At 43.3% G+C, this 230,686-nt stretch carries 163 protein-coding genes, 1 tRNA gene and 1 other RNA gene (1 of these 165 cut by a window edge); 94 read left to right on the top strand and 71 right to left on the bottom strand.

Annotated features, from left to right (window positions below; translation table 11 throughout):
- From AC1DUD_RS07960 to AC1DUD_RS07920, 9 genes are all read left to right on the top strand, one after another.
- Window positions 1-2,571: the 3' portion of an efflux RND transporter permease subunit gene (locus AC1DUD_RS07960; RefSeq protein WP_477373353.1), read on the top strand. Its footprint begins 606 nt before the window's first position; 2,571 of the gene's 3,177 nt are visible here — the last part of the coding sequence; its start codon lies off the left edge, out of view; its stop codon occupies window positions 2,569-2,571.
- A gap of 7 nt (window positions 2,572-2,578) precedes the next feature.
- Entirely contained in the window at window positions 2,579-3,664 is a 1,086-nt protein-coding gene (locus AC1DUD_RS07955) for an efflux RND transporter periplasmic adaptor subunit (RefSeq protein ID WP_477373351.1), read from the top strand.
- A gap of 181 nt (window positions 3,665-3,845) precedes the next feature.
- A complete protein-coding gene (locus AC1DUD_RS07950) occupies window positions 3,846-6,407 on the top strand; it encodes a M1 family aminopeptidase (protein WP_477373349.1) in 2,562 nt (853 codons plus the stop codon).
- 26 nt (window positions 6,408-6,433) lie between these two features.
- A complete protein-coding gene (locus AC1DUD_RS07945; RefSeq protein WP_477373347.1) occupies window positions 6,434-6,784 on the top strand; it encodes a hypothetical protein in 351 nt (116 codons plus the stop codon).
- 105 nt (window positions 6,785-6,889) lie between these two features.
- Window positions 6,890-7,165, top strand: a complete 276-nt coding sequence (locus AC1DUD_RS07940) for a hypothetical protein (protein ID WP_477373345.1) — start codon at window positions 6,890-6,892, stop codon at window positions 7,163-7,165.
- A gap of 41 nt (window positions 7,166-7,206) precedes the next feature.
- A complete protein-coding gene (locus tag AC1DUD_RS07935; protein WP_477373343.1) occupies window positions 7,207-7,404 on the top strand; it encodes a hypothetical protein in 198 nt (65 codons plus the stop codon).
- 4 nt (window positions 7,405-7,408) lie between these two features.
- A complete protein-coding gene (locus tag AC1DUD_RS07930; RefSeq protein WP_477373341.1) occupies window positions 7,409-8,995 on the top strand; it encodes a Na+/H+ antiporter in 1,587 nt (528 codons plus the stop codon).
- Window positions 8,996-9,003: 8 nt separating this feature from the next.
- Window positions 9,004-9,345, top strand: coding sequence for a hypothetical protein (locus AC1DUD_RS07925; protein WP_477373340.1), 342 nt, complete (start codon window positions 9,004-9,006; stop codon window positions 9,343-9,345).
- Window positions 9,346-9,415: 70 nt separating this feature from the next.
- On the top strand, window positions 9,416-9,883 hold the full coding sequence (locus tag AC1DUD_RS07920) for a hypothetical protein (protein ID WP_477373338.1): 468 nt from the start codon (window positions 9,416-9,418) through the stop codon (window positions 9,881-9,883).
- Between the two features lie 237 nt (window positions 9,884-10,120).
- On the opposite strand, the gene AC1DUD_RS07915 is transcribed toward AC1DUD_RS07920, so the two are convergent.
- From AC1DUD_RS07915 to AC1DUD_RS07905, 3 genes are read right to left on the bottom strand one after another with little or no spacing between them, the layout of a single operon-like run.
- Window positions 10,121-10,525 carry a DUF1634 domain-containing protein gene (locus tag AC1DUD_RS07915; protein WP_477373336.1) on the bottom strand — a complete coding sequence of 135 codons (405 nt, stop codon included), beginning with the start codon at window positions 10,523-10,525 and terminating at the stop codon, window positions 10,121-10,123.
- A gap of 5 nt (window positions 10,526-10,530) precedes the next feature.
- Window positions 10,531-11,364, bottom strand: coding sequence for a sulfite exporter TauE/SafE family protein (locus AC1DUD_RS07910; RefSeq protein WP_477373334.1), 834 nt, complete (start codon window positions 11,362-11,364; stop codon window positions 10,531-10,533).
- Between the two features lie 3 nt (window positions 11,365-11,367).
- A complete protein-coding gene (locus tag AC1DUD_RS07905) occupies window positions 11,368-12,015 on the bottom strand; it encodes a FadR/GntR family transcriptional regulator (RefSeq protein ID WP_477373332.1) in 648 nt (215 codons plus the stop codon).
- 274 nt (window positions 12,016-12,289) lie between these two features.
- On the opposite strand from AC1DUD_RS07905, the gene AC1DUD_RS07900 reads away from it, so the two are divergent.
- The 4 genes from AC1DUD_RS07900 to AC1DUD_RS07885 all read left to right on the top strand — a co-directional run bounded on the left by AC1DUD_RS07900 (window position 12,290) and on the right by AC1DUD_RS07885 (window position 17,727).
- Window positions 12,290-13,102: a helix-turn-helix transcriptional regulator gene (locus AC1DUD_RS07900; RefSeq protein ID WP_477373330.1), complete on the top strand. Its 813-nt coding sequence runs from the start codon at window positions 12,290-12,292 to the stop codon at window positions 13,100-13,102.
- Window positions 13,103-13,164: 62 nt separating this feature from the next.
- A complete protein-coding gene (locus tag AC1DUD_RS07895) occupies window positions 13,165-13,755 on the top strand; it encodes a cysteine hydrolase family protein (protein WP_477373327.1) in 591 nt (196 codons plus the stop codon).
- Window positions 13,756-13,980: 225 nt separating this feature from the next.
- Window positions 13,981-15,414: a DUF3863 domain-containing protein gene (locus tag AC1DUD_RS07890; protein WP_477373325.1), complete on the top strand. Its 1,434-nt coding sequence runs from the start codon at window positions 13,981-13,983 to the stop codon at window positions 15,412-15,414.
- A 327-nt stretch (window positions 15,415-15,741) separates the two neighbouring features.
- Window positions 15,742-17,727 carry an FUSC family protein gene (locus AC1DUD_RS07885; RefSeq protein WP_477373323.1) on the top strand — a complete coding sequence of 662 codons (1,986 nt, stop codon included), beginning with the start codon at window positions 15,742-15,744 and terminating at the stop codon, window positions 17,725-17,727.
- A gap of 19 nt (window positions 17,728-17,746) precedes the next feature.
- Here the strand turns inward: AC1DUD_RS07885 and AC1DUD_RS07880 are convergent, their stop codons facing one another.
- The 3 genes from AC1DUD_RS07880 to AC1DUD_RS07870 all read right to left on the bottom strand — a co-directional run bounded on the left by AC1DUD_RS07880 (window position 17,747) and on the right by AC1DUD_RS07870 (window position 23,407).
- Entirely contained in the window at window positions 17,747-20,104 is a 2,358-nt protein-coding gene (locus AC1DUD_RS07880; protein WP_477373321.1) for an alpha-L-rhamnosidase-related protein, read from the bottom strand.
- 298 nt (window positions 20,105-20,402) lie between these two features.
- Window positions 20,403-22,730, bottom strand: a complete 2,328-nt coding sequence (locus AC1DUD_RS07875) for an alpha-L-rhamnosidase (RefSeq protein WP_477373319.1) — start codon at window positions 22,728-22,730, stop codon at window positions 20,403-20,405.
- 527 nt (window positions 22,731-23,257) lie between these two features.
- Window positions 23,258-23,407 carry a hypothetical protein gene (locus AC1DUD_RS07870; protein ID WP_477373317.1) on the bottom strand — a complete coding sequence of 50 codons (150 nt, stop codon included), beginning with the start codon at window positions 23,405-23,407 and terminating at the stop codon, window positions 23,258-23,260.
- A 250-nt stretch (window positions 23,408-23,657) separates the two neighbouring features.
- Between AC1DUD_RS07870 and AC1DUD_RS07865 the strand changes: the two genes are divergently transcribed.
- Window positions 23,658-25,373 carry an IlvD/Edd family dehydratase gene (locus AC1DUD_RS07865; protein WP_477373315.1) on the top strand — a complete coding sequence of 572 codons (1,716 nt, stop codon included), beginning with the start codon at window positions 23,658-23,660 and terminating at the stop codon, window positions 25,371-25,373.
- 49 nt (window positions 25,374-25,422) lie between these two features.
- Entirely contained in the window at window positions 25,423-26,184 is a 762-nt protein-coding gene (locus AC1DUD_RS07860; protein WP_477373313.1) for an SDR family NAD(P)-dependent oxidoreductase, read from the top strand.
- A 147-nt stretch (window positions 26,185-26,331) separates the two neighbouring features.
- Here AC1DUD_RS07860 and AC1DUD_RS07855 read toward each other — a convergent pair whose 3' ends face one another.
- On the bottom strand, window positions 26,332-27,846 hold the full coding sequence (locus AC1DUD_RS07855; protein ID WP_477373311.1) for a DUF6377 domain-containing protein: 1,515 nt from the start codon (window positions 27,844-27,846) through the stop codon (window positions 26,332-26,334).
- A 528-nt stretch (window positions 27,847-28,374) separates the two neighbouring features.
- On the opposite strand from AC1DUD_RS07855, the gene AC1DUD_RS07850 reads away from it, so the two are divergent.
- Complete coding sequence (locus AC1DUD_RS07850; protein ID WP_477373308.1) at window positions 28,375-30,540, top strand: TIM-barrel domain-containing protein; 2,166 nt, start codon at window positions 28,375-28,377, stop codon at window positions 30,538-30,540.
- Window positions 30,541-30,624: 84 nt separating this feature from the next.
- Here AC1DUD_RS07850 and AC1DUD_RS07845 read toward each other — a convergent pair whose 3' ends face one another.
- Window positions 30,625-31,233 carry a sigma-70 family RNA polymerase sigma factor gene (locus AC1DUD_RS07845; RefSeq protein ID WP_477373306.1) on the bottom strand — a complete coding sequence of 203 codons (609 nt, stop codon included), beginning with the start codon at window positions 31,231-31,233 and terminating at the stop codon, window positions 30,625-30,627.
- Window positions 31,234-31,403: 170 nt separating this feature from the next.
- Here AC1DUD_RS07845 and AC1DUD_RS07840 point away from each other — a divergent pair, with 170 nt between their 5' ends.
- The 4 genes from AC1DUD_RS07840 to AC1DUD_RS07825 all read left to right on the top strand — a co-directional run bounded on the left by AC1DUD_RS07840 (window position 31,404) and on the right by AC1DUD_RS07825 (window position 40,993).
- Window positions 31,404-32,558: a FecR family protein gene (locus AC1DUD_RS07840; protein ID WP_477373304.1), complete on the top strand. Its 1,155-nt coding sequence runs from the start codon at window positions 31,404-31,406 to the stop codon at window positions 32,556-32,558.
- Window positions 32,559-32,864: 306 nt separating this feature from the next.
- Window positions 32,865-36,236 (top strand): TonB-dependent receptor, encoded by a 3,372-nt coding sequence (locus AC1DUD_RS07835; protein ID WP_477373302.1) that lies wholly within the window; start codon window positions 32,865-32,867, stop codon window positions 36,234-36,236.
- Between the two features lie 10 nt (window positions 36,237-36,246).
- Window positions 36,247-38,115 (top strand): RagB/SusD family nutrient uptake outer membrane protein, encoded by a 1,869-nt coding sequence (locus tag AC1DUD_RS07830; RefSeq protein ID WP_477373300.1) that lies wholly within the window; start codon window positions 36,247-36,249, stop codon window positions 38,113-38,115.
- A 295-nt stretch (window positions 38,116-38,410) separates the two neighbouring features.
- Window positions 38,411-40,993 carry a glycoside hydrolase family 31 protein gene (locus AC1DUD_RS07825; protein WP_477373298.1) on the top strand — a complete coding sequence of 861 codons (2,583 nt, stop codon included), beginning with the start codon at window positions 38,411-38,413 and terminating at the stop codon, window positions 40,991-40,993.
- Window positions 40,994-41,212: 219 nt separating this feature from the next.
- Here the strand turns inward: AC1DUD_RS07825 and AC1DUD_RS07820 are convergent, their stop codons facing one another.
- From AC1DUD_RS07820 to AC1DUD_RS07780, 9 genes are all read right to left on the bottom strand, one after another.
- Entirely contained in the window at window positions 41,213-42,619 is a 1,407-nt protein-coding gene (locus AC1DUD_RS07820) for an efflux transporter outer membrane subunit (protein WP_477373296.1), read from the bottom strand.
- Between the two features lie 14 nt (window positions 42,620-42,633).
- On the bottom strand, window positions 42,634-45,795 hold the full coding sequence (locus tag AC1DUD_RS07815; RefSeq protein ID WP_477373294.1) for an efflux RND transporter permease subunit: 3,162 nt from the start codon (window positions 45,793-45,795) through the stop codon (window positions 42,634-42,636).
- A gap of 38 nt (window positions 45,796-45,833) precedes the next feature.
- Complete coding sequence (locus AC1DUD_RS07810) at window positions 45,834-47,033, bottom strand: efflux RND transporter periplasmic adaptor subunit (RefSeq protein WP_477373292.1); 1,200 nt, start codon at window positions 47,031-47,033, stop codon at window positions 45,834-45,836.
- A 914-nt stretch (window positions 47,034-47,947) separates the two neighbouring features.
- On the bottom strand, window positions 47,948-48,283 hold the full coding sequence (locus tag AC1DUD_RS07805) for an L-rhamnose mutarotase (protein ID WP_477373290.1): 336 nt from the start codon (window positions 48,281-48,283) through the stop codon (window positions 47,948-47,950).
- A gap of 14 nt (window positions 48,284-48,297) precedes the next feature.
- Window positions 48,298-49,314 (bottom strand): aldo/keto reductase, encoded by a 1,017-nt coding sequence (locus AC1DUD_RS07800; RefSeq protein WP_477373288.1) that lies wholly within the window; start codon window positions 49,312-49,314, stop codon window positions 48,298-48,300.
- Window positions 49,315-49,331: 17 nt separating this feature from the next.
- Entirely contained in the window at window positions 49,332-50,600 is a 1,269-nt protein-coding gene (gene fucP, locus AC1DUD_RS07795) for an L-fucose:H+ symporter permease (protein ID WP_477373286.1), read from the bottom strand.
- A gap of 50 nt (window positions 50,601-50,650) precedes the next feature.
- Window positions 50,651-52,603 (bottom strand): glycoside hydrolase family 97 protein, encoded by a 1,953-nt coding sequence (locus tag AC1DUD_RS07790; RefSeq protein WP_477373284.1) that lies wholly within the window; start codon window positions 52,601-52,603, stop codon window positions 50,651-50,653.
- Window positions 52,604-52,611: 8 nt separating this feature from the next.
- A complete protein-coding gene (locus AC1DUD_RS07785; protein WP_477373282.1) occupies window positions 52,612-54,258 on the bottom strand; it encodes an alpha-L-fucosidase in 1,647 nt (548 codons plus the stop codon).
- Window positions 54,259-54,724: 466 nt separating this feature from the next.
- The gene (locus AC1DUD_RS07780) at window positions 54,725-55,615 is read right to left on the bottom strand and encodes a helix-turn-helix domain-containing protein (protein ID WP_477373280.1); all 891 of its coding nucleotides are present in this window, start codon (window positions 55,613-55,615) and stop codon (window positions 54,725-54,727) included.
- Window positions 55,616-55,803: 188 nt separating this feature from the next.
- On the opposite strand from AC1DUD_RS07780, the gene AC1DUD_RS07775 reads away from it, so the two are divergent.
- The 3 genes from AC1DUD_RS07775 (at window position 55,804) to AC1DUD_RS07765 (ending at window position 63,596) form a co-directional block, all read left to right on the top strand.
- A complete protein-coding gene (locus AC1DUD_RS07775; protein WP_477373278.1) occupies window positions 55,804-58,149 on the top strand; it encodes a beta-L-arabinofuranosidase domain-containing protein in 2,346 nt (781 codons plus the stop codon).
- Between the two features lie 651 nt (window positions 58,150-58,800).
- Window positions 58,801-61,974 carry a SusC/RagA family TonB-linked outer membrane protein gene (locus tag AC1DUD_RS07770; RefSeq protein WP_477373276.1) on the top strand — a complete coding sequence of 1,058 codons (3,174 nt, stop codon included), beginning with the start codon at window positions 58,801-58,803 and terminating at the stop codon, window positions 61,972-61,974.
- 26 nt (window positions 61,975-62,000) lie between these two features.
- Window positions 62,001-63,596 (top strand): RagB/SusD family nutrient uptake outer membrane protein, encoded by a 1,596-nt coding sequence (locus AC1DUD_RS07765; RefSeq protein WP_477373274.1) that lies wholly within the window; start codon window positions 62,001-62,003, stop codon window positions 63,594-63,596.
- Window positions 63,597-63,767: 171 nt separating this feature from the next.
- Here the strand turns inward: AC1DUD_RS07765 and AC1DUD_RS07760 are convergent, their stop codons facing one another.
- From AC1DUD_RS07760 to AC1DUD_RS07730, 7 genes are all read right to left on the bottom strand, one after another.
- Window positions 63,768-65,216, bottom strand: a complete 1,449-nt coding sequence (locus AC1DUD_RS07760; RefSeq protein WP_477373272.1) for a family 43 glycosylhydrolase — start codon at window positions 65,214-65,216, stop codon at window positions 63,768-63,770.
- Between the two features lie 20 nt (window positions 65,217-65,236).
- On the bottom strand, window positions 65,237-65,971 hold the full coding sequence (locus AC1DUD_RS07755; protein WP_477373270.1) for a hypothetical protein: 735 nt from the start codon (window positions 65,969-65,971) through the stop codon (window positions 65,237-65,239).
- 169 nt (window positions 65,972-66,140) lie between these two features.
- Window positions 66,141-68,240 (bottom strand): alpha-L-arabinofuranosidase C-terminal domain-containing protein, encoded by a 2,100-nt coding sequence (locus AC1DUD_RS07750; protein ID WP_477373268.1) that lies wholly within the window; start codon window positions 68,238-68,240, stop codon window positions 66,141-66,143.
- Window positions 68,241-68,294: 54 nt separating this feature from the next.
- Window positions 68,295-69,878: a glycoside hydrolase family 43 protein gene (locus tag AC1DUD_RS07745; RefSeq protein ID WP_477373266.1), complete on the bottom strand. Its 1,584-nt coding sequence runs from the start codon at window positions 69,876-69,878 to the stop codon at window positions 68,295-68,297.
- Window positions 69,879-69,889: 11 nt separating this feature from the next.
- Complete coding sequence (locus tag AC1DUD_RS07740) at window positions 69,890-71,053, bottom strand: endo-1,4-beta-xylanase (protein WP_477373264.1); 1,164 nt, start codon at window positions 71,051-71,053, stop codon at window positions 69,890-69,892.
- Between the two features lie 36 nt (window positions 71,054-71,089).
- Window positions 71,090-72,433 (bottom strand): family 43 glycosylhydrolase, encoded by a 1,344-nt coding sequence (locus AC1DUD_RS07735; RefSeq protein WP_477373262.1) that lies wholly within the window; start codon window positions 72,431-72,433, stop codon window positions 71,090-71,092.
- A 37-nt stretch (window positions 72,434-72,470) separates the two neighbouring features.
- Entirely contained in the window at window positions 72,471-74,387 is a 1,917-nt protein-coding gene (locus tag AC1DUD_RS07730) for an alpha/beta hydrolase-fold protein (protein WP_477373260.1), read from the bottom strand.
- A 488-nt stretch (window positions 74,388-74,875) separates the two neighbouring features.
- Here AC1DUD_RS07730 and AC1DUD_RS07725 point away from each other — a divergent pair, with 488 nt between their 5' ends.
- Window positions 74,876-77,428: a glycoside hydrolase family 9 protein gene (locus AC1DUD_RS07725; RefSeq protein WP_477373258.1), complete on the top strand. Its 2,553-nt coding sequence runs from the start codon at window positions 74,876-74,878 to the stop codon at window positions 77,426-77,428.
- Between the two features lie 323 nt (window positions 77,429-77,751).
- Here the strand turns inward: AC1DUD_RS07725 and AC1DUD_RS07720 are convergent, their stop codons facing one another.
- A complete protein-coding gene (locus AC1DUD_RS07720; protein WP_477373256.1) occupies window positions 77,752-78,879 on the bottom strand; it encodes an alpha/beta hydrolase-fold protein in 1,128 nt (375 codons plus the stop codon).
- 562 nt (window positions 78,880-79,441) lie between these two features.
- Here AC1DUD_RS07720 and AC1DUD_RS07715 point away from each other — a divergent pair.
- A complete protein-coding gene (locus AC1DUD_RS07715; protein ID WP_477373254.1) occupies window positions 79,442-83,626 on the top strand; it encodes a hybrid sensor histidine kinase/response regulator transcription factor in 4,185 nt (1,394 codons plus the stop codon).
- Between the two features lie 41 nt (window positions 83,627-83,667).
- Here the strand turns inward: AC1DUD_RS07715 and AC1DUD_RS07710 are convergent, their stop codons facing one another.
- Window positions 83,668-84,561: a sialate O-acetylesterase gene (locus AC1DUD_RS07710; RefSeq protein WP_477373252.1), complete on the bottom strand. Its 894-nt coding sequence runs from the start codon at window positions 84,559-84,561 to the stop codon at window positions 83,668-83,670.
- A gap of 318 nt (window positions 84,562-84,879) precedes the next feature.
- Between AC1DUD_RS07710 and xyl3A the strand changes: the two genes are divergently transcribed.
- The 5 genes from xyl3A to AC1DUD_RS07685 all read left to right on the top strand — a co-directional run bounded on the left by xyl3A (window position 84,880) and on the right by AC1DUD_RS07685 (window position 99,496).
- Window positions 84,880-87,474: a xylan 1,4-beta-xylosidase gene (gene xyl3A, locus AC1DUD_RS07705; RefSeq protein ID WP_477373250.1), complete on the top strand. Its 2,595-nt coding sequence runs from the start codon at window positions 84,880-84,882 to the stop codon at window positions 87,472-87,474.
- A gap of 1,202 nt (window positions 87,475-88,676) precedes the next feature.
- Window positions 88,677-91,868 carry a SusC/RagA family TonB-linked outer membrane protein gene (locus AC1DUD_RS07700; protein ID WP_477373248.1) on the top strand — a complete coding sequence of 1,064 codons (3,192 nt, stop codon included), beginning with the start codon at window positions 88,677-88,679 and terminating at the stop codon, window positions 91,866-91,868.
- A 24-nt stretch (window positions 91,869-91,892) separates the two neighbouring features.
- Entirely contained in the window at window positions 91,893-93,452 is a 1,560-nt protein-coding gene (locus AC1DUD_RS07695; RefSeq protein WP_477373246.1) for a RagB/SusD family nutrient uptake outer membrane protein, read from the top strand.
- A 107-nt stretch (window positions 93,453-93,559) separates the two neighbouring features.
- Window positions 93,560-97,132, top strand: coding sequence for a VCBS repeat-containing protein (locus AC1DUD_RS07690; RefSeq protein WP_477373244.1), 3,573 nt, complete (start codon window positions 93,560-93,562; stop codon window positions 97,130-97,132).
- Window positions 97,133-97,225: 93 nt separating this feature from the next.
- Window positions 97,226-99,496 (top strand): FG-GAP-like repeat-containing protein, encoded by a 2,271-nt coding sequence (locus tag AC1DUD_RS07685; protein ID WP_477373242.1) that lies wholly within the window; start codon window positions 97,226-97,228, stop codon window positions 99,494-99,496.
- A gap of 99 nt (window positions 99,497-99,595) precedes the next feature.
- Here AC1DUD_RS07685 and AC1DUD_RS07680 read toward each other — a convergent pair whose 3' ends face one another.
- Both AC1DUD_RS07680 and AC1DUD_RS07675 read right to left on the bottom strand, forming a co-directional pair.
- Window positions 99,596-101,521 carry a glycoside hydrolase family 97 protein gene (locus tag AC1DUD_RS07680; protein ID WP_477373240.1) on the bottom strand — a complete coding sequence of 642 codons (1,926 nt, stop codon included), beginning with the start codon at window positions 101,519-101,521 and terminating at the stop codon, window positions 99,596-99,598.
- Window positions 101,522-101,573: 52 nt separating this feature from the next.
- Window positions 101,574-104,024, bottom strand: a complete 2,451-nt coding sequence (locus AC1DUD_RS07675; protein ID WP_477373238.1) for a glycoside hydrolase family 95 protein — start codon at window positions 104,022-104,024, stop codon at window positions 101,574-101,576.
- A gap of 1,266 nt (window positions 104,025-105,290) precedes the next feature.
- Between AC1DUD_RS07675 and AC1DUD_RS07670 the strand changes: the two genes are divergently transcribed.
- The 8 genes from AC1DUD_RS07670 to AC1DUD_RS07635 all read left to right on the top strand — a co-directional run bounded on the left by AC1DUD_RS07670 (window position 105,291) and on the right by AC1DUD_RS07635 (window position 124,175).
- Window positions 105,291-108,395 (top strand): SusC/RagA family TonB-linked outer membrane protein, encoded by a 3,105-nt coding sequence (locus AC1DUD_RS07670; protein ID WP_477373236.1) that lies wholly within the window; start codon window positions 105,291-105,293, stop codon window positions 108,393-108,395.
- Window positions 108,396-108,415: 20 nt separating this feature from the next.
- Window positions 108,416-109,978: a RagB/SusD family nutrient uptake outer membrane protein gene (locus AC1DUD_RS07665; RefSeq protein ID WP_477373233.1), complete on the top strand. Its 1,563-nt coding sequence runs from the start codon at window positions 108,416-108,418 to the stop codon at window positions 109,976-109,978.
- A gap of 210 nt (window positions 109,979-110,188) precedes the next feature.
- Window positions 110,189-114,340, top strand: a complete 4,152-nt coding sequence (locus tag AC1DUD_RS07660; RefSeq protein WP_477373231.1) for a hybrid sensor histidine kinase/response regulator transcription factor — start codon at window positions 110,189-110,191, stop codon at window positions 114,338-114,340.
- Between the two features lie 306 nt (window positions 114,341-114,646).
- A complete protein-coding gene (locus AC1DUD_RS07655; protein ID WP_477373229.1) occupies window positions 114,647-115,849 on the top strand; it encodes a glycoside hydrolase family 5 protein in 1,203 nt (400 codons plus the stop codon).
- Window positions 115,850-115,906: 57 nt separating this feature from the next.
- Window positions 115,907-118,063 carry a glycoside hydrolase family 3 C-terminal domain-containing protein gene (locus tag AC1DUD_RS07650; RefSeq protein ID WP_477373227.1) on the top strand — a complete coding sequence of 719 codons (2,157 nt, stop codon included), beginning with the start codon at window positions 115,907-115,909 and terminating at the stop codon, window positions 118,061-118,063.
- 13 nt (window positions 118,064-118,076) lie between these two features.
- Entirely contained in the window at window positions 118,077-120,485 is a 2,409-nt protein-coding gene (locus AC1DUD_RS07645; protein WP_477373225.1) for a glycoside hydrolase family 2 TIM barrel-domain containing protein, read from the top strand.
- A 105-nt stretch (window positions 120,486-120,590) separates the two neighbouring features.
- A complete protein-coding gene (locus AC1DUD_RS07640; protein ID WP_477373223.1) occupies window positions 120,591-122,630 on the top strand; it encodes a beta-galactosidase in 2,040 nt (679 codons plus the stop codon).
- Between the two features lie 33 nt (window positions 122,631-122,663).
- Entirely contained in the window at window positions 122,664-124,175 is a 1,512-nt protein-coding gene (locus AC1DUD_RS07635; RefSeq protein ID WP_477373221.1) for an alpha-L-fucosidase, read from the top strand.
- A 401-nt stretch (window positions 124,176-124,576) separates the two neighbouring features.
- Here AC1DUD_RS07635 and AC1DUD_RS07630 read toward each other — a convergent pair whose 3' ends face one another.
- The 4 genes from AC1DUD_RS07630 to AC1DUD_RS07615 all read right to left on the bottom strand — a co-directional run bounded on the left by AC1DUD_RS07630 (window position 124,577) and on the right by AC1DUD_RS07615 (window position 132,501).
- Complete coding sequence (locus tag AC1DUD_RS07630; RefSeq protein WP_477373219.1) at window positions 124,577-125,944, bottom strand: cellulase family glycosylhydrolase; 1,368 nt, start codon at window positions 125,942-125,944, stop codon at window positions 124,577-124,579.
- 498 nt (window positions 125,945-126,442) lie between these two features.
- Window positions 126,443-127,681: a glycan-binding surface protein gene (locus AC1DUD_RS07625; protein WP_477373217.1), complete on the bottom strand. Its 1,239-nt coding sequence runs from the start codon at window positions 127,679-127,681 to the stop codon at window positions 126,443-126,445.
- A gap of 34 nt (window positions 127,682-127,715) precedes the next feature.
- Window positions 127,716-129,323, bottom strand: a complete 1,608-nt coding sequence (locus tag AC1DUD_RS07620) for a RagB/SusD family nutrient uptake outer membrane protein (protein ID WP_477373215.1) — start codon at window positions 129,321-129,323, stop codon at window positions 127,716-127,718.
- Between the two features lie 10 nt (window positions 129,324-129,333).
- Complete coding sequence (locus tag AC1DUD_RS07615) at window positions 129,334-132,501, bottom strand: SusC/RagA family TonB-linked outer membrane protein (RefSeq protein ID WP_477373213.1); 3,168 nt, start codon at window positions 132,499-132,501, stop codon at window positions 129,334-129,336.
- 1,014 nt (window positions 132,502-133,515) lie between these two features.
- Between AC1DUD_RS07615 and AC1DUD_RS07610 the strand changes: the two genes are divergently transcribed.
- The 5 genes from AC1DUD_RS07610 (at window position 133,516) to AC1DUD_RS07590 (ending at window position 142,397) form a co-directional block, all read left to right on the top strand.
- Window positions 133,516-136,362, top strand: a complete 2,847-nt coding sequence (locus AC1DUD_RS07610; RefSeq protein WP_477373210.1) for a TIM-barrel domain-containing protein — start codon at window positions 133,516-133,518, stop codon at window positions 136,360-136,362.
- Between the two features lie 90 nt (window positions 136,363-136,452).
- Complete coding sequence (locus tag AC1DUD_RS07605) at window positions 136,453-138,042, top strand: GH39 family glycosyl hydrolase (protein WP_477373208.1); 1,590 nt, start codon at window positions 136,453-136,455, stop codon at window positions 138,040-138,042.
- A gap of 159 nt (window positions 138,043-138,201) precedes the next feature.
- Window positions 138,202-139,749 (top strand): carboxylesterase/lipase family protein, encoded by a 1,548-nt coding sequence (locus tag AC1DUD_RS07600; protein WP_477373206.1) that lies wholly within the window; start codon window positions 138,202-138,204, stop codon window positions 139,747-139,749.
- A gap of 729 nt (window positions 139,750-140,478) precedes the next feature.
- Window positions 140,479-140,700: a hypothetical protein gene (locus AC1DUD_RS07595; RefSeq protein WP_477373204.1), complete on the top strand. Its 222-nt coding sequence runs from the start codon at window positions 140,479-140,481 to the stop codon at window positions 140,698-140,700.
- Window positions 140,697-142,397 carry a cellulase family glycosylhydrolase gene (locus AC1DUD_RS07590; protein WP_477373202.1) on the top strand — a complete coding sequence of 567 codons (1,701 nt, stop codon included), beginning with the start codon at window positions 140,697-140,699 and terminating at the stop codon, window positions 142,395-142,397. The genes AC1DUD_RS07595 and AC1DUD_RS07590 overlap by 4 nt, the downstream gene beginning before the upstream one ends.
- Before the next feature lie 5 nt (window positions 142,398-142,402).
- Here AC1DUD_RS07590 and AC1DUD_RS07585 read toward each other — a convergent pair whose 3' ends face one another.
- Entirely contained in the window at window positions 142,403-142,726 is a 324-nt protein-coding gene (locus tag AC1DUD_RS07585) for a hypothetical protein (RefSeq protein ID WP_477373200.1), read from the bottom strand.
- A 57-nt stretch (window positions 142,727-142,783) separates the two neighbouring features.
- Here AC1DUD_RS07585 and AC1DUD_RS07580 point away from each other — a divergent pair, with 57 nt between their 5' ends.
- Complete coding sequence (locus tag AC1DUD_RS07580; RefSeq protein ID WP_477373198.1) at window positions 142,784-144,385, top strand: glycoside hydrolase family 43 protein; 1,602 nt, start codon at window positions 142,784-142,786, stop codon at window positions 144,383-144,385.
- Window positions 144,386-144,481: 96 nt separating this feature from the next.
- Here AC1DUD_RS07580 and AC1DUD_RS07575 read toward each other — a convergent pair whose 3' ends face one another.
- Complete coding sequence (locus AC1DUD_RS07575) at window positions 144,482-145,333, bottom strand: hypothetical protein (protein ID WP_477373196.1); 852 nt, start codon at window positions 145,331-145,333, stop codon at window positions 144,482-144,484.
- 283 nt (window positions 145,334-145,616) lie between these two features.
- Between AC1DUD_RS07575 and AC1DUD_RS07570 the strand changes: the two genes are divergently transcribed.
- The 5 genes from AC1DUD_RS07570 to AC1DUD_RS07550 all read left to right on the top strand — a co-directional run bounded on the left by AC1DUD_RS07570 (window position 145,617) and on the right by AC1DUD_RS07550 (window position 150,033).
- Complete coding sequence (locus tag AC1DUD_RS07570) at window positions 145,617-146,543, top strand: hypothetical protein (RefSeq protein WP_477373194.1); 927 nt, start codon at window positions 145,617-145,619, stop codon at window positions 146,541-146,543.
- Window positions 146,544-146,553: 10 nt separating this feature from the next.
- Complete coding sequence (locus AC1DUD_RS07565) at window positions 146,554-147,207, top strand: hypothetical protein (protein WP_477373192.1); 654 nt, start codon at window positions 146,554-146,556, stop codon at window positions 147,205-147,207.
- Window positions 147,189-147,968, top strand: coding sequence for a sensor histidine kinase (locus tag AC1DUD_RS07560; RefSeq protein WP_477373190.1), 780 nt, complete (start codon window positions 147,189-147,191; stop codon window positions 147,966-147,968). Before AC1DUD_RS07565 ends, AC1DUD_RS07560 begins: the two co-directional genes overlap by 19 nt.
- Window position 147,969: 1 nt before the next feature.
- The gene (locus AC1DUD_RS07555; protein ID WP_477373188.1) at window positions 147,970-148,608 is read left to right on the top strand and encodes a response regulator transcription factor; all 639 of its coding nucleotides are present in this window, start codon (window positions 147,970-147,972) and stop codon (window positions 148,606-148,608) included.
- A 132-nt stretch (window positions 148,609-148,740) separates the two neighbouring features.
- Window positions 148,741-150,033: a carboxypeptidase-like regulatory domain-containing protein gene (locus AC1DUD_RS07550; protein WP_477373186.1), complete on the top strand. Its 1,293-nt coding sequence runs from the start codon at window positions 148,741-148,743 to the stop codon at window positions 150,031-150,033.
- A gap of 375 nt (window positions 150,034-150,408) precedes the next feature.
- Here AC1DUD_RS07550 and AC1DUD_RS07545 read toward each other — a convergent pair whose 3' ends face one another.
- Together AC1DUD_RS07545 and AC1DUD_RS07540 are read right to left on the bottom strand one after the other, a co-directional pair.
- Window positions 150,409-152,814, bottom strand: a complete 2,406-nt coding sequence (locus tag AC1DUD_RS07545) for an outer membrane beta-barrel protein (protein ID WP_477373184.1) — start codon at window positions 152,812-152,814, stop codon at window positions 150,409-150,411.
- 178 nt (window positions 152,815-152,992) lie between these two features.
- Entirely contained in the window at window positions 152,993-153,868 is an 876-nt protein-coding gene (locus AC1DUD_RS07540; RefSeq protein WP_477373182.1) for a hypothetical protein, read from the bottom strand.
- A gap of 174 nt (window positions 153,869-154,042) precedes the next feature.
- Here AC1DUD_RS07540 and AC1DUD_RS07535 point away from each other — a divergent pair, with 174 nt between their 5' ends.
- From AC1DUD_RS07535 to AC1DUD_RS07500, 8 genes are all read left to right on the top strand, one after another.
- Complete coding sequence (locus AC1DUD_RS07535) at window positions 154,043-156,442, top strand: sensor histidine kinase (protein ID WP_477373180.1); 2,400 nt, start codon at window positions 154,043-154,045, stop codon at window positions 156,440-156,442.
- A gap of 2 nt (window positions 156,443-156,444) precedes the next feature.
- Complete coding sequence (locus AC1DUD_RS07530) at window positions 156,445-157,095, top strand: response regulator (RefSeq protein ID WP_477373178.1); 651 nt, start codon at window positions 156,445-156,447, stop codon at window positions 157,093-157,095.
- The gene (locus AC1DUD_RS07525) at window positions 157,088-157,702 is read left to right on the top strand and encodes an HNH endonuclease (protein ID WP_477373176.1); all 615 of its coding nucleotides are present in this window, start codon (window positions 157,088-157,090) and stop codon (window positions 157,700-157,702) included. The genes AC1DUD_RS07530 and AC1DUD_RS07525 overlap by 8 nt, the downstream gene beginning before the upstream one ends.
- 3 nt (window positions 157,703-157,705) lie before the next feature.
- Window positions 157,706-159,553, top strand: coding sequence for an HsdM family class I SAM-dependent methyltransferase (locus AC1DUD_RS07520; protein WP_477373174.1), 1,848 nt, complete (start codon window positions 157,706-157,708; stop codon window positions 159,551-159,553).
- 365 nt (window positions 159,554-159,918) lie between these two features.
- Window positions 159,919-160,419, top strand: coding sequence for a hypothetical protein (locus tag AC1DUD_RS07515; protein ID WP_477373172.1), 501 nt, complete (start codon window positions 159,919-159,921; stop codon window positions 160,417-160,419).
- An 82-nt stretch (window positions 160,420-160,501) separates the two neighbouring features.
- A complete protein-coding gene (locus AC1DUD_RS07510) occupies window positions 160,502-160,681 on the top strand; it encodes a hypothetical protein (protein WP_477373170.1) in 180 nt (59 codons plus the stop codon).
- Window positions 160,682-160,896: 215 nt separating this feature from the next.
- Entirely contained in the window at window positions 160,897-161,091 is a 195-nt protein-coding gene (locus tag AC1DUD_RS07505; protein WP_477373168.1) for a cold-shock protein, read from the top strand.
- Window positions 161,092-161,229: 138 nt separating this feature from the next.
- Window positions 161,230-161,541: a hypothetical protein gene (locus AC1DUD_RS07500; protein ID WP_477373166.1), complete on the top strand. Its 312-nt coding sequence runs from the start codon at window positions 161,230-161,232 to the stop codon at window positions 161,539-161,541.
- A 34-nt stretch (window positions 161,542-161,575) separates the two neighbouring features.
- Here the strand turns inward: AC1DUD_RS07500 and AC1DUD_RS07495 are convergent, their stop codons facing one another.
- The 3 genes from AC1DUD_RS07495 to AC1DUD_RS07485 form a co-directional block, all read right to left on the bottom strand.
- A complete protein-coding gene (locus AC1DUD_RS07495; RefSeq protein ID WP_477373164.1) occupies window positions 161,576-162,028 on the bottom strand; it encodes a cold-shock protein in 453 nt (150 codons plus the stop codon).
- 181 nt (window positions 162,029-162,209) lie between these two features.
- A complete protein-coding gene (locus tag AC1DUD_RS07490; RefSeq protein ID WP_477373162.1) occupies window positions 162,210-162,797 on the bottom strand; it encodes a hypothetical protein in 588 nt (195 codons plus the stop codon).
- 382 nt (window positions 162,798-163,179) lie between these two features.
- Window positions 163,180-164,085: an AraC family transcriptional regulator gene (locus AC1DUD_RS07485; RefSeq protein WP_477373160.1), complete on the bottom strand. Its 906-nt coding sequence runs from the start codon at window positions 164,083-164,085 to the stop codon at window positions 163,180-163,182.
- 622 nt (window positions 164,086-164,707) lie between these two features.
- Between AC1DUD_RS07485 and AC1DUD_RS07480 the strand changes: the two genes are divergently transcribed.
- The 6 genes from AC1DUD_RS07480 to AC1DUD_RS07455 all read left to right on the top strand — a co-directional run bounded on the left by AC1DUD_RS07480 (window position 164,708) and on the right by AC1DUD_RS07455 (window position 178,781).
- A complete protein-coding gene (locus tag AC1DUD_RS07480) occupies window positions 164,708-167,824 on the top strand; it encodes a SusC/RagA family TonB-linked outer membrane protein (RefSeq protein ID WP_477373158.1) in 3,117 nt (1,038 codons plus the stop codon).
- A 20-nt stretch (window positions 167,825-167,844) separates the two neighbouring features.
- A complete protein-coding gene (locus tag AC1DUD_RS07475) occupies window positions 167,845-169,410 on the top strand; it encodes a RagB/SusD family nutrient uptake outer membrane protein (RefSeq protein ID WP_477373156.1) in 1,566 nt (521 codons plus the stop codon).
- A 40-nt stretch (window positions 169,411-169,450) separates the two neighbouring features.
- Entirely contained in the window at window positions 169,451-171,097 is a 1,647-nt protein-coding gene (locus AC1DUD_RS07470; RefSeq protein WP_477373154.1) for a glycoside hydrolase, read from the top strand.
- A 14-nt stretch (window positions 171,098-171,111) separates the two neighbouring features.
- Window positions 171,112-173,850, top strand: a complete 2,739-nt coding sequence (locus AC1DUD_RS07465; RefSeq protein ID WP_477373152.1) for a sugar-binding domain-containing protein — start codon at window positions 171,112-171,114, stop codon at window positions 173,848-173,850.
- Between the two features lie 211 nt (window positions 173,851-174,061).
- Window positions 174,062-175,420: a sugar porter family MFS transporter gene (locus tag AC1DUD_RS07460; RefSeq protein ID WP_477373150.1), complete on the top strand. Its 1,359-nt coding sequence runs from the start codon at window positions 174,062-174,064 to the stop codon at window positions 175,418-175,420.
- A 13-nt stretch (window positions 175,421-175,433) separates the two neighbouring features.
- Window positions 175,434-178,781: a tetratricopeptide repeat protein gene (locus AC1DUD_RS07455; protein ID WP_477373148.1), complete on the top strand. Its 3,348-nt coding sequence runs from the start codon at window positions 175,434-175,436 to the stop codon at window positions 178,779-178,781.
- A 534-nt stretch (window positions 178,782-179,315) separates the two neighbouring features.
- On the opposite strand, the gene AC1DUD_RS07450 is transcribed toward AC1DUD_RS07455, so the two are convergent.
- Together AC1DUD_RS07450 and AC1DUD_RS07445 are read right to left on the bottom strand one after the other, a co-directional pair.
- Window positions 179,316-179,930: a Crp/Fnr family transcriptional regulator gene (locus AC1DUD_RS07450; protein ID WP_477373146.1), complete on the bottom strand. Its 615-nt coding sequence runs from the start codon at window positions 179,928-179,930 to the stop codon at window positions 179,316-179,318.
- 278 nt (window positions 179,931-180,208) lie between these two features.
- Window positions 180,209-180,976, bottom strand: a complete 768-nt coding sequence (locus AC1DUD_RS07445; protein WP_477373144.1) for an SDR family oxidoreductase — start codon at window positions 180,974-180,976, stop codon at window positions 180,209-180,211.
- A gap of 271 nt (window positions 180,977-181,247) precedes the next feature.
- Between AC1DUD_RS07445 and AC1DUD_RS07440 the strand changes: the two genes are divergently transcribed.
- The 4 genes from AC1DUD_RS07440 (at window position 181,248) to AC1DUD_RS07425 (ending at window position 185,556) form a co-directional block, all read left to right on the top strand.
- A complete protein-coding gene (locus tag AC1DUD_RS07440) occupies window positions 181,248-181,520 on the top strand; it encodes an exo-rhamnogalacturonan lyase family protein (RefSeq protein WP_477373866.1) in 273 nt (90 codons plus the stop codon).
- Window positions 181,521-181,988: 468 nt separating this feature from the next.
- Window positions 181,989-182,783: a phytanoyl-CoA dioxygenase family protein gene (locus AC1DUD_RS07435; protein ID WP_477373142.1), complete on the top strand. Its 795-nt coding sequence runs from the start codon at window positions 181,989-181,991 to the stop codon at window positions 182,781-182,783.
- A 26-nt stretch (window positions 182,784-182,809) separates the two neighbouring features.
- Window positions 182,810-185,305 (top strand): alpha-L-rhamnosidase-related protein, encoded by a 2,496-nt coding sequence (locus tag AC1DUD_RS07430; RefSeq protein ID WP_477373140.1) that lies wholly within the window; start codon window positions 182,810-182,812, stop codon window positions 185,303-185,305.
- Between the two features lie 8 nt (window positions 185,306-185,313).
- Window positions 185,314-185,556 carry a hypothetical protein gene (locus AC1DUD_RS07425; RefSeq protein ID WP_477373138.1) on the top strand — a complete coding sequence of 81 codons (243 nt, stop codon included), beginning with the start codon at window positions 185,314-185,316 and terminating at the stop codon, window positions 185,554-185,556.
- 215 nt (window positions 185,557-185,771) lie between these two features.
- On the opposite strand, the gene AC1DUD_RS07420 is transcribed toward AC1DUD_RS07425, so the two are convergent.
- From AC1DUD_RS07420 to AC1DUD_RS07405, 4 genes are all read right to left on the bottom strand, one after another.
- A complete protein-coding gene (locus tag AC1DUD_RS07420) occupies window positions 185,772-186,707 on the bottom strand; it encodes a hypothetical protein (protein ID WP_477373136.1) in 936 nt (311 codons plus the stop codon).
- 554 nt (window positions 186,708-187,261) lie between these two features.
- Window positions 187,262-187,630: a transfer-messenger RNA gene (gene ssrA / locus AC1DUD_RS07415) on the bottom strand.
- A 128-nt stretch (window positions 187,631-187,758) separates the two neighbouring features.
- Window positions 187,759-188,988, bottom strand: a complete 1,230-nt coding sequence (locus AC1DUD_RS07410) for a pyridoxal phosphate-dependent aminotransferase (protein WP_477373134.1) — start codon at window positions 188,986-188,988, stop codon at window positions 187,759-187,761.
- A 132-nt stretch (window positions 188,989-189,120) separates the two neighbouring features.
- Window positions 189,121-189,519: a DUF1573 domain-containing protein gene (locus tag AC1DUD_RS07405; protein ID WP_477373132.1), complete on the bottom strand. Its 399-nt coding sequence runs from the start codon at window positions 189,517-189,519 to the stop codon at window positions 189,121-189,123.
- Between the two features lie 136 nt (window positions 189,520-189,655).
- Here AC1DUD_RS07405 and AC1DUD_RS07400 point away from each other — a divergent pair, with 136 nt between their 5' ends.
- The 3 genes from AC1DUD_RS07400 to AC1DUD_RS07390 all read left to right on the top strand — a co-directional run bounded on the left by AC1DUD_RS07400 (window position 189,656) and on the right by AC1DUD_RS07390 (window position 193,753).
- Complete coding sequence (locus AC1DUD_RS07400) at window positions 189,656-192,091, top strand: alpha-ketoacid dehydrogenase subunit alpha/beta (protein ID WP_477373130.1); 2,436 nt, start codon at window positions 189,656-189,658, stop codon at window positions 192,089-192,091.
- Between the two features lie 74 nt (window positions 192,092-192,165).
- Window positions 192,166-192,744: a nitroreductase family protein gene (locus AC1DUD_RS07395; protein WP_477373128.1), complete on the top strand. Its 579-nt coding sequence runs from the start codon at window positions 192,166-192,168 to the stop codon at window positions 192,742-192,744.
- A 217-nt stretch (window positions 192,745-192,961) separates the two neighbouring features.
- Window positions 192,962-193,753, top strand: a complete 792-nt coding sequence (locus tag AC1DUD_RS07390) for a murein L,D-transpeptidase catalytic domain family protein (protein ID WP_477373126.1) — start codon at window positions 192,962-192,964, stop codon at window positions 193,751-193,753.
- A gap of 70 nt (window positions 193,754-193,823) precedes the next feature.
- Here AC1DUD_RS07390 and AC1DUD_RS07385 read toward each other — a convergent pair whose 3' ends face one another.
- Window positions 193,824-195,266, bottom strand: a complete 1,443-nt coding sequence (locus tag AC1DUD_RS07385) for a L,D-transpeptidase scaffold domain-containing protein (protein WP_477373124.1) — start codon at window positions 195,264-195,266, stop codon at window positions 193,824-193,826.
- 271 nt (window positions 195,267-195,537) lie between these two features.
- Here AC1DUD_RS07385 and AC1DUD_RS07380 point away from each other — a divergent pair, with 271 nt between their 5' ends.
- Both AC1DUD_RS07380 and AC1DUD_RS07375 read left to right on the top strand, forming a co-directional pair.
- Window positions 195,538-196,503, top strand: a complete 966-nt coding sequence (locus AC1DUD_RS07380) for a glycosyl hydrolase (RefSeq protein WP_477373122.1) — start codon at window positions 195,538-195,540, stop codon at window positions 196,501-196,503.
- Window positions 196,503-197,015 carry a DinB family protein gene (locus AC1DUD_RS07375; protein ID WP_477373120.1) on the top strand — a complete coding sequence of 171 codons (513 nt, stop codon included), beginning with the start codon at window positions 196,503-196,505 and terminating at the stop codon, window positions 197,013-197,015. The genes AC1DUD_RS07380 and AC1DUD_RS07375 overlap by 1 nt, the downstream gene beginning before the upstream one ends.
- On the opposite strand, the gene AC1DUD_RS07370 is transcribed toward AC1DUD_RS07375, so the two are convergent.
- From AC1DUD_RS07370 to AC1DUD_RS07325, 10 genes are all read right to left on the bottom strand, one after another.
- The gene (locus AC1DUD_RS07370; protein ID WP_477373118.1) at window positions 197,005-197,631 is read right to left on the bottom strand and encodes an HAD family hydrolase; all 627 of its coding nucleotides are present in this window, start codon (window positions 197,629-197,631) and stop codon (window positions 197,005-197,007) included. The two genes, AC1DUD_RS07375 and AC1DUD_RS07370, sit on opposite strands and share 11 nt — an antisense overlap.
- Before the next feature lie 9 nt (window positions 197,632-197,640).
- Window positions 197,641-198,873: an MFS transporter gene (locus tag AC1DUD_RS07365; RefSeq protein WP_477373116.1), complete on the bottom strand. Its 1,233-nt coding sequence runs from the start codon at window positions 198,871-198,873 to the stop codon at window positions 197,641-197,643.
- Between the two features lie 128 nt (window positions 198,874-199,001).
- Window positions 199,002-200,096 (bottom strand): chorismate synthase, encoded by a 1,095-nt coding sequence (aroC, locus tag AC1DUD_RS07360; RefSeq protein WP_477373114.1) that lies wholly within the window; start codon window positions 200,094-200,096, stop codon window positions 199,002-199,004.
- A gap of 131 nt (window positions 200,097-200,227) precedes the next feature.
- A complete protein-coding gene (gene aroA, locus AC1DUD_RS07355) occupies window positions 200,228-201,547 on the bottom strand; it encodes a 3-phosphoshikimate 1-carboxyvinyltransferase (protein WP_477373112.1) in 1,320 nt (439 codons plus the stop codon).
- 7 nt (window positions 201,548-201,554) lie between these two features.
- Window positions 201,555-202,685, bottom strand: a complete 1,131-nt coding sequence (locus tag AC1DUD_RS07350; protein ID WP_477373110.1) for a chorismate mutase — start codon at window positions 202,683-202,685, stop codon at window positions 201,555-201,557.
- Window positions 202,686-202,780: 95 nt separating this feature from the next.
- On the bottom strand, window positions 202,781-203,689 hold the full coding sequence (locus tag AC1DUD_RS07345; protein ID WP_477373108.1) for a prephenate dehydratase: 909 nt from the start codon (window positions 203,687-203,689) through the stop codon (window positions 202,781-202,783).
- A gap of 260 nt (window positions 203,690-203,949) precedes the next feature.
- Window positions 203,950-204,807, bottom strand: coding sequence for a PH domain-containing protein (locus tag AC1DUD_RS07340; protein ID WP_477373106.1), 858 nt, complete (start codon window positions 204,805-204,807; stop codon window positions 203,950-203,952).
- A 38-nt stretch (window positions 204,808-204,845) separates the two neighbouring features.
- On the bottom strand, window positions 204,846-205,772 hold the full coding sequence (locus tag AC1DUD_RS07335; protein ID WP_477373104.1) for a sterol desaturase family protein: 927 nt from the start codon (window positions 205,770-205,772) through the stop codon (window positions 204,846-204,848).
- 1 nt (window position 205,773) lies between these two features.
- Window positions 205,774-206,832 carry a 3-dehydroquinate synthase gene (gene aroB / locus AC1DUD_RS07330; protein ID WP_477373102.1) on the bottom strand — a complete coding sequence of 353 codons (1,059 nt, stop codon included), beginning with the start codon at window positions 206,830-206,832 and terminating at the stop codon, window positions 205,774-205,776.
- 2 nt (window positions 206,833-206,834) lie between these two features.
- Entirely contained in the window at window positions 206,835-207,041 is a 207-nt protein-coding gene (locus AC1DUD_RS07325) for an RNA-binding S4 domain-containing protein (protein ID WP_477373099.1), read from the bottom strand.
- 58 nt (window positions 207,042-207,099) lie between these two features.
- Between AC1DUD_RS07325 and AC1DUD_RS07320 the strand changes: the two genes are divergently transcribed.
- Entirely contained in the window at window positions 207,100-208,302 is a 1,203-nt protein-coding gene (locus AC1DUD_RS07320) for a proline dehydrogenase family protein (RefSeq protein ID WP_477373097.1), read from the top strand.
- A 30-nt stretch (window positions 208,303-208,332) separates the two neighbouring features.
- Here AC1DUD_RS07320 and AC1DUD_RS07315 read toward each other — a convergent pair whose 3' ends face one another.
- The gene (locus tag AC1DUD_RS07315; RefSeq protein ID WP_477373095.1) at window positions 208,333-208,965 is read right to left on the bottom strand and encodes an HAD family hydrolase; all 633 of its coding nucleotides are present in this window, start codon (window positions 208,963-208,965) and stop codon (window positions 208,333-208,335) included.
- Window positions 208,966-209,030: 65 nt separating this feature from the next.
- On the opposite strand from AC1DUD_RS07315, the gene AC1DUD_RS07310 reads away from it, so the two are divergent.
- The 6 genes from AC1DUD_RS07310 (at window position 209,031) to AC1DUD_RS07285 (ending at window position 212,260) form a co-directional block, all read left to right on the top strand.
- Window positions 209,031-209,104: transfer RNA gene (locus AC1DUD_RS07310), tRNA-Ile, on the top strand.
- A 314-nt stretch (window positions 209,105-209,418) separates the two neighbouring features.
- Complete coding sequence (locus AC1DUD_RS07305; RefSeq protein WP_477373093.1) at window positions 209,419-210,669, top strand: site-specific integrase; 1,251 nt, start codon at window positions 209,419-209,421, stop codon at window positions 210,667-210,669.
- 15 nt (window positions 210,670-210,684) lie between these two features.
- Window positions 210,685-211,050 carry an ORF6N domain-containing protein gene (locus AC1DUD_RS07300; RefSeq protein WP_477373091.1) on the top strand — a complete coding sequence of 122 codons (366 nt, stop codon included), beginning with the start codon at window positions 210,685-210,687 and terminating at the stop codon, window positions 211,048-211,050.
- Window positions 211,051-211,151: 101 nt separating this feature from the next.
- The gene (locus tag AC1DUD_RS07295) at window positions 211,152-211,484 is read left to right on the top strand and encodes a type II toxin-antitoxin system HigB family toxin (RefSeq protein WP_477373089.1); all 333 of its coding nucleotides are present in this window, start codon (window positions 211,152-211,154) and stop codon (window positions 211,482-211,484) included.
- Window positions 211,485-211,486: 2 nt separating this feature from the next.
- Entirely contained in the window at window positions 211,487-211,942 is a 456-nt protein-coding gene (locus AC1DUD_RS07290; protein WP_477373087.1) for a helix-turn-helix domain-containing protein, read from the top strand.
- Window positions 211,943-211,954: 12 nt separating this feature from the next.
- Window positions 211,955-212,260, top strand: a complete 306-nt coding sequence (locus AC1DUD_RS07285) for a helix-turn-helix domain-containing protein (RefSeq protein WP_477373085.1) — start codon at window positions 211,955-211,957, stop codon at window positions 212,258-212,260.
- Between the two features lie 240 nt (window positions 212,261-212,500).
- On the opposite strand, the gene AC1DUD_RS07280 is transcribed toward AC1DUD_RS07285, so the two are convergent.
- The 5 genes from AC1DUD_RS07280 to AC1DUD_RS07260 all read right to left on the bottom strand — a co-directional run bounded on the left by AC1DUD_RS07280 (window position 212,501) and on the right by AC1DUD_RS07260 (window position 214,771).
- Window positions 212,501-213,019: a DinB family protein gene (locus AC1DUD_RS07280; RefSeq protein WP_477373083.1), complete on the bottom strand. Its 519-nt coding sequence runs from the start codon at window positions 213,017-213,019 to the stop codon at window positions 212,501-212,503.
- A 10-nt stretch (window positions 213,020-213,029) separates the two neighbouring features.
- Complete coding sequence (locus AC1DUD_RS07275; RefSeq protein WP_477373081.1) at window positions 213,030-213,449, bottom strand: ester cyclase; 420 nt, start codon at window positions 213,447-213,449, stop codon at window positions 213,030-213,032.
- 70 nt (window positions 213,450-213,519) lie between these two features.
- Window positions 213,520-213,819, bottom strand: a complete 300-nt coding sequence (locus AC1DUD_RS07270) for a helix-turn-helix transcriptional regulator (protein ID WP_477373079.1) — start codon at window positions 213,817-213,819, stop codon at window positions 213,520-213,522.
- A complete protein-coding gene (locus tag AC1DUD_RS07265) occupies window positions 213,795-214,391 on the bottom strand; it encodes a hypothetical protein (RefSeq protein WP_477373077.1) in 597 nt (198 codons plus the stop codon). Before AC1DUD_RS07265 ends, AC1DUD_RS07270 begins: the two co-directional genes overlap by 25 nt.
- Window positions 214,388-214,771: a winged helix-turn-helix transcriptional regulator gene (locus AC1DUD_RS07260; protein WP_477373075.1), complete on the bottom strand. Its 384-nt coding sequence runs from the start codon at window positions 214,769-214,771 to the stop codon at window positions 214,388-214,390. Before AC1DUD_RS07260 ends, AC1DUD_RS07265 begins: the two co-directional genes overlap by 4 nt.
- Before the next feature lie 136 nt (window positions 214,772-214,907).
- Here AC1DUD_RS07260 and AC1DUD_RS07255 point away from each other — a divergent pair, with 136 nt between their 5' ends.
- Genes AC1DUD_RS07255 through AC1DUD_RS07235 form a run of 5 tightly spaced genes read left to right on the top strand, consistent with a single transcriptional unit; the run spans window position 214,908 to window position 217,523 of the window.
- Window positions 214,908-215,705, top strand: a complete 798-nt coding sequence (locus AC1DUD_RS07255) for an SDR family NAD(P)-dependent oxidoreductase (RefSeq protein WP_477373073.1) — start codon at window positions 214,908-214,910, stop codon at window positions 215,703-215,705.
- Between the two features lie 17 nt (window positions 215,706-215,722).
- Window positions 215,723-216,082, top strand: a complete 360-nt coding sequence (locus tag AC1DUD_RS07250) for a DoxX family protein (protein ID WP_477373071.1) — start codon at window positions 215,723-215,725, stop codon at window positions 216,080-216,082.
- A gap of 40 nt (window positions 216,083-216,122) precedes the next feature.
- On the top strand, window positions 216,123-216,566 hold the full coding sequence (locus tag AC1DUD_RS07245; protein ID WP_477373069.1) for an isomerase: 444 nt from the start codon (window positions 216,123-216,125) through the stop codon (window positions 216,564-216,566).
- Between the two features lie 10 nt (window positions 216,567-216,576).
- Entirely contained in the window at window positions 216,577-216,930 is a 354-nt protein-coding gene (locus AC1DUD_RS07240) for a DUF1330 domain-containing protein (RefSeq protein WP_477373067.1), read from the top strand.
- A 17-nt stretch (window positions 216,931-216,947) separates the two neighbouring features.
- Complete coding sequence (locus AC1DUD_RS07235; protein WP_477373065.1) at window positions 216,948-217,523, top strand: Crp/Fnr family transcriptional regulator; 576 nt, start codon at window positions 216,948-216,950, stop codon at window positions 217,521-217,523.
- Between the two features lie 37 nt (window positions 217,524-217,560).
- Here the strand turns inward: AC1DUD_RS07235 and AC1DUD_RS07230 are convergent, their stop codons facing one another.
- The 5 genes from AC1DUD_RS07230 to AC1DUD_RS07210 form a co-directional block, all read right to left on the bottom strand.
- Window positions 217,561-217,695, bottom strand: coding sequence for a hypothetical protein (locus tag AC1DUD_RS07230; RefSeq protein ID WP_477373864.1), 135 nt, complete (start codon window positions 217,693-217,695; stop codon window positions 217,561-217,563).
- Window positions 217,643-217,897 carry a hypothetical protein gene (locus AC1DUD_RS07225; RefSeq protein WP_477373870.1) on the bottom strand — a complete coding sequence of 85 codons (255 nt, stop codon included), beginning with the start codon at window positions 217,895-217,897 and terminating at the stop codon, window positions 217,643-217,645. Before AC1DUD_RS07225 ends, AC1DUD_RS07230 begins: the two co-directional genes overlap by 53 nt.
- Before the next feature lie 115 nt (window positions 217,898-218,012).
- Window positions 218,013-218,468 (bottom strand): GNAT family N-acetyltransferase, encoded by a 456-nt coding sequence (locus AC1DUD_RS07220; RefSeq protein ID WP_477373063.1) that lies wholly within the window; start codon window positions 218,466-218,468, stop codon window positions 218,013-218,015.
- A 264-nt stretch (window positions 218,469-218,732) separates the two neighbouring features.
- Window positions 218,733-219,641, bottom strand: a complete 909-nt coding sequence (locus AC1DUD_RS07215) for a helix-turn-helix domain-containing protein (protein ID WP_477373061.1) — start codon at window positions 219,639-219,641, stop codon at window positions 218,733-218,735.
- Window positions 219,642-219,652: 11 nt separating this feature from the next.
- Window positions 219,653-220,612: an NADP-dependent oxidoreductase gene (locus AC1DUD_RS07210; RefSeq protein ID WP_477373059.1), complete on the bottom strand. Its 960-nt coding sequence runs from the start codon at window positions 220,610-220,612 to the stop codon at window positions 219,653-219,655.
- 185 nt (window positions 220,613-220,797) lie between these two features.
- On the opposite strand from AC1DUD_RS07210, the gene AC1DUD_RS07205 reads away from it, so the two are divergent.
- Together AC1DUD_RS07205 and AC1DUD_RS07200 are read left to right on the top strand one after the other, a co-directional pair.
- On the top strand, window positions 220,798-221,367 hold the full coding sequence (locus AC1DUD_RS07205) for a Crp/Fnr family transcriptional regulator (RefSeq protein ID WP_477373057.1): 570 nt from the start codon (window positions 220,798-220,800) through the stop codon (window positions 221,365-221,367).
- Between the two features lie 60 nt (window positions 221,368-221,427).
- The gene (locus AC1DUD_RS07200) at window positions 221,428-221,823 is read left to right on the top strand and encodes a DUF4260 domain-containing protein (protein WP_477373055.1); all 396 of its coding nucleotides are present in this window, start codon (window positions 221,428-221,430) and stop codon (window positions 221,821-221,823) included.
- A gap of 100 nt (window positions 221,824-221,923) precedes the next feature.
- Here AC1DUD_RS07200 and AC1DUD_RS07195 read toward each other — a convergent pair whose 3' ends face one another.
- Entirely contained in the window at window positions 221,924-222,346 is a 423-nt protein-coding gene (locus AC1DUD_RS07195; RefSeq protein ID WP_477373053.1) for a winged helix-turn-helix transcriptional regulator, read from the bottom strand.
- Between the two features lie 133 nt (window positions 222,347-222,479).
- Between AC1DUD_RS07195 and AC1DUD_RS07190 the strand changes: the two genes are divergently transcribed.
- On the top strand, window positions 222,480-223,625 hold the full coding sequence (locus tag AC1DUD_RS07190; protein ID WP_477373051.1) for an alkene reductase: 1,146 nt from the start codon (window positions 222,480-222,482) through the stop codon (window positions 223,623-223,625).
- Window positions 223,626-223,779: 154 nt separating this feature from the next.
- On the opposite strand, the gene AC1DUD_RS07185 is transcribed toward AC1DUD_RS07190, so the two are convergent.
- Window positions 223,780-224,214, bottom strand: a complete 435-nt coding sequence (locus tag AC1DUD_RS07185) for a winged helix-turn-helix transcriptional regulator (RefSeq protein ID WP_477373049.1) — start codon at window positions 224,212-224,214, stop codon at window positions 223,780-223,782.
- 17 nt (window positions 224,215-224,231) lie between these two features.
- Here AC1DUD_RS07185 and AC1DUD_RS07180 point away from each other — a divergent pair, with 17 nt between their 5' ends.
- Entirely contained in the window at window positions 224,232-225,200 is a 969-nt protein-coding gene (locus AC1DUD_RS07180) for an aldo/keto reductase (protein ID WP_477373047.1), read from the top strand.
- Window positions 225,201-225,270: 70 nt separating this feature from the next.
- Here the strand turns inward: AC1DUD_RS07180 and AC1DUD_RS07175 are convergent, their stop codons facing one another.
- Both AC1DUD_RS07175 and AC1DUD_RS07170 read right to left on the bottom strand, forming a co-directional pair.
- The gene (locus tag AC1DUD_RS07175) at window positions 225,271-226,098 is read right to left on the bottom strand and encodes an SDR family oxidoreductase (protein WP_477373045.1); all 828 of its coding nucleotides are present in this window, start codon (window positions 226,096-226,098) and stop codon (window positions 225,271-225,273) included.
- A 94-nt stretch (window positions 226,099-226,192) separates the two neighbouring features.
- Window positions 226,193-227,083, bottom strand: a complete 891-nt coding sequence (locus AC1DUD_RS07170; RefSeq protein WP_477373043.1) for a helix-turn-helix domain-containing protein — start codon at window positions 227,081-227,083, stop codon at window positions 226,193-226,195.
- Between the two features lie 233 nt (window positions 227,084-227,316).
- On the opposite strand from AC1DUD_RS07170, the gene AC1DUD_RS07165 reads away from it, so the two are divergent.
- From AC1DUD_RS07165 to AC1DUD_RS07140, 6 genes are all read left to right on the top strand, one after another.
- Window positions 227,317-227,634, top strand: coding sequence for a helix-turn-helix domain-containing protein (locus AC1DUD_RS07165; protein WP_477373041.1), 318 nt, complete (start codon window positions 227,317-227,319; stop codon window positions 227,632-227,634).
- 49 nt (window positions 227,635-227,683) lie between these two features.
- Complete coding sequence (locus tag AC1DUD_RS07160; RefSeq protein ID WP_477373039.1) at window positions 227,684-228,001, top strand: hypothetical protein; 318 nt, start codon at window positions 227,684-227,686, stop codon at window positions 227,999-228,001.
- Between the two features lie 48 nt (window positions 228,002-228,049).
- On the top strand, window positions 228,050-228,658 hold the full coding sequence (locus tag AC1DUD_RS07155) for an AAA family ATPase (RefSeq protein ID WP_477373037.1): 609 nt from the start codon (window positions 228,050-228,052) through the stop codon (window positions 228,656-228,658).
- 149 nt (window positions 228,659-228,807) lie between these two features.
- Complete coding sequence (locus AC1DUD_RS07150) at window positions 228,808-229,086, top strand: hypothetical protein (protein WP_477373035.1); 279 nt, start codon at window positions 228,808-228,810, stop codon at window positions 229,084-229,086.
- Window positions 229,087-229,227: 141 nt separating this feature from the next.
- Window positions 229,228-229,638, top strand: coding sequence for a plasmid mobilization protein (locus AC1DUD_RS07145; RefSeq protein ID WP_477373033.1), 411 nt, complete (start codon window positions 229,228-229,230; stop codon window positions 229,636-229,638).
- Complete coding sequence (locus AC1DUD_RS07140; protein WP_477373031.1) at window positions 229,605-230,444, top strand: relaxase/mobilization nuclease domain-containing protein; 840 nt, start codon at window positions 229,605-229,607, stop codon at window positions 230,442-230,444. Before AC1DUD_RS07145 ends, AC1DUD_RS07140 begins: the two co-directional genes overlap by 34 nt.
- The last annotated feature ends 242 nt before the right edge of the window (window positions 230,445-230,686 follow it).

Raw genomic sequence — 230,686 nt, 5'->3', positions numbered from 1 at the left:
ATCACGGCAGCAGTAAAGGACAATAACCATATTTCGCCGGCGGGTACAATTAACATAGCTAACACATCATATTTAACGCCCTCAAATTCGGTGCTGCAGCATGTAAAAGACTTTGAGAATATTCCCCTTCAGTATCAAAACGGCGCAACATTATATTTAAAAGATGTAGCTACCGTTTTGGACGGTGCTGATATTACCAGTGGGTTCGCATATATCAACGGAAAACGATCTATTTATATCCCGGTAATTAAAAGTTCCAGTGCATCAACGTGGTCTGTGGTGCAGGATTTGAAGAAAGCGATACCAGCAATGCAAAGCCTGTTGCCGCCGGATGTAACCCTGAAGTTTGAGTTCGATGAATCCGTTTATGTAATTAACGCTGTGAAGAGCCTGATTAGCGAAGGCGTTACCGGCGCTATCTTGGCCGGATTAATGGTCCTGATTTTTTTGGGCGATAAGAGAAGTGCTTTTATAGTTGTTGTTAATATTCCGCTGTCGGTTATTATCGGCACGCTGGCCCTTAAACTTTTCGGACAAACACTAAATATTATGACCCTTAGCGGGTTGGCCCTTGCCATTGGTATTTTGGTTGATGAATCTACAGTTACCATTGAAAATATTCACAGGCATATGGAAATGGGTAAAGCCAAGGCCCGTGCTATTGCTGATGCCTGCGAGGAAATTGCTTTACCAAAACTATTGATCGTATTGTGTATCCTGGCTGTGTTTGTGCCTGCGTTTTTTATGACGGGCGTTCCGCAAGGCATGTTCTTGCCCTTATCAATGGCTGTTGGTTTCTCCATGATCGCTGCATTTTTATTGTCGCAAACCCTGGTACCGGTATTATCTAACTGGATTTTAAAAGTACCTGAACCAAAAACAGCCGCTGATTTAGAGAAAGAAAAAAATGGCCGGTTTGAGCATTTCAAATCAGGCTGTTTGAAAATCACTAACTGGATGATGAACCGCAGCAAAGTAAGTGTCATACTCTACGTTATTATATCGTTCGTTATAATCGGTTTTAGTGCAACCTGGATAGGCAAGGATATTTTGCCAAAGGTAAGCAGCGGCCAGTTCCAGCTTCGACTCCGTGCGCCTGAAGGAACCAGGCTCGAAGCCACCGAAAATTTAATGCTCAAAACACAGCAGGTATTATATAATACCGTTGGCAAAAACAATGTGGAGATCATATCGGCATTTGCCGGGCAGCATCCTTCATCTTTTCCAACATTGCCCATTATCTTGTTTATGAGCGCATCCAACGAAATTGTAATGCAGGTAAATCTTAGTCCCGATTACAAGGTAGATATTGAGGAAGTGAAGGAAAATCTTCGGAATGCGCTTCACCATGAAATGCCCGATGTTAAATTGTCTTTTGAGCCCATCGATCTGACCGATAAAATAATGAGCCAGGGCTCGTCAACCCCAATTGAGATAGCTGTAATGGGGAAAGACCTTACGGAGAGCGATCAGTATGCTGTTAAGTTGCAAGATCTGCTTAAACAGGTTCCGTTTTTAAGGGATGTTCAAATAAAAGAACAGCTGAAGAACCCCGCTATTCATATTAATATTGACCGGGACAAGGTAAAACAAATGGGCTTAACGATGACAGAAGTAACCAATAGTATTACTGAAGCTACATCCTCCAGTCGGTTTACCGAAAAAATGTTATGGCTGGATGAAAAAAGCGCCAACTCTTATGAGGTGCAGGTAGAAATCCCACAAACAGATATGGGCAGCCTTGATGATCTGGCGGGTGTGCCAATTTTTAAAGACAGGCCGAGGCCCGTATTGGGCGATGTGTGTACGTTTACCAACCAATCTATTGTAGGTGAATATGATCGTAAAGGGGCAACCAGGTTCCTTTCGGTTATTGCCAACGTTTATAAAAAGGACCTGGGTTCTGCCTCATCAGCGGTGAGCGCGGTATTAAAGCAGGCAGGCGCGCCACCCCGCGGCATAACCGTAGAAACACGGGGCCTTGCCAACTTACTGGATGAAACGCTGAGCAGCTTACAGTCGGGCCTGTTAATAACCATGGTTATCCTGGTGCTGATACTGGCAGCCAACTATCAGTCGTTCGGCCTTGGATTTACGGTTGTTACCACCATACCCACGGTTTTAGTTGGTTCACTGCTGATTTTGCTGGCAACAGGTTCAACACTTAACCTGCAATCATACATGGGTATCATCATGTCTGTAGGGGTATCGGTTTCTAACGGTATTTTGCTCGTAACCAATGCCGAGCAGATCAGGCTAACCGGTAAATCCGCCATGGAGTCGGCCCTTGAAGCCACGGAGCTTCGGTTAAGGCCTATTATGATGACTACCATTGCCATGATAGCCGGTATGATCCCTATGGCATCAGGCCTGGGAGAGGCCGGCGGACAAACAGCGCCGCTGGGCCGGGCTGTTATCGGCGGACTCATCGCCTCAACTTTTGTATCGCTGTTTATACTGCCGGTTATCTTTTATATGATCAGGCGGAAAGCAAGCACCAACGCGGTGTCTTTAGATCCCGACGATGTACACAGTGTTTTTTACGATAAACAATCACCAATAACTCAATAAAACAATCATGAAAACAAAATATGCATTTTTAGCTCTGTTAGCAGGCGGTTTACTGGCATCCTGCCAGAGCAAACAGGCACAAACTGTTACGCAGCCCGCACCTGCATTACAGGTGTTCGCTTTAACTCCGGGCACACTGAATACAACCATGAGCATTCCGGGCGAGTTACGTCCTTACCAAACTGTTGATATGTATGCCAAGGTTAACGGCTTTATAAAAACAATGACGGTTGATATAGGCAGTGAAGTTCACCGCGGTCAATTATTGATGACCCTTGAAGCGCCGGAAATGACGGCTGCTTTGAAACAGGCACAAGAAGACCTGCATACAAAAGAGGCCATTTACAGGGGCAGTAAGGCCAACTACGACAGGTTGTTAAAAACAAGCAAGATGCCGGGCACCATTTCGCCCAACGACCTGGATATGGCACACGCCAAGATGAGCTCTGATAGTTCTGCTTTGCTTGCCGCCAGATCAGCCTATCAGTTGTCAGCCGACCTAAGAAACTACCTCGAGGTTAGGGCTCCTTTTGATGGCGTTATCAGCTCGCGCAATGTTTACACCGGCGCCTATGTTGCCCCAACCGATAAAAATTCGGACAAGCCGATGCTGACACTTCAGGAACAAAAGAAACTACGATTAGTAGTAGCTGTGCCCGAGGCTGCCACCAGCTACTTTAAAGATAAAGACACCGTTCATTTTACAGTAAAAACTTTGCCGGGTAAACAGTTTGTAGCAGTAGTGAACCGCATGGCGGGCAGTATGAATGACGAACTCAGGTCGGAGCAAATGGAAATGGATATCCCTAACAATGACAAGATCTTATTACCCGGAATGTTTGCACAGGTAACCTTACAGCTAACAAACGATCAGAAAAATTTCATTGTACCACAAAGTGCTATCGCACAAAACTCGCAGCGTGTTTTCGTTATTCGGGTAGTTAATGGTAAAGCCCAGTGGGTGGATGTAAAAAGGGGCAGGGCAAATGCTGATAGCGTGGAAGTTTATGGAAACTTAACCATCGGCAATGAACTGCTCAGAAATGCAACGGATGAAATAAAAGAGGGGGTTCCGCTTAGGGTTTCACAATAGTTAGCCGCAAGGCTTGAGCCTTCATTGTTCACCGACAGGTCAAAGCATCGTTCAAGTGAAAACTGAACGGTGCTTTTACTATTCATCTCATCGAAAACGTAACAACATCTGACTAATGAACAAAAAATTATAGGCAAAGGATCGCAGCATTACCGGAATGGCTATATTAGTCCTGTCTGATATGAAAATCACTTTTGCCGCTATTTTACTCCTTGCACTGGAGTCATCATTTGCTTTTGCCCAACAGAAAAATATACCTGTCGAACCTGGCGTATCGCTGCAACTGGCAGAACACCGTAAATCAGTTATCAGTAACATTCAATATAGCCTGGACTTTCAGATCCCTGATCGCAAAAATGCCCCCATTAATGCTGCGGAGGTGATCAACTTCACGTTAAGGAAAGATGCGCAACCTTTGCAGATTGATTTTAAGCAGCAAGCTGATCATATAAAAAACATTGAAGTAAATGGCAATCCTGTATCCATCAACCTGCGACAGGAGCACTTACTTATTGCTGCCGAAACCCTTAAACAAGGTGCCAATCGCGTAGTTATAAATTTTATCCCAGGTGATGCCTCACTTAACCGCAACGATGAATTTTTATATACACTGTTTGTGCCAGATCATGCCCGCAAGGTATTTCCCTGTTTTGATCAACCCGATCTGAAAGCCAATTTTACGCTGGCGCTCACTGTCCCGGCAGGATGGAAGGTGCTGGGTAACGGCTCGAAAAAGGATTCGTTAGTAAGTGGACAGTATATCAAATACCACTTTACAGCCAGTGATAAATTGCCCACTTATCTGTTTTCATTCACTGCTGGCAAATACATTGCTGTAAGGGAAACTATTGGCGGTCGTAATGCTGAATTTCTTTATCGCGAGACAGATGAGAAAAAGATCAGATCAAGCGTTGATTCTGTATTTGAGGCGCACAAAAATGCTATCGCTTTTTTGGAGGACTGGACGCAGATCAAATACCCTTTTCAAAAGGTGGGTTTTGTGGCCATTCCGGATTTTCAGTTCGGCGGTATGGAGCATCCCGGCGAAGTGCAGTACGAGGCATCGGCCCTTTTCCTGGACGATGCTGCTACCAAAGATCAATATATCGCACGTATCAATCTTATCTCGCATGAAACCGCGCACATGTGGTTTGGCGATTTGGTGACCATGCGCTGGTTTAACGATGTATGGATGAAGGAAGTGTTTGCCAATTTTATGGCCGACAAGGTGACGGAAAAATTGATGGGCAAAGAAACCTTTAACCTCAAGTTTCTACGGGATCATTACCCTGCTGCCTATGGTATTGACCGTACAGCCGGTGCCAATTCAATCCGTCAGCAACTGGATAACCTGCAGGATGCCGGGTCGATGTATGGGAATATCATCTACCACAAGGCACCTATTATGATGCGTCAGCTCGAAACTCTGATAGGGCCTGCAAACTTCCAGGCCGGTGTGCACGAATACCTAAAGAAATATGCCTATCAGAATGCCACCTGGCCCGATCTGATAACCTGCTTGGGCCACCACACCCAGGCCAATCTAAACGCCTGGAACAATGTTTGGGTAAATGAAACAGGTCGCCCGGTAATTGTTGCGGATGTGCAGTATACAAATGGAAAGATCAGCAGTTTTACGTTGGCCCAACGCCCCGAAACCGGCGCTGCACGGATCTGGCCGCAGGCTTTTGAAGTGACACTGGTTTATGCAGATCATCAGGAAAGCATCCCGGTTAACCTGAATGAACAGACTGTGCAGCTTAGTACTGCTGTAGGTATGGCGAGGCCGCTTTACATTGTTTATAATTCTAACGGTTTGGGATACGGGCTATTTCCGCTTGATCATGATCTTTTGGCCGATCAGCTTTTTGCATTAAAAAGCCCGATACAACGAGCTTCTGTTTACATCAACGCCTATGAAAATATGCTGAATGGTCAGGGCTACGCTCCAGCTGAACTGATGAAATTGTTCGAAAAAGGCCTGGACCTGGAGAAAGAGGAAACCAACATACGAGTCCTTACAGGCTATATCAGCAGTATTTATTGGGAGTTTATTAGCCCGGCCGTACGTAATGCTAACACCGAAGTACTGGAGCAAACCCTTTGGAACGCCATGGAACAGCAATCGGCCCCAAACATTAAGAAAATTCTTTTCAGTACCTATCAAGGTATTTACCAGAGCAAGGCAGCTGCCCAACGCATCTACGACATTTGGAAAAGGCAAACCCCTCCCGAAGGTGTGAAACTAAACGAAGATGATTACACAGGCATGGCCTTTCAGATAGCCCTGAAAAGTGACACTGTAACGCAGGTGCTGAAGCAACAGGAAGAGCGGGTGAAAGATCCCAACCGTAAAAAGCGTATCGAGTTCCTGATGCCGGCACTATCAACAGATGTAAAAGAGCGCGCTGCTTTTTTCAATAGTTTGAAGGAACGCAAAAACCGGGAGAAGGAAGCCTGGGTGCTATCCGCGTTAAGTTATCTGCATCATCCGTTAAGGCAAAGCACTTCGGTAAAATATGTACCTGAAAGCCTGAACCTGCTGGAGGAGATCCGGGCTACGGGCGATATCTTTTTCCCGCAGTCGTTCATCAATGCCACGCTGGGCAATTATCAAACCAGTGAAGTTGCTGATATGGTAAGCGCATACATAAAGGGGCATCCTAACCTTAACCCTAAACTGAAAGGCAAGCTGCTGCAAGGTGCCGATAACCTAATGCGGGCGCAGAAGTTGGTGAAATGATCAGATATTCTGTTATATTTGTATATATGTCAAAGGGCTTGAAGCTATTTCTCGGAATATTAACTGTGTTTATCCTTTCAGGATCAACAGTTAGTTCTTATGCTGCCCCGGCCTCAACCACCCACTCATTTACCCTGAAAGCAGCGGCCTTAAAGGATGCAAGGCAATTAGCTGCAGAGCTTTCAGGTGAGGTATTACATACAGGGTTTAATTTTCAGCAACAACTGAATTATTCGCCGGATTTATATGTGGAGACTGTGACAATTCAACAGCCCGACCTCCAATATCCGGTACTTGCCAACACGCCCCAAATTTCATCTGTTTATAAGATTCTGTATCACAGGTTTCTCCTGTATCCTTTTCATGCCTTCTGGTAGTCGCCGAATATTTCCTGTTTATTAACGGTTATATTTCTGTAATAGACGATAATGTTGTTCAATCTTAATTTATTGACCAATTTATTATCGCATTAAACTGGCGTTATGAAAAGAAATTTGAAGAAAAAATTTCATGCACAAGTAGCGGTCATGCTGGAAAGAGAACTTCGGGAGGAAGCTGAGGTTTATTTCCAGGATATGATCATTAAAGTCAAGATGCCGTTAGCTGCAATCGAGTCCAGGCTGGGCGCGATCCTGCTGCGGATCCAGCGACTGGTAGAAAAATATTTTCCCGAAAGACAGGAGGATATTGCTTTGCTGATCAGGGATGGCGGCAGCCGCTACGAAAATGTTTTCAAGATCTGGAAGCCGGCGGCCTAGGGTCCTGAAAAACCGTATTTTATTACCTTAAAAAAACATCGATGAATAAACAACATTTAACGGCAGGAACGCTGCTGAATTATACCGGAAAACCGTTTGAAGGACTTGACCCGCAATCGCCCCAGGCCGAGTTTCTTGGCTATGACAGCAACGGCTGGACCGGGATCTGGATTAACTATAAAGGGGAGATCCGCTTCGTCTCTTTATCAGATGTTGAAATTGATCACACAATAATTTAATCCAATGATACAAGACCATTTGCTTGTTGTATTGGCATTGCTGTTCACAACATCTATGCTGGCCTTGCTCAGTAACAAACTAAACGTGTCATACCCGATACTGTTAGTTTTGGCTGGATTGGTGATCAGCTTTATACCCGGCGTTCCCGTTGTGAAGATGGATCCCAATATCATTTTTGCGGTGTTCCTGCCGCCGTTGTTGTATTCGGCGGCATGGAACACTTCCTGGGCCGAGTTCTGGCGGCTGCGCCGCCCGATAAGTCTACTGGCTTTCGGACTGGTTATCTTTACGGCTACGGCTATTGCGTTTTTTGCGCACTGGCTTATTCCGGATTGTTCATTGGCGCTCGGTTTTTTGCTGGGTGGTGTCATTTCACCTCCTGATGCTGTAGCGGCGGCGTCCGTATTTAAGGACCTGAAGGTGCCCAGCCGGATCGTTGCCATACTGGAAGGGGAGAGCCTGGTTAATGATGCATCGAGTCTTATCGTTTTTCGCTTTGCGCTTGTAGCTATCTTTACCGGGCAATTTACTTTTTGGCAAGCAACAGGCAGCTTCTTTTCTGTGGTTGTTATGGGTGTATTGATTGGCCTGGCTATAGCGCAAGTGGTTTATGCTATTCACCGGTTTTTGCCAACCACACCGAGTATTGATACCGCGCTAACGCTCATTGCTCCCTACCTGATGTACCTTTTAGCAGAGCATTTTCATTTTTCGGGCGTGCTGGCGGTTGTTAGTGGGGGACTATTCCTGTCCTTTCGTTCATCAGAAATTTTTTCTTATGACTCCCGCCTGCAAATACTTACGGTATGGAATGTGGCCATCTTTTTACTGAACGGAGTTGTATTTATCATGATAGGTCTGCAATTACCGGACATTATTCATGGCATTGAACATTACTCCCTGTCCGACTGTATTGTTTTCGCGGTCGCGATTAGTGTGCTGTCGATAATTGTCAGGCTGATCTGGGTTTTTCCATCAGCCTATTTGCCGCGTTTGTTTAGCCGCCGGATCGTAGAAAAAGAAGGCCCGCTTAGCTGGAAACCGGTGTTCGTAATAGGCTGGAGCGGTATGCGGGGCGTAGTTTCGCTCGCATCGGCGCTTGCCATTCCGCTGACGCTTGCAGATGGAACTGCTTTTCCGCACCGCAACCTGATCTTGTTTATCACTTTCGCGGTTATACTTTTTACGCTCGTACTTCAGGGCTTAAGTCTGCCGCTACTCTTGCGCGTGCTTAAACTGGAAGTTGTAGAAAATGATATCATCCAGGAACAACAGATCAGGCACCGCTTAGCCACGGCAGTCATCGCTTACCTTGATGATAATTGCAGCCGAGAGATTGAAGCCAAGCCGCTGTTTCGCCGGGTAAAAGAAAAATATGAACGCATGGCCGAGATAGCCGAAAAGCAATTGAACGGTGAAGATCAAATACCGGCTTTTATTCAAGATTACCGGCAGATGTTACTGGAGATCATTGAGATTAGGCGCGGTGAACTGAAAAAGATGCACCGGAATAAGGAGTTTGCTGATCACCTGATCCGCGCCAGGGAACGCGAACTTGATCTTGAAGAAGCGAGGACCCGGAAAAATTAATGTTTGAGATGTTTTACAGATTATTTAAACTGCTTACGGTAGCCAGCCTGTTGTTCTTTGCTTTTACTGCAAAGGCAGGCGGCCGTGCGGAAAAAACGCGCGTACCCGGGCAGACGGTAAGACAATACCTCCATGTTGAAATTGTTGCAGAGGAAACCTCCCTGGCTTCTGTTTTAATTAGCGAGGTACCGCTAACGCATTTTATAACACATCCGGCGTGTGTTGTAGACCAACCGGCGAATCTGTTCAACACTCCTGATGGTGCACTTATTCGTAGCATAGCCTTGCGCAATAGCCAAATGCCCCGCAAGATTCTGCTGATGCTATTTCCCTTCCATGGTTTTTGGTAATGTTACTAAGTTTTCTGCCCGAATTAACGAAGCATCCGGCTTCTTTTAAACTTATTTAGAAAATTTTAGTATGACTCATATTTTAGAAAACTCCCTGATAGCAGGAGGGTTGGTCGCGCTTTTTAGCGTGCCATTTTATATTATTACCAAACGCGCAAAACAGAAACAACTCACGTTGTTAAAAGATAGGTTATTGCACAAGGCAGCTGACCTTAGCCTTGATCTTACCAGGTATGAACCGGTTAGCAATAAGATCATTGGCTGGGCCAGGCCAAGTAAAATATTGCTGCTTGCCGATCTTGCACAATCTGAAGTGGCGGTATATAACCTGACGAAAGCTGTGAGAACTTACGTGTTGAAGACCATGAACGGCACTTCGGTACGTTCAATTTCCTTGCAGATAGCCGACGCACAAAACAGGGTGCTCGATAGTCTTCCCTTTTATCAGCAGTTTCAGGATAATGAAATGAAGCTGAAACAATTTGAAAAACAGGCGAAGGATTGGGAAACACTGCTCAATGCTTATTTAAGCAGGTAAAAAAAGTGGCTGATCAATCATGATCAGCCACTTTTTTTTTGACTTATTCAGATACTTAAGCGGTATATGGTTTTGCGCGACTCTACTAACAAAAGGGGGGGACAGGGTTAACATAATTCAGGGTTAACATTTGCATATATAATTAATAATCATATAGTTGAGTGTTTTTTATACGAAAAATGTGTTAACCCCCTTTTTATGATACAGCCTCATTTTTTTTACAAGTATAAGCCTGGTTTATACTTTCAGGCCACCGATGGTACTAAACAGCATCACACACAATACTATGGTGGTAATAACCACATAAAGGAGGTCTTTCTCCAAAACAAAGCCGATTAATGATAACGCGATCCGCAATACAGGTGTTGCAATCAGTACCATTACACCAAATTGTATAATTCCTTTGGCATTGAGCTGCATTACACCTGACAGAATACCGTCGAGGGTGGTGTAATTAGCGCTCTCACCTGCAAAATGATGATAAGATGGCATTGGAGAGGCGCCGTGCTGGAAAAGGAACAGTATGCCGCCAAGCAGCACAATACAACTGGCGGTTACCACGCCGGTCCGCAACAGGCGGCCAACTAACAGTTCAATATCTCGGTCGCCCAGGTTTTTGGTTTTATTATTTGTGTTCATCATTTTAATTAAAATTTGTGTTGAAACCCATTATACATCATTTCGACGGCGACAAAAACAATGGCTGTACAGAAAATATAGCGTAACACTTTTGGGTCGAGCCGTTTAAGTAATTTTGCACCGGTAAAGGCACCGCCTAATACACCCAGTACCACCGGGAAAGCTATGGCTGGGTCCATATAACCACGTTGCAGGTAAACCACCGCGCTTGCCGCAGCCGTAACACCGATCATAAAATTGCTGGTGGTTGTACTTACCTTAAAAGGGATATGCATGGTAGAGTCCATAGCAAGTACTTTAAGTGCGCCTGAACCGATACCTAAAAGGCCCGAAAGTACCCCGGCTACTGTCATAATTGAAAAACCTGCGCCTACATTTTTAAGCTTGTACTCAACGGGCCCCTCGGCTGTTGGATAACTGCCATTAAGCTTTAAAAATGCCGAAGTACGGCTTCCCTCGGCTAATGCTGCCTGGTTCTTCTTCCTGAGTGTCATGGCGGCCGAAAACAGCAGGATGCAGCCAAATAACACCGCGATGGTATTAGTAGGAGTATACACTGCCAGCAATGCGCCGATGACGGCCCCAACAGTAGTGGCAATTTCCAGAAACATCCCCAAACGGATATTGGTAATGCCTTCCTTTACATAGGCGCTGGCCGCTCCCGACGAATTGGCAATGGACGCAAGCAGGGCAGCACCGATAGCATAGCGGATATCTACATGGAAAACCAGTGTCAATAAAGGTATTACCACTACGCCGCCTCCAAGGCCGGTTAGCGAACCTACCAGGCCGGCCAGATAGGCGCCTGCCAGTAATATTAAAGTGAAAGTTAAGATGGTCATTGTTTAATAATTATTTTTTAAAATTTCTGTGGTGATCTGACGGGCGGTTTCTGCGTCGCCTTTTGCAATGGCGTTATAAAGTGCCTCATGTAGGTGGTGGCTCATTGCAAAATGGCTTATGCCTTGTTTTTCGCGTTTTTCAAAAAAATTACGAATGATTATACTGAAGCTGTGATACAGATCGGCTAAAACACTGTTTGAGGATGCTTTCGCGACGGCTGTATGAAAAGCTATATCGGCATCAATACAAACCAGACGCTCCTCTGCCATTATCGCGTCTTTACGTTGCTGCAGCCGCATTTCAATTTCCTGGAGGTTATCTTCCGACCGGTGCGTTGAAGCGAGGGTGACAATTTCCAGTTCCAGCATCCGGCGTACAGCATTGATCTCATCGAAAGCAGCGCGTTTCAATCGCTGATCAATTGTGTCCGAATCAGTAACGGCATTTACAAATGTCCCCGACCCTTGCTGTACCCGCAGGACGCCTGCATCTGCTAAGGATTTGATGGCTTCGCGTATGGTTGAACGGCCAACATCATATAATTCCATCAATTCAAATTCGGAAGGTATCTTATCGCCCTCTTTCCATTTACCGGCAAGGATATCGTTTTTGATAAGCCTGATAATTTTGTTGCTAAGTTTCTCTGCCATGATTGTGAATTAAAAACAATGCAAATATATGATGTTTATTTAAACATCTGATGTTTAAAAGAATTTCTTTGTAATTCTTATGTAATTAGATGCAACCCGGCTTCCATACACGCAAGGCTTTCAGCGAGCTTCAGTGTTTAAAGCTGCTTTTATCATCGATTTGTTACAATTGATCAAAAAGTTAAAAAGATACATTTCAACATGTAGCTTAGTGGAAATTTAATGGTTCAAGATGATACAAATTCCTAAAGACTTGCTTGATCATCACGCACATATGAGATTGCGGTTGTCTGATATGTACGGGATTATCATTGACAAGATACACCCTTTCAGGTGCGATGATACCCTGCAAACGGCACATTGCCTGGAAGTGATCTTAACGGGCAGCATTGATGTTAGGGCAGGAAGTTGCACCCAGCATTTAACGGGTGGGGATATTCAGTTCAGAAGGCGGGGTAATTACCAGTTGTTTCCTTCTGATGATTATACCAGTCTGCTTATTTTTATGGAAAACGAATTTGTGGAATACTTTCTGGAAAGCCATGTTCCGGAGTTCAGGCACGAGAGGCTTGGTGCAGACCTTCCGCCTTTTACCTTTAAAGTAACCGATTTTATAAAAGCGAATGTAGCTCAGATCATGCAACATATTTTGCATCCCCAGGATTATTCACGGTGCATTGTAAAGTTCGCAGCCCACCAAATGTTGTTACAGGTATTATCAAACGATAAATCAAAAACTTTCGTGTCGTTTCTGAAAGACCTGGTTAGCCAGAAAAGGGTTGACCTCGCTTACTTTATGGAGACTAACTTCAACCGCCAGCTTTCCATTTCTGATATGGCTAAGCTAACGGGCCGAAGCGTGAGTGCTTTTAAAAAGGAGTTCACAGATCGTTTTGATACTACTCCTGTAAAATGGCAAATGAACCGCAGGTTGGAGTATGCGGAATATCAATTGAAGCATTCTAATGACCCGGTATCACAGGTAGCCTACAGTAGCGGTTTTGAAAATATTTCGCATTTTTCCAAGGTTTACAAGCTAAAGTTTGGTGCCTCGCCCAAAAGTGCGCGTAATGAACCAGTATTATAAAAAACAAACAAATAAAGCTTCACAACAAAATTTCGGTATTTTCAAAGCTGCAATTTTGAGGTATGAAAACACTCCAAAATACCAACCCTGCATTATTATTGATAGATATACAACAGGGTTTTGATGATCTTTCTTATTGGGGCGGCGAACGCAATAATCCGGCCGCCGAAATAAATGCCCGTAAATTACTTGATCACTGGCGCTCAAACAATCTTCCGATATTCCACATTCAGCATTGTTCGGTTAACCCCAATTCGCTGCTTGCTGAAGGTAATCCGGGCAATGAACACAAAGAGATCGTAAAGCCCTTACCCGGCGAGCCGGTGATCAAAAAATCAGTAAACAGCTCCTTTATCGGTACCGATCTACAACAGCGACTGGATACTGCCGGTGTAGACACGGTGGTTATCGTGGGCCTTACCACCGAACATTGTGTATCTACCACAGCCCGGATGGCCGGTAATTTCGGATATAATACTTTTGTTGTTGCCGATGCCACTGCCGCCTTTAACAAAAAGGGGATCAATGGGGAGCAATACAGCGCAGAAACCATCCATTTAACCTCTCTCGCACAGCTGAACGAAGAGTTCGCTACCGTTTTAAATACCGAAGAGGTGCTGAATGCTTTAAAAAAAAGCGATAATTTTCTTTAGCCCGCTGATCAGGAAACTATCGGCAGCCTATTCACCGGTTTCGGAAGTGCTTGTTGTGATGAAGTGAGGAAAGGGCTGGTTCATAATCCAATACTTCTTTCCGCCTAATATAGCGCCGGACTGTAGCTGCGTTAGCCGTCACGATGAGGATTGTTTCTGCTTTTCGACCATGTCGCAGTTGTCGTTCCAAATAATCGTTAATTTAGAACCGACAATTTCTACCGAATGGAAAGAAGAACTTTTTTTAAGAACTCATTATTGGGTGGTGCTGCGGTATTGGCTAACCCTTTGATCGGAAAAGGTGATCCACTGGAATTCCTGGCCGGCAACAAATCTACAACCTTGATGGGCAATCGTTTTGTGACTTTTTGCATTATGATCCGTACTTCGCCCTGGGAAGTATCAAGGGATGTGAAACTGATTAACCGGGATGAAGGCTTTGCGCATACCCTTGAAGTAGTTCAGCGTTTAAGGGAAACCTTTGCAAAAAATGTGCCCGGAGGCCGTTTAACCTGGGGATTCACTTTAAATGCGCTTGAAGATAAACGGCAAAACTATGTCGACATCCGTAACTATGCAGCCGAATGTCAGCTCAGGTATGGTGATGAGGTTTCTTACTTTCCGGGGTATTTCCCGGCCATGTACCTGCCGAGGCAACGGGTAAACCAGGAGATGACCGAAGCGTTGCAGCGTATTACAGCAATGGTTGGCAAAGGCTACCGTCCTAAAAGCGTAATGGGAGGCTTTTTATCTGCCGATAACCTTGCCTATTTGGCCGAAAAGGAAGATATTCATGTGGCGCACGCCGTAATCTGGAGCCAGCATGAAACCGATGGCGGTGGTGCGGATGGCTCACCTTCTTACCCGTTTTATCCTTCGAAAGAACACTTTTGCAAGCCGGCTCAGGGCAAAGACTTTATAGATTGTGTGAACCTGGATGGCTGGAGCGTTGATTTTCTGTGTGCGCTTCAAAGCGGCAATGTGTGGGGTACTACGCCTTTTAACGGTGCGGCAAGCCGTCGAGGTGTTGGTCCGATAGAGAGCTATGGGGATTGGGGCCTGGATATAGGCCACTATTCTGTTATGCATACCCAGGCTATTCATTTTGACCGTGGTTTTGAACTAAACGGTTTCGGCTGGATCCCCAATATATGGGAAGCCGCATTGGTGAAAATAGCGGAACGTAAGAATTGGGACGATACCCTGGCATACCGGGCATTGGATAAATGGACAGGTGCCACCGTACAACGTTGGCCCGATGTTAAGTTCATTACTTTCGGCGAATATGGTGAGATCTGGCGCAGCCATTACCGGGACAACAGTCGATGGAATTACCGCTTTGAAGAAAAGGGGCTTGGTATCGGTAATTCCTGGGGTAATGAGGAGATCAAATGGTATATGAATAAAGAATTCAGACTGGCAACACTGCGTAACTGGCATAAAAATACACCCGAAATGGTGGTTGATTTTACGCGGTATGACCTGACGGCGAAGGAACCGGCCGATCCATCACCGGAGAAACCGGTAAAGGATTGGAGTTTAATGAATCGCATTAACCAGAAGGGGGTGAGGCCCCAGGATACCCCGGTTTTGTTGAGTGAACTGAAGAATGATGAGAAGGATATGATTTCAAGGTATTATCCGGAACTTTTTAAATAAAAAATAAGATGTGGGTTCAAATACTGTGTGTACACATCTTTTAACTAAAAGAAAATGTCATTTCGATAGAGCAGGGGCGGACTGAGGCGGCGGAGCGAAAGAGAAATCCTATACACCTTGTAGAGCCGTATGAACGGCTTAGAGCATGACGCATAAGATTTCTCCTTACCCCCAACCGCACAACCTCCGCAGGTTCGGTCGAAATGACAATCGATTTTATAGATTAATATTCATTGACAAGATGTGTACATGCAGTAAGCTGGCTAAGCGGAGGTTTAAAATTTAACCTACTTGCTTTTCGGCCTTGGTATTCTTTAAGTTTGCAGCGTGTTCAAGATTAAAGCCCCTCTGTTTCATTTCCGTTTAAACGAAAGCGTTGCCGATGCGTTGCGCAATACAGTGATCGTGCTGTTGCCGGTAGTGCTGCTTTATCAGCACTACCGGCAGGCGGGCATCGGTATAGGGGTAGGCGCGTTACTGATCAGCCTGACTGATCTGCCTGGAAACCGCCGCAACAAGGCAGTGACGGCATTACAAAGCTTCGCAATTTTTTTCCTGGTGTCGATGATCTTTTCTGCCAGTCTATCAGCACCTACAGCTGCCGGATTGGTATTGCTTATATTCACGTTTCTGCTTTCTATGACGGCAGCTTTAGGAGGCAGGTCCGCCACTGCAGGTACGATGGGGATCGTGCTGATGGTTTTTACCTTAGGTCTTCGGCCAAAAGATCCGTTGTTGTTCAGCGCTTTTATCGTTGCGGGTGGGGCCTGGTTTCATGCTGTAAGCCTGGTGCAGGTATTGATACTGCCATTCCGTTCGTTGTACCAGGCACTACGTGAGGCTTTATTTGCAACGGCCGATTTTCTGGATGCTAAGGCCGCCTGTTATGACCCGGCTGTATCACTGGAAGAGGCCTATCGGAAGACTATCGCCCTGCACCTGCGCGTTTCTGAAAAACAGGAACTGGTCAGACAATTATTACTCAGCGACCGCCCCAATGCACGGCATCAGCTCAATACGGCGATCAGGGTGATCGGTTTATACGAACAGGTGACTGCCATGCATTATGATTACGCAATTGTACGTGAACGGCTGGCAGAAACGGGTGTGTTACCGCTGACGGCTGAATTGATTATCTTGCTATCCGAAGAAACAAGACAGTTAAGCCGTATTGTGCCGGTGTCCAGACCACCGAAAATAGCGCTAAACGATGCCCGGTACAACCGGCTGACTGGTGAAATATCTGTAGTGGCAGGAAGGTTGGAGAAAGAAGATGCCGCTGTTATTAATGGCATCCTTGTCAATACGGCTGCAATTCGCAATTTGCTGGCCGAAATAGCCGCAGATGAACAGGCCGCAATAGAAGATCTATCTGAACCGGGCGCGTTTTTGCCAAATGATATAGGGTTCCCTTCAAAACTACGGGCTCATTTCAATCTCCGCTCGCCTGTGCTGCGTTTTTCGCTCCGGCTTACTTTATTATTTGCGGCAGGGTATCTTGCCACCTTGTTCTTTGCCCCGGATCAGTATGGTTACTGGCTGCTACTAACGATTGTGATTGTGGCGAGGCCCAAGCTGGCGCTGACCTGGCAGCGGAACCTGGAGCGCTTATCGGGCACTGCCGCAGGGGTATTGCTGGCCAGTCTGCTGCTTTTCCTGGTCAAGCCCGCTGCAGTTCTGCTGGTTATCGCAGCGGTAGGTTTGTTGTGTTTTTTCGCCTGGAACCGGTCGGCCTATGCCCGGAGTGTTACAGGGATCACGGTTTGCGTGGTCATTTGCCTGAGCCTTTACCATGGTCAGCCGGCTGCGATAATATCTGCGCGGCTTTGGTATTCGCTGGCAGGCTGCGTACTGGCTTTCGCAGGCATCTTTGTTTTTCCAGTCTGGATCAATACAGAGCTGGATGAGCTGGCGCACGCTGCGTTAGAAGGTAACCTGTTGTTCCTGGAAGCAGTAGCCGGAGAAGCGGCGCTGCAGGAAGTGCGCCTGGCCCGGAAGGAAGCGCACCTCCGTTTAGCGCGGTTATCAGAAGGTCTGAGGCATGCCCGGGTGGAGCCCGGAAAGGTCGATTTGCCAAGGCTTGAGCAGATCCAGGTATTAAATTATCGCATTAATGCAGTGATCATTTCATTGTTTTTAGCGGGTCGTAAGCCGGAACAGCAACAACTGGAGCGTACAGTAGGGTACATGCGCAATTTTATCAGGGGCGGGAAGCAGGTGCAGGATTTACCGAAGGCTTTGCATGAGCAGCAATTGCTGAAAGGTACGGCTTTGCTGGAAGCTTTATCACTCGAGTTGATAAAGTATGCCTGAGTAAACCCCTGCTGAAATTTTAAATCATAAATGAATTGCGGCCTCCTTTCAGCTTGTAGGTTTTAGTTTTCCAAACTAATATTCCTCTTGTTTTTTGCGGTAGGCTGATAGTTATTTTCCATTTGCTGTTTTCTAAAGTATAGGCTACCGAAACGTTCCCATCCGGGTGGGGAATTGTCCCGCCTATTTTGGATAGGTTTCCTAAATGCGGTTCAATCTTTATTTTAGTGAATCCTGGCGCATAACTATCTATCCCTAAAATAGTTCTGAAGAATTCTATGTTAGGACTGGCACCCCATGCATGACAGTCGGAGCGGGACGTGTTAACGTCCGAATATTCTGCCCATGTGGTAAGTCCCATGGCCATATTTTCCCGGTAGATCCCCAGCCAGTTCATATAGTCATTACCTAAACCAGCTTTTACCAGGGCCTGGTGTAAATAATATTTAAAATAAACGGAGCATTGGGTTAAGCTTTTATCGTTAAGTAGTTTTTTAGCCAGGGCAGGCATATTAGCACTGCTTACCATGCACGTAAGTATGGCCAGCGAATTTACATGCTGCGAATAACCGTTCCTTTCTTTTGTATCGGCATAAAGTTTTTTGGCGGGATCCCAGTACTTGCGCTGTATAGTAGACTTTAGCTGCGCAGCTTTTGCATTATAGATCTGCGTGTAATCCTTTAAGCCAATTTTGGATTCCATTTCCGCGGCCCACTGGTATGCCCAAAGCAGCTGCAGGTCATAAATGGCAGCGCTGCCATCCTTACCCTTAACTTCGCCCCACATATTACCTGCCCAGTCAACAAATGCCCAATAGGGGGTATCCTTTATTGAACCATCGGTCTGCTGATACTTGCTGAAAAAATCCAATACCCCGCGCACTCCGGGTAGCTTATTGCTGATAAAATCGTTGTCGCCCCGGTACATCCAGTAATCATGCAGCATGCCGATATACCATAACGAAAAAGGAGAGATGACCTGTGTGCCGTTTGATGGATAGCAACTGGCGGTTATGCCCTCGGGTAAGCGCGAATGATCCATTTGGTTGAGTGCATTACGCGCCAGCCGGTCATCGCTGGCGTTATAATAGCTTATTACAGCCTGGATCCTGGTATCGCCAATGTATTGAAGCTGTTCATAATATGGGCAATCCGTATAGGTTTCCCAGGCATTGAGCCTTGCGGTACGCCAACCGATATCCAGCATTTGCGTCATCTCGGCATTGTTTGTATTTATCACCGAGCTGCGTTTAAAAGGATAGGCGGTGAAAGTGCCGTACAGGTCATCTATTACCAACGGTTCATCTTTTGTTTTTACCAGGAGTTTGATATAGCGGTAAGTACGAAAGTTGAGTGTTGTGAAGGATTGACCTTTACTGCCATCGGCCATCAGGCTGTCAATCCGGCCTACAAACTCTTTCCCATCTACATCATCGCGGTTTCCTTTGTTAACGCCTTTAGTACCCTTTTCATACAATGACTCCGCATAGCCGAGGGAGATCCCTGCATCTTTGCCGCCACTGAAATTTAACGTGACAAAAGCATTTGTTTCAAAAGTTTGATCGAGCAGCAAAGATGCTGTCGTGTTTGCAGGGATGGTGAAAGAAGTTTTTGCCTCCGGGAAGCCTGCCGGTACATTTATGCCGGCTGCGCCACGTAACTTAAACAGGCGTTGGTACGTCATTTCTCTCGGAGGCAGTGTGGATGGCACCAATGCCCAGTTGATACCCCATGCCATTCCTTTGAGTTTTCCATCAGCTAATTTACTGGCTGATGGCCAGGCGCTGTCATCAAAGCCGGCAGTTGTCCAGTCGGCCTTAACAGCTTTGTTCATATCTACCAGTTCACCTTTGCTGGCGGCAAAAAAATAACCGGGAATTGGCTGATGCCCTGTGTCCTGGATCCCTTTCCAGCTGTCATTGGTGTTTAATATATCTTCGGTGGGAGAGCTGCCCTGTAAGATGAAGCCTGTGCGAACACTGATCTGCGCAGCCGGACTGTATTGTGCTTCATTCCATACCAACGCTGCCACCGTATTTTTTCCTGCAGAAAGGTAAGGGGCAAGGTCGACGGTTTCATAGTTCCAGTAATAGGTATCGCCGCGGGCAGGGCCTAATGATACCAGTGTGCCGTTAATATAAAGTTTGTACCTGTTATCGGCCGATATATGTACGACAAAAGCTTTAGGCCTGGCAGCTAAATTGATATTTTTTCGGAAGTAAAAAACACCATACGTTTTCCCGTTATCACCCTGCGCCGCTATCCATTGCGCATTCCATGGTCGTTGTGCTGTTGGTAAATCGGCAGTCTGTGCAGCGGCGGGTTTGGTGCAGGCTAATGCAGAAATGATCAGTAAGAGTATAAAATAAAATCGCATCGGTTTTTAATTGGTTAAGCAATATAAAAATAATATTCTATAAATCGATTTAGCAATTGCATGAAATCTTAGAAACTGTTTCTAAATGTTTCGAGGGTAATCTATTAATAACGTCATTGCTTCGTACCTCGCAATTACGTTTGTTATCTACTTTTAAACAGGCTCTTAGTTCTTTTTTTGTTTTCTAATTTGTTCTCCGGCAGTTGGTATTTAGAAGCGGGCACCTTATCAAGGTACTTGAGAATGTGCCCGCTTTTTACGTTCTGATGTAAGCCAGCTTAATTAATTAGCCGTCGAATTAATTTTCAAAATGGTAAACGCCCGAACTAACGTTTTGTACTTTATAATTAGCCCCGTTGATATCGGGGGTATTTATCTGCGCGGTAGTGCCCTTCGGTATCACCACATCCATTAAAAATTTGTTATTTGCAATTTTCCAATGTACGCTGATCTTACCCTGGCGGCTCTCGTAATCAAGGTTTACCCAGGTTAATTTACCACCAGGATGCGGTTTGATCACGATTTTCTTATAACCTACTCCATCCGGCGATTCTTCGGTATCCAGGCCCGCAATAACGCGGTACATCCAATCGCCAATGGCGCCATAAGCATAGTGGTTAAAGCTGTTCATCGTTACCGTTTGAAAGCTGCCATCGCGTTTGATGCCGTCCCAACGCTCCCAGATGGTTGTGGCGCCTCTTTTTACCGGGTATAACCAGCTTGGGTAAGTGTCCTGCAATAACAAGGAATAAGCTACGTCGGTATAACCGAAGCGGCTCAATACATGGCATAAATACGGAGTACCTAAAAAGCCTGTGGTAAGGTGGTTGCCATAGCTTTTGATGTTATTCACCAGGAACTTAGCCGCTGTAGCACGGTTAGCTTCAGGCAGCATATCGAAATTAAGTGCCAGCACGTAGGCAGTTTGCGTATTACTCATCACACGGCCGTTTGCAGTAACATATTCTTTAAAGTAGGCATCCTTGATGTTTTTTAATAATGCCTCGTAACGTGTTACGTCATCTGCTTTGCCCAATGCTTTTGCTGCTTTGATCAGCAGTTCGGTACTGTAAGCATAAAAGCATTGTGCAATTTCGTACTTATCGGTTATGGCATCGCTACCGTCGTCATCCGGCGAGCGGTAACTTAACCAGTCGCCAAAGTGGAAGCCTTTGTTCCACAAATTATTGGTGCTATTTTTTTCCATAAAGCCCACCCATGCCTGCATGCTTGGGTATTGGCGTTCCAGCATGGCCTTGTCGCCATAAGCCACATACATATTCCATGGCACAACGGTAGCTACATCACTCCATCCGGCCGATCCGCCAAAGCCGCCTAAGATATCCGGCACGACGTGCGTAACGGCACCATCCGGCTGCTGATCTGCCGCTACGTCCTTCATCCATTTGCTGAAAAAGCTGTTGACATCGAAATTGAACGATGCCGTACGACTAAAAACCTGTGCATCGCCAACCCAGCCTAAACGCTCATCACGTTGGGGGCAATCAGTAGGGATGTCAAGAAAGTTGCCCTTTTGTCCCCATACAATGTTATGCTGCAGCTGATTGATATCGGGGTTTGAACAAGTAAAAGTGCCTGTAGGTTTCATGTTGGAATACAAAGCAATAGCTGTTGCATCGTAACTATCAGTAGCAGGTATAATTGCTTTTTTACCTCTTATCCATTCGATACTTGCATAGCGAAATCCATAATAAGTGAAATGGGGCTCAAAAATCATTTCTTCGTTACTTGTCAGTATATAGGTAGCCATAGCCTGAGCGTTCCGCAAATTAGCTGTGTAAAAATTGCCAATTTTATCCAGCACCTCGGCATGACGGATCCTGATCGTATCACCAGCCTGTCCTTTAAGCTTAATAGAGATCCAGCCTACCAGGTTCTGGCCAAAGTCCATTACGGTTTCTTTCAACGGGGTAGTAATAATCTTGATAGGTTTAAAGGTTTCATGTTTGGTGATTGCATTGCTCTCGGTTGGGATTAACGTATTATAACCGATATCGGCTATTTTTACAGGTTGATCACAGTTAACCGTTTTTGTAGCATCAATTATTTCGCCATTGTTGATAGATGAAGAGCGGATCGGACCTTCGCCGCTTTTCCAGCTTTCGTCGGAGATTATAGTTGACCTTGAACCATCGGTAAATGTTAATTCAAGCTGGCATAATAAAGCCGATTGTTTGCCGTAACGGTTACGTATGTTATCGAAACCTACATAACCGCGAAACCAGCCATCTCCCACAGCTACAGTCAGGTTATTATCGCCTTTTTGCAGCAGTTCAGTTACGTTGTACTCCTGGTATTGCAGGCGTTTATTATAATCAGTCCAACCGGGGGTAAGGTAGGAGGCACTTGCACGTTTGCCGTTGATGTTTGCTTCATATAAACCCTGAGCAGTAATGTACAATGTAGCTGTCTTGATCTTTTTATCGGCTGCAAAGCGTTTCTGAAAATATTGGGCGGGGCGCGCTATACTGTCTTCACGATAGCCAATGCGCAGCCATTTGGCCTGCCATTGTATTTTGCCCGTTTGTGCCTGAGCAGGTTGAATGCCAATAAGCGCCATGAACATCAGCGCCGGCATTATTAATTTTGTACATTTTTTGATCATTTTATTATTTGGTGTGATTGGTTCTGTTTTGTTTATTACCCGGATGAATGGGATATACATTTCAGTCATTACAAACTGAATGCAGCTCCTTTCAATTTTCTTTCTTTAATCAGCGATGCAGCGAACCCGGTAAATATGTTTGTGCGAGGGGCTAACACACACATTCATTTAATTTACTTGTTTGGCAAAAGAGGTGGATGCCACTTAAACTGTAACCGTCTACGTTTAAAGAACGGGAAATAAAAGTGCACCTTAACTTTAGGATGTCAACGCTAAATAAAATATAGAAATCGATAAATAATTGACTACTAAAATAAGATCAGGAAGCCAATCGACTATCCTCATCTGTCCGGGTAGCGGAAAGTTGTTAAGGTTGGCGTGTTCCGGCCGGTTTTTAAAATTCAAGGTGAGGCAAAAGCTTTTCTCAGTTTCTCAGCGCGCCTGAACGAAAGGTTAATTTAAAGGGATAAGTTGGTAAAATAAAAATTGATCTTATGAATCATTTCAGGAAAATTCTTTCCGATAGGCTACGGGGTTTTGCCATGCCCCTTAACTATGCGGTTAAATTCATAATCCCGGTGAAAATAAAATATCGCTGCAAATTGTGTCACAACTCCTACTTTGACTGCATAGCTTGAATTTTCCGGCTTATTAAATTCACGTAAGATCTTTTTCATTTACTTTTACAACAGCTTGAATGCAGTATTGTATTAGAAACAGCAAATCTTATGTTTTTTTGCTTACCTGCTTGTTGCTAATTTTAAAAGCCAGTTATTAATGAATGAAGTTCAGAGGAGAACATATTAGTAAAGTATCTTTCGATTACTAATGTTGTTATCCCTGCATATTTTCAAGACTATATTTATCTCAAAGTAACCTGGAAAGCGTTATTGGACTTATCGATAATCAGCATTCCGATTTTAAATTATGGAAAATAAGAAATTAAGAAGCAGCGACTGGTTCGGACGCCAGGGAAAGGATGGTTTTATATACCGGGCATGGATGAAAAATCAGGGTATCCCCGAATATGAATTTAACAATAAACCCATCATCGGAATTTGCAATACCTGGAGCGAGTTGACCCCATGTAACGCGCATTTCCGGGACCTAGCCGAATCTGTTAAAAGAGGTGTTTTGGAGGCCGGGGGATTTCCGGTTGAATTTCCGGTAATGTCATTAGGCGAAACGTTGATGAAACCTACGGCTATGCTTTACCGTAACCTTGCCAGCATGGATGTTGAGGAAAGTATCAGGGCCAATCCTTTAGATGGTGTTGTGTTATTGTGCGGCTGTGATAAAACTACCCCTTCATTGGTAATGGGGGCCTGCAGTGTGGATATACCTACCATTGTGGTATCTGGAGGGCCGATGTTAACCGGTCGGCACAAAGGTGTTAGTATTGGTACAAGTGATATTTGGCGTTATTTTTCAGATCTGCGGGGCGATATTATTCAGGAAGATGAACTTTTAAGCATTGAAGCATCTATGTGCAGAAGCCCGGGACATTGCGCGGTAATGGGTACGGCATCATCTATGGCGTGCATGGTTGAATCTCTCGGTCTTTCACTGCCTAATAATGCTGCGATCCCTGCCGCCGATTCGAGACGAAAGGTACTTGCCCAGCTTTCTGGCCTCAGGATAGTGGATATGGTAAGAGAGGACCTTAAGCCATCTGACATACTTACCCGGCAGGCAGTTGAAAACGCTATTAAAGTGAATGCTGCTATCGGTGGCTCCACCAATTTTGTCATTCACCTGTTGGCTATTGCCGGGCGCGTGGGCGTACCTTTAAATTTAAGTGATTTTGACAGTTTGTCGTCAGAGATTCCGCTTATCGCTAATTTACAGCCATCGGGGAAATATTTTATGGAGGACCTTTATTATGCCGGTGGATTGCAGGTTGTGATAAAGCATCTTGATCACTTATTGCATAGAGAATGTATTACGGTTAACGGGAAGACTATTGAGAAAAATTACTCAAATGCAACCTGCTATAATTCAGACGTTATTACTACAACACAGAGTCCATTTAATAATTTAACCGGCCTGGCTATTCTTTCAGGAAACTTATGCGAAAATGGTGCAGTGATCAAGCCTTCTGCAGCGAGTGCTCATTTGATGCAGCATACAGGTAAGGCTGTTGTATTTGATAGTATTGAAGATTATTATGCGCGGATCGACAGTGATGATCTGGAAGTAGACGAATCGTCAATCCTGGTTTTGAAAAATGTTGGCCCGAAAGGATATCCGGGAATGCCCGAAGTAGGCAATATGAGCCTGCCGAAAAAACTAATTCAAAAAGGAGTTAAAGATATGGTGCGCATATCTGACGGCCGGATGAGTGGTACAGGGTTTGGCACGGTAGTTCTGCATGTGTCGCCCGAAGCTGCAACTGGTAATAATTTTGCAGTGATCAGGACCGGAGATCTGATAACACTTGATGTTCCAGGCAGGTCTGTTAATGTAGCCCTTTCGGATGATGAATTTGCAACGAGGAAATCTCAGTTTACCCCACCCCAAGCCTCCGTTAGCAGGGGGTACGTAAGTCTTTATATAGACCATGTTCAGCAGGCTCATTTAGGGGCAGATATGGACTTTTTGAGGGGGAAATCAGGGAGTAAAGTAACGCGTGACTCCCATTAAACATTGGCCGGATTTTAAAAACTTGCTAAGCAAGAAAAATATATAGAATATGTCGTTTAAAAATAAAGTTGCAATAGTAACCGGGGCAGGCCAGGGAATTGGTTTTGAAATATGCAAGGAACTCGCCATAGCAGGCGCCAGGGTAATTTTAAATGACCTTAGCCATGAGCTAACAGGTTCAGCTGCTGCTGAAATCAACGCGTTGAGTAATGAAAGCTGCACAGGGCTGGCAGGTGATTCAGGTGATATAATTTTTATAAGGGAGATGGTAGCTTTCGCGGTAGAAAAATTTGGTAGTGTCGACATCGTTATCGCTAACGCGGGGATTACCCTGTTTGGAGATTTTTTCACTTACCTGCCGGAGTCGTTTTTTAAAATTATGCAGGTAAACCTCGCCGGGTCGTTTTTTCTGGCACAGGCAGCTGCCTCTCAGATGAAGCTTCAGCAATCAGGCGGATCCATACTGTTTACATCCTCGGTAACAGGCCACCAGGCACATAAAAATCTCGCGGCTTACGGAATGAGCAAGGCTGCTTTAGAAATGCTGGCGAAAAATCTTGTGATTGAACTTTCTCAGTACAAGATAAATGTAAACACTATTGCCCCGGGCGCTACTTTGACAGAACGGACATTGGAGGACCCTGAATACCGCGAGACCTGGTCGCGGATTACGCCGATGGGGAGGCCCGCTTATGTGGCAGATATAGCTGCCGCCGCGTTATTCCTAATTTCTGATAAAGCGAAGCATATTACAGGGCAAAACCTGATCATTGACGGTGGATGGACTTCCGTAAGTGTTTCGCCTGAATAGCTGATAAATAGGTAATTATGAAAATAGAAGTTGCTCCGGCCTTTCCAAAGGTATGGCTTGCCCCCTGATCGTTGATCAAGCAAATGCACGGGGTAAAAGCGGGATACAGCTAAAAATACAACAAGTCGCTTCCGCTTGCTTCAATCTTTACAATTCGTCCATGAATTTAATTTCCATTATTTTTCGTTCAAAATCTTCTGCAGCCACCAGGGCCTTAACTTTTACACGGTTTTTATAGGTATACACTGTGCTTACACTGTAATCAAGGATTTTAGCTATGGTTTCCAACTCGCTTACCCCGAGTCGTATCAATGCAAAAATCCGAAGCGTTGCGGTTAACATCTCCCCGGGCTTAGGCCAAATTTGATCTTCCTGTTTTAACAGCGCATTGAACGAATTTATGAAATTGGGAAAAAGGGTTAAAAATACTGTGTCTAATGTATCATATAGCTGGTCTTTTTCTTTTTCAACTTTAATGTTTTCCAAAACGGAGTTTGCATCGTTGTATTTGCCCAGTTTAATATTGTGTTGTGCCCTGCGTTTTACTTTATCCAATGTTTCGATATACGATGAACACGTGTTAAAAAACAACCCGATAAACTCCTCCTTTATTCTCGACGACTCCCAAAGTTTGCTGTTGATGTTCTTTAACTCGCTGTTTTTTTTCTTGATAGTAAGCTCATCGGCTTTAATGCGTCGTATTTGCTTTCTGTAAATTACCAACAAAAAGAAAAGGACTACAGCAACGATCAAAAATATCAGGAAACCTATCAGCAGCTTGTCTTTTTCATGTTGTTTCTCGTCGATGAACTTGCCCGCAATAAGCGGCAAGATGGATTCTATTTGTACTTCACGGCTCCTTGCTCCGTAAAATCTGGCATTTTTTACCGCATGCTGCATCATAATGTACGCATCATCGGTTCTGTTTAGCTTAAACAACTCCTGTCCCAGCAGGAATATGGCGAGGGTTTCTTTTGTAGATGATCGGATATCATTTATCGCCGCAAGCGCCAGAAAGATAATGCGGTTTTCGCCAGTGTAGGCATAACTAATTCTGGTGGCTACCATAGCGATCTTGTGTTCAGGAAGATGGCTGCTGGTGATGAAGTTATAGAAATACTCAGGTGTCAGTTTTTTACTTTTCACAGAGTTGGGCTGGAAGGCTAAATTGATCGTTTTTTCAAAATCATTTGAGGGCGCTGCTATTTCTGCCTTTTTAAAATCTTCTTCAGATTGCCGGCGGTAGATCTTCGAAAAATAGGCATCATTGTCATAGTCGCCAATACCGGCATTTAGTCTTGCACGCAGGTTTAGGAAATCAGCTTTCAGCGAATCTGATAAGTTTGCTATATTGATTGTCGCAGTGATGTCAAAGGCCTCCTTATAAAATCCCGAATTGAGTAGGGTGCTGCCAAGCAGTATTTTGCTGTCGGTCAGGTTATCAAGTTGATTGAATTTTTGAGAAAGGGCTATCATTTTTCTGACATACATAAACGCGGAATCAAACTTGAAAGAACGATATTCATCAAAGATTCGGAAATGAAGGTTGTACTGGGAATTGAAATCTTTACTGTCCGTAAGCAGCAGCTTCTGTTGTAACTGTTTTATTCGTTTTTCTTTATTAAAGTCGTAGCGGTCTTCCTTTTCGAGCTCAGTTTTCAAAACTTTTAAAATTTTGTCAGAACTGAAGTTTTGGGAATAACAATAAATGGAGGTCAATAAAAAAGCAAAAACAAGTAGTAATTTTTTTTTCATCTATAAGCACTTCTAAGTTCAAAAAGCAATACTGTAAATTAAAAATCAGGTTCGTGTAATCAAAACGGTTATAAAATTACATCTAAAATATCCAACCACAACCCAGATGCTTACCCTATCGTTCTGCAATGGCGTTTTTATCAATTAAAGAATTATTAATCTACTGTGTTTTGTTAGATTTTCTTTGTTTTTTTGTTTTATAAATACTTGATATGTAATATTTTATTTGTTTTTGGCTTGAGATTTTTATAGCAGGATGTTTGACGTAATGGCTAACTGCCCGAAATCATCTTTTACTTTGACCCAAAATGAAAGCTGCCTATAAACAAGACAGGCAAGTGGAATTTTTGAATTGTTTTAACAGGGCACACGTTGCTACGGTTCGCTTTGCTATGAAACATGACCTCTTCAAAAAAGCTATCAATTATAAACTATATGACAACATTGTTTAAATATTACCAGTTTGTTCTGTTTTTACTTTTTTTTTCGGCTGCTAAAGCCAATACTGTGCCTATTGGCCAGTCGGGCATGGTGGGTAACTCTATAGCGGAATTTATTCCAGCCGGTTTTAATGCTTCGCTGGTGCCATCCCTTATGCTTTCAAAGGAACCGGTTATCAAAAAAGCTGTTCCGGCTGGTTGGCGTATTTTTCCCGACTTTACTTTGAATGAGGGCAAGGCCGGCGCAGTTGTTCGGTTGCAAGGCGAGGTTAGTCTGTATGGTGGAGGCGAAGTTACAGGCCCTTTATTAAGAAATGGTCAAACCATAAAACTTTGGAATACTGATAACGGAGCGTATGGCACTGATGGCGGGAAGCGACTTTATCAGACTCATCCATGGGTAATGGGTGTAAGGAAAGACGGTACCGCCTTTGGGATACTTTTTGATAGCTATTGGAAGGCCGAATTGAAGACTGATTCAAAAGAAATTGTCTTCAATACAGAAGGTGCGCTATTTCGTGTTTTTGTGATCGACCGTAAATCGCCGCAGGAAGTAATTAAAGGCTTGGCTGAACTGACAGGTACTATTGAAATGCCCCCAAGATGGGCTTTGGGTTATCAGCAGTGCCGCTTTTCTTATGCTTCGGAGCAGCGTGTAAGGGAAATTGCCAGTACTTTCAGAGAAAAGCAGATACCATGTGACGCTATTTGGATGGATATCGACTACATGGAAGGTTTTCGCGTTTTTACATTTAATAAAACCAATTTCCCCAATCCCAAACAATTGAACAACGATCTTCACGCTAAAGGCTTTCATTCTGTTTTTATGATCGATCCCGGAGTTAAGGCCGATAGTACTTACGCTGTTTACAAGTCCGGTTCAACGAAAAATATTTGGGTTAAAGACATTGGCGGGCAGGAATACCACGGAAAAGTTTGGCCGGGAGACTGCGCTTTTCCTGATTTTACAATGCCTGCCGCCCGCGACTGGTGGGCCGGTTTATATCAGCAATTTATGGCTACCGGTGTTGACGGTGTTTGGAATGATATGAATGAGCCTGCGGTGAATGATGAGGCTTTGCCAAAAGACCAGAGGTTAGGAACGATGCCGTATAACAACCGCCATCGCGGTGGAGGACTGTTGCCCGCCGGCCCGCATCTGTTGTATCATAACGCTTATGGCCGGTTGATGGTACAGGCCACCCGCCAGGGGGTATTGGCCGCAAATCCCGATAAGCGACCATTTATTTTAACGAGGGCTAATTTATTAGGCGGACAACGTTTCGCTGCAACCTGGACGGGAGATAACCTGGCCGATGAACGGTTTATGAAGGTTTCTGTACCGATGTCTATTACTCTTGGGTTATCCGGTCAGCCTTTTAGCGGGCCCGACATTGGCGGTTTTTTGGGCAATACCAGTCCTGATCTGTGGGCTAAATGGCTTGGCTTCGGCGTGTTTTTACCTTTTGCCCGCGGGCATGCCTGTGCCGGCACAAATAATAAGGAACCATGGGCATTTGGTGATGCAGTTGAAAAAACATCTAAAATAGCCATCGGCCGTCGTTACCGTTTGTTGCCATTGCTATATACGTTATTTTACAATGCCCACAAAACAGGGTTGCCTGTAATGCAGCCTTCGTTTTTTGCCGATCCAAAGGACCTGAACTTACGAAGCGAGGAACAGACATTTTTATTGGGCAGCAACTTATTGGTAGTCCCTTCTTTTGCTAAAGATCCGAAACTGCCTGCCGGGAAATGGGAACAGGTATCGCTTGTTGATGGTGAGCGGTCGGACCCTTATCAGGCTAAATTATTACTGAAAGCAGGCGGTATCATCCCTGCCGGGCAGGTTATTCAGAATACCGGAGAAAAATCGCTGGATACTTTGACGCTATTTGTTAATCCCGACAGTCAGGGTAAAGCGAGCGGCGAACTTTACTGGGATAGGGGTGAAGGCTGGGAATTTAATAAGGGCAGTTATAGCAGGCTGAAATTCCAGGTTACAAAAGCCGGCAATAAAATTATGCTTCGTGTGGTTGCCCGTGAAGGTAGTTACCCGATTAATGAAGAGGTTGGGCATTTGAACGTCGTTGTTCTGAAAGATGGCAAGGAATATAGCGGAACGGGGAACTTAAAACAAGGCGTTTCGGTGCAGATGTGATTAAAGGATAGCATATTTCCTTAAAGGGGCGGTGAGTTTTAGATACCGGCCCTTTAAGCTTGAATAGGACACTACGAATGTAGTTTACAGTCGGAGTTTGGCATGTACAAGGATCAATTTTGCAACAATTAATACTGTTGGGTAATGCTTGAAATGCGGTTTAAGGTATTTGACGGCGAGGGAAATTTGATTTTCAACTGCCCTTTTTGAAATGGACAGCCGCTCGGCGATCTCGGCATTGGTCAGTTGGCTAACCCTGCTCAAAAGGAAGATCTCTTTACACCTTGCCGGCAGTTTGTCCAGCAGTTTGTCCAGATCAGTGCTTAATTCATCAACCTGAAAATTGCTTTCGGCATTATTATATACAACACTTAAATCATCCAAATTTTCATAGTCTTCAACATATTTCAAAGGCGATGAACTGTTTGCTTTGATGGAATTGTATACGCGGTATCGGGCGGCAGATGTCAGGTAATTTTTGAATGTGATAATATTTAGCATCTCCCTCTTTTCCCATATGTTAACAAATATGTCGTTCACAATACCCATGCAAACCCCGGTATCATGTAAATATGAAAAGGCTTTTTTATAAACCACCTCCCAATAGCGATCATAAAGCTGGTTAAACGCTTTTTTATCATGGCGTTTAACTGCTGCAAATAAATCTTCATCTGTTTGTTGGGGATGGTTCATTTAAAAGGATCTCAATCTAAGCTTTAACCGTGCAATTTAATAACAAACTTTTATTGTTGAGGGATTGCCGGCGGTTCGTTATCGATTGCTTAAAAAAAATCTAAAAAAAAAATAAAAAAGTGTGTGAGTTATACCATGGAGAGTTGTCTATAAGAATAACCATTATAGCCATGTCATACAAAGAATTTATTAAATTATATGAGCGCTGCGCTTCGGGCAACTGCACGCCGGAAGAGCAAAAAATATTTGAAGAATATCGTGACAGTTTCGATTTGTCGGATCTGCCCTGGATCTCTGATTTCGGCGATAAACAGGAAATCGAGAAACGTCTGAAAATAGATTTGCATAACAGACTTTATAAAAACCAGGTAAGAAGGTTGATGCCGGCATACTGGTGGGCCGCAGCCGCAATTATAATATTCGCCCTTGGTGGATTACTTTTTGCCAATAAATATTTCAACGGAAGTACCAAACCCAATGAACTGGCATCCGACAAAAATATCATTCACCCGGGCAGTAATAAGGCTGTGCTTACACTTGACGACGGAAAGGAAATTATTCTTGACGGTTCACGAAAAGGACATCTGTTTACACTTAACAATGTTTCTGCCCATAACGATGTAGATAGCAGTGTGGTATATAAGAAAAACACGTCCGAAAGCACCAACACTTCACTGCCTTATAATACGTTGTCAACACCTCGTGGCGGAAAGTATCAGCTGACCCTGGCCGATGGTACTAAAGTTTGGCTAAATGCAGGCAGTACCATTAAATTCCCGGTTGATTTTACAAATAGCGAAAGAGTGGTAGAGTTGTCGGGCGAAGCATACTTTGAAGTTGCTCACGATTCACTCAGGCCATTTAAAGTAGCAGGTGCGGGGCAGGTGGTACAGGTACTGGGCACGCATTTTAATATCAATGCCTATCCTGATGAAGGTGTGGTGAAAACAACCCTGCTTGAAGGTAGCGTGAAAGTTTATGGAAAGCCACTGACTTCAACTTCTGTGGTTTCGGAAATCATTATAAAACCCAATGAGCAGGCAGTTTTTAAGAATGATCAACTATCCAAACAAACTGTTGATGCTGATGAGTTTGTGGCATGGAAAAACGGCGTGATCTTATTTAGGAATGCTGATATCCATGATGTAATGCGTAAAATTTCCAGGTGGTACAATGTTGAGGTAGAATATCAGGGCCAGGTAGGCAACGATACCTACAGCGGCGAAATTCCCAGGAATGCGGCTTTTTCGGAAGTACTCAAAATCCTGAAACTGGACGATATCAACGTAAAAATGAACGGGCGAAAACTTATTGTTTCCCAGTAATAGCTTATAATCCCCAAAATACATTATAAAACTAATAACCAATTATTAACCTCAAAACCCAATTACGATGAAGAAAAAAGATACTTAAAAAGCTCCCGTCAAAATCTCATTCAAAAAAATGCCGGCAGTGCTTCCAACACAACCGGCTGAGTCCGCTTGCGCGGTAGTTTCTGGATCAGAGATTAATAGAAAACCTACACAGTTCAATTTTAATCAAACCAAAAACCTAACGAAACTATGAAAATTAATCAACGTAGTTCAAAAAACTGCGAATTTCTGTTTTTATGTCGAAGAATATTTTTAGTGATGAAGCTAATTATTTTGTTAACGATTGCTTTTTCTTTTCAAGTTAAAGCAGATGTATTTGCCCAAAAGATCACCTTGTCAGAACACGGGGTATCGCTCGAAAAGATATTAAAGGATATCAATAAGCAAAGCGGCTATACCTTCTTTTATAAGAACAAGTTGTTGCAAAATATTCCTCCTGTATCTATCAATGTTAAAGATGCTGATATCAGGAATGTACTTGACATCTTATTAAAAGGACAGGCACTATCGTATAGCTTTGCCGAAAAAACCATTGTAATTAAAAGCAACGGTGAAACAAAGGGGGTGGAGGCTAATGAAAGCGGAGCGACCATAGCAAACATCGATATTAAAGGAACCGTGGTGGATGAGGCTGGCAGGCCTTTGCCCGGCGCTTCGGTAAAAATTAAGGGAACAGAGCAGGGGATGACTACCAATGAAAAAGGTGAATTTGCCTTTAAAAACATTCCTGAAAGCAGCACGCTTGTTATTTCCTTTATAGGCTACACAACTAAAGAAGTTCAGGCAGCGAAAGATCTCGGTATTATCGCACTTGTTCCCGGCAACGGCTTGCAGGAAATTGTTGTAGTAGGCTACGGAACCCAGCGCAAAGAACGGGTTACCGGATCTATTGTGTCCGTTGGCACCAAAGAGTTGCAGCAGAGCCCGGTTGCTAATTTAAGTAACGCGCTGGCCGGCCGCTTACCCGGTTTATTAACCATTCAAAATAGCGGTGAGCCGGGAGCGGATGGTTCTTATTTAAATATCAGGGGCTTCGGTACCACTAACAATTCGGCCCCATTGATCCTGGTTGATGGGATTCAAAGGGATTTTAGCGGGCTGGATGCCAACGAGGTAGAAAGTGTAAGTATCCTGAAAGACGCGGCCTCTACCGCTATATACGGTATTCAAGGTGCTAACGGCGTTGTATTGGTAACCACCAAACGCGGAAAAATTGGTACATCACGTATCTCCGCAACGGCGCAAAATGGCTGGCAATCTCCAACCGCTTTACCGCATTATGTCGATTCATATACCGGGCGGAAGCTTTATAAAGAAGGTTTGGTGAACGATGGCCTTTTTGCGGATACCAGTGCTTATACCGATGTTTTATTAAATAAATACCGCGACAGATCATCTCCCGCGTATCAGTATCTATATCCAAACGTTGATTGGACAAAAACAATGCTGAAGCCGTTTTCATACCTGTCGCAGGGTAATTTGAACGTGACCGGCGGTACCGAAAAAACAAGGTATTTTATCTCGTTATCCTATCTACAGCAAAACGGCTTATATAATTATGAAGACGCAGTAAGCCAGTATGATATCCAGGCCATAACCCATAAATACAACTTTCGTTCAAATATCGACCTAAACCTTACCAAAAACCTGTCGATGGAACTGAATCTGGGGGCCATTGTTTACGACAGGAATTACCCGGGTGCAAATGCCTCGCAGATATTTAATGATATTAAACAAACGCCTTCATGGTATTACCCGATAACCAACCCCGATGGTTCGCCTGGTGCCGCGCCTAATACCAATCAATCACCTTATGTCGATCTCACACAATCGGGTTATCAACGAAACTTTGAAACCTCGCTGCAATCTACCGCAGGCTTTAAGTGGGACCTGGGTTGGTTAACCAAGGGCCTGAGTACACGTGTGCGGTTATCTTTCGATAATGATAACTTCCGGAATGTAAATAGACCATTGTCTAATATCACCTATCAATATCTGTTAAACCAGGGAGTTCCTGACACCGAGACTGATCTGGCAGCCAACGGACATTACGTAATTGTAAACAATGGCACCGGTACGCTTGATTACCAGGTAAATGCCAACGGATCGCGCCGTACTGTATTGGAAGCCTATATTAACTACGACCGCGATTTTGGCAAACACTCTGTAAAAGCTATGGCCATTTATAACCAGTCGAGCTTTTTTGATGCCGTAGGTGGCGGTGTTGGAAATGCAAGCGCTGGTTTGCCTTACAAATATCAGGGTGTGCTGGGCCGTGCCGCTTATGCTTATGATGATCGTTACCTTGCCGAGTTTAACTTCGGTTATAATGGGTCTGAAAACTTTGCGCCGGGGCACCGGTTTGGATTTTTCCCCGCGGTTTCAGCAGGCTGGATAGCATCAAATGAACATTTTATTAAAGATAACTCATCGCTTAGTTTTATTGATCAACTTAAATTAAGGGGATCGTATGGTATTGTTGGTAACGATAAAATTGGCTCAAGCAGGTTTCTTTATTTAAGTACCTGGGTAAAAGAAACTAATGCCTATAAGTTTGGTTTTAACAGCGATGGTAATGGCTATGACGGCTACCTGGAAGGCCAGGCAGGCAATACTTTACTAACGTGGGAGCGGTCAAAAAAATTAAACCTGGGCCTCGATCTTAGTTTATGGAAAGGGATGTTCTCCCTTTCGGCCGATGTGTTTAAAGAACGCCGCAACAATATATTGGCTACCTCGCAACTGATACCGGCATTTATCGGTTTACCTCAAATTCCGGCGGTTAACGCGGGCATAACTGATAACAGGGGGTACGAGATCTCGCTTACCCACAGGCATGATTTTAGTAAAAAACAGGGATATAACATCACCATTAATTATGCATATGCAACTAACAAGATCCTGTTTTATGCCCAACCCGATTATCCCGGTCGCGAATGGCAGGCTTTAAAAGGTACAAGTATTAATGAGATATATGGTTATACCTCCCTTGGGTTATTTAAAAACCAGCAGGACATTGATAACAGCCCATCGCAATCAAGCCTGGGAGTGACTAAGCCCGGGGATATTAAATACAAAGACCTTAACGGCGACGGCGTTATTAACAGCCTTGATGCCGGTTATCTTCCTGGCAAAGTGGCTAATCCAAAATCGCAGTTTGGTGTAGCATTGGGCTACCATTATGCAAATTTTGACCTGAGTTTGCTGTTCCAGGGTGGTTTGGGTGGTTCTACTTTACTGTCTGGATCCGGGGTATATACGTTTTCGAGATTTGCCAGCGCATTAACGCAGGTTGTTAATAACCATTGGGTACCTTCAAACCCGGATGCTAATTATATGTTCCCGCGTATTTCATCTGCTGATAACGTAAACAATCAGCAGGCTTCCACTTTCTGGATCTATTCTTCAAATTATATCCGTTTAAAAACCGTTGAATTGGGTTATACCTTGCCAACAACGTGGATGAAAAAGATAGGGATAGAGAACGCGCGCGTTTTTGTTAACGGCATCAACCTCTTAACCTGGAGCAAGCTTAAAGATTTCAACTTCGACCCCGAAATTGGCAACAACGGTACAGGAACTTATCCGCAGCAAAAGGTGATCAACGCCGGTTTAAGATTTACATTTTAAAATATTCAACATGAAAAGCAATAAACTTATATATCTGTTTTTAATCATCTGTATTTCTGTTGTTTCCTGTAAGAAATATCTGAACGTAGTGCCTACAGAGCTGGTTACGCAGGATGCTGTTTTTAGCAATGTCCAAAATGCAGAAGATGCCTGGGCTCACTTATATAAATCATTAAATAATAACGATGTGCAGTTCATCCACGGCGGAGGAACCGTTTTAGGGGCCTGTACAGATGAGTGCAAGAATCATTGGGAAAATGTACCTGAACTGGCTTTTAATTCGGGTGCGTGGAACGCTACGAATAACTCGCTTGATATTTGGGGCAGCGCTTACCAATATATCCGTTCGGCCAATATTTTCCTGGCAAGTATTGATAAAACGCCTATCCCCGCCTCACGGAGTGATTATTACTCGCCCCGCATCCCGCTTTACAAAGCGGAAGCAAGGTTTCTGCGTGCCAATCAGTATTTCGAATTATTCAGGAGGTATGGTGCTGTACCTTTGGTAAACACGGTTTTAGCCACTACCGACCCCGCCGCTACAACAACATCAAGAAACACCGTTGATGATGTGGTGAAATTTATCAGTTCGGAATGCGATGCTATTGCCGAAATTCTACCGGTAAATTATGCCAGCGGTTCAGCCGATTACGGGCGCATTACCAAGGGCGCGGCCCTGGCTTTAAAAGCACGTACATTATTGTATGCAGCAAGTCCATTGTTTAACGGCAATGCCATGTATGCAGGCGTTAAAAATGCTGATGGTACACAGCTGTTTCCACAGGCATATGATAACAATAAGTGGTTACTGGCAGCTAATGCAGCTAAGGCGGTACTTGATCTCAACGCTTACACACTATCAAATCCAAACCCATCAAACCCGGTTGATAACTACGCACAGTTATTTTTTACCCGGAATTATAATGAGATCATACTACCGCTGATTATGAGTAATAACCGGGATTTTGAAGGTAATTACCTGCCAAACGGACGGGACGCCAACGCTGTTAACGGCAACGGGAAAATGAGTGTTTTCCAGGAGCTGGTTGACTCGTACGAAATGAATAATGGACGACCAATAACCGATGCCCAATCCGGCTATCAAACTACCGGCTTTTGGAGTGGGCAGATGTGGGACGGTGTGAGAAACACCGCTGTCTCCAATATTTCGAACATGTATAAAAACAGGGATCCCCGCTTTTATGCCACCATATTTTTCCAGTATGATGTATGGAACTATACCAACAATGCCAGACCGCTTAAATTTGCCTGGTTTGGCAATAATGGCGGTGGCTGCGATGGATGGCCAAAACCCGGTACCAACTGTGAAACAGGTTACAATTGGCGCAAATGGGCCGATCCTGCTGTTAATTTAAAAGGTGGGGGCAACGCTAATCGTAACTTCCCGCTGATACGCCTTGCCGAGATCTACCTGATTTACGCAGAGGCGATGAATGAGTATTTAGGAGCTCCCAACAGTGACGTATACAATGCGGTAAACGCTGTAAGGAGCCGGGTATCTATGCCTGGCCTGCCAATTATAGCATCTGATAATACCAAAGAGGGGATGCGTAAAAGGATCCAAAACGAAAGGCGCGTTGAATTTGCCTTTGAAAATCAGCGTTTTTGGGATGTACGCCGTTGGCTGATAGCCAAAACCACTGATAATGGGAATATGCACGGAATGAACGCAAGGCCAACTCCTGAAGAACTGAATTCAACCGGGTTTGATCCTAACAGCGAGGCAGCGGGCGTAGCGGTATTTTACAAAACCGTAGTGGATCAGGGGCGCGTTTTTGCCGACAGGCATTACCTGATGCCTATTCCGCAAACAGAGATCAATATCGATCCGGCATTGATACAAAACTATGGATGGTAACCTAAACCCCAATAACGGTGCTTTCGTATTTTATCCATAGTGATACGATGTTACTACTGGTAAGTGCTTGAGCCGGCCAATTGATAAGGCGGTTGTTCTGAATAAGACAACCGCTTTAAATGGGCTGTTAAAAACCGTGAAACAGATGATAAGCATAGAGTTTTTGGCTTACGGTTTAATTTTATAGAAACCCTTATTTTTTCTTTTTATATCAGATACAACTGGATTTTTTAACCCGGCAGGATATACTATGCCCTTAGGGTCATTCCAGATCACAATTTAAATATTCATTTACATGATCATTACCTACAAACAAAAACTAATCATAATTTTTAGAACAGTGGTTTGGGCGCTCGTTCTGCTCAGCACCAAAACATACGGCCAAAATGGCTATCAATTAAGCCCAGACCCTAAGGCCGTAGTACAACTGGGAAACGCCCGTTTCACCGTACTTACCGATCAACTGGTGAGATTACAATGGGGGCAGCTCGCAAGTTATGATAACAGGGCCTCACTTGTTGTGGTTAATCGTAAGTTGCCCGTTCCTGCGTTCACCACCCGTACAGCCGATAATTGGTTTCACCTGAAAACAAACAAGATCGAACTTGCTTATAAGATCAATTCCGGCGTATTCGACAGCACCAATCTGAAAATTCGCTTTTTGAATGCCGATACGGTTTCCTGGAAACCGGGCCAGAAGCAGAAATTCAATTTAAAAGGAACCTCCCGCACACTGGATGGGCAGGATGGCGAAATGAACTTGTACAGCAAGCAAAAATTGCAACTGGAAGATGGGATACTTGCCAGGGATGGCTGGTTTTTCCTGGACGATTCCCGATCGCTTAGATTAGATAATTCCGATTGGCCCTGGGTAACCGCTCCTGGTGCTCCGAAACTGGATTGGTATTTTCTTGGTTACGGCGACGATTATAAATCCGCACTGTTGGATTTTAGCAAAATCGCCGGTCATGTGCCCATGCTGCCCCGATATGTATTTGGCTACTGGTGGTCGCGGTACTGGAGTTATTCGGATAATGAACTTCGGGAACTGGTTCAGAACCTTAAGCGGTTTGATGTGCCAACCGATGTTTTGGTAATTGATATGGACTGGCACACCAAAGGGTGGACAGGTTACACCTGGAACAAAAACCTTTTCCCTGATCCTGCCGGGTTTCTGAAATGGACAAAGGAAAATCATTTGAAAACTACTTTGAATCTGCATCCGGCAGATGGGATTCAATCAACAGAAGATGAGTATCGGAATTTTGCAACATACATGAAAGCCGATACCTCAAAAAGGCAAGCAATCCCGTTCGAGGCATCTAACAAGGCTTTCATGCGTGGCTTATTTGATATCGTGTTAAGGCCGATTGAAAAGGCCGGCGTTGATTTCTGGTGGCTGGATTGGCAGCAATGGCCAAATGACAACAATATCCCGGCGCTAAGTAACACATGGTGGCTTAACTACACCTTTTTTACCGATAAGGCCATGCATGGTCAAACCCGGCCCTTGCTGTATCACCGTTGGGGAGGTCTGGGCAACCACCGTTACCAGATCGGTTTTTCGGGAGATACTTTCATGTCGTGGGAATCCTTAGCTTATGAACCTTATTTTACAAGCACAGCCTCCAATGTTTTGTATAGCTACTGGAGCCATGATATTGGCGGGCACATCCTTAAAGGGAATGAAAAAGGGGTAGAGCCGGAGCTTTATACCCGTTGGCTGCAATATGGAGGTTTCAGCCCTATCATGCGGACGCACTCTACCAAAAACGCGGCGATCAAAAAAGAGATCTGGAACTTCGGGCCTGAATATGCTAAAGCTCAGCATGATGCCATCAGGCTGCGGTATGAGCTTGTTCCCTACATTTACACCATGTCCAGAAAAACCTTTGAAACAGGGATTGGACTTTGCCGCCCAATGTATTACGATTACGCGAAACAGCCGGAAGCTTATACATACAATGAAGAATACATGTTTGGCGATAATATGCTGATCAGGCCGGTAACAACACCGTCTAAAGATGGGTTCGCTACCGTTAAAGTTTGGCTGCCGGCAGGAAACGACTGGTACGAATGGCACACCGGAACTTTGCTAAAGGGAGGGCAGGTTGTTGAACGCTCATTTTCCATCGATGAATATCCTATATATGTGAAAGCTGGTTCAGTAATACCGATGTATAACGACCAGATACAAAACCTCGACAAAAATCCTAATAATGTAACAATAGGAGTTTTCCCAGGCAGCAATGGTAAATTCCAGCTTTATGAGGATAACGGAAACGACAAAAATTATGGTAGCGAATTTGCCACAACAAGTATATCAATGCAGCGGACAGGCGTTGAACAGGTTGTAAATATAAATCCCACAGTTGGTAAATATTACGACATACTTTCGCGCAGAAAATTTACAGTCAAATTGTTCGGCACTCAGCCTCCCTCAAAAATATTATTGAATGGCAAACCGCTGCAATTTAACCCGGAAAATCGTGACGGTAGCTGGAATTATGATGGCTCCAATTTATGTTTAAATATCCTGCTTCCGGATCAGGATTGTAGGATTGGCCAGCAAATACGTATAAGCTATGATGCTGCACAAGCGCCTGTGTTAACTGCCGGACTTGTTGAGAAATTTAAGCGCTTGTTTATGATAACTGCCGCACTAAAAAGTGGAGATAATGGTAATGAAGGTATGTATATCCCCAAAAACCTTGGTGTTGCAGAGGAAACCAATCGTTTACTAAGCTATCATCCGGATAATTTTCAAGATTATTTAAAGCAGTTTGAACATGCTTATAAGCTTATACCCGATGAAATAAAATTGATTAGGCAGTTGGATGAGCAGAAAAAGACTAAGTTAATAGGTTTTCTTCAATAACAGGAGGATAATCAATTTGTATACCCTGAAAATAAAAAGCCTTCAAATGATATCATTTGAAGGCTTTTTGCTGCTTTAAATATTGAATTTGCTGAATAAAAGAGAATCTGCCATTTAAACAGCTATTCAGCCTTCCACCAGGCGTTACTGACAAACTCTTCTTTCGTTCGCTGATCCGGTGTTGTTTCGCTTACATCTATTCAAAGACCAAAAAACACCCTATCTCCAGCCCCCACCCAAAGCCCGGTAAAGGTTTACTACCGCCTGCAATTCCTGCAACTTATCATTTACCCCGCTTAATTGGGCTGATAAAAGATTTTGTTCCGAAGTAAGCACGTCGGTATAATTTGTAGCCGAACTAAAACGCAACAACTGCTGCGTATAGGTAACTGATTTTTGCAGGGCAGCAATTTGTTTAGCCCTCGCATCCTGTTTTTCAACCGCGGTTTGGTGGGCATAAAGCGCATCGGATACTTCCTGACCGGCTACCAGCAATGTTTTTTGGAAACTATTTAGCGCTTCCAGTTGCTGGGCCTGTGCAGTGCGCAGGCGAGCCTTGTTAACGCCCTGGTTAAATATGGGCTGGGTTAAGCCGCCAACAATATTATAAAACACCGAATGATCGAAAAAATCCTTCAGCTGCAGGCTTGAAAATCCACCCGAAGCAGTAATAGTGAACTGGGGGTAAAAATAACCCCGCGCCACATTGGTGTTTTCAAAAGCCACCCTAAAAGCATATTCGCCTTGTTGCACATCCGGGCGGTTTGCAAGCAGTTGTGAAGGTACACCGGTTTGTAAAGGCGCTACGATATTTTGGCCTGAAAGATTGGTACGGTTTACAGGCCCTGGCGCACGGGCAAGCAAAATATCCAGGGCGTTCTCTGTTTCGCGGATGCTGCGTTTCAAATCAGGAATGGATACCTCGGCTGCGTACCTGTTGGCTTCGCTTTGAACCACGGCGGCACCGGTAACTACCGCGCCTTCTTTTAGCTTTTTCATAGCCTCCACATCTTTTATGCGGTTTGCTAACGTTTCCCTGGTTATTGCCAGTTGCTGATCAAGCGACAGCAGTAAGAAGTAATTATTAGCAATATCGGCTATCAGCTGGGTTTGTACCGCACGTTTTGCAGCATCGGTTTGCAGGTAGCCTGCAAGTGCAGCCCGTTTTGCGCTGGTCAGTTTCCCCCAGATGTCTGCCTCCCATGAAGTGGTTAAGCCTGCCTGATAAGTTGTAGTTAGTGTATTAAACCCAATGCCTGAAGGGAAGTTAAGCCCCGCGGTTGATTGCTTTGAACGGGTTACGGAGGCATTCGCGCTTACGTTGGGCAACAAAGCGCCTTTGCTTTGCAATAGGGTGGCTTGTGCTTCAGCTATACGTTGAATGGCGTTTTTCAGGTCGAGGTTATTATTTAAGCCTTCCTGTATCAGCGCCTTTAAAGTGGTATCGGTAAAAAGTGTTTGCCAGGGCATAGTCGCCATCGTGGCGCTGTCGGAAGTGGTAACGTCGCGGTATAGATTGTTGGTTTTTACACCGGGTTGCTGGTACTTTTTATTAACCAGGCAGGATGATAGTGCAAACAGCAATATCGCGGGTAAAAAGGTGTATTTTATAACTTTTTTATGCATTACAAAAAGTAAAATTAATGTGAAGGAGTTGTTTCAGGTGTGTCGTCATCTTCGTCGCGATGCTTATTAAGCGGGCTGACACGTTCCTGCAATAGCTGAAATATAATGAACAACACAGGTATCACAAACACGCCGAACACCGTACCTACAAACATGCCTCCTACAGCACCCGCGCCGATGGAGCGATTGCCGTTAGCACCTGCCCCGGTAGAGAACATTAAAGGCATGATACCAAAAATGAAGGCGAAGGAAGTCATGAGGATAGGACGTAAACGCGCCTCGGCACCGGCGATTGCCGCAGGAATAATTTCCATTCCGGCCCTTCGCCTGTCGAGCGCAAACTCTACAATCAGGATGGCATTTTTGGCCAATAAACCAATAAGCATGATAAGCGAGATCTGTAAATAGATATTGCTGCCAATGTCAAAGATCCTTGCAAATATATAAGTGCCTGCCAAACCAACCGGCAGCGATAATAATACCGCGAAGGGAAGGATATAGCTTTCGTACTGGGCACTCAATAAAAAGTAAACGAACACAAGGCAAAGGACGAAGATGTATGCCGACTGTGTGCCTGTGCTTAATTCTTCGCGGGTAAGGCCCGAAAACTCATAGTCGTAACCGGCGGGCAGATTTTGCACTGCCGTTTCCTGGATGGCTTTAATGGCGTCGCCGGTACTGTAGCCCGGGTTAGGGGACCCTGATACCGATATGGCGGTAAACAGGTTAAAGCGCGAAATGGACTCCGGCCCAAATACCCTGCGTAAAGTAACAAAAGAGGTAATAGGCGCCATTACCCCGGCATTGTTGCGTACAAATATTTTGCTGAGCCCCGTTTGGTTGGTGCGGTAATCATAATCGGCCTGAACCATAACACGGTATTGCTTACCAAACTGGTTAAAGTTTGATGCATACAAGCCACCGTAATATCCCTGCAGGGTACCCAGTACGGAGTTCACGCTAACACCGGCTTCTTTACATTTGGCTACGTTTACATCAACCTGGAATTGCGGAAAGTTAGGGTTAAACGATGAATTTAGGTTCTGGATCTCTTTACGTTTGCGCAACGCAGCTTGAAAATCGTTACTTACTTTAAAAATTTCGTTAATGGTATGGCCGCCTTTATCCTGTAACTGAAACTCAAAGCCATCGCTGTTACCAAAACCCTGTAGGGTAGGGGGCGAAAAATAAAATACGCTCGCCTCACGCAGTCCGCTGGTTTTGGCGAAGAGTTGACTGATGATACTTTCAAGGCTTTGGTTTTTTTGCTTGCGGTGGTCCCAATCTTTTAGTTTGAGGATCACCATAGCATAGGCACTGCCCGACCCGGCCAAAAAGTTAAACCCCACCAATTTAAGCGAGTTTTCTACTTCAGGGAAGGTACGGCCAATGCTATCTATTTTAGTCGCGACGGCTTCGGTACGCTCCATTGATGATGCCGGCGGCAGGCTAATGGCGGCAAATATAGTCCCCTGGTCTTCATTAGGCACAAAGCTGGAAGGGGTGGTTTTTACCAAAAACGCGAATACCGCAGCAAACACCACGACGGTGGCGATAACGATCCATTTGCTGCGGGCTAAAAAGCTTACAGATTTTTGGTACTTGCCACTTACCACATCGAACGAGGTGTTGAACGCAACGTAAAACCTATTTATAAAACCGTGTTTGGGCTGACCTTTTTCGTGCGGTTTCAGAAATAGCGCGCACAGGGCCGGGCTTAAGGTCAAAGCGTTTACTGCAGATAAGATAATGGCAACGGCAAGCGTTATACCAAATTGCTTATAAAATACCCCGGTAGAGCCCGATATGAATGTAACCGGCAAAAACACCGCTGACATTACAAGGGTGATGGAAATGATTGCTCCGGAGATCTCATTCATCGCATCAACTGAAGCTTTTCGGGCCGATTTATAGCCTTGATCAAGTTTGGCGTGCACGGCTTCAACAACCACAATGGCATCATCCACTACTATACCGATAGCCAGTACCAATGCAAATAACGTAAGCAGGTTGATGGTAAACCCAAACAAGTTAAGAAAAAAGAATGTACCTATAATTGCTACCGGTACGGCAATAGCCGGGATCAATGTCGACCTGAAATCCTGTAGGAAAACAAACACTACAATAAATACCAATATAAAAGCCTCAATGAGGGTGCTGATAACTTTTTCTACCGATGCGTTCAAAAACTCGTTGGCATCGACAAGGTAGGCTATTTTGATCCCGGCCGGGAACTTTTGCGATGCCTGATCAATTATTTTCTTGGTCTCGTTGATTACATCATGAGCGTTTGATCCGGCAGTTTGACTAATAGCTACACCTACTGACGGCAAGCCGTTGGTTTGCTCAACAAACGAATAATCAAGTGCGCCAAGTTCAACACGGGCAACATCGCTCAGGCGTAACAGCTCGCCATTCCCTACCGATTTGATGATCATATCACCAAACTCTTTGGGCGTTTGCAGACGGCCTTTATAGCGTAAAACGTATTGAAATGGTTCGTGGCTGTTTTCACCAAATTTACCGGGGGCGGCTTCAATGTTCTGCTCGTTTAGCGCGTCCGTAATATCATCTGGTACCAAACTATACCGCGACATCACATCCGGTTTCAGCCAGATCCGCATTGAATAATCTTTTGAGCCGAATACCTGTGCCTGGCCTACACCGGTTACACGTTGAATTTGCGGTACCAGGTTGATCTTGGTATAGTTCTGCAAAAAAGTTTCATCATAGGTTTTGTTTTCGCTGTATAACGAAAATATGATAAGCTCGCTGCTCTGGCTTTTTGATACCGATACGCCCGATTGCGTAACAACAAGGGGCAACAGACTGGTAGCCCGCGATACACGGTTTTGAACGTTTACCGCCGCCAGGTCGGGATTGGTACCTACTTTAAAAAATACAGTGATAGATGCCGAACCATCATTACTGGCCGATGAGGTCATGTAGGTCATGTTCTCTACACCGTTAATCTGCTCTTCCAGCGGAATGATCACACTTTTAAGTACCACGTCGGCATTGGCGCCGCTGTAAAAAGCCTGCACCTGTACTGTAGGTGGCGCAATATCCGGGTACTGTGATACGGGTAATGTTGCAAGCCCGAGTACGCCGAGTATAACCAGGATCACTGATATTACGGTTGAAAGTACAGGACGCTCAATAAATTTTTTAAGCATGGTATTGCTTTATGTTTTTTGGATAAGATGTTTTGGGTTTATTTAGTATCGCCATAAACGCTTTGTGCGCTAACGGGAGCCGGTTTTATTACAGTGCCATCTTTTAAATTGCCGCTGCTTTCCAATATGATCATATCGCCTGCTTTTATACCATCAGTTGCTACATAAAACTGCCCCTCTGTATTGTTCATAACCTCTATCGCGGTGTTTTTAACCTTTTTTTGAGCGTCAACCACATATACAAAACGTTTGTTCTGTAATTCGTACGTGGCTGATTGTGGCACCAGAATAGCATTTTTAATCACATTGGGGATCCGCACAGTAGCGCTGCTTCCGCTCCTGATCACGCCTCGGGGGTTAATAAAATCGGCACGCATGTTGGCGGCACCAGTAGCTGTATTGATCAAGCCGTTAATGGTTTCAACGCGGCCGGTATGCTCGTAAATACTACTGTCGGGTAATATGAGCGATACATTTGGCAACTTTGCAATTTTGGCGCTCAGCGATGTTTTACCAGAGCTATCGCGGGTAAAGGCTAATAGCGCTTTTTCATTCAAGGCGAAATAGGCATATACATTCGCTGTATTGTAAACTGTAGTTAAAGGCTCGGTATTACCTGCACTTACAAGGCTTCCCAATTTATGTGGTAAAGAGCCTATTACACCATTAACAGGGCTTGTAATGGTTGTATAGCCCAAATTAACCTGAGCATTAACAAGTGCAGCTTTTGCCTGGGCCAATGCTGCGGCTTTTGATTGTTCATTGTACTCGGCCGTTTCCAGCTCGTATTTGCTGATGATATCCTGCTGTACCAAAGGTTTTACCTTATTAACCTGCATCCTGGCAAGGGCCAGGTCGGCCTCTGCGGTTTTAATCCCTGCCAGGGCGGTGCGCACCTCCTGCTCATATTGCGGCGCACTTATTTTAAAAAGCAACTGACCTTTGGTAACCGACGCACCTTCATCTACATAAATCTTTTCAACATAGCCATCAACTTTTGGGCGGATCTCAATGTTTTGCTGCCCCTGCAAGCTGGCGGGGTAGTCAACATTTAACGTGGCCTGCCTTGGCTGAAGTTCAAGTACCTTATAGTCAAGCACCTGTTCGGCTTGCCCGCCGTTGTTTTTGTCTTTGCCGTTGCCGCATGATGAAAGTGCCGCAATCACCAAAAATGATAGGATAGGAAATGCTTTTGGTAATGATTTTTTGTTGGTTAACCATTCGGTTTTTAAATTCATCAAACTGTGTTGGGTAAACATTTTGGATATAGTGTTTCTTGTGTTTAAATTCATTTACGGATTGAATCCTGTTTTTCGCGATGATTTTCGCTCAGAAGCTGTTTAAAAAGACGTATCATCATGATGGACCTATCAATTCCTGGTAACATAGGGATTGCTACTGAAACAGATCCGGACAGGTTGCACCAATAATTTTATCAAACAGTTTTTAACAGGCTTCTGCGTTTGATTGAAAATATCTAACCCTCAAAACTGCTCATTTTAAAGTGGATTGCCAAAATAATTGAACAATAGGTGACATCCCCTCATTTTATGAACCTGGCTAAGGCATGATTTTAAAAAAAATAGGAATAAGCTCGTTTAGAAGTCAACTATCTTAAACGAAAAGATTAGACAAGCAACCGACGGAGTCAACTTTACTATTTAAGCTAACCGTCAAAACTGAATTTTTCCTTGAAAATTGGCTTACAGGCAGTAATCTGTTAATAGGGCCGTTGGGCTGCGGTAGTTTCGGAAAATCCTTAAATACAAAGTTCCAGAAAATGGGCTCGAGCTAAATTAGTTCATAAAGATGTAAAAGCCGTCAATCGCCCTAAATCATCCATAAAATAATTCGAGAAATACCCGGATGGGCACACTGAAACTGTAAAAACCACAATTCTGAACTGGAATTGCGGTTTTTTACTTTGCCATCTTTTTTAAAGTGCGTTTAAAGTAAATATGTGCACTTTTGGTTAGGGCATCAACATGTACGCCACAAACATTGATTTTTGCTCAACAATTGGGTTTGCCAAACCTGCAAGTGCAGATCTGTTCCGCAAATACCAATTCCTTCTTTAATTTCCGGCTTTTGCTGTTCTTTGAAAGCCAGCCGCCCTGGTTCCTCGCAAACTATTACCTGCATTCGATCTGTTTTAAAGCTTAAAAATCTGTTTCATGAGCACCCATTTTTCCCCGTCTTTTGCCCAAGGGAGCGGCTGCTGAAATAGCCACATGAGTTGCTCCCATTCCTGTACTTTGGGGTTGAGTGCATCCATCGCTTCTTTTCTTTTTGACTCATATTGATCGCTTGTTTCCATGATCATAAACAACCGGTTCCCGGTACGATAGATCTGCATATCGAGGATGTCTGCATCCAGTATGCTTTTGCGTATTTCCGGCCAACTATTTTCAGCCTTATGCCAATGCTCGTATTCTGCTATTAATTGCGGATCATCCTTTAAATCAAGGGCCAAACAGTATCTTTTCATAGTGATATTTATTTTTATAGGTAGATAGAAGCGTACGATTCATCAACTAAACCGTATTGTTTCATTTCTTTCCAAAACTGTGCTGGGACCTTTAAAGTGGCCAACGCGACATTTTGGGCAACCCTATCGGGATTGGTAGTATTCAAGGCAATACTTTTAACGCCTGGTCCATTTAATCCAAAAGCCACACAGGCACCTGCCGGTTTTATTTTATGGTCTGCACATAAGCCATAAAATAATTCGCGCCAATTATACAAATGCTTGTCTTTAACCGGATCAGTCAACCGGTAATTATAGTAAGCCGACCCGGTTAAAAATCCACCGTTAAAAACGGCTGAATTAATGATCAAAGTCCCTTGATTTTCAAGTTCCTGCATAAATTCTATTAATTCAGGGGGGTGGCTGTGGACAGTCATACTATTGGCAATCATTACCCAATCCAACTTTACATCATGAGCTATCTTTTTAATAATCCGCCAGTCCTTTGAACCTACGCCGATGCCTTTCACTTTACCATCCCGTTTCAACTCATTCAACGCGCGGTAAGCTTCTAATATATCCCGGTAGCGTTGTGCTTGTTCCTGCTCGTCTTTTGCTGCGTTAAGATATTCATCCGGGTCATGTACCGACACCAGTTCTGCATGGTAATTGCCCAGCAGGTCATTTCCTTGTTCATAGCATTCCAGGATGCCTTCATAGCTTATTCGTTGAACGGCGTCATATTTCAGGTCACGCCAAACGCCTGGTTCAAAAGTAGGTTCGGGAGTTTTTAAATCGGTACGCAGCCAGCCTAATTTATTGCTGATAAGCACATCTGAAGGGTTTATCTTCAATTGTTCTAAAGCGCTCCCCAGCGATTCGAGCGCCAGCCCTGCGCCGTATTTGCCGGCAGAGTCAAATACAGCCGGCTCAGGGGAGTGCCTGATGCTTTCGGCAACTATAGCACATTTAATTTCATCAGAAAGCGCTACATATAAATTTCCTAACCCGCTGGTTCCAAAAATTATTTTAGGCAGATTGATTTCTTGCATGTTAAAATGGGTTGTGGTTAAAGGATAGCTGAAACCGGTACACTTTCAGGTTCCACTTTTACACGATGGCCTTTTAATCCAAAAAAGGCTACTACAGCAAAGCATACTAATGGTACCACATATCCGTATTGAATATTACCCGTTACATCGCTGATATAACCAAACACTCTTGGCAATATTGCACCGCCGACAATGGACATAATGATCAGGCTGCTGCCAAATTCGGTATCACCTTTTAAATTATTTATGCCCAGCGCAAAAATGGTTGGAAACATGATCGACATAAAGAAACATATAGCCATAACCGTATAAACGGTGATCATACCATGACTTAAAATGGCAATCGCGCAAAGTAAGATATTAATGCCTCCATAGGCGGCAAGTAAACTTGCAGAACTATAATACCGCATTAAGAAAGTACCGATAAACCTGCCGATCAGGAATGCAAAACCGCATAGTCCCAAATTGTCTGCCGCTTTTACTTCTGAGATGCCGGCAGATTTTGTTGCATAGAGGATAAATAAGCTAAATACACAAACTTGCGCACCCACATAAAAAAACTGCGCTGCAACACCCCATGCTAAATGACGGTGCTTTAGAGCGTGAAAAATGTTTTTACTGGCGGTATGCCCTTCATGTTGCTGGATCCGGGGCAGATGTGTAAATGCAAAAATTATGGCGATAAGTACCAGTACACTGCCTAAAATAAAATAAGGCATTTTCACGGAAGAAGCCTCGGCGGCAAGCGCCAGTTTTCTGCCTGCCTCAGTCATTACACTCAATTGTGCCGCGGTGTACCCTTTAGTGAGGATAATACGTGCACCAATAATCGGAGCCAGAGTGGCTGCAAGCCCGTTAAATGATTGGGCAAAGTTAAGCCTTTGTATAGAGGTTGCCGGATGTCCTAATGAAGAAGCATACGGATTGGCGGCGGTTTCTAAAATGGTTAACCCGCAGGCAATGATAAATAAGGCCACCAGGAAAAATGTGTACTGTTGAGTATTGGCTGCTGGTATAAATAAATAAGAGCCAAATGCAAAAACAAGCAGGCCGGTTATAATACCTGTTTTATAACCATATTTTTTCATGATGAAGCCCGCCGGCAAAGCCATCAAAAAGTAGGCAATAAATACAGCTGAATCCACCAGTGTAGCCTGAACTGTTGTGAGCGTGAACGACTTTTTTAAGTGAGGTATCAATATTGGGTCGAGATTATGGGCGAAACCCCATAAAAAGAATAAACTGGTTATTAGTATAAATGGAAAAAGAGTTTTATTCTTTGTCATGATCGGATAATTGTGTTTTACGTTTCTGTTGCCGGGTGAAAGGGCCATGCTTATTTATTGGCTGTAATTTTGGCTACCCATCCGCCCGAGGTATCCAAATGGATATCGATAATTGAACTTGCCGACACCTTTTTTTCAGACCGGGTTAAACTTTGAGGTGAGGACAACACATCCGCCCATGACGACAACGTATATTTACCCGCCGGTAAAAAATCCATTTTCAATTGAATTGTCCTTTCTGAGTCGTTGGTCATTGCACCGACGTACCAGTCTTTACCGCTTCTTTTGGCAACGATGATATATTCGCCCGGATAACCTCCCAGTACTCTGGTATCGTCCCAAACGGTAGGTATATTGTTCAAGAAATCGGCTCCTGATTTACCCAGAATATGCTCTGGCGCATCGCTGTAAACTGTAAACGGGCTTTCGTAAATCACAAATTTAGCCAGTTCGGCACAGCGGCTATTCATTACCTGGGTAGGGCTGCCTTTTCTGAACTCACTCTTCTTTACATTCAAGAACCCGCCGGGAGTATAGTCCATTGGTCCTGCCAACATACGGGTGAACGGTAATGTGGTATTGTGCCCTGCTGTTATCCTGGTCGAAAATTTGGAATATTCCTCACCTAAAACCCCTTCCCGGGTAATCATGTTAGGATAAGTACGCATGATGCCGTCGGGTTTAAATGCACCGTGAAAATCAACCATCAAGTGATACTGTGCAGCTGTTTTAATGATCCTACGGTACCAGTTTACCATTTGCTGATCGTCCCGGTCCATAAAATCAATTTTAACCCCGGCAATGCCCCATTGCTCATAAACTGGAAAAGCTTTTTCAAAATTATCATTCCGGTTAACATCAGAGCTGTATAGCCAAAGCCAGCATTTAACCTTTTTGGCTTTGGCGTACGCCAAAATTTCAGGCATGTTCAATTGCGGCGCAGGTTTGGTAATATCCGCTTCCGGCTTGTTAAACGCACCATACCATTGCCAATCAATAAGCATGTAAGGCCAGTGTTGTGCCGATGCGAGGTCTATGTACTTTTTAATTGTAGACATATCCATCTTTACATCACCGCTCCACCAGTTATCCCAGGCGCTCATGCCAGGCTTGATCCAGCTTGCATCTTTTAGTGCGCAGGCGGGGTTCAGGTTCTGGATCAGTTCCGATTCAATTAATTTACCCGGCGAACTTGCCAGCATTACTACACGCCAGGGTGTGAGCAGATTATTAGCGAAACGCGCCTTAACCCCGTTCTCACTTTCGCCGGGCAGGGGTGATAGCTTGGTGATCAGGTCAATTTTACCAGTTGCTGTGGTGTCTGTTTTTAAGGATCCTATGTAAAATCCAGGATAATTGTCAATGTTAGCCTCTGTAATTGCCGTATAATGGCTCTGATCTAACTCGACCAGCAGGGGTAAACCGGCAATTGTTTTTTCTGTGATATGGTTTAGGTATTTGGGTTGAAATTCAGTCTCCTGAGAAGAGGTATAACTACCATAGTCTGCCACCCAAGTCTTTGCTTTTGCAGGTAAGTTGAAGCTGGTAAGCTCTCTTACTATCTGCCGGTCGCCGATTTTATCGGCCCCTAATAACTGGTAGCGAAAGGCAATCCCATCATCATAAGCCCTGAACCAGATTTTCATCCGGCGCATGGGGCCTGATTTTTCTACCAGCGACAGCTCCAGTTCATTGTAACGGTCGGCTACGGTTCCGTGCTTTGTTTTTACTATAGGTACCCAGGTTTGGTTAACGGAATGCTCAACATGGCCGGTTATGGCCATATTTGCGCCGATAGCCGGTTCATCTTTAAACTCGAAACCCAGTGAAGAGGGATTGATAATTGTTAAGCCATTGCTTGAAACTGTATATTGCAGGCTGTTGGTATTATTTATCTCCACCACATTTTTTTTATCCGGCGATACCAACTTAAAAGTTTGGGCTAAAGAAGGAGCTGCCATTGAAACGGCAGTAATCAGTATGTAAAAAGTTTTCTTATTCATGATATTGATTAGATAGCTCCTTCTATTTTTAAAACGAATGCGTCTTTACACGGAGCGTTTTCAGGCAGTTTTACTTTAAGGCCCGCTTCGGTCTGCTCAAAGCTCAGTTTGTCGTTTCCAAGCAGGCTTACGCTGCTGATGTTGCCTGTTTCATTGCCTTTTGCTAACTTTTTAACAAGTGCTTCGTTCCCGGCAGGCCAACCCAGCATAGTGGCGTAAAGAGTTTTACCTTTTGTGGTAAACCGGATATCTTCGGCCCCGAATGGCTTGCCTTTACCTTCATTAAAGCCCTGTGCGTTGATAGGCGCCGCCGAATCTGTTGCCGGGCCTTCCCCAAATACATTCCATGGCCGGGTGCCATAAATTGCTTCGCTGTTAACCTGCATCCAGGCACCTATACCTTCTACTACTGCACGTTCTTCGCTATCAAGGGTACCGTCACCACGTAATGGTATGTTTAAGAGCAGGTTGCCATTTTTACTTACAATATCAACCAGGGTATGAACCACGGTTTTGGCACTTTTATAATGTTTATTATCAAATATGCGGCGATCATAATGCCATGAGCCAATACAGGTATCTGTTTGCCACGGTAGGGGCTCTATCTGGTTGCTCTGTCCGCGTTCTATATCCCATATCATGCATTTACGCTGTTGTTCATTCAATACTTTACCGAATAGTGCTGCTTGTAGTTTGCCGTGTTTTTTAATACTGGTATTGTACATATGCGCTGCTATTTTTAAGCCGGCATCGCTTACCGGCCAAAGCGGTAATGCTGTATCATCAAAATAGATCAGTTCGGGCCCATACTTATCTATCAGCTCTATAGTGCGCTTCAAAAACTTGTCACAGTAAGCTTTATCAGGCACACTTGCGCCATTACCCCAGTCCCAGTGAGCGCCCATGCTGTCATCATTAAGACTATCCTTGCTTAGGGCATGATTTTGTGCATATAGTTCCTGAGGGTCATAGCCGCTCCACCATTTACCTGCGCCATCTGCTTTGGTAAGCTTTCCATCGTAAGGGATGCCAGCATAAGGCCCGGTTTTATCTGCGCGCTGTGCAACCTCGTACCAGGTCCAGGGATGGGAGGCGTGTACCGTTACACCGAAAGGCAGGCCATGTTCTTTAGCAGCTTTGGCCCAGCCGCCAACCAGGTCTTTTTTTGGCCCCAGTTTGGTAGAGTTCCAGCTTTGGTATTTGCTATCGTAAAGGTCAAAATTATCATGGTGATTGGCCAGTGCCATAAAATATTTGGCCCCCGCCTGTTTGTACAAGCCTACCAATTCATCGGGGTTCCAGTTCTCGGCCTTCCATTCATTAATAACATCTTTAAAACCAAATTTTGAAGGGTGGCCATATTTCTGAACGTGGTATTTGTATTGGTCGCTGCCTTCCTGATACATGCCGCGCGCATACCAGTCGCCGCGTTCGGGCTGACATTGCGGGCCCCAATGTGCCCATATACCAAACTTGGCATCACGAAACCAATCAGGTACCTGATATTGGGCCAAGGAATCCCAAGCGGGCTTAAACGGACCGGAGGCAATGTCAGCATTTAAATTTGGTTGCAGCAAACTACTGCCGAAGGCCCTTGACAAATACAAGGAAGAGAATCCTGTAGCTATGCCTTTTATTAATGTTCTTCTTTTCATAATTAAGTTTGGCGTAAAAAAACAGCTATCCTGATCAGCCCATATAGATAAATAGCCGGAGCTTTAATAAACCTCAATAAGTGGCTATCTATAATTGGTTAACCAGTAATTCGCGTTATTCGATCAATAATTGATAATCATCCAAATTTCTTTGAAATAATAATTAAATAATTGGCCTAATGGGACTTTTTTTTGTATAAAACCGACTTTTTGAGCGATGGGAAATGCGAATTATTGAAAAGAATAGTGCTTGCTAAATCGAAAGTTATATTTTATTTTATGTTGTAACTTGTTTATTTATTGGTTGTTAATGTTTAAGCGAAACTAATAATTTGAACAGTCTATTACATGTTGATCGTTTATGGCTTTCTACTTATAGAAACCTCAGCAATGGCTATTTCAGACTCCGCCGGCCTTTAATTTTTTAATACCAGTTTATATTTTGTCTATTATTATGATACCTCATTTAATAATGATTAAAACCAACCTGGTACATCTGTTTTTTATATTCACTGGGCGACATGCCAGTCAGTTTTTTGAAGGTTTTGGAGAAATAGGAAAGGTTATCAAATCCGGTTTGAGTACAAATTTCCGAATATGACATCCGGCTTGTCGCCATCAGGTACTGCGCACGCTCAACGCGCTTTTCATTGATATAATTTAAAGGCCTGGTCCCGGTATACTGCTTAAACTGCCTTGAGAAGTAATCGACATTTTGATTTGCCCGGGAAGCGAGCAAATGTACAGAAAGGTCCAGGTGTAAATTAACGAGGATATAATTTAAGGTCTCTGCAATTTTTACCGGGATAAGTTTGTGTTCCGGGCTTTTGAACAATTGTGGGTTCAGGAATTTGGCAGTTAACATCATCAGGATACCCTGGGTTTCAAGGTAAGTTGAAGTGTTTTGCTGGTTATTGAGCTCCTGATATTCTTTATAATAAATATCTTTTTCATATACCTTTGGATTGTCCGACCGGTTAATTCCCCTTCCCGGGTTGATTTGAAGCAATCGGTTAAAAAGGTTAATATCCATTTCCGTAGCTTTTGTTTTCAATACAGCCCTGTTATTGGAAAAAAGGGAGGTCCCATCTATTGAATCTTCAAAAAACTGAACAAAAAACTGACCGAGATAATCACTGCACCCTAAATTGCACAGGGTGAAACTCGGAATGATGTATAAATAGCCAGGTTCAAGCTTTAATGAGCTGGCCGCATCTGATATTTCACCTTCCCCATCATCTATATAATAAATACGGTAGTAAGGGCTGATGACGTTCCTGTAGTTCCATTTAGCATTAAGCCTCACATAGTCAACGTTAAGAAGCGAGAAAGTGTGTTTTAAATTTCTTTTGATCATCTGAATCACAAATATGCAAATTGCTTTGATATATCATAATGTATATGAGTACTTTAAATATGACAAAGTCGGTTTTTTACAATAATAAGTCCATTTCAGACAAGTTTTCAGATGATAGCTCAGCATATTTTAATTTTTTATTGTGTTTTTAACACTTAATAGCGTATCTTGTCCGTTGAAAACCAGTTATGAAACGTATCGCTTTTTTATTAATTCTCAGCCCATTTTTTCTGCAGGCCCAACAGAAGCCGGTGGTCAAAAGTTTTCCTCTCCAGGATGTTAAACTATTACCAGGGATTTTTAGAGAACAGGAACAGACCGATCTGAACTATATGCTTGCCCTGGAGCCGGACCGCCTGCTTGCACCTTTTAGAAGGGAGGCTGGGCTACCACAAAAAGCCGAAAGTTATACAAATTGGGAAAATTCCGGCCTGGACGGACATATAGGCGGTCATTATCTTTCTGCCCTGGCTATGATGTATGCTTCGACAGCGGATAATCGAATACGCAAGCGTCTTGACTACATGATCAGTGAGCTTAAATTGTGCCAGGATAAAAACGGTGACGGATACCTGGGAGGTGTACCAGGAAGCCGCAAACTTTGGCCCCAGGTAAGGAAAGGTAATTTTGCTGATTTCAATAAGAAATGGGTGCCTTTCTATAATATTCATAAAGTATTCGCCGGGCTGCGTGATGCCTGGCTGTACGAAAATAATCCAACTGCAAAAGTCATGCTGATCAAAATGGCGGACTGGTTTTACAACATCAGCGCAGCACTTAACCAGCAACAAATGCAGCAGCTTCTTGGCAACGAACACGGAGGTGTCAATGAGGTATTGGCAGATGTGTACGGCATTACAGGCAATAAGAAATACCTTAACGCGGCATATAGTTTTTCTCACCAGGCTATCCTTCAACCGCTTGAGAAAGATCAGGATAAACTGGATAATTTACATGCAAATACGCAAATCCCGAAGGTGATAGGTTTTAAGCGGATCGCTGATTACAGCGGTGATACCGCATATAATCGCGCTGCGGCATTCTTTTGGCAAACAGTGGTACATCATCGTTCGGTTGCAACCGGCGGCAACAGCGTAAGGGAGCATTTTAACCCCGCTACAGATTTCTCTACCATGATATCCAGTGTGGAAGGGCCCGAAACATGCAACACATATAATATGCTTAAGCTTACCGAAGATCTGTATATGTCAGATCCGAACATTGCATATATCGATTATTATGAACGGGCGTTGTATAACCATATCCTTACAACCCAACGACCTGGCAAGGGCGGTTTTGTTTACTTTACTCCAATGCGACCCGGGCATTACAGGGTGTATTCCCAGCCGCAGACGAGTATGTGGTGCTGCGTTGGCTCTGGTATGGAAAATCATGCTAAGTATGGAGAAATGATTTATAGTCATTCAGATAACCAATTCTATGTTAATCTGTTCATCCCATCCCAACTTATATGGAAGCAAAAAGGTTTGCAACTGAGGCAGGAAACCGGGTTTCCCGATAAGGAGACAACAATGCTGAAAGTCCTGAAAACTGGCGATAGCGCATTCGGGATAAATATCAGATATCCATCGTGGGTAAAAAACGGTACGCTTAAAATTAATATCAATGGCAGGCCTGTTCAAATTACATCGCAGCCATCATCATATGTGCAGCTAAAAAGAAAATGGCAGAAAGGGGATATTATCACTGTTCAGCTACCTATGCAAACTACTACGGAAAAGCTTCCTGACGGATCCAACTATGAAGCCGTACTGCGCGGGCCGATCGTACTTGCTTCGGTAATTGATACTCTTGCCGAAAAGGGCCGCGAGGCTGATGATAGCAGGATGGGCCATATTGCGGTAGGTAACCTCTATAAGCTTACAGATATGCCGGTTTTTGTAAGCGATTCTGCTAATGATGCCCCGATGATAGTCCAGGATAAGGATAAGTCAATGTCCTTCACTGCAACGCAATTGATTTACCCTGCCAAATACCAGAATTTAAAACTGGTGCCGTTCTACAAGATTCAGGATGCCCGTTATGTGATATACTGGAGAAAAGAATCAGCCAAAGGCTTCGGTGAACTGCAGGCTAAATTAGCGGAGGATGATGCGAAAGAAGCAAAATTGGCGGCCAACACTATTGATATGATAACCCCAGGTGAACAACAGCCCGAATCAGATCATTTCATGGAAAAAGAAAATTCTTTTGCCGATGTTAATTTTAACAAGCACTTCAGGGCTGCGGCCGGCTGGTTCAGTTATAAAATGACCGATAAAAGTAATTCTGCAAAAAAAATCAGCGTCACATACTTCGGGGTAGAAAGGAATCATAAATTTACTATTCTCGTCAACGGTCAGGAACTGGCAAAAGTTGACTTGAAGGATGGTAAACGTGACGCTTTTTACACCATTGAATATGACTTGCCTGTAGATTTGAAATACGACTCAGATCAGGGTATCAAGATAAAATTTCAGGCGGATAAGGGAGCAATGGCCGGGCCGGTTTATGAAATAAGACTTTTAAAATAATTAGGACATTACATCCATACCAAGTTGTTATAATAACCCAACCGGTGCTCGATAGTACCGGTTTTTCGATATTTAGGTGATGTGGCACTCCAATACTTCGCTTTAATATAAATGACTGTTGTTTAAGTGTTGAGCCTCAAATCAACCCTCGTGGAGGTATCGTTGAACAAAGTTTATAACTATTTTTCCGTTTTTAATAAGTTGCCATCTTAAGGGCACGGGCATACTGCCGGGCGATAATCTAAAACATACAAAATCATTTGAGCGCGCACCCACGCGCCCGGACATGTAGTGGCTTTATACTAACTATTATTTTGTTGCGTACAAATAATACCAGACGCCCTGCTTCCTATTTGGTAACAGCTATATATTATATCCGGTTTATTACATGCTGTATCGCAGGACCATAAAAAAGACAAATCAGAAACATTTGTATACCCATTTTTTAACAAATGAAACCAGCTGGGCGATTATTTTTGAACGCCGGAAATGCTTATTACATAAACCCATAAAACCAATTTTATATTTTTTACAATCAGGACAGACGCGTTTTGCATTGTGTTCGCAATCGATTGTGTTTGGTGATTCGTGTTAATTTAACAATTAATTCTGCTGAAATAAACCTACTAAATAAAAAAAACAATTATGAGAATGAAAATTACAAATTTCACAAGGCTGCTAAGCGTAGCCAAATTACGGCACCTGCTTTTGTTGCTGGTGCTTATGAGCGCGTTGCCGGTTATGGCACAAATAACTACAATAAAAGGGGTTGTAACATCGGCAGATGATAACAGCCCGCTTCCCGGAGTTACAGTGGTGGAAAAAGGGAAGCAAAACGGGATTGTTACCCAGGCAGATGGTTCTTATTCACTTAACGTTAAAGGAGATGCTACCCTGGTATTTTCTTTTGTAGGATACATAAGACAGGAGATCAAATTAAACGGAAAACCTGTACTTAATGTAAAACTGCAAAGTGATAGCAAGGCTCTTAATGAAGTAGTGGTTATAGGTTATGGCACAGCCCGAAAAAAGGACTTAATAGGTTCTGTAAATATTGTGGCAGCTAAAGACGCGGGGGCCAATACTAATACCAGTGCAGCTCAGCTCCTCATAGGTAAGGCGCCCGGTGTGCAAGTATTGAACTCCAACGGATCTCCCGGATCAAATGCCCAGATTATTATACGGGGTACCGGCTCATTTACCAATGTAGAACCATTGTATGTAATAGACGGGATACAGGGCGACGCCAATCTTTTTAATACGATCAATCCGCAGGATATTGAGAACATTACCATTTTGAAGGATGCAGCTTCCACGGCCATTTATGGTGTTGCCGCTGCTAATGGTGTAGTAATAGTTACTACTAAAAAAGGTAAAAGCGGTAGCCCGCAAATATCATTTGACTCGCAGGTTGGTACCTCATCGGTTTGGAAACAGCTTGATCTGCTTAAGGCAAACGATTATGTCAATCTCCTAAAAGATATAGCCGCCACCAATAATCTTACGCCTCCGGCTAAATTAAGTACCCCTTATGTATCGGTTGACCGTACCGATTGGCAAAAAGCGATATTTAAAACAGCATTGTCTACCCAAAATAACGTAAGTGTTAGTGGAGGTAGCGATAAGGTTACCTATAATTTATCGGTAGGTTACTTAACCCAGGAAGCCGTTGTTAAAGATTATAAGCTGAAGCGGCTAAACAGTCGTTTTTCATTAGATGAAAAGCTCGGACGTTTCCATTTTGGCCAAAGCCTTAACATCCGCTATACCAATACCAATGGCCAAACAACCAGCATATCCAACGCAATTACCTACGCGCCTTATCAGCCAGTTTATGATCCTTCTATTTTAGGTGGTTACTCTATCCTCACCAATGTTGATGATAACAGTAATGCTATCAATCCATTACAGACATTAGGCGTTCAGACTTTATCAAGTAACGACCTGGTATTATATCCACAGGTTTTTGGCGAAGTAAATATTATCAAAGGGTTGACTATCAGGTCACAGCTGGCAGGCGTATATGGCAATTCCACAAACGATTCCTACCAGATACCTTATGTAACATCAAACAACCTGGCCTTTAGTCGTCAGGCAGGTCGGGCGTTTAATAGTTACTCTAATTATACTTTTGAAAATTACATTTCGTATAACCGAACTTTTGGCAAGCACAATATATCAGCAACAGCAGGTACCAGTTATATTGATGCCGGAACAAGCAAATACCTGAGCGTGCTGGGTACAGGAATGTTAAATGATAACGTAAAGGATATAGGTGTTGCCCCCACCATTACCAGCCAGGCTAACACATCAGGTTATTATACTCAATTTGGCCGGGCCATCTCGTATTATGGCCGGTTGATATATACGTTTAATGACCGCTATATATTATCGGGTAGCATCCGCCGTGATGGGTCGTCGAACTTTGGCCCTCAAAGCCGCTATGGTAACTTCCCGGGAGCGGGCTTTGCCTGGCGTTTTACCGAAGAAAGTTTCATAAAGTCGGCATTTCCGTTTATCAGCGATGGCAAATTGCGCATAGGCTGGGGACGTACAGGTAATAACAAATTTGGTTTAACTACTACACAGGTGTTTACCTTCGGCGGCTCACCAACAGGCAACCTTGTTTATTCACTTGGCCAGAACGAGGGTTTTGTAAATGGAACAACAGTAGCCGCGATTGCAAACCCTTTGTTAAGATGGGAGCAAACGGATCAAACCGATGCCGGCCTTGATCTTGGTTTTCTGAATAACCGGCTTACAGTAACCCTTGATTACTATAACAGGAAAAGCAGCGGCCTGCTGGTGGGTATCCCGGTTCCAACCAGTGTTGGAGTTGGCGGATTAAGCGGTTTTAACAGCACATTAATTACCAACGCCGCCGATGCTCAAAATAAAGGCTTCGAATTTCAGATAGCCTACCGCGGCAAGGTTAATGACTTTAACTACAATGTAAGTGTAAATGGCGGATACAATCAAAATAAAACAATATCACTTGGTGCCCAATCGCCAACGCCGATAATTGGTGGCTACTTTAATAATTTAAATGGTATTACCTTGACGCAGCCTGGGTCGCCAATCGGCGCTTTTTATGGCTACAAGGTTGATCATGTAGCAAGTACCCAGGCAGAGATTGATGCATTAAATACCGCAGCACGCCAAAAAACGGGAGATCCCGCCGCTGTATATCAGGCTGGCTTATTACCCGGTGACTTCATATTTAAAGATCTTAATAACGATGGTACCGTAGATAGTAAAGACCAGAAAATACTTGGCAGTCCTATTCCTAAATTTATATATGGCTTTAATGCCGGGGCTTCTTATAAAAACTTTGATCTGAACATTGTAATCTCAGGTGTGCAGGGAGTTCAATTGGTCAATTCACTAAAATTCAGTACTGAAAATGCCTCAACCGGGCATAATGCTTCTACCGCTATCTTAAACAGATGGGAAAAACCGGGTGATGTTGCTTTGTTACCAAGGGCAGGCCAGAATGTTACGGCTACAGGTAACTTGAGGCCTTCTGATTTTTTTGTTGAAAATGGTTCATACTTACGGGCACGTAACATCACTTTAGGGTATACTTTAAGTAAAGCTGCCCTGAAATCATTCTCGGGCAATGTATTAAGCAGGTTGCGGGTTTATGTGGCCGCTCAAAACTTATTTACCATAACCGGATATAAGGGCTATGATCCTGAAATAAGTACACAAACCAATGGCGGTACAAATGGCGGGGCCACCGATTATATATTTAACCGGGGTATTGATGACGGACAGATACCGCAGCCGCGTACATTTTTGGCCGGCATACAAGTTGGATTTTAATGGTGAAAAATATTAAAAATATAATTATGAAAAAAAATATTAAATATCTGATGGTTGTGATTTTAATGATTGCAACCGGCGGGTGTAAGAAAAATTTGGATTTACAGAATAAAAGTGCATACACTTACGATACCTATTTTACAAGTGATGCAGCTATAAATCAAGCCGTGATTGCCGATTATGCTACCTTATTGCATACAGGTTTGTGGGCCCGCGAATGGTATTATATTTTTGATTTGCTGGGCTATGATGCTAAAAACGCACAACCACTTCAAGGTGACCTTTTGGCCCTGGCACAATATAATTTTGCTTCGAATCAACCTCAGTTAGAAGCCATGTGGTCATCACTATACCGGTTGATCATGCGGTCAAACGTTGTTATCAACCGTGCCCAGGCCTGGGCTCCTGCTAATGCCGCGGAACAGGCCAATCAAAAGCAATACATTGCCGAAGCCAAGTTTTTACGGGCCTATGCTTATTTTAACCTGGTTAATGTGTACGGTCGTGTACCCTTGCGTAAGGAATATATCCCTTTGCCAACGCCGGCTGAAATTAACTTGCCCCGTGCCGCAGCAGCAGATATATGGGCCTTTGTTGAGCAGGATTTGAAAGACGCTGAAGCTGATCTCCCGGTTTCTTATGCTACAGCCAGTTTTGGCCGTGCTACCCGGGGAGCCGCGGTTGCGTTGCTGGGCAAATCATATCTTTATGAAAAAAAATGGGCCAACGCGGTTACTGAGTTGACCAAACTAACTCAATCTCCATATACTTACGCGCTGGCACCTGTATATAACAATCTGTTTGATGATCCTAATCAGAACGATCCTTTGAAAAACCCTGAAACTATTTTCCAGGTAATGAACCAAACCTGGACCGATTGGGGCATTGGTAACCAGTATTATTTGTTTGGCGGGCAGGAAACATGGGGAGGAAAGGCAACCCACTCCGGTCGTGCACAGGAATACGGATTTAACGACTGGAATAATACCTACATTACAACCACGGCTGTTAAAGCTTTTACGTACCTGAACCCGCAAACCAACGCTGCTTATGTTGACCCACGCGCGGCTTATACATTTTACGGAAATGCCGCCAGCGGCGGGCAAACTCAATATTGCCAGCAATGCTCAACCGGGCCGGTAAATTTTCCTTATACTACAACAGGCTATAAATTTTTAAAATATGAGTATTATAACAAAGTAGCAAGCTATGGCGGTCCGCAAAGTGGCATTAACGGGCAGGTGATCCGTTATGCAGATGTATTGCTGATGCTTGCCGAGGCTTATATTCAACAAGGGAATACCGGTGCCCAGCCGTTGGCGCTAATTAACCAGGTGCGCAGCAGGCCCAGCGTTAACGCGCCATTGTATGGCTCACTGGGTGGGCAATCGGCCGCTATGACTGTTTTGATGCGTGAAAGGCAATTAGAGTTAACAGGTGAACAATCCCGTTATTTTGATTTGATACGATGGGGGATTGCTAAGCAAACCATTAATTCGGAAAGGCAGATAGAAGATGGTACGCAGCCTTTTCAGGACAAAAATATATTATTCCCGATCCCGCTATCCGAAAAGAATGCAAACCCGAATGTGGGCAAGGACATAAATGGTGACTGGAACTAATAAGTTAAAGAAGTGGGAGAAACAGGTTAAGTATAACAACCACGAACAATAAAGTTAAAAACGGTAAGTTTTAAACCCACAAAAAAAAGCCGTCTCATAAATCGATTATGAGGCGGCTTCTTTTTTTTTTAAGTAAAACAGGTACCTGACCCTGTCTTCATAAAATATGCATCAGTCAACGTTAAAGATCCATTTGGAATTATCACTACGCATATCAAACTTTGCGAGCGTCGGTGTGCTATCTCCGGAAGATATTAGGGCCAGCGGCTCTTTTGAATTGGGAATAGCCTTAGGCATGATTCTATAGGTGCCATCCGTTAATTGATCTATCCGCCACAATTGTTCGGGTGCGCCAGTAAATGCCGGAACTGTTACCACTTCAGCTTCTGCTGTTGATGCCAATACTCTGTCGGTTCCGGCTATTACTATTTTATAGTAGGGGCTTCCAAGATATCCTCCCGCGTCGGGGACTGCTGTGATTGTCCATTTTTGATTCGGCCGGGACATATAGTCGCCTATTCTTACGCCGATGTTTCCGGTTGGCCAGGTATTAACCACATCAGACAGTTCCTGCGATGGAACAGGTTTTACAGGTTCATCATTATTCCGGTTAAACCGCATCCCACCTGGCATTCGTACAAAATCAACTGCCAACTCCAGCGCGTATCCTCTTCTTTCTGAGGTGATCTGGTATGTTCCTCCTTTAAAGATCTCTCCTGCAACAGGCCAGCCGTTTTTCCAGAGTAATGGACGGATGCCCAATACGCTACGCGCGCTTCGGTCTAAATCTGCCTCATAATGGCAGGACATTTTTTGAATACCGTCGCTAACTACTATGCGCCCAAAATGTCCGGGGCCTATCAGTTTTTTACTGGCTGCAAGTACCATTTTTCCGCCGCCTTTTAACATTTCCCGTCCCACGTTATCGAGGTAAGGGCCTGTTATCTTTCTTGAACGGCCAACCACAATATTATAGGTCGAATTTGGGCCGTCGCAGCATGTGCCATGTGTTCCGAGCAGGTAATACCATCCATCCTGGTACATTAGGTCTGTAGCTTCGCAATCAATGGCGATATTTATAGGCTTGTTTCCTTTTACACGTTTGCCTGTTTTAGGGTCAAGTTCTACAAGCCGTATAAAACCAAAATAGGTGCCGTACGATAACCATAATCGCCCGGAAGTTGGATCCAGAAGTAGCCCTGGATCTATAGCATCGTTATCCTCCGTGCCATCAGAAGAAGTCACAACCACCGCTTCTGAATACTTAAAATCGGGCGATGTAGGGTCAAGCGTTTTATTCCACATCGTAAGGATCCTTCCGTTGTGCCCTCCACCTAAGCCTCCACCTGTAGCGCCATACGCTATAAGATAACGGTCACCAATTTTTACTATATCCGGGGCGGCCCCTCCGCCGGGCCGTACTGCGCCGCCGTTCCATGTCCAGCCATCTTCGGATATTAAACCGCCGCCAAATGTGCCAAATGTGTAGTATTTGCCGTCACAAACAGCGATGGTTGATGGATCATGTATAAATGGTTTTCCCACCTGTGCGATGACCGTGTTTGCCGCGCAGATTGAAAACACAGCTATGGCGCATGACATTTTAATAATTAATTTCATAATCAGATGATCAACTAAATTTATTCGTAACTAATGGTGACATCTTTTATAGGCATTCCTTTTTCATCCAGGAAGCGGATGCAGAAATCACTCATTCCGGGGCCATTGATTACTGCGCCACGGATAATATTTTTTCCTTTATTAAGTGTAAGGCGGGGCGATACACAGTCATCCATAACCATGCGCCTGTCTCCGGATAGCAATACGGTTTCTTTACCGTTTAGCCACCACATCGATGCTGAATTTGATCCTACAGCCATTCTTGCATTTTTTATTTCGCGTGGGCTGTTGATAATCGTTACCGCCCAAAACAGAACGCCATAGGTCGATTTTTTTAACCCGGAGGCAAACCGGAAAAGTTTAACATTGAAATTGCTGCTCTCCAACGCGTGCCAGGCTAATTCCTGCCCGTCAACCTTTACTTTTTCGCCGTTTTTAGGGATAACCGTAAGCTGATTTGGAAAATAACCGGTTGTAAATGCCGCCCGGAGGTAGCTGTCTGTAAATACAGCGTTGCTGCGGTTAGGTTTATTAATTGGCTCCAGGAGTAACCAGCGTTGGATAAATCCTTCGGCATCCGGTGTCTTTTTCAATACAGTAGCCGGTGTAAAGTAAGGGGCAAGACTTCCCGTGGTGTCGCGTTTGGCGATGCCGTTCATTTTCTCACTTGACGGAGCTGAACGGCTAAGTGCTGCCGATCCTAATAAGATTGCAAGGCTAACACCCGGCAACAATACTTTGCGTTTTATATTCATGTGATCATTACTGATGTTTATAGAAGTGCTTCATCTCAAAAATAAATGTGCCGATAGGGCCAAATGCTACTGTTTGTCAAGCCAAACAGCTTTTGATGATTAGTTTATTAGTTACCGGTTTCATGACATAAAAATTAATTATATCGGGATTGAACGTCAAAACGGTAATCTATTTGTGTTTCGTTAGCATGATCACGTTGACAGAGTAAGGTTCAAATGTGTGTTTGAATGACTGGCCAAGTCCTTTTATGGTTGATGTAACCGGAACAATTTTCGTTGGCTCATCAATTGTATTTGTATCTTCCGGCTTATCGCCCTTCAGCACAACCAGCGTCCCACTTGCGGTTACCTCTCCGCCTTTTAAATTGATTGCGATTTCCCTTGGCATATCATCGGTATTTACCACCTTCAGATATATGTTTTTGGCATCCTGCGTGCAAACATAAAATAATGCAGGGCGCTCTGCCTTTGGTCGCCGCGCGTTGGCTGGCCAATGGCTACTGCCGGCGGTGTCTTTGACTGCCGGTTTGCGTAAGGGCGCATTTTCCACTGTAATAGGCACTACTTTGTTGCCAAGATAATTGCCGAACATCTTTTGTACATAATAAGATGGTGAGCCATAACTTTTAAGGGCGGTATAACCAATCAGATCAGAATCCCATTGCCATGCTTTTGGTTGGCCGTTACCAGCTGTATTTACGTTCACAAATAAAGGAGCGTAGCAGGAACGTTCAACCAGGTCGCTGTTGCGTTCCATACCGGCCATCCAGGCTGCATCTCCAAGGGCAGCGTTCAGGTTGGTCGTTGGCGCGCCCTCGCGGGTTGCCCATTCGCCCACAAATATTTTAGGGCTGGTTGCGCGGTTGTAGCTGTCATACTTCGCTGCATCTTCTTCCATTTCCCAGGCCGATTGGTAGTAATGCTCGTCTACCATTTCAGGCTTAACGCTGGTTACCTTATCAGGCTTGTAGCTTTCAATGGTTGAAATACAGCGTAACTGGGGGTATTTGGCTTTAATAGCTGCCTGAAATTGTTTAAACCGCCCGTCGTATGTATGCGACCTGTCGAACCAGTCTTCATTTCCTATCTCTATATCTGTTAGTTTAAAGGGGGCGGGGTGGCCGTCGGCAGCTCGTTTGGCACCCCAGTAAGTTTTTGTATCGCCGATACAATACTCAATTTCATCCAGCGCATCCTTAACATACGGCTCCAATAAGGGACCTGCATCTATATGATCACCACGTAGCGAATAGCCGGCAAAAACAGCTAAAAGCGGTTCCATTTTTAAATCTTCGCACCATTCTAAAAATTCAAGCAAACCCATACCGTCACTTGCTCGGTAACCCCAACTGCCTGTATGGCCGGGACGCTGTTCCAGCGGGCCTAAGGTTGTTTTCCATGGGTAGGCATCTCCCAGGTATGGTCCTTCTAAAAAGTTGCCGCCCGGAAAGCGTAGAAAAGTGGGCTTCATATCCGCCATCATCTGCATTAAATCAATGCGGTTGCCATTCGGCCTGTTTTTATAGGTGGGAGGGAATAAGGAAACGAGATTAAAATAGTAAGTACCTGTCCGGTTAGATGAAATAACAAAACGCGCGTCGGTAGTAGGCTTAACATCGGCAGTGGTGGTGATCGTTAACTCATGTTTTTTCCAGAAAGTGCTTTTCTCGAGGTTGATGGTACCTTTTGCATAAATTGTTTTCCCATCACTACTTTCCAGGCTGACAGTGATAGCACCGGGGCCGTCTTCTGTAACTGCTGTTGCAGGCGGTGTTGCATCGGTCCGGTTACCCCTCGGGAAAGTGTTGGTGCCGGTTTTAATATAAAATGAGCTACTATAAGTTGTTGACGGTGTAACCGGAATACCCCAAAAACCATTATTGGCAATGCCCGCGCGGCTACCATTAACCTGGTTAACCGTAAGTTTAAGGCAGGTAGTAAGCGCTGTATTAATGGCATTTCGCCCCTGATCAAAAGGGACATTGTCAGGGTCGGCGCCAATCAGCTGGATGGATGCTTTAGCTTCGCCATCCTGAACAACGCTCCAGCCATCGGGTTGGCTCCGGTTATCCTTAAAAATTCGGTTGCGGATCAGTTCTGCATACAACCCTCCGTCGTAAGAGTGATTGATCTCCTCGGTCATTAGCCCATATAGTTTCGGACTTACATTCACCCCTTTGGTAAGGTCCAGATTGAGGCGGGTTTGCGCTTGCAAACTGCTGAATGCACCCACGCATAACGCGGATAAGAATAGTAGCTTTTTTGTCATTGTTGGTATTCCTTAATTATTCTGAAATGATGATCAGGCTGATGCATGGCTATTTTATAATGCATTACTGATGTGAAAAAAATCAAAGTCGACATAACCACCCGATAGCCTGGTTGCATAGTTAAACAGGCCAAAGCGATATCCCATAAAATGGGGGATTGTATAAGCCATCTGCACCGGTGTGCCTATAGGTTCCCATTTGTGGCCGTCAAGACTATAAAAAAAGTAAGCTTTGTCTGTTCGGTTAGTAAAGTCGCAGCTTGCTTTAAGATAAATAGTTGTTTGTTTTAAAGGCATGATGGCTGTTTCTATGGCCGATCCGGATTGTGCATTGTACATGATAAGCCATTTGGAGCCATGATCTGCTTTAACGCCTACGAAACCATACTTTTGTTGTAACAAAACCAGGCCGGCAAAATCGCCGTCCTTCATATTAGAGACGTCAACTGAAGTTGTTCCTGAACATTCCGGGCCAATAGTGCGTTGCGTTAAGGTGTTACGTGCTGATAGAATTGTGCTGTCCAATCGTCCGGTGGTTAGCCTGAGATAACCGGGGTGCTTTTTTAACGACCATAACTGATTATCCGGATTGTGGTTCCATTGCCATACTAAAGGCAGCAGAGGCTGCCCCTTTTTACGGCTGAATTCATCCGAGGCTACAATACCCGGAATCAGGCCCTTACTTGCAGGTAACCCGAGTGTATCGGGCGCTTTATGATCAACGCCCAATACTGGCCATCCGTTTGTCCATGTAACCGGTACCAGATAGGGCACCCTGCCCACGGCACCAAAATCACGAAATAAGTAGGCATACCAATCGCCTTTTGGGGTGTTTACAAGTCCGCCCTGGGCCACACCTTTATCCTGCAGCCCTACCTGCCCTTCATAAGGGCCGGTAAGCTTGTCTGCCCTGTGTATTAAAACGGTACGCATTCCGCCTTTGGGCCAGCTGATATTGAAAAGATAATATTTTCCGTTGATTTTAAATAGCTGCGATCCTTCGGCAGGCAAGCCAATGTTGGGGCCGGCAACAGCAGTAGCATTTTCAATAAGTATTTGCGGTTTTTTATCAGGATTGATACCGGACAGGTCTTCATTCAATTCGGCCAGCATAATCTTGCCGCCCCCGTAAATCATATAGGCTTTACCGTCATCGTCAAAAAAAAGAGAGTGATCATGCAATGCAGGTTTAAAGGATATTGCTTTCCATGGGCCATTTTCGATGTTTTTTGTGCTGTAGATATAAGTTTTATTGGTGGTTCCTGAAAAGGTGGATACGTAAAAAGTGCCGTTATGGTAACGCAAACTGCTTGCCCATGACCCCCGGCCATAGGCGTTTGCACCATTTACCAGGTTAAGGGCGTCGCCGTCGTCAAGCGTATTATAAGCGTAACTCACAATGTGCCAGTTTACAAGGTCTTTAGATTTCATAATGGGCAGCCCGGGGCTAAGGTGCATAGTGGTGCTGCTTGCATAATAGGTATCTCCAACCCTGATCATCGATACATCCGGAACATCTGCATAGATGATGGGGTTTTGTGCAGTCTGCGCGTTTAATTGTAATGTTGACAACCACCATACAAGATATGTAAGCGCAAGTTTTTGTAAGACGATGTTTTTTTTGTAAAAGAGTTCCATTTTAAAATGCGTTAAAAGTTAACTACCGCCCAATATGCCTTTTTGCGCTGAAGATTTTCATCAAACAACAGCGGATAGGCCTTGGTAACTTTGCGGCTTGTGCCCTGGCTTGCGGCTGCGCCACCTGCAAGCCCCCCGCCACGGTAATCAAGCCAACTGTGCCGGTCTGACACGTTCCAAAAAGTAACCCCGGTTATTACCTTTTTGTATTTCCTAAAGATCTCAAAGATGGCCTTATACCTATCAGCTTGTTGAACGGCCACGCTTTCGGTATAAGCAGAATCCGGCAATGTTTGATCTATCGCTTTACGCGGCTGACCTGTGCGTACCGTAACATCCAATTCTGTGATCTGCAGCTTTAATCCAAGCGCCGCATACTTATCCATGGCTTCGGATATTTGTTGAACACTTGGGTTATTTAATTTCCAGTGACCCTGTAAGCCTACACCTGTTACGGGTACGCCGGCATCTTTCATGCTTTTAAGCAATTTGCATATCTTATCCCGTTTGGACGGAACTTCACTATTGTAATCGTTGTAAAAAAGCTCAGCCTCCGGGTCGGCTTCATGGGCGTATTCAAATGCTTTGGCAATAAAATCCTCGCCGCATATCTGGTACCATAGCGAGTTACGCAGGTAGGTATCCGGCTTATCATCAATCGCTTCGTTAACTACGTCCCACGCATATATTTTACCTTTAAAATGAGTGACCACCGTGGTAATATGATCCTTAAGGCGCTTCAGTAATACTTCTTTACTTACCTGTTTGCCGGTGCTGTCTTTAAACATCCATACGGGCGCCTGCGCATGCCACAGCAAATTGTGGCCCCTGATTTTCATGTGGTGTTGCTGCGCAAATGCAACTATAGCATCGGCGTTTTTCCAGTTATATTCATTTTCGCGCGGATGAATTGGCCCCATTTTCATGTCGTTTTCCGGCGTAACACTGTTAAACTCCTTTGCAATCAGCTCTGCTTCGGGCCCGCTGAGTGAGGCCATGTTAACAGCTACACCAATGGGGAAGTAATTTCGATAATAATCCTTCAAGCCCTTATCCGCAGCCCGATCTTTATCAATGTTATTATGTAAGACTTGCCGGCTTGTAAAGGAGCCAAATGTGAATAACGCCATTAATAGCAGCGGAAATATAGATGAATTTATGGTTTTAAGTTTCATTGCGGGTGAGAAACGGTTTGCAGATGTAATTTGAATTTATTTAAAACTTATCCAGTCGATATTAACGCCGTCGCCATTTTTTAATACAATAACCAGATTGGCTGATTTTGGTGGGAGAGACGCGAGGCGGTTTTGCGTAATTTGCCAATCGCTTCCTTTGGCGATAGTTGCTGAAGCCAGCAGCCGCCCGTTCGCATCACCCAATCGCACTTCTATAGTTGCCCGGTTTGCTGCATTTACTTTAATCTGCATTTGTTTGAATTTTTTGCCATTAAAGTCAACACTGTTATAACGGATCCAACTACCGGCATTGTTGAAGGTAGTCTTCCATCCGTCAAATCTTTTTGCGGTATCAAGAAAGGAGATCTTCACGGTACTGTCCTTGTCGCTATATCTGTCTATTTGTATTTTTTCAGATGCTTTGGTGATCCCTACACCGCGCAGGGTCGGGATAACTTTTTTAATCGTTCCATCGGCATTAAAGAAAAGGCTGTCGCATCTTATCGACCTGTTTTTATCAAAGTTAGGCGACAGGTCGTCGTTGTGATAAAACAAGTACCATTGGTTTTTAAATTGGATGATAGATTGATGATTGGTCCAGCAGCCTGAAGCTGATTCATCCATTATCACGCCTGCAAATTTAAAAGGCCCCATCGGGTTGTTGCCGGTAGCATATTCCAGCCTTTCAATTTTATTGGCCACATGCGGATAGGTGAGGTAATAAATACCCTTGCGTTCAAATAGGTAGGGGCCTTCCTTCAGTCCCTTATCCGGCATCTCAGTTAAGATTACCGGTTCTGACGCCAATTCGAGCATGTTTTCTTTAAGCTTTGCCGCATACAGGTTACCCTGCGCCCAATACAGGTAGGCTTGCCCGTCTTTATCAATAAATACATTCGGATCAATGCCATGAACGCCTTTTATAGGCTCCTGTTGTGGGGTAAAGGGGCCATAAGGTTTATCGGCTACCGCTACACCTACGGTAAAACCGCGGCCGTTTTCGCTGGCTTTGGCCGTGGTGGGAAAGTACATATAATACTTGTCGTTGCGAAAAATGCAATCGGGTGCCCACATGCTGTACGATGTCGGCTCGGCCCAGGGTACTGTAGTTTGGCTGATGATCATGCCGTGATCAGTCCAATCTGTGAGGTTGGCTGACGAAAAAACATGGTAATCTTCCATGCAGAACCAACCGGGACGACCGTGGCCCGGCGTTGCCTTAATATCATGCGAGGGATAGACATACACCCGGTCGCCAAAAACACGTGCCGAGGGATCTGCTGTAAACTGATCCCTGATTAATGGATTTTGCGCAACGGATTGCCCGGCGAAACCCGCCGTGGATATAAATAGCAATAGCCAAAATTTAATATTTTTCATGAACTGGGTGTCTTGATAGGATTCGTTGGTCGTCAATTTATTTAAATAATATAGGGGCAAACTTGTAAAGATCATTGCGCCAAACAGGCCAGGTATGGCCGCCGGGGTAGTCGTAGTAGGTATGTTTTATTTTTATCTCATCCAGTTTCCCCAGCATCACCTGGCAATTTTTATAGGCGATATCTTCCTTTCCACCCATCGCAATCCAGAACGCTTTGAGGTTCGTGTTAATTTGGGTGGCATTTTTCCTCAGAAAGTCGTATTGCGCATCAGCTATACTGTTTTGCACCGGTACAATCCATCCCGAGCTGAATACACCGAGGTAACTGAACGTATTGGTATTGTAGATGCCGGTATATAACGTATTGAGTCCACCCATGGAAAGCCCGGCCAGCGCACGGCCCTGCGCGGTGCGGTCAACCCGGTAGTTTTTCTCTATAAAGGGGATGATGCATTGCTTTATTTCATTCGCAAAGGTTTTAAGCCCGGCTTCACCAAAACCACCACCGCTAAAATTGGCATCTGGCATAACCACTAACATCGGCTTTGCCTGTTTGGTCGCGATCAGGTTATCCATGATCATATCGGTTTTGCCCTGGGTTGCCCAGCCGGTTTCATCTTCGCCGCCGCCATGTAATATGTATAGCGCGGGATATTTAGTCTGGCCACTGGCATCATAACTTGGCGGCGTATAAATAAATAGCCTTCGCCATGATTTGGTTACGGTTGAAAAATAAGTTTTGATGCGGATATCGCCGTGCGGAACGTTTTTTACGGCATAATAGTCGCCGCCCTCAAAAGGTATTTCAATGCCGCTGGCCATGCGCCCCATGCCATAAAAAGTTTGGCTTGAAGGATCTGTCGTTGCTACACCATCTATAATTAACGAATAATAATGGAAGCCTTCACCAATTGAATCGGTTGTGGCTGTCCAATAACCGGCAGTGTCTTTTACCATATCATATATTTTGCCCAGATCAACCTGCACCTTTTGAGCATCCGGTGCCTTAAAGCGGAATGCCACCCGGTGGTCGGGCAGTATAAACGGATATTTAGCGCCCCTGATATTGGTAGATGCAGGGCCGCCCGAGATCATCGCATTAAATTTATCAATATCAACAGGTTTGAACAGAAACTGCGAGAACAGGTAAAGATCATTTTTCCAAACTTTAAAGTCGTGTATTCCGGGCTCTACACTGAAAATATGCGGTACATTTTTTTGCTCCAGATAATCGTGGGTACGTTTGCTGAATGACATTAACCCGTCGTGATCGCCGCATGAGATCCAAAGCAGTTTAAGTTTGTTTTTCGCGGCATCGGGGTCGGGTACCAGTTCTTCCGGTTTTTTTGTGTTTGGGGCAGAAGAAAAGCCTCCAACCCAGGCAAATTTATCCAGGTTACCCAACCCAAAATTGAGCGACTGTCCGCCACCCATTGATAATCCGGCCAGGGCCCGGTGTTCCCGATCAGTGTATACCGGATATTTTTTTTGGATGTAGGGGATGAGGTCGTCCAGCAAGTCATGCTCAAAAGTTGCAAATGCGGCAACTTTATCCGGTGCCATGATATTGCCCGTGGCGCGGTCATCTTTCATGGCGCGGCCGTTAGGCAGCACCACAATCATTGGCTCCAGTTTTTTATCAGCATAAAGGTTATCCAATATTACCTGGGGTGTGCCTTGGTTAAGCCATTCAAATTCGTCCCCGCCAATGCCATGCAGCAGGTACAGAACAGGGTAAGTTTTTTTTGCAGTATACCCTGGCGGCAGATAAACTACAGCGTGACGCTTTGAATCAACTGTTTTTGAGTTATAGGTAACGGTATCCAGTTTTCCGTGTGCTATTCCCGTGCGGTAAGTATCGAAACCTGCCGGCGAATGTTTAAGAGCAGGCTGTGACATGGCCAGCATTGCGGGCAAAATACCGATGGCGGTAAGGTAGGCTATCTTTTTCATAATTTTTTGTCTGTTAATCCACAGAACTGATTGTCTTTCGGATTAAAAGAAGCTAAAGCGGGTTAAATTGTATTAGTTTTTGCTCGTTTGAGGAATACCCGAAAGTAGGCGAACAACTTTTGCCGTGGTTAACACAAATTATGATAATGATAGAACGAATGTTTAAGTGCAAAAAAATAATTAACAAACCCGGTTCGCGAAAATCGACAAGCGAAAGGTAAATGTAGTAGCTACTCGCTTTTAATTGATGTGGTTTGTGCTAAGTATTTGATTGTGAGTTGTTTTGTATTGCTTTTGGGCTCTCGAATAGTTGTTTATATACTTTGATTGTAACAATCATATAGCTTTTTTACCGCAGAGGAGTGCAGATACATTCGTGGTATCAAAATATTGGATTGTGGTAGCAAACCATTTTCTGTACGGATACTTTCGTACAGTCCGTAATCGGTATGCCCGATCATAAACTTCTATAATCAATCTTATAAACCATGCAATTAAAAACTTACTCACCAAAGCCGGTTATGGCGGTGATGGCACTAATCTTTTGCCTGTCATCGATCCATGTCACGGCTCAAAAACTAAAATTAAACAAACTGGGCTATTTCGAAACACCCGGTGTAAACGTTCTGGTATTTAGTAACCAATACAACGGAATTTTTCAGGACGAGAAAACAGCGGGTGTTGAGCTGATACACCACGGTGTGCGTACTATTACTGGTGGCGCAGTAAGGCTGCAAAACACGCCGGAGCAATGGGACCTGGTGCCCACACTGGTTAACCGTACGGTAGATAGCGTTAATCATCGCATTGACGTAACCATGCGTTATGAAGGCTATGATTTTAATTCAAAAATCAGCGTAACGCCAAAAGGCAATGGTGTTGAGCTGAATTTGTATCTTGATAAGCCGGTGCCGGAAAAATTGGCGGGCAAGGCAGGATTTAATCTTGAGATCATACCATCGGCCTATTTTGAAAAAACATTTTTAATTGATGGAAAACCAGGCGAATTTCCGCTATACCCGGCGGGTTCGACAAAAATGCTTCCATCAAGTCAGAAGATCCCACAGTTTGCCGGCCATAACACGTTTGACGATCGTGGCCGTAATGAATTTATTGATCCGGCACCGCTTGCTACCGGTAAAACGCTGGTGATGGCACCCGAAGACCCCGAACGCACCATTAAAATCCAATCGTTTGATGCCAATTTGATGTTATTCGATGGCCGCAGCCTTGCACAAAACGGGTGGTTTATTGTACGCGGCTTATTGCCTGCCGGTAAAACAGGTAAGGTATTAACCTGGTATATTGAGCCGAATGCCGTAGCCGGTTGGAAGCGTGCGCCGGTAATTGAATTTTCGCAGGTAGGCTATCGCCCAGACCAGCAAAAAACAGCGGTAATAGAACTTGATAAAAATGACGCGCCATTAAAAACCGCAACGCTTTTTGAAGTAACGTCCGATGGGAAATATGTTGAACGGCTTAAGTCAGATGTGCAGCATTGGGGGCAATTTACGCGTTACAATTATTTGAAGTTTAATTTTAGCAGTGTTAAAAAAGCCGGTATATACGTTATAGCTTATGGCGATCAAAAAACCAATGCTTTTCCAATTAATGCAAATGTTTATGAAAATATAGGGCACCCCACAATGGATGTCTGGTTTCCGGTTCAGATGGACCACATGATGGTGAACGAGGCCTACCGCGTATGGCACGGTGCTCCTTTCCTTGATGATGCCTTGCAAGCACCTCCGAACCATCAGCATTTTGATACTTACCAGATGGGACCAACTACCGATACAAAATACAAACCTCTTGAAAGGATCCCCGGGCTTAATGTTGGTGGTTGGTTTGATGCAGGCGACTTCGATATTGAAACGCCATCGCATTGCAGCGTTGTACTGAGTTTTGTTGAAGCATGGGAAAATTTTAAGATCGACCGCGACGAAACTTATGTGGATTATCCAACACGGTATGTAGATATACATCGCCCTGATGGCAAGCCGGATCTTTTGCAACAAATTGAACACGGTACACTTAACCTGGTGGCACAGGTTGTGAACATCGGCCATCCGGCGCGTGGGATCATCGTGCCGAATTTGCACCAGTATCATCACCTCGGAGACGCCATTAACGAAACAGATAATCTGCCTTATAACGCGTTGCTAAAACCCTACCAAACCGACGGAAAATCAAGTGGTACAATGGATGATAGATGGGCATTCACCACAAGGAATATAGCACTGGATTACCAGACCACCGCCGCGCTTGCTGCTGCCAGCCGGGCGCTTAATGGGTATAATGATACGCTGGCCGTGAAAAGCCTGCAATGTGCCCTGAGACTTTGGCATGAGGATGACAGCCTGAAAATGCACATGGACTCGGCTGCCCTGGCACGTAATAGGTTCGCTGCCGGTAACGAGATGCTTGCCGCCCTTCAATTGTATATTTCAACCAAAGATCAGCAGTATGCAGATCATTTCAAAAAACTGATCATGCCGATGCTTGATCGCTTTCCCGGTTTTGTTATGATAAGCGCGCTGCATGCCTATCCTTATATGGACAAGGATTACCAGGATAAAATAGCGACCTACATGCAAAAATACAAAGCCACATGCGACGAATATGATAAACAGAACCCTTATGGCGTACCTGTAACACCGGGTGGCTGGGGCGGCAGCGGGCAGGTTATTAATTTCGCCATTACCAACTATTTCGCCAATAAATATTTTCCTAATATCATCGGGCCTGAATATGTTTATAAGGGCTTGAATTATATCTTCGGATGTCATCCTTACTCCAACCTTTCGTTTGTATCAGCAGTTGGTGTACGTTCAAAAAAAGTAACCTATGGCAATAACCGGGCCGACTTCAGGTTTATTGCCGGCGGTGTAGTACCCGGTATCCTGCTGCTTAAACCTGATTTTCCGGAGAACAAGGAAGACTGGCCATTTTTCTGGGGGGAGAATGAAGTAACGATAGCTGGTTGTGCACAGTATATTGTTTTATCCGGAGCCGCTAATCAGTTAGGATTGCATAATTAATTAACATTAAGTGAGCCGATTGTGAAATCTAAACAATCGGTTTACCTAATTGCATAAACCATGTCGGTTAAAAAGCTATGTGCTAAGTGTCTGTTTAAAAAGGGTAAATAAAAATCAAGATAACACCAAACCGTCATTGAGGTACGAAGCTATCCCAAACTATACAGGGCAAACCTGCTAATCGGGGATTGCTTCGTACCTCAATGACGGTTTCTTTTGTTTTAAACGGTTTCTAAGCAGCATAGCTTATAAAAAAACACCCTGCCGGCAGCTTGCCGCCAGGGTGTTTTTTTGGGGGGTAATATCAAGGTTCGATATGAGTTCTATTCTTTAAACAAAAGCGGAGCAAGTTCATTGAGGCTGCGGCGCCAGGTCAGGAACTCGTGAGCGGTGTTTTCAGAAACATAAGATACGGCATTATATCCGGCACCTTTTAAGGCTACCACGGCATTTGTAACGCCTTCGGGCCTTTCCTTGCTGCCACAGCTTATGAATATTAGTTTGGGCTTTGTTTTGTCTTTAAGTTCATCCGGCGAATAAGTACCGCCGCTGAGCAGGGCATAATAGGCAAAAAGCTCTGGCTTGTTTAGTGTTATCATATGTGTTTCCATGCCTCCCATTGACAATCCACCCATAGCACGGTGAGCTCTGTCGGCCCTGGTGCGGAAGCTGGCATCAACGTAGGGGATAAGTTCATCCGTCAAAACTGTTTGAAAGGGATCGATCTTAAAACTTTTGAATGCACCAGGCCCGGGCCTCACATCATTGGTCATCCCGTAGGTCATTACAATAATGAACGGTTGTATTTTACCAGTTGCTATTAAGTTATCCATGATCAGGTTGGCGTGCCCCTGGTTACTCCAGGCAGTTTCATCTTCACCCCAGCCATGCTGCAGGTATAATACCGGATACTTTTTTGATTTGTCCTTCTCGTAGCCCGGCGGCGTATAAACAAAAGCCCTGCGCGCGGTATTGGTGCTTTTTGATGGGAAAAGGATCTGCTGCACATTGCCATGCGGCACATCTTTAAGCGCATAAAAATCCTGGTCGTGTGCGGGTATTTCGATACCGCTTTCCCAACGTGTTGAGCCATAGAAATTTAATGTGCCCGGATCGTTAAATACCCCGCCATCAATAGTTAAATGGTAGTAGTGAAATCCTTCGTCCATCGGTCCTTCTGTAGTACCGGTCCAAAACCCGTCGGTTCCCTTTGTGAGTTTAGTGCCTCCACGTCCGCCAAGACCGAGACTAACTTTTATACTGTCAGACTGTGGGGCCTTGATACGAAAGCGTGCGTAGCCCTGCGAGTTTACCTGAGGATACTCTTGTCCCGGCTGGTTATAGGTAGATGGTTTGAAATCGTCGGCTATTGAATTTGGGGTCGTTTGTGCCCTGCAAAGGCTGGCGGTAAATGTAACGGCCAATAAGGCAAGTAAGCATTTTGGTTTCATAATTGAATATTGAGGTTTATGTAATGTGAATTCAGTAGAGTGCTGGGGACTGTTTTAATCAGATGAAATGCCTTTTTACATAATAGGTGATTAAATTGTGATTAATTGTTTTTATTACACATATTTTAGTTGCTGTTGTAGGTTGTTTTTTACCAGGCCCGGTTTTCGTTGTTTATGAAAAGTTGGTCCGGGATAAAATATTCCTAAATAGTTTATAATGGCAATTTTGTTGTTTTAGGCTGCTTTTTTTTAATATAAAAGTATTTTTATGCCAAAAGTAACGCACGCAGTTTTTAGCATAATTTTACAACGTTTGTCGATAACAGGCCTGGTGACATCATTGCCGAAAACTTGTTTATATGCACTTTTGTACAATAATTAACGATGCGATTGAACAAGTGTGTTATTTCTTTGAACAAAAGTTTGCCTGTTTCATCGTGATAAAATGTAAATTTGGATAGTGATGTATTTCAAAGACATCTACTAAACCAATTTTAAACCATAAATCATAAACAATTTTTTCCTGCGGCTTTGCTGTATTGGAAATTATAACCCATCACTTATGATGCATTCTTTACCCAAATTTTATGCGCGTATAACGATGTATGCAGTGCTAACCGGCTTTGCGCGTCTTGTACTGACGTCGGTTGTTTTAGCCGTTCTCTGTATCCAGGCATATGCACAAAAAACTAACATCAAGTTTACAGCTTTAACAACTAAGCAGGGGTTAATGGGTAACGCCGTAAATACCATTATAAAGGATGTCAACGGAATGATATGGATAGGCACGTCAGAAAGCCTTTACAGGTATGATGGCAAGCGCTTTAAAGTTTATCCGCTGGGCATAAAAAGGCAGGTAGAGCCTGGTTCGAACGAAATAAGCAGTATGAGCATGGACCGTACCGGTACCCTGTGGGTAGGTACCATTGGTTATGGTCTTTACTATTATGATCGGGCAGCGGATGTTTTCAAAAACTTTACTTCACCCTTAAAGGGGCAGCGTTTAAGCCAGGGCGTTGTTACCGCTGTATGTGCAAATAGCAAAGGCTTTATTTGGGCAGGCACTGTAAATGGCCTCGATGTGATAGATCCGGATAGGAAGCATATCAGCCATTTTGAAACCGGCACGGACAAACCGGGCGAGATACCGGTTAAAAGCATGGGCTATATTTTTCAGGACAGTTACAGCAGGATGTGGGTATGTACCAGTTCGGGCTTGTATTTGTATGATGAAACGCATAAACGCTTTAAAGCTTTTCGCCATCAAAAAAATGACCCGGAAAGTTTACCATCGGATGTAGTAATGACGGTATCACAGGATAAGGTAGGAAATGTGTGGGTAGGTACATCAAACGGGTTAAGTCGCTTAAGCAAAGATGGTCAGCACTTTATTAACTATCGTTATAATGACAACGATGAACATTCATTGTGCGGTGATATTGTTTACAGCATAGCCGCCGATGACAAAGATCACATTTGGGTAGGTACAGAGGGCGGCCTTAATATCATGGACATCAACACCGGTCAATCCACACGTTACCGTCATGACCCTCGCAACCCGTACAGTCTCAATAGTAAATCTATCCGGAGCATTTGTATCGACCCCGATGGCATTTACTGGGTAGGTACCTATATGGGCGGCATAAATAAGTATGACAAAAACCTGACCTTGTTTAATTATGTTCAATCTACGGAATTAGACCCCTATGGTTTGAGCGCACCTATTGTATCGTCATTTGCGCAAAAAAACGATAATGAACTGTACATAGGTACAGACGGAGGCGGCCTTAGTATCTTCAATAATAAAACAAACCATTTCAATCATATCCCCATAAAGCCCAAAGAGAAAATAAATTCGGCGGGTTTGCCTATCCTGGCTATGCTGCTGGATCATAAACAGCAACTCTGGATAGGAACATTCGGACATGGACTTTTTAAACTTAACACCGCAAACAACAACTATAAGCAATTTACCAGCGGTACAGGCAAGCTAAGCATTAGTCAAAATAATATTTTCTGTTTCAGTGAAGACCACTTTGGTAATGTATGGATTGGAACTAACGGCGCTGGTATTGATATTTTTGATGCGAAGGCAGATAGTTTCCGCAGATTTCCCCCCGCCATTTTGCCTGCAAAGGGGTATAAATTTCCTTCTAACGGGTATATAAGGGCCTTTGAAGAAGATAATGACGGCAATATGTGGATAGGCTCATATGGCACAGGTATCGCAATATATAACCCGGCCACAAAGATGTTCGATTTTCTTAACCCAACCAACACTGGTTTGCCGATAGCAGAAGTTTTATCATTAAAAAGGGATGCCAGCGGGAATATGTGGATAGGCACAAATGGTGATGGTCTTTTCCGTTATGATTATCGACATAAAAAAGTAACTGCTTTTAAATATAATAACCAGTTACCCAACGGCGTAATTTGTAAAATTTTACAGGATAAAACGGGTAATATATGGTTTAGCACCAACCAGGGCATTGGCAGGATTGATCAGGCAGACGAAAAGCTTTACGTTTATTGCCATGATAATGGTCTTCAAAATAATGTGTTTTTAAACGGATCGGGCATTATTGGTGCAGATGGTACGCTCTATTTCGGCGGAGTAGATGGGTTTAATTATTTTAGAGGATCGGATGTCAGGCTCAACAAAAACCTGCCGCCGGTTGTGCTAACTACCCTGAGTATAGACAACAAGCGAATTTCTCCCGATCATGACAATCCGTTACCTGTTAACATTAGTGAAGTGCAGCAAATCACAATTAAGTACAAACAAGACTTTTCCCTCAACTTTGTCGCGCTTAATTATACATTACCACAGCAAAATCGTTATGCATACATATTAGAGGGATTTAGCAATTCATGGAAAAATGCCGGTACTTCAACAACTGCCAGTTATACTAACCTTGATCCGGGTGAGTACACGTTTAGGGTAAAGGCTTCAAATAATGATGGAAAATGGAATGATACCGGTACATCTCTGAAAATCATAGTGAAGCCGCCCTTTTGGATGACCATATATGCGTATGTGTTTTATGTTTTGCTGGCTTTCGGCCTGTTATTGCTCGTCCGCAGGCAAGGTGTTAAAAAGCTTAAAAAGAAACTGCATGACGAGCAGGAACGCAAAGCCGCGGAAGCCCGTCATGAACTGGATGAAATGAAGATTAAGTTTTTAACCAATTTGAGCCATGAATTTCGCACACCTATATCTTTGATAATGGCTCCTGTTGATAAGCTTCTTGAACAGCCCAACACTGAACCTGTTGCTGAGCAATTGGGGGTTATCAAAAGAAACTCACGCAGACTGCTTAACCTTGTTAACCAGTTGCTTGATTTCAGAAAGCTTGAAGAGAACGAACTTAAGCTGAATTTGGTTGAAGGAGAGTTTGTTTCTTTTGTCCGTGAAGTTGCCGATTCGTTTTACGACCTGGCAAACAGAAAAAAGATCTCAACCGTTTTTAAAACAGCCGGGGAAAGGTTATTTGCAAAATTTGATCATGACAAAGTTGAGCGGATATTATTTAACCTGTTATCCAACGCGTTTAAATTTACAATGGCAGGTGGGCAAATTACCGTGGAAGTTACCGCTCCCGTTATTTCGGCGGATGGCAATTCATATCAGCTTAGCATCTCGGTTGCAGATACTGGTACAGGTATATCGCCCGAACAGGTAGGGCGTGTTTTTGACAGGTTTTATCAGGCGGATTCCCCGCCGGCTTTCCTTAATCAGGGCAGCGGGATAGGCTTATCTATAACGCGCGAACTTGTACAACTGCACGGCGGCCGGATCAGTGTGGAAAGTGAGCCGGGCAAAGGATCAACTTTTTCTTTAACGATTGTATTACCTGCAATAGAATTGTCAGAAACAGCGATGCCTGATCATGGGGCTACACCAGTAATATCCCACTTTATTGAGGAAGAAACGGACAGCAAACCCCGACCTGAGATTGCGCGAGGTGTTAACCGGCAGCACGTGCTGATCATTGAGGATAATGATGATATGCGGCATTACCTGGCCGAAAACCTGGGCGCTACTTACAAGGTGTCGGAGGCAGTTAATGGCAGGGATGGGTGGCATAAAGCGCTTGCCGTACACCCCGACCTGATAGTCAGCGATATCAGTATGCCATACATGGATGGGATACAACTAAGCTTTAAACTGAGGGCCGATAAACGAACCTGCCACATCCCAATTATATTATTAACGGCAATGACCAGCCAGAAGGAGCAACTTGCCGGGCTGGAGCTGGGTGTAAACGATTACCTGACTAAGCCCTTCAATTTCGACATCCTGAATATCAAGATCAAGAACCTGCTTCATTTAAATAAATCGCTTAAAGAAACCTATCAGAAAAAAATAAAGGTGATTCCTGCTGATATGGATATTGAATCCTCGACAGAGCGCTTTATCAAAGACGTGGTGATGTATATTGAGAAAAATATGAACAATCCCAAGTTCTCTGTCGAAGAGATCAGCCATCACTTTAGCATGAGCAGGGGATCGTTTTACAGCAAAATTACTGAACTCACCGGCGAACCGCCCGTGGAGTTCATTCGCTCGATAAAACTGGACAAGGCAACCATATTACTGGAAAAAACCGATCTGACCATTGCCGAGATCGCATATTCTATCGGTTTTTCAACGCCTCATTATTTTACCAAATCATTCAAAGCAAAATATAATATCTTACCATCCGAATACCGGGTGAAAAAAGTAAACGTTAAAAGCGTGGCTTAAGCAAGCCTCCACAACGGCGGATATAAGTATGTTGATATTACTTACCCGCCGGTATTCTTTGTTACTTGAACAGTTGCAGGATCGGTGGGAGCTTGCGATTTGTAACCCAGCAAACCGAGCATTTTTAACCCGTACCGTGTGCCTAAGATCCGATAGCCCTCGGCCGTGAAGTGCAATTTATCGGGTGCAGCCGGGCATCCGGCCGAGTTGATCACATAAGCGTTTGGGATAGCATCCGGGAGCTTATCAATTATCTGGTTCATCGCGGCACATTTGCCGTCCTGATCCGCATTAACCAGTTCGCCGGCCAGTAACGGAACTTTCCTGGGTTTGAGATGAAGATCTTTAGTAAGCATATCGTATATGCTTTTTACTTTTTGCGTCCAAAGTGTGTCGTTAGGATTTGATTCGCCCTGGTGCAGCAAAATTCCTCTGATCACCCCATACTTCTGTGCCTGTTTAGCCATCTCCACCAAATGGCCGTAAGGATCTCCTCCGTATTCATTTATCATGTTTACCATCCAGGTTGGTGCAGTGGCTGCATAGCTCTTGTAGCTGTCTTTCTGGAATAACTCAATTTTGCAACCTGCTACCGACACATTGACAATACCAACTGTTACATCATGGGGCAGGGTGGCTATTAGGGTGCGACCAAAGTAGTCGGCCGGGGTAAGCCCTGTGTTACAGCGCGCTAACGGCGGTACAGCAGTATACCAGTTGCCTTTGGTACGTTTAAGGTTAGGGCAGTCAACCGTTTCCAATACTTGTAAACGCGGGTCAACAACAGTGTCCTGGGGTTGAATACGTGCATTACCTTCCATATTTGACTGGCCAAAGCACAAAAAGATATAAAACTTTTTGTTCTGGGCGGATGCGGTGCCGGTAAATAATGAGATGATTACGAACAAGGTGAAAAAAAAGGCTCTTGTATTCATTTTATGTTTTTGTGATTTTACAGCGGACAAATAGCCCGGCAGCCACTCAATAAAAGTAGCTGAACCGCCAAATATGTTATTACAACAATTGTTGAAAGTGCTATAACAGTTGTTGATGCCGGTTTCGGATTCTGACCGTAACGGCGGTGGCTACAAGCTTGGTAAGCCGCGCACAACAGAAGCAACACGCCTTAAAAAACGCTCGCATTGTTTCAATCTCCGTAAACCAATGTGTTAACCTTTTCAACATGCGTGTCATTTAAAGTTTATACCCGTCGATATTTTTGATTGCGCAAAGCAGACTAATTAATAAACTATATGAACCTTAAAAAAAGTTTACTGATAAGCATCGGACTCTTTTACACTATTTACGCGGATGCGCAGAAAATTCCTTATCAAAATCCAAAACTGCCGTCGGAAACGAGGGCGAAGGATTTAGTGAAAAGGCTTACCCTAAAAGAAAAGGTTGGGTTGATGAAAGATGTTTCTGACGCGGTACCCCGTCTTGGTATCAAAAAGTTTAACTGGTGGAGCGAAGCGCTGCATGGTTACGCCAACCAGGGGCCGGTAACGGTTTTTCCGGAGCCGGTGGGTATGGCAGCGTCTTTTGACGACCAGTTGTTATTTCACGTTTTCGACGCTGTATCTGACGAAGCACGGGCTAAAAATAATGATTACAAAAAGAAAGGAGAGAGCCAGCGTTTTCATGACCTGTCGGTTTGGACGCCGAATGTCAATATCTTTCGCGATCCGCGTTGGGGACGCGGCCAGGAAACTTACGGCGAAGACCCTTACCTTACATCGCGCATGGGCGTTTCTGTTGTAAAAGGCCTGCAAGGCCCGGCCGGTGCACGGTACCGTAAGTTGCTGGCCTGCGCAAAGCATTACGCGGTACACTCCGGACCCGAATGGAGCCGGCACGAATTAAACATTAACAATGTTAGCGCGCGCGATTTATGGGAAACCTATCTGCCCGCTTTCAAATCTCTTGTTACCGAAGCCGATGTGAGGGAAGTGATGTGCGCCTATCAGCGCCTCGATGATGAGCCTTGTTGCGGTAACAGTAGGTTGCTTGGCCAGATTTTAAGACAGGACTGGGGTTTTAAATATCTTGTTGTATCTGATTGCGGTGCTATTACCGATTTTTATCGCACGCACAAATCTTCATCCGATGCCGAGCATGCATCGGCTAAGGCGGTGCTCTCCGGTACCGATGTGGAATGCGTAGGCTATGCTTTTGATAAAATACCGGACGCGGTTGTCCGTGGTTTAATCAGGGAAAAGGATATTGATGTCAGCGTGGTGCGATTGATGACACAACGTTTTGAACTGGGCGAGATGGATAAAGACGAATTAGTTCCCTGGACAAAGATTCCGCTTTCGGTTGTTAATTCGCCTGCACATCAAAAGCTGGCACTTGACATGGCGCATGAGACGATGACCTTACTTCAAAACAGGAATAATATTTTGCCTTTAAGTAAAAAACTGCAAAAAGTAGCGATAATTGGCCCTAATGCTGATGACTCGCCAATGCTTTGGGGAAACTATAACGGCACCCCGGCAAGTACCATTAATATTTTAGAAGGCATCAAATCGAAATTAAGTCCCGGTCAAATCATTTATGACAAAGCCTGCGACCTGACCGACGACAAGGTTACTGAAACCGGTATTGCTGAAAGCAGTTTTGACGGCCAGTCAGGCATAAAGGCTACTTATTGGAACAACCGTAATATGGAGGGGGCACCTGTTATAACCACCCAAGTATCCGGGCCGATGTCGCTTACAACTTTTGGCGCGCATCAGTTTGCGCAAGGCGTTAACACCGAGGAATTCTCTGCACGGTACGAAACAGTTTATAAGCCATCAATTACGGGCGATATCGTTTTTAAATTGGAATGTACGGGTGGGGGGGAACTCCTGATCGACGGAAAGTCGGTACTGCGTAATGGCAGCTGGCGCTTATTACCTGCGCGTTATAACTTGCAGGCAGAGGCTGGAAAAAGCTATAAAATTGAGTTACGCTATAAACAGCTCAATAACTGGGCAGCGAACTTGTTCTTCAACTTCGGTAAGGAAGTATCTATAAGTTATGACGCGTTGGTCAATAAAGTTAAAGATGCTAATGTCGTTATTTTTGCAGGAGGTATTTCGCCACGCCTGGAAGGGGAAGAAATGCCCATTCAGCTACCAGGTTTTAAAGGAGGCGACCGTACTGATATAGAGCTGCCGGCGGTACAGCGAAACTGCCTGGCAGCGCTTAAAAACGCAGGAAAAAAAGTGATTTTTATAAGTTGCTCTGGATCTGCAGTAGGCCTGGTACCGGAAACCGGAAATTGTGAAGCGATTTTACAGGCATGGTATGGCGGTGAAGCCGGCGGACAAGCGGTTGCCGACGTGCTGTTTGGTGATTATAACCCAGCTGGACGGTTGCCGGTCACTTTTTATAAAAATATTAACCAACTGCCTGATTTTAGTGATTACCAAATGAAAGGCCATACTTATCGCTATCTTACTCAGGAACCATTGTTTCCCTTCGGTTTCGGTTTAAGTTATACCGATTTTCAAATAGGCGACGCCACGCTGAGTAAAAACACCATTACCGCTAACGAATCAATACAATTATCTGTGCCTGTAAATAATAAAGGCCGGCGTGATGGTACCGAAATAATACAAGTGTATATTCATAAAATGGGCGATACTGAAGGGCCTGTTAAAACTTTACGCGCGTTTAAGCGTGTAGCTATCCCTGCCGGAAAAACAACACTGGCAGCTATTAACTTGCCGCCGAAGACATTTGAGTTCTTTGATCCGGAAAATGCTACCGTAACGATATTGCCTGGTCAATATGAAGTGTTTTATGGCACCAGCTCGGATAAGAACGATTTAAAGTTAGCCAAGGTAACCATCAAATGATATTATTAAAAAGTAGCGTATCAATCTTATAAATCGGCGGCGATGGCTTCCTGTTTTAAAGGTTATTGACAATAAATAATAAACAAGAATAAATAACCTCTCCTTATTACTTTTCTTTCTTTAAAATTGGTTGTAAGGACAGCGCGAGGCTGTCCTTATTTTTTTTCCCTATAGTGCAGAGCAGATTTTGAAAATGAAACCTATCTGTGCTAAGGGGGACAGAAGTCTTTTAATTTGGTTTAAAAGCATTATCATAAAAACACATCCAGCCACTTGAGCATAGTTACTAATGCTTGGAAATGCTGTCTTCCCGGATAACCTAATCTGCTATAAGTTCAAAAAAAATGGTTTTCAGATAGTGGCAGATATGGGTATTTATTGTTTTAACAACCCCCGAAAATTGTCCTTTTTTTATTTTTTGCAATCGATTGTTTTTTAATCATATTTTACCTCCTAATCCATAAGCCAGCACAAATTTTTGATTGAGAAAAGACATTCAGCTTTAGATCGTTTTGTTTTATTATGTATGTAATGCTTTGTAAATCAGTTTTTTAAGAATTTAATTAATCCGGTAGTGATGTCGGGCTTCCCTCATTCTTTTGTTTTTACTACTGTTGTTGAACTACAAGAGAATTTTGATGTAAGAGGTTAGCTTAAACAAATGTTGTAAGATTTAGATAAAAATTGCGCCATCGGCTAAGCTACTAAAGATACTTTTACGCTCATTGTTTCGACCAGTTGATGGTTGTTACAGAGGTACAGCCAACAAAACGTTGTACATGTATAACCAATTATAATTTGTGTAACAGAAACGGCCGCATTATGGCATCTGTTTATATCGCGTTAACGAAATGAACTTACAGTCTTGCGGAGATTATTGACTGAGCCAATTTGAATGCGGAAAGCCAAAGCGATGCGTTTTGTTTCGAATATTTTAAATGTTATAAAACCTAAATATTAATTATCAATCACTTAATACGAAAATTATGGAAAGACAAAAACACAGTTTTAATTCCGGCTTAAGTCCCGGGCATCTACTACTGGCAACTTGCACATCATCTTTTAATTCCGGCAAGGATGCCAAAAATTGAGTTAGAACGATTTGAAGGCATTTGCCACATAAACGATACAGAAACGGTGTGCGCAAATTCAAAAGTCGCCGCTACTTTCTTATAACATCGAACATTTTAAACCTTAACAACATGAAGTATTCTTTACAAAAAATTTATAATAAAAGGTGGCGTTACGCTACGCTCATCCTAACCGGATGTGCGCTTGCTATGCCGTCGGTGTCAATTGCGCGTACCGGTGGTTCGGCAGGCTTGGTAAACGGCATTAGCATCAATAAAAATGGTGCTTTAAAAATGAAGCCCGCCTTTAACGTTTCAGGCAAAGTTACTGATGAAGATAACCAACCCCTGCCCGGCGTGTCGGTTGCAATAAAAGGCACAACGCAGGGCGTAACAACTGATGCCAGCGGTAACTTTAAAATATCAGTACCCGGAAATTCAGCCGTACTGGTTTTTAAGTTAATAGGCTTTAACCAGCAAGAGATTACGGTTACCAGCGGTACTGAGTTAAAAGTGCAAATGAAAAAGGACACCAAGAACCTGGAAGAAGTAGTTGTGGTTGGTTACGGATCACAAAAACGTGCCAAGGTTACAGGAGCGGTGTCGTCGGTTAGCGGTAAAACCCTGGCATCTTTACCTGTGGGTGGCATTGAAGCCTTACAAGGTCGTATAGCCGGTCTTAGCGTGACCAGTAATGGTAGTCCGGGAACCGGGGCCATCATTTCATTGCGCGGTATCAGTTCCGTAAATTTCGGATCCGATCCTTTGTATATAGTGGATGGATATCCCGGCAGTCTTACAGGCGTTGATATTAAGGATATTCAAAGTATCGACGTTTTGAAAGACGCCAGCGCCGCGGCGATCTATGGATCAAGGGGTACAAATGGTGTTATCATCATCACCACTAAAAAAGGCAACAATAATAGCCGCACCGAAGTTACTATCGACTCATATTATGGTGTACAAAACGTTATAAAAAAGTACGACCTGCTTAATACCCAGCAGTACCTGCAATATGAGCGCGCGCTAAACGGTGCAGCCGGCATAGCTTTACCGCCGCGCCTGCAGCCAGATAACTTTAACAAGCCAATTTATGCGGGTAGCTCTCAAACCTTTGCCCAAACTAACACTAACTGGCAGGATGCTTATTTCAGAAGTAATGCACCTATACAGCAACATAATGTGGCATTGAGCGGCGGCAACGCGGTAACCCGCTTTTACACTTCGGCAAATTACTTTGATCAGCAGGGTATTGCCCAGGGCTTAAGTGCCTACCATAAGGCGATTCGCGTTAACGCTGATCATACGATCAGTAAATTTCTGTCGTTTGGCGAAACATTCAACGCCATCGTTAATCATCAGGTTTACGGCGTAGATGCGGGCAACCGTACTGCCATAACAAACGTGGTAAGGATGCAGCCATATTTGCCTGTATATAACCCAAATAATGCCGGCGGCTTCCAGGGGCCAATAAACAGCTTCGACGGTTCGGATCCAACTAACCCTATTGAGGCAGCCAAACTCATTAGCAATACAAACCACGGCTATACTATCCACGGTAATGCTTACGCTACGCTGAAGTTTGCATCGTGGCTTAACTTTAAATCAATTTACGGTATTGATTACGGCTCCAATTTGAACAATACGTATACACCTATTTATAATGACGGTGGTACTTCTCAATCGCCAACCGCTATTATAAATTACACCAGGGGCGCCAGCACCACTCAATTGTACTCGCAGCAGCTAACTTTCGATAAAACGTTCGCTAACAAACATCACGTTAACGCCGTTTTAGTTTACGAGGCCCAAAGCTCACGAGGTGATAACCAGGTATCATCGGGTAACCAAAATACCAATACGGTGAAAACACTAAATGGCGCCACTAACCTTTATACAAATTATACCTACGGTACCAACCTCCTTGTTTCAGAAGTTGCTCGTTTGGGCTATGATTTTGAAGGCAAGTACCTGATATCAGGATCAATACGTCGTGACGGCCTGTCAGTGTTTGCGCCGGGGCACAAACATGAAAGCTTCCCCGCCGCGTCATTAGGCTGGAAGGTAGACCAGGAAAGTTTCATGAAATCTATTACGTCGGTTTCTTCGTTAAAATTAAGAGCCGGTTATGGTGTAACAGGTATTAACGGTACCGTATTAGGTAACTATCCATATTTGCAGCCTATATCGGCAAACATAGCTACCTATCCTTTCAACGGTAGTATAACGGATCTTGGAAACGCATCGTATTACAGTGGTTTAAGCAACCTCGATCTGTCATGGGAAACAACCAAGCAAACCAACATCGGTTTAGATCTGGGCTTGTTTCAGGATGCCATTACATTATCCGCTGAGGTATATAACAGAAAAACCGATAATCTTTTATTAACCGTACCTACACCGCCCAGCTTTGGTTTTAATGGTGCCGGAACGTTAGCTAACGTAGGATCGATGCGTAACCGTGGTTTTGAGATCACTTTGGGCTATCATAAAACAAAAGGCGAGTTTAGATACGACATTACCGGAAACTTTGCACTGAACAGAAACAAGGTTTTAACGCTTAGTACTGCCAATGCCTCCATTACCGCCGGTGGCGATGCGGACTACGGCGGTGGTGGCCCTATAACCAGTACCGTAGTTGGACAGCCTGTACAATCATTTTATGGATATATTGTTGACGGTATATTTCAAAACGCGGCCGAGGTCAAAAATTCGCCAACCCAAACTGGTGCCGCTCCCGGCGACATTAAATTCAGGGATGTAAACCACGACGGTGTTATTAATGATGCAGATCGTACCTTCATTGGTAGCTATCTGCCAAAATTCACTTATTCGTTAAACTACAGCGCCTCTTATAAAAATTTCGACGCGGTTGTGTTTTTCCAGGGTGTTTATGGCAATAAGATATTTAATGCTGAAAGAATTATTCTTGAAGGTATGCCAAGGCTATTCAATGCCGGTACTAATGTTTTAAAAGCATGGACGCCTACAAACACCAATACAAATATCCCGCGCTCTATCTCTGGTGACCCGAACAGCAACGTAAGACCTTCAACCAGGTGGATTGAAAGCGGCTCGTACCTGCGGGTTAAAAATATGCAGATAGGCTATAATTTTCCTACCGCATGGTTAAGGTCAAAAACAGACAACGCGTTGAACAGGCTCAGGATTTATGCGGCATCAACCAATCTGTTAACCTTCACTAAATATAAAGGTCTTGATCCCGAAATAGGCTCACGTAACGGTACCCTTACTAACGGTATCGACTATGGCCAGTATCCGCAGCCAAGAACAGTTCAGTTGGGTTTACAGGCAACCTTTTAACGATAAATTTAAAAAGATATAGCGATGAAAACTAAAAAAATATTCTTGTGGTCGGCCCTTACAACTATCATAGTAGCGGCGACGGTGAATTCCTGCAAGAAAGGATCTCTTAACACCAGCGACCCCAATAACGTAACAACTAACCAATACTATAAGACCGTCGATCAGCTAACCAAGGGCGTAAATTCCATTTATGTTTCTATCCATTCACTGGGATTAGTATCAAGAGAATGGTTTTTTATTCACGACCTCAGGAGTGATGAGGTTGCCAGCGGCGGCGGACAGCTTGAAGCCCCAAGGGGACAAATGCTTAATGGGAATGCTGATCCTACCAACTCGGTGCTGAACTCTGTTTGGAACACCTGGTATACAACAATTTTCAGAGCGAATGTAGCTATCGAAAATGGACCAAACGTAACTGATAACACATCACTTCGTGATCGCCTTGTTGGTGAGGCTAAATTTCTGCGTGCCTGGGCTTACTTCGACCTTGTTTCGCAATGGGGCGGAGTGCCGCTTTATACTGCGGCTGTTAAGACTGCCACCGATTTTCAACCACGCGCATCCGAAACCGAGGTTTATGCATTAATTATTAAAGATCTTCAGGATGCAGCAGCTGTTCTTCCTGAAAAGTCCGGTACTGATAAGGGCCGGGCAACCGCCTCGGCAGCAAACGCCATGCTGGGCCGTGTGTTGATGCAAACGGGCGATTACGCAGGTGCAAAAGCGGCCCTTTTAAAAATTCCTACAACCGGAGCAAACGGCTATACCCTTACTGCCAGGTACCTTGATAATTTTGAGGAGGAGACCGAATTCAACAGCGAATCCATTTTTGAGATCGTATTTGTTGATAAAAACGATGGCGGCTTTAATTGGGGTGGTGATAGCCCTACCGAAGCGCAATCTACCGTGCGTAACCAGGAGTATAACCCCATTGCATGGAGAAACCTTATTCCGTCAAATAAATTGATTAACGAATTTGAGAACACTGCTACCGGCGCAACAAAATCTGATCCACGCTTCCACTACACCTGTTATCAAACGGGTGACGTCTATAACAAAGGTGCGTCGGTGCTTTTAGACGGCGATCAGAACGGTAACTCGTCGGTAATGAACGGCGTTACTAAAAAGATCAGTTTCCGCAAGTTTATGATCATTTACAAGGAAGGTTTGCCTGCAGCAAGTTTCCACCCGGGCGGCAATAACCAACGTATTATTCGATATGCCGAGGTTATATTGATGCTTGCCGAATGCGAAAATGAGCTTGGTAATACCGCTGCCGCTGTTAATTATCTTAATATGTTACGCGCACGGGCAGATGTTGCCATGCCTTCTTATCCAACAGCCCAATTTCCGGTTGCTTCAAAAACTGATGTTATAAAAGCAATCATGCACGAAAAAATGGTGGAGATGGGTTGTGAGGAAATTAGGAATATCGATATCCTTCGCTGGAGGAAAAAACAATATTTCACCACCGATCCATTCTCCTATTTCAAGAAAGGCCGGGATGAACTATTACCAATTCCTCAGGCCGAGCTGGATAACAACCCTAAAGTAAACGGACATCAAAATCCTGGCTATTAATAATTAACTTGCTTATACAATAGCAGTTAAAAATGTAAATTTCCGGACTTGTTAAAGAGATAGGCTGTGCATAACAGCCTATCTTTTCCATATAAACCAATTTATAAATGAAGAAATTTTACCCGGCTTTATTATTCGTTGCGGTTGTTTTTTTTTCGTGCGCAAAAAAGAAGGCAACACTGTTTGAATTGATACCATCATCACACTCGGGTGTCACCTTTAATAATTTGATTACCGAAAACGATTCCATCAATCCAATTGATAATGCCAATGTTTATAACGGTGGCGGAGTTGGTATTGGCGATTTTAACAACGATGGCTTGCCTGATATCTATTTCTCGGGCAACATGGTATCAAACAAGCTGTACCTGAATCGCGGCGACTTTAAATTTGAAGACATTACCGATAAGGCCGGTGTAAATGGCCTGGGAAAATGGGGCAGGGGAGTTGCTGTTATAGATATCAATAATGACGGTTTGCAGGATATCTATGTATGCAATTCATTGTTACAGGATAGTGTTAAACGGCAAAATTTGCTTTACGTTAACCAGGGTCTTGATAAAGAGGGGATACCGCACTTTAAGGAAGAAGGCAGAGAATATGGGCTCGATATCCAGGCCTACTCTACTATGGCGGTGTTTTTTGATTATAATAACGATGGTAAGCTGGATATGTACCTCACCGTTAACAGGCCAGGGGATGGCTACTATGCAAACCAGTTCCGCCCGATAATAGCGGATGGAAGTGGTAAAAGCACAGGGAGGCTATATGAAGGTAAATGGGATGATAAACTCAAGCATCCGGTATTTATTGATGTATCAAAAAAAGCCGGCATATCCATAGAAGGCTATGGACATGCAGCAACTATTGTTGATATAAATAAAGACGGATGGAAGGATATTTACGTTACCAATGATTTTATATCGCCCAATATCCTCTATATTAATAATGGTGATGGCACTTTCACCAATAAATCTAAAGAGTACTTTAAGCACACATCGATGAACTCGATGGGGCAGGATTTTGAAGATCTCAACAACGACGGATTAGCCGATGTGTTTGAACTGGATATGTCGCCGCCGGATAATTACCGGAAAAAAATGATGTCGATGCCAGAAAGTTACCAGTCTTACGAGTTGTTTAATCATTATGCCTATCAGTATCAATATGCCCGTAATACTTTGCAGATAAACCAGGGGCCGGGATTGGGACAGAATGACTCTATCAGAAGCCCGATATTTAGTGAAACCGGATTTCAGAGTGGGATAACCGAGACCGATTGGAGCTGGACGCCATTGATAACGGATTTTAATAATGATGGTTACCGTGACATTGTTGTAACTAATGGTTTCCCGAAGGATGTTACCGATCACGATTTTATAGTTTTCAGAAACAATCCTTATGCTACAGCCTCAAAAAAAACTATTATAGATCAGATACCAACAGTTAAGATTCATAATTATGCGTTTCAAAATAATGGTGACCTCAACTTTGGCGACGTTTCAAGCCAATGGGGGCTGGATCTGCCTACATTTTCAAACGGCGCTGCTTACGCAGACCTGAATAATGATGGGGCGATGGATATGGTGATCAACAATATCAATGACGAAGCGCTTATTTATAAAAATAATAGCCGGACATTCACTCCCAAACCATCAAATTACCTGCAAATCAAATTCAGCGGTGACCGTTTTAACAGGGATGGCATAGGTGCATGGGCGGATATTTATTACGCCGGTGGCAAACATCAGGTATATGAAAATAATCCTTATCGCGGATACTTGTCGTCTGTTCAGAGTGTCGCGCACTTTGGCCTTGGAAAGTATGACGTTTTAGATTCCGTTGTGGTTAGATGGCCAAACAATTACAAGCAGGTTTTGAAAAATGTAAGTGCTAACCAAACGCTAAAGGTTAGTATCAGTAATGCACATCAGCCTTATAACTGGATTATACCGCAAAAAAACAAGGGCGCCTTATTCACAGAAATTACGGGCTCCGCCGGCATTCATTACCAGCACAAAGAAGATGACTTCCCCGATTTTACTATCCAAAAGCTATTGCCTCATAAATTATCCGCGTATGCTCCGGCACTTGCAGCCGGGGATATTGATGGCAACGGCCTCGATGATATAGCTATTGGTGGTAACAAGAAATTTCCTGCCCAGGTTTTTCTGCAACAGGCTAATGGGAAGTTTAATCAGCGGATTTTAATAGACGCCAAGCCGGATAGCACGAATTATAAAGATGAAAGTTTATTACTGTTTGACGCTGATGGTGATGGAAAGCCGGATTTGTATGTTGCCAGCGGTGGCTATCAAAGCGCGTCCGGTTCGAAAAATTATGCAGACCGGATCTATATTAATGACGGTCACGGTCATTTCGCCGAACAAAAGGATGCATTGCCCGGCAATTTGACAAGCAAGTTATGCGTAAGAGCATTTGATTATAATAAGGATGGTAAATTGGATCTGCTGATAACCGGCCGCGTCGATCCCTGGCATTATCCCAACCCTGTATCATGTTTTATTTTACGTAACGATAGCAGGCCCGGCAAGCTGCAGTTTACCGATGTTACTTCGTCTGTTGCCCCGTGTTTGAAAAACCTGGGATTGACCTGCGACGCCCTGGTTACAGATTACGATAATGATGGTTGGCCGGATCTTGTTATCGCAGGTGAATGGATGCCTATTACATTTATCAAAAACGTTCAGGGCAAATTCGTTAACTCCACAGCGGGCTCGGGTATCGCTGATAAAATTGGCTGGTGGAATTCCATCGCCGCCGGCGACTTCAGGCATTGCGGTAAGATCGACTATATTGTTGGCAATTTGGGAAAGAATAGCTTTTTTAAAGCCAGCGACAAAGAGCCAGTATATATTACAGCGGGCGACTTTGATAAGCGGAAAACCACCGATGCCTTCCCATCCCTCTTTCTTCCCGATACTGATGGTGTGAAGCGCGAATTTCCATCCTTTGTCCGTGACGATGCCGTTAAGCAAATGATCAGCCTCCGGAAAAAATTTGTGAACTACCGGTCATTTGGGCATGCGACAATGCAGGATCTGCTGTCGCCGGAACAATGGAAAAGTGCCCTGCGGTTAAAAGCCAATACGCTGACTTCCTGTTACCTTGAAAATCTTGGTAATGGTAAGTTCAGGATGCACCCGCTGCCCGACTATGCCCAGATTTCTGCCATTAACGGAATGGTGGTTGATGATTTTGATGGCGATGGCAATTTAGACGTCGCTATTAACGGAAATGATTATGGTACAAATGTTTCGGTAGGCCGATACGATGCCTTAAACGGCTTGCTTTTAAAGGGAGATGGTAAAGGGGGGTTCAAACCTTTGTCGATTTTGCAAAGCGGAATCTATTTTCCCGGCGATGGGAAAGCCCTGGTAAAACTTACAGGTAAAGATAACAGGTACTATCTGTCTGCCAGTCAGCATAGCGGGAATTTGCAGTTATTAAAGCTTAATACACCGGCAAAAACAATAAAGATCGGGCCACAGGATATATATGCCGAAGTATCCGCAAAGGATGGTTCAGTTACCAGGCAGGAGTTTTATTATGGCTCATCTTTCTTATCACAATCGGCAAGATTTCTGAAAGTTAGCCCCGATATGCAAAAGGTGAAGATTATCTCCAATAACGGCAAGGTTAGAGAGATCAGGTTTTGATAATATCCGCTTGTGGCATTGAGTGGGTAACACCCTATGTATTGGCGGAGTTTTTCAAGAAGGAGTAAGGTTCAATTAATAATTACTGAACAGATGTTAAAAAATGCAGTTGTCCGTTTTTTCCTGAGTTTAGCAAACAGAAGAACAAGGATAAATATTTATTCAAAATTTTTGCCATTGATGGTGCTTGTCTCGCTGGCTTCATCATGCCGGGAATCATCGGAGCGAAAGATGATCCAGATCATATCAGACCTGAACCAAAAGGATTACGATATCCGGAACCCTTTTTCCCCCGAAGCGAAAGTGGTGCAATGCGATAGTTTACTGAAGCTGCCGGGCCGGGGAAATGACTTTTATATTCTATATACCAAAGCTAAGCTATTGTTGGAAACGGGCGACGAAAAACAGGCAGTTGCCATCTACGAAAAAATGGCGGGCGGTGCTGACAGTTCAAAAGGCGATTTGTTTGAACCTGATATGGGCCTGGCCTACATGCGTTTAGGCGAACGAACTAATTGTATGCTGAATCACAACCGAATGTCCTGTACTTACCCTATAAGGGATAATGCAATTCATGTAAATCAAACCGGGTCGCGAAAAGCTATTACCGTTTATGAACGTATCTTGAAAAAGCATCCAGCCGACCTCGAATCCCGGTGGATGCTCAATATCGCTTACATGACGCTGGGCCACTATCCGGATAGTGTACCCAAATCGTTTTTAATTCCCGACCTCGGCAAAACATCCGCGGCAAAAATAAAGCCGTTTACCGATATGGCTGCCGATGTTGGTATTAAACTGAACAGCAGGGCAGGGGGCGCTATTGCAGATGATTTTAATAACGACGGTTATCTGGACATCGTAACATCTGGAACAGAACTTGATGATCACATGCATTATTTTCAAAACAACCAGGACGGAACATTTATCGACAAATCCGAATCCAGCGGATTATTGAAGTTTACCGGGGGATTGAACATTCAGCAAACCGATTACAACAACGATGGCAAGATGGACATTTTTGTGTTGCGGGGCGCCTGGAAAAAAAATGGTTTTGGTGACCAGCCACCCTCCCTGCTACGGAACAATGGCGATGGGACGTTTACCGATGTGACGATACCCGCCGGGTTGCTTTTTTATCACCCTACCCAGGCAGCCGTTTGGGCAGATTTTAATAACGACGGGTGGCTCGATGTATTTGTTGGAGCAGAGGGTTTTAATAATGGCGACAGCGTTAACATACATAGGAGTATGCTTTATGTGAACAATCACAACGGCACGTTTACCGAGGTTGGTCATAAATCTCATTGCGATATCATGTCATACGTAAAAGGTGTTACATCGGCAGACTTTAACAACGATGGATGGCCGGACGTATTTGTTTCGACAATGGATGGGCGTAAGTATCTTTTAAAAAACAAAGGTATAAAGGGAAATATTCCCGACTTTGAAGATGTTACAAAACAATCGGGAATATTGGCAAACACCAACAGCACTTTTACCACCTGGTTTTTTGATTATAATAATGATGGGTGGCCTGATATCCTGGCTGCAGATTACAAATTCGACGCCCCGCTGGGTTACTATTCCGCTGCCGAAGCGCTTGGCAAGCCTATATCGAATGGAGGAAATATCTATCTGTATAAAAACAACCACAATGGCACATTCACTGAAGTTTCTAAACAGACGGGGCTTGATAAAGTAGTATTCAGCATGGGCGCAAACTTCGGAGATATTGATAACGATGGCTTTCCCGACCTTTATTTTGGTACGGGAAACCCGGATTTTGGCTCTCTTATACCGAATAAGATGTTCAGGAACGTGGAAGGAAAGCAATTTGAAGACATAACGAGCATTTCCAGGACAGGAAATCTGCAAAAAGGCCACGGAGTAGCGTTCGCCGATTTTAGAAACCGTGGTTTGCAGGATATTTTCATTGAAATGGGAGGAGCTTACGCCGGCGATGCCTACACCAGCGCCTTGTATGTAAACCCTGGCCAGAACGATAACAACTGGATAAGTATAAAAGCAGAAGGCATAAAAAGCAATAAAGCCGCTATCGGCAGTCATTTAAAAATAACCTTTATTGATAAGCGTGTTAAAAGAAGTGTTTACCGGGACATAAATTCTGGCGGCAGTTTTGGGTCATCGCCGATACAAACAGAAATAGGTGTAGGGCGTGCCGCCATTATCGAAGAACTTGAAATTACGTGGGCCGGCAGCCATACCGTTCAACGTTTTCAAAATTTAAGGGTAAATCAATTTTACCACATTACAGAAGGAAACGGAAAGCCCGTTTTTGTTCAATTAAAAAAGCTTAATTTCAATAGTATGGCGGGGATGTCGATGGCGATGAAGATGTAAAATGTTGGTTCTGAATAGGTTTTAATTAATAATGTCCCTGAACTGTTACGATCATAAAAAGCGGGGTTGTATCCCACCGGGATACAACCCCGCTTTTTGTTACCATTCTTCTATGTAAGCGGCAAACCCACCTTGTGGCAGCCATTTTATCTGTAAGTTATCCGTTGACGATACAGTAAGATATTGTTCTCGAAATGCCATATTATGATCGCCATCCGCCATTAATGTTAGCCGGTAACGCCTGTCTTTAGGTAAAAAACTGAAATCGATAGTTGTTTGCCCCGGGCGGTTCTCGCCGTTAATTCCACCGATAAACCAGTTGTTACCTTTTCTGCGCGCGATAACAGCAGATTTTCCCGGGTACCCGGATAACAACCGGGTATCATCCCAGGCGGCGGGTACGCGGGTTAAAAATAAATGCTCTGCAAACGGCAGATTGTCGAAGCCCTCCGGCCGGTCGGCTAAATGCTGTATCCCTGATTCAAATACTACAGACAAGGCCAGTTCATGCGCAAATGATGTAACGTGCGGATGCTGAGAATTTGTGAAGGTCACCGGCGTATAATCCATTGGGCCGATAACATTACGGGTAAAGGGCAATGTGGCATTATGCCGGGCCGCTTCCTGGGTAAAAAAGAGGCCGTTATTATATTGTTCGGCGCCGGCAACGGCTTCCATTGTCATCAGGTTGGGATAAGTCCGGCTCCATCCCCTTGGCACTGTTGAGCCATGAAAATAAATCATCAATTTGTATCGCGCCGCATCTTCCATAAGGTCGATGTAATAGTTCATGATATTTTGCTTGTCGCTTTCAAAAAAATCGACTTTAATACCATAAATGCCTGTTTTTTTCAGCCAGGTAAATTCCTTGTCCCTGTTTTCCCGGCTTATCAGGCGGTCGCGTGGCTCGGCAGGAACAGTATTATGTTTGCCGCCTGAATTATACCAGATCAACGGCTTAACACCTTTGGCCAGGGCATATTGTACAGCCTTTTCCAAATCGCCGCCATTGCCCATCTCATTCCACTCCCAGTCAAACAGAGTGTATTGCCAGCCCATGCGTGCGGCAAGATCTGCATATTGACAAAGTCGCTGATAATCTTTAGTACCGTGATTGTAAGCCCAGTACACCCAGGAGGCAACGCCGGGTTTAACCCAGGCATAATCATTTTTGGCCGCAGGTTTGCTAACATCGTCAACAAGGGTTGAAGCTACTACATCTGATAAACTACCTATAATTACTACCCGCCATGGCGATTGCCATGGGAGGGAAAAAGACGGGTTAACGTCGCCGATGTGATTGCCGTCGGCTTCTGAAGGGAAAGTCAATTTATATTCGGATGGAGTGCTGTTGTTGCTGAGCTTTGTGGCGCAATAATTTCGGTCTATATCCGCCTCAGTGATCAGCATCCAGTTAGCTGAATTGCTATTGGTTTGAAACAATGCAGGATACCCCCATTCTCCCGTTTTAAAGTTATTATTCTGCTCCGGATAAAATCCCTCGTAGCTTCTCACAAATTTTTGCAGCCAACGTTTATCATCATCCGGTATCTGGTAGGCAGTATGTTCATTTGTCATGCTGAATTGGCCCGAAGTGTGCTCCGGGAAACGGTAACGAAATGCTATGCCATCATTATACGTTCTCACAATCAGGTCCATCTCCTGTTTAGATGTATTGAGGAACCGAAATGTTTTTTCATTGGCGTTATTAATTACCTGTGATTTTTTGCCATGCAAGGTGGCGTATTCATCGTGAATAGGCAGTTGTTTGCCTGCGGACTTTAAGCGAAGGTGATGTGAAAAGTCAGCGTCGTTACGCATCAGTCCAAGTTTAATTTTGGAAATGATTGTATTGTCATGATAGGATACCGTAAGCACCCAGTTTCCGGCGGTATCCTGGGTGATATTCGTAGCGATCAATTCATTAGGTGACGTTAATTTGTTGGATTGCGCAAACAGATTACCTGAACAGAAGATACTTATATTGATGAACAGAAGTAAACAATGTTTAAGTGATTTCGACATTTATGATAGGTTTTATTAATAATGCATAGATCATTGATCAGAAAATTGTGGCTTAAATGATACGGTAGGTTTTGCCCGCTTGTGTCTGAAAGTCATAAAGCCAGCTTTCAAGCAATTTTACCGACAGATCTTTTTCGTTTTGATGAATAACAGGTTTTTGTATTTCAATTATTCTGTAGAGGGAATTGCTGTTTTGGCCCGAAGCCTTTTTCAGAATGCCGTTTGTCAGCTGCTGGTTCGCCCTGATACGACAATTGCCGCCGATTCGGGAGTGAATTACAAGTTTAGTAATACGATGACCGGCCCATTCCATATCTACAGTAAAGCCGCCCCTGGCTGCAAGGCCGGATACATTTCCTTTCTTCCATGCGTCAGGTATGGCGGGCAAAAGTTGAATTGAACCATCATAGCTTTGCAGCAGCATCTCGGCAATGCCGGAGGTACAGCCGAAGTTTCCGTCGATTTGAAATGGCGGATGGGCGTCAAAAAAGTTGGGATATGTGCCGCCCGATCTACCGGTTACCGGTTTTATCTGATCTTTTATCAATTTGTAAGCGTGATTGCCGTCGAGCAAATGCGCCCACAAGTTAATTTTCCAGGCCATTGACCAGCCGGTAGAAACATCGCCACGGTACAGCAGCGAATTCTTGACAGCGCTAAAAAGTTCCGGGTCCCTGAAGGGAGAAATCTGGTTACCCGGAAATAAGCCGTAAAGATGCGATACATGCCGGTGATCATCGTCGGTGCGGTCAAGGTCTTCAAGCCACTCCTGAAGCTGGCCATATTTGCCAACCTGCATAGGCGGTAACTTGGCCCTAAGAGTCGCGATACTGTCGGCAAAGCCTTTATCGATCTTTAAATCCCCGGCGGCATGCATTATTTCTGTAAAAAGACCGTAAACAAGCTGGTTGTCCATCGTTGCGCCTGCAGTAACAGATACCCCATCCTTACCAGGAATGTATTCATGCTCGGGTGATACCGATGGAGATACGACAAGCCATCCGTGGTCAGGTTCTTTTTGAAGTACATCGATAAAATACTGAGCTGCACCCTTCATAACCGGGTAATATTTTGCAAGAAATACCTTATCTCCCGTAAAAAGATAATGGTCCCAGATATGCTGGCATAGCCAGGCATTAGCCGTAGGCCACAAACCCCAAAACGCGCCGTCAACAACGCCGGTTATTCGCCATATATCGGTATTGTGATGAAGCATCCACCCCCTGGCACCATACATGATTTTTGCCTGGGCCTTTCCCGTAACGGCAACATCGCTGATTAAATTAAACAAGGGGGCATTTAATTCCGGCAGCTGAGTGGTTTCGCTCGGCCAGTAATTCATTTCCGTGTTGATGTTTATTGTGTATTTGCTATCCCATGGGCCTTTTAGTTCACCATTCCAAATCCCCTGAAGGTTGGCGGCCTGCGACCCAGGTTGCGAAGAACATATCAACAAGTACCTGCCAAATTGAAAATACAGTTCTGCAAGCTGCGCGTCATCATTACCCGCAAAATTCTGGATCCGCAGGTCGGTTGGCTGGGCAGCCGCATCAGTAGAACCCAGGTTGAGTTTGACACGATTAAAGTACGATTGAAAAATCCGGACATGGCTGCTATGCAACTCATCAAAACTACGTGGATAAGCCTTATCAATGATGTTCATCGCCCTGCTAAGTGAATTGGCAGAAATATCATGATAGTTAACAAAATTTGTAGCTATCGATAAATAAATAACGGCACTATTGGCATTTGATATAACGATGCCCGCGGTATCAACCTTAACTGTACCGCTGTTAGATTTTGCCCTGGCCAACACATCAAACTTAATTTGTCCTTTTTGATTTTCATGGTCACTGCCTTTGCCGCTTAAAATCACTGTGCCCTGGCCGCTGGTTGTTTGTACCGCCAGCGGACTTTGAAGTTTCGCCACGCAGTTGATCATGCCGGGTTTATCGGCGGATAGACGAACCATCAGCACATTGCCGGAAAATGACGTGAAAAATTCGCGTTTATAATGAACCCCTTTGCTGGTGTAACTTACAGTGGCGGTGGCATTAGAAATATCGAGGTCTCTGCGGTAGTCTGTTACATTGTCATGGCCCGGAAAATTAATATAAAGATTTCCCGCCAATTGATATGGCATGCCACTGTTGCCTTTTGGCCCAAGGTATTTATTAGCGGCCGTTTGCGCTTCGGCATATTTTTTTTGTGCAAGCAGCGCCCTTACCTCGTCAACATGCGGCCTTGCCGCTGAGTCAATTGTATTATTTGGCCCTCCGCCCCAAATAGTGGCTTCGTTGAGTTGCACGCGTTCCATGGCCGGGGTACCAAAAATCATTCCGCCAATCCGGCCGTTGCCAATGGGCAGCGCTTGATTCCAGTTGGCTGCAGGCTGGGTGTACCACAGTATGTTCCGGTTATTTACGGTTTGCCCTTGTGCCAGGGACGAAAAAGCAACGGCTATGCTTAATAGCAGTATTTGTCGTATAGGAAATTTAATCATGAATTAAGTGTAAGATGGTTTCATAAGTTTGCAGCCTTGCAGGTGTGGCGTAGGTAATCACGACGCGACACTAAAATAGCGTAGGTGATGTGCACGGGATGCAAATAATCGACATAGTTATAACAATTTTGTTCTGTTAGATGCACTGTGATTTTTTTATAATTACCGTGGGACAATGTGCAATGATAAAGCCTTATTGTTTCGGGTTTTTCTCAGCATAAAATTTAATTCAAAATATTGATATAATCCACAGCTACCTTCATTTTAATCATAAAGTTTAATCTCTTCCAGCAGAAGTGATGTTATCCCATTACTGGATGCTAAGCCTCATATGCCGATGGAAACATTATTAATGATAATGTACGGAAAATGAAGGAGTCGACTTTAATTTAATACTGACGGTACACCTGTTCATTCGGATAGGTTTACCTGGTCAGGCTCCTTTAAATACAGCACTAAAGAGAAACTTGTAAAGGCTTAAGCTCGATAACCAGTGTGTTTTAATATAAAACCGTAGCAAAATAGGATGCGGGCATGTGTACCCAGCCATAACTTATAATTAAACCAGGCAATGCGCTCGGATCATATTTGGAAGCCTGGAAGCATTACCTAAAAGCCTTGAAAGCACATCTTTTGCGGAGGCTGCCACTTGATCACTTATAATGCTCTTTTCAAAACGGCAGTTATCAGGCGGGTAGTAGTGTAGTTAAGCGTCACATAGTCAACGTTAAGGAGCGAGAAAGTCTGTTTTAATTTTCCTTGAATTATTTGAATTTGCAATATGCAAATTGCTCTGATATACCAGTGTGTATATGAATGCTTTAAATATAACAAAGTCGGTTTTTTACAAAAAAAAGTCCATTTCAATCAAATTTTCAGATAGTGGTTTGCTGTAGGTTTGAATCAACCAATATAAAGAAGGAATACCTCAAAACTTTGCATTAATCTGGGCATTAATGGGCTTTACCGATGTTGAAAATTATCGGCGGCATATGTGATATGCTTAAAGTCTTCAGAGATGTTAGCAGATAGCCCGCATTAACCTTGCCGGTTTGCAAAATAATCGTAGGCCTTTATAAACAGGGGCACAATCACCCAATAACCAGTAATTAAACAATAAGTTAAACCTTTAAACCCCATTATTATGAAGAAAAAGATATAGCTCCTGTTAAAAAAGTCAGGCGTGCTGTGAACACGCCTAACCAATTAAGGAATAGCTGCCAGGCCAATTCCTATCATTAAACCATTTTATAAAAAATCAAATTTATGAATAAAATTATACAGAACTACAATGTGCTTTACAAGCTGATGAAGTTCACATTCGGGTTGCTGTTTGCAATATTGAGCCTTTCAGGTTCGCTATACGCAAAAGGCAATGCAAGCTACAATACAGCGGGCAGAATTTTAAAAGATGACAACCTCCCTGTTACAATAACGGGCAAAGTAACTGACGAGAATGGTCAACCTTTAGTTGGTGTGAGCATCCTGATCAAAGGAACCAATAATGGAGCTGTAACTGACATAGATGGAAAATTCAAGCTTAGCGTTCCTAATGAAAAGGCCGTTATTTTATTCAGATATATAGGCTATATAAACAAGGAAGTAGTTGTCGGAAACGCAAGTATGTTGAACGTCACGTTAACAGCCGAACCAAAAAGCATCAACGAAATTGTTGTTGTTGGTTATAGTACGCAAAGCAAACACAAGCTAACCAGTGCTGTGGTCACGGTTTCTGGCGATGAACTGAACAAACGGGTGGCCACTTCTCCTGCAACGTTATTACAGGGTAAGCTTCCCGGTTTACAGGTTGTTCAGGGCTCGGGCGAGCCAGGGGCTGAAAACGTACAGCTTACTATCAGGGGGACCGGCACTTTCAGTGGCGCGGGTTCAAATCCTTTGGTTATTGTTGATGGGCTTCCGGGGAGTCTTGACGCACTTAACGCGAATGATATAGAATCGATCTCGGTATTGAAAGATGCATCTTCTGCTGCTATCTACGGGTCACGCGGCGCAAACGGTGTAATTGTAGTAAAAACCAAAAGGGGCAAAGCCGGAAGCCTTTCGGTTCAATATGCTTACAATTTCGGCATTTCTAATGCTACAAAACTGCCGGATGTGGTAACCAACTCGGCAACTTATATGCAGTTATCCAACGAAGCGCGTACCAACTCTTCATTGGCCCCGCTGTATACGCAGGCCCAGATCGATTTATATCAAAATGCAACAGACAGGGTGAAATATCCTAACCATAACTGGTTGAATGATATCTTCCGCACTGCCTATACGCAAAATCACTATTTGAACATGAGCGGGGGGAAAGATAGTACAACCTATAGCATTGGTATTGGTATTACCAACCAGCCTGGTGTAATGAGAGGGTTCGACTATAAAAAATATACACTTTCCCTGGGTCTAACCTCAAAGCTTAACAAGAGGATAACCTTTGGAAGTGATATCCAAATGCGCTATGGCAAAAAGCTCACACCTGAAAATGGAGCGGGCGACCAATTTCTTTCTGCCCTGGCCCAATCTCCTTTGTACCCGGCACAGGTTGATGGAAAATGGATAAAGAAAGCCTATTCAAATGAGCTGGGCAATAAAAACCCGGTGGCAATTGTGGATGAAGATGTCCGCATCCGGGGAGATGATAAATATTTACAGGGTAACCTGTCGCTGGATATTGATCTTTTTAAGGGATTGAGATGGGAAAACAAAGGAGGTTTTAACTACGGAACGTATAAATTTAATGATTTCAGGCCTGTTATCCCTATGTATTATTATAGTGATATGAGCCCGGCGGGGAGCCTCGATGTCGGAGCGCCCGGCCTTAACGTAGGCAATTCGGATAATTTATACACCGTTTACTACAGCCAGCTCACGTATAAAAAGAGTTTCGGTGCCCATAACTTCTCTGCATTTGCAGGTTATCAACAAGAAAAAAATACGGCCAGTAACCTCAACGCATCAAGAACGCAGTATGTAACCAACTTTTTAAGGGAACTTGATGCAGGGCCGACTGACGGACAAACCAACGGAGGCACATCTTCGGCATGGGCAATCAGTTCCTTATATGGTAGTGCCAATTACGACTACCAGGACAAATATTTGCTTGGCGCAAGCATCCGTTATGACGGTACGTCAAGGTTACCATCCAGTACTCGTTACGGAACTTTTTACTCCTTTTCGGGCGGGTGGCGTGTATCAAAAGAAAATTTTCTTAAAGATGTTTTCTGGTTAAATGACCTTAAGATCCGCGGTTCATGGGGCCAGTTGGGTAATCAGAATATCGGAACCTACCCTTATCAATCTACATTATCTGGTGCAAATTATGCTTTTGGCGGCACAGCTACCTCGGGCTTCGTTTCCAATACCCTGGTTGACCCTAACCTTACCTGGGAAACTACACGGGTAGTTGATGCCGGTATTGACATGACCGTATTTAACGACAAGTTGGTTTTCTCGGCAGATTATTTTAATAAATATACGTTCGATATTTTAAGGGGCTCACAGGTGCCATTCTATGTTGGTCTTAATGCTCCAACCATAAATGATGGTGCCCTGAGGAATAAAGGTTTCGAGTTTGCAGTTCAGTATAATGATAAGATTGGTAGAGATTTTACCTATAGTATTGGCCTAAACCTTCAAACCTATAAAAACAAGCTTGAGAAGTACGGATCAAAAGATATCAGCGATCATACCATCAGGGAAGAGGGGCATGAGCTCGATGCTTATTATATGTATGTTTGGGATGGTATATTTCAGTCTCAGGCCGAGATCGACAATTCTCCAAAACAACCGGTTACACCTACTCCGGGTGATTTGAAAATAAAGGATGTAAATGGCGATGGAAAAATTGACGCCAACGACAGGACTTATGTAGGCGGCAAATTTCCATCATATCAATACTCGGCTAATTTGGGTGCAGGTTATAAAGGATTCGATTTTAGTGCACAGATTTATGGTTCGCAAGGGCAGAAGGCATATGTTAACGGCTGGGGGATTGAGCCTTTCAGACAGGGCTCTATTCCAACAACAGATTGGCTGAACCGCTGGACACCGACCAATCATACCAACACGATGCCTAAAATATATGTGGCAGATGGCTATGCTCCTGTGCAAAATTATCCTTCAACTTATTTCCTGAAGGATGCTTCTTTTGTTCGGTTAAAGAGTGTTCAGCTTGGGTATACTTTCCCAACAGCTTTACTAAACAAAATCTCAATTAAGAGCCTCCGCGTTTTTGTGGCTGCTGACAACGTATTCACCATCAGTAAATATCCGGGATTGGACCCTGAACGGGTAGGAGACGGTACTTACGTAACCTATCCGCAGAACAGGACAATAACCTTTGGTGCATCTGTTAAACTTTAACCTAATTAAAGAATACAATTATGAATCTTTACAATAAGTATATACTCATGCTGATCATGTTATCAGTCATGCTGGCATCCTGCAAAAAAAGTTCATTGAACCTTAATCCGCCTGATAAATTATCTACTCAGAATTTCTGGAAATCGGAAAGCGACGCGGACCTTGCTTTAACGGGATGTTACAACTTTTTATATGCCCAGGGAGGAAGCTATTCTACTTCGCAGTACCAGGTTGTGGCCTGGGATAATTTCAGTGATAACTCTTATGGGCAATATAATTACGGCGGTGGATCAAGCGCGCTCTCTTCAGGGTTGTCGGCCGGTGTTTTTGATACCTATAACCTTTACCAATCATCATACTACGTTAATAATTACAGGGCAATAGCCTCTATTAATTATTTCCTGGCTAATGTAGATAAGGTTCTTACCGGTGATAAGCTAAAACAGTATAAAGCCGAAGGGTATTTTCTTCGGGCCTTTAATTATTATTGGCTTGCTATATTATATGGCAATGTTATCATCACCACAGCAGATCCATATACCCTTGATTATACCAAACATATGGCTAAGTCAACCAGGGCTGATGTTTTAAAGTTGGTTGAAGCCGACCTGGACCTGGCAATAGCCGGTTTGCCGGATGTTGCATATGGCAGCGGCCATGCGGTAAAAGGCACCGCTCAAGGCTATAAAGTGAGGGCTTTGTTATTCGAGAAGAAGTACGCGGAAGCTGCTACCCTCGCCAACCAAATTATAACCGGTGCAAAGTTTTCTTTGAATACTTCTTACCCGGGCAATTTTTATAAACCAGCTCAAAACAACAGCCCGGAAATCATGTTTTCGGTGAAATACCAGCTGCCGAACCTGTCTCATCAGGATAATGGCATTAGTGTTTCCTTATTGCGCTGGAAAGGTGAACTGGGTACGCAGGATCTGGTTAATGAATATGAAGCTGCGGATGGTAAAGACACTACCAGCTCTGCCGTTTATGTAAAGGGGAAGCCCTATGATAACAGAGACCCGCGGATGCGTATGACCCTGTTTTTTCCTGGCGATACAAAAGTCCAGGGCTGGCCATTTACAGGATCTTATGCGGTGGGTACTCCTGGGAAGGATTCATGGATTGTGGGCTATTACCCCGTTAAAAAATGGCTCGACCCTACATTGGTTGATCCCGACTACGGAACAAAAGGTGATAATGATTTTGTTTTGCTGCGTTATGCTGATGTTTTGCTGATGTATGCGGAAGCTCAAAACGAAGCCGCGGGGCCCGACGCAAGTGTTTACAACGCAGTGAACCTTGTAAGGGCGCGGGCTAATATGCCGGCATTACCTGCTGGTTTGTCGCAGGCGCAATTGCGGGAAAAAATCCGCCATGAGCGGCGTGTTGAGTTTGCTATGGAGGGAATCCGCTACTTTGACTTGAGAAGATGGGGCATAGCAACACAGAAACTCAATGGATTTGTTCAAAATCCTTTATTCCCGTCGGTAAAAACAAAATATGCTGATAATTATGATTTCTGGCCTATTCCTCAACCGGAGATTGACAGAAATGCGCCGGAGCTTGTTCAAAATCCCGGATATTAATATGTAAATTAGTATTGAATCAAAAGGGCTGCTTTAAATTGAGGCAGTCCTTTTGATGTTATTATTTTTTCCTATGATTTATCATATATATAGAGGGGGATTTATACACTCAAAATTCGATATTTACGAAAGCCGTATCCGGAATTTTGCATTTGTTGCAAATAGCCTAATCTATTGACTGAATGTTATTAATACCCCTACTATCAAGCTATGAGATATAAATTATCACTAAGCGCTCTTATTTTACTGCTGATGCTTCGTATTGTTTTTGCGCAAAATGGCAAATACCAATTTTCGCAACTAAACAGAAGCAATGGTTTGTCTAACAATCAGGTCAACTCTGTCTTTAAAGATTCCGAAGGTTTTATGTGGTTCGGTACAGCAGCGGGTCTTAACCGTTATGATGGCTATACTTTTAAAATATTCAAACACGATGTTTATAACAAAAAGTCGCTTAACGATGATTTTGTAACCGGTATTTTTGAGGGGCCGGGTAAAAAATTATGGGTGTCAACGCGGAGGGGATATTGTTTTTACGATCCTGAAACCGAGCAGTTTGATGATGATATATCACTAATGACAGGCTCCTTAAAGCTTCCCGGGTACCCTTTTGTTTCTAAGATAATCCGCAGCGGCAAAGGTGAGTTTTGGTTTGTTTGCCCTGATTCCGGCCTTTACAGGTATAATGAACTAAACAAAACAACCAGTCGGTACTATCATCATAGTTCCGGAGCCTCATTGCATTCAAATCTTATTGCCGATATAGCACAGGATGCAACGGGTAATATATGGTTAGCATATCGCGACGGCCTGGTTGAAAGATTAGACGTCAACCAACATAGAGTCGCCTATCGCACCGACATTTTTAGCAAAGCTGTCAGTAATAAGGATGGAAATTATTCAATTACCGTGGATAGAGATAACGATTTATGGTTATACTCTTCCAATTTTAACTCCGGCGCATATTACTATAGCCCGTCCTCGGGAGTATTCCGGCATATTACCGACGAATCGGCCGGTGCAAAGTTAAAATCCAATATCATCAGCAATATTATCCAGGCGGATGATGGCCTGATATGGATAGGCACCGATCATGGTGGTATAAACGTATTAGATAAAAAAAACTTCACCATAGCCTATTTACTTAACCGGGAAGATGATGCCAAATCGCTAAGTCAAAACAGCGTAATCCTTTATAAAGATGATTCAGGTATTATGTGGGCCAATACTTTTAAGGAAGGGATAAGTTATTATCATAAAAATATTATCCGGTTCCCGTTATACAGGCATTTCGCCTCGGATCGCGAAAGTTTAAGTTTTGAAGATGCTAACAAGTTTGTTGAAGAGAAAAGTGGCAATCTGTGGATCGGTACAAATGGAGGGGGGCTAATTTACTTTAATCGCAAAACCGGTAGTTTTAAGCAGTATAAAAATAAGCAGGGAGACCCAAACAGTCTCAGTAATGATATCATTGTTAGTTTATGTATCGACCATGATCAGAAATTATGGATTGGAACTTATTTCGGTGGGCTGGATTGTTTTGACGGGAAAGAATTTATTCATTATAAACATGAAGATAAGTTAGCCGGCAGTATTGCTGATAACCGGGTATGGAGCATTCTTGAAGATTCGTCGAACAGGTTGTGGGTAGGAACATTTGCCGGTGGGCTTCAAATATTTGATAGGGATAAAAAGATATTTTCACCTCCCCTTAAGCAAACGGATATCAGGTCGCCTTACGTGGCCACACTCTTTGAAGACAGGAAGGGTAATATCTGGGTAGGGGGATACTTTGGCGTTGATGTAATCTTGAAAAATAAGGGCGGGTTTATTCATTACAGCGCTGATAAGAAAGGTTCAAACAGTTTGATCAGTAATAGTATAAATTGTATCACACAGGACAGCCGCGGGCTCATCTGGATAGCAACACGCGAAGGGCTGAGCATTGTTAATCCTGAAAACGGGTCTATCAGATCGTTATCAGCACAAAGCGGATTGCCGGACAACACCATAATGGATGTCCTGGAGGATAACCGGGAGGCAATTTGGTTAAGTACAGCCAACGGATTGAGCAGGATAACCTTCACACAAAAAAAAGCACCTTACGCTTTCAGATTTGAAAATTTCGATGAAACGGATGGCCTGCAAGGTAAGGAGTTTAACACACGTGCTGCCCTCAAAACCGCTAAAGGCGAATTGATATTTGGAGGCGGGCATGGTTTTAATATTTTCGATCCTTTAACCATACATGCCAATATATATAAGCCGAGATTGATTTTTACTGATTTTTTGCTGTTTAACAAAAGTATTAAGGCCAATGAGGAGGTTAACGGACATGTTGTATTGTCAAAGGCTATTTCGGCGACCCGTGAGCTAACATTGACACACAGTGAAAATGTATTTACAATTGAATTTGCCGCATTGAACTTTTTTAACCCCAATAAGGTCAAGCATCAGTACATGATGGAGGGTTTTGATAAAGATTGGCTTGATGCGGATAATGCTATCCGAAAAGCTACATACACCAACCTTGATGGCGGCGACTATATTTTTAAGGTGCGTGCAATTAGCCAGGAAGGAAAATGGGACCCTGATTATATAACGTTAAAAATTAAGGTATTACCCCCGTTCTGGAAATCGACAATAGCCTATTTTATTTATGTAATGCTTTTAGCTGGAGCCCTGTTTTTTATGCGCCGGCGCGGAATCCAAAAAATAAGAAGGCAGTTTGAAGTTGAAAAAGAGAAACAGGAGGCAAAATTATTAATTGAACATGAACGTCAGGAGGCCAGGCGCATGCATGAACTTGATATGATGAAAATCAAGTTTTTTACCAATGTAAGCCATGAATTCAGGACACCCTTGTCATTGATTATGGCACCGGTTGATAAGATCTTAAAGCATACGGAAGCAGAGGAACAAAGGCACCAGCTGCAATTGATCAACCGTAATGCTAAACGTTTACTAAATATGGTAAACCAGTTACTTGATTTCAGAAAAATGGAGGTGCAGGAACTCAGGCTGCATGCTCGGAACGGGGATATTATAAATTTTATTAAGGAAATGGTTTATTCCTTCTCGGATGTTGCCGAGAAAAAACACATCAGGCTGGTATTCGATTCGGAAATTCAAAGTATGGTGATCAACTTTGATCATGATAAAATAGAACGTATCCTCTTCAACCTGCTTTCCAACGCGTTTAAGTTTACACCCGACGATGGGAATGTCAGTGTTTTATTAGCGATAACTGAAAAAGCAGCTGAAAAACAGTTGCTGGAGATAAAGGTTATTGATACTGGTATTGGAATCCCACTTGATAAGCAGGAAAAGATTTTTGAACGCTTTTTTCAGAACGAGGTGCCCGGCTCTATGGTTAACCAGGGGAGTGGTATTGGTTTATCAATAACAAAGGAATTTGTAAAACTACATGATGGTAAGATATCAGTAGAGAGCGAAACGGGAAGGGGGAGTAGTTTTACCATATTGATTCCTGTTGATCTAATAGTTAATGAGCAAGTATTTGCTAATAAAACCGGTAAGCCCGGGCCCGAGATAACCGATAATCAGATGTGGATACAGGCAGGAAGTTCTAATGCGGCTAAGAAACTTACTGTTTTACTGGTGGAAGATAACGAAGACTTTCGCTTTTATTTAAAGGACAATTTAAGTGATACCTTTAATATCATTGAGGCTGCTAATGGCAGGGAAGGCTGGCAAAAAAGCCTGGCCCTGCATCCGAACCTGGTAGTCAGCGATATCAGCATGCCTGAGATGAACGGAATCGATCTATGCCGGAAAATACGTAACGATAAACGAACATCACATATCCCTGTTATATTACTCACGGCTGTCGCCGGAGAGGAGCAACAGTTGCACGGGCTTGAAACCGGTGCTAATGACTACCTCACCAAACCTTTCAATTTCGAGATCCTGATGTCCAAATTGAAGAATATACTGGCTATGCAGGAAGATATGCGCAAAACTTATCAAAAGCAACTTGATGTTAAGCCAACAGAAGTAGAAACCGAATCATTTGATGAGGCTTTTATCAAAAAGGCCGTACAATTGATTGAAAAAAATATTGACAACGCCGATTTCTCGGTGGAGGAGCTAAGCAGCGAGTTGTTTGTAAGCCGGGTTACTTTGTATAAAAGAGCATTGGCTTTAACCGGCAAGTCACCGGTTGATTTGATCCGCTCTATCCGCCTGAAGCGTGCGGCTCAGTTACTTGAAAGTTCACAGTTAACTATATCACAGATTTCATACAAGGTTGGCTTTAAAAGCCAGAAGTATTTTGTACGATGCTTTAAGGCCGAATTTAACTGCCTTCCATCTGCTTATGTTGGCAAAAAAAATAAGTAGTGTTTTAGTACGCCTTGTAACCAGTTCCGCAATCTATTCAACTTTGTGCTTGGGGGGGCTTTTTGTTAAATTTTCTATAACATCTGTTTAAATTCTGACTGGTTTAAAGCAGGGTATTTAGTTTAAAGTATTGTAAATAAGTGCAGTATGGTGTCTTAACATTTGTGTCCCTATTTGTGAACAATCGATTGCACGGCGGCTTTTAGTTTAGCAGAGTAAACTAATGCTGATTTTATTACTAAACGTAATTAAAGTTGGGCATTGGTCATAGCCAATTTTTAAACAAAACCTGCTTAATTAACTATGATGTTAAAACGTATACTGTGGTGTACTTCTGCTATTTTTTCAATTGCTTCACCGTTCAAAGCCGCTTCTTGTGATATCGCTCAAAAAGCAATAAAGGATACAACCATTGTCAAAACAATTTATCCATCATATAATATATCGCCGAAAGCTCCCGATATAACGGGAATGAGTAATACTGCAGTGCAACAGGCAGCACACATCAAATTAGGCTGGAACATTGGAAATACGATGGAAGCGCCCGGCAGTGAAACCGGCTGGGGTAACCCTTTAATCACAGAGGAATATATCAAATTGGTTAAGCGGAGCGGGTTTAACGCTATTCGCATCCCTTGTGCATGGGATCAATATGCCGACAAAAAAAGTGCTAAGATACAGGATGCCTGGTTAAACCGGGTGAAACAGGTAGTGGGATATTGTGTAAAAAATGATATGTATGTTTTACTCAATATTCATTGGGATGGAGGCTGGCTTGAAAATAATTGTACCCCGGCTAAAAAAGACTCCGTTAACGCCAGGCAAAAAGCATTTTGGGAGCAGATAGCTACAGCTATGCGCGATTTTGATGAACACCTGATGTTTGCAAGCGCCAACGAACCTAACACAAGTGATACTGCCCAAATGGCTGTACTACTTTCATACCATCAAACTTTTGTTAATGCAGTAAGGGCAACTGGCGGTCGAAATACTTACAGGGTATTGATTGTTCAGGGGCCCGGTACTGATATTCCTAAAACAAACAAGTTGATGGACTCCCTGCCGACTGACCCGGTTGCAGACCGGTTGATGGTTGAGGTACATTACTATTCTCCTTCCAATTTTTGCCTTTTGCAGAAAGACGAATCATGGGGGCGTATGTTTTATTACTGGGGAAGCGGGCATCACTCATTGTCGGATATCTCAAGGAACCCAACCTACGGAGAAGAAGCTGAAGTAAAGAGTGCATTCCAGCTGATGAAAACAAAATTTGTGGATAAAGGTATTCCTGTTTTGATGGGAGAATATGGAGCCTACAGACGAAGTACTCCCCAAGATTTAGTTGCACACAATGATGCAGTAGATTATTGGATAAAATTTACGACCCAGCAAGCTATAGCTAATGGCCTTAAACCATTTTTTTGGGATATAGGTACAGCGATAGACAGGCGGAATAATAAGGTGCTCGATCAGCGTACAATTAATGYCATTATAGCCGGAGCCAATTGATCCAATTGGTTTATCCTGCAACTCCATTTAAACGAAAAATCCAAAGAAATAATATTTATGAAATATACAATTACCTGTATTATAGCACTTTTTTTGTTCGGCAAAGTTTCGGCACAAAGTAAAAATGAGGCGGCCCTTAAAGCAAAGATCAGTAGCGTTATCAGGAAAATGACACTTGAAGAAAAGATTGCAATGTTGCATGGCAACGCTCTATTTTCTTCGGCAGGGATACCCCGTTTAGGTATTCCGGAACTCACGTGCGATGACGGGCCTTTAGGTGTGCGTGAAGAAATAAAGCGTTTTGATTGGGCTTCGGCTAACTGGACAACCGATTCTGCCACGTTTTTACCCAATGGTTCGGCAATAGCGGCTACCTGGAACCCCTTAATGGCTAATAAGTATGGGGTGGTGATAGGGGAGGAAGCGAACGCCCGTAAAAAGATGGTAATGCTTGCACCTGCATTTAATATTTGCAGGATGCCCCTGTGCGGCCGTACCTATGAATATTACTCTGAAGATCCGTATTTAAACAGCCAATTGGCCATTCAATCTGTAAAAGGGATTCAAAGCCAACATGTGGCTGCCTGCATAAAACACTTTGCCGCCAATAACCAGGAGCTTAACCGCGATAGTGTAAATACCTTAGTGGATGAAAGGGCTTTACGCGAAATTTATTTTCCAGCGTTTAAAGCTGCCATACAGCAGGGTAATGCTTACACTATTATGTCGGCCTATAATAAGTTTAATGGTTACTGGTGTTCAGAGAATGACTTTTTATTAAATAAAGTACTAAAAAATGAATGGGGCTTTAAAGGCGTGGTCATGTCTGACTGGGCTGGTACGCATCATACGGTTGCTGCCGCAAACAATGGCCTCGACATTGAAATGGGATCAAGCGGACCGTATGATCAGTGGTATTTTGCAAAGCCCTTGCTTGCAGCTGTGAAAGCGGGCCAGGTTTCTGTAAAAACGATTGACGACAAAGTAAGCCGGATTTTATGGCTCATGTATCATACTTCCATGAGTGCTAATCATCCAAAAGGATCTATAGCTACGCCTGAACACGCCAAAACCGCGTATGAAATTGCATCAGAATCTATCGTTCTGCTAAAAAACGACAGCCATCTATTACCTTTAAAATCAAGCGCAATCAAAAGCATTGCTGTTATTGGCGATAACGCCGTACGCACATTTGCTTTAGGAGGTTACGGCGCGGGTGTAAAGGCTAAACATGAAGTTACCGCATTAGAGGGCATAAGATCAAGGTTCGGCAAAACAGCCAACATCAGTTTTGCGCAGGGGTACAGGGCTAATTACCTGGCAAGCAAAACTGACGAGCAAAACCGCGGCTATGATCAACCAGATCAGAACCTGATTGATGAGGCTGTGGCGCTTGCAAAGGCCAGCGATGTTGCTATCTTGTGTATCGGCTCAAACCGTGAATATGAGAGTGAAGGCCATGACCGTAAAAGCCTGGAGTTACCTTTTGGAGAGCAGGCCTTGGTTAATGCGGTGACTGCCGTTAACCCTAATACCATTATCGTAGTTATGGCTGGTGCGCCGTATGATCTTAATGAAATTAAAAAGTCAAATCACGCCATTGTTTGGTCATGGTTTAACGGATCAGAAGCCGGTAACGCACTGTCGGATGTATTAAAGGGTGTTATTAATCCGTCGGGCAAGCTACCGTTTACCTTCCCGGTTTCATTACATGATTCACCTGCATTTAACCTGGATACATATCCCGGTAAGGGCCTTACTGCCGACTATAAAGAAGGTATCCTGGTTGGATATCGTTGGTATGACACTAAGAAAATAGAGCCGCAATTCCCCTTTGGTTACGGTCTTTCCTATACTGATTTTTCTGTCAGCAAGCTTTCTACAGATAAATCTAGCTATAAAAAAGAGGAAACAATCCATGCCAGGTTTACAATCAAAAATACAGGAAGCAGATCTGGTGCCGAAGTTGTACAGTTATATGTAAGCGACCCGGTTTGTTCGGTATTGCGTCCAGAAAAAGAGCTTAAAGCATTTGAAAAGATATTTTTAAAACCCGGCGAAATAAAAACGGTAGAAATGCAGGTAAAGGTTGCCGACCTTGCGTTTTATGATGAATCAAAAAAAGCATGGAATGCGGAAGCAGGCGAGTATATCCTTGAGTTGGGTAATTCATCCCGTAATATTATTCAGACAACAAAAATTGCAGTTAAATAAGCATATCATTTTTATGAAAGCAACAATTATAGCCATTTTGCTTTGGGCCGGCAGCATGTTAAGTTTCGCTCAAACACCGGGCGTTATTGAACGAAAACAACTGTTTGATTACAATTGGAAATTTAAGCTGGGCGATGATTCGTTGGCCCGGTTAAGGGATTTCAGCGATACGGGTTGGCGTAGCCTTGACCTGCCGCATGACTGGAGTATTGAAGGAAAAATAAGCCCTAAAAACCCAACAGGTGGCGCAGGGGGGTATTTTCCGGCGGGCATTGCCTGGTACCGAAAAACGTTTAAGGCCGCGCCTGAATGGAAGGGGAAAAGCGTTTCCGTTTATTTTGAAGGCGTATACATGAATTCGGAGGTGTTTATCAATGGGAAATCACTCGGAATCCGCCCTTATGGCTATTCTTCATTTAGGTATGATCTGTCACCCTATCTGGATTTTAACAAAGAAAACGTGATAGCAGTACGTGTAGATAATTCACAACAAATAAACAGCAGGTGGTACAGTGGCTCAGGGATCTATCGCCATGTGTGGATGAATGTTGCCAATCCCATACATGTAGCCGATTGGGGAGTTGCGGTTACAACGCCTGAAGTATCTTCAAAACAGGCATCCGTTCAGGTTAAGGGTACGATAAAAAATGAAACGGCCTTTTCACAGAGCATTTCCATAAATACCCGGTTGTTATCCGGGCATTTTAAAGATGCGGGGAATAACATTGTAAGGTTAGCATTGCCGGCCCACAGTGAAAAGGAAATCACACAAACTATAAAAGTGTCAAAACCCTTATTATGGACACCGGAAAGCCCCAATTTATACCAGGCTCAGATCCAGATATTAAAGGGTAATGATGTTATAGACGAAACAAAGACCGCTTTTGGTATTCGTTCTTTAAAGTTTACGGCCGAGCATGGTTTTCAGCTCAATGGTAAAACTGTCAAAATAAGCGGTGGATGTGCGCATCACGATAATGGCTGCCTGGGCGCTGCCGCTTTTGACCGGGCAGAGGAACGGAAGGTGGAGCTGTTAAAAGCTGCCGGATTTAACGCTGTAAGAACTTCTCATAATCCTCCTTCCGAAGCTTTTTTAGACGCCTGTGACAGATTAGGTTTATTAGTTATTGATGAGGCTTTTGATGGCTGGAAAGTTGGTAAAAACAAATACGATTATTCGGTATATTTTGATAAATGGTCAAAACTTGATCTGGAAACAATGGTGCTGCGCGACAGGAACCATCCGTCAATTTTTATGTGGAGTATCGGTAATGAGGTTGTTGAGAGAAATAAACCCGAAGCCGTTGTGACCGCTAAAATGCTTGCGGGCACTGTTAAAAGTATCGACAGCACAAGACCTGTAACATCGGCAATTGTAAAGTGGGGCAATGACTGGGAATCGTTGGATCCGCTTATGGCAGTTCATGATATTTGCGGTTATAATTATCAACTACAAGGCGCTCCTGCCGATCATAAAAGGGTTCCTTCCCGCGTTATTTTTCAGACAGAATCATATCCGCGCGATGCCTTCGCCAACTGGAAGCTGGTACAAAACAACAATTATATCATCGGTGATTTTGTATGGACAGCGATAGATTATTTAGGCGAGTCGGGAATAGGTCGCTGGTATTATTCTGGCGATGTGCCGGGAGAACATTGGGAAAATGATTTTTTTCCCTGGCATGGTGCTTATTGCGGTGATATAGATTTAACGGGATGGAGAAAGCCGATATCACATTACAGGAGCCTGCTATACAATGATCAGGAGAAACTATACATGGCTGTTCGCGAACCAAGGCCGGAACCATTGGAAATTAAAGAAACCTGGTGGTCGGTATGGCCTACCTGGGAAAGTTGGACCTGGCCGGGTTTTGAAGGGAAAAATATTGATGTAGAAATATATTCAAAATATCCCAAAGTAAGGCTGTACCTCAATGATAAACTTCTCGGTGAAAAGCCAACGACGGAAGAGCAGGAATATAGAGCTACTTTTTCAGTGCCTTATGCTTCCGGAAACCTTAAGGCTGTCGCTGTCGAAAATGATAAGGAAACAGCATCAGCTATTCTGCAAACTTCCGGTCATGCTGCAAAGATCAAACTAATTGCCGATCGCAAACAAATATTGGCTAATGGGCAGGATCTATCATATATGAGAATTGAAATAACGGATGAAAACGGTGTAATTCAACCGAATGCAGCAAATCGTTTGCATTTTAAGATTGAGGGGCCAGGTACAATAGCCGGAGTTGACAATGCCGATATAAAGGATTTTGATGCCTATACAGGCAATTCGCGCAAAGTATGGCACGGGCAGGCGATGGTTGTTATCAGGAGCACCCATGATGCCGGTGACATCAAACTTACCGTTAGTTCGGCAGATTTTTCTGAAGAAACTTTAGCTATTAAAGCAATTGGGAATTAACGTTTGCGAATTGTTAAGTATAGATACTGTTTGCTTACATATTGAGTTGTTACAACGCTTTTAGAATTATATGCTAAAAAGCAGAACCTGAACCATAAATCAGACATGAAAAAAACGAACTATATTTCGATTATTACTATCCTGTTGTTAATTAGCTGCAGGTTAAATGCCCAGCAATTGTTTGTGGGCACCAACTATCACCCGCATGATGATAAAAATTTTGAAAAATGGAGAAGTGACATCCAACTAATGAAGAATGCGGGCTTCAGGGTTGTAAGGATGGGGCACCTGGCATGGGATAGCTACGAACCCTCTGAGGGGCACTTTGATTTTAAGTGGTTCGATACTGTTATGAACTTAATGGATAAAGCAGGTATCAAAGTGATTTTAGATATCGCTATCCGTCCCGCGCCAATCTGGTTACAGCATAAATTCCCTTCAATAAATATTACGGATCCAGCAGGAAACCGACTATATCCTAATCATAGGTATATGGAGGATATCGGCGATCCTGATTACCAAAAATATGCTGTAAGGTACGCTGATACACTTTCGAAAAGATATAGTCGTCATCCCGCCCTGCTTGCTTTTGGTATTGATAATGAATCTGGAGACGGTCCTGTTTCTTATTCGGAACAGGCAAGGTTGCGGTTTATTGAATGGTTGAAACAAAAATATAAAACTACAGCACAACTGAATATTGCATGGGCCGGCCAGCGTTGGTCGCGAAAAATTAATGAGTTTGACGAGGTTGGCATGCCCGCATCAGGTAATATCAGCGGGCAGCCTGAAAGAGTGTTGGATTTTCGTCGCTTTGAATCAGACGAGATCAATGAATTTCTGCTGAAAGTGATTGATAAGGTAAACATCAACGCTCCCAAAGCATTTGTGAATACAAATGCGTGGTATTACAGCGATAAACGTTATTTTGATTATTCACAAATTGCTTATTCCGGAAAAATGACCCGCGAAGGATGTGGCTTTTACCCTGGAAATTCATTAGTGAATAATTATGGATTGATGGACGCCACATTTGGAATATCCAGGATCCAGTTTGAGAGTACAAATCCATTTTGGTGCACGGAATTTACAACGATGACTGCGGTTCCAAATTCCATCAGGAAGTCGGCTTACGCTTCACTGATGTACGGTAACCAAATGGTTTGCGGCTGGACCTGGCAAAGTATGCATGGAGGAGAAGAGCAATACCTGGAAGGCATGATGGATTGGGACGGAGGAGTAAACCGAAAATACGATGAATACAAGCAGATAGCTTCCGAGTTTAAAAAAATTGAAAAGTTTTTTCCTTATAAAGTTAACGCCGATGTAGGTTTAGCATTTTCGTTCCCAAGTCAAATAGCAAGCAGTTTCTTTCCCGAGAGGCATGATGCACAGTTAGCCGAATGCTTTAATCTTTTTTTTAAAAAGAACATAGATACACGGGTGGTTGAAATTGCAAAGAGCCCATTAAACTATAAATTATTGATTGTTCCAGGCGTTACAGTTATGGACACAGTAACTGCCAGGAAGATCAGGGCGTTTATTTATAACGGCGGCACCGTCATCATGACGGCCAATTCTGCAGTTACAAATGAAACGGGGCAGGTTTTTTCTACAACTCACCCCGGTTTGTTAAGCGATGTTTTCGGCATTCGTGTTTCCGGGTATGAAGAAACCGAGAATTTTAACGAGATCTCAGCAAAACACTTCCAAAACAAGGATATAGAGGTTAGTTTCGGTTCTAAGAACATTAAAACTGAATCAACCCGTTTTGATGTCATTCATCCGCAGGGTGCAAAAGTGATTGGCAACATAACCAGTTTAGATAAAAGCTACCCGGTTATAACTACTAACAAATATGGCAAGGGCACCGCTATATACGTGGGGCTTCCGGCTAAATCCGCGTTGATAGAAAATTTGGTTGAAAGCTTAAAAGAACCGCTTTTACTTAAGCAAGGCCCTGAAGTGCCGGAAGGAGTTATGGCGAGATTTATTGACAACAAGCATATACTTTATTTAAATTTAACCGGAAAGCCACAGGCTATCGACCCTAAACATGCATCTAAAAGTATATTGTTTGATAAAGATTATGCCGGAAGCTTTTCACTCGCGCCGTATGAGCCCGAGTTTATCGAACTGCGATAGATTTTGCCAATTACATATAAACACCTGACTGAAATGATAACTAACCTTAAAAAGATTTTTGCACTTAGCCTCGTCTTGTCCGGGATGTCGTTAATGCTGCACGGACAAGAGCTGTCCATTAACAACGGCCCCTTCAAGCCTTCCGATACATCTTTTAAACAATACCAATATCCTGCGTGGTTCAGAGATGCCAAGTTTGGCATTTGGGCGCATTGGGGACCACAAGCTGTACCACGCCAGGGTGATTGGTATGCCCGTAATATGTACATTCAGGGCAGTGAACAGTATAAATATCACGTTGCACATTACGGACACCCGTCAAAGTTTGGTTATAAGGACATCATACCGTTATGGAAAGCTGAAAAATGGGATCCTGCGAAATTGATGGAGCTATATAAAAAGGCAGGGGCAAAATACTTTGTAAGCATGGGGACCCATCATGATAATTTCTTTTTATGGAACTCTTCACTGCACCGTTGGAATGCTGTACAAATGGGTCCCCATAAAGATGTGGTTGGCATTTGGCAAAAGGAGGCTAAAAAGAATGGCCTTAAATTCGGCGTTTCGGAGCATTTGGGAGCAAGTTATACGTGGTATCAACCAGCACATAGCGCGGATACCTCCGGCGCTTACAAGGCTGTTCCTTATGACGCTAACGATCCAACGTATGCTGACTTATATCATCCCAAAGCGAAAGCCGACGATCGCGGCTGGTATACTACAGATCCTGAATGGCAGCGTACCTGGTATAAGTCCATTAAAGAACTGGTAGATACTTATCACCCCGACCTGCTTTACTCAGATGGCGGGTTCCCGTTTGGGAATGTCGGCAGGGACATGTTAGCTAATTTTTACAACGGAAATATGGCCTACAACAATGGCCATTTCACCGCTGTGTATAATTGCAAGCAACCTTCTCAGGGTATGTGGGTAGAAGATCTTGAACGGGGTGTTCAGGATTCCATCAGTCCGTATCCATGGCAAACAGATACTTCTATAGGCGATTGGTTTTACCGCACCGGCCAAACCTACAAAAGTGGTACTGATATTACACGGATGTTGGTAGATATAGTAAGTAAAAATGGGAACCTGCTAATAAATATTGTACAAACACCTGAAGGGGATTTGGAACCCGATATGTTGAATACACTTGATGAGATAGGTAAATGGACGGCCGCCAATGGCGAGGGTATATACGGATCACGTCCATGGAAAATATTTGGAGAACGACCAGGGAACGCAGTAAAAGTTAAATCCGACAACTTTAATGAAGACCGGATAAAATATACTGCAGAAGATGTCCGCTTTACTTGTAATGGCAATAAGTTGTATGCTTTTCTACTTGACGCGCCTGCTTCAGATATTCGAATCAAATCGCTGGGTAAATCGTCGGTAATAAATACCAAAAAAATACGTTCAGTGAAACTTTTGGGCAGCAAGGAAAAAATACAATGGCAGCAGGAAGCGGACGAGCTTGTTATCAAAAAGCCTGTAAACTTGCCCGCCTGGAAGGTGTCAGGTTTTAGGATTGATCTCGCTGATTAATAACCAGAATCTTTAAGATGAACAAATAAGTAACAGGCCCTCCCGCATTAGCAGGAGGGCCTGTTACTTAAAAGGAGGTTGCGTGAAGCTTCTTGCAATGATAAACTTCGATGTGCTATTTCGGCCACATTAAAACAATCCATGAGCAACTCCCTACCATATTTATTTTTATAAAAATCAGACCGGATCATCTGTAAATTAAAAGAAGGTTTGTTAATTTAACAAATCCGGCTGAAGATGAAAAAAGTAATTAGGCCTGCCGCTAATGCATGGTCCTGCTGGTTTTGACCTCGGCTAAAAAAGCTAAGCGTTTGGTAATTCCGGTGCCGATGAAATTGAGGATGCCAATAGCCTATAGACGTAAAAATGCCCGGTACCTTGTCAAGTCCCGGGCGTTTTTTTTAGTTTGCACCTTGTTTGATAGCAGTTATCGTACGCTGATCTTTTACTGTGTAATTTCGTCGGTCTAAAGCAGTGCCTGTATCCCAAAAAAATGGCAACATTCCGCTGGCTTTAGCCTGTTTGGTGACGTAAGTGATCCAGTAATCCACGGCGTCATTATGTGTTGCCAGATCCAGCGGGACGTGAGCTGTATTGTCACGCCTGTAAGCTCCATACTCGCCCAATAGTACAGGAATGCCCTTGTCTGCAAATTTTGTTTTCATCTTGCTGAACGTGGTATTTACGTCACTTTCTTCACCAAAGGTTGCGTTGCGATCGGGCTCTATTGTAGAATGATGGCCTGCTCCCCAGTAATAGAACATCTTACCCCAGCTCGCATCTCCGTCCATCAGGCAAAATTGAAATGGAGAGTAATAATGAACTTCTACCATCATTCGGGCCGCCGTCTGATCTTGTGGAAGGGTTGTCATCAAATCATTTGTTTTGTCCATGTCGGTCGAAGGTCCCTGAACCACCAACACACGGTAACTGTTTTTTCCTCCGGTTGACCGAACGGCGTTGACAAAAGTTTGATGATATGAAGAAAGTACCGCCATTTGGGTAGCATCATTTGTGTTAGGTTCATTAGCACTGGCAAACATCAGGTGTTCATCAAAATCGCGCATAGTTGTTGCAATTTGCTCCCATAACGCCTTTTGTTTAGCATTTACAGAATCCTGTTTTACCTGGGTAACGTTATTTTCTAACCAGCCTCCATCCCAGTGAATGTTAAGCAACACATACATATCGTTATTTACGCAATAGCCTACTATTTCTTTTACCCTATTTAACCAGTTGGGATCTATTTGTGCGGTAGCCGGATTGCTTAAATGCCCCATGTTCCAGGCGCATGGAAGGCGTATGGCATTAAATCCCTGTTGTTTTACAGCTTTAATATAGTCTTCTGTAATAACAGGATTACCCCAGCCTGTTTCTCCACCCGAAGCCTCCAGGGTATTACCGATATTCCACCCTAACTTAATTTTAGCGGCAAGCTGAACTGCGTTACTGCTCATTCCGGTTGCATCAGGAGCTTTTGCCGAAGTATTATAATTGGGATAGATATTAGCTGTTTGAGATACTTTTATGGTTCTTGCCTGACCATTGGAAGAGCTTATAGTTAAGGTAGTTGAACGTGTTGATCCCGTACCGTTTCCCGATAGCGTTGTTAAATGAATAACAGTATTGCCGCTGTTGCCGGATGTGGTGTTTAACTGTAACCAGGAAGATTCTGGATTAACGATGTTCCATGTCGCGTTACAGGTAATAGAAAAATCCTGGGTTCCACCATCAGGTGTAAAGGTTATGGCCGTCTGATTTACTGTCAATTCCGGCGGGGCGTTATTCGTTTTTTTACAGGAAAAAAAAGACAGGATCGTTATCGATATTAATATTTTAAAAAAAAATAGATTTTTTATCTTCATAATGCTTGGTGTTTAATTTTATCGATCAATTTCCACGGATCTATTTACTTATGTCCGGCGAGTATGTTAACCTCCTCGCACTATTTTTTGATTTTAAAAAAAGGTATAGTTATTGGCCCACTGATCAGTCTGGTGTCGGCCGTTGGGTATCTAAGCTTGTCATCGTAAAAAATGCCGGGGCCCTGTTAAGGCCCCTTGCATTCACTTATAATCAACGGGGTCTCTCTCTTGTTTAATTTGGGCTATCCGGATATTGTCAATAGTCATTTTGGAAATTTTAACCTCGGTTAGCCCTGAGTGCAGGGTTTTTTTAGGAGAAAATTTGAGGTATTTGTTGTAAAAAATGCCGGGACCTCCTGTTAAGGCCCCAGGCATTCACTTATATTCAACTAACTCTCTTACTTAATTTAATTTATCTAATTTAATTTTTACTACCCTGATGTTATCGATAGCCATTTTAAATGACTTAACTGCAGTTGCTCCATCATTCATGTACCAGATATTCATACCATTATTACCACTTGCACCTATTAAGTCTTTTATTGATGCAACCTGTGTACCTGTACCATTATTTGTTCTGAAGCTGGATAACGGGATAGTTACCGTTTGCCAGCCGGTGGTGGTGAATGGAGTTGATGAGCCGCTGGCGTTTTTCCACGGGGCATATGTAGCTATATAGTTAAAGCTGTAATTTACTGCCACGTAAATAGTGCCGTTGACCCAAGGGGTGGTTTTAGGAACAGATATTTCAAATTTAACGGCATAGTTATCCAGGCTGGCACCAATATCGGCAACCGGTACCCATTGTGCCCCATTCATATTAACACCACGGCCACCGTTGTACCATGCGTTATCATATGGTGTAAGGTTGGTGGCAGTAAGCACATTATAATAACCTGTGTTACCAGGAAAGTCGGCAGAACTGTTTTGAGTATCCGAGCCCCATGGATAGGTGTTGATGTTATCCCAGTTACAAAATACACCGGTAACAAAATCATGTACATTGTAGGTAGTGGTAGCAGTGCCCGACTTGGTAGTTACCGTTACAGTACCTTTGGTTAAACCGGCCGGCACTGCCAGGCTAATGGATGTACCGTCATTTGAGGGCTTATAGCTGGTAATATTAACGCCGCCATAGTTAACACTTTTAATAAAGAAAAAGCTAAGCCCGTTAATTTTAACTGAATCTCCGGGGTTGGCACTTTCGTCAGAAATGCCTGAAATTGTAGGTGCCGGGGCTACAATAGGGAACGAAAACGTGGTTTGACCATGATTGGTAATATATTGTATAGTATTCAGCTTATCCGAAGGTACTGAAGGGAAGGCAATAACTGCCGGTATAAGTGCGATTGCGCTGGTATCGGAAAACCAGGCATCGTTAAAAGAGGCTTTCACACCATCAAAATTGATAGCGAGTGCGCCTTTTAAATTCTTACCGGAAATTACTACCCACTGGCCGGTACCTACACTGGTTAAAAGCGAATCGCCGGGATGTGCTACATAATTACGTATCGCGGTAATAACCGGGGTGCCTTTTGATGATGATGATGCATCCTTTTTACAGCCCGATTGTATAAATACAACGGTAGCAAGCAAGGCAAGCAACAAGCAGCTTTTGATATGGTGATTTAATTTTTTCATGATTTTAAGAATTATCTGATGATTCTGACTACTACTAATAATAAGGTACTGGTGCCTCCAGCAACTTAGGATCTGCTGTTTGATCATTTGCCGGTATTGGCAGTGTAAACGTATTTACGCTTGGCTGGGTAAATATCAAGCCATTAGCTGCTGGTGTTTTAATTCCGGTAGCCGGATCATAACTAAATTGCGTTCGGGGCATTGAGTTATTTTGATTAGTAGTAGGAGTGATTTGTACACGGATTATCGATATCGCTTTCTGCGGGTTATAATAGGAAAGGCGCACCAGGTCAAACCAATATTGCCCTTCAAATGCCAGCTCAATCCGCCTTTCTTTCATGATAACATCAGGAGTAAGCACAGTAACTTTATCAACCCCCGCCCTTGTACGTACCGCGTTAAAGTATTGTAAAGCCAGTCCGTTGGAAGTAGAGGCATTGTTGCCTAATAAAGCTTCGGCATATATTAAATACACATCGGCCAGGCGCAATACGGCATTATGCTCAATTGACGACCAAAGGTCCATAGTAGGTGAATTATTATCGGCCGCAGTACCAACCACGTGTTTTTTGACATTGACGCCTGTAGCGGTATATCCTCCCCCTGCCGCATTTAACTCAGGATATTTATCGCCTGTAAGCATAAACGTGGCTTTGCGACGTACGGAATCCTGCGTGGTATACTGGTTTGCAAGATCTATCGTAGGGCCAATGGCACCACCCCAGCCACCTCCGCCGGTAACAAGGCTGCTGCTTGGTGCAAATTGAGTTTGTATAGCGTTGCCTTGTCCATACCCTACGCCAGGTGCCCATTGAAATGCAAATAACGATTCAGGGTTATCATTGTACTGAGTTCTGAAAACGTTATAGTAGCTTGGTAAAAGCGTTAAGCCGCTGGTATTACAAACACTACCTGCATAATATGCCGCACTGTCCAGATCAGATTGGTTGCGCGTGCCATTTTGGTTCAAACCGGCTCTGGTTAAATATACCTTTGCCAGCATACCCTGGGCAGACCATGTAGTTACACGGCCCGGCTGATCAGTTTTTGGCAGATTAGCCACGGCATATCTTAAATCATTGATAATAAATTTGTAAACATCAGCAAGCTTATGGCGCGGCACCAGGGGGTTGGCTATCAGTTTGTCATTATCTTCAATAATAGGCACTGCTCCCCATAACTGGGCCAGGTAAAAATAGGACGTGGCGCGTATAAACTTAATTTCGCCAAGTGCACCTGTTTTACTTTTTACAGCTACACTATCGGGCATTTTAGTATTAATTGCTTTAAGATTGATATTACAATGTGCTACTACGTCATAAAAACTTGTCCATGACTGGGCCAGATAGCTATTTTGAGGCGTAATTGAAAAGGACGTAAATTGAACCAGGTCGGCGTTATACGGTTGCAGCATATTGCCGCTCATAATATCTCCAATACCCAGTAGAGGGAAATTGTTCCAGCTTGCCCAGGGCTGTGCATACAGTGTGGCTGTAGCCAATCTTAAATCTGAACCGCTTTTGTAAAAATTATCGGTAGTAATACCGGTTAAAGGTGGTCTGTTAAGGTAATCTTTTTTGCAGCTGCTTATCATAATGATACCGATAACCAGCAGGGCTATATTTATTTTAATGCGTTTCATAATCTTTATTTTAATTATTTAGGGATACGTTAAGACCAACTGTGTAAACCCGGGGCTGCGCGTAATATCCATTATCGATGCCTGCTTGTAAAGGGTTCCATGAACCGATTTCGGGGTCATAGCCGGTATATTTGGTTATGGTGAAAACGTTGGTTACGTTAACATATACCCTTAGCGACCGTAATTTGATCTTATTTAAAAAGCTATTTGAAAAATTATATCCTAAAGCGATGCTCTTACATTTTAAAAACGAACCGCTTTCGATGTATTTGTCAGAGAAACGTTGGTTATCATTACCACTGCTCTGGCTTATGCGGGTAATATTGGTTGATGGATTTGTGATGTACACATTGTTGATATCCGACGCGGAACCGGTAGGGTCTATCAACCCGATTTTGGCATAGTTCAGCACTGATGGGAAATAGCCAAAGTTTTGATTGGGGTTATCGCCATTTACCTTTAACTGGTTATAAATTTTATTACCGTAATCGCCGGTCATAAAAACATTCAGGTCGAAATTTTTATAGTTGAAGCTGTTATTGATACCATACTGAAATTTAGGTAAAGGAGAGCCTAAAAAGGTTTGGTCGTTAGCGTCAATTTTACCGTCACCGTTAATGTCTTTGAAAATAACGTCACCTACCCAAACACCGCCGGTTGTTGGTGCTATAGGTATAGCGCCGCCTCCGTTTTGAGGCAGTGCCGGATATTTTGTAAAGTCGGCCGCGTTTTTGTAAATACCCAGCGTCTGGTATCCGTAAAATTCGCCGATTGAACGGCCAACAACAGTTTTACTTACCTGCCCGTTAATTGCCGGTGTTCCATCAACCAAAGTAAGTACTTTGTTGATATTCCTTGAAAAAGTAATGTTACTGCTCCAGTTAAAATCCTTTGATTTGATGTTTTGGGTAGACAGCGTAAATTCAAAGCCCTTGTTGCTAACCGCGCCAACATTTACATACGGGGCCTGTACCGCACCCGGCGAATACCCGCCGGCTGGGAATGTACCCGAGTAGTAAGGCATGGTAAGGCTTAGCAACAGGTTATTTGTTTTGCGGTAATAGGCATCGGCAGAAAAACTGATCCTCCCGTTTAAAACAGCTGCATCCAGACCAACGTTGTATGACTTTGTAGTTTCCCACTTAATATTCGGGTTTCCCGTAGTAACAGTTATCTGCGAATTACCCGATAAACCGGTTGATATCGTATTTAAAGTTGATCCATAAGCATACTCTGAAATGTTTTGATTGTTTACCAAACCGTAACCGAGCCTGAGTTTAAGATCATTAATAGCCTTCACACCTTTAAGGAAGCTTTCGTGGTTTATTTTCCAGGCCAGTGCACCTGAATAGGTGGTATTCCACCTATTTGCTTCGGCAAATTTGGATGAGCCGTCATGACGCACTGTAGCCGTTAACAAATACCGGTCATCATAGGTAAAGTTTGCCCTGCCGAAGTATGCCTCTAAAGCACCCTGCCCTTTAACACCCGTGTTGGTTGCGGTTGTTGCATCGCCGGTACTGATTGTTTGCACGTTGTTACTTGCAAAATTGGTGCGGGTAGCTGACACGCCGTTGCTTTTTGTCAATTGCGCTTCATGCCCTGCCACCACATTTACCCAGTATTTTTTGCCAAACGTATGCTGATAGGTTAAATAATTAGAAATTGAATTATAGAAATTTTGCGCGCTTGTCGCGGTGCCGCTGTTTGTAGTTTTGGAATAGGAGCCCATAACATAGCTCGGATTAAAATAATCTTCGGTTGCAAAGTCGAAATTTCCGGCTACTTCATTACGCAGGGTTAAATCCCGGGTAAATTGGATTTCGGCATAAGCATTACCAAATAATTGGTAGCGGCTTTTAAAATCCTTTACAATAGTGGCTATAGCGAAAGGGTTGGTTCCCGTAGCGCCATAAATGTTTGGGTCATTACCACCCCAGGTACCGTCGGGGTTTACCACGGCTACATCCGGCGTTTGATTAAGTGCCTGGTTGATCACACCTGTATTGGAAGTCGTAACATTTTCGGCCACGCGCGACATATTCAGGTTGATGCCAACTTTTAACCAATCAGTGGTTTTATTATCAATATTTGCTTTTACTGAGGTCCTTTTAAAATCTGAACCTAAAGCGATCCCTTGTTGTGAGAAATAGGTACCGGATATATAATATCTTGTCCTGGCATCACCACCGCTGATTGCCAAATTATGGTTTTGCATAGGAGCAGTGCGGAAAAGGGCTTTTTGCCAGTTGGTACCAACCCCAAGGTATTGCGGATTGGCAAATTGCGGCCGCATATCATAACCTATTATCACGCCCTTTTCGTTCATGAAAGTGGCGTACTGCCGTAAATCCATTACATCATAATACTTGGGTAATTTTTGCCAGCCCTGATAACCATCGTAACTAATCTGCGGGGCACCGACTCTCCCTTTTTTTGTGGTGATAATAATTACACCATTGGATGCCTGGGAGCCGTAAATAGCTGTCGCCGAGGCATCTTTTAGCACATCCATTGAGGCTATATCTGATGGATTGATGCTGGATAAAGGATTGGTACCATTGCCCGGAATAGCTGACTGTGCGTTAGGTGGTATCTGTACCCCATCGATAACATATAAGGGAGGTGAACCAACAAAGCCGCCTAAACCGCGGATCTGCACATTTACGTCACCACCCGGCTGTCCTGAAACTTGCTGCACAATTACACCTGCTGCTCTTCCCTGCAGGGCCTGGTCAAAAGTTGTAGGTTGGCTTTTTGCGATATCGGCTGCGGTAACAGATGATATTGAACCAGTAAGATCTCCGCGTTTTCTTTTACCGTATCCAATGTCAACTACTATTACTTCATCTAAATCGGTTGTTGAGGGTTTGAGTGCTACGTTGATAACTGTGGATGTGCCCACATATATTTGTTGGGTAGCATAACTTATAAAGCTAAATACCAGCACATCTCCTGCTTTTGCATTGGCACTATAGCTGCCATCCACACCCGATAGGGTACCTGTTGGTGCACCCTTTACTTTAACGGTTACACCAGGCAACGGTTCTTTATTGCCCGCACCGGTAATTTTGCCTGTAATTTTAATGCTTTGTGCGTAACCTGTAAGGTTTAACAGCAGCAAAGCACTTAACAGCATTACTCCATGTCTTAATCTTTTTCGTAAATCTTTTTCCATGTTAATTGAGGTTCATAATTGTTTTGTTAATTGGTTTATTTATTAAGCTTTTGGCATTATATACCCCACCATGTTTCACAAAAGCTGTTGAATAGGAATCGATGATTTTGACTGCCGGCGTCCTTAAGCAAGTTCATGACACATACACACTTTTAAAGTCAAAGGCAATACAAGCACAGCCTGGTCGCGGATGGGGTATTTACAATGGTTCCTGAAATGGTTTTTAATGGTCTGCCTTGTTAAATAACACAGGCGCTAATAAGTACGCGTTTGAGCATAATGCTTAGTTTAAATTAGGTTACTATTAAAATTGGTTATCTCGTCTTAACCATTGTGTTGGTATCAGACAGACGGCAACGATATAGAACATTGCCGCTTTATGGAGGATAAAATTAGAGGGCTGGTCGCAATCGATTGTTTATAAATAGGGATACAAATGTTAAGCTGAATTAATTAATTGATTTACAGATATTTAAACTGATTTCTTGTAGGAGATCCGGAGGCAACAGGCTAAAAGGATTAACAAAAAGGGCAAAAAGGGGAATATTGATTTGATATTAACTGAGTAGCTAAGGCCTTTATTGGCAGAGATTTGCCCGGGAAAATAATTAAATTCATTAAGAAATAGTGTAGTTGCACTTCTCATTTTATAAAGCAACATATTATAGTATGTGAGGTACGGCTGGCGTTGTCAATGTTTTTCTTAATCAGTTGCAGTGCCTTTTTGATAAACGCTTCACCCAATGATTTGGTCACTTAGCTCTTTGGTTTAACATCAAATTATTTTAGGCCCGTCTGCCTGTTTAGCTTATTCTTATTTGGAGCTATCAAAATGTTAATCGACTAATAGCAGTTGATTAACATTCGTGTCCCTATTTGTAAACAATCGATTGCGTATTTGCTTCTTAGGTTTGTGCTATTAAAAACCGGGAAGACCTTTCATCATCTTGTGTTATTAAGAACTTTGTTATTGGTTGAAACCAATCTTATATTATAACCTATTTAATTAATTTTATGCTAAAACGCGTACTGTTGTGTACCTGTACTTTTTTTTCGGCTGCTGTATTTACGCATGCCGTTGCTCAGGATGTTTATAAAAAAGTAAACGACGGAATTATTGTTAAACTGCCTAAAAAATCAACCCTCGATGCCGGTCTGCTACAGTTGCAGGTTATCTCTGATAAAATCATTCATGTAACGGCAACTCCCGAAAGCTCCTTTTCAACAAGTAAAAGCTTAATGGCAATTGACGGTGCCAAATCTCCCGTTAGCTGGGGTGTGGTTCAAAAAGGTAATCAGTTATTGCTTTCAACATCATCCGTTATTGCTCATGTATGGCTGCCACAGGGTACGGTAAGCTTTACCGACAAGGCAGGTAAACTTATTTTGAGTGAAAGTGCCGAACGGGCATTTGTTCCTGTGTCAAATAATGGCGAAAGCTCTTATCATATTGTTCAAAACTTTAACAGTCCGGCTGATGAGGCCATTTATGGTTTAGGCCAGCATCAAAATGGGATCGTAAACTTTAAAAATCAGCACCTGGAATTGTTGCAGAACAATACTGAGGTAGCAGTGCCATTCCTGGTTTCAAGTAAAAACTACGGTATCCTGTGGGATAATTACTCGTTAACAAAATTTGGCGACATCCGAGATTATCAGTCTATTTCGGGGCTGAAGCTATTTGCAGCGGATGGGAGCGAAGGTTGGCTAACAGCTACTTATGCAAAAAAGGCCGATTCGACCGATGTTTTTGTGCAACGCCCGGAATCCAATATTGATTATTCTTTTTTGGAGGACATGAAGAATTTCCCCCAGGGTTATAAATTAGGAGAGGGGAAAGTGAGCTGGACGGGTTCAATAGCGTCAGCATACACCGGCAGCCATCAGTTTTGGCTTAAATATGCAGGTTACGTAAAAATATGGATCGATGGTAAGTTGCTGGCCGACCGCTGGAGGCAGGGCTGGAACCCCGGCACCGTGGTATTAAATGTCGATCTGATCAAAAACAAAAAATACCCCATTAAAATTGAATGGCTACCCGATGCAGACGAGTCATTCATCGCATTAAAGTGGTTAAGCCCGCTAAGCCAGGAGCAGCAAAATAAATATGCATTTGACTCAGAATCGGGTAACCAGCTCAATTACTATTTTGTATATGGAAAAAATGCCGACGATGTTATCAGCGGATATCGTACCATTACGGGTAAGGCTGTGATTCTGCCGCAGTGGGCAATGGGTTTATGGCAAAGCCGTGAGCGTTATAAAACCCAGGATGAGGTACTGAATACTGTAAAGGAATTTCGCGACAGGAAAATACCGCTGGATAACATTGTTCAGGACTGGTCATACTGGAAAGAAGATCAATGGGGCAGCCAGGAGTTTGACGAAACGCGGTTCCCAAACCCTGTAGGAATGATCAATACACTGCACGATGAGTACCACACGCATTTTATGATTTCGGTATGGCCTAAATTTTATGAAGGCATTGAAAGTTATAAATACTTTGATAAAAATGGTTGGCTATATAAGCGTAATATAGCAAACCGTCAGCGGGATTGGGTAGGTAAGGGATACTTTTCCACGTTTTATGACACTTTTAATCCCAAAGCAAGAGAGGCTTTCTGGGGGCTGATGAATGAAAAATTGTATACCAAAGGAGTGGATTCATGGTGGATGGACGCTTCAGAACCGGATGTAACTTCGAACCTGAATGTACAGAGCCGGAAAGATTTTATGAACCCCACTTATTTAGGGTCGTCAACACAATATTTTAATGCTTTCCCGCTGCAAAATGCAAAAGGTATTTACGAAGGGCAACGCGGAACAAATCCAAACGCGCGTGTATTCCTGTTAACCCGCTCGGCTTATCCAGGCTTGCAGCGCTATGCAACAGCTACCTGGAGCGGCGACATTGCTGCCCGCTGGGATGATATGAAAAATCAGATCCCCGCGGGGATCAATTTTGCACTGTCGGGTATACCTTACTGGACTATGGATATAGGTGGCTTTGCGGTAGAGCACCGATATGAGCAACCAAACGAAAAAGATCTGGCCGAATGGCGCGAGCAAATAACACGCTGGTACCAGTTTGGTTCATTTGTGCCTTTATTTAGGGTGCATGGTCAGTTTCCGTACCGGGAAATTTATAATGTAGCTCCGGAAAATCATCCTGCTTACCAAAGCATGCTTTATTATGATAAGTTGCGATATCGCTTAATGCCTTATATCTACAGTTTGGCGGGTATGGCATACCACAATGATTATACCCTGATGCGTGGTTTAATAATGGATTACGGGCAGGACGAAAACGTGAAGAACATAGCCGATGAGTATCTTTTTGGTACGGCTTTGCTTATTAATCCGGTGTACAAATATGGTGTTACCAACAGAAGTGTTTATTTACCAAAGGGGAATGGCTGGTATAATTTATACGATGGTAAATATGCATCTGGTGGGCAAACTATAACGGCAGATGCACCTTATGATCGTATCCCGGTGTACGTAAAAGAGGGTTCGATTATCCCTTTTGGCCCCGAGATACAATATACAGGCGAAAAACCAGCCGATCCTATCACCTTGTACGTATACACGGGTAAGGATGCGGAATTTACCCTTTACGAGGACGAAGGTACCAACTACAACTATGAAAAAGGCGCTTTCAGTACTATACAATTGACTTATAATGAGGCTGGAAAAACGTTGACCATTGGTAATAGGAAAGGCAGTTTTGCCAATATGATAAGCAGCAGAAAGTTTAACATAGTATGGGTTGACAGGAATAAAGCTGTTCCGCTGCAATTTGAATTGAACAGTAAGCAGCAGGTAAATTACGAGGGAAAAAAAGTAATACTAAAATTTTAGCCTTTAAACGGTTTGCCAATTAACTTAAATCAGAAATAAAGATCTAACTATCAGGTGTCTCCTGGTTGTAAGGAGCATACAATGATTAATATGAAAAAGAAAATTTTACCAATTATTTTAGGGAGCCTGCTTTTTAGTAATGTTTTTGCTCAAAGCAACAATCTCAATAAAACGCCTGAAGCCAAAAGAATAATCAGCCTTGATTTTAATAAAGAAAAGGGAAGTTTTAACACCTCGTTTAAAGTATGCGTTGGGGCAGGGCGCGCAAATGAAGGTTTGAGAGCCGACTGGCAGCAACAACTGGCCACTGCAAGAAAAGAATGTGGTTTTAAATATATCAGGATGCACGGCCTGCTGACAGATGATATGGCTGTTTACCGGGAGGACCGGAACGGAAACCCGGAATATAACTACCAGTATGTCGACGTTTTATATGATTATATCTTAAGCATAGGCATGAAACCCTTTGTAGAATTAGGGTTTATGCCCGGCGCTCTGGCAAGTGGTAATAAAACCATCTTTTGGTGGAGGGGGAATGTAACGCCGCCCAAAGACTATAAAAAATGGGAAGGTTTGATCAGGAACCTCACTCAGCATTTTACCGAACGATACGGAACTGATGAGGTTAAGACGTGGTATTTTGAAGTTTGGAATGAGCCTAACCTGAAAGATGGTTTCTGGACAGGTTCACAGGATGATTATTTCAAACTCTATCAATACAGCGCACAAGCGATAAAAAGTGTAAACCAAGCCTACAAAGTTGGCGGCCCTGCTACAGCTGGGGCAGCATGGGTGCCTGAAATGATAGCGTTTTGCAACAAAAATTCGGTGCCAATTGATTTTGTAAGCACACACGCTTACGGTGTAAAACAGGGATTTTTGGATGAATATGGATCAACAGGTACGGTACTTGACAAAAACAAGGAAAGTGTTAGCGGCGATGTTTGGAATTCACGCAAGCAAATTCAAAATTCAGCACTCCCTAAATTGGAATTGCATTATACAGAGTGGAGCTCGTCATATACGCCTGCCGATCCAATACATGATAGTTATCATGCGGCGGCATACATACTTGAAAAGCTGAAACAAACCGGATCGGCAGCCAATTCCATGTCGTACTGGACATTTACCGACATTTTTGAGGAACCTGGCCCCAGGTTCACCCCATTTCACGGTGGGTTCGGTTTGCTGAACACGCAGGGGATAAAGAAGCCGGCATTCTTCGCCTATTCCTTTTTAAATAAATTGGGCGAAACCGAAATAGCCGACCAGGACAATTCTTCCTGGGCCTGCAAAAATAAAAAAGGCGATGTTCAGGTGCTGCTATGGGATTACACTTACACTTTACCTGATTCTGTTAATAACCAGTCCTATTACGTCCGGGATCTGCCCGCTAAATCAAAAGGAGAAGTTGAATTGGCTATAGCTGGTATGCCCAAAGGAAAATACAGGTTGGAGCTTTATAAAACTGGTTACAAAGTAAATGATGCTTATACCAATTATCTTTCGTTTAATAAACCCAATCAGCTGAGTAAGGCTCAAGTCGACTCGCTTAAAAAGCAGAATAATGGTGCAGCGATTCTTAAAGAGAATATAACAATCAATGCTTCAGGAACATTTTCAAAGAAACTTAAGATCAGGGAAAATGATGTTTTTCTTATCAATATGATCAAGCTTTGATAAATATTCAATTTACCGGGTTTTGTATTTACATGAAGCTCATGGTTGATACTTCTGCCGCTGGTGCTGAACATAATTTCACGAAAATATACATCATTAGTTCATATAGTTGTTAATCAAGACGGGTTAAATTAGTTTTAGTAAGTCAATTATGATTTTATGAGATATTTGATTTGTACGCTTATTTTAGTACTTGCTATTGCAGTTGTTAAAGCACAACCTACCCCGGTTAAAGTGAAAGAAGGGCTGATACAGGGAGCCGCTGAAAATGGCCTTTCAATTTACAAAGGTATTCCGTTTGCCGCGCCCCCGGTTGGCGAGTTGCGCTGGCGTGCCCCACAGCCTGCTGCAAAATGGGATGGAATTCGTATGGCTGATAAATTTGCGCCGGAACCCATACAGGGAGCGGCCCCTTTTTCAGGAAAAAGTGAAGATTGCCTGTACCTGAACGTTTGGTCGCCGGCCAAGTCGCCGGGCGACAAAATTCCAGTACTTGTATGGATCTACGGAGGAGCTTTCAATTTTGGTGGCACTGCTGAGGCTGCTTATAACGGTGAAAAGCTGGCAGAAAAGGGTGTAGTGCTGGTGAGTATTGCCTATCGTGTAGGCCAGCTTGGATTTTTGGTACACCCCGAATTAAGTGCCGAAAGCCCAAACCATGTATCAGGGAACTATGGCCTGCTGGATATGATCGCTGCCCTTAAATGGATTAAAGAAAATATAGCGGCTTTTGGGGGAGATCCTGATAAAGTAACTATTTTCGGCGAGTCGGCAGGAGGGATAGCGGTTAGTATGCTATGTGCAAGTCCTTTGGCTAAAGGGTTATTTACGGGGGCCATCTCCGAAAGCGGTGGCTCATTTGGCCCTACACGCAGCACAACTTACCCCGGCGAAAATATGAAAACTCTGCATGATGCCGAAGTTGCAKGTGAAGCCTATGTTAAAGGTGCCGGGTTTTCGTCAGTTGCCGGTTTGCGAAAGGTAGATGCTGATAAACTTCCGGGTATACGTGGGCTCGCGTGGCCTATTGTTGATGGTTGGGCGATACCAGACGATCAGCATAAACTCTATGAGGCCGGCAAATATAACAACACACCTACATTGGTGGGCTACAACTCTGATGAGGGCGCCAGTTTTTCTCCGCCCAAAACTCCCGAAGATTATATTACCGCTGTGAAGAACCGCTATGGTAAGTTTGCCGATGAGTTAATCAGAGCTTACCCTCCCGGCACAGGTACGGTTGCAAAAACAGCCCGTGATTTGACGCGTGATGCTGCATTTGGCTGGCAAACCTGGAGCTGGGCTACCTTACAGGCAGACAAGGGTAAATCGAAGGTGTTTTATTATTATTTTGATCAGCACCCTGAATACCCTGTAGGCTCTCCCCGTGAGGGCTATGGATCGCCTCATGCGCAGGAAGTTGCTTATGTATTTGGAACGCTTGATGCCTCGAGCCCGCAAACAAGTAAAACAGACCTGGAAATTTCGGATGTAATGAGTACTTATTGGACAAACTTTGCAAAGTACAGCGACCCCAACGGCGTCGGTGTACCTAATTGGCCTGCATTTAGCACCGCTCATCCTACGGTTATGCACTTTTCCCAAACTGCGCATACCGGCTCTGTTCCAGACGTAGGTGCATTAAAGGTATTGGATGCTTATTTTAAATGGAGGCGTTCGCCCGATGGTAAAACCGGCATTCAATAAGGTTTGTGCTATAAAATCCAAATAAAGATAGGCTGTATCATAACCATGAACAGCCTATTTTTCGTATGATTGATTTGGATACCCGATGAAGTCAATTTCGTATAGGCTACTCCCTGAGGCGCATTTTAATTTTGGATACTTCTCTGGGTGTGCCGATAAATATGCTTACTATGGGTGCGTTTACTTTAGTTAATTGACTTTTTTAACAGTTATTCAAGCCGCAGAATCAGGATACCTGCATTGTTTTAAGCTAAACTTAAACTATAGCTAATCCCGCAAACACAAAGTGTGGCATTAGTAAGATAAAAGCTCCGGGAATCATTTACACTAAGCAAACCCTACCTTTCCGACTCGAAAAAATTAAGAAAAAGAGCTTTTATAATTCATCAGATAGTCGTTTTTAAGTGAAGAAGAGGATATTTCTGAAAAAAATGACTTACAGACTTCCGTTTTTGCAAATTGAAACATTTTGCACCCTATTTTTTAACTTTTGTGCTCCATTATCAATCTAATTTCACTGTCAAATTAATAAACCTGGTACTGGTTTAAAATATGGCCATTATTCTTAAGGCTGTGTTTTGTTGATTTAACCTATACTTTTTTTATTAGTTATCCTTTGCCTTTAGGAAAATAAATTAACCAATTAAACCGGTTCAAGCCTGTTTTTATTCTTATCTGAAAAATGAAATTAACGTTAGCCTCTCTTTGCGCAGGATAGCAAGTGTCTTATTGATTTTTTTAATAAGTGCAGTTGTTGTAAAAAATGGTACTTATTCGGTGCGTAAACCGGTAAACGGTTTTCTGTTTAAAACTATCCCCAACATTACCGGTGTATGCCTTAATGGTAATGTGATATGGATCCTCATCTTAACCCGGTTGTCTAAATACTTCACACTCAATAAACCAATTATTCACGACGGTCATATCGTCAATCAAACCAATTTCTTATGAAGAAAAATTTTAATTATTTTTTATGCATCATTGCAGCATTCGCCTTAACAAGTTGTAAAAAGCAGGAGGTTGTTAATCAAGGTACTAAACCGATTGAAACAAGTACAGGCAAACTGAAGGTATCCAGCACATCGTACCCGAGCTACAACACCTCGCCACTTGCGCCCGATCAAACAGGAGTAACCAGTACCGCAACTCAGCTCGCGGCAAAATTTCAGTTAGGGTGGAATATTGGTAACACACTCGAAGCTACAGGTGGAGAAACAAATTGGGGCAATCCTTTGGTTACCCAGGCACTTATTGATCAGGTAAAGAGAAGTGGATTCACCGCCGTTCGTATCCCTTGCGATTGGGATCAGTATTCTGACCAGAACACAGCGCAAATTCAGCAAGCATGGCTTAACAGGGTGCAGCAGGTTGTTCAATATTGCGTTAACGACGGCTTGTATGTGATATTAAATATCCATTGGGACGGCGGATGGCTGGAAAACAATTGCACAACCGCTGCACAAGCTGCTGTTAATGCCAAGCAAAAGGCTTTTTGGGAGCAAATAGCTACACAAATGCGAGGTTTCGACGAACATGTTATCTTTGCCAGCGCGAATGAACCCGCTGTGTCAGACGCTACTGGGATGGGCGTATTGCTTTCTTATCATCAAACGTTTGTTAATGCGGTTCGGTCAACCGGCGGGCACAACAGTTACAGGGTGCTGCTTATCCAGGGACCCTCTACCAGTATTGACTACTCAAACAGCTTAATGAATACGCTTCCTACGGATCCCGCGTCCAATCGCCTGATGGTTGAAGTACACTATTACACTCCCTTTAATTTTGCCGGTTTGTCCGCGGATGCCAGCTGGGGTAACATGTTCTATTATTGGGGCAATGGCTATCATTCTACAAGCGACGCTTCACGAAACGCAACCTGGGGCGAGGAGTCAGACGCTGTTGCAGATTTTCCGCTGATGAAATCAAAATTTATTGATAAAGGCATACCTGTTATCCTGGGAGAGTATGGAGCAATCCGCCGGCTGCAAACGCTTTCCGGAGATGCATTAACGCTGCATCTTGCCGGCAGAGCCTACTATCTCAATTATATCACACACCAGGCATTACAATACGGCCTACGCCCGTTTTATTTTGACGACGGGTCGTCTGGTAATAACGCGTTCAGGATCATTAACAGGCAAACGAACGGAGTGGCCGATCAACAAGGGATGGCGGCAGTAGCACAGGGAACGCAAAATAATACTTCGTCGGCCATTCAGATTGGGCAAGTTTACCAGATCTATAGCAGAAACAGTTTTAAAGCACTGGAATTTGCGGGCTGGGGCACTGCCAATCAAACCCAGGCCGACCAATGGGATTATTTAGCGGGAGCAAACCAGCAATTTAAAGTAGAAGATGCAGGTGGTGGCTATTATAGATTAACCCCTATGCATGCCACCGGAAAGTGTTTGGAAATGTATGGCTTTGGAACCGGTAACGGCGGACAGGCAGATTTATGGGATTACAACGGCGGCGCAAATCAAAAGTGGTCGATTCAGTTAACCGACAACGGATATTATAAGATCATTAACGCCAATAGCGGGAAGGCTTTGGATGTTACGGGGGCTTCGCTTAACAACGGCATTGCAGTTACCCAATGGACTTACTCCGGGGGCCGTAATCAGCAATGGGGCTTTGTGAAAATATAATATAACTATTGGCCTTTTTGTATGTCTTTTTCTTTAATAAAAGGGTAAAAGAGTATACCCCAATATTGATGATTATTGACAATTAAAAAAGGAAAAAACAAAAAACCTTCAAATTTAGCGGTTTGAAGGTTTTTTGCTTTTTGCGATTGTTTTTTTAGAAAGTGTTCAGAATTGACATGGAAGGATTTTTGTTCCACAATTGGTCGTAAATGTGAAAGAAAACGTCGGTTATGGAATGCTTTTTTTAATTTTTTGAGTTTAGCTTTGGGTGTTTGCAACGATAGGTTATCGCAAACAGACCAATTATTATTAAAAAATAAAATAAGCACTATTATAATGCGTCATTGCCTGCCGGTATTTTGACTTCTCATTTCTTTATTAACAACATGAAATTGCGGGTATTCATAGTAAGTATAATTGTATTTGTTTTCATTAATCTATCTTCTTCAGGTCAATCAGCAGTAACGGCCCCTGTGTGGGGGAACTGGACATCCTGGGGCGATCAGGGCGATGGTACTTTTCGGAACCCTGTATTACCTGGCGACTACAGCGATACCGACTGTATCCGCGTGGGGGATGACTATTATGCCGTTTCCTCTACTTTTCAATATTCCCCGGGTTTTGTTATTCTCCATTCAAAGGATCTTGTTAATTGGAGCATCCTTGGCCATGTTGTGAATGATATTTCAGTTATTTCGCCCGAAATGAACTGGAATAGGATGAATCGTTACGGGAGAGGGATATGGGCCGGGGCAATACGGTATCATCAAAACCGGTTTTGGGTGTACTTCGGGGATCCGGACGAGGGATATTTTATGAGCTCATCGGTTAAACCGGAAGGGCCCTGGGAGCCGGTGCATAAGGTATTGGCCGAAAAAGGCTGGGATGATTGCAGCCCTTTTTGGGACGATGATGGCCAGGGATATCTTATAGGGACAAATTTTAGCGATGGATATAAAATACATCTGTTTAAAATGTCTGCTGATGGGAAATCCCTGTTAAAAGAATCAGACAAGGTTATTCATCAATCAAAAGGTAGCGAGGCTAATAAACTATACAAAATCAATGGTTATTACTATCACCTTTTCAGCGAGGTAAGGGCTGGCGGGCGTGCCCTGATGATGGAACGTGCAAAAGAAATTACGGGTCCTTATGAAACACAACGACAACTGAGTGAAGTGCAACTGCAGTTTCGCGAACCCAACCAAGGCGGGTTAATAGAAACAGCTAAGGGCGATTGGTATTTCCTCACACATCACGGAACGGGGGATTGGTCGGGAAGGGTGTTAAGCTTGTTGCCGGTTCATTGGATGGCAGGTTGGCCCATCATCGGCAGGCCTAATGCTGCAGGAATAGGCGAGATGGTCTGGTCTGCAAAAAAGCCGGTAAAATCAAAGAAAATAATTTGCCCGAAAACCAACGATGAGTTCAAGGCGCAAGTACTTCAGCCTCAATGGGAGTGGAATTATCAGCCGCGGCAGAATAAGTGGTCGCTAACAGAGCGAATGGGATGGTTACGGCTTTATGCTTTTCGGCCCTTAGTCGATAACCTTTTAAAGGCCGGTAACACCCTAACGCAGCGCACCTATAGAACCACTCGTAACGAGGCAATCGTTAAAATTGATATCAGCAGAATGACTACCGGGCAAAAAGCAGGGCTGTCACATTTTGGGGCTCCCGATTACTCGGCCATTGGTGTTCAATGTGAAGGCACAATTAAAAAGTTGATGTTTATAAACAAAGAAATAGTTACTTCAGGTCCCGAAATTACTGCTGGCAATATCTGGCTAAAATCTGTCTGGGCATTGGATGGTAAAAGCCATTATTCATACAGCACCGATGGCATAACATTTACTCCTTTCGGGGATAGTTATCAATTGATGTGGGGATCTTACCGGGGCGACCGGCTGGCCTTATTTACTTACAATATAAAGGGTGATACCGGGAGTATTGACATTGATTATTTTCATTACACTTATAATAAATAATGATGTGTTTTAACTCGCCGGCACTTAGGCAAAAAAGGCAGGCCATGGATTACATGCCTGCCTTGTAAAGATGCAGGAATTGAAGGGATTTGCCCGCTATTTGTTCTCCCCGGCTTCGGCGCTGGTATCGTTTCTGGAGAACAGCGAGATCCCGATAGCGAGACCGACCCATGGACGGCCCTGGTATTTCCAATCGCGCCCGAGGCTGCCGGGAATATAGTCGGCGCCGACAAACGCGCCGATTTGGAAATTATCGTAAGCGTATAGCACGCCAACGTTGAAGCTAAAAGCGCCTGCGCTGGTACCTGCCGGGCTCTTGCCGCTTTTCTGGCTCAGGCTATCTGTTCTGACATTGGATATGCCGAACCCGCCGATAAAGTTAACAGACTGGGGCAGAGTGCTCTCGATTTGTTTCCTTATGCCTGCCACAAAGCCGAGGTTCAGTTTTTCTTCGAAAGAGAACTGCCTGTCTTTGCCGTTACCGAAGCGTAGTTTGATCGGCAGCGTCATCACACCCCAGGTAAAGTCGGTTTTGGGCCCGTAGTACGCGAGGCATGAACGGTTGAAAATATCCGGTTTAATGGCGAATTCCTTATAGTTAGCCCAGGGGCCAATGTAAACCTTATCTGTTGCTGGCAGGTAGGCATTTGCCTGTCTGATGGTATCACGCTGGTAAACCCGTGTTCGTTTTGATGTATCAAATCCGCTGGTGCGGTACCGCCAGAAGGTCACTTTGATATTATTGTCTTTGTCGAAACCCGTTACACTGAACTTAGTCCCTGCGCTTGCGCGGTAAGTGACGGAAGTGATAGCTTTATTGGTATCGTTAATACCATAAACAGGGATGAAATCGGGCACAATGGTATACATTTTTCCGATAATGGCTTGTCCGTAACTACTTAGGGTAGATAGTAACAGGATGGCTGAAAGGATCGCAATTTTTCGCATGGCTGTATGAGTTAAAGGGTTAAAATGAATTTAGTCCGGGCCGTTAGCAGCTGCTTTTTCACTTGATGTACCCCTCCGGTATCCCAAACAGCCGCACTGTTATTTTTTACAAATTTCATTTGAATAGGCGCCATAGATCAGCGTTTGATCACCCTTTTGGGCAGGGTGTTTTTACGGTATCGGAAAACGTGAAAGCTACCTAAGGATATGTTGTTTTTTTTTGAAGTTTCGCTATCGAAATTATTGATAATCAGGTATATTTAAGCACCTTAAACTTACACTCATGAAAAAAATCATTTTATTTGCCGGAACTGTTATAGCAATAGTGTCGGTAGCCTGCTACGGGAATAACATAACAAGAAAAAATGGGGATAGCATCAAAAAGCAAGCGAAATCCGCGAGGATTGTCGATACAATCAGAGCTACGCTTGACGGCATTCCCGAAACGCAAGCAAGGCTGATGTTTAAAGATTTCAAGGGGACAGGCTTTTCGACTTACAAAACGAGCCAAACGTGGTACCATATAGATATGGCCATGTTCAGGGCAATGGTCGCCATGCTGAACAAGGAAAAAGCTGCTGAAGGGACAATCACCGGAGATGGGAAAATTGATGGCATCAGAATCTATTTTATTGAAAACCCAAGGGAACCGCAATGTCCTACAATTTCTTTTGTGGCTACCCGTGATAGCAGTCTTAAATTTCCACATACTTCACATCGCGAAACTGATCCCTCGCAACACCGGGATTATTATATTCACGACAAGACAAATGCTTTATATACAACTGTGAACAGGAATGTGGAAACAGGGCATGACAATGATGGCGGAGGGGCTGAATTGTTTGTCGATACACCCAAGGTTAAGTGTGCCGGAACGCAAGATGACGTAAAACCAGGTGATGCAAGACAAATGGTGAAAGTATTCGTGGATAATAAGGATGAAGCTTTTAATTCCTGGAGCGTGTGGTATCGACTGGAATTGTTCCAGGACGTATTGCATATGACTTCAAATGCTGGAGTCAGATTTTATTTGTGCAGGCATATCGCAAATAATTCCGATAAAGGACGCCATACGTTTCTTATCGTGCCGACAAACAAAATGACAGGCAATTCGGGCAAATACAAAGATGACTATACCTGCCCCGCAGTTCACTGGAATAAATCATCTGCTAAAGACAATGGCGAGTTATGTCCGCATCATTGCAATTAAATTGTGAGTTATGTGGAATTATCTAACAGTCAATACGGTTAGCGAATGTTTATGCCTGGCCGCGGCAGTCGCGTTCGTCGGCCGGGATAAAACTTTCGCCTGGCGGTGTATGCCCCTGTTCCTCTTGTTCACCTGCGCGGCCGAATTAATAGGAATTTATATCTACAGCAGCACTTCCAGTCAAAACAATCACTGGCTTTACAACGGGCTTCTGGTATTCCAGGTTTTGTTTACGCACATCATGTATTTTTATCTGCTTGCACCTTACCGCAAATACAAATTGATGTTATTGGTTGGTATCGGGCTGCTGGTTATGAACTATAGCTATGATATGTTAACCGCTGGCATTTTTAAATTCAGCGTACATACATATACAATGCTTGCCGTATTGAACATCCTTTATGGCCTGGTTTATTATTACCTTAAATTAAACGATGACGAGCGTTACGAGAACCTTTTATATTCGGCGGGCTTCTGGTGGGTGGCGGGTAACCTGTTCTTTTCTTTCGGCAGTACAGTATCTAACCTGTTTGATGACCAGCTGTATTCGATCAAATTAAACGGGCACCATTTAACTTTTTATATTTTCCGGGGCCTGGACATTATTCTTTACGGTTTTTGGACCTATGCTTTTTATTGCAGAAGATGGAAAAACCTGGCGTAAATATCCTGATGCTGCTGGCTACGCTCATTTTTTTGATGGCACCGGCTTTCCTCGTTGTGTATATACTTGTATACAGCCGCAGAAAGAAAAAGCTCCAGGACGAAAAAGCTGAGATGCGGCTCAACTATGAGGCAGAGCTGATGAACAGCCAGCTGGCCATGCAGGAACAAACCATGCAAACCATCGGCGCAGACCTCCATGATCATATTGGGCAGTTACTGAGCCTTGCTTCATTGACCCTCGGCAGTGTGGAGATCCGGGACGATCAGCGCGCGACTGAAAAGGTGAATTCGGCAATTGAGATTACCAGTAAATGCATTGCGGAGCTTAGGCACCTCGGTAAACTCATTCAGTGCCAGCAGATGGCTGATGAAGGGCTTTATTACGCTTTGCAACAAGAAATCGCCTGGCTGGAAAAGACAGACCGGTTCAGGATCAGACTTGCATTTGACGATGTGCTGAATTCAATTACCTGCGAGGAAAAGAACCTCATCATTTACCGGGTAATACAGGAGCTTGTGAACAATATTGTAAAACATGCCGGAGCCAAAGAGATTGAACTCAGCTTAATGTATAATGAGAGCAAGCTTTACCTTTCAGTAAGCGACGACGGGAAAGGCTTTGATCCTGAAAAACCGGAAAAAAGGGGGATGGGTATGTTCAATATTCATAAACGGATCGGATTGCTCAATGGGCAGGTAAAGATCAATTCAAGGCCGGATGAAGGCACGAAAGTTTCGATAATTATTCCTTATCCATAATATGAACGCAAAAATAAGCATCGCGATAGTTGATGACCATACATTGTTTAGAATGGGCCTGTCGAGCATCTTGCGTGAGTCGGTAGCTATTGACGTCCTCTTTGAAGCGGAGAACGGGCGTGAGCTCCAGCAAAAAGTACGTGATAACGTTCCTGATGTTGTGCTCATGGATGTCAATATGCCAGTAATGGATGGCTACGAAGCTACGTCATGGCTAAAAGGAAATTACCCCGATGTAAAAGTCCTTGCACTCAGTATGTATGAGGATGACAACAGCATTATTAAAATGATCCGCTGCGGGGCGGCCGGTTATGTTTTGAAGCAATCCCGTCCCGGCCAGCTGGTCAATGCCATCGAAATGATCTATTCAAGTGGCTTCTTTTTTAATGAATTGGTTTCGGCCGGGTTGAGGCGAAATGTGCTCAGGGATGATTCGACCTCCAGGCTTTCGGACCGGGAAAAGCAGTTTCTCCAGATGGCCTGCTCTGAACTAACCTATAAGGAAATAGCTGATAAAATGTTCGTAAGCCCAAGGACGGTAGATAACTACCGTGAGGCATTGTTCGAAAAGTTAGGCATTAAATCCCGGGTAGGACTTGTCCTTTATGCTATTAAAAATAATTTTTATAAGATCATTTGACCTGTCATGACGCAGCTCAGGTAACAGGTACGTTATTTTCTCTTTTTAATACCGTAAAAATACGGTATTGTATTGTTATTCAGTGGTTTAATTTTGATTCATGTTTTAAACTTCTAACTAAAAGATATTATCATGGAAAAAGGTTTCTGGAATTTCAAAAGTTATGACGAGGTACGCTGGTTCAGGTTCCTTGTACTGAAAACGATCATTGTGGCGTTACTCTATTTCTTCGCGCATATCGCGCTGAACAGCTGGGTGCCAAAGTATAGCTATGAATATACGGTACTTGACCAGGATCAGCTGCAAATGATCAACCGGATCTATTCGGATGCATCAAAACCTAAAGCTGACAACGCGACTCCAAAACCCGGTCAGGCAGCGGATCCGAAGGGTAAAAAAGGAGCGGGCTCCGCCGCAAAAGCAGACAGCACAAAGAAGAAGGATTCGGCTGCAACTGCCTCACATATCGCAGATACGGCCGGGAAATCTACAGTAAAGAGTGCCGCCCCTTCGCAACGGGGGGATTCTGCCCGGATCAAAAAGCCGGTTTGCATGCAGGTGATGGATTACCTGGACAATATATTTGAGAATAAGATCGACCCGGATCAAAAAAACAGGTTAATGGTTTTTTTATGCGAACTTAAAGCGGAAGACGCGCCGGCCTTTTTAGGTAAGGTCCGTTTTGAGATTCGTTCGTATTTCTGGCTTACCGGCCCTTGTGTTTACCTCGAAATCATTTTCTGGTCTATCCTTGGCGTGCTTGCCAGCCTGTTGTTTAATCTTGGTGTGCTTAGCAAAAACTCTACTACTGATCTGGCAAACCCGCAGTCTTATTTCGATTCGTCTGAAATTCCATTTCAGGTTGCCAAAGTGTTGTATGCCCCAATTTGTACTTTAGTTGTGATCCTGGGCTACAATTACTTCAGTAACCAGAATATTGTTGATATCAGCTCCAGCAAAGGTGTATTGGTTTTTGCCTTTATCTGCGGGTTTTACAGCAGCAGGGTTATAGCACTTATGGACCGCCTCAAGGAAGTCTTGTTGCCGAACAGTGGTACAAGCGCGCTTCCCGGAACACCGCCGGCACCTGGAGCGAACGCGTTGATAGCCGCGATGACCGTAAAGGTAGTGGCAGCGGCTGACATCCTCACAGCGGCAGAATTGGCGGCAGTGGGCGCAGACTGGATCAATAATGTAGTAGTTACCCTGAAGTCTACGGTTACAGGTACAATGTTGACCGGGAGCCGGATGAACATAGACCCTGCCGGCAGCTTTACTTTTAAGAATTTTCCACCGGGAAATTATGCTATAACTGCCGAATTTCAACATGCAGCGGGGGGCAATAATGTTCATCTGAAGGGAATATTGAAAGGGCAGATCAATAGCGGGATCGCTCCGGTTGAAGTTAAGCTTGATAGATTATAGAGATATGTCTCGCTTGTTTCAGGCTTCCTGTTGAAGGTAGCATCCGGATAACATATTTTTACCCGCGGCACAGAACATCTAACGCGAAAACCGCCGGCCTGTTTTGCTGGTCAAGGCGGGAAGTTTTAAATGATTATACTAACAGTGATTTGTGATAACCTCTTGTTGTTTTATACCGACAGCGAGGGGTTATTATTGTTTTAAAAAAGCCTGGTACTGTTTGATAAGTTTAAAATTTCGCTTTACGGGGGAGGACTGGTGATTGACGTATTGGCTGGCTTTAAAAAAGATATCATATCGGTGCTTGCTTACCAATGGCCTTTTGATACCCCTGCAAATCCATTTAAGTTAACCTGGCAACGTTTAGGTATATCGTTAACCATTTCCCACCCTTTGCATTTCATCAGCCGCACCATTATCGCGTTTAACCGTTTTATAGGTCTTGCCGAAGCGATAGGTGAACGCAAGCACCACCACGCGGCTGTCGCGCTTGATCTTAAAATACTCGGTGGCGTTGGGGAACTGTGTTAAGCCTTCCATGGCGTTGGTGTAAAATATATCGCGCATACTCAACTTCAGGTTAGCCTTCTTTTTAAGTACCGACATGCCCAGCCCGGCCGAGAGCTGCCCGGTAGGATATAGCCGTTCCTGCACATCGTTGCGGGCGCGGGTGGTGTAAAAGCCCGATACCTCGCCGGTAAAACGCTTGCCGATGGTAAATTGGTTACTGGCGTTAAGGTTAAGCTGGTTAATATCTGATGTGTAATGATTACCGTTAAAACCGCTCAGCTTTTTATAATTGTACAGTGCCTGTGCCGTAAGCGTCCACCAGTTGGTGGGCGAGGCCGTGACAGCTTCTGATACGCCAATGATGTACGTGCGCCCCACGTTTCCCTGTGTATATAATAGGATGCCCGCTTGTGAAGGGTCGCTCAAAAATATCTGCGAAAAATAGTTGTTGATGTTACTGTAAGATATTGTAGTAGTGAGCAGATTTTTGTATTGATGGCTCAGCTCCAGGTTCCAGCTGTATTGCGGCAGGATGTACGGATTGCCGGTTTGATAGGTGTACTTGTTGATGATGAAGTAGAACGGGTTGAGCGTTTGGTAAGCCGGGCGATCAATACGGCGGCTTATGGTTAGCGTAAGGCTGTTGGCAGTATCGGCCTGGTAACTGAAATAGCCGCTGGGGAAAAAGCTGCCATAGTTACGCGAAAAAGCCGAGTCTTTTTGCAGTACGTTGCCCAGTTGATGGGCATGATAATCGGTATGTTCGTAACGCAGGCCTGCCTGGTAGCTAATGACCTTGTGCTTGCGCTCCAACAGCGCGTAGGCCGCATGGATGTTCTCGCTATAAAGGAAATGGTTACTGCGGGTCAGGTCGTCCGTCCATTGGCCCGCATTGAAATTTTGGTAGCCGGCAGCGTTGTCGGTACTGCTGTGTACCGATTTCCAGCCCAGTTGCCATTGGTCATTGTTTTGGGTTTTGAGCGTATAGTCGGCTTTGCCCGAGAGTATGGTGATGCCCGTGGGGATGCTGGCGCGCGTCAGTTCGTTATAGCCGCCGGTGGCTTGCAGGCGGTTGTTAAAATTCTGGTCGCTGGCAATGTTGTAGTGCAGCCAGTCGGCATCGGCGCTGATGTCCTGGGTTTTGCTGATGGTATGACGAAGGCTCAGGCTTACCTGCCCGTTTTTAAACCGGCTGTTGTTGGCGTTATCGGTAGCGATAACTGAATCCGCCGCGCCACTTGGGTTAAGCCAGCGCGCCGACGCCGTATTGTTACCCTTGCGGTGGATCATGGTGCCGCCAAGCACAATGCCAAGGGTAGTTTTGGGCGAAACATCATAATCCAGCCCCGCTTTGGCCGTATTATTCAACAGTGTGCCGGTGAAGTGTGACGGCTGATCAAGTGTTGAAGTGATTTCCCCGCCGGCGTTGGTGTATTTGCGCAGCGCGTACAGGTTGGTAAGATATTTCTGATCGCTGATATTATAATTGAAGAAAGTGCTGATGCGCCCCGCGCGATAATTCAGCGACAGCGTATTATTGGTTTTGAAGTAAACACCCTGCGCCACCGTGGCCGAAACCGATCCGTTAAAACCTTTTTGCCGGTTCTTTTTGGTTTTAATGTTGATGATCCCCGCGTTGCCGCTGGCATCATACCGCGCGGTGGGGTTGGCAATCAGCTCGATCTGCGATACCTGGGTGGAGCTCATACTGCTGAGCAGGTTGTTCAGATCGGCGCCGGAGAGATAGGTAGGCTTGCCATCTATCATCACCAGCACCCCGGGTTTGCCTTGCAAAGAGATGCCGCCATTACGGTCAACCATCACGCCCGGCGATTTCTCCAATACCTCCAATACCGTAGCCCCCACATTGGTTACCGATGCTTCTACGTTGACGATCACCTTTCCCTGCTTCACCTCAACCGGCGGCGTTTTTGCGGTGATGTTTACCTCGTCCAGTACGGTACTAAAGGGTTGCACACGGACGGTATCCTGTATTACATTTCCCGCAGTAATGTAGCTGCGGGTAGTTTGGGGCTGATAACCTGTATAAGTTACCGAGAAGCTAAATGATCCCTGCGGGATGTTCTGAAACCGGGCCTGGCCGCGGGCATTACTTACGATCATGCTGACCTGCCGGTTAGCCTGGATCAGTTTAACGGTGGCACCATCGGCGGGCTGGGCATTTTCTTTAACAACTATCAGCGTAAACTGCTGTGCAAAGCCGCCCATGGGTAACAGGGCCAGTAAAAAGAGTAAAAGCGTACGGGTCATTCAGTCAATCCTAATAATTCCGTAAGATAATCAGGATGAGGCAGATGTTGGCAATTTAAGCTGCGAAAATATGAGTGAAAATCACTTTTTTGATCTCGCTGTTTCAGTGGGGTGACTACTTTAAAGTCACGAGTACGCCACGCTCTTTGTTGGCGCTGCATACTCGCGCCAGTTTGGGCTACATACTTCGCCAGTTTGGGTGATTTAAGTTAAACTTATCATTGAATAGTGATTGCCCTACGTCTGAATTCCAAAAACCTTCGGGGTCTTTTAAAATTTCCTCTTCAATTTTTCTTTGTTGTTCTTCGCCTGGAAGTGTTATGTTTTCTATCTGACGGAGCCTATTTCCCAAAAAGGATACCAAAGGAAAATACTGCAACCGCTGTGGGATTTTTAATTTTCCACCTGTTGGGTTAATTTCAGTATCAGTTAATGTGTCTTCATCTCCGTAGTCGACCAAATTAACCCAAAATATGAATCGGCTAAATTTTCCATATATGAGTAGGCATGTATGTGGCTCATTATCAATGATAGTGGCATCGAGTATTCTTGTGAAATAAAAATCAACCCCCTTCAAATCTGAATTATTCTTTTTAATCCGATCAGTAAAAAAAATACAAAATCGTTTATGTGTTTTTGGTAGTTCCCCGGTGATCAAATATTTTTTCCATTGCGCTTCTGCTTCAATAATAATATCATAATACCACTTATTCTTTAAATCAGGATCTCTTTTAAACTCTAAGACTAAAATTCGCCACAAAAACGATACTGTAAAGTAGTATAGGTTTTCATTATAATCTAAGTCCAGCTTACCACTGATATAAGGAATAAATATTTTTTCAGCAAACCATTTTTCTCTTATTGAAAACTTCTGTTCTGCTTTTTCGCCTAAAAGGAATAATTTGATCCCATCTTGCCGCCTTACATTTGGTTCAACCAGCTTTCTTAAAAATTTCGAACCAGTTTTTTTTATGTAGTTAATTACAAACTTGGGATAAATATGACTTTCGAGGAGCTCGGTTTCAATATTATATAATGCACAAATACCTTTCATTCTTTTAAGATTAAATCTAAGAGCAATATTTATATTTATTATTTACCTGAAATTATTAAGTGTTTAATCGCAAGCTAAAGAATTAAAAATATATTAAGTTTGATGTTACTATTTTTATATAGCTAACAAACAAATTTGTTTTAATATAGATGCTATTAATCACTACAAATTGCCATGGGTAAAATATCGTTTTCAGTTTCAGCGCGTACCGCCAAACTTATAGGGCAGGAAAACTTTGCAACTGCGGAAGGTGCTGTAATTGAGTTGGTTAAAAACTGCTACGATGCAGATGCAAAAAACTGTGTAATCATTTTTGAAAACGACAGTAAATTTGCTAGTGATCCTTCTTTATATATCATCGACAATGGCATTGGTATGACCGATGAAGTTATTGAAAACCAATGGATGAAAATTGGCACTGACGATAAATTGCAAAATTTTAAATCTGAGAGAGGGCGTGTAAAAACTGGTGCGAAAGGGATTGGACGATTTGCATTAGACCGTTTAGGTCTTTATTCAGAAATGCAAACGGTCGCCCAGCAGACTGGTAAGGGAGCCCTATGGAGTGTTAATTGGAGCGATTTTGATCAGCTTGGAATTTCCATAAGCGATGTGGATGCCGAACTGTCAGAAATTCAAAACCCAGATATTAAAACATCTTTATTAGAGCAGTTCCAATCTGTTCAGCCGATCATTGACTGCCTTACAGGTATTGATTTTCAATCAGGAACAGTTTTAAAAATTAATCCATTAAAAGATCGTTGGGACGAACAGGCCATAAAAAGTTTATTTGACAATTTGGAGGTTTTGATACCTCCACAAGAGCAACCTGAATTTAGTGTTCACCTGTTCTCCAAAACGGCGCCCGATGAATTTGGACAGGTAAACAGTGCTTATTATGATGACTACGATTATAAAGTATTTGCTAAATATCTTGCCGACGAGGAAAGAACCTTAGAAATCACCATCACCAGGAATGAGTTAGAGCTCGAAAAATTGGAAACTTCCTTTAATGAGGTTTTTGAAAATAGTTTATTAAAAGATGCTCCTTATGATCTAAAAACCATTAATGAAAAAACATTTAAGCTAACGAGAACAAAAGCAGATTTTCCCATATTCACAAAAGCGGATCAAAATCTATTGGATAATGTAGGTGAATTTGAGTTTACTTTTTATTTTTTAAAAAATGTAATTGATAGCAGCGATAGAAACAAATTTCCTTATAAAAGTATCTCTTCAGCGAATAGAAGAGCATGGCTAAATAAATTTGGCGGCGTAAAAGTTTTCAGAGATGACTTCAGAGTACGTCCCTACGGCGAAGATGGACAGGATTGGTTAAAATTAGGCGAACGGCAAGCAAAAAGTCCAGGTGGTCCTGGTCAAAAGTTGGGTGGATATAGAATTGGCCCCAATCAAATAGCCGGTACTGTTAAAATATCTCGCATTGCTAACGCAAGTTTCCAGGACAAATCAGGTCGGGAAGGTATACAAGAAAACGAAGTATTCGAGTTATTCAGGAATATTCTAATTGATATTATTGGAGTATTTGAGCGTGACCGTAACGTAATAATGTTTAGTCTGTCTGAGCTTGCGAAAAAAAGATTTAAAGCAGAGGAAGATAGGAAAAAAGCAAAAGAGGAAGCGGAAAGAATTTTACGTGAACAAGAAGCCGCGAAAAACCGGCCAGCAAATAATACTACCCCTGGTGTCCAAGGTCAAACTAATCCGCCTATTGTAACCAATAATACGAACACAGAGGTATTGTTCGCTGCGGCTACTATGAGCTATGAACAAGAACTTGAAGAAAAGAACGAAGAAATAAAGTTACTTCGTGGTTTAGCAAGCGTTGGATTAATCATTTCCTCATTTGCTCATGAACTAAAAGGGTTGCGTTCCCGTTTAGTGCCAAGAACGGAATTTTTGATTAAAGAATTAAAAAAACTCATCAAGGAAGAAGATTTGGCAAGCATACCACGGGATGATAATCCGTTCTATATGCTGGAATTGATAAAAGATGAAGATTTAAAATTAAAGCACTGGCTGGATTATTCATTAAGTACTTTAAAAAGAGATAAAAGAACACGAACCAACATCAACTTCGGCGATTATTTTCAAGATTTCGAGGCGAACTGGCGAATGGCGTTGCAACAACGTAATGTGAAAATGACGTTAATTGGAGATAAAGATCCTAAGAATGTTATTCAAGCTTTTGAGGTGGATCTGGATGCTATTTTTAACAACTTGCTTTCTAACACGCTTAGTGCATTCAAAGAGAAAAAGGGCTCATATTCACGGGAAGTTACTATTGGATGGAAAACAACTGGGGAATTTATAGAGATTAAGTTTTCAGATAATGGTGCTGGATTAGCAGAAGGATATAAGGCTGAGCCTAATAAAATATTTGAATTTAACGAATCCTCAAAAACAGATCGGACAGGTAATAAGATAGGAACGGGCATGGGACTATATATCGTTAAATTGGTTATAGATGATTATAATGGTGCCGATATAAATATATTACCAAGCGCAGAAGGGTTCTCGCTGGGCATTAAATTTGCGACAAGAAAAAAATAAAGATGTATAAAATAGGATATATTGATGAAGATAAGGGCTGGCGTAATACATTTCGCCAATACCTGAAAGATGATTTTGAAATAGTGCTTTTTGACATTACTGAAGAAACCACAGTTGAAACTTTAGTTGATGATATATTTAATCAAACTATCGATATGCTTGTTATTGACTTTCGATTAGATGAAACTGGTTTGGTTGATTTTAATGCCGATACACTGGTTGATAAAATACAAGAAAGAAACTTGTATTATCCTTTAATCATTCTAACCTCGTTTGAATCGGATGCTTTAGACCATTTGGAGAATGCAAATCTTGTCAACGGGAAAGATATGCTTAGTGGTGATAATACTTCAAAAGTTTCAATTTTGAAACAAAAGATAAACAAAATAGCGAGTGACTATACCTTGAAAGTAACTGATTCTATTAGAGAGCTTGAGACTCTCGAAAAAAAGCGAGTAGAAAAAGGTTTGGAGCCTGATGAAGAAGATAAATTTGTCGAACTAAACAATTATCTGGATAAAACCACCTCAGCTAAAGGTAGATTATCTCGTACTTTTTATTCTGAAGACACCAATAAAAAGTTAGATGATCTTATCTCTAAAACAGAACAGTTACTAAAACAAATAACGGTTAAGAACGAGCCCAATGCCTGATTTTAGAAATACCTTGCCACAAAGAAGACCGAACCGGGCAGAATGTAAGCACTACTCGTCTTATCTTAAAACATTAAGAGCAGATTTTCATCAAAGATGTGGTTACTGCAACGACCATGATAGGATAAGAATTAGAAGTTTTACTATCGATCACTTTGTGCCTCAAAATCCGGAGGGCTTTACACACACGATAAAAGATAATTATTATTATAATTTAGTTTATTCTTGCAGATATTGTAATGCTGCAAAAACAAACAAATGGCCAAGTAAAGATGCAACTATTCACAATAATGGGATTCAGGGCTTTATCGATCCATGTACTCAAGATTATACCGATCTTTTTAATCGAGAAAACACAGGCAGAATAATCGCCAATAATCCCGCTGATGCCCTATCAACATACATTATCAAAGAGTTAAATTTGTGGCAACCCATCCACGAAAGAATGTGGAAACTTGAACGCATCAAAGTTCTGAGCGACCAGGTTAAGACTCAACTGGCGCTACTTCCTGATGGCGAATTAAAGAATGCCGTTAAAGCACTCCATTATGAAATATTACTTGTTTTGGAGTCTGTGCAGTCAAGTATATTTATTGAGAACGATTAAATTATGCTGTTAAACAAAGAAGTATTTGCTTTTCTTAAATCGTACTCTACTGATCCAATAAAAATAAATCGAATAATTGTTTCTGCTTATGCATTATCCAATGATATTGTTTCTTTGAAAAACAAGCGTTTAAAGGAATTAATTATTACCAAGCAAGATTCTGATCATGACGCATTATTAGCACTGATCAAAATCCAGCCGCTTAAAAGCGTTGAGCAGTTGATCGAGGCATTTGAATTTGTAATCTCACCTGAAGATAAAATTGTTACAGGTGCTGTTTACACTCCTCAATTGATACGGGATTATATAGTTAATTATAGTCTAAAAGACGCAAATGATTTAGAGGATTTTACGGTATGTGATCCTGCATGCGGTTGTGCAGGCTTTCTATACACCGCTGCTAAAAAAATAAAAGTCTTAACTAATCTTACTTATAAACAAATCTTTAAAAACAACATATTTGGCTTAGACATTCAAGCATACTCAGTAGAAAGATCAAAATTATTATTATCGTTGTTAGCCTTGGTTGAAAACGAAGACGAGGAAGATTTTGATTTTAATATCTTTCACGGTAATGCGTTGAATTTTGATTGGGCATCTGTTATTCTAAATTTTGAGGGCTTTTCAAATATTATCGGAAACCCGCCGTACGTATGTTCGAGAAACATTGACGAAGATTCTAAACAATATTTAGCTAATTGGCAAGTTTGTTCGACAGGCCATCCAGACCTTTATATTCCATTCTTTGAAATTGGTTTAACTAATTTAAAGAATGGCGGGATACTTGGATTTATTACCATGAATACTTTTTTTAAGAGTGTTAATGGCAGGGCTTTAAGAGAATATTTCCTAAATAATCTAATTAAATTAAGAATAATAGATTTTGGAGGGCTGCAAGTCTTTCAGTCTAAATCTACTTACACCTGTATTTGTATATTACAAAAAGAGGAATTCGAAATGGTACATTATGCCAAAATAAATGAGCTTGAGGCAATATTAGAACCAGAAAAAATTCTATTTAACATAGTACCTTATCAAGGACTAAATGCTTTTAGTGGATGGAATCTACAGGAAATTGATCTTATTGGAAAGATTGAGTCCACTGGAAGAGCATTTGGAGAACTATATAAGACAAGGAATGGGATTGCGACCTTAAAGAATGATGTTTATATTTTCGAGCCGCTAAACGAAGACGAAAATTATTATTACTTAGAGTATGAAGGTGATATTTTTCAAGTTGAGAAAGGTATTTGTAGAGACATCATAAATCCCAATAAATTAACCACTATAACTTCTATTGACACTATTAGAAAGAAGATTATCTTTCCTTATTATTATGAAAGAAATAATCAGGTGAAATTAATTACCGAAGATAAATTCACTACGGATTTTCCAGAAACATACCGATACCTGGTGCAGATGACTGAAATACTTGCAGGAAGAGATAGAGGTAATGGAAAATATGAGAGATGGTATGCATACGGTAGGAATCAATCTCTTGAGAGATTTGATCACAAATTATTTTTCCCACATATCACAGCCGCAATTCCTAATTATGTTGTAAATGCAGAGCCTGATTTATTATTTTATAATGGTTTGGCAATCATTGGGAAAAATGAACGAGAATTATTGTTTCTTCAAAAATTGATGAGTTCAAGATTGTTTTGGTTTTACATCACTAATTCGAGCAAGCCGTATGGCTCTGGATATTTTTCTTTAAGTAGAAATTACATAAAGAACTTTGGAGTATATAATTTCAACGAAGAGGAGATAGATGAGATTATTAACGAGTCTAATATGGAGGTGGTAAATTCTATATTAGAAAGTAAATATGCAATTGAAATAAATTAATTCCTTAACTGGCGCGAGTATCTGGTACTGGACGTTTTGGGCCGGGTACTCGTGACTTTTAGGTACTGGTAATGAAAGTTACAGGTACGCCAAGCTCGTTGGCGTCACTACATACGCATCAGCTTTTAAATAATGCAAGCGTTACTATGTTGCATTTCCCACTATAAAAATTATGTTACAGGCTCTTATAGTTTTTAAGCAAAATTGTTGCTGGTGGTAAAAATGTAACAAATTCGAAAGTATTTGCAACATACGCGAAAGTAGCTTTCGGAAAGGCTATGTTTCTTTGTGAAGCAATTGTGCCAGCCTTACCAACTGTGGCCATCATGTTTGGCGAGTTTCAAAACAAATATGTTTACCTGCTTATGAAAAACCTACAAAAAACCTTATCGATACCGCTTATAGTGATACTAAGCTGCGTACTATTTCCCGGATGCAACTACAGTAAAGGCACCAAAAAAGACTTTCGCACCGGTTTATCATTCAGCTACAATGGCTTTATTGTGCAGGACGTTTTATTGATTGATCCGGCCAATAAACGTATGACCGACAATAAAGTACAAATAAATACCCGCATAGCTATAGTTGCGCTTGGCGTAAACAATTATCAGCTTAAGGACAACAAAGTTTTTCCGGGAATGATGCTGTTGGTGACAGATAAAAAGGGAACTCCCGTGCTTAAGGCCGACGACCTGTTTGCCGGAGACCAGGGCCATCCGCCTGCAAACGCTACCGAACTGCGCGGAGACATCACCATAGCAACACCAATGATAGCCGGGGAAACCTATCACGTAAAAATGCACGTTTGGGACAAGGTAAAAGCTGATAATGAAATAGATATTGAAGCAGACCTGGCTGTGCAGTAAGCTATTATACACCCCGAATTCGGTAACCTTTTAAATATTTATCATGGCCATTCTTTTGCCGAGAAAACCGACCCTTATTTGCATGGCAGTGCTGGGCCCTATTTGCATGGTGGATGGCATTGTCAAAAAAGACACGAAAGAGATCCTGGCAATGTTGGCCGTATTTATATTTGCCATAGTAAGCCTCCTTAACGACAGGGAAAAAAAACGGGCCATTAAAAATGACAGGGAACGTAGCAACCCCATAAACCCAAACCAATAACTTAAACAAACTCCCAACCGGTGCGAGTATTGCAGTGCTGGATATTGTGGGCCGGGTACGCGTGACTTTTAGAAACACGAATACGCCACGCTCTTTGACAGGTGCGTGGCATACCTACGTAAGTAGAATAAATTTAATTTTTTGTTAAAAAAATTAAATTATAGATAAAATGCCGAATTTTATTTGTATCTTGGCTACTTATTAAAAAAGATATAATGCAAAAAGAAGGTACCGTGAAATTTTTTAATGCCGCAAAAGGCTTTGGATTCATTTCACAAAATGACAACAGGAGCGAAATTTTCGTTCACGCTACAGGTTTAATTGATGAGATCCATGATAATGATCAGGTCGCATACGATGTAGAAGAGGGCCGTAAGGGTCTTAACGCAATCAATGTTAAAGTAATCTAATCATCAAATATCACATTGGTAAAAGCATCCGGCCCTAAAGCCGGATGCTTTTTATTTACATATCCCGGAACCAAGCGAAAAAAAGCACCGGGCTAATAGAAAATGCGGTCATTAATAACAAATAACAAAAGAAGTAAAATGCAGGTAGTTATCAGTAAAGAAGTAAAAGAATACCTTTTCGACCTTAGGAATATTGCAGCTGAAAACGGTTTTAAATCCGAAAAGCCATGGCAGGTCAAATTGGCCAGCCAGGCTGATAAAAATTCAATTGAAAAGCAATACTATGCCAGCGTTTCTGTTAAAGCGGCTGCTGAAAAACTTGCTTCCATGCTGGCGCAGGTTGAGGCCGAACTTATGCTGCCGGCCACAGCATACGTTAGCCTCAAAGATATTCAGGTTAATGAATTACAATACCTGGTTGCCTATAACCCGCTGCAGGAAAGGCGATAATACTTAGTAACCGTTTCATAGCTTTAACCAGGTGTTATTGCTTTTTCACCTTAATCGCATTTAAGCCTTTAGCTCCCTGCTCGGTTTCAAAGGTTACCTTGTCATTCTCCTGGATGGCTTCCGTCAAACCATTGGCATGTACGAAGATGCTTTCCTGGCTGGCTAAATCTTTGATAAATCCATAACCTTTGGATTCATTGTAAAAGGCAACAGTGCCTTTTCGTACCGGATCGGCAGGAGGGAGGTACTCCTGCCTCGGGATGCCGATCTGGATGTCTTCGGCATTCATTGTTTTCTTTTTATTCGGATCAGGCGGAGTTGTGGTAATATTACCGTTCTCATCAATATAAGCCATCATATCTTCCAGGCTTTTTCCTTTGTTTGAATTTGCCTTTCTGTCCTCTGCCTTGTCTTTCTTATCGAGTTGCTTTTTAAACTTTTTCTTTTCTCGTTCCTTTTTACTAAAGGTTTCTACTGGTTTCCCCATAACTTAATATACGAAGAAAAACCGAGAAAAGCGACGATCTTGAAATTATTTTTAATAAAGAGATGTTTTCCCCTTAACTGGCACGATTATGCAGCGCCGGATATAGTGGGCAGCGTACCCGTGACGTTTTTTGCCGGTCCCCAATCGGCTTGATATTCCTGCAACTGTGAAAGTTTTCGCTCTATAATTTCAGACTTCTGAATTTGTAGGTCCTGATAACTTTTGAATACTTCAATGGTACATTGTTCATCAGGGTTGTACCCGGTTTGGTATCCGGCATCTTAATGATAAAGCTGGTATTGTCATCTGAAAGGCTGAATTCTGCTTTGATCGTCGTTGATGGGCTGCTTAAAGGCGTCTCGTGCTGGTCCGGTTGGTAGATCAGGTAATTGATCCCGTCCTCGATTTTCACGATGGACACCGTATTATTGTTGATCGGGCAATATTTGGTAGAATTGGCTGCCGCCATGTAATTCGGGTTAAAGGTCAACCCGTCATCAAAAAGCAGGAAAGTATTGGGCTGAACCGGCAGGTCGTCCGTTTTAATAAGCTTACCTGTATTGTCGAAATAAGTATCCACTTCCCCGATCAGGTTGCGATTGCTTCCCATGGAAAGTTTGCTTAACAGTTTCCCTTGTGCTGTGCTGTGGTCATATCCTTTTTGCAGTTGAGGCGGGGCAGGCGCTGGGGTTGATTTCTTTGAGCATCCGGCAAGTACCGCCGCTATAAACAGAAGGTATATTTTAGCTTTGAATGTATTTCTGATCATGTGATCTGGTTTTATGGTCTTAAGGCCGCGAATCTAAATATATTTCTGAAAAAAGAAAATCAACCAATCCCCCAAAAAGCAACCCAGGCACACAATATACCCCAGGAGTGTTTTTTTAGCGAAAAATATTATTTCTTATCTGTCATTAACCAAAATTCATTTTTTCCCAATCCCGCTGATAATATGCTCAATTTCAATGCTTCGTTCTCGAATACCGTGACTTAAGCGGGCAACTCCATCAGGTAATTATTAATAAACTTAAGCCCGGTGAACAAAAGCAATTCACCATTACAAACATCAACGTGCGATATGCATTTGCTATAAAAAGGCCCGGAGGGTTTGTGGTAGCAAGTTATTTATTGCCTTTATCAGTTTTGAACGATTATTTGACCGCAGATCTGCTTTTACGATATTCTTTAGGCCCATATCCCATAGTTCGGGTAAAGAGTCTTGAAAAATAAAATTGATCATCAATCCCTACTTTGAAAGCTATCTCGCTAATTCTTAGATCTGTAAACTGCAGGTATTGACAGGCTTTCTGAATTTTGAGATGATTAAAATAGTCAATAGGAGAAAAACCCGTTTTCTTTTTAAACAAGAACGTATAATGACTAACAGATAAGTTGACCGAAGCTGCGAGTTCAGCTAATGAGAGGCCTTTATCCAGGTTATTTTGCATGAACAAAATTGATCTTTCTGCAGGTTCCGGATGAGTTTCAGACTTAATTGCATAAAATCTGTCCCGGTATGCAAATGAACATAAGTATTGCAGGAGCAAAAGATTGACATAGGTTAGGTTTTCCGTGCTATAACCTTGCTCCAAAAAACTGTAAAGTTTGTCAAAGAGATTGATACGCTCATCAACAAATTTAACGCTATAACGGTAACTCTGTTCTTTAGAAAAAATCTGCTCCACAATAGCATCTGACTGCGGCCCTTTAAAATGGCACCAATAAATTGTCCATGGGCTGCTTTCGTTAGTTTCGTAAAAGTGTTTTGTGTTATGGGGGATAACAATAAAATCACCCGGAGCTATATCATATATAACGGAATTTATATCTACCGTTCCTTTTCCATCAATGCAATAAATCAAAATGTTCTCTTCGGCTCCCGCCTGTCTTTCTCTGCCATGAAATTTTGCTTTGGGATAATAGCCAATATCTGTTATGTATGCTCCTTTAACAGCATCGTTTTTTGTGCAAAATCTGGTTAATATCGGCTTGGGTATAACAATCGCACGTTGACCTTCAAATCCGTCTTTTTTAAAATTTACCAAATGGCTGCTCATTCTCATTTCGGTTTTAATATGATAAATTTAAAGATAACTGTTCTATCCACACTTTAACAGGAATATTGTCCATAAAAATAAGAAAATCGTCCATGTATTTCGTTGCCCAGGTTTTAAAGATGATACCGGGCTATATCTGCTTGCCTGCAACTTTTTAATAATTACTTAGTTTGTGAAACCTGTTTTACTAAAATGAGGAACGGGGCCGATCTTATAAATCAGTTACCGGCAGTTGAAGGGGTATAGCTCATAGATAGATATTAAGTCGGGTTTTTGAAGACGTAACTTGCTTGATACCTGTGTTTTTATGTAAAATGCCAACCTGTGACCTAAGGCACGTCAACAATTTTATCAATTACTCAATGTGCCGGTTCATTGTTTTTACGCGACTTCTTAAAGGTTAAAGCCTGTTTAACTTAAGGGTAATTTTCGTTGCTGAATGGCATATGTTGCCATAGATAGTATGTTAAGTCAGGATCATACCGGGTAAGGCAAGTTTTCAGAAAAAGATGTTTCAGGATTGCAAATAGTAAAATCGTCCATATTTTACAAGAAATCGTCTATACTCGGGTTTGTAATAGCGGTTAGATTTGCCTATCCATTATAATTAAAAAACCCAATTATGAGAAAAAAACTTACACTAACAACAGTGTTATTGTTGCCTTTTTTCAGCCTGGTCATCGCCCAGACCAAGGCTATCAAGGGGCGGGTAACAGACAACACCCACCAAACGCTTATCGGCGTGAGCATTTTGCTCAAAGGGACTAAAACCGGCACCGTTACTGACGCGTCCGGCTTGTTTCACATGAATTCAAAAAAAGGAGACATCCTGGTGGTATCTTATCTTGGCTTCGACACAAAAGAAGTGGCAGTTGATGGCCGTGATCAATATGAAATAGGTCTGGAACCATCCAGCAATCAGCTCAGCGAAGCAGTGGTGATCGGTTACCAAACCATTACCAGGAAAAGTGTGACCACTGCGGTATCGTCGGTAGGGACAAAAGATATTGCTCCTACAACCACGAGTAATGTGGCAGATGCCATCCAGGGAAAGGTGCCGGGTTTGCAGGTGTTCCAGGGCGGGGGCAATCCGGGCGCACAGCCTAAATTGTTGATCAGGGGATTTTCAACGATCACCGGGTCCAGCGATCCCCTCATTGTCGTAGACGGGGTGATCACCTCATTCGGCGGACTGAATGACATCAATCCATCGGATATCGATAAGATTGATGTGTTAAAAGATGCAGCTGCAACAGCAATTTACGGCTCGCGTGGCGGAGCCGGTGTATTGCTGGTGACAACAAAAAGAGGCAAGGAGAAAACCCAGGTCAATTTTAACGGAACATCTGGCATGAACTATTGGGTAAATCCCAAGCTTGCGCAAACGGATGAATTTGTTAACCATTACCGCCAGATTTATTCGAATAATAACCAAACGCTTCCGGTAAATGGTGCGGCAACAGGCATCAACACAGATTGGTGGAATGAATCAACCAAAAAGGCCTACACACATAATTATAACGTTAGCGCGTCGGGCTCCAAAAATGGGCTCACATTTTACGGAAGTGTAGGATATTTTGACCAGTCAAGCAATTTTCAGGCTCAGCGTGGTACTGCTGACTACCAGAAAATTACTACCAGGTTCAATATTGATTATGAAATTTCAAAAGTATTTAAGTTCGGGGTCAGCCTTGCGCCGCGGATGGAGCGGTACGGTGATGGCGGTGGTACCAGTTTGTTCAATGTCATGTCTATCGCGCCGAACGTAGCCGCGACTAAATCTGCTGCTCAGACGCAAACAGATGTAAATGCTTATGCCGCGACCAATCCCAGCTGGAGTTTTACAGCCTACAATCCTGTATATAGCCAGTTCACCCGGTCTAATTTCAATAATATCAATAGTCCTTTAGCTGCCATGGCCCGTGATTTTAATCAATCCCGATTATTCGGCACACAAGGCTCCTCTTATCTGGAGATCAAGCCAATTAGAGGCCTGACTTTGAGAAGCAGTATTTCCGGCTTCTATAATTCAATAAACCAGACAAATTATCAACCGAAGTACTATATAGACCCACAGGACCGGAGCGATATTTCGGGCGTTTCGCAGAACTCGGTAATCAATTACCGCTGGCAACTGGATAATACTATTAATTACATAGGTAGCATTAACAAACATCATTATAATATTTTGGCAGGTCAGTCTGCTGATAATTACACTTATAATAACAATTACGTTTACCGGCAGGATGTACCTTACGATGCAGAGCCTTATCATTACATTTCAGCCGGTGCTACGCTCGCAGATGGCAGCGGAAGCCATCAGCCCGGAGCCGGTCCTTTTGGCAAAATGAACTCTTATTTTGCAAGGGTTTCCTACGATTATAATGAAACTTATTTCATTTCCGGTTCTTTCAGGGCCGACGGATCGTCCATGTTATCACCAGCCAACCGCTGGGGTTACTTTCCTACTGTTTCGGGCGCTTACGTGATTTCTAACGAATCGTTCATGAAGAATATCAAATGGTTGAACTACCTGAAGCTTCGGGGATCATTTGGCCGTGTGGGCGGAAACCTGCCGGGTGCTCCGGGTGCGTATGAAAGTACGCTTGGATTGTCTGATTATATCAATGGAGCTAACAGCCGGGTGTATGGTTATGTGCCTGCCAATGTACCGGATCCGAATATAAAATGGGAAACAACACAGGATGTAACCATTGGTCTGGATGCAGACCTGTTCAACAATAAGTTGTCCCTGACTGCTGATAAATACTGGCGCTCACCTAAAGACATGCTGCTTTATTTGCCGGTACAGCCTTCACTGGGTTATCCGCAGGGGTATATTCCAACCGTGTATACTAACGTGGGCACCATGCGCACAAGCGGCTGGGAGGCGGCCATCAATTATAAAGATAAGATTGGCAAACTCTCATTCGGTATCGGGCTAACGCTTCAGCATTTTATTTCCAAAGCAGTAGACCTGAAAGGCCAGATATTGTATGATGAAATATCCAATGACGTGTTTCAGTCAACCCGCAGAACAAAAACCGCTGCTGGCGACATATTGGGCGGCTATTACGGCTATAAGGTGCTTGGCGTTTTCCAAACCGCGCAAGATGTGCAGAATTATAAAAGTGCTAATGGCACGGTGCTTCAGCCCAGCGCACGCCCAGGCGATTTTATGTACGCCAATGTGAACGGCGATAATACTATTGATCTGAACGACCGCACCTCCATCGGTAATCCATACCCGAAACTATCTTCAGGATTAAACCTGCAGGCTTCTTATAAGGGTTTTGATTTCCGGATGGAATTTTATGGATCGTTTGGTAATAAAATAGCCGATGATTACCTGGTAAGGATGAACCCGATTTATGGCTACAACTTTGTTAGCGGTACCGAAAATAAATTCTGGACCGGCCCCGGCAGCACCAACAGCTATCCGGCCCTAAGCCTGTCTGATCCGAATGGCAATTTCTCAAAAAACTCAACCTTTTTCATTAAAGATGGTACTTACGTGCGCAATAAATTGCTGCAATTCGGTTACACGGTGCCTCCGAAAGCACTTGGCGGATTGGCAAACGTCAGGGTTTATATCTCTGCTCAAAACCTCTTTACGATCACCAAATACGATGGGCTGAACCCAGAGGTTCCTTTTGCAGGAGTGCTTAGATATGGCATCGACAACGGACAAAATCCAATCCCTAAATTTTTCAACGTCGGATTTAACGCAAATTTTTAAGACTTAGTAGTAAACAACAAATGAAAAAAGCAAAATATATTTTGTTCGTACTGGTTATTGCCGGTATGATCAGTTGCAAGAAAAGTTTTTTGAACCAGGAACCCTATGGCAATTCGATACAGGCCAGCACCTTTTATAATACCGTAGACGAAGCAACAGGGGCCGCTATTGCCTGCTATAAGTACATCGATTTTGACGATTGGTGGCAAACACAATGGTGGAAACAGGTTGGCGGTGAAGCTGCGTCTGATAACGAATGGATTGGCATTAACGGTGGACAAGGTACCGCCGTGCAAGCAGCTCATTACACGCTGAATGCCGAAAATGACCGGATCGAGGCACACTGGATAGAATTGTATAAGAGTATTTATATTTTCAATGCCACGATAGAAGGGATCCAGGGGTCGAAAATTGATAATGGTACCATTCAAAAACTGGTTGCCGAGCTTAAGTTTTTACGGGCATTTCAGTATTTTGAACTTGTTAAAAACTGGGGAGCTATACCGTTGGTTACCAAAACGCTGGGGCCGCAGGAAAACACTTACAGCAGGACAAGCGCAGCAGATGTGTATAGTTTTATTAAACAGGATCTTAACAGCGCGATCACTGTGCTGCCAGGCAAGTCGCAGTATAGCACCGTAGATAAATTCAGGGTATCAAAGGGGGCAGCTCAGGCGTTGCTGGCTAAGGTTGATCTTTACACAGAAGACTGGGCGGCCGCTCAAACTTTAACTGGCCAGATCATAGCGTCAGGCGATTATACGCTGGAAACTTCTTTCGGTAATATCTGGCAGACAACTAACCATAACGGCCCGGAATCTATTTTTGAAATTCAATACCAATACTCAACACAATATCCCAATTTAGGCAATGTGTTTCCAACCACTTCAATGCCCGGAACAGAAGGCGGCTGGGGGTATTTTACACCTACGAGTGATTTAGAAAATGCCTTTAAGTCGCAAGGTGACAGTACCAGGCTGAACTGGACAATCATGCGCAATGGTTTTCCGGTTGCGGGTGATCCGGCCAATCCGGTATTTAATGCCAACCCAAGCCAATGCAAGTCAGCAAGGTATAATCGTAAAGTATACATTCCACGGAGCGAGCGAACTCCGAACGGACGCTTTTCAAAGGATCACATTTACCTGCGTTTAGCGGATGTTTACCTGATGAACGCCGAAGCGGCTGCTATGCTGCAACAGGCACCACAGGCTTTACAGTCACTCAGGATAGTTAGAAACAGGGTTGGATTGACTACTGACCCAACGCTGACAGGCTGGAACTTGATCAACGCTGTTCGTTTAGAGCGCAGGCTTGAAATGGCTTTGGAAGGTGACCGTTTATACGATATCCGTCGATGGAAAGATCAAAGCGGCCAGCCGGTGATCAACAGCATACTTGGGCCTAACGGCAGTTTCGTGAAATACAACACGCAGCAAAGTAAAGACCCATATGAAACTAAAAACCTGAATGAGCCGCAAAATAAGGGTGTCAGCTTCGTTGCAGGAACACATAACCTCTGGCCAATTCCTTCAAAGGAGATTATTGCTTCTGAAGGCAGGATTTCGCAAAATCCAGGTTATTAATTATCAGCCGCCGGGTTACCGGCGGCTTTAAACTGATACTATGAATAAGAAATTGCAAACAGTACTGTTGTCCCTGGTCTTGCTGGGAGTAACAACTACTTATAGCTGCGCAAAAAAAACGGCAGTAAACAAGGATACAAGCGGTTGCCCTACCGGGGGGACCAGTCCATGCGTACAAGCCGATGCCCGGATTATTGTTGATTTGGGAAACCAGCAGCAAACTGTTCAAAGCTTCGGGGCTTCAGATTGCTGGACAACCAAATTCATCGGAAAATGGAATGACATTACCAAGAAAAATCAGATTGCTGATTACCTGTTCAGTATGGACAACRACCAGCAAGGCAACCCCAAGGGTATTGGTCTTACGTTATGGCGCTTCAATATCGGTGCCGGGAGTTATGAACAGGGTACGAATAGTGGGATACCGGATGAATTTAGGCGGGAAGAATGTTTTCTGGATGCAGCTAATCATTATAACTGGGACAAACAGGCTGGTCAGCAATGGTTCCTTACCGCCGCGAAAGCACGGGGCGTTCAGAAGTTTTTAGCTTTTTCCGTTTCTCCACCGGTACAGTTTACTCAAAACAATAAGGCATATGGATTGGGAAACAGCCATTTGAATTTAAATGCTGGAAAAAAAGGCGACTTTGCCGATTTTCTGGTAAATGTATTAGCACATTTTCAATCCACAGGTGTGCCTTTCAATTACCTTAGCCCATTTAACGAACCTCAGTGGAACTGGGGAGAAAACCCTTCGCAAGAGGGCACCGGCGCTACCGATGTCGAAATTGCAGATTTTATCCGTTTGCTTGGTCCGAAAATGAAGGCCGCCGGCTTAGCGACAACCATTTGTGTGGGCGAAGCCAATCAATGGAACTCACTTGATGCCAATAATCCCGACGGGCGGGGCGATCAGATCAACCAGTTTTTCAACAGAACATCGTCAAACTACATTGGCGATGTTCCTGCTATGGAACACCTGCTATCGGCCCATAGTTATTTCACAACCTGCCCGGGTGCTGATTTAATAAGCTATCGCCAGAATGTAGCGAATAAATTAAAAACAATAGATCCGACATTGCAGCTTTGGCAGTCAGAATTTGGCATTTTGGGAGATATTTGCGGACAGTTGAACGGTTATCCCAAAAACACCGGAATTGATTACGGTTTATATGTTGCCAAAGTGATTCATCATGACCTCACGGTGGCAAATGTTACCTCCTGGCAATGGTGGCTGGCAGTTGATACTTATAATTATAGCGATGGCTTGGTGTATATCAATGATCCCAGTGGTGGTTACGATCTCAATAGTATGAAAACCAACGGCTTGGTGAGCGACTCTAAACAATTATGGTGCCTTGGTAACTATTCCCGTTTTGTGAGGCCAGGAATGGTTCGGGTTAGTGCGGCACTAAGTGATGTCACCGATCTGGTTACTGCTACGGCAACGCAGATGACTTCAGCGTACAAGGAGGCACAGTCTAAACAATTTGTGATCGTGGTTATCAATATGAGTACCGATACTAAAAAATACACAGTCGATTTAGGCACTACACAGCCTGCAGGGAACTCAATTGATGTTTATACTACAGCTGCCGATAAAAATCTTAAAAAAACAACCATACCTTACGGTGCAATAACGCTGGAGCCACGTTCTGTAACAACGTTAACCGGCCATTATCAGTAATGCAACACGTTTTCATGAAAAAAATCGGATTTCTACTAATAGCTATTTTGACCAGCCTGACGCTAAGGGCTCAAGTGAGGCCATTATCTCTTGCCGGAACCTGGCAATACCGGCTTGATTCGTTGGATAAGGGCTCTGCTGAGCAATGGTATCAGCAAAAATTTACGGGCGAGATAAAATTGCCCGGCACGCTGGATGACGGAGGTATCGGAAAAGCAGTAAAAGTTGATACATCTGCCCTGACTAAAGATGTAATGCTGCACCTTTCCAGGAAGCATCGGTATATTGGCGCCGTATGGTACCAGCGTACTTTTACCCTAAGCAGCCGGATGAGCAACGCACGGTTATTGCTTGAAAGGGTGATCTGGAAAGCTGACTGTTGGATTGACGGAAAACAGGTAGGAACACAGGAAAGCCTGATTGCACCGCAGCTGTTTGATTTGGGAAAACTTGAAGCAGGTAAACACGTGATCACGATTCGTATTGACAACCGCAAGCAACATGACATCAGCATCAATGACTTTGCGCATACCTATACCGACGGTACACAAATAATCTGGAACGGTGTCATCGGAAAAATACAACTGACCGATTTGGGCAGGAATGCAATAAGGGATACTAAAATTTTTGCTTCCCTGGCGAATCACAGTGTCAGGGCAATTAGTAAATTCAGTGGTGATGGTAAGGCAAAGACTTATGTGCGCACTGCCTTACTTTACGGAAAAAAAGTCCTGATGCAGAGCCAACCCAAGGTTGTTAATGCTGATCAGCAGGAAATAACCTTCCAGGTTCCAGACGCGCAATCCTGGGACGAGTTCCATCCACGATTGTATCAGCTGCGCACGGAATTGACCGACGGACAGGGCCGGGTATTGAACACCAGGGTGGATAGTTTTGGTTTCAGGGATATCGCAGCAGCCGGAAATGAGCTTAAAGTAAACGGGCACCCGCTTTTTCTGCGCGGAACGCTTGAATGTAATATTTTTCCGCTTGAGGGGCATCCTCCTATGGGCACGGCAGGATGGCTTAAAGTGTTTAAAACAGCCAAAGCTTATGGGCTTAACCATATTCGTTTCCATTCCTGGTGCCCGCCTGAGGCAGCATTCCGGGTAGCCGATTCACTTGGCTTTTACCTGCATGTTGAACTGCCGCTCTGGAGTCTGACGGTAGGTAAGGATCAAAAAACATTAGAGTACCTGGAGCAAGAAGCTCAAAATATTATTCAAAATTATGGGAATCACCCCTCGTTTTGTTTCTGGAGTATGGGCAACGAACTGGAAGGTGATTTTGCCTGGCTGGAAAACCTTGTCCAAAAACTTAAAAAGGAAGACAACCGGCATCTGTACACCACTACCACTTTCAGTTTCCAGAAAGGACATGGTAAAACACCGGAGTCTGTAGACGATTACTTTATTACCCAATACACCGATAAAGGCTGGGTTAGGGGACAAGGTATATTTAATACCGATGCCCCTGATTTCAAGACTGATTACAGCAAAACGCTGGAAGGTACGCGGGTACCGCTCATTATTCATGAAGTTGGCCAGTATTCCGTTTATCCCGACCTTAATGAAATAGCTAAATATACAGGAGTGCTTCGTCCTGCCAATTTTGAGGCAGTACGAAACGATCTCCGCAAAAAACAAATGCTTACACTGGCTCCCGATTACCTCAAGGCCAGCGGAGCGCTCGCTGTGCAACTCTACAAAGAAGAAATTGAGCGGGCTTTAAAGACCCACGGCGTTGGCGGATTTCAACTGTTGGACCTGCATGATTTTCCAGGCCAGGGGACAGCTCTGGTAGGGATCTTGAATGCTTTCTGGGATAGTAAAGGATTGATCGAGCCACATGATTTTCGCAATTTTTGCGGCCCCGTTGTACCGTTAATCCGGTTTGAGAAGGCTGCTTATAACAACAATGAGCGATTCGAGGCTTCTGCCGAGGTTGCTAATTATAGCGATCATCAAATTGACGATGAAATTCGATGGTCGGTCACCTCTGCCGACGGGCATATTAATTTTCAGGGCTCGCTTGGCAACAAATCCATTCCTATTGGCAACGCCCAGGTGGCAGGTCATTTTTCAGTTGACCTGAAAAAAATAGATCAGGCCTGCGAGCTGACGGTCACCGTTGGTATGACTAAATCGAAATTCCATAATAGCTGGAAAATATGGGTGTATCCCGAGAACTTACCCGACGGGCCTGGCAACGTAATTTTTACGACCGCGGTAGACAGTGCCATCAGTTATCTGGAAGCAGGAAGAAAAGTTATCCTGAACCCGGACACAGGAAGCATGCATGGCATAGACGGCCGTTTTGCGCCTGTTTTCTGGAGCCCGGTCCATTTTCCTGACCAGCCGGGCAGCATGGGCTTGTTGATTGACAAGAAACATGGCGCATTGGCAAACTTCCCTACAAATTTTTATACGGATTGGCAATGGTGGGACCTGGTAACAAATTCCAGATCGCTGCTGCTGGATAAACTTCCGGCTCAGCCTAAACCGATTGTTCGTGTTATTGATAATTTTTTCAGGAACCGAAATCTCGCTACGTTGGTGGAATTTAAGGTTGGATCCGGCAAATTGATTTTGTGTACCATGGATATTCATAATAAACTGTCAAGCCGGCCGGCCGCTAAGCAATTACGCTACAGCCTTATCCATTACGCGGAGGATAGTGCTTTCCAGCCAGCAGATGAAATCAGTACCATCACTTTGCGCAAGTTATTGAATGACGATCGAAAGGTTAAATAATCCATGCTTTCAATCAATAATCCATTGCCTGCCAGGCAGGCAGGGGTTATTTTAGCATATCCAAAAACAACAAATAATGAGTGCTTTTAGCTTACAATCAGGCTTGGGTATTGGTTATTCACGTTTTTCCTGATTTGTGCTGTGGCTCTACCAGCGTTATCGGGAGTACAATTAATAAAAACCATAACTACCTAAAAACAAGTTTTAAGACATGCAAATTATCGCAGAAAAGCAAACGACATATAAATTTAACAACCGGTACATTTTGGGTATCTCATTTATATCGGCATTGGGTGGCTATCTTTTTGGATTTGACTTTGCAGTTATTTCAGGTGCACTCCCGTTTCTGAGGACTGCCTTTCATTTATCCAGCTGGTGGGAAGGTTTTCTCACCGGTTCCCTGGCTTTAGGATGTATTGCGGGTTGCCTGCTGGCCGGGAAACTTGCAGACCGGTACGGGCGGCGTCCGGGTCTGATGATCGCGGCTGCAATTTTTGCCTTTTCATCCATTGGAATGGCTTTTGCACCTGGATTGGCATTTTTTGTTATCATGCGGTTTTGCGCCGGGGTAGGCGTAGGTATGGCTTCTATGTTAAGTCCGCTTTACATAGCAGAAATATCCCCGGCACATATGCGCGGACGTAACGTAGCTATTAACCAATTAACCATTGTTACCGGTATCCTGATCACTAACCTGGTTAACTATCTGCTTTCTGATATGCACGAAGCCTGGCGCTGGATGTTTGGCCTTGGGGTAGTTCCTTCATTGCTGTTCTTGCTTGGCGTATTTTTTCTGCCGGAAAGTCCGCGATGGCTGATCTCTATGGGTAAGCAAGCCAAAGCGGTAAGCATTCTCACCAAAATTGGCTCAGCGGAATTTGCACAAACGTCTGTAACGGCTATTGGACAATCGCATCAGAAAACCGGTCAGTCATCGTTTTCAGCAGTTTTCTCTAAATCGGTCAGGCCTGCGGTCATTGTTGGTGTTACATTAGCCGTTTTTCAGCAATTATGCGGAATTAACGTAGTATTTAACTACACTTCCACAATTTTCAAGTCGGTAGGCGCAAATCTGGATCATCAGTTGCTGGAAACAGTGGCTATCGGTGTTGTAAACTTGCTTTTTACATTGATAGCTATGTGGCAGGTAGATAAACTGGGCCGTCGACCGCTTATGCTGGCCGGATCAATCGGGCTGGCACTATCCTATATCGTACTGGCTGCTCTTTTGAAATATCAGGCCCCGGCCATTTGGATCTCTGCATTTGTACTCCTTCCAATTGCGCTGTATGCTACTTCATTGGCACCCGTTACCTGGGTGTTGATTTCAGAGATTTTTCCCAACAATGTTCGGAGCGCGGCCTCTTCGGTGGCTATCGTTTCGTTATGGATAGCTTACTTTATACTCGTGTTCACTTTCCCTATCCTCGTGGAGCATCTCGGCACTTATGGCCCCTTCTTTTTATATGCCGGCATTTGTTTTATGGGGTATCTGTTCGTTAAAAGTCGGGTCAAGGAAACGAAGGGACAAACGCTCGAACAATTGGAGCACAATTTTACAGGACATTAAGTTAATTATAAATATGACAGTTCAAGTTTGGCAAGAAAAGGTTGTTATCCCTACCTATCAGGTGGCCGAAGCGGATAAAAATCCGATGTTTTTTGAAAATCGAATTTACCAGGGAAGCAGCGGCATAGTTTATCCGCACCCGGTTATCGAAAAAATTGCTGATGAGAAAGTTGATCAGGAATACAACGGCCTTTTTTTAGAGAATAAATACCTCAAAATTATGATCCTTCCGGAAATCGGAGGACGTGTACAAATGGCCTATGATAAGATCGCCGGCCGCCACTTCATTTATTACAACCAGGTGATCAAGCCGGCCCTGGTAGGTTTGTGCGGGCCATGGATCTCTGGCGGGATCGAGTTTAACTGGCCGCAGCACCATCGCCCGAGCACTTTTGACCCGGTGGATTATAAGATAGAAGAAAACCCGGACGGCAGTAAAACCATCTGGGTAAACGAAGTGGAGAAAATGTTCCGTACAAAGGGAATGGCTGGGTTCACCTTGTATCCTGACAAATCCTACCTGGAAATCAAAGCACAGCTTTATAACCGAACCAATTTGCCACAAACCTTCCTTTGGTGGGCAAATCCAGCAGTGAGTGTGGACGACTATTACCAAAGTGTATTTCCGCCAGATGTGCATGCTGTATTCGATCATGGTAAACGGGATGTTTCCAGTTTTCCGATTGCTACAGGCACTTATTATAAAGTTGATTACTCGCCGGGAACCGACATTTCGAGATATAAAAATATTCCTGTTCCGACATCGTATATGGCCGTCAATTCAGAATATGACTTTGTGGGAGGTTATGAACATGATACAGAAGCTGGCGTGCTGCATGTTGCAGACCATCATGTTTCACCGGGCAAAAAACAATGGACCTGGGGCAACGGCGATTTTGGGGTAGCCTGGGATCGTAATCTTACTGATGAAGATGGCCCATATATCGAACTCATGACCGGGATGTTTACAGACAATCAGCCAGATTTTAGCTGGCTGATGCCTAATGAAGAAAAATCCTTTACTCAGTATTTTTTGCCATACCGGAAAGTTGGTCTTGTTAAAAATGCCACCCGGAATGTATTGGTAGGCTTGGAAAAGGAAGCGGGCGAACTTAAGGTCACTATTTTTGCTACATCGCGTTTTGAAAATGCCCACATTGTGCTTGCTACACAGCACCAAACGCTTGAGGAGTGGCAGGCATCGTTAAGCCCGGAAGACATTTTTGCCAAATCAGTAACTGCGCCGGCTGCTCCATCTGCTTTATATAGCCTGACGGTTTATAGTGCCTCGGGAGAGGAGCTGGTTTCTTATACAGAATCAGATGAAGAGCGCGAATTGCCGGAAGCTGCAAAACCTGCTCTTTTGCCGGAGCAAATTGATTCTGCCGAGCAGCTGTTCCTGACCGGTCAGCACCTGGAACAATACCGCCATGCCACCTACAGTCCGGTTCCTTACTACCAGGAAGCATTAAAACGTGCGCCCGGCGACATCAGGAACAATAATGCCATGGGTTTGTGGCTGCTGAGAAAAGGTAAATTCAGTGAGGCGATACCTTACTTCAAAAAGGCAGTGCAAACAATAACCGGTAAAAATCCCAATCCTTACGATGGAGAGCCTTACTATAACCTCGGGCTTGCTTATTGGTATACCTCAGATTACAAAAAAGCTTATGATGCTTTTTTTAAGGCTACCTGGAATGCAGGATATCAGGATGTAGCTTATTTCGTAGTTGCACAAATTGATCTTAAAAATAAGGATGCGGAACGCGCGCTGGAGCATATTAATATTTCAATTGACCGGAACGCCCGGAACGGAAGGGCTTATATGGTCAAGGCAAGAGCGTTGCGTATGTTGTCAAGGCCGGAAGAGTCATTGGATGTGTGCCGTTATGCACTGAAAAGAGATGGTTTTAATCTGAGTGCCCTTTTTGAATTATATCGAAGCCAGCAAGCACTACTCATGCATGAAGATGCTGCTGAAAGCTTAGCACAATTGGGCAAACTTGGACGCGGCCAAGCGCATACGTTAATAGAATATGCAATAGACTATGCCAATGTTGGGTTATATAGTGAAGCTATTGAGCTGCTTTTAATGGCTAACGATAAACCTGAAAATAACCCTATGCTTGCTTATTACCTGGCTAATTTCAATTTCCTGAAAGGTGACCAGGAATCGGCAGATCGTTATCTGAAAATTGCTGCTAGTGCTAATCCCGATTACTGTTTTCCAAACCGGCTTGAAGATATTGCTGTGCTGCAATTCGCTATTCGTCAAAATAGTGTTGATGCAAAGGCTTCCTATTACCTGGGGAATTTGTGGTACGACAAACGGCAGTATGCCGATGCGATTGAATGCTGGGAACGTTCTGCGGATATCGACACTGCATTTCCTACCGTATTCAGGAATTTGGCTATCGCTGCATACAACAAGCAAAATGACACTGAAAAAGCACTTATCCTGTTCGAAAAAGCTTTTAGCCTGAATCCGAATGATGCGCGCGTGTTAATGGAACTGGATCAGTTGTATAAAAAACTTCGCTATGACCCTACAGCACGACTAAAATTTCTGACTGAAAATGCAGACGTTGCAAAACGGCGCGACGACCTGTACCTGGAAGTAGCCGCATTAAGGAACTATCTGGGCGATTACAATGCTGCATATGAGCAGATAATGAACCGTAAATTTCATCCCTGGGAGGGAGGGGAAGGCAGGGTTTCCGGCCAGTATATTTATAGCCTGGTAGAATTAGCAAAAGCGGATATTAGCCATGCTGATTATGATGCAGCAATTATTAAATTAAACCAGGCACAAGAGTATCCGCATAGTTTAGGTGAAGGAAAACTACCCGGCGCGCAGGAAAATGATATCTTTTACTGGTTAGGCTGTGCCTATGATGGTTTGGGTGATACAGAAAATGCATTGTTTTATTGGACCGAAGCAACCCGTGGACTTAGCGAACCCAGTGCAGCGATGTTTTATAATGACCAGCAACCCGACAAGATTTTTTATCAGGGCCTGGCCTGGAATAAACTGCAGAAGGCAGAAGTAGCCCAGGAAATATTTAGTAATCTGGTGAACTATGGTTTAGAGCACGAGCATGATGAAGTAAGGATCGACTACTTCGCTGTATCACTGCCGGATCTTTTAATTTTTGAAGATGATTTAAAACTTCGGAACTATATCCATTGCCGTTATATTGTTGGCTTGGGTTACCTGGGGCTTAAAAAGCTGAATGAAGCTGAATTGGCATTCACTGATGTTATAATAAACGATGTTATGCATTTTGGTGCGCAGACCCATCTCAGGTATTTGACCGAACTTAGAAACAACCCATCGGTGGCCGCAGTTAACTATAAGTAAATTTAGATGGGAAATAAGTAATAGGTATTTGTAAAGATAGGTGGAATTCCCCGTCTACGTTTTTTAAACCGCCAATATTAAATTCCTTTGGCATGATGGGAAGCTGTTGATGTTCTATCCTTGGCTGGATGTTCCAGAGAAGGATAGAACATAACATTCCAGCTCAGATGTTTAATGGGCTATTTTTCAGAACAGTTAATTTGATATTGAAGAATAAATTGGTCGGATTTCAAGATAACCTTTTAGACTGGCTATGCTTTGTTTGTTGAGCTTGAACAACTAAAATAACACCATTAAATGGCTGATCATCCTATCCAACATGGGGTGAATTATTAAATACATAATCATTGGGCGGCGGATTTGGTGCCAGTGGTGGGTGACAAAGAAGAGGGGACAAGAAGTACTCAAACAATATTTTTAGACTGTTGAATACTCAAAGATATTTGCGGTTTTAAGTTTAAGCGCTTTACTGATTATTACGAGGACTGAACCTATATAAGATTATACAATTTCAGGGAATATTCAGGCAGGTAATTATTGTTGCTTTATCAGATGTTGCGTGACCGGGGGCTGCTTTCTAACGGATTGCTTTCTGATACGGCTAAGCGTTTCTCTTGTTAGACCAAGGAACGATGCGATCATGTACAACGGTACACGATTGTACAGGCTCGGATATGTTGCAACAAAACTTTCATATCTCAATTCCCCCGTTTCGCTGATATTGCTATAGATCCGGTTCTGATGCGCTTCGAAATTCCTGGCAGTTAAATGTTCGATCATCTCTTTAAAAGCTGGAATTGTATCGATAAGATATGCCCATCTATCTTTGGTGAATAAGATCAGTTCGCTGTTTTCCAATGCCTCAATATAACAATTGGAAGGCTGGCCACTCATGAAACTGGTGTAATCGGACATCCACCAGTTTTCTATGGCAAATTTCATGATATGTTCCTGCCCGTCGTCTGCAACCCTAAATAACCGGAAACTGCCCTTTACGACGAATGCACTGAAACTGCTGACCTGTCCTACTTCCAGTAAATATTGACCCTTGCGAACCTTTTTCGTTACCGAAACGCTTTGGATCATATCCATTTCGTTTTGGCTAAAGCTTCCTTTTTGCTGAAGATATTTTATAAAAATGTCAAACATTTAAAATAGCTTTTAACAAAGCTATTCAAAAGCCTCCGGTTTTCGTGACGAACCGAGACGAAAATGTTTTTTCAATGACCGTCAGCAACATGTAGATCTTTGATGATGGGTGTCAGCAGGCTTACAAGGTGAAAATTTAGAGACGATCAGCCCTGATACAGCCAGCGAAATGGCAAAAACTGCATTCCAGTTTGAAGAAAGAGTGATATCGTTTGTCTTATTAATTTCCATGGTACAAAACAAAAGCGGGGAGCAGTTTCCTGCCCCCGCTTTTGTAATTATTTCATTAAGCTGATGTTGGTCAATCCGCCATCAGAAAGAATTTCCGTACCGACGATAAAAGCTGAATCATCCGAGGCCAGGAATGTGGCAGCTTTCCCGATATCGGAAGGCGTTCCCTGCCTGCCGACGGGTGTGATGTCTACCCATAGATTTTTGACAAAATCGACCTGGTCCTCAGGAACAATTTTACCAAAAACAGGCGTATCGATAGAACCCGGTGATATTGTATTTACCCTGATCTTTCTCGACAGCAGGTCGAGAGACAATCCCTTTGCCAAAGAGATAACAGCGGCTTTTGCAGCGGCGTAGATGGTCATGCCAGGTGCAGCGCGATGTGCGGCACTTGAACCGATCAGTATGATCGAAGCTCCGTCATTTAAATAGGGAAGTGCTTTTTTTACCGTGAAGTAAGCACTTTTCAAATTGAGGTCCATGTACTGGTCATAGTTTTCTTCAGTCACTTCATCTATGCCCGACATAGGTACGCCGTCAACTATCCCGCCCGCGTTGACGACCAGTATGTCGATCTTACCGAATTTATCAGCGGTCACGCTAAATACATTCTCCAGGTCAACTAAATTGGTTACGTCTCCCTTAATGCCGATGAATCCTGATCCAAGCTCTTTAACTGAACTGTCTAACGTTGCCTGGTTCCTCCCAGTAATGGCACCTACCGCGCCTTCATTCATCAAGGCTTCTGCGATGCCAAATCCTATACCGCTATTACCACCGGTAACGACGGCTACTTTGTTTTTTAATTTCACTTTCTTAATAATTTATTTCATATCAAAGGTGAGACATTTCAGCCCCAGGGGAAAAGGACATTCGTCAACAATGCAGCGTGATAAATGTCAATAAATACTGATAAAACTGGCTGCAAACCGCAGGTTCTATTACTATCTCACTGTCGATGAACGGGTAGGTGATTTGCTGAGAGAGCAGGTTAATGCTGCAAAAACATTGAGCCGTATCCAACCCAACCGCAAATTGGAAGGAATACGGAATCGGCCGCAGCCTGAGTTTTCTTAAGATAAGATCCCGGCGGGTTTCGGAACCGATTTCGGGGCCATCGCCGCTGCCTGGCTTACTGAATGGGAACGTACGGGGAATCTGCAGATCAGGCAAAATCTTGTAAACAGTTTGCAAACCATTGCTGCCCAGCCGCATGTTTTTTTCACCGGGCATGGCACCTATACGCTCGCACATTGCATTTGCTTGAGAACGGTGCTACTAAACGCAAAATTAGCTATTGGTACGGAGCACGTTCCAAACAAGAAATTTTCTAATACGATTATTTCCAAAAATTAGCTGCCGATTATTCCAATTTTAACTTTCAACTTGCATTGTCAAGTCCACTGAAAGATGATGAGTGGAACGGTCATCATGGTTTTATACATGATATTGTTTATCATCATTATTTAAAGATCATAAAGACATTGGCAATGTTGAATTCTATTTATGTCGCCCTCCCATGATGATAAAGTCATGTAATAGAATGCTCTCAGAAATTGGAGTTGAACCTAATCAAATTTTATTTGATTAGGTTTAGACTTTGTTGAACCTTAAATAGCGAAGAATCGAAATGATCAAATATAGCATACCGGTTTAAACGAATCTCGTGAAATGTTTATTCGTTTTGTGTCATTCGCTGGATTTAACTGGCACACTTTTAATCAATCTTTCTTTATCAAAAAGTAAAAAAAAGCAGCCTCGTAATAATTATAAATTTTTGGTTGCTATAATTTTGACGGACTAACCATAAGTATAATATCCTAAATGAGAAATGATTTAACGCAAGACCAAATTGCGCAATACCGTCACGATGGTTTTTTAGTGATCGAAAATTTCCTTTCGGCCGAAGAGCTTGAATTTTGGCGCACAGCGCTCAACGAGGCCATAGAGAAACGTAACGGCAATAAGATGCCCGACCGAAAGGAGGTTTACGGCAAAGGAGATGCTGACGATAAATCGTATTACGACAACGTTTTTGATCAGCTGATTAACCTTTGGGTTGATAATGATAAAATGAAACAGGTAATGCTTGACGAACGCCTGGGGAAAATGGCTGCGCAACTGGCCGGGGTTCAAGGTATAAGAGTATGGCATGATCAGGCATTAATTAAAAAGCCATGGGCTAATCTTACTTCGTGGCACCTTGATACACCTTATCGGTCGTTTAGTGATAGGTGCGCGCTTTCGATCTGGGTAGCGCTTGATGACGATACTTATGAGAACGGCTGTTTGTTTTTCATCCCTGAATCTTATCATAAAACCACTTTTGACAACCCCGGCATAGGCAAAAATATGGGTGCCATATTTACTACTTATCCAGAGTTTAAAACGGCACAATCTGTTGCCGCGCCAATGAAAGCGGGTAGCTGCTCATTCCACAACGGTTTAGCCATACACGGCGCACATGTCAACATGACCCCGGGTTTCCACCGTGCCATGACCTGCGCTTATATGCCCGATGGCAGTATTTTTAACGGTATCCAAAATATTTTGAAAGATGACGATGTTGCCCGGTTAAAAATTGGTGACATGTTAAAAAATAACGAGCTTAACCCTTAATTTACCAAGCTGTTTAATATATGCGCATGAACCTCCGATCAATATATATTGTTGCATTAATGCTGCTTAGGTGGCAAACTGGTTTTGCTTTAAATAGTGAAACCCCAGGTATTACTCATAACATCACGACCAAAACTATAACCTTAACCGTGCCCGATAAAAAGCTGGCTATCCTGATAGATTATTCATCTGGCTGTATAGTAAAACAGTTAAATATTAAGGGTGTAAACGCACTTTCAGCTTCTGGTGTTTACACAGGTATCACTACTAAAAATGCGATGTTTACTTCAAACGCTGCATTGCCGGTTGTAAGGGTAAATCAACAATTAAATCAGGTAATTATAAGTAATATCAGTTATGGCGATAATGCCCTTACTGTAACAGAAACCTGGCGTTTTAAAATAGTAGATAATAAGATAACCTGGAAAATTACACGCCAGTATAGTACCAACGCTCAATTAGAAGATATGGCCCTGCCTAAATGGAACTTCGCCAACCTGGCTGTATGGAAGGGGGGGATCCTGGATAATGGGGGGATGGTTTGGTGTAAATATTTAAAACAGGTTGATGATACTTATGGCGTACATACCGGCGGTGTTACCTTTTGGAACGCCGAAAGCGGTAACGGGTTTCGCATCAGCACTACTGCCAATAATGCTATTGCCACTAAATATTCCCATAGCGAAAATAACGAATTTACAGCTACACAACTTGTAACAAACAACCCGCTGCAACAACGTTATGACCTGAGCCGGTTTGTATCAAAAAGAGCAAATGTATTTGCTGCTTTCGATGTGCAAAAAGGACAGACCAGCGTTGAATATACATTACAATGTATAAATTATTTTAAAGAGTACACAAGGGGCACTTTACCCAGTATTGACGCCGCTGCCGTGCGCGAGCTGTTAAACACCACCGGCCGCTATGGCGTGGTTGATAATAATATTATCGGTGCAAATGGTTGGTTAACCAACTGGAAATGTCTTCATGAGCCGTTTTTTGCGCAAGTGGGGATGGCGCTTAATGATATTAATTACACCCAAAACATGTCGGCAACGCTCAATCAGGAGCGCGACCAGGCCATGCTTGCTGATGGCCGTGTGCTATCGCGCTGGCACAATGTGCCCGGTGATGAGATAAAGGGGACTTACAACGCTAAAACCGGTTATTATGAGGCCATGTGGGGCTATACTATTGATTCGCAAACGGGGTATGTAATTAACGCGAGCGAGCAGTTTGATATTAATGGAGATGTTAACTGGCTAAAGTCGCACCAAACTTCGTGCGAAAAGGCTTTGGATTGGATGATAAAACGCGATGCCAATAATAACGGTATTTTTGAAATGCTAAACAATAATATTGGCGAGAAAAAGGCCAGCGACTGGCTGGATATTGTTTGGGCGAGCTATGAGAACGCGTTTGTAAACGCCCAACTTTACGAGGCCCTGAACCTATGGGCTAATTGCGAAAAGGTGTTGGGCAATCAACAAAAAGAAGTTTATTACACTGCTGTAGCTGCACGTTTAAAAGCTGCATTTAATAAACCGGTAGATGAAGGTGGCTTTTGGTCGCCGGCCAAAAAACAATATGTATACTGGCGCGATAACGATGGCTCAATACATGGCGATAACTTAGTTACCCCGGTAAATTTTGCCGCTATTGCCTTTGGTATATGTGATGATAAACAACGCATAGCACAAGTGCTAGACCAGATAGAACAGCGCAATAATCAGGAAAAGCTTTTCCATTGGCCGCTGTGTTATGATTCATTTACACAGGCTGAGGTATCGCCGGGTAACTGGCCATTTCCTAAATATGAGAACGGCGACATTTTCCCCACCTGGGGCTATATGGGCATACGTGCTTATGTTCATTATGATAAAAGCATTGCGCTTAAATTCATCAACAACATACTTGCCCAATATAAAAAGGATGGCCTGTCATCGCAACGCTACAGCCGTGTTACACAGCTTGGATTGGGCGATGATATTCTGGCTGGCATAAGCACCAGCATCACCGCGCTTTATCGCGACATTTACGGTATTCGTCCAAAATGGAACCGTATGGGTATCGAGCCAAACTTATCGCCGGTATTAAATGGTACAGCATTTACTTATACGCTACGCGGTGTTAAATATAACTTAAAGCTAAGTACAAACAATTACAACATGAGTACTACTGGCTTTACTATAAAATGTAATAGCGCGTTTGGCGCAAATAAAACCGGCAATAACCTCATTTTTTACCCCGGCAATAGGGAAGAAATGCAGTTGAAAATAAAGTCGGCATCAGCACACAGTATCAATTTGACTATCGACAATTGGACGGAGAACCAGTTTAACTGGACCATAACCTCTGCAGATAACTACGAGTTTACGTTAAATGGTTTACAACCCGGAGCCAATTATCAATATACTATAAATGGCCTCTTCCAAAAAGTAAAAACCAATGCTGATGGTAGCCTTAGCATTAAAAAAGCCTGCAAACCGGGTACTAAATTTATTGTAAAGCCAATAGCGTAAATATTATTATGGAGATAAAAATACTAAGCCCGCAATGGGGCCATGAGCACCTGCAGATAAGTGCCTTCCTGGATAAAGTTAGAGCGGCAGGGTATGATGGGGTAGACACCTGGCTATCGGCCAATCCCGCCGATAAACGTACCCTGTTTAATTACCTGCAGCAACACCAATTGGTGTATGTTGCGCACCAGCATCAGGCTCATGGCAATACTTTTGCTGAATTTAAAACTTCTTATTTAAAAAATCTGTAGGCTTGTGCCGAAGCAGAACCGTTGTTAATTAATGCACATATCCAGGACTTTTTTATAATAATCCAAATTGTCCAATAAATAGTTTGTAACTTTTTCCTGTACAGTTTCGGATTTAAAACAATTTATTATTTCACTAAATTTAAGCAATTGCCTTGTTATTCTTTTCTACATTCTTCTCCATTGATTTAACTCATTCGTATTTGACGCTCGTTTAATTAATTAAGCTGGCCGAAACCACCGCATTGTTCAATTTTCCGGTGTTTCCGGGCAACTACCTTTCCTGTCATGGAGCCGTCGACACTGGTATTGCCTTCTATACCAATAAAATCGGTCTTATTAATCACTGAATCGACAATCCCGCATTGCCTCGGTACCGGGGAGCTTATTTGTATGAAATAGATGTCGCCGGGGCGTAAATTGCGGTCGGTTCCTTTTGGCACCCACCAATTGTTTTTGATAAGCTCTTGTTTCAAAGTAATCAGGGAATAGGCATATTTGAATGGTGGCCGGCCTTTCTTGTTCTGAGCATAGCACCAGGATACAAAGCCCACCGACCAGCCGTAACCCTGGCCGCCGAGTATATATTTTTGGACAGCGGGCCCTCCGTTTGGCACTGAGGGATCTTCGCGTTGACCAACTTCCGCCCTGGCCGCTGCAATAGCGCCCAGCCTGGGGCTGGATTCCGTAATGTGTGCATTTATTTGGATAGCCTCGGTGCCTAAGCCTCCTGGCTGTTGCACATTACCGGGCGATGCTGCTGCGGTCGCCAGATAAGGCAGCTGGCTTGGTTCCTGTAATATGCTGTCAAGTTTTTTAGCCATATTCTTGTCGTTTACGAGTTTCAGCCGTGAAAGTAATGCCAGGAATTTTACGCGTTCTTCTTCTGTGGGCTGCTCCAGCCCTTTTTTGATCAGGTCGAATTCGAATTTTCGCGTTTCAAGCTGGTTGACATCCGAATTATTGAGAACATTCCCAACGGTCGTCGCAATAAACCCCATAACTGCAACAAGGATTGTTGCCAGGATGGGATCAACCTTCCGCTTCTTCTTTTCGCTTTCGGATTGCTGTTTTTCAAGTTCGAACTTCTGGGTTTCGAGCTCAAGTCTTTTTTCCTCCATCAGGATTTTTCGCAGTTCGGGAGATTGTTCCATCACAGGTAAGGTAATTTGATTGAAATGAATATAGTCTGCTTTCTCGGCTTTTACAATTAAATTTCAAATGTTTGTGAATTGAGCGGGTATTGCTCACATCATTAGCGCAGGTTGTACGCCTGTTATTGCCAGGATAATTCAACCGTGTCCGTATTATTTTAACTCCGCAATCCTACCTGGGCAATGATCATGTAGTGAAATGTAATGATCCGGGTGTGGTGTTCGCCCGTAAAAATGGTAAAATACTTATCGCAGCATGTACAGTTTTCGGAAAAAGAACAGAAAAGGATGAGCAGATCGATACGGTCTCTTGGACCCTCACTGAGAGTTTCATAGTCCTGATAGTCATTAGTGAAGTAACTATAGCACTCTTAGTTTACAGTAAATAGACTGTGTTCGAAAGTAGCGTCAGGGAAATTAACCAAATTTAAGAATGTTGCCCGATTGAAAGGGCTTTATTGAAATATGTCAAAATTTCTTATTTTTAATTGACACGCACGTTGGTGCCTGAAAATAAAAATCGCCTGTAAGTTTTTGATTTACAGGCGATTGCTTAGTGGAGCCGGAGGGATTCGAACCCTCGTCCAAACATGGTATAAGGTAAGCTTTCTACATGCTTAGCTTCTGTTTAATTGTAGGGAAGGGGAAGGTCAGTCGCTTACCTGTACCGTCTTCCTTAGGTGCTTTATCTCGTTCGCTATGCACACCTTAAGCAAACCAGTTTCATCTTTCGATGCCCCGATTGCCGATCCGATGAAACGGAAAACCGGTGGGACAAAAGCTATGCTAATTCTAAATTAGGCAGCTAAGGCGTAGTTATTTTCGCCATTTGTAAGTTTGAGCGTTCAGATTTAAGCGCTAATTCACCCAACGCGCTGCATGCTTACCTACTTATCTCCATCCTGTCAATTCCGGTCGACCCCATTTTTTTGAGTTCGCATTTGCCGGTGGGCAGTTTGCAGTTAAGGGTACAAATATACAAATTTAGTTTGCAGTTAACAGCAGGCAGTTTGCAGATATTAATAAAGAAACTGCCTGCTGTAACCAGCTGCTACAAACTGCCAACTGACAACTGTTCGTTGCTAACTATTCGCCCCGGATAAACTTTTAATGCTTCATCTAAACAAACCATAGCCTTTTTCAGATCGTCATTGTTTAAAACATAGGCCATGCGTACTTCATTTGATCCGGCACCTGGTGTGCTGTAAAAACCTGTAGCAGGGGCCATCATAACTGTTTGGTTATTAAAACTGAATGACTCAAGCATCCATTGGCAAAATTTGTCGGCATTATCAATAGGCAGTTTGGCAACAACGTAAAAAGCACCACCCGGATTAGGGCAATAAACGCCATCCATTTTGTTCAATGCGCTTACAAGGGTATCGCGCCTGCTGGTATATTCTTTATTAACTGCTTCAAAATAGCTGTCAGGAGTATCAACGGCTGCTTCGCCGGCAATCTGTTCTACCATACCTGCGCTTAAACGGGCCTGGGCAAACTTCAATGCTGTTGTACGTAATTCCTTGTTTTTTGTGATCAGGCATCCTAAGCGGGCGCCACAAGCGCTGTAACGTTTGCTCACGGTATCCATTATTACCACGTTTTCCTCAAGCCCATCCATGTGCATTGGCGATATAAATGAGCGGCCGTCATAACAAAACTCACGGTATGCTTCGTCCGAAAACAGGTACAGATCATGTTTTAAAACCAACTGTTTCAGCGCTTCCATCTCTTCTTTCGAATACAAATAACCGGTAGGATTATTAGGGTTACAGATAATGATGGCTTTGGTTTTATGTGTTATCAGTTTCTCAAATTCGCTGATAGGAGGGAGCGCGAAACCATTATCAATATATGATAATATAGGCTTAACCACAATATCGCCCTGGCTTGCAAAGCCGTTATAGTTTGCATAAAAAGGCTCAGGGATGATCACTTCATCGCCCGAATCAAGGCAGGCCATCATGGCTATGGTAATTGCCTCCGAGCCGCCGGTGGTAACAATAATATCTTCGGAAGTAATATTATAATTCAGTTTATTATAGTACTCTGTAAGTTTTTTACGGTAACTTAATGTACCCTCGCTTGGGGTGTAAGCCCAAACTTTGAAGTCGATGTTTTTAATGGCATTCAGCATGCCATCTGGTGTTGCAATATCGGGTTGGCCGATGTTGAGATGATATACCTTTTTCCCGTCCTGCTTAGCTTTATCAGCAAAAGGTGTTAATTTACGTATCGGTGATGCGGGCATTCGCTGGCCCTTTTCAGATATTTTTGGCATCCTGCAAAATTACTAAAAATGAAAATATTGTTTTGTAAAACCTTTGTAAACGAAAAAAGACCCTGTTTCGGGTCTTTTAAATATCATTTTAAATATCCCGTTTGATATAGGGATATATCAAGCATTTGAAAATTACTTGCTTGCCGCGGGTTTAGCCACAACTTCACCAACAATGATTAAATATTTTTCGGGTGTCGCAGCGTTTGATTTAACAACAATAGTTTTGTTAAATGGCGCAGCGGCAGCAGCATTGTAAGTGATTTTGATGGAGCCTTTATCACCGCTTTTTACGGGAGTTTTAGTGTAGTCGGCAATGGTACAGCCACAGGTTGGCCTTACTTCTGTTAAAATAAGCGGCTCCTTACCAACGTTGGTAAATTCAAATACGGTAGTAACGGGAGTGCCTTGTGGTATTTTACCAAAATCATGTTTTTCTTCGTTAAATTTAAACTCAGCTTTCCCGCTATCTTGTGCCGATGCGGTGAAGGCAAAGCCTAATATTACCGCGCAAATCATTAATATCTTTTTCATACGTTATATTTGATTATTACAAATATAAAAGGTTTAATGTAATTACAAAACTATTACTCAAACTCCGGGTTTTATCTGTTAGTTTGCCTAATACAGAATAGAATTTTATACTTTTACCGTCTAAACAAAATTTTATATGCCTGAAACTACAACACGCGCTACCAGTAAATTTAATACTGCCGAGCTCAGTTTTGATGATTTCAAGAAGATTGTTATTGATGATTATCGTATTGGTTATGAGAGCCGTCAAGCCAGTTTGATAGGCCGCAGGGAAGTACTAACGGGCAAGGCAAAGTTCGGTATTTTTGGCGACGGCAAAGAGGTTGCACAACTGGCTATGGCGAAGGCTTTTCGTGCCGGCGACTGGCGCGCGGGCTATTACCGCGATCAAACTTTTATGTTTGCTACCGGCATGAGCAATATGAAGGAGTTTTTTGCTCAATTATACGCTAACCCTGATATTGAAAAAGACCCCGCCTCGGGCGGCAGGCAAATGAATTGTCATTATGCTACACGTTTTGTAAATACCGACGGCAGCTGGGTTAACCAGGTTGAAACGATGAACAGTTCATCGGATATTTCAACAACTGCTGGGCAAATCCCCCGTTTATTGGGTTTGGCTTACGCTTCAAAATTATACCGTCAAAATAAAGAGCTGGATTATCTTAAACAATTTTCAATTAATGGTAACGAGGTAGCATTTGGTAGTGTTGGCAATGGGGCTACATCTGAAGGTTCGTTCTTTGAAACCTTTAACGCGGGTGGGGTATTGCAGGTGCCTATGGCCATCTCTATTTGGGATGACGCTTATGCCATTTCCGTTCCGGCAAACCTGCAAACCACTAAAGAAGACATCTCGGAGGTGTTGAAGGGTTTTCAGCGTGAAAATGGCAGCAACGGTTACGAGATCTTTAAAGTTCGTGGTTGGGATTATATTGCCCTTTGCGAAACTTATGAGCGCGCTATCAACATTTGCCGCGAAGAGCATGTGCCGGTCCTGATCCACGTTACTGAAATGACCCAGCCACAAGGGCATTCAACCTCGGGCTCACATGAACGCTACAAAAGCAAAGAAAGATTGGCCTGGGAGGATGAGCACGATTGCTTGCTGAAAATGCGTGAGTGGATGATCGCATCAGCTATAATTACTGAAATTGAACTTGAGGAGCTTGAGGCTGAAGCAAAGAGATTTGTACGCGAATGCCAACGCGAAGCGGCAAATGAATTGGCCGTTGTTATAAAAGGGGAAATAGAAGAAGTTTCAGGATTGTTAGAGGCCTTTGCCGAAAAAGTTCCATCTCAAAGGGAAACAATATCAGCTTTATCAGCCGGTTTAAGCTCGAGTATTGATGCCGGCAGGCGCGAGATCTTTTCGGCTATTCGTAAAGCGCTACGCTTAACTACCACCGAAAATAATATTGAACGCCAGCTTTTAACAGAATGGTTAAAAGTTGAAGGTGCAAAAAATGCGGACCGTTACAATTCAAAATTATTTACCGGTACACCAGAATCTCCACTTTATGTTCCTGTTGTGCCTGCTATTTACAGTGATGATGCAAAAGTGATAGACGGGAGGGAAGTATTGAATGCAGCTTTCGATGCTAACTTTGCACGTGATAAAAGTATCGTTGCCTTTGGTGAGGATTTGGGTGCGATAGGTGACGTTAACCAGGGTTTTGCCGGCTTGCAGGCTAAATATGGCGATATCCGCATTAGTGATACAGGCATTCGCGAAACAAGCATTATAGGACAGGGTATGGGCCTGGCGATGCGTGGTTTAAGGCCAATTGCCGAGATCCAATACCTCGATTATCTGATTTACGCAATAACCATCATCAGCGATGACATTGCCAGCTTAAGTTACCGTACTATGGGCGGGCAAAAAGCGCCGCTTATTATCCGCACCCGCGGTCATAGGTTAGAAGGGATCTGGCATTCAGGTTCGCCAATGAGTGTTATTTTGGGGTCGATGCGTGGCTTCCATATTTGTGTGCCCCGTAATATGACCCAGGCTGCAGGTATGTATAATACGCTGCTAAGGGGTGATGAGCCGGCTTTGGTAATAGAGTGCCTGAATGGCTATCGCCTGAAAGAAAAACTACCGGCTAACGTTGGGGATTTTACCGTACCGCTTGGTAAAGCTGAAGTTTTGAAGGAAGGCAATGATATTACTGTGGTATCATACGGCTCAACGCTACGTATAGTTCAGGAGGCATCTGATGAACTGGCTGCAATGGGTATCAATATCGAAGTGATAGATCCTCAAACATTATATCCTTTTGATACAGAGAATGTTTGTGGTGCTTCGTTAAAGAAAACCAGCAAGCTGCTGGTTGTTGATGAAGACCTGCCGGGAGCGGGTTCTGCCTATATCCTGCAAAAAATATTAGAAGGACAAAATGGCTATTATGCGCTTGATGCTCAGCCCAAAACGCTTACAGCTAAAGAACACAGGCCTCCTTATGGTTCGGACGGCGATTATTTCAGTAAACCATCAGTTGACGATGTTATTGAAATCGTTTACGCTATGATGAACGAGGCTAATCCTTCAAAATATCCCGCTATTTATTAATTAGTTATAATTATAGGTTGGTGAATTAGTGATTATAAAATCAGTAGTTTACCAACCATTCTTTTAAATCTACTATGGACAATACTTTTTTAACCGTCGCCGAAAATATTAAAACCCGCCGTAGTGTAAAACCGGCCATGATGAATGGCCATAAAGCACCAAACGGACATATTGCTGCTTTACTTGAGCTTGCTGACTGGGCACCAACCCATGGCTTTACTGAGCCCTGGCGCTTCATTGTTTACGAAAACCCTGAGCAGTTTTGTGCTGAACATGCCGAGGTTTATAAAAAGAGCGTATCTGCTGAAGAATTTAATGAGGCCGCTTATAATAACCTGAAAACGCTTGGCAATAAGGTATCGCACGTGATCATTACTGTTATGCAACGTGGCAATCTGCCGAAAATACCGCCCTTTGAAGAAGTTGCAGCTGTATCGAGCGCTATTCAAAATATACTGCTGGGCGCTACTGCCTTAAATATGGCCTCGTTTTGGAGCACTGGTGGCGCTATCTTAAAACCTGCGTTTAAGGAGTTTCTGAATTTAAGGGAGGAAGATAATGTGATGGGCGTATTATATCTTGGTTATGCCGATCAGTATCCCGAAGGGAAACGAACCATTCCGCTGGAAAATAAAATTAAATGGGTTAAATAAACCCATAACCTTTCCATTTTCGCTCCGTATAACAGTCGAAAATATTGCTTAGTTTTAAATTTATTTTCATTTGAGTAAAAAATACTATTTAACTCATTTGGATTTTAAGTTTTAAAGTATATTTTTGTATTAACCTGTTAACATCAGGTTAACCTTCTATCCAAACCCTGTTACTACACCCTAATTAATTAAAATTAAATTAAACTCAGGCAAGCGTATGAGGAAACATTTTTTGTGGGTTACTATGGCGATCTTTCTCCTTTCAGCAACAATTTTAAGCTGGAGATCGGATGGTGCAAACAGATCAGTGAGTGCAAAGAAAAAAAATGCAGCGTTTACAACAAAGGAATTATTTGAGCAATACGTTAATAATTTATATGAAGCGGCCCACCTTGGGGAGACCGGTTTAGCTTTTAACGTATTTGAAAAGGCAGTAACAGGTTATACCAATTTAAAGCTTTCGCATGCTGTGCCGCAAAGCAGCAACGTGCTTACAGTGGTTGATTTTAGTAAATCGAGCCGTGAAAAGCGTATGTGGATCATTAATTTGCTCAGTAAGCAATTGGTGCTTAATACCTGGGTGGCACACGGGTCGGGAAGCGGCGACGAAATGGCCAGCCGTTTTTCTGATGCCAACGATTCGCATGAAAGCAGCCTGGGGTTTTACATAACCGACAAAGTTTATAACGGCAAACACGGCCGGTCTTTATATCTTGACGGTATGGACGAAGGCTTTAACGGCAATGCACGCATGCGCAGCATTGTTGTTCATGGTGCCAATTATGTTGGCCCGGCTGCCATTAATGAACAAGGCTTTATAGGCAGAAGCTTTGGCTGTCCGGCAGTATCGCCAAAGGTGATCAATAAAGTTATCAGTACTATTGCCGGCAAAACCGTTTTCTTTATTAGCGGAAACGATGAGTCGTACTATTCAAAATACCTGGATGAAGCAGGGCCGCTTAATTTAATGGCGAGTGCTGACACTTCATTCAGTTTTGCTAAGTTTTAAATCCAACCCCAACTATAAACCAAATCATGAAGCCCGGCTTACTTAAAAGTTTGCCGGGCTATTTTTTTGCTTATTTTGCCAAAAAGTTTTGCAGGTGTGCGTACAGTACGATATCTAAACCGTAAACATCAGGCCGGTATTGGATAGCGCCATTTTCATCTGCCCAGCAGGTTACGTAGGTGATATAAATAGGCGTTTTCTTCGGCAAGCCAATATTAGTAGGCTCCGGTTTATTCACTATCATATCATTTGCAATGGTGTCGATATCAGCGCCTTCGCCAAATAAATTCTTTGCCAGGCCGAGGGGATCGCCTAAGCGCACGCAGCCATGGCTCACTGCTCTCATCGTTTTGCGGAATGCCGCTTTATTAGGTGTGTCATGGAGGTAAACGCTGCTGCGGTTTTTGAACAGGAATTTGATTTTACCTAACGAGTTATCTTCGCCAGGGCGCTGTTTAAATTCGTATTCGAGGTTATCAGGGGTTACTTGTGTCCAATCTATCGTTTCAGGGTCGGCTATCCTTTTGCCGTCTTTAAACACATCGATGTTCTTATTCGCTAGGTAAAAACGGTCGTCTGCAGCTTCAACAATGATTTCTTTGGTAGCGATACTGCGCGGAATGTTCCAAACTGGGTTTACTTCAACGCTATGAATCACGCTGTTTAATATCGGCGTTTCGCGCGGGAACGGTTTATCTGCCCGGGCGGTATCGTCAAAATGCTCCAATGTGTTTTGATTTTCCATGTTACGCCCCTGGCCAACGCAAACCTTCATATTTAAAACCGATTTGCCATCCTCCATAACATCAAGCCTGAAATCGGGGATATTTACGATCACGTATTTGGGTTCGTAGGGCTTGTTCCGCCAGCGTAAGCGCTCAAGGCTAACTAAAAAATAACGTTTGCTTTCTTCTTTTGAAAGACCTTCAATTGTAGCGCTGTCCCTGTATGCCTTTTGCAGGGCTAAATATTGCGCATTTTTAGGTTGGATGCTATCAAGAAACGCTTTGTAATCCCCTCTGCTTAAAGTAGCAAGCATGGTCGTACTGTCGGGTCGGCGAGTAGCCATAAAGTATCTTGAATAGATCTTTTTAGGGTTAATGACTCCATATTGCAGCGCATTGGAATATTTTACGAAGGCTCCAGCGGCTAAAATTTCAAGTTTAGCAACAGTTTCATAGGCTTCATCAAGGGTTGTGATCGCTGTTTTATCTTTGAGTTTGGCTACAAGAGCTTTGATCTCTGCCGATGGATATATGGTTGGATCAAGGCCATGTTCGTTGATCTTATCAAGGTATTCCGGCAGCGCTTCGAGGTCGCCATTGTTTAAGTGGTTTATTACTAAAATTGGCTGGTACTCGTTCTTTTTAAAAAATGATTCGATAACCAGTGGGTTGGCTGTTTTAGACCTGTATTTTGCGAATACTCTTTTAAATACAGGGATGTATTCCTCGGTGTCGGCCTTTTTAAAAATCTCATTTTGTGTGATCCTGAACATGTCTTCAGCAATCATTTCATGCTTTTTTTTACAGCTCTGAAGAGCAAGCAGTAAAATAAAACACGAGGAAAGTATAATTGGGATAAAGTGTTTCTTAAAAGAAATAGGTATCATATAAACGAAAGATAGTTAAATATTGCATATCAATAGCAATACCTATACCATAAAGGACTGTGCTTTTTATTTATTTTTGAACATAGCCAAACGTAACCCTTATACCGCATAATCTGTTTTAATTAAAATGAAAAAACTACTATCTCTAGCCTTGATTATAACATTGCCTTTCATGGTATTAGCACAGAGTTTTAAACCCGTAAATAAAGAAGCATCGCCTGAAGTAAATAAATTGCTCGGCTTCCTTTATAGTATAAAAGGGAAGCATATTTTATCGGGGCAGCAAAATTATAACAGTGATCGTGACGTTTTTTCAGACAGTGCCAAAGCTATTACAGGACACTATCCCGCTGTGTGGGGTTCAGATTTCATGCTTTGGGGAGATAAAGACCTGGGGCAGGACCTGGTTAATGAAGCTAAGCAGAAATGGCAGGATGGCTATCTGGTAACACTCATGTGGCACCAGGGCCGGCCGTTAGACAACCCGCCATATGATTGGAAGCAAAGCATTCAGGGAAAACTGACCGATGCACAATGGAAGGAGCTAACAACCCCGAATACCGATTTGAACAAGAAGTGGCTGACCCAGATTGATGTGATAGCCGGTTACCTGAAACAGCTCAGGGACGCTCGTGTGCCTGTTTTATGGCGGCCATACCATGAAATGAATGGTGTATGGTTTTGGTGGGGAAACAAAAAGGGCAATGACGGTATTATCAAATTATGGAAGATGATGTACGACCGTTATACCAACTATCATCACTTAAACAACCTGATTTGGGTATGGGGCCCGAACGGTTTGCGCGATCTGCCACAAGATGAAGCCTATGATTATAAAGATTTTTATCCTGGTGCTGAATATGTAGATATTTTGGGCGCGGATATTTATCACTTCGATTACGAGCAAGGGGATTATAATGATCTGCTTAAAGTTGCTAATGGCAAGATCATAGCACTGACAGAAACCGGTGAACTGCCAAAACCCGAAATTCTGGCAGCGCAACCCGAATGGGCCTGGTTTATGGTATGGACAAGCTGGCTTTGGACTGATAATACACACGAGCGGGTAAGGACGATATATGGCCTTCCTCAAACGCTTAATCATGAACAAGTAAAAGCATTGCTAAATAAAAACTAATGTCTGAAACAAAATTACCTGAGGTTTGGCTCCGCGGTCCGTTGGCGGATGTTCCCGCTTTGCTGCAACCGATAGCACACGCTCTTTTACAGGCGAGGGAAGAGCTCAATGAGTTAATGACCGACTTTCCTGAAACTTTATTATGGGAAAAGCTTGCCGGGATGGCTTCGCCGGGTTTTCATTTGCAGCATTTAACGGGCGTGCTCGACAGGCTTTTTACTTATGCCAAAGGCGGGTTATTGAACGATGAGCAATTAGCCTATCTCGCGGCAGAGGGAAAACAAAGTGAAGGAGAAATGAGTGTTGGGTCTTTGGTTAAGGCTTTTATCCAAAAGGTCGACGCTGTGCTACAGCAGCTTAAAACTACTGATGAATCTACATTAACCGATTGGAGAGGAGTGGGGCGGGCGCAATTACCATCGACTGTGATCGGTTTATACACCCATTCGGCAGAGCATACCATGCGGCATTTGGGGCAACTTATTGTTACTGTAAAGGTACTTAAGCAATAAGAGCCGCTGCATCTTTCAAATTTTGTGAACGATAGGTTACTTTAGCATCTGGATGTTTATTTTCGGGATCATATAGAAATGTATCTATTTCCAATTCGCTCGCGGCCTTTATTTCTGATTCAGGGTCATCACCGATAATCAGCACATCCTCTGGTTGATAATTGTATTTCTCCAATATCGATGCGAAAATATCCTTTTTGGTTAGTGGCGAAAGTTCTGGATCGACAATATGGATAGCTTCAAAATCGGCTTCGATATTCAGCATTTTTACCTTGCTCCATTGCAATTTGGTAAAACCCGTGGTAACCAGGAATTTAGTAATGTTTGCTTCGTGGATATGTTTATAGTCATCAAAGGGCTGCATTGGTAGCTTGTACTCAATGTTGTTCAATAGTTCAAGCCCTTTATTTTTAACGGTTTCGCTAAACTGATACTTGTCTGCTACCTTTTGATATGGGATGCGTTTCAAATCCTCCTTTGCTTTGTTGATATGATCTATACCCTCGCCTGCAATATGTTGATCAAGAAAGTTGAACAGTTCATTAAATAAATAATCGGCGATGGAACTAACCGGATATATGGTATTATCAAGATCTAATATGATGGCTTTTTTCATAACAGCAGTTTAAGGTAAAACAGGAACCCGTTTATTGATATGTATTGACCGCCTCATGATGAAATAGCCAAAGGCCACAACCAGGCAAACACCGCCTAATAACCACCAAAGCATTTCAAATCCTCCGTAGGCAATAACCTGGCTGCCTAAAAATGGAGCTATGATCTGTGCTCCTGCCCACGACATGCTGTACAGAGCAGCATACTCGCCCCGGTTACGCGCATTTGATCGGCCGATCCAAAATGTATTCATAAAAGGCATGCAAAGCATTTCGCCCAAAGTTATCATACATACGATCAATATAGCTACCGATGGTACGTGCGGCATCAGATTAAGCAATACAAAGCCAACGCCCGAAACTAAGATCCCTGAAATAATATAAGTCAATGGATGACGTCTTCCCTCAAGCCAGTTAATCAGTATCATTTCAATTAAAACGATAAGTATCCCGTTTAACGCCAGCAGAAAACCAATAAAGCGCTCGTTAAAATGCCATTGTATTTTATAAAATACAGGCTGCATAATAAAGAACTGGAAAAAGCAAGTTGCAAACAGTGTCGCTAATAAGATAAATAAAAGGTAAACCCCATCTCTGTAAGCCGATGAAAACACTTCTTCAAAACCGGCAACAGCTTCCTTAATGGTTTTTGCCACTTTTGAGCGCGGCATTAAGGTAAGAAGTAATATACCGGCAGCGATATTTGTACAGCCATCTACCCAAAAAAGTAAATGATAATTTATTGAAGCCAGTAATCCCCCTAAACCACCGCCAAATGCCCAGCCCAGGTTTGTAGCCAGCCGATTCAGGGAATAGGAGCGTGTTTTGTTCTCTTCGGTACTGTAATGTGCTATAGCCGTTGAGTTGGCCGGTCTGAATGATTCGTTGCAGATGCTCAGCACTAACGTGAAAATAGCCATGCTGATGAAATTGGTTTGATAACCGAGAATCAAAAACAGTAATCCGCCGGTAAGTAAAGCACCAACCTGCAAATCATAAAAGCCTATTTTATTGATCAGCTTACCGCCAATAAATCCTCCGGATACAGCACCTACGCCAAAAATAGCCATGATATAACCTGACTGCTCAATGGTAAAATGCAGCTGCCTGATGGTGTAAATGGTCATGAAGGGCACAACCATGGTACCGCTGCGGTTAATAAGCATTACGATGCTCAGGTACCAGCTGTTTTTTGAAAGTCCGCTATAGGCTTGTTTGTATAATCGGATAATTGAGGTAAGCATGACTTTACAAAGGTAGGTTATTGAGCTTAAAGCTAAAGGCTAAAAGCCCAAAGCTTTAATAAGGATTGCTTTAAACTTTTAGCCTTAAGATATAGAATGAAATGCTTTCAGCTTTAGGCTTTCAGCCTTTAGCTTAAGCGGGCATTTCTGTTCCTAAGCCAGTGATCGGCTAAAACAAAAGCTGCCATAGCCTCAACAATAGGTACAGCACGCGGAACCACGCAAGGATCATGACGACCTTTGCCTGAAATTTCGGCAGCGTTGCCTTCGCTATCAATGGTAGCCTGGTTTTTCATGATGGTGGCTACCGGTTTAAAGGCAACCTTAAATTCGATGGGCATGCCATTGCTGATACCACCCTGAATCCCGCCCGAGAAGTTGGTGATGGTTTGTATGTCGCCTAAATGCGATTTTACAAAGATGTCGTTATGTTCAGAACCACGCATTTCGCTGCCTTCAAAACCGGAGCCAAACTCAAAGCCATGAACGGCGTTGATGCTCAGCATGGCTTTGCCTAAATCGGCATGCAGTTTATCAAATACGGGTTCGCCAAGACCAACCGGGCAGTTTTTTACATAACAGCTGATCTTGCCGCCTACGGTATCACCATCTTTACGTACGCTATCAATAAATTCGATCATTTCTTCGGCAGTTGCCGGATCGGCGCAACGTACGATATTCTTTTCGCGTTCCTCAATAAATTCAAGCGGATCATTGATGAATACATTGGGCGAATTGATTTTGCCTACGCTGCTCACATGGGCAACAATCTCGATGCCCTGTGTTTTCAATAACAGTTTGGCTAATGCACCTGCAGCAACACGGGCAGCAGTTTCTCGGGCTGATGAGCGGCCGCCGCCACGATGGTCACGGATCCCGTATTTGGTTTGATAAGTATAGTCGGCATGCGAGGGGCGAAATACATCTACGTTGTGACTATAGTCTTTTGAACGCTGATCTTCATTAGGGATTAGCATAGCGATAGGGGTACCTGTAGTTTTATCTTCAAATACGCCCGAAAGGATTTTTACCGTATCGCTTTCCTTACGCTGGGTAGTTATTTTTGATTGACCAGGTTTACGTTTATCCAGTTCGCCCTGGATATAGTCAAGGTCAACCTGTAAGCCGGCCGGGCATCCGTCAATAATTACACCAATGGCCTCGCCATGTGATTCGCCAAAAGTAGTTATCCTGAATAATTGCCCGAATGAATTGCCTGCCATAGTTTTAGATATGAGATGTTAGTATTTATAACCGTCATTGCGAGGAACGAAGCAATCGGGAACTATACAGGGCGAACCTGCTAATCGGGGATTGCTTCGTGCCTCGCAATGACGTGGTTTAATATTGCTTTTTAAGCTTTCGCCACTACTTCTTCCACTTCAAACCCTTGCTTTTCCAGATCATTCCAGAAAGCGGGATACGATTTATCAACTACCGGACCGTTCTCAAATTCCATTTGCGGAAGGATGAGTGCCAGCGGCGCAAAGGCCATAGCCATACGGTGGTCATGGTATGTATTGATGAAGATGTTATCCGGAATAAACTTGCCGCTGCAATCAAGCGTGTAAACTTCATCTTTTTCAATTAGTTTAACACCCATTTTACCAAGCTCGGTTTGCAGGGCCAGGATGCGGTCAGTTTCTTTGATCTTTAAAGTTTCCAAGCCTGTAAACGATGCTTCATGGTTAAGAGCCGCGCAAACAACAATGACAGTTTGTGCCAGATCGGGACATTCTTTCAGATCAAACTCGCGGCGCGAAATTGGCTTGTTCTCTTTCTTCAAATGAACACCGCCATCCGTGAACTGCGAAGTGATACCAAAGTTAGCCATGATCTCGGTGATCACGCTATCACCCTGTAAGCTATAAGGCGTAAGGCCTGTTAAAAACAGTTCGGCCTCATCAGCCAACGCGGCAATGGCGTACCAGTATGAGGCAGCGCTCCAGTCTGGTTCAACGTAGAGTGATGTTTTCGTAAATTCCTGGTTTGCAATTGCGATAACATTACCTACCCATGTATGCTTGATACCAGAAGTTTCCAGCATGGCCAAAGTCATTTCAACATAAGGACGTGAAGTTAACTCTCCCTCAATATGTAATTCGAGACCTAAAGGAAGTCGGGCTGCTATCAGTAACAAAGCTGTAATGTACTGGCTGCTAATATTGCCTTTGATACTGATCTTGCCGGTTTGCTGCTTAAAGCCACCTTTTAGTTTGATGGGAGGATAACCGTCATTATCCTCATAATCAATATTGGCACCCAGCACCCGCAATGCATCAACCAATATTCCTATCGGCCTTTCTTTCATGCGCTTGCTGCCGGTTAAGATAACCTCATCTTCCTGAATGGCATAGTAAGCCGTTAAAAAACGCATAGCCGTACCCGCCGGACCGATATCTACGATTTGAGATTTACAATTTTCGATTTCAGAATCAGAAGAAGCATCGCCTGCTAAAACCTCCTGGTTCTTGATTCCTGACTCTTGAGTCGCTCTCAAAATACCTGCCAGTAAAACAGCATCAGCGGCGTCAGATACGTTCTCTACCTTTACTTTGCCCTGGCTTAGCGCTTCGATGATAAGGGCACGGTTACACTCACTTTTTGAACCAGTGAGGTTAACCGTACCGTTAATGAGCTTGTTGTTTCTTTTAAGGATGATGTTATGCATCATTAAAATATTAGGCGTGTGTAAGTTTTTCTGCTGCCTGGCCTTGAGCTGCGTCGGCGTTCATTACTTCTGTTTGCCTGCGGATAGATTCGTTGTGAACCAATTCAAGCAGTTTTTCGGTAAACTCAGCGCTTAATTTTAATGCTTTACCATAGGTTGTGCGTTTTTGCAGGATCTCATCCCAACGGCCAACTTGTAAAATGGTAATGTTGTTATCTTTTTTGTACTGACCGATTTTTTCAGCGATCTGCATACGCTCAGCAATTTTCTGGATCACCAGGTCATCGATTTTGTCAATCTGGTTACGTAGTTCGGCCAGTTTATCGCTTACTTCAGAATTTTTAACTTCTGGTTTGCGTAAAGTTAAATGGTCGATAATATCAGCAAGGGCAGCAGGGGTAACCTGTTGTTTAGCATCAGTCCATGCTACGCTTGGATCAATGTGTGATTCGATCATTAAGCCTTGCATATCAAGGTCTAACGCTTTTTGTGAAATGTAGCCGATCAAATCACGGTTACCGGTGATGTGGCTTGGATCATTGATGATAGGCAGCTCGGGAGCTAAAGTTTTTAAGCTGATAGCAACATCCCACATTGGCTCGTTACGGAAAGCTGATTTTTCGTAAGATGAGAAACCACGGTGAATAGCAGCCAGTTTAGTGATGCCCGCGTTGTTGATGCGCTCTAAAGCACCAACCCATAATGAAAGATCAGGGTTTACAGGGTTTTTAACCATCACAGGAACGTCAACACCTTTTAATGCATCGGCAATTTCCTGAACAGTGAACGGGTTTGCAGTTGAACGTGCACCTACCCAAAGAATATCAACGCCTGCGGCAAGAGCTTCTTCAACGTGTTTTGCGGTAGCAACTTCAACGGCGGTTGGCAAGCCGGTTTCTTCTTTAGCGCGTTTTAACCACTCTAAACCAATGCTGCCAATACCTTCAAACTCACCCGGACGGGTACGTGGTTTCCAGATACCTGCACGTAGTGCCGAAATTTTACCTGTTTGGGCTAATAAATGTGCTGTGGCTACTAATTGCTCTTCTGTTTCAGCGCTGCAAGGGCCTGAAATCACCAGAGGTTCCTTACCTGTTTTAATCCAGGTGTTTAGCGGCTGTATGTTTAAATTTAGTTTCATCTTGTTTTTGTTTGTCCGGTGATAGCCGGGAATGTTAGTTAATAATTTTAATTATGTTAATTTTTTTGGTTTCTGTTTGATATAGCACCTTTATCTTATACGTTACGCCTGATATTGATATACTTGCGGATACTTCTTTCAGCGCGGTGTGGTTTTGGGGTAGTGTTTGGCTCATCGTCATGCCTTTCGTATTCGCCAAGGATGTTGAAGTTATGGGTATACTTAAGGATCTGCCTTATCGATGTATCATATTGCTTTTGTTCATCCCATTCAACGTCTACATAAAAATTGTACTCGTTGCGTTTACCCAAAATCGGCATCGACTGGATCTTGCTCATATTTACGCCTTCTTCGGCAAAAATATTGAGCACTTTGGCTAATGCACCAACTTTGTTACTCACCTGGAAACATAACGAAGCTTTGTTAGCAGGTTTCTTCTCAACATTATCATGCTGAGTCATGATCAGGAAGCGGGTGAAATTCCTTTTGTTTGATTCGATACGGCGTTCCAGCACATCCAAACCATAAAGCTGGGCTGCCAAAGCATTGGCTACGGCTACGGTGTCAGTTAATTGTTCATCCCTGATGCGTTTGGCACAAGCTGCAGTATCGCTGCTCTCCACAATTTTAAGGTGCGGGTATTCGTCAAAAAAATCAACACATTGGCGCAAAGCAATAGGGTGGGAGGTTACATATTTAATGTCTTCAAACTTTACACCCGGCAAAGCCATCAGGTGCAGTTGGATAGGCAGGTAAATTTCGCCAACCACTGGGAAGCCGTAATCAAGCAGCAGTGTGTAGTTGGGCAGGATACTACCCGCAATGCTGTTTTCGATAGCCATTACCACATAATCAGCTTCACGTTTCTTTAAGCTTTCAAATGTTTGCTTAAAAGAGTTGCATTCAATGGTTTCAATATTCTCACCAAAATATTTGATCGCGGCCTCTTCGTGAAAAGAAGCGCGGATCCCCTGAATTGCAACTTTTGGTCTTTCTATTTTCATAAACCCTGTTAAAGCAAAAAGTCCCGGCTTATGGGCCGGGACTTTTTAGTTTCTTTATATGTTTGTTTAGTACATATTAGTCCCGGCTCTCACTGTTGAAGTAAAAGTAGTAACCAAAAAAATATGCACCTGTTAATTTCATTTGTTGTTTTTTTATTACGACGTAAATGTACGGTAAAAAAAGAGTTTGTCAATAGAAAATTTTATTTTTTATAAAAAAAGAATAGTCAACCAAATTTAATTTGGATAGACAGCCATTTTTATCTTGCGCTAAAAGAAGCAAACCTTTTATTTGTGATAATTTTAGGCGTTTTGGGGAATTTTTCGAGCAACGTTATTCCATCAAGTAAATTAGCAGGTTGAATAAATTCACCATTCTTAAATATTATTTTAACATTACCTACTGATCCTTTACCGCCAAGAGCGTAGGAAATTTCTTTTATATCTGCTTTATCATATACAACAATATGCTGTTCGTCGTATCCATATGAAAATTGGCTTTTCCCCTTCGATATCTGTAAATATTGGTGCCTCCCCTTCATAGTTGTTGCAGTGATATAGCCAATAAATACTCCCAACGTTATGATCACTGTTAAAATTACACTCACAGGCATAGCTTTCTCTTTTCCAATAGCTGTAAAAAACAGCACGCTGAAAAGAAATAACAAGTAAACTGAAATCACTAACCCAATCGCGAATATCTTGGCGGAGTTAAACCGGTATATAAAATCGTTAGTTATAAAGTGAGGCTTGTTCCCAATGTTAAAGAAGTGTTTTTCGAATAAACTTAAATCGAGCGTTTGATTAAAAAAATCTGTAACTAAACCGCAGGCTTCATCAATAGTTTTTGCGTGGTACTCATATAAATGATTATCCCTGTCGAGATAATAAATACAAAATTTACCATTGAAATACAGCCCAAGTTTAAGGTAGTTTAGGTCATCGTCCTGAATGGTAACTGAAGGCCCGGTTAATTGAATATCTATAAGTGCTCTTTCAGCATCCCAGGGGAAGTCTTTTATAGACTGAATCGTTTCATCTAAATCACGAGGCTGCTCGTCAGAAAATTCGCCTTTTTCGTAAGTGTTGTGCTGAAGTTTGGATATTAATTGTAGCATTGGCTTAGGTTATTAAGACCGATGCTAATATAGAATTGTTACGCTGCAGTTTCGTGTTTTTTATGTGCCTCTTCCATTTCCCTATATTCCCGTTGCAGTACGCGCGCAGTTTGGGTGCTGCCATCATGGCTCCATCCTGGTGGGTGAATAAAATAACCGATTTTTGATTTAAGATCGGGGGCATTTTTTACATCATGCAGCAATGCTTTCCATTCATGAAATAAAACGTTCACCGGCCCCATATCTTCAGGTTGTTTGGTTAAGCCGTATTTAACAGGCTCGGGTAAATCTTCATCACGAAAAGTACCAAACAACCTATCCCATATAATAAGCACCATGCCCATATTTTTATCAAGATAAGGAATGTTGGATGCATGGTGCACCCGGTGATGCGCAGGGGTTACAAAAATCCATCCATACCATTTTGGCAGCGGAATTTTGTACTGTGTATGTACCAGGTTGCCGTAAAGCTGGGTAATTAAATAAGCATATAAAATATCTAAAGCATTAAAGCCCATTACTGCCAGCGGCAGGTAAAAGAATACCCTATAAAGCGGTTCAAAAACCGTAGATCTGAAACCTGTTGTGAAATTGAAATGCTCGGACGAGTGATGGGTAACATGCATAGCCCAAAACATGCGGCAATAATGCCCGGTATAATGAAGTACCCAGTATAAAAAATCCTGAACTATGACTAATACAAACCAATACCAAAAGATATTCTGAATTTGAAAAAGCCTGTAGTGCTGGTACGTGTAATCCAATATGAAAAATGTAAACACCTTAACGCAAAAGTTGGTAACAACGGCAAGCGAAGTAAGGTAAATATTGGTAAGCGTATCGCGGGTTTCGTAGTACTTGCGGTCTTCCCGGTAGCTTAAAGCCATTTCAACGAGTGTTAAAACAACCAATAAGCCAATCAAAACCAGGGCGGCCTCTTTGCGCGAATCTAATTGCTGAAGCATGTTACAAGCTGATGTAATATCTTAAACTATCGCAAAGTTCGTTGGCTGTACACACATTATCAATACTAAACTCACCTATATGTGTCAATAAGGTGCAATTAATTTCGTCTCCCACGTTCTTTTTATCCTTTTTCATGTTCAGGAGCAACTCGTCAAAGCTTTTTTCCTTAATCGTATATTTTGGGTAAAGATCGGTCAATACCTTAACAATTTCATGAAGTTCGTCTGAAGGCAACCCCATTTTTTTGTGGGCGAGATATGATTCGCAGATCATGCCGATGGCAACCGCCTCACCGTGTGAAAGGCTGTCTTTGTCATGAAGTAATGAATATGTCTCAACAGCATGACCAATAGTATGGCCAAAATTAAGCGCCTTACGGATACCTTTCTCGTGGGGATCTTTGATGGTAATTTCGTTCTTGATCTCTACCGAACGATGGACAAGCTCAACAGATGGGTTTTTGAGGTCGCTGTTTTTAAGTTTGTTCCAATACTCAGAGTCGACAATTAAACCATGTTTAAGCATTTCGGCCAGGCCTGAAAGGATTTGGCGCGGCGGAAGGCTTTGTAAAAACTCATGGGCTATAAATACGGCCTTAGGCATGGTGAATGTACCGATAATGTTTTTGATGCCATCAACGTCGATACCTGTTTTGCCGCCAACGGATGCGTCAACCTGCGAAAGCAGGGTAGTGGGCACCTGCACAAAATCTATCCCTCGTTTGTAGGTAGATGCAGCAAAGCCTCCCATATCTGTAATAACACCGCCACCAAGATTGATCATGAGGCTTTTACGGTCGGCGCCAAAATCAATCAGCATTTTCCAAACACCTATGCAGAAATCAATGTTCTTGCTTTCTTCGCCCGATGATATCTCGATCAGATCGTAATTGTTAAACTCCGTTAATTTGCTTGTAAGTAACGGCAGGCAGTGCTCGCCTGTATTTTCGTCAGTTAAAATAAAAAACTTTGAGTAGTTGCCTTTTTTAACAAAATCAACTAACTCATTAAGGCTATTGTCAAAATAAACCGAGTAATTATCGCTTAGAATAGTGTTCATTATTATATTACTATAATTTTATTCCCATCAAACTCAACCGTATCGCCCCTTTTTACCTTAAGGCGTTTACGGTAGTCAATCGCGCCGTTATATTTCACGAGACCCTCAGTTACAACTATTTGCGCCTCGCCGCCGGTTTGTACTAAGTTCGCAGCTTTGAGTAGCTGGATCATTGGGATGAAATCCCCTTCTAACTTAAATTCGATCATGGGATGGCAAAAATAAACTATTCATGCAATTATGAGTTATCATTTTATAATTTTGCAGATGACCTCTAACGAAACTAACAATAATCAAGGACGAAATACGCCCTCGTTCGAAAATACAGAAATAGCTTTTCGCCATTCATCCAATACTGATCTGAACCGCGCTTACTGGCTGTTCAGGATGATCAACGTTAACTTTTTAGTAAAGATAGGCCCCCCGGTCACCAATTTTGCTATGAAGATCGGTTTACCTATAAAGGGAATTATCAAAGCTACGATATTTAAGCATTTTTGCGGCGGCGAAACTATTGCCGAATGTGATAATACCATTAAAAACCTTTATAGCGGCAGGGTAGGTACTATATTAGATTATTCGGTAGAAGGAGAAGAAGAAGAAACCGTATTTGATAATACCCGCGACGAGATCATTCTTACCATTGAGCGTGCCGCTAAAGATAAAGCAATCCCGCTTACTGTTTTTAAAGTAACAGGTGTAGGGCGTTTTGGTCTGCTCGAAAAACTTGATGCCCGTCTTAAATTAAATGATACAGAGGAAGAGGAGTGGAGGAGAGTTCAAAACCGCGTGTTATCCATCTGCGATAAAGCTCATAAAAGCAACGTGCCTGTAATGATTGATGCGGAAGAAAGCTGGATCCAGGATACTATCGATCTGCTTGCCCTCACCATGATGACGCAGTTTAATAAGCAAAAGCCTATTGTATATAATACCTATCAAATGTACAGGCACGATAAGCTGGCATCGTTACTAAATGACCACTCCATTGCTCAAGAAGAGGGTTTTATTTTAGGAGCGAAAATCGTACGTGGCGCTTACATGGAAAAGGAGCGTAAAAGAGCCGAAGAAAAGGGATATCCATCTCCAATTCAGCCTGATAAAAAATCGGCCGACCTTGATTATGATTCTGCGCTTGATTATTGTACAAGCCATATCGACCAAATAGCATTTATTGCAGGCACTCATAATGAAGAAAGCTGCCGCCTGCTGGCCGAGTTACTGGATAATAAAAGCATCGATCATAAGCATCCGCATGTTTATTTCTCGCAATTATTGGGCATGAGTGACAACCTGAGCTTTAACCTTGCCGATGCTGATTACAATGTAGCTAAATACGTGCCTTACGGACCGGTAAAGGCAGTGCTTCCGTATTTGTTTCGCAGGGCTCAGGAAAATACGGCTATAGCCGGACAAATGAGCCGCGAGCTAGGCTTAATAACCAAAGAAAGAAAGCGCCGAAGCGCTTAATTTGTAAAGACCAGTAAAAGGGAGCATTTATTAAACTAAATGCTCCCTTTTTGCAAATAGCTGTATCGTATCGGGCGCAGTCATCAAAAAGGTTTGAATGCCCAGTTTTTTGGCAGCTTCTAAATGCTGGGGGCTGTCATCAATAAAAAGGGTCTCCTCAGGGTTTAAATTATTCTCTTTCAATACCTGCTCAAAAATAGCCCGTTCTGGTTTACGTTTGCCGGTAAGGTGTGAGTAGTATGTTTTTTCGAAAAGGTGATCGTTACCATCAAAACCAAAATCTGCTTTAAGATAATTCATTATATGATCGTAATGGATAGCGTTGATGTTGCTGAGTAAAAAAGTGCGGTATTTGTGTTTTAGTTTTAACAGCAAATCATGGTTACCTTCGGCAATGCCAACTAAAATACTGTTCCATGCACCATCAATTTGGTCATCAGTGAGAGATGGATTGCTGGTTTTTTTCCTGACGTAATCCCTAAACTGAGCTGCTGTAACTTCACCGCGATCAAATTTGTCAAAAATTTCATCCTGGGTTTTGTGACCGAAAAACGTTTCAGGGTTGCTTATACCTAATTGATTCCATGCTTGTTGTACACTGGTGAAGCTGAGGCTGAAAATAACGTTACCGTAATCGAAGATGATATTTTTAATATTTTCCATAAAAAGAGTTTGAGATATGGCCGCAAATATGTAAAATTGCACCCGCAAACAAAAACAAAATAACCGCGCCTATAGCTCAGTCGGTTAGAGTAGAAGACTCATAATCTTTTGGTCCCTGGTTCGAGCCCAGGTGGGCGCACAAAATGGCATTTCTGCCAGTGTAACAACCCTCTAAGTCATTGATTTAGAGGGTTTTTTATTTTATTCGAATCCTTTTCAGTCCTTACGAATGCACGTGGTGAAACACCAATCCGGACCCCCGAAATAAGTTTTTACTTTTGGGGCCGAGAATGATGTAAGGAACTTATTTACAGTTATTTAGGTGTTTGAACTAAAGACTCAAAAGCACTAAAAAGGGCTACTCATAATTTGTTCCCGGCCCATTCCTGGCCCCTGAAAAATGACCTTTTCGGGATGTAATTAATCATTTATTCACTTAAAAACTGTAAAAAGATGAAAACATCGCAGTCATTTGGTGTGCATTTCACCATCAAAAAAGAAAGGGCAAAGGATGGCGTAACCAACGTTTACGTATCCATTACCGTTAACAAAGAGCGCATCCGTTTCGCGCTGAAACATCAGGTCAAGATCGACAATTGGGATGCCGGCCGCGGCGGTCTAAAGGTCAAAGTTACGGAAGCCAAAGAGACCAATGCGTACCTGGAGCAGGTCAAATTCACGATCACAACCTATTACCAGCAATTACAGATCGCGGGGAAAGAAGTTACCGCGCAATTGCTGAAATCCATGTTCCTCGGTGAACAAACTGAGGAAACTTACTCCCTGAGCAAACTGATGGATTACCATTACGAGACCGCTTCAGCCGCCCTGACCTGGAGTACGCTGAAACATTATGCGGTAACCCGCCGATACCTGGAAAAATTCCTAAAAGAAAAGCGGAACACGACTGACGTAAAGATCAATGAGATCGACTATAAGTTCATTATTGATTTTGAAACCTATTTGCGGAACCACAAGCCTAAAGACCATCAAAGGCCGATTAATAACAACGGCGTAATGAAACACCTGATCCGCCTGCGTAAGATGACGACGCTTGCGCTAAAATTGACCTGGATATCACGCGACCCTTTCAAAAATTATAAGTTCCGTTACAAAAAGGTCGAAACCGCATTTCTTAATCAGAAAGAGCTTAACTCCATACAGGAGAAGGATTTTGCAGTAGACCGTTTGAATTTAGTACGCGACCTTTTTGTGTTCAGTTGCTATACCGGCCTCTCCTATATAGACCTAATGAATCTGAAAGATTCCAATATTACGGCCGGCGAAGACGGTGCGCAATGGATCAAGTTGTTCCGCCAGAAAAGTAATGAGCCTACCAATATTCCTATACTTCCTGTGGCACAGCAAATACTGGAGCGGTACAACATTTCAGACCGGGCCGAGATCACCGGCACGCTATTCCCTAATTTATCCAATCAAAAAGTAAACAGTTATCTGAAAGAGATCGGTTTCATGAACCAGATCAAAAAGGCACTCACCTTCGGTGTTGCGCGTCACACATTTGCGACCACTGTAACCCTTTCCAATAATGTTCCGATAGAAACAGTGAGCAAAATGATGGGCCATACAAAGATCGCGACCACACAGATCTATGCAAGGGTGCTCCTTAAAAAAATCAGCGATGACATGGGACAACTTAAAAAGATAATTGAGAACAATCAGGCAGATGTTAAACAGAAATAATTAATGATCTAAATTATGGCAACTCCAGATAAATTAATAGAATTATTGACCGGCAAAGTTTTTAAAGTTCGTAACCAAACCGTAGTATTTGATTTCGATGCTGCCGCATTATATGAGGTGAACATCGCAGTTCTCCATAAAACGGTAACCAAAAACTCAAAGCGTTTTCCAGCTGATTTCATGTTCTGGCTCACCTCTGATGAGTGGAAAGAAATTGCTGAGAAAATTTCGCCCGGTCTGTTTATCACAAAACGTTTGCCGCCTTTGGCATTCACCAACAGCGGGCTGTTCATGCTTTCCGGTGTATTAAAAGGACCACGTGCGGCCCAGATTAGCGTTCTGATCATCGAACAGCTCTTTTCTTATAAAAATATTATTTAAAGGCCTTGGGATAGTGCAATCAATGATTGCGCTATCCCTTTTCCAAATAAAAAAAATTACAAGTTCTCTTTTTGTGAACTTTTACCTAAATTTGCTTAAAGATGAAAATTCATCTGATTAAAAAACAAACGTTGCTGGATTTTGCATTCCGGTATCCGGGAAGCCGGGTGCCTCTTGGAGATTGGACCGCGAAACTGAAATTTGCTGATTGGGAACAGCCAGCTGATATAAATTACACTTTTAACACAGCTGACCTTTTGGGAAAAAGCAGTAATAGAATCGTGTTCGATATCGGCGGCAATAATTACCGGATGATCTGCAAATATTTATTCGGCGCGGTGCAGGTTCACTTATTTGTTTGCTGGATCGGTACCCATGCAGATTATGATAAGATCTGCAAACAAGGTTTACAGTACACCATTAATATATATTGAAGATGGAAGCAATAAAATTAAAATATACAATTATCAAATCAAGGGATCAATACGATACCTATTGCAGGGTTTTGGAGGAACTAGTAAGTTCAGAAATCGATGATGCTGTTCAGGACGAGATCGATTTGCTTACCTTATTGATCGAAACATTCGATGAAGCTCACCGTACCTTTACCGAACTCGACCCGATAGCTTTGTTACGCTCATTCATGGCAGAACATGATTTAAGGCCGCAGCAATTGGTTGCACTATTAGGGGTAAGTAAAGGGTATGTATCTGATATCTTAAATTATAAAAAAGGCTTATCAAAAGAAGTGATCCGAAAACTTGCAACTCATTTCAAAGTCAGACAAGAAGCTTTTAACCGGCCTTATAAACTTAAAATACCCGAAGACCAACTGAAATTAAATTCAGAAAATATAACTAAAGTATCAACACAACAACTAGCTAGGCATTAAGAAGACTTAATAATGGGAACACAAAAGCAAAATATCACCTCGTTTGAAGAAGTACGTGATCAATTTATCGGTCCGGAAGGATCACCTGAGCGTAAGCGTTATGATAGCGGAATTGAACTGTTCATGGTCGGCGTTACCATTGCACAGGCAAGAGAAGCGCAGGGATTGACAGAGGAACAACTGGCTAAGAAGTGCGGTATTACCAAAGCGCTCATCAGCAAAGCCGAACTGGACGCTGAGAATGTAAAAATTTCAGTCCTCCAGAATATAATAGAAAACGGTCTTGGCGGACGGTTACAGTTGTCTGTACAGATTTAATTGAATTTTGTCTCAGCAATTTAACAGGATTCGACAAGGAGTTTTCAATCGCTGATAAAAATCAACATAGCAAGTACCTAGCCGGAGTTAATTCAGGAATTGTCAATAAATCAAATCGCAACAGTAAATCATTCATCTCAGCTACAAATAAGGATATCGACATTGTTTGAGGATTGAGATCCATATGTTCATTTTTTGCCTGAATATGGACACGTACAGGAAATGTGTCCATTTAATGTCTTAACATGACAGGGATGTGTGAATATGCTTTTGTATGTAAAACGTGGCCAGATCGATGGATGAAAACTGTAAATACCCAGCTTGCCGCAGCAGGGTGACCAGTTGACCACGATGGTATGTAGAATGGTTAATGCTATGGGCAAATGTTTGGTAATATGGCATGTCCCCGATATTACCGTTGGGATAGATAAAAATAACCGGCTTGTCGAAGTCCTCTTCCGGATGGCCTTTGACAAATGCTTCCAGCCCATCAGAGGCCGCTTTCCAGATGCCTATTAATTCGCTTCTGGTACCGGTAAAAGTTGCCGAGAGGTAAACAGGGTCTACTGCCTTGTTCCAAAAGTCTATCCAGATCTTTTCAGCGCTTGCTATATGCACAGCGGTTAGTTTGACACTGCAAAAGCTGCTGATATTAACCTGTTCCCATTGCTCATCAGTGATCTGGCTTAGCCAGTCAATTGCCTTTTGATCGGCCCAGCTATTGTAAGCTGCGAGATCAGTAAAATATTGTTTTAACATGGCTTATTTTTTAGGCCTGCGCTAAAGTGGCAAGGAGTTCAGGTAATGTAGTAAGGCCCCAGTGTTCAACGTATCTGCCGTCTTTTACCCGTACAATATCGATCACATCAATGCTGATCGATTTGCCGGTCGCAGGCACACCTAACAACACGCCTGTTTGCGTACCACTAATTGTCTTTCGTGTGGTGACCATATCACCTTCAGCCACCTGGGCATGGATCGTTACTTTTAGATTTGAGATTGCCGGACGTAACACTTCGTTAAAAAACCAGATCATACCTTGTGGGCCGTTATCCATACTGGCCGGGGCCGAGCGGTTTACAAAATTCCGGTCCATTAGTGTGTTGAAGCTGTCGGCATTTCCCTGTTCGATCACTTCTTTGTTAAAGCGACGTACTACTGCTTTATTGTTTTCTATCATCGTTTCCATTTTATGTTGTTTTGATGATACAAAAGTACCGGCCGGAAGCAGGTGCCGGTTAGGGCCAGACGTTCAGGTGTTATGGCACAACGTTCAACTGTTGCTGCTGATAATCGCTGGGGGTGTTACCGAAATGGTTACGGAAAGCCTGCGAAAAACTGGAATGGTTTTGATAGCCAACCTTCAGATAAACGCCGGACGGGCTTTCTTCTGACGATCTGAGCAATTCGGCGGCCATTTCCAGTTTCCTGGTGAGCAGCCATTTTTGAGGGGTTGTATGATATATCTCGCTAAACCGTCTTTTAAAGGTTGAGGTGCTCATATGGCAAAGGAAAGCCATTTCGTCTACCGTTATTAGCTGACCAACGTGACTTTCCACCACTTTTTGATCTGCAGTTGCTCCCTGTCCTTTGTAATGATCTGTATAGCCCGGAACCGCCCGGGATCGGAATGTAAAAGATATAAGAGCAGTTCTTCTAGTTTGAGTACCCTTACTGCAGCCGGTACCTTACTTTCCGTATTTATTAATGCCTGCATCGAGGCGATAAACTGTATAATGAAATTATCCTGTTTAAAAATGAGGAAGGGCTGTTTGCCCCTTAATGGTGTAACGCTTTGCAGTAAATGATCATACTTGATCAGGAACCGGTTAAACAACTCGTTACTGAAGTAAAACAGGATGCTGCTGAACTGCTGCCCGCCCGTTAAAAGCTCGGAAGTGAGCACGTTCCCGGTCGACAATACCACCAGTTCACCGGCATTTACTACGGCCGTCGCATCCGGGTAAACAACGGTCTTGGTGCCGCTTACCAGCAGGTTGATCATATTCTGATTTAAGACGATCCTGTTCTTAACGGAATCCTGGCCAGAGGTGTAGCAACGGATCACAACTTCATCTGGCCTGGCAGGACAACCGTCTAAGATATCATCGGGTAAATAATATGTATTCATAATGCCGCCACCTTTTCATAACGTTCCCGGGAAGCTTTGATCTCGGGCATATTGGTATTGGCCCAGTCGTACAGGTGCATCAATGGCGTCACCAGGCTTTCACCTAGCGGCGTTAAGGCATACTCCACCTTAGGCGGGATCTGGGCGTACATCTTCCGCGTTAACAACCCGTCTGCTTCCAGCATTTTTAAAGTCACAGTGAGCATTTTTTGGGATATACCATCGATTAGCTGGTGCAGTTCGTTAAAGCGCAGCGTGCCGTGGTCAGAAAGCATAATGACGGTCAGCATCGACCATTTATCACCCACGCGGTTCAAAACATCTTTCACCGGGCAGTTGTCACGGTCACTCTCACATTTTCTTAAAATTTCTTTTTTCATATCCGCCTCATTTTCAACAACAGTTACTTATAAGTAAGTGTCTGACTTCCAAGTGCCTTCTTGTTTTAGAACGATCCACCCCTTAGCTTTGACTTACTTATAGTAAGTTAATCAACAAAAGTAATAAAAGGAAATCATGGATTTAGAATTGAAAGAAAAAAGAGCGTTGGTCACCGGTTCCAGTGCCGGTCTGGGTGAAGCGATCGCACGCTTAATGGCTGCCGAAGGTGCCGAGGTGATTGTTCATGGCCGTAACGAGGAACGTGCAGCAGCGGTAGCAAAAAGCATTAATGATACCGGTGGGCGGGCCATTTATGTTTTGGGGGATCTTTCAACCGACGAAGGTGCGGACGCCGTCGCAAACGGTGCTTTAACAGGCGGACCGATAGATATACTAGTGAATAACGCCGGCGCTTACACGCCAAGGCCATGGCTGCAGGTGAGTGTGGACGACTGGCGTGATAGCTACAATGTGAATGTACTTGCGTATGTACGCATGATACACCGTGTGCTGCCCGCCATGAAAACCCTGGGCTGGGGACGTATGATACAGATCGGTTCTTCGGGCGGTATTGAGCCATTTGCCCTACAGCCCGATTATTTGGCAGCAACCGCTGCACGTCATAACCTGACCGTATCGCTGGCCCGTGAGCTAAAAGGCACTGGCATCACTTCTAACACCATTGCGCCGGGACCAATGCTGGTAGAGAACACAAAGAATATGTTACTAAATATGGCTGGTCAGTTCGGCTGGGGTGACAATTGGGCCGACATTGAACGCAATGCGGTTGAACAATTTGTGCAAAACGATGTGGGGCGTTTTGGCAAACCGGAGGAAGTTGCAGCTGCGGTAGCCTACTTATCCAGCCCCATGGCCGATTATGTGACCGGTGCATTGCTGCGTGTCGATGGCGGGCATACCAGATCTGTTTAATCTCTTAACGTATTATTATGAGCAACAAAATCAGAAACATTACCGGCTGGACACTTAGCGGAATTATCCTGCTACTGATGGCCGCCTCGGCCATCGATAAGATCAGCGGCAGTGCGCATTCATTAGAAATGACGAGTTCCTTTGGCATCACACCGGCAACATACCGCTTGCTTGGCATCATAGAGCTAACATTGGTCATTCTTTTTATGATTCCAAGAACGGGCGTAATGGGATTGCTGCTGTTATCATCTTACCTTGGTGGCGCGATCGCCACCCATTTGCAGCATGGGCAAAGCATTATTTTCCCGGCAACTATCGAAGCGCTGATATGGATTGCCGCACTGATTCGTTTCCCGCATATACAGCAACGGTTATGAATTGAAAAAATAAATCGCCCCATATAATCTGGATAATGCATTGCCCGATTACAAAACCTTTAAAAAATATCTTAAACTCTTCAACTACCTGAACTTATTTCCGGCACAGGCCCACGACCTTTGTTGTATGGAAAACAACCAAAACATCGAAGCGACCATTCTCACTTACACAAGTGCATGGAATGAGACCGAGCGGGAAGCTATACTGGAAAAGATCAGCAAATGTTGGGCACCGGAGGGTACTTACACCGACCGCTTAACGGATACCATTACCGGACCAAACGCGATCACCGACCTGATCATTAGTTCGTATGGACAAATGGGGCCAAGAACGTTTCAGGTGCTGGCAGAACCGCAGGTACATCATCAAAGCGGACGATTCCACTGGCTGGCCATTAAACCAGAGGGATACCCGGTTGAAGGCATGGATTATTTTGAATTTGACAGCGAGAACCGCATCACCCGTATTGTAGGCTTTTTTTAAACAGGATATCATGAAATTAACATTGCCAAATATAGAACCGGGTCAAGGGCCCGTGTTGATGCTGAACATGATCAAATTCCGGGACAAAAAAGTCTACTTCGAACAGTATATACCTGCATTTAACGAAGTAGTACAACAACTGGGTATTGAAGGTGTCACCGTAAAACTGGTGAGCGAAGTCGTTGCCAACATCATGGCCGACGAAGATGAACAATGGGATGAGATCGTAGTAGTAGAATATCCTAGTGCAGAAGCGTTCTTAACCATTGCGCAAAGCGAACTTTATCACCAAATAGCTAATCCGCTTCGTGAGGCCGGGACAGCGGAATTGAAATTGTTCATGACACGCAAAATTGACTTTTAAAGGTTATACTTGCTTACATGTCTGAATTAATTCTGTCCAATTTCGCCTTACATATAGCACTTGCTCCTGACGAACAGGAGCAAGTGCTTGCCTTGTTACAACGTAAGACAATTACCAAACGCAGCCTACTGTTGCGCCCCGGCGAGATCGAACGACATATTTATTTTGTTAACGAAGGCTGCCTGCGCATGTACCATACAGATAAGGACGGTCAGGAACACAACCTATGCTTTTACCCCTCGAACTGGTGGGCCTGCGACATTGTGAGTTTTTTTAAAGCGAAGCCCGCCACCAATTCCATCCAGGCATTGGAAGACACGGAGGTGTGTTACTTTAGTTTGTCAGCGCTCGAACGATTATTTACCGAGTTGCCCAGGTTTGAGCGTTTTTTTCGCATTCTCACACAAAACGGGTTTGATATGTTTCAGCGGCGGGTAACGTCCAACCTGTCAAAAACCGCCGAGCAGCGTTACCGCGAATTCCGCAGGCATTACCCAGGACTCGAACAGCGCATTTCTCAAAAGCATATTGCCAGCTATTTGGGAATAACCGCGGCTTTTCTCAGCATGATGCGCAAAGAAAAGGATCTGTGATCTACACCTCATTTGCCCTTAAAGAACGCTGTCAAATTTAGTTTAACTGATCGCGACGGAACTGCACAAGCGAGACACTGGTGCGCTGCTTGAATAGTTTATTGAATGATTGCGGATGCTCAAAATCCAGGTTGTAAGCGGTCTCTGCTGCGGTCAGGGTTGTCTGGTTCAATAGCAGTTTTGCTTTCTCTATCAGCGCCAATGATATTGAATGATTGCGGATGCTCAAAATCCAGGTTGTAAGCGGTCTCTGCTGCGGTCAGGGTTGTCTGGTTCAATAGCAGTTTTGCTTTCTCTATCAGCGCCAATGAGGTATTGCATATCCCAGGCTGAAATGATATAGGCAATATGTTGGTCCCTATCCTGTGAACCATTTTCGAGAAAGATCTCGGAGGGCAGTTCGGAATCGAATGTAAATTTTAGTGTCCTAGAAACCAATAAGAGGTCACGATATGCGACCTCTTATTGTGTTTATAGTTATCAGGTCATCTACAATGCCTTTTTAAAGCAAATACTATCAGGCAGATCTACGTATGGTTCATAATTAGGGATAAGCTGATAACCAGCTCTGGGATATAGCCCTAATGCCTCAGTTTGTTTGCCGCCGGTTTCCAATACCACCTCGCTGAAACCTAATTCCCGAGCCCAATTTTCCAACTCATTCAAGATCAATTTACTTATGCTGTTTCCGCGAGCTTCAGGCCTTACAAACATCCGTTTAACCTCAATCGTTGATGGATCATACTGTTTAAAGCACCCGCAACCGGCAGGAGCACTATTCAGATAGGCAATGATTACAGTGTTATTTTCTTCTATAAGGTTATAATTATCGTAAATGTCCATCATCTCACCATTACGGATGCGGAGGTCATGGTCAAGTTCAGCAACTAAAGTTTTGAAGTCAGTGTCGTTGCTGTTGGTTCTTTTAAGTTGCGTTAAACTCATTGCGTAAAACTAGCAAATGGTTGCTACGTTATATTCTTCAAGCCATAAATTTCCTTTAACTGATCCAGGATGAATTGCGCTGCCTATTTGCTATTTGCAACACAACGTTTTCAGTCCTCCTGGGTACACCTCCCGAGGGCGCATACTTTAAAACCAATGAATAGACTGCTCACCATTTTCTGCGCTTTCGCATTCTACGAGCTTAATTCATCAGTTGCCAGGTAGATCCGTGATTGTTTTTTTCCGCTAGTTTTTGGGTAGGGATCAGTTGAAAGACGCCCTGAACTCTATGGGAGATTTACTTGTCTTGGCTTTAAATAATTTGCTGAACGATTGCAAATGCTCAAAGCCCAGCCCATAGGCGATCTCGCTGACCGATAATTCGGTGGTCGACAATTTCTCTTTGGCTTTTTCGATCAGTTTATCATGTATGTGCTGCTGCGTGTTCTGACCGGTGAGGACTTTGAGCAGGCTGCTTAAATATTTAGGCGAAAGATTCAATGCATCTGCCAAATAAGCCACACTAGGTAATCCTTTTGATAAGAGATCATCACTGTTGAAGTATTTAGCCAGTAAGTTTTCCACCTGTTCCAGTATCTGGTGATTAGATTTCTCGCGGGTAATGAATTGGCGATGATAGTAGCGGTCGGCATAATTCAGCAGCGCTTCTATGTGCGAAATAATAATGCTTTTGCTGAACCGGTCAATATTGCCCTGGTACTCTTTAAATATATTTTGAATAAGACTGTTGATCGTCGTCTCTTCCTTCTCAGAAAGGAACAAAGACTCGTTTAAAGAATAGTCCCAGAAATCATATTGCCGGATCGTTTTGGCCAATCCCGTATTCCATATAAAATCAGGATGGATGTAGATCGCCCATCCGGATTTTTCCGTCTTCTTACTTTTGTCGTTCACATCAATATTCAGCACCTGGTTGGGCGACATAAAAGACATAATGCCATCGTTAAAATCAAAAGGACGCTGCCCGTACTGTACTTTAAAATTGACCATGCGTTTTACAGCAATCGAATAAAAATCCATCGCCATGTTCATTGGCTCCAACACTTCCCGGTGTGGCACTGTCGCAACATCTACCACGCTGATGAGCGGATGAAGCGGTGCCGGTATGCCCACGAAGTGATGAAATTCTGCGATCGATTTAAAATGCTTCATACAGGTAATCTTTAGCTTTTAACATCCAAAACCAGTCTGCCGCGTACATGCCAGGTGGCAATCTGGCGGTGCGCCTCAGCAACTTCTTCCAAAGGAAACACTTTATTGATCAAAACCTGCACTTTACCGGCATCAATTAATTCAGCCATTTCTGACAGCCATTCCTGTTTAGGTTCGTTTGGCGCTAGCGATACTTTAACATCTTTAGTTTGGGCAGCTTCCGTCAATTCATCATTGAAGGGAAAGTCGGTATTGACACTTACGAATATACCACCTTCCTTTAATACGCTGATAGCTTTTATCCGCTCACCGTTGTTCCGGATCGGCGAAGCATCCAGCACAACATCTATACCATGCAGCAATTCTTCAAAGCGCTGCGTCTTGTAATCGATTACTTCATCGGCGCCCAATTGCTTTACGTATTCCACGTTATCAGTAGATGCCATGCCGATTACATATGCGCCCTTTGCTTTGGCAAACTGAACCGCAAAACCACCTACACCGCCTGAAGCACCCTGGATAAATATGCGCTGATCCGGCTTTAGATTGCCATGCCCAAACACACCTGTCCATGCGGTAAGGGCTGCCAACGGTACACCGGCGGCCTGCGTAAAGTCGAGGCTTTGCGGCTTAATGGCAAATTGACTTGCCTTACCTACGCAATACTCCGCATAACTTCCGTCACCGGGAAAGTTTGGAACGCCGTAAACATGATCGCCTGCTTTAAGGAAAATTACATCGCTGCCGGTTTCGACAACAATACCTCCAGCATCCCAGCCTAAGGTCATGGGTAATTTTAAAAACGAACGAAGGTTCTCGTTGTCGCCCTGCCTGATCACCGCGTCTACCGGGTTTACGCCACTGGCAAACACTTCGACTAAAATTTCGTCTGATGCAGGAACGGGACGCGCTATATCTTCCATCTTCATGACCTCTGGTCCACCAAATTCATTAATCCTAACTGCTTTCATGGTATGTTAAATTTAAGATTCAAAGGTCAGCACAATCGACGAGCAGCTTTTAGCTGAAATACGCTTTCTGTTAGTCAAAAATCCCAAGGCCTGAAATGACAACCGGCTTTAAGCGTGGAAAAAAATAGCTTTAGCTAATTTGAAAGATAAATGTTTGATTTGCTTAGCTAAACAATATCATCGGCATGAACGAGCTTGAGACTTACATCCATCACCATTTCGGCATCAGCCCCGATGACTGTCAGCGCGTGAGCGGATTATTTAAGATGGAGACTCTGGAGAAAGGAAGCTATTGGTTAAGAACAGGTAAGTTCTGCAATAAGCTCAGTTTTATAGAAAGCGGTATTATGAGGGTATACGTTAATTTGCCCGAGAAAGAAGTAACCCAATGGATAGGCACAGCTGGCTATTTTATCACGGACGTACACGGTTTTATGTTTCGGAACACATCGAGATTTAATATGCAGGCACTGACCGAGATGCGTTTGTTTACTATTGATTACGAAGGATACCTGATGATGGGAAAGTTGGTACCCAAATGGCATGAGTTTGAAAAATTGTTCATGGGCAAGTGTTTTGTCATGCTGGAGAGCCGCATATTCGATTTTATTTCTATGACCGCCGAGGAACGTTACCAGCAACTATTCGATCAGAACCGTGAACTTTTTAACCAAGTACCCTTGCAATACCTGGCTTCCATGCTGGGGATGACACCGGAGACGTTTAGCCGGATACGCAGAAAAATGGTTTCTTGATTTTTGTCAAGAGCAAACGGGCTGTTTAGCGCCTACGTTTGACCTAACAAAAACAAAATCATGAATCAGGAAAAAGCGATGAGCTTCACCATCAAAATTGAAGAAGCGGCCATAACTGCAGTTGCCACATATTTCTTATCAAAATTCAATTTGGGTCTGCCTGTCTGGATGTGGGTACTACTGTTCTTCAGTCCTGACCTATCTATGCTGGGTTACCTGGTTAATTCACGTATAGGCGCCTTGACATACAATTTATTTCATCATCGCGGGATCGCATTGGCGGTCGTGGCTGCCGGCTTCCTTACGCACCTTGATATACTCATTACCGGCGGGTTATTATTAGCAGCCCACTCATCGTTTGACAGAATGCTGGGTTATGGCCTCAAATTCCCTGATGATTTTAAGCACACCAGCTCGGGATGGATGGGAAAAGATAATGAAGTCAAGGCTGTTTAACCAGTTTTGAACTTCAAGCTCATTGATAGAGACATAATCTTATTCTACCTTAATGGCTGCCAGCATAGTTTAGGGTTGGTTAGCGAACGTAATCAAGTCTCTATCCAATTTTGCGCGCTCCCAGCAGATGCCGATAAGCGGGACAGGGTGATTTGGAGACCTGCGTTGTTTTGGGATCCTGTCTTATCACCGTTTCCAGGAACTGCCGGTTAGCATCACCCCACTGGTTCATTGCATCTATGATCGGCATTAATGACCAACCTATCTCTGTTAGCGAATATTCTACCTTCGGCGGCAATTGCGGATAGATCTTTTTTTCTACCATGCCATGTTCCTCCAACTCCTTAAGCTGCACGGTCAAAACCCTGCGGGTAACTCCAGACAATAAACGCAGGATTTCGCTGGGCCGTTTTACATCCATCGAAATGGCATTTAGCAACGCGGGCTTCCATTTGCCATTAAGGACCTCTTTAGTCAGATGCAAGCCGCAATCAATGGTGAGTGGGATTTTTCGTTCGTACATACGCTGGTTTATCTTGATCCAAAAATAGGCATTGGATCTCACTTTGACATAAGGGATAATTTTATCCCTATACCATTAAATTATCCCTTATTGTGCCCCTGCTGCTGATGTCCGAGGTTTGCTTAAAAAAACAATGGAAAATACAGCAAAACCTTTATTAGAGGAATATCATTTAGGCAATCTGCAATTAAAGAACCGGGTAGTTATGGCGCCAATGACCCGAGGCCGTGCCACTAACGCTGGTTTGGTTCCCACACCTCTCATCGCAGAATATTATGCACAGCGAGCATCAGCAGGTTTAATAATAAGCGAAGGCACCTGGGTAAATTCAAAAGCGATAGGCTTTATCAACGTACCCGGCATTTATAACCAGGAACAAGTTGAAGGATGGAAACTGGTTACTAAAGCCGTACATGACAATGGCGGTTTGATCTTTTCACAACTCGGTCATATAGGCTCCGCATCACATCCGGATCATCTGAATGGTGAACTGCCTGCCGGACCTTCCGCTATTAACCCGCAAACGCAATCATTTACGCCGAAAGGGTTCAAAGATACACTCACACCACGCGAGTTAAACGTTGCTGAGATCAAGCAAACAATACAGGACTATAAGCAAGCCGCTCAAAATGCTAAGGATGCAGGGTTTGACGGTGTTGAAATACATGCGCAGGCAGGTATGCTGATCCCGCAATTCTTAAGTTTAGCTACCAATCAACGTAAAGATGAATATGGTGGAAGTATAGAGAACCGCGCACGGATCATTTTTGAGATCCTGGACGTCATCAAGGAAGTTTGGGACAGCAGCCGTTTAGCCATCAGGTTTACACCGGTCATGTACAGCCATGTAGGTATCGTAACCCCTGATGTAGAGACGATACCGCTGTTCCAGTATATTTTGACTAGACTGAACGATTACAACCTGGCCTATGTTCACATTGTAGGACCGGCACAAGACTTAACAGGTACACCTGTAGAGGTACTGCAAACCGATTATTTCAGTCATTTCCGTCACCATTACAGCGGCAGATTGATGGCCAATCTGGGTTTTACACAGCAAACAGCTAATAAAATATTAAAAGACGGTAAAGCAGATCTGGTATCTTTTGGTCAATTGTACATTGCAAACCCTGATTTATCGGAACGCTTTAAATACCAGATCCCTTTGTCTGAAAGTGATCCGGACACTTATTACACAGGAGAGGAAAATGGATATACCGATTATCCAAGAGCAGAACTTAGGGGGAATATTGCACAATTGAGAGACGCTGACGCTTAAAAACAAGTAAGAAATCAAAGGCCATGTTTTCTAACCAATGCCGGAAAGCATGGTCTTTGATTTGATAGAATGTGGCTTCAATGTCAACGCTTTTGAAATTCTTTATGAATAGCGTTGAACCCTTCGGTAATGTAGCCTTGCTACACATATTCATTTAGCGACTTTCCGAAATTCCTTGAAAAAATGGTTCGAGTGCAGTGCGATGTGCTTCACCCCATGTTGCAGTATGTTCAATCACGGGTATTAACGACTCACCAAGCGGCGTTAAATCATATTCCGTTTTTAACACTTTTCCTTCAAAGATGGTCTTTGTCAGAATGCCTTGATCCGTTAACTGCTTCAACTGGCTGTCCAATAAGCGCCGGGAGGCTTTAGGTATCCTCTTGTGCAATTCTCCGGGTCTTTTGATTCCCTGGTAAATACACCAAATTAAATTTATCTTCCACTTCCCGTTCATTACCTCCATAAAAAGATGAAGGCCGCATTCCAGTTCTACAGGCAGTTTTCTTTCATACATATACAAAAATAAGTCATTTTGACCGTGTTTGGGTAAGGCTGAATTTAGCCGTAATTGACTTGCTTCGTGCACAAGCAGATATTTGGATTATGAAAATCAAATTATTTGGCAGGAATACGGGCTTACCCGCCAGTGAGCTCATTTTAGGAGCAGCGAATTTAGGGTCGCGTCGTGGCTATGGCGCAGTTGCTGAGGACATCCCCAAGATACTGACAGCGTTTGCTGATGCGGGCGGTAACATCATTGACGTTTCGGACCAATATCAGTTGGGCGAATCCGAAGAGAACGTTGGAAAATTCATCGAGGGACAACGCTCCAACTTTATTATATGTAGCAAATACACCCGAAGTAGCGAAAAGCAGCCTCTGCCTGCAAATCAGGGCAATCATCGGAAAGCAATGCGTCAAGCCGTAGAGGCCAGCCTGAAGCGCCTTAAGACAGACTACATAGATATTTATATGCCACATTACGATGATGGTTTGACCCCATTGGACGAGATCTCCCGTGGTCTGGAAGACCTGGTAAGATCAGGCAAAGTACTATATACAGGGCTTGCAAATTTCCCTGCCTGGAAAGCGTCAGCCATTGCAGCCAATATATCCCTTGCAGCCTTACAGATCGAACATAACCTGACCCAGCGAACGGCAGAACGGGAGTTAATACCGATGGCCGGCCATTTTGGACTAGGCATGATGCTTTACTCCCCTCTCGCCGGTGGATTATTGACCGGAAAATATCGGGCTGGTGCATCAGGGAGATTGACACTTGGTTCAGCAGATAATTATAAAGAGGATGACAGAACGAAAGCCATACTTGATACATTGGAAACGATCGCATCAGAGGTACATGCCACTTCCGGACAGGTGGCATTGGCCTGGACACTCACCAAGAATGCTTTCCCTATTATTGGCGCCCGCACCACCGGCCACTTGCTGGATGCCTTAACAGCGCTCGACATCGTGCTTAGTGCTTATCAAATAGAACAACTGAACGGTGTAAGTGCAGTTTCATTAGGATATCCTCATGAGCTGCTCAAAACAGTTCAGACTACTTACTGAAAGGATCGTATACTTCAAACCTATGCCTGATGCAGCAAACTGATCAGGCATAGGTTTTTTGGATTAAATTTTAATCATTTATCTCGCTTGCTAAAGCAATTTCTTTTTGTGCATCCAGTGCTTCCAAGCGTGATACTAAGGCCGCCCGCATGTCGCGATACGCATCACCGCCGAGGGCTAAACGTAACGGTGCAGGAGATACTTCTACGCTGTCGATCATTGCTTGTACAGATCTATCAACGTCGCCTTTTATAGGGAAGGTTCCTGCGGCAATGGCCCGCCTTACATCGCCGGCCGGTGTATGCTCATAGGCTTCCATTACCGGAGCGGTCGTCATTCCTGCGCCAAAGGATGTTTGATGCGCTCCCGGTTCAACAATGGTTACGCCAATATTCAACGGTGCCAGTTCTTTGGCAATGGTATCGCAAAAACCTTCAACGGCCCATTTGGTGGTATGATAGTAGCTAAAGTTAGGATACGTCGTTTGCCCGCCTGCTGATGAAAGCTGCAGGATACGGCCATGACCCTGCTTCCTGAAATGCGGCAGTGCAGCGCGGATAACCTGGATAGAACCAATGATGTTGGTATTGAACTGTTGGATGATCTGTTCGTCGCTTGCTTCTTCTACCGAGCAGAATAAGGCGTATCCTGCGTTGTTGACCACTACATCTATTTGCCCAAGATCTGCAAATGCCCGGTCGACAACTGTTTTAATAGCCGCTGTATCTGTCACATCCAATACAACAACCTGTAAATTTTCAGGATAAGTTTTTTTGAGTTCGTCTAAGGCATCAGCTTTGCGTACGGTAGCCACAACACGATCGCCTTTAGCCAGCAGTTTTTCGGTAAGTACCTTACCCAGACCGGCTGATGTTCCGGTTATTAACCATGTTTTCATAGTGTATCGTTTTATAATTTAACGACACAAAATTAAACCGTTACCGACCGGCCGGTTAACCCTGTACAAACGAATATCGACCTTAATCAAACAGCTATCGCAGTGAAGACGGAGACTGGCCGGAATAAGCCCGGAATGCCCTGGCAAAATGCGTGGGCTCTTCAAAACCCAGGCTGTTACTGATCTGACTGATCGTCCAGTTGGAGTGGACCAGTAAGGCACGCGCTTCCAGCATCAGCCTTTCATTAATAAGTTGTGTCGTGGTCTTTCCGGTTGCTTCTTTCAGCGCCCGGTTCAGGGAGTTGATATGCACCGCGAGTTTTTCAGCGTATTGTTGCGGTGTGCGTAAGCTGATCTCTTGGTAAGGAGAAGCCAGCGGAAACTGGCCGGCAAGTAAAGATTTGAAGGTATCGGTCAGGCGTGCAGATGCCGCGGAACTCTTATTTTCCGGCTCCGGCTGCAGCTTTAAAGCGCCATGAATACATTCCAGCACGTAGAGGAACAACAGGTCATATTTATGGGAATAGGTGGATGCTTGTTCGTGCAGCATTTTCTGGAACAGGCCGGTAAAAAGCGCTTCGTCCGACTGGCTTAATTTAAAAACGGACTGTGCACTGCCATTAAATACCGCCCAGTCGGCCGGGCGAAGGTGCGTATGCAGCGGTAAAAAATCTTCGGTGAACATACACGCGTAGCCACTGCAAATACCTTGGTGAACCTCCCAGCGGTAAGGCACCTCGCGGTTGGTGAATACCAGTGCCCATTCATCTCCATTCAACCGGTATTCTGTTCCCTGGTAAAAGTACGAGGTCTTCCCGGTGACCAAAGATATTTTGTAGAAGTCCTTACGGCTATAAGCAGCGGTCGCGGCCAAACTTTCCGCAGAGAATTCTTCAAGCCTTACAGCCGCAAAATAGCCTGCGGATGGATCTTTCACAGCCGATAAATCGGGTGCGAAAACATGAATGGGCTGCGTATCGATCATCCCCAAAATTAAGAAAACTACTACATATAAAGGTGTCAGGTCTTAATGACCCAGGTTTATCACTGCTTTTTAATGGAGATACAATTACCAACACCCTGCTTCGCGTTTGATCTTTTGATACATCATAGTTCAATACAGTATATTCCAGCATTTAAATAACGCAACCTTAGCCAAGGTTGTTAAATTATGATCTTTTCTGATCAGAAATTTGATGCTCATTAAATTTTCAGGACATGGAAAAAGGAACAGAGCAAAGAAAAACAATGGGTCTGGTACCTAACAGGAATCAGATACTCACCCTCGGTGATCTTGTAGAATTCAAAGAAGATATGCTTCAAGAAGTCAAACGCATCATGAAAGAATGCGTCAGCGGCGCCCCAGGAAAGAAGTGGCTCAAATCTGCTGAAGTGAAAAAACTGCTTGGCATCTCTCACGGATTCCTGCAGTCGCTTCGGGACAGCGGTGTGCTGCCATTCACCAAAATAGGCGGCTCGATCTATTACGACTATGAGGATATCACTTTCATGATGTCTGCAAACAAAAGCGCCTGACGTTTCACCGGCCGGGCCTGATCCGGGTCCGGCCATCAATTGACAGTCTATGCAATTCCCAACTATAAAACGCAAAGCAAAGCGCATACCTGCCGAGCGCAGGGTGATTCCCAAAACGGAAGCAATCCTTCAACATGGATTCGGCACCGAAATGCCGCCACAAAAGCCCTTGGTCGAGATCTATTTTGATCAAAAAGAACTGATCTCGCAAGCGGATATCTTTTTCGACTATTATGAAAAAGCGAACTGGTGCAGCCCCAAAGGCACTCCGTACCGCAATTGGAAATTACTGGCTGGCGACTGGATCTTTAATTACCAGCAGGAGAAAAAACTAAAAAAGCGGCAGCTGGAAAACGCGCTTTTATAAAGGCAATCAACCAACGGACTACCATTATACATCTCTAGTAAAATCAATATGGCAAAGATCATCACCGTGGCCCACCAGAAAGGTGGCGTAGGTAAAAGTACTTTAGCGATCAACCTGGCGCTATGCTTCCAGGATCAGCTATCTGTAGCCCTCGTCGATACAGACCTTCAGGGCAGTCTATATCATATCCGTGAGGATTTCCCGGACCTGGTTATCATTGGCGCTGACAAGCTTTCTGATATTCAGAAACTGTCGTATGACCTGATCATCATTGATACGCCGCCCTATCTCTCCAGCCGCTTACCAGAATTGTTCCGGTATTCAGATTTTATCCTGGTACCGACCAAAGCAGGCTTTTTTGACGTAATGGCTATCCGCTCAACCCTTGCATTGATCAGGGAGGCACAGAAGCAATCGCCTCACGTGAAAGCGGGTATAGTATTCAACATGGTTAAACCGCGATCCGGCATTACCAGGGAGGTTGCCGAACTATTGAAAAGCATGGATATGCCATTGCTGAATACGATGGTGCATGACCGCGTAAGCATTGCGCGCTCGTCCATGACCGCAGGCATTTTGAATGGTACGGACCGTCGGGCCAAAGAAGAGATTATGGCATTGACAGAAGAGGTCGTTGAGCGTATCAGTGCCGGATAGCATGCTAGCTTTTTATTTCTATAGAAAGCTAGCATGATCGCATCATACAATAATAGCATCGTAGCAATATAGCATGCTAGCATTACCTGATAACAATGTAGCATGATAGCAGACCATGAGAATTTCATAGTAAACTATTTTAATAGCAAATGGAAAATTATAAAAATAAACTCGGCAACCTGGCTGACAAACTCAAGAAGGAACAGCCAAGGACACCCATCCAGGAAGTGCAGCCGGTCAAAGTTGAAACGGTTCCCAAAGAGCCCGAGGTTCAGTTCAATAACCGTATACCTAAAGGACTGCTAAAACGGTTGAAGGCGTACGGACTGGAGTACGATGAATCCCTTAAGGACATCAATATTGAGGCACTTAATCTGTATCTCAGCCATAAGGCGAAGACGGATGAAGCAACAAAGAATGCCAATTGAAACACTGATAGCAGGACAAGACCGCCCGCTTCGCAGCAGTCAGCAAGATGTACGTTTGTATTACAAACGAATCTTGCCGTCCTCCGCAGTCGGCCGCGGTCCTGGCAAAAACACTCCGAAGTCGCATTTTTAAAAGAAGCTATGGGAACAGATGCAGAAAAACTAACACGTGTCCTGCTGACCAGATTCAAGCAGACCGAATACGACCAACTCAACAATAGATTCAAAAATTCACGCTTCCGAAAGCTAAGCGAATATGTCCGGAGTGTCTTATTGGAAAAACCGGTGACGGTCCATTACCGTGACAAAGCCATGGATGATGTCCTGGAAGAAATGATTCTGTTACGGCAGGAACTCAATGCCATTGGCAACAACCTTAATCAGGCGATGCGGAGTATCAACGGTGCTCATGGTGATGCCGACACCCGTTTATGGATGAATTTAATGAGTATCATTCATAGCAAAGTGGAGCCGTCAGTTAAGCAGATCAAAGAACGGATGAACGAATATGCAAATATATGGTCGCAAAAATCAAAAGCGGAAAAAGCCTGATCGGCGCGCTCAACTATAACGAAAACAAAGTGAAACAGCATAAGGCGATATTCATTGAGGCGGCGCGGTATTTTAAGGACCCGGAAGATCTGTCCTTTTCGGATAAACTTATCCGGCTCACCGACCTTGCCGGAATGAACCAACGCGCTAAAACCAATGCGGTTCACATCTCACTGAATTTTCCTAACGGAGAAGCTTTACCGGATGAAACGTTAAGAGCGATCGTTAAAGAATATATGCTCGGTATAGGATTTCAAACCCAACCTTACCTGGTCTACCGTCACCATGATGCAGGGCATCCGCATATTCATATCGTAACTACAAATATTAAACGAGACGGCGAACGGATCAGTTTACATTACCTGGGACAGAATGAATCGGAAAAAGCGAGGAAAGCAATTGAAGTAAAATTCGGTCTCATTAAAGCGCAGGAACAGGAAGCTCAAAGACCCAACCTTAAAGCGGATGTGAAACTGGCCGAATATGGTGAATCAGAGACCAGGCGAATGATCACTAATATTCTGAGCGCCACACTGCACAGTTATAAATTTACCAGCGTACCGGAACTTAATGCAGTCCTGAAGCAATTTAACATACAAGCTGATCGGGGATCCAGAGACTCACGGATGTATACGCGGGGAGGATTGATCTATTGGGTTCTCGACCGACAGGGTAACAAGACCGGCGTTCCCATAAAGGCCAGTAATATATATGGTAAACCGACACTGAAAACGCTGGAAACAAAGTTCCGGCTCAATGAACAATTAAGGAAACCGTATAAAGCCGAACTGATCAAAGTTGGATAAAACACACCAAAATGACCCTATCCGGCCAGATCAAAAAGGTCCCCTTTGCCAGTTGAAAGTGACCACGTTCGCCAAAGCAAAGTGACCCCTCTTCGCCAGACGAAAGTGACCCCTCAAAAGAGATTAAAGTAATGTATTGATAGGTTTCTGTGGACAAGGTTTTTGTTTAGCTTTTTAGATAAACAAAACCAGCGAATACATGTCCAATAAACCGATCAAGATGAATAGATTACGACAGATCA

The organism is Mucilaginibacter sp. P4_A11, assembly GCF_056402535.1.
This window is presented reverse-complemented; position numbering and strand designations above follow the sequence as displayed.

What these genes read in the sequence shown, in the direction of transcription:
- AC1DUD_RS07955 (WP_477373351.1), top strand. Translation starts at nt 2,579, where the DNA reads ATGAAAACAAAATATGCATTTTTAGCTCTGTTAGCAGGCGGTTTACTG.
- AC1DUD_RS07950 (WP_477373349.1), top strand. Translation starts at nt 3,846, where the DNA reads ATGAAAATCACTTTTGCCGCTATTTTACTCCTTGCACTGGAGTCATCA.
- AC1DUD_RS07945 (WP_477373347.1), top strand. Translation starts at nt 6,434, where the DNA reads ATGTCAAAGGGCTTGAAGCTATTTCTCGGAATATTAACTGTGTTTATC.
- AC1DUD_RS07940 (WP_477373345.1), top strand. Translation starts at nt 6,890, where the DNA reads ATGAAAAGAAATTTGAAGAAAAAATTTCATGCACAAGTAGCGGTCATG.
- AC1DUD_RS07935 (WP_477373343.1), top strand. Translation starts at nt 7,207, where the DNA reads ATGAATAAACAACATTTAACGGCAGGAACGCTGCTGAATTATACCGGA.
- AC1DUD_RS07930 (WP_477373341.1), top strand. Translation starts at nt 7,409, where the DNA reads ATGATACAAGACCATTTGCTTGTTGTATTGGCATTGCTGTTCACAACA.
- AC1DUD_RS07925 (WP_477373340.1), top strand. Translation starts at nt 9,004, where the DNA reads ATGTTTTACAGATTATTTAAACTGCTTACGGTAGCCAGCCTGTTGTTC.
- AC1DUD_RS07920 (WP_477373338.1), top strand. Translation starts at nt 9,416, where the DNA reads ATGACTCATATTTTAGAAAACTCCCTGATAGCAGGAGGGTTGGTCGCG.
- AC1DUD_RS07915 (WP_477373336.1), bottom strand. Translation starts at nt 10,525, where the DNA reads ATGATGAACACAAATAATAAAACCAAAAACCTGGGCGACCGAGATATT.
- AC1DUD_RS07910 (WP_477373334.1), bottom strand. Translation starts at nt 11,364, where the DNA reads ATGACCATCTTAACTTTCACTTTAATATTACTGGCAGGCGCCTATCTG.
- AC1DUD_RS07905 (WP_477373332.1), bottom strand. Translation starts at nt 12,015, where the DNA reads ATGGCAGAGAAACTTAGCAACAAAATTATCAGGCTTATCAAAAACGAT.
- AC1DUD_RS07900 (WP_477373330.1), top strand. Translation starts at nt 12,290, where the DNA reads ATGAGATTGCGGTTGTCTGATATGTACGGGATTATCATTGACAAGATA.
- AC1DUD_RS07895 (WP_477373327.1), top strand. Translation starts at nt 13,165, where the DNA reads ATGAAAACACTCCAAAATACCAACCCTGCATTATTATTGATAGATATA.
- AC1DUD_RS07890 (WP_477373325.1), top strand. Translation starts at nt 13,981, where the DNA reads ATGGAAAGAAGAACTTTTTTTAAGAACTCATTATTGGGTGGTGCTGCG.
- AC1DUD_RS07880 (WP_477373321.1), bottom strand. Translation starts at nt 20,104, where the DNA reads ATGCGATTTTATTTTATACTCTTACTGATCATTTCTGCATTAGCCTGC.
- AC1DUD_RS07875 (WP_477373319.1), bottom strand. Translation starts at nt 22,730, where the DNA reads ATGATCAAAAAATGTACAAAATTAATAATGCCGGCGCTGATGTTCATG.
- AC1DUD_RS07870 (WP_477373317.1), bottom strand. Translation starts at nt 23,407, where the DNA reads ATGAAAAAGATCTTACGTGAATTTAATAAGCCGGAAAATTCAAGCTAT.
- AC1DUD_RS07865 (WP_477373315.1), top strand. Translation starts at nt 23,658, where the DNA reads ATGGAAAATAAGAAATTAAGAAGCAGCGACTGGTTCGGACGCCAGGGA.
- AC1DUD_RS07860 (WP_477373313.1), top strand. Translation starts at nt 25,423, where the DNA reads ATGTCGTTTAAAAATAAAGTTGCAATAGTAACCGGGGCAGGCCAGGGA.
- AC1DUD_RS07850 (WP_477373308.1), top strand. Translation starts at nt 28,375, where the DNA reads ATGACAACATTGTTTAAATATTACCAGTTTGTTCTGTTTTTACTTTTT.
- AC1DUD_RS07845 (WP_477373306.1), bottom strand. Translation starts at nt 31,233, where the DNA reads ATGAACCATCCCCAACAAACAGATGAAGATTTATTTGCAGCAGTTAAA.
- AC1DUD_RS07840 (WP_477373304.1), top strand. Translation starts at nt 31,404, where the DNA reads ATGTCATACAAAGAATTTATTAAATTATATGAGCGCTGCGCTTCGGGC.
- AC1DUD_RS07835 (WP_477373302.1), top strand. Translation starts at nt 32,865, where the DNA reads ATGAAGCTAATTATTTTGTTAACGATTGCTTTTTCTTTTCAAGTTAAA.
- AC1DUD_RS07830 (WP_477373300.1), top strand. Translation starts at nt 36,247, where the DNA reads ATGAAAAGCAATAAACTTATATATCTGTTTTTAATCATCTGTATTTCT.
- AC1DUD_RS07825 (WP_477373298.1), top strand. Translation starts at nt 38,411, where the DNA reads ATGATCATTACCTACAAACAAAAACTAATCATAATTTTTAGAACAGTG.
- AC1DUD_RS07820 (WP_477373296.1), bottom strand. Translation starts at nt 42,619, where the DNA reads ATGCATAAAAAAGTTATAAAATACACCTTTTTACCCGCGATATTGCTG.
- AC1DUD_RS07815 (WP_477373294.1), bottom strand. Translation starts at nt 45,795, where the DNA reads ATGCTTAAAAAATTTATTGAGCGTCCTGTACTTTCAACCGTAATATCA.
- AC1DUD_RS07810 (WP_477373292.1), bottom strand. Translation starts at nt 47,033, where the DNA reads ATGAATTTAAAAACCGAATGGTTAACCAACAAAAAATCATTACCAAAA.
- AC1DUD_RS07805 (WP_477373290.1), bottom strand. Translation starts at nt 48,283, where the DNA reads ATGAAAAGATACTGTTTGGCCCTTGATTTAAAGGATGATCCGCAATTA.
- AC1DUD_RS07800 (WP_477373288.1), bottom strand. Translation starts at nt 49,314, where the DNA reads ATGCAAGAAATCAATCTGCCTAAAATAATTTTTGGAACCAGCGGGTTA.
- fucP (WP_477373286.1), bottom strand. Translation starts at nt 50,600, where the DNA reads ATGACAAAGAATAAAACTCTTTTTCCATTTATACTAATAACCAGTTTA.
- AC1DUD_RS07790 (WP_477373284.1), bottom strand. Translation starts at nt 52,603, where the DNA reads ATGAATAAGAAAACTTTTTACATACTGATTACTGCCGTTTCAATGGCA.
- AC1DUD_RS07785 (WP_477373282.1), bottom strand. Translation starts at nt 54,258, where the DNA reads ATGAAAAGAAGAACATTAATAAAAGGCATAGCTACAGGATTCTCTTCC.
- AC1DUD_RS07780 (WP_477373280.1), bottom strand. Translation starts at nt 55,615, where the DNA reads ATGATCAAAAGAAATTTAAAACACACTTTCTCGCTTCTTAACGTTGAC.
- AC1DUD_RS07775 (WP_477373278.1), top strand. Translation starts at nt 55,804, where the DNA reads ATGAAACGTATCGCTTTTTTATTAATTCTCAGCCCATTTTTTCTGCAG.
- AC1DUD_RS07770 (WP_477373276.1), top strand. Translation starts at nt 58,801, where the DNA reads ATGAAAATTACAAATTTCACAAGGCTGCTAAGCGTAGCCAAATTACGG.
- AC1DUD_RS07765 (WP_477373274.1), top strand. Translation starts at nt 62,001, where the DNA reads ATGAAAAAAAATATTAAATATCTGATGGTTGTGATTTTAATGATTGCA.
- AC1DUD_RS07760 (WP_477373272.1), bottom strand. Translation starts at nt 65,216, where the DNA reads ATGAAATTAATTATTAAAATGTCATGCGCCATAGCTGTGTTTTCAATC.
- AC1DUD_RS07755 (WP_477373270.1), bottom strand. Translation starts at nt 65,971, where the DNA reads ATGAATATAAAACGCAAAGTATTGTTGCCGGGTGTTAGCCTTGCAATC.
- AC1DUD_RS07750 (WP_477373268.1), bottom strand. Translation starts at nt 68,240, where the DNA reads ATGACAAAAAAGCTACTATTCTTATCCGCGTTATGCGTGGGTGCATTC.
- AC1DUD_RS07745 (WP_477373266.1), bottom strand. Translation starts at nt 69,878, where the DNA reads ATGGAACTCTTTTACAAAAAAAACATCGTCTTACAAAAACTTGCGCTT.
- AC1DUD_RS07740 (WP_477373264.1), bottom strand. Translation starts at nt 71,053, where the DNA reads ATGAAACTTAAAACCATAAATTCATCTATATTTCCGCTGCTATTAATG.
- AC1DUD_RS07735 (WP_477373262.1), bottom strand. Translation starts at nt 72,433, where the DNA reads ATGAAAAATATTAAATTTTGGCTATTGCTATTTATATCCACGGCGGGT.
- AC1DUD_RS07730 (WP_477373260.1), bottom strand. Translation starts at nt 74,387, where the DNA reads ATGAAAAAGATAGCCTACCTTACCGCCATCGGTATTTTGCCCGCAATG.
- AC1DUD_RS07725 (WP_477373258.1), top strand. Translation starts at nt 74,876, where the DNA reads ATGCAATTAAAAACTTACTCACCAAAGCCGGTTATGGCGGTGATGGCA.
- AC1DUD_RS07720 (WP_477373256.1), bottom strand. Translation starts at nt 78,879, where the DNA reads ATGAAACCAAAATGCTTACTTGCCTTATTGGCCGTTACATTTACCGCC.
- AC1DUD_RS07715 (WP_477373254.1), top strand. Translation starts at nt 79,442, where the DNA reads ATGATGCATTCTTTACCCAAATTTTATGCGCGTATAACGATGTATGCA.
- AC1DUD_RS07710 (WP_477373252.1), bottom strand. Translation starts at nt 84,561, where the DNA reads ATGAATACAAGAGCCTTTTTTTTCACCTTGTTCGTAATCATCTCATTA.
- xyl3A (WP_477373250.1), top strand. Translation starts at nt 84,880, where the DNA reads ATGAACCTTAAAAAAAGTTTACTGATAAGCATCGGACTCTTTTACACT.
- AC1DUD_RS07700 (WP_477373248.1), top strand. Translation starts at nt 88,677, where the DNA reads ATGAAGTATTCTTTACAAAAAATTTATAATAAAAGGTGGCGTTACGCT.
- AC1DUD_RS07695 (WP_477373246.1), top strand. Translation starts at nt 91,893, where the DNA reads ATGAAAACTAAAAAAATATTCTTGTGGTCGGCCCTTACAACTATCATA.
- AC1DUD_RS07690 (WP_477373244.1), top strand. Translation starts at nt 93,560, where the DNA reads ATGAAGAAATTTTACCCGGCTTTATTATTCGTTGCGGTTGTTTTTTTT.
- AC1DUD_RS07685 (WP_477373242.1), top strand. Translation starts at nt 97,226, where the DNA reads ATGTTAAAAAATGCAGTTGTCCGTTTTTTCCTGAGTTTAGCAAACAGA.
- AC1DUD_RS07680 (WP_477373240.1), bottom strand. Translation starts at nt 101,521, where the DNA reads ATGTCGAAATCACTTAAACATTGTTTACTTCTGTTCATCAATATAAGT.
- AC1DUD_RS07675 (WP_477373238.1), bottom strand. Translation starts at nt 104,024, where the DNA reads ATGATTAAATTTCCTATACGACAAATACTGCTATTAAGCATAGCCGTT.
- AC1DUD_RS07670 (WP_477373236.1), top strand. Translation starts at nt 105,291, where the DNA reads ATGAATAAAATTATACAGAACTACAATGTGCTTTACAAGCTGATGAAG.
- AC1DUD_RS07665 (WP_477373233.1), top strand. Translation starts at nt 108,416, where the DNA reads ATGAATCTTTACAATAAGTATATACTCATGCTGATCATGTTATCAGTC.
- AC1DUD_RS07660 (WP_477373231.1), top strand. Translation starts at nt 110,189, where the DNA reads ATGAGATATAAATTATCACTAAGCGCTCTTATTTTACTGCTGATGCTT.
- AC1DUD_RS07650 (WP_477373227.1), top strand. Translation starts at nt 115,907, where the DNA reads ATGAAATATACAATTACCTGTATTATAGCACTTTTTTTGTTCGGCAAA.
- AC1DUD_RS07645 (WP_477373225.1), top strand. Translation starts at nt 118,077, where the DNA reads ATGAAAGCAACAATTATAGCCATTTTGCTTTGGGCCGGCAGCATGTTA.
- AC1DUD_RS07640 (WP_477373223.1), top strand. Translation starts at nt 120,591, where the DNA reads ATGAAAAAAACGAACTATATTTCGATTATTACTATCCTGTTGTTAATT.
- AC1DUD_RS07635 (WP_477373221.1), top strand. Translation starts at nt 122,664, where the DNA reads ATGATAACTAACCTTAAAAAGATTTTTGCACTTAGCCTCGTCTTGTCC.
- AC1DUD_RS07625 (WP_477373217.1), bottom strand. Translation starts at nt 127,681, where the DNA reads ATGAAAAAATTAAATCACCATATCAAAAGCTGCTTGTTGCTTGCCTTG.
- AC1DUD_RS07620 (WP_477373215.1), bottom strand. Translation starts at nt 129,323, where the DNA reads ATGAAACGCATTAAAATAAATATAGCCCTGCTGGTTATCGGTATCATT.
- AC1DUD_RS07615 (WP_477373213.1), bottom strand. Translation starts at nt 132,501, where the DNA reads ATGGAAAAAGATTTACGAAAAAGATTAAGACATGGAGTAATGCTGTTA.
- AC1DUD_RS07610 (WP_477373210.1), top strand. Translation starts at nt 133,516, where the DNA reads ATGCTAAAACGCGTACTGTTGTGTACCTGTACTTTTTTTTCGGCTGCT.
- AC1DUD_RS07605 (WP_477373208.1), top strand. Translation starts at nt 136,453, where the DNA reads ATGAAAAAGAAAATTTTACCAATTATTTTAGGGAGCCTGCTTTTTAGT.
- AC1DUD_RS07590 (WP_477373202.1), top strand. Translation starts at nt 140,697, where the DNA reads ATGAAGAAAAATTTTAATTATTTTTTATGCATCATTGCAGCATTCGCC.
- AC1DUD_RS07580 (WP_477373198.1), top strand. Translation starts at nt 142,784, where the DNA reads ATGAAATTGCGGGTATTCATAGTAAGTATAATTGTATTTGTTTTCATT.
- AC1DUD_RS07575 (WP_477373196.1), bottom strand. Translation starts at nt 145,333, where the DNA reads ATGCGAAAAATTGCGATCCTTTCAGCCATCCTGTTACTATCTACCCTA.
- AC1DUD_RS07570 (WP_477373194.1), top strand. Translation starts at nt 145,617, where the DNA reads ATGAAAAAAATCATTTTATTTGCCGGAACTGTTATAGCAATAGTGTCG.
- AC1DUD_RS07565 (WP_477373192.1), top strand. Translation starts at nt 146,554, where the DNA reads ATGTGGAATTATCTAACAGTCAATACGGTTAGCGAATGTTTATGCCTG.
- AC1DUD_RS07560 (WP_477373190.1), top strand. Translation starts at nt 147,189, where the DNA reads ATGGAAAAACCTGGCGTAAATATCCTGATGCTGCTGGCTACGCTCATT.
- AC1DUD_RS07555 (WP_477373188.1), top strand. Translation starts at nt 147,970, where the DNA reads ATGAACGCAAAAATAAGCATCGCGATAGTTGATGACCATACATTGTTT.
- AC1DUD_RS07550 (WP_477373186.1), top strand. Translation starts at nt 148,741, where the DNA reads ATGGAAAAAGGTTTCTGGAATTTCAAAAGTTATGACGAGGTACGCTGG.
- AC1DUD_RS07545 (WP_477373184.1), bottom strand. Translation starts at nt 152,814, where the DNA reads ATGACCCGTACGCTTTTACTCTTTTTACTGGCCCTGTTACCCATGGGC.
- AC1DUD_RS07540 (WP_477373182.1), bottom strand. Translation starts at nt 153,868, where the DNA reads ATGAAAGGTATTTGTGCATTATATAATATTGAAACCGAGCTCCTCGAA.
- AC1DUD_RS07535 (WP_477373180.1), top strand. Translation starts at nt 154,043, where the DNA reads ATGGGTAAAATATCGTTTTCAGTTTCAGCGCGTACCGCCAAACTTATA.
- AC1DUD_RS07530 (WP_477373178.1), top strand. Translation starts at nt 156,445, where the DNA reads ATGTATAAAATAGGATATATTGATGAAGATAAGGGCTGGCGTAATACA.
- AC1DUD_RS07525 (WP_477373176.1), top strand. Translation starts at nt 157,088, where the DNA reads ATGCCTGATTTTAGAAATACCTTGCCACAAAGAAGACCGAACCGGGCA.
- AC1DUD_RS07520 (WP_477373174.1), top strand. Translation starts at nt 157,706, where the DNA reads ATGCTGTTAAACAAAGAAGTATTTGCTTTTCTTAAATCGTACTCTACT.
- AC1DUD_RS07515 (WP_477373172.1), top strand. Translation starts at nt 159,919, where the DNA reads ATGAAAAACCTACAAAAAACCTTATCGATACCGCTTATAGTGATACTA.
- AC1DUD_RS07510 (WP_477373170.1), top strand. Translation starts at nt 160,502, where the DNA reads ATGGCAGTGCTGGGCCCTATTTGCATGGTGGATGGCATTGTCAAAAAA.
- AC1DUD_RS07505 (WP_477373168.1), top strand. Translation starts at nt 160,897, where the DNA reads ATGCAAAAAGAAGGTACCGTGAAATTTTTTAATGCCGCAAAAGGCTTT.
- AC1DUD_RS07500 (WP_477373166.1), top strand. Translation starts at nt 161,230, where the DNA reads ATGCAGGTAGTTATCAGTAAAGAAGTAAAAGAATACCTTTTCGACCTT.
- AC1DUD_RS07495 (WP_477373164.1), bottom strand. Translation starts at nt 162,028, where the DNA reads ATGGGGAAACCAGTAGAAACCTTTAGTAAAAAGGAACGAGAAAAGAAA.
- AC1DUD_RS07490 (WP_477373162.1), bottom strand. Translation starts at nt 162,797, where the DNA reads ATGATCAGAAATACATTCAAAGCTAAAATATACCTTCTGTTTATAGCG.
- AC1DUD_RS07485 (WP_477373160.1), bottom strand. Translation starts at nt 164,085, where the DNA reads ATGAGCAGCCATTTGGTAAATTTTAAAAAAGACGGATTTGAAGGTCAA.
- AC1DUD_RS07480 (WP_477373158.1), top strand. Translation starts at nt 164,708, where the DNA reads ATGAGAAAAAAACTTACACTAACAACAGTGTTATTGTTGCCTTTTTTC.
- AC1DUD_RS07475 (WP_477373156.1), top strand. Translation starts at nt 167,845, where the DNA reads ATGAAAAAAGCAAAATATATTTTGTTCGTACTGGTTATTGCCGGTATG.
- AC1DUD_RS07465 (WP_477373152.1), top strand. Translation starts at nt 171,112, where the DNA reads ATGAAAAAAATCGGATTTCTACTAATAGCTATTTTGACCAGCCTGACG.
- AC1DUD_RS07460 (WP_477373150.1), top strand. Translation starts at nt 174,062, where the DNA reads ATGCAAATTATCGCAGAAAAGCAAACGACATATAAATTTAACAACCGG.
- AC1DUD_RS07455 (WP_477373148.1), top strand. Translation starts at nt 175,434, where the DNA reads ATGACAGTTCAAGTTTGGCAAGAAAAGGTTGTTATCCCTACCTATCAG.
- AC1DUD_RS07450 (WP_477373146.1), bottom strand. Translation starts at nt 179,930, where the DNA reads ATGTTTGACATTTTTATAAAATATCTTCAGCAAAAAGGAAGCTTTAGC.
- AC1DUD_RS07435 (WP_477373142.1), top strand. Translation starts at nt 181,989, where the DNA reads ATGAGAAATGATTTAACGCAAGACCAAATTGCGCAATACCGTCACGAT.
- AC1DUD_RS07430 (WP_477373140.1), top strand. Translation starts at nt 182,810, where the DNA reads ATGAACCTCCGATCAATATATATTGTTGCATTAATGCTGCTTAGGTGG.
- AC1DUD_RS07425 (WP_477373138.1), top strand. Translation starts at nt 185,314, where the DNA reads ATGGAGATAAAAATACTAAGCCCGCAATGGGGCCATGAGCACCTGCAG.
- AC1DUD_RS07420 (WP_477373136.1), bottom strand. Translation starts at nt 186,707, where the DNA reads ATGGAACAATCTCCCGAACTGCGAAAAATCCTGATGGAGGAAAAAAGA.
- AC1DUD_RS07410 (WP_477373134.1), bottom strand. Translation starts at nt 188,988, where the DNA reads ATGCCAAAAATATCTGAAAAGGGCCAGCGAATGCCCGCATCACCGATA.
- AC1DUD_RS07405 (WP_477373132.1), bottom strand. Translation starts at nt 189,519, where the DNA reads ATGAAAAAGATATTAATGATTTGCGCGGTAATATTAGGCTTTGCCTTC.
- AC1DUD_RS07400 (WP_477373130.1), top strand. Translation starts at nt 189,656, where the DNA reads ATGCCTGAAACTACAACACGCGCTACCAGTAAATTTAATACTGCCGAG.
- AC1DUD_RS07395 (WP_477373128.1), top strand. Translation starts at nt 192,166, where the DNA reads ATGGACAATACTTTTTTAACCGTCGCCGAAAATATTAAAACCCGCCGT.
- AC1DUD_RS07390 (WP_477373126.1), top strand. Translation starts at nt 192,962, where the DNA reads ATGAGGAAACATTTTTTGTGGGTTACTATGGCGATCTTTCTCCTTTCA.
- AC1DUD_RS07385 (WP_477373124.1), bottom strand. Translation starts at nt 195,266, where the DNA reads ATGATTGCTGAAGACATGTTCAGGATCACACAAAATGAGATTTTTAAA.
- AC1DUD_RS07380 (WP_477373122.1), top strand. Translation starts at nt 195,538, where the DNA reads ATGGTATTAGCACAGAGTTTTAAACCCGTAAATAAAGAAGCATCGCCT.
- AC1DUD_RS07375 (WP_477373120.1), top strand. Translation starts at nt 196,503, where the DNA reads ATGTCTGAAACAAAATTACCTGAGGTTTGGCTCCGCGGTCCGTTGGCG.
- AC1DUD_RS07370 (WP_477373118.1), bottom strand. Translation starts at nt 197,631, where the DNA reads ATGAAAAAAGCCATCATATTAGATCTTGATAATACCATATATCCGGTT.
- AC1DUD_RS07365 (WP_477373116.1), bottom strand. Translation starts at nt 198,873, where the DNA reads ATGCTTACCTCAATTATCCGATTATACAAACAAGCCTATAGCGGACTT.
- aroC (WP_477373114.1), bottom strand. Translation starts at nt 200,096, where the DNA reads ATGGCAGGCAATTCATTCGGGCAATTATTCAGGATAACTACTTTTGGC.
- aroA (WP_477373112.1), bottom strand. Translation starts at nt 201,547, where the DNA reads ATGATGCATAACATCATCCTTAAAAGAAACAACAAGCTCATTAACGGT.
- AC1DUD_RS07350 (WP_477373110.1), bottom strand. Translation starts at nt 202,685, where the DNA reads ATGAAACTAAATTTAAACATACAGCCGCTAAACACCTGGATTAAAACA.
- AC1DUD_RS07345 (WP_477373108.1), bottom strand. Translation starts at nt 203,689, where the DNA reads ATGAAAATAGAAAGACCAAAAGTTGCAATTCAGGGGATCCGCGCTTCT.
- AC1DUD_RS07340 (WP_477373106.1), bottom strand. Translation starts at nt 204,807, where the DNA reads ATGCTACAATTAATATCCAAACTTCAGCACAACACTTACGAAAAAGGC.
- AC1DUD_RS07335 (WP_477373104.1), bottom strand. Translation starts at nt 205,772, where the DNA reads ATGCTTCAGCAATTAGATTCGCGCAAAGAGGCCGCCCTGGTTTTGATT.
- aroB (WP_477373102.1), bottom strand. Translation starts at nt 206,832, where the DNA reads ATGAACACTATTCTAAGCGATAATTACTCGGTTTATTTTGACAATAGC.
- AC1DUD_RS07325 (WP_477373099.1), bottom strand. Translation starts at nt 207,041, where the DNA reads ATGATCGAATTTAAGTTAGAAGGGGATTTCATCCCAATGATCCAGCTA.
- AC1DUD_RS07320 (WP_477373097.1), top strand. Translation starts at nt 207,100, where the DNA reads ATGACCTCTAACGAAACTAACAATAATCAAGGACGAAATACGCCCTCG.
- AC1DUD_RS07315 (WP_477373095.1), bottom strand. Translation starts at nt 208,965, where the DNA reads ATGGAAAATATTAAAAATATCATCTTCGATTACGGTAACGTTATTTTC.
- AC1DUD_RS07305 (WP_477373093.1), top strand. Translation starts at nt 209,419, where the DNA reads ATGAAAACATCGCAGTCATTTGGTGTGCATTTCACCATCAAAAAAGAA.
- AC1DUD_RS07300 (WP_477373091.1), top strand. Translation starts at nt 210,685, where the DNA reads ATGGCAACTCCAGATAAATTAATAGAATTATTGACCGGCAAAGTTTTT.
- AC1DUD_RS07295 (WP_477373089.1), top strand. Translation starts at nt 211,152, where the DNA reads ATGAAAATTCATCTGATTAAAAAACAAACGTTGCTGGATTTTGCATTC.
- AC1DUD_RS07290 (WP_477373087.1), top strand. Translation starts at nt 211,487, where the DNA reads ATGGAAGCAATAAAATTAAAATATACAATTATCAAATCAAGGGATCAA.
- AC1DUD_RS07285 (WP_477373085.1), top strand. Translation starts at nt 211,955, where the DNA reads ATGGGAACACAAAAGCAAAATATCACCTCGTTTGAAGAAGTACGTGAT.
- AC1DUD_RS07280 (WP_477373083.1), bottom strand. Translation starts at nt 213,019, where the DNA reads ATGTTAAAACAATATTTTACTGATCTCGCAGCTTACAATAGCTGGGCC.
- AC1DUD_RS07275 (WP_477373081.1), bottom strand. Translation starts at nt 213,449, where the DNA reads ATGGAAACGATGATAGAAAACAATAAAGCAGTAGTACGTCGCTTTAAC.
- AC1DUD_RS07265 (WP_477373077.1), bottom strand. Translation starts at nt 214,391, where the DNA reads ATGAATACATATTATTTACCCGATGATATCTTAGACGGTTGTCCTGCC.
- AC1DUD_RS07260 (WP_477373075.1), bottom strand. Translation starts at nt 214,771, where the DNA reads ATGAAAAAAGAAATTTTAAGAAAATGTGAGAGTGACCGTGACAACTGC.
- AC1DUD_RS07255 (WP_477373073.1), top strand. Translation starts at nt 214,908, where the DNA reads ATGGATTTAGAATTGAAAGAAAAAAGAGCGTTGGTCACCGGTTCCAGT.
- AC1DUD_RS07250 (WP_477373071.1), top strand. Translation starts at nt 215,723, where the DNA reads ATGAGCAACAAAATCAGAAACATTACCGGCTGGACACTTAGCGGAATT.
- AC1DUD_RS07240 (WP_477373067.1), top strand. Translation starts at nt 216,577, where the DNA reads ATGAAATTAACATTGCCAAATATAGAACCGGGTCAAGGGCCCGTGTTG.
- AC1DUD_RS07235 (WP_477373065.1), top strand. Translation starts at nt 216,948, where the DNA reads ATGTCTGAATTAATTCTGTCCAATTTCGCCTTACATATAGCACTTGCT.
- AC1DUD_RS07225 (WP_477373870.1), bottom strand. Translation starts at nt 217,897, where the DNA reads ATGGTTCACAGGATAGGGACCAACATATTGCCTATATCATTTCAGCCT.
- AC1DUD_RS07220 (WP_477373063.1), bottom strand. Translation starts at nt 218,468, where the DNA reads ATGAGTTTAACGCAACTTAAAAGAACCAACAGCAACGACACTGACTTC.
- AC1DUD_RS07215 (WP_477373061.1), bottom strand. Translation starts at nt 219,641, where the DNA reads ATGAAGCATTTTAAATCGATCGCAGAATTTCATCACTTCGTGGGCATA.
- AC1DUD_RS07210 (WP_477373059.1), bottom strand. Translation starts at nt 220,612, where the DNA reads ATGAAAGCAGTTAGGATTAATGAATTTGGTGGACCAGAGGTCATGAAG.
- AC1DUD_RS07205 (WP_477373057.1), top strand. Translation starts at nt 220,798, where the DNA reads ATGAACGAGCTTGAGACTTACATCCATCACCATTTCGGCATCAGCCCC.
- AC1DUD_RS07200 (WP_477373055.1), top strand. Translation starts at nt 221,428, where the DNA reads ATGAATCAGGAAAAAGCGATGAGCTTCACCATCAAAATTGAAGAAGCG.
- AC1DUD_RS07195 (WP_477373053.1), bottom strand. Translation starts at nt 222,346, where the DNA reads ATGTACGAACGAAAAATCCCACTCACCATTGATTGCGGCTTGCATCTG.
- AC1DUD_RS07190 (WP_477373051.1), top strand. Translation starts at nt 222,480, where the DNA reads ATGGAAAATACAGCAAAACCTTTATTAGAGGAATATCATTTAGGCAAT.
- AC1DUD_RS07180 (WP_477373047.1), top strand. Translation starts at nt 224,232, where the DNA reads ATGAAAATCAAATTATTTGGCAGGAATACGGGCTTACCCGCCAGTGAG.
- AC1DUD_RS07175 (WP_477373045.1), bottom strand. Translation starts at nt 226,098, where the DNA reads ATGAAAACATGGTTAATAACCGGAACATCAGCCGGTCTGGGTAAGGTA.
- AC1DUD_RS07170 (WP_477373043.1), bottom strand. Translation starts at nt 227,083, where the DNA reads ATGATCGATACGCAGCCCATTCATGTTTTCGCACCCGATTTATCGGCT.
- AC1DUD_RS07165 (WP_477373041.1), top strand. Translation starts at nt 227,317, where the DNA reads ATGGAAAAAGGAACAGAGCAAAGAAAAACAATGGGTCTGGTACCTAAC.
- AC1DUD_RS07160 (WP_477373039.1), top strand. Translation starts at nt 227,684, where the DNA reads ATGCAATTCCCAACTATAAAACGCAAAGCAAAGCGCATACCTGCCGAG.
- AC1DUD_RS07155 (WP_477373037.1), top strand. Translation starts at nt 228,050, where the DNA reads ATGGCAAAGATCATCACCGTGGCCCACCAGAAAGGTGGCGTAGGTAAA.
- AC1DUD_RS07150 (WP_477373035.1), top strand. Translation starts at nt 228,808, where the DNA reads ATGGAAAATTATAAAAATAAACTCGGCAACCTGGCTGACAAACTCAAG.
- AC1DUD_RS07145 (WP_477373033.1), top strand. Translation starts at nt 229,228, where the DNA reads ATGGGAACAGATGCAGAAAAACTAACACGTGTCCTGCTGACCAGATTC.
- AC1DUD_RS07140 (WP_477373031.1), top strand. Translation starts at nt 229,605, where the DNA reads ATGGTCGCAAAAATCAAAAGCGGAAAAAGCCTGATCGGCGCGCTCAAC.